General features: G+C 63.4%; 209 protein-coding genes, 1 tRNA gene and 11 pseudogenes (2 of these 221 only partly in view). 115 read left to right on the top strand and 106 right to left on the bottom strand.

All coding sequences use genetic code 11. The features are described from left to right. Window positions 1-1246, top strand: the 3' portion of a protein-coding gene (locus HPS36_RS04270; RefSeq protein WP_137716513.1) for an HD domain-containing protein. It extends 179 nt beyond the left edge of the window; only the last 1246 of its 1425 coding nucleotides appear in the window; its start codon lies off the left edge, out of view; its stop codon occupies window positions 1244-1246. 49 nt (window positions 1247-1295) lie between these two features. On the opposite strand, the gene HPS36_RS04265 is transcribed toward HPS36_RS04270, so the two are convergent. The 9 genes from HPS36_RS04265 to HPS36_RS04225 form a co-directional block, all read right to left on the bottom strand. Then, window positions 1296-2708, bottom strand: a complete 1413-nt coding sequence (locus HPS36_RS04265) for an FAD-dependent oxidoreductase (RefSeq protein WP_173228644.1) — start codon at window positions 2706-2708, stop codon at window positions 1296-1298. A 150-nt stretch (window positions 2709-2858) separates the two neighbouring features. Continuing rightward, entirely contained in the window at window positions 2859-3497 is a 639-nt protein-coding gene (locus HPS36_RS04260; protein ID WP_173228642.1) for an HD domain-containing protein, read from the bottom strand. Window positions 3498-3509: 12 nt separating this feature from the next. Continuing rightward, on the bottom strand, window positions 3510-4205 hold the full coding sequence (locus tag HPS36_RS04255) for a phosphoribosyltransferase (protein WP_121561616.1): 696 nt from the start codon (window positions 4203-4205) through the stop codon (window positions 3510-3512). A gap of 56 nt (window positions 4206-4261) precedes the next feature. After that, window positions 4262-4912 carry a DUF7519 family protein gene (locus HPS36_RS04250; RefSeq protein ID WP_173228640.1) on the bottom strand — a complete coding sequence of 217 codons (651 nt, stop codon included), beginning with the start codon at window positions 4910-4912 and terminating at the stop codon, window positions 4262-4264. Continuing rightward, window positions 4852-6357 (bottom strand): DUF58 domain-containing protein, encoded by a 1506-nt coding sequence (locus tag HPS36_RS04245; RefSeq protein WP_173228638.1) that lies wholly within the window; start codon window positions 6355-6357, stop codon window positions 4852-4854. Before HPS36_RS04245 ends, HPS36_RS04250 begins: the two co-directional genes overlap by 61 nt. Beyond that, a complete protein-coding gene (locus tag HPS36_RS04240; protein ID WP_173228636.1) occupies window positions 6354-6905 on the bottom strand; it encodes a DUF7269 family protein in 552 nt (183 codons plus the stop codon). Before HPS36_RS04240 ends, HPS36_RS04245 begins: the two co-directional genes overlap by 4 nt. A gap of 52 nt (window positions 6906-6957) precedes the next feature. Next, entirely contained in the window at window positions 6958-7905 is a 948-nt protein-coding gene (locus HPS36_RS04235; protein WP_137716519.1) for a DUF4129 domain-containing protein, read from the bottom strand. A 146-nt stretch (window positions 7906-8051) separates the two neighbouring features. Continuing rightward, window positions 8052-9101: an MBL fold metallo-hydrolase gene (locus tag HPS36_RS04230; protein WP_173228634.1), complete on the bottom strand. Its 1050-nt coding sequence runs from the start codon at window positions 9099-9101 to the stop codon at window positions 8052-8054. Window positions 9102-9180: 79 nt separating this feature from the next. Then, complete coding sequence (locus HPS36_RS04225) at window positions 9181-10209, bottom strand: PAS domain-containing sensor histidine kinase (RefSeq protein ID WP_137716521.1); 1029 nt, start codon at window positions 10207-10209, stop codon at window positions 9181-9183. Between the two features lie 107 nt (window positions 10210-10316). On the opposite strand from HPS36_RS04225, the gene HPS36_RS04220 reads away from it, so the two are divergent. The 3 genes from HPS36_RS04220 to HPS36_RS04210 all read left to right on the top strand — a co-directional run bounded on the left by HPS36_RS04220 (window position 10317) and on the right by HPS36_RS04210 (window position 14625). After that, a complete protein-coding gene (locus HPS36_RS04220) occupies window positions 10317-10694 on the top strand; it encodes a hypothetical protein (RefSeq protein WP_137716522.1) in 378 nt (125 codons plus the stop codon). A gap of 349 nt (window positions 10695-11043) precedes the next feature. After that, complete coding sequence (gene purL / locus HPS36_RS04215; protein ID WP_173228632.1) at window positions 11044-13296, top strand: phosphoribosylformylglycinamidine synthase subunit PurL; 2253 nt, start codon at window positions 11044-11046, stop codon at window positions 13294-13296. 162 nt (window positions 13297-13458) lie between these two features. Further along, on the top strand, window positions 13459-14625 hold the full coding sequence (locus HPS36_RS04210) for an ABC transporter ATP-binding protein (RefSeq protein ID WP_173228630.1): 1167 nt from the start codon (window positions 13459-13461) through the stop codon (window positions 14623-14625). 58 nt (window positions 14626-14683) lie between these two features. On the opposite strand, the gene HPS36_RS04205 is transcribed toward HPS36_RS04210, so the two are convergent. Beyond that, a complete protein-coding gene (locus HPS36_RS04205; protein WP_173228629.1) occupies window positions 14684-14833 on the bottom strand; it encodes a DUF7550 family protein in 150 nt (49 codons plus the stop codon). Between the two features lie 243 nt (window positions 14834-15076). Between HPS36_RS04205 and HPS36_RS04200 the strand changes: the two genes are divergently transcribed. Together HPS36_RS04200 and HPS36_RS04195 are read left to right on the top strand one after the other, a co-directional pair. Then, complete coding sequence (locus HPS36_RS04200) at window positions 15077-16789, top strand: L-lactate permease (RefSeq protein WP_173228628.1); 1713 nt, start codon at window positions 15077-15079, stop codon at window positions 16787-16789. Between the two features lie 188 nt (window positions 16790-16977). Further along, window positions 16978-17574 (top strand): DUF7504 family protein, encoded by a 597-nt coding sequence (locus tag HPS36_RS04195; protein ID WP_173228627.1) that lies wholly within the window; start codon window positions 16978-16980, stop codon window positions 17572-17574. 394 nt (window positions 17575-17968) lie between these two features. On the opposite strand, the gene HPS36_RS04190 is transcribed toward HPS36_RS04195, so the two are convergent. Then, on the bottom strand, window positions 17969-19108 hold the full coding sequence (locus tag HPS36_RS04190; protein ID WP_137716527.1) for a DUF1616 domain-containing protein: 1140 nt from the start codon (window positions 19106-19108) through the stop codon (window positions 17969-17971). Window positions 19109-19406: 298 nt separating this feature from the next. On the opposite strand from HPS36_RS04190, the gene HPS36_RS04185 reads away from it, so the two are divergent. Both HPS36_RS04185 and HPS36_RS04180 read left to right on the top strand, forming a co-directional pair. Continuing rightward, a complete protein-coding gene (locus HPS36_RS04185) occupies window positions 19407-19877 on the top strand; it encodes a hypothetical protein (protein WP_173228626.1) in 471 nt (156 codons plus the stop codon). Window positions 19878-19953: 76 nt separating this feature from the next. Next, window positions 19954-20214, top strand: a complete 261-nt coding sequence (locus HPS36_RS04180; protein WP_173228625.1) for a hypothetical protein — start codon at window positions 19954-19956, stop codon at window positions 20212-20214. A 161-nt stretch (window positions 20215-20375) separates the two neighbouring features. On the opposite strand, the gene HPS36_RS04175 is transcribed toward HPS36_RS04180, so the two are convergent. From HPS36_RS04175 to HPS36_RS04145, 7 genes and pseudogenes are all read right to left on the bottom strand, one after another. After that, window positions 20376-20609, bottom strand: coding sequence for an AbrB/MazE/SpoVT family DNA-binding domain-containing protein (locus HPS36_RS04175; protein ID WP_173228624.1), 234 nt, complete (start codon window positions 20607-20609; stop codon window positions 20376-20378). A gap of 141 nt (window positions 20610-20750) precedes the next feature. After that, window positions 20751-21650 (bottom strand): replication factor A, encoded by a 900-nt coding sequence (locus HPS36_RS04170; RefSeq protein ID WP_173228623.1) that lies wholly within the window; start codon window positions 21648-21650, stop codon window positions 20751-20753. Window positions 21651-22198: 548 nt separating this feature from the next. Further along, window positions 22199-22336, bottom strand: coding sequence for a hypothetical protein (locus tag HPS36_RS04165; RefSeq protein WP_173228622.1), 138 nt, complete (start codon window positions 22334-22336; stop codon window positions 22199-22201). Between the two features lie 61 nt (window positions 22337-22397). Beyond that, window positions 22398-22976: a hypothetical protein gene (locus HPS36_RS04160; protein ID WP_137716532.1), complete on the bottom strand. Its 579-nt coding sequence runs from the start codon at window positions 22974-22976 to the stop codon at window positions 22398-22400. A 386-nt stretch (window positions 22977-23362) separates the two neighbouring features. Beyond that, window positions 23363-24073, bottom strand: a complete 711-nt coding sequence (locus HPS36_RS04155) for a hypothetical protein (protein WP_235681739.1) — start codon at window positions 24071-24073, stop codon at window positions 23363-23365. Between the two features lie 264 nt (window positions 24074-24337). Beyond that, entirely contained in the window at window positions 24338-25618 is a 1281-nt protein-coding gene (locus tag HPS36_RS04150) for an RNA-guided endonuclease InsQ/TnpB family protein (RefSeq protein WP_173228621.1), read from the bottom strand. A gap of 135 nt (window positions 25619-25753) precedes the next feature. After that, window positions 25754-26443 (bottom strand): annotated as a pseudogene (locus HPS36_RS04145) (ATP-binding protein); the annotation flags it as partial. 252 nt (window positions 26444-26695) lie between these two features. Between HPS36_RS04145 and HPS36_RS04140 the strand changes: the two are divergent. Together HPS36_RS04140 and HPS36_RS04135 are read left to right on the top strand one after the other, a co-directional pair. Further along, on the top strand, window positions 26696-26971 hold the full coding sequence (locus HPS36_RS04140; protein ID WP_173228620.1) for a type II toxin-antitoxin system HicB family antitoxin: 276 nt from the start codon (window positions 26696-26698) through the stop codon (window positions 26969-26971). 2 nt (window positions 26972-26973) lie between these two features. Next, window positions 26974-27231: a type II toxin-antitoxin system HicA family toxin gene (locus HPS36_RS04135; protein ID WP_173228619.1), complete on the top strand. Its 258-nt coding sequence runs from the start codon at window positions 26974-26976 to the stop codon at window positions 27229-27231. A 63-nt stretch (window positions 27232-27294) separates the two neighbouring features. Here HPS36_RS04135 and HPS36_RS04130 read toward each other — a convergent pair whose 3' ends face one another. After that, window positions 27295-27576 carry a hypothetical protein gene (locus tag HPS36_RS04130; protein ID WP_137716535.1) on the bottom strand — a complete coding sequence of 94 codons (282 nt, stop codon included), beginning with the start codon at window positions 27574-27576 and terminating at the stop codon, window positions 27295-27297. A gap of 87 nt (window positions 27577-27663) precedes the next feature. Beyond that, on the bottom strand, window positions 27664-28605 hold the full coding sequence (locus HPS36_RS04125; protein ID WP_173228618.1) for a DUF955 domain-containing protein: 942 nt from the start codon (window positions 28603-28605) through the stop codon (window positions 27664-27666). 133 nt (window positions 28606-28738) lie between these two features. Here HPS36_RS04125 and HPS36_RS17040 point away from each other — a divergent pair, with 133 nt between their 5' ends. The 3 genes from HPS36_RS17040 (at window position 28739) to HPS36_RS04110 (ending at window position 33126) form a co-directional block, all read left to right on the top strand. After that, window positions 28739-29017 (top strand): AbrB/MazE/SpoVT family DNA-binding domain-containing protein, encoded by a 279-nt coding sequence (locus HPS36_RS17040; protein WP_222595377.1) that lies wholly within the window; start codon window positions 28739-28741, stop codon window positions 29015-29017. After that, window positions 29018-29464, top strand: coding sequence for a type II toxin-antitoxin system VapC family toxin (locus tag HPS36_RS04115; protein WP_173228617.1), 447 nt, complete (start codon window positions 29018-29020; stop codon window positions 29462-29464). Between the two features lie 131 nt (window positions 29465-29595). Continuing rightward, a complete protein-coding gene (locus HPS36_RS04110; protein ID WP_173228616.1) occupies window positions 29596-33126 on the top strand; it encodes a type IV secretory system conjugative DNA transfer family protein in 3531 nt (1176 codons plus the stop codon). A gap of 23 nt (window positions 33127-33149) precedes the next feature. On the opposite strand, the gene HPS36_RS04105 is transcribed toward HPS36_RS04110, so the two are convergent. Then, window positions 33150-34442, bottom strand: a complete 1293-nt coding sequence (locus HPS36_RS04105; RefSeq protein ID WP_173228615.1) for a phage NrS-1 polymerase family protein — start codon at window positions 34440-34442, stop codon at window positions 33150-33152. Between the two features lie 1010 nt (window positions 34443-35452). Here HPS36_RS04105 and HPS36_RS04100 point away from each other — a divergent pair. The 8 genes from HPS36_RS04100 to HPS36_RS04065 all read left to right on the top strand — a co-directional run bounded on the left by HPS36_RS04100 (window position 35453) and on the right by HPS36_RS04065 (window position 44961). Next, window positions 35453-35854 (top strand): hypothetical protein, encoded by a 402-nt coding sequence (locus HPS36_RS04100; RefSeq protein WP_235681737.1) that lies wholly within the window; start codon window positions 35453-35455, stop codon window positions 35852-35854. Window positions 35855-35893: 39 nt separating this feature from the next. Continuing rightward, window positions 35894-37519 (top strand): hypothetical protein, encoded by a 1626-nt coding sequence (locus HPS36_RS04095; RefSeq protein ID WP_235681736.1) that lies wholly within the window; start codon window positions 35894-35896, stop codon window positions 37517-37519. Next, window positions 37516-38331 carry a hypothetical protein gene (locus HPS36_RS04090; protein ID WP_173228612.1) on the top strand — a complete coding sequence of 272 codons (816 nt, stop codon included), beginning with the start codon at window positions 37516-37518 and terminating at the stop codon, window positions 38329-38331. The genes HPS36_RS04095 and HPS36_RS04090 overlap by 4 nt, the downstream gene beginning before the upstream one ends. Next, window positions 38328-39431, top strand: coding sequence for a hypothetical protein (locus HPS36_RS04085; RefSeq protein WP_173228611.1), 1104 nt, complete (start codon window positions 38328-38330; stop codon window positions 39429-39431). The genes HPS36_RS04090 and HPS36_RS04085 overlap by 4 nt, the downstream gene beginning before the upstream one ends. 29 nt (window positions 39432-39460) lie before the next feature. Continuing rightward, a complete protein-coding gene (locus tag HPS36_RS04080; protein WP_235681748.1) occupies window positions 39461-40507 on the top strand; it encodes a hypothetical protein in 1047 nt (348 codons plus the stop codon). Continuing rightward, entirely contained in the window at window positions 40500-42512 is a 2013-nt protein-coding gene (locus tag HPS36_RS04075) for a VirB4 family type IV secretion system protein (RefSeq protein ID WP_173228609.1), read from the top strand. Before HPS36_RS04080 ends, HPS36_RS04075 begins: the two co-directional genes overlap by 8 nt. Before the next feature lie 428 nt (window positions 42513-42940). Then, entirely contained in the window at window positions 42941-44023 is a 1083-nt protein-coding gene (locus tag HPS36_RS04070) for a geranylgeranyl reductase family protein (protein ID WP_173228608.1), read from the top strand. Window positions 44024-44121: 98 nt separating this feature from the next. Then, complete coding sequence (locus tag HPS36_RS04065; protein ID WP_173228607.1) at window positions 44122-44961, top strand: hypothetical protein; 840 nt, start codon at window positions 44122-44124, stop codon at window positions 44959-44961. A 33-nt stretch (window positions 44962-44994) separates the two neighbouring features. On the opposite strand, the gene HPS36_RS04060 is transcribed toward HPS36_RS04065, so the two are convergent. The 4 genes from HPS36_RS04060 to HPS36_RS04045 form a co-directional block, all read right to left on the bottom strand. After that, window positions 44995-45831: a hypothetical protein gene (locus tag HPS36_RS04060; RefSeq protein WP_173228606.1), complete on the bottom strand. Its 837-nt coding sequence runs from the start codon at window positions 45829-45831 to the stop codon at window positions 44995-44997. A 281-nt stretch (window positions 45832-46112) separates the two neighbouring features. Then, complete coding sequence (locus HPS36_RS04055; protein WP_173228605.1) at window positions 46113-47162, bottom strand: hypothetical protein; 1050 nt, start codon at window positions 47160-47162, stop codon at window positions 46113-46115. 1052 nt (window positions 47163-48214) lie between these two features. After that, complete coding sequence (locus tag HPS36_RS04050) at window positions 48215-49558, bottom strand: alkaline phosphatase family protein (protein ID WP_173228604.1); 1344 nt, start codon at window positions 49556-49558, stop codon at window positions 48215-48217. A 410-nt stretch (window positions 49559-49968) separates the two neighbouring features. Beyond that, window positions 49969-50406, bottom strand: a complete 438-nt coding sequence (locus HPS36_RS04045) for an NUDIX domain-containing protein (protein WP_173228603.1) — start codon at window positions 50404-50406, stop codon at window positions 49969-49971. A gap of 145 nt (window positions 50407-50551) precedes the next feature. Here HPS36_RS04045 and HPS36_RS04040 point away from each other — a divergent pair, with 145 nt between their 5' ends. From HPS36_RS04040 to HPS36_RS04010, 7 genes are all read left to right on the top strand, one after another. Continuing rightward, the gene (locus HPS36_RS04040) at window positions 50552-51523 is read left to right on the top strand and encodes a phosphoadenosine phosphosulfate reductase family protein (protein WP_173228602.1); all 972 of its coding nucleotides are present in this window, start codon (window positions 50552-50554) and stop codon (window positions 51521-51523) included. A gap of 1434 nt (window positions 51524-52957) precedes the next feature. Next, window positions 52958-53989, top strand: coding sequence for a DUF2304 family protein (locus HPS36_RS04035; RefSeq protein WP_173228601.1), 1032 nt, complete (start codon window positions 52958-52960; stop codon window positions 53987-53989). Between the two features lie 19 nt (window positions 53990-54008). After that, window positions 54009-55175 (top strand): glycosyltransferase family 4 protein, encoded by a 1167-nt coding sequence (locus tag HPS36_RS04030; RefSeq protein WP_173228600.1) that lies wholly within the window; start codon window positions 54009-54011, stop codon window positions 55173-55175. Window positions 55176-55231: 56 nt separating this feature from the next. Then, window positions 55232-56569, top strand: a complete 1338-nt coding sequence (locus tag HPS36_RS04025) for a sulfatase (RefSeq protein ID WP_173228599.1) — start codon at window positions 55232-55234, stop codon at window positions 56567-56569. Next, complete coding sequence (locus HPS36_RS04020) at window positions 56566-57735, top strand: glycosyltransferase family 4 protein (RefSeq protein ID WP_173228598.1); 1170 nt, start codon at window positions 56566-56568, stop codon at window positions 57733-57735. The genes HPS36_RS04025 and HPS36_RS04020 overlap by 4 nt, the downstream gene beginning before the upstream one ends. Beyond that, window positions 57735-58664: a polysaccharide deacetylase family protein gene (locus HPS36_RS04015; RefSeq protein ID WP_173228597.1), complete on the top strand. Its 930-nt coding sequence runs from the start codon at window positions 57735-57737 to the stop codon at window positions 58662-58664. Before HPS36_RS04020 ends, HPS36_RS04015 begins: the two co-directional genes overlap by 1 nt. A gap of 39 nt (window positions 58665-58703) precedes the next feature. Beyond that, window positions 58704-58913 (top strand): hypothetical protein, encoded by a 210-nt coding sequence (locus tag HPS36_RS04010; protein ID WP_173228596.1) that lies wholly within the window; start codon window positions 58704-58706, stop codon window positions 58911-58913. 131 nt (window positions 58914-59044) lie between these two features. Here HPS36_RS04010 and HPS36_RS04005 read toward each other — a convergent pair whose 3' ends face one another. Beyond that, a complete protein-coding gene (locus HPS36_RS04005; protein ID WP_173228595.1) occupies window positions 59045-60577 on the bottom strand; it encodes an alkaline phosphatase family protein in 1533 nt (510 codons plus the stop codon). A 146-nt stretch (window positions 60578-60723) separates the two neighbouring features. Here HPS36_RS04005 and HPS36_RS04000 point away from each other — a divergent pair, with 146 nt between their 5' ends. Further along, window positions 60724-61767, top strand: coding sequence for a glycosyltransferase family 4 protein (locus HPS36_RS04000; RefSeq protein WP_173228594.1), 1044 nt, complete (start codon window positions 60724-60726; stop codon window positions 61765-61767). 264 nt (window positions 61768-62031) lie between these two features. Here the strand turns inward: HPS36_RS04000 and HPS36_RS03995 are convergent. Then, window positions 62032-62839, bottom strand: a pseudogene (locus HPS36_RS03995) (IS5/IS1182 family transposase). Window positions 62840-62915: 76 nt separating this feature from the next. Here HPS36_RS03995 and HPS36_RS03990 point away from each other — a divergent pair. Continuing rightward, window positions 62916-63776 (top strand): annotated as a pseudogene (locus HPS36_RS03990) (IS1595 family transposase); the annotation flags it as partial. 200 nt (window positions 63777-63976) lie between these two features. Here HPS36_RS03990 and HPS36_RS03985 read toward each other — a convergent pair. Beyond that, window positions 63977-64979, bottom strand: a pseudogene (locus HPS36_RS03985) (IS110 family transposase). A 278-nt stretch (window positions 64980-65257) separates the two neighbouring features. Next, window positions 65258-67063 (bottom strand): ABC transporter ATP-binding protein, encoded by a 1806-nt coding sequence (locus HPS36_RS03980; protein WP_173228593.1) that lies wholly within the window; start codon window positions 67061-67063, stop codon window positions 65258-65260. Window positions 67064-67425: 362 nt separating this feature from the next. Here HPS36_RS03980 and HPS36_RS03975 point away from each other — a divergent pair, with 362 nt between their 5' ends. The 3 genes and pseudogenes from HPS36_RS03975 to HPS36_RS03965 all read left to right on the top strand — a co-directional run bounded on the left by HPS36_RS03975 (window position 67426) and on the right by HPS36_RS03965 (window position 70797). Next, a complete protein-coding gene (locus tag HPS36_RS03975) occupies window positions 67426-68064 on the top strand; it encodes an IS6 family transposase (protein WP_173228592.1) in 639 nt (212 codons plus the stop codon). Further along, window positions 68019-69171 (top strand): annotated as a pseudogene (locus HPS36_RS03970) (ISH3 family transposase). The gene HPS36_RS03975 and the pseudogene HPS36_RS03970 overlap by 46 nt, the downstream one beginning before the upstream one ends. Before the next feature lie 216 nt (window positions 69172-69387). After that, window positions 69388-70797: a glycosyltransferase family protein gene (locus HPS36_RS03965; protein WP_173228591.1), complete on the top strand. Its 1410-nt coding sequence runs from the start codon at window positions 69388-69390 to the stop codon at window positions 70795-70797. A gap of 183 nt (window positions 70798-70980) precedes the next feature. Here the strand turns inward: HPS36_RS03965 and HPS36_RS03960 are convergent. The 3 genes and pseudogenes from HPS36_RS03960 to HPS36_RS03945 all read right to left on the bottom strand — a co-directional run. Beyond that, window positions 70981-71581 (bottom strand): annotated as a pseudogene (locus tag HPS36_RS03960) (transposase); the annotation flags it as partial. A 228-nt stretch (window positions 71582-71809) separates the two neighbouring features. Then, window positions 71810-73222 carry a sulfatase gene (locus tag HPS36_RS03955; protein ID WP_173228590.1) on the bottom strand — a complete coding sequence of 471 codons (1413 nt, stop codon included), beginning with the start codon at window positions 73220-73222 and terminating at the stop codon, window positions 71810-71812. A gap of 457 nt (window positions 73223-73679) precedes the next feature. Continuing rightward, a pseudogene (locus HPS36_RS03945) lies at window positions 73680-74508 on the bottom strand (IS1595 family transposase); the annotation flags it as partial. 257 nt (window positions 74509-74765) lie between these two features. Here HPS36_RS03945 and neuC point away from each other — a divergent pair. The 4 genes from neuC (at window position 74766) to HPS36_RS03925 (ending at window position 78911) form a co-directional block, all read left to right on the top strand. Next, window positions 74766-75953 carry a UDP-N-acetylglucosamine 2-epimerase gene (gene neuC / locus HPS36_RS03940; RefSeq protein WP_173228589.1) on the top strand — a complete coding sequence of 396 codons (1188 nt, stop codon included), beginning with the start codon at window positions 74766-74768 and terminating at the stop codon, window positions 75951-75953. Beyond that, a complete protein-coding gene (locus HPS36_RS03935) occupies window positions 75950-76642 on the top strand; it encodes an acylneuraminate cytidylyltransferase family protein (protein WP_173228588.1) in 693 nt (230 codons plus the stop codon). Before neuC ends, HPS36_RS03935 begins: the two co-directional genes overlap by 4 nt. After that, on the top strand, window positions 76635-77657 hold the full coding sequence (locus HPS36_RS03930; protein WP_173228587.1) for an N-acetylneuraminate synthase family protein: 1023 nt from the start codon (window positions 76635-76637) through the stop codon (window positions 77655-77657). Before HPS36_RS03935 ends, HPS36_RS03930 begins: the two co-directional genes overlap by 8 nt. A gap of 66 nt (window positions 77658-77723) precedes the next feature. Beyond that, a complete protein-coding gene (locus tag HPS36_RS03925) occupies window positions 77724-78911 on the top strand; it encodes a polysaccharide pyruvyl transferase family protein (RefSeq protein WP_173228586.1) in 1188 nt (395 codons plus the stop codon). Between the two features lie 299 nt (window positions 78912-79210). Here HPS36_RS03925 and tnpC read toward each other — a convergent pair. After that, a pseudogene (gene tnpC / locus HPS36_RS03920) lies at window positions 79211-80263 on the bottom strand (IS66 family transposase); the annotation flags it as partial. A gap of 382 nt (window positions 80264-80645) precedes the next feature. Here tnpC and HPS36_RS03915 point away from each other — a divergent pair. After that, window positions 80646-81560 (top strand): NAD-dependent epimerase/dehydratase family protein, encoded by a 915-nt coding sequence (locus HPS36_RS03915; RefSeq protein ID WP_235681735.1) that lies wholly within the window; start codon window positions 80646-80648, stop codon window positions 81558-81560. Continuing rightward, window positions 81550-82791, top strand: a complete 1242-nt coding sequence (locus tag HPS36_RS03910; protein ID WP_173228585.1) for a nucleotide sugar dehydrogenase — start codon at window positions 81550-81552, stop codon at window positions 82789-82791. Before HPS36_RS03915 ends, HPS36_RS03910 begins: the two co-directional genes overlap by 11 nt. A gap of 52 nt (window positions 82792-82843) precedes the next feature. Here HPS36_RS03910 and wecB read toward each other — a convergent pair whose 3' ends face one another. From wecB to HPS36_RS03895, 3 genes and pseudogenes are all read right to left on the bottom strand, one after another. Continuing rightward, window positions 82844-83941 (bottom strand): non-hydrolyzing UDP-N-acetylglucosamine 2-epimerase, encoded by a 1098-nt coding sequence (wecB, locus tag HPS36_RS03905; protein ID WP_173228584.1) that lies wholly within the window; start codon window positions 83939-83941, stop codon window positions 82844-82846. 190 nt (window positions 83942-84131) lie between these two features. Further along, complete coding sequence (locus HPS36_RS03900; protein ID WP_173228583.1) at window positions 84132-85946, bottom strand: hypothetical protein; 1815 nt, start codon at window positions 85944-85946, stop codon at window positions 84132-84134. Between the two features lie 368 nt (window positions 85947-86314). Then, window positions 86315-87166 (bottom strand): annotated as a pseudogene (locus HPS36_RS03895) (IS5 family transposase). Between the two features lie 13 nt (window positions 87167-87179). Here HPS36_RS03895 and HPS36_RS03890 point away from each other — a divergent pair. Beyond that, a pseudogene (locus HPS36_RS03890) lies at window positions 87180-87527 on the top strand (helix-turn-helix domain-containing protein); the annotation flags it as partial. Between the two features lie 211 nt (window positions 87528-87738). Further along, window positions 87739-88632: a glycosyltransferase family 2 protein gene (locus HPS36_RS03885; protein WP_173228582.1), complete on the top strand. Its 894-nt coding sequence runs from the start codon at window positions 87739-87741 to the stop codon at window positions 88630-88632. Window positions 88633-88667: 35 nt separating this feature from the next. Here HPS36_RS03885 and HPS36_RS17070 read toward each other — a convergent pair. The 4 genes and pseudogenes from HPS36_RS17070 to HPS36_RS03870 all read right to left on the bottom strand — a co-directional run. Further along, window positions 88668-88865 (bottom strand): annotated as a pseudogene (locus tag HPS36_RS17070) (IS6 family transposase); the annotation flags it as partial. 274 nt (window positions 88866-89139) lie between these two features. After that, a complete protein-coding gene (locus HPS36_RS03880) occupies window positions 89140-89568 on the bottom strand; it encodes a type II toxin-antitoxin system VapC family toxin (RefSeq protein WP_173228581.1) in 429 nt (142 codons plus the stop codon). Continuing rightward, window positions 89568-89837: an AbrB/MazE/SpoVT family DNA-binding domain-containing protein gene (locus HPS36_RS03875; RefSeq protein ID WP_173228580.1), complete on the bottom strand. Its 270-nt coding sequence runs from the start codon at window positions 89835-89837 to the stop codon at window positions 89568-89570. The genes HPS36_RS03880 and HPS36_RS03875 overlap by 1 nt, the downstream gene beginning before the upstream one ends. A 331-nt stretch (window positions 89838-90168) precedes the next feature. Then, a complete protein-coding gene (locus HPS36_RS03870; protein WP_173228579.1) occupies window positions 90169-91353 on the bottom strand; it encodes an orc1/cdc6 family replication initiation protein in 1185 nt (394 codons plus the stop codon). 506 nt (window positions 91354-91859) lie between these two features. Here HPS36_RS03870 and HPS36_RS03865 point away from each other — a divergent pair. Both HPS36_RS03865 and HPS36_RS03860 read left to right on the top strand, forming a co-directional pair. Then, window positions 91860-92372: a hypothetical protein gene (locus HPS36_RS03865; RefSeq protein ID WP_173228578.1), complete on the top strand. Its 513-nt coding sequence runs from the start codon at window positions 91860-91862 to the stop codon at window positions 92370-92372. Beyond that, complete coding sequence (locus tag HPS36_RS03860; protein ID WP_173228577.1) at window positions 92365-92871, top strand: metal-dependent hydrolase; 507 nt, start codon at window positions 92365-92367, stop codon at window positions 92869-92871. Before HPS36_RS03865 ends, HPS36_RS03860 begins: the two co-directional genes overlap by 8 nt. 109 nt (window positions 92872-92980) lie before the next feature. Here the strand turns inward: HPS36_RS03860 and glmS are convergent, their stop codons facing one another. Together glmS and HPS36_RS03850 are read right to left on the bottom strand one after the other, a co-directional pair. Continuing rightward, window positions 92981-94843, bottom strand: a complete 1863-nt coding sequence (gene glmS / locus HPS36_RS03855) for a glutamine--fructose-6-phosphate transaminase (isomerizing) (RefSeq protein WP_173228576.1) — start codon at window positions 94841-94843, stop codon at window positions 92981-92983. 2 nt (window positions 94844-94845) lie between these two features. Further along, a complete protein-coding gene (locus tag HPS36_RS03850; RefSeq protein ID WP_173228575.1) occupies window positions 94846-96024 on the bottom strand; it encodes a sugar phosphate nucleotidyltransferase in 1179 nt (392 codons plus the stop codon). Between the two features lie 245 nt (window positions 96025-96269). Between HPS36_RS03850 and HPS36_RS03845 the strand changes: the two genes are divergently transcribed. After that, on the top strand, window positions 96270-96707 hold the full coding sequence (locus HPS36_RS03845) for a TRAM domain-containing protein (RefSeq protein WP_173228574.1): 438 nt from the start codon (window positions 96270-96272) through the stop codon (window positions 96705-96707). Window positions 96708-96715: 8 nt separating this feature from the next. Here HPS36_RS03845 and HPS36_RS03840 read toward each other — a convergent pair whose 3' ends face one another. Beyond that, complete coding sequence (locus HPS36_RS03840; RefSeq protein ID WP_173228573.1) at window positions 96716-96979, bottom strand: hypothetical protein; 264 nt, start codon at window positions 96977-96979, stop codon at window positions 96716-96718. A 262-nt stretch (window positions 96980-97241) separates the two neighbouring features. Between HPS36_RS03840 and HPS36_RS03835 the strand changes: the two genes are divergently transcribed. After that, entirely contained in the window at window positions 97242-97439 is a 198-nt protein-coding gene (locus tag HPS36_RS03835; protein WP_173228572.1) for a hypothetical protein, read from the top strand. Window positions 97440-97478: 39 nt separating this feature from the next. Here HPS36_RS03835 and HPS36_RS03830 read toward each other — a convergent pair whose 3' ends face one another. Then, entirely contained in the window at window positions 97479-97847 is a 369-nt protein-coding gene (locus HPS36_RS03830) for a response regulator (protein ID WP_173228571.1), read from the bottom strand. A gap of 281 nt (window positions 97848-98128) precedes the next feature. Between HPS36_RS03830 and tnpA the strand changes: the two genes are divergently transcribed. The 5 genes from tnpA (at window position 98129) to HPS36_RS03805 (ending at window position 103416) form a co-directional block, all read left to right on the top strand. Beyond that, window positions 98129-98509, top strand: coding sequence for an IS200/IS605 family transposase (tnpA, locus tag HPS36_RS03825; RefSeq protein ID WP_137717610.1), 381 nt, complete (start codon window positions 98129-98131; stop codon window positions 98507-98509). Then, window positions 98506-99780 carry an RNA-guided endonuclease InsQ/TnpB family protein gene (locus HPS36_RS03820; protein WP_173228570.1) on the top strand — a complete coding sequence of 425 codons (1275 nt, stop codon included), beginning with the start codon at window positions 98506-98508 and terminating at the stop codon, window positions 99778-99780. The genes tnpA and HPS36_RS03820 overlap by 4 nt, the downstream gene beginning before the upstream one ends. 470 nt (window positions 99781-100250) lie before the next feature. Next, window positions 100251-101162 (top strand): NAD-dependent epimerase/dehydratase family protein, encoded by a 912-nt coding sequence (locus tag HPS36_RS03815; RefSeq protein WP_173228569.1) that lies wholly within the window; start codon window positions 100251-100253, stop codon window positions 101160-101162. A gap of 69 nt (window positions 101163-101231) precedes the next feature. Next, window positions 101232-101795: a metal-dependent hydrolase gene (locus tag HPS36_RS03810; RefSeq protein WP_173228568.1), complete on the top strand. Its 564-nt coding sequence runs from the start codon at window positions 101232-101234 to the stop codon at window positions 101793-101795. Between the two features lie 259 nt (window positions 101796-102054). Then, window positions 102055-103416 (top strand): hypothetical protein, encoded by a 1362-nt coding sequence (locus HPS36_RS03805; protein WP_173228567.1) that lies wholly within the window; start codon window positions 102055-102057, stop codon window positions 103414-103416. Between the two features lie 435 nt (window positions 103417-103851). Here HPS36_RS03805 and HPS36_RS03800 read toward each other — a convergent pair whose 3' ends face one another. Then, on the bottom strand, window positions 103852-105798 hold the full coding sequence (locus HPS36_RS03800) for a peptidase associated/transthyretin-like domain-containing protein (protein WP_173228566.1): 1947 nt from the start codon (window positions 105796-105798) through the stop codon (window positions 103852-103854). A 243-nt stretch (window positions 105799-106041) separates the two neighbouring features. Continuing rightward, the gene (locus HPS36_RS03795) at window positions 106042-107409 is read right to left on the bottom strand and encodes a hypothetical protein (protein ID WP_173228565.1); all 1368 of its coding nucleotides are present in this window, start codon (window positions 107407-107409) and stop codon (window positions 106042-106044) included. Between the two features lie 114 nt (window positions 107410-107523). Here HPS36_RS03795 and HPS36_RS03790 point away from each other — a divergent pair, with 114 nt between their 5' ends. Genes HPS36_RS03790 through HPS36_RS03780 form a run of 3 tightly spaced genes read left to right on the top strand, consistent with a single transcriptional unit; the run spans window position 107524 to window position 110373 of the window. Then, window positions 107524-108951 (top strand): DUF58 domain-containing protein, encoded by a 1428-nt coding sequence (locus HPS36_RS03790; RefSeq protein WP_173228564.1) that lies wholly within the window; start codon window positions 107524-107526, stop codon window positions 108949-108951. Then, complete coding sequence (locus HPS36_RS03785) at window positions 108948-109469, top strand: hypothetical protein (protein WP_173228563.1); 522 nt, start codon at window positions 108948-108950, stop codon at window positions 109467-109469. Before HPS36_RS03790 ends, HPS36_RS03785 begins: the two co-directional genes overlap by 4 nt. 31 nt (window positions 109470-109500) lie before the next feature. Beyond that, a complete protein-coding gene (locus tag HPS36_RS03780; RefSeq protein ID WP_235681734.1) occupies window positions 109501-110373 on the top strand; it encodes a hypothetical protein in 873 nt (290 codons plus the stop codon). Between the two features lie 46 nt (window positions 110374-110419). Here HPS36_RS03780 and HPS36_RS03775 read toward each other — a convergent pair whose 3' ends face one another. From HPS36_RS03775 to HPS36_RS03760, 4 genes are read right to left on the bottom strand one after another with little or no spacing between them, the layout of a single operon-like run. Continuing rightward, window positions 110420-111409: an AAA family ATPase gene (locus tag HPS36_RS03775; protein WP_173228562.1), complete on the bottom strand. Its 990-nt coding sequence runs from the start codon at window positions 111407-111409 to the stop codon at window positions 110420-110422. After that, window positions 111402-112481, bottom strand: coding sequence for a DUF4350 domain-containing protein (locus HPS36_RS03770; RefSeq protein ID WP_235681733.1), 1080 nt, complete (start codon window positions 112479-112481; stop codon window positions 111402-111404). The genes HPS36_RS03775 and HPS36_RS03770 overlap by 8 nt, the downstream gene beginning before the upstream one ends. A gap of 30 nt (window positions 112482-112511) precedes the next feature. After that, on the bottom strand, window positions 112512-112787 hold the full coding sequence (locus HPS36_RS03765; protein WP_173228560.1) for a hypothetical protein: 276 nt from the start codon (window positions 112785-112787) through the stop codon (window positions 112512-112514). 59 nt (window positions 112788-112846) lie between these two features. Next, complete coding sequence (locus tag HPS36_RS03760; RefSeq protein ID WP_173228559.1) at window positions 112847-114043, bottom strand: hypothetical protein; 1197 nt, start codon at window positions 114041-114043, stop codon at window positions 112847-112849. Between the two features lie 236 nt (window positions 114044-114279). Between HPS36_RS03760 and HPS36_RS03755 the strand changes: the two genes are divergently transcribed. The 6 genes from HPS36_RS03755 (at window position 114280) to HPS36_RS03730 (ending at window position 123461) form a co-directional block, all read left to right on the top strand. Further along, window positions 114280-116808 carry a PGF-pre-PGF domain-containing protein gene (locus HPS36_RS03755; protein WP_173228558.1) on the top strand — a complete coding sequence of 843 codons (2529 nt, stop codon included), beginning with the start codon at window positions 114280-114282 and terminating at the stop codon, window positions 116806-116808. Between the two features lie 34 nt (window positions 116809-116842). Next, complete coding sequence (locus HPS36_RS03750) at window positions 116843-117547, top strand: ABC transporter ATP-binding protein (RefSeq protein WP_137717621.1); 705 nt, start codon at window positions 116843-116845, stop codon at window positions 117545-117547. Between the two features lie 503 nt (window positions 117548-118050). Further along, window positions 118051-118776 carry an FtsX-like permease family protein gene (locus HPS36_RS16850; protein WP_235681732.1) on the top strand — a complete coding sequence of 242 codons (726 nt, stop codon included), beginning with the start codon at window positions 118051-118053 and terminating at the stop codon, window positions 118774-118776. After that, the gene (locus HPS36_RS03740) at window positions 118773-120008 is read left to right on the top strand and encodes an ABC transporter permease (RefSeq protein WP_137694967.1); all 1236 of its coding nucleotides are present in this window, start codon (window positions 118773-118775) and stop codon (window positions 120006-120008) included. Before HPS36_RS16850 ends, HPS36_RS03740 begins: the two co-directional genes overlap by 4 nt. 393 nt (window positions 120009-120401) lie before the next feature. Further along, window positions 120402-121370, top strand: a complete 969-nt coding sequence (uppS, locus tag HPS36_RS03735; RefSeq protein ID WP_173228557.1) for a polyprenyl diphosphate synthase — start codon at window positions 120402-120404, stop codon at window positions 121368-121370. A 936-nt stretch (window positions 121371-122306) separates the two neighbouring features. Further along, on the top strand, window positions 122307-123461 hold the full coding sequence (locus HPS36_RS03730) for a S24/S26 family peptidase (RefSeq protein WP_173228556.1): 1155 nt from the start codon (window positions 122307-122309) through the stop codon (window positions 123459-123461). Between the two features lie 21 nt (window positions 123462-123482). On the opposite strand, the gene HPS36_RS03725 is transcribed toward HPS36_RS03730, so the two are convergent. From HPS36_RS03725 to HPS36_RS03715, 3 genes are all read right to left on the bottom strand, one after another. After that, window positions 123483-124427 (bottom strand): HalX domain-containing protein, encoded by a 945-nt coding sequence (locus HPS36_RS03725; RefSeq protein ID WP_173228555.1) that lies wholly within the window; start codon window positions 124425-124427, stop codon window positions 123483-123485. A gap of 75 nt (window positions 124428-124502) precedes the next feature. Continuing rightward, the gene (locus HPS36_RS03720) at window positions 124503-125519 is read right to left on the bottom strand and encodes a hypothetical protein (protein ID WP_173228554.1); all 1017 of its coding nucleotides are present in this window, start codon (window positions 125517-125519) and stop codon (window positions 124503-124505) included. A 58-nt stretch (window positions 125520-125577) separates the two neighbouring features. Then, window positions 125578-126297, bottom strand: a complete 720-nt coding sequence (locus HPS36_RS03715; protein ID WP_173228553.1) for a hypothetical protein — start codon at window positions 126295-126297, stop codon at window positions 125578-125580. Between the two features lie 39 nt (window positions 126298-126336). Between HPS36_RS03715 and HPS36_RS03710 the strand changes: the two genes are divergently transcribed. From HPS36_RS03710 to HPS36_RS03690, 5 genes are all read left to right on the top strand, one after another. After that, the gene (locus HPS36_RS03710) at window positions 126337-126936 is read left to right on the top strand and encodes a hypothetical protein (protein ID WP_173228552.1); all 600 of its coding nucleotides are present in this window, start codon (window positions 126337-126339) and stop codon (window positions 126934-126936) included. A gap of 244 nt (window positions 126937-127180) precedes the next feature. Further along, entirely contained in the window at window positions 127181-127912 is a 732-nt protein-coding gene (locus tag HPS36_RS03705) for a hypothetical protein (RefSeq protein WP_173228551.1), read from the top strand. 67 nt (window positions 127913-127979) lie between these two features. Continuing rightward, window positions 127980-128552, top strand: coding sequence for a hypothetical protein (locus HPS36_RS03700; RefSeq protein ID WP_173228550.1), 573 nt, complete (start codon window positions 127980-127982; stop codon window positions 128550-128552). A gap of 217 nt (window positions 128553-128769) precedes the next feature. Beyond that, on the top strand, window positions 128770-129315 hold the full coding sequence (locus HPS36_RS03695; protein ID WP_173228549.1) for a DUF7344 domain-containing protein: 546 nt from the start codon (window positions 128770-128772) through the stop codon (window positions 129313-129315). A 247-nt stretch (window positions 129316-129562) separates the two neighbouring features. Then, window positions 129563-130564 (top strand): hypothetical protein, encoded by a 1002-nt coding sequence (locus HPS36_RS03690; protein WP_173228548.1) that lies wholly within the window; start codon window positions 129563-129565, stop codon window positions 130562-130564. Window positions 130565-130586: 22 nt separating this feature from the next. Here HPS36_RS03690 and HPS36_RS03685 read toward each other — a convergent pair whose 3' ends face one another. After that, on the bottom strand, window positions 130587-131705 hold the full coding sequence (locus tag HPS36_RS03685) for a DUF5305 domain-containing protein (RefSeq protein ID WP_173228547.1): 1119 nt from the start codon (window positions 131703-131705) through the stop codon (window positions 130587-130589). 53 nt (window positions 131706-131758) lie between these two features. Then, complete coding sequence (locus HPS36_RS03680; protein WP_137717631.1) at window positions 131759-133099, bottom strand: DUF7504 family protein; 1341 nt, start codon at window positions 133097-133099, stop codon at window positions 131759-131761. A 362-nt stretch (window positions 133100-133461) separates the two neighbouring features. Here HPS36_RS03680 and HPS36_RS03675 point away from each other — a divergent pair, with 362 nt between their 5' ends. Then, the gene (locus tag HPS36_RS03675; protein WP_137717632.1) at window positions 133462-134439 is read left to right on the top strand and encodes a coiled-coil domain-containing protein; all 978 of its coding nucleotides are present in this window, start codon (window positions 133462-133464) and stop codon (window positions 134437-134439) included. Window positions 134440-134479: 40 nt separating this feature from the next. Here the strand turns inward: HPS36_RS03675 and HPS36_RS03670 are convergent, their stop codons facing one another. The 3 genes from HPS36_RS03670 to HPS36_RS03660 form a co-directional block, all read right to left on the bottom strand. Continuing rightward, on the bottom strand, window positions 134480-134830 hold the full coding sequence (locus tag HPS36_RS03670; RefSeq protein ID WP_137717633.1) for a hypothetical protein: 351 nt from the start codon (window positions 134828-134830) through the stop codon (window positions 134480-134482). Between the two features lie 335 nt (window positions 134831-135165). After that, entirely contained in the window at window positions 135166-136047 is an 882-nt protein-coding gene (locus HPS36_RS03665) for an NAD-dependent epimerase/dehydratase family protein (RefSeq protein ID WP_173228546.1), read from the bottom strand. A gap of 175 nt (window positions 136048-136222) precedes the next feature. Continuing rightward, the gene (locus HPS36_RS03660; protein WP_173228545.1) at window positions 136223-136417 is read right to left on the bottom strand and encodes a heavy-metal-associated domain-containing protein; all 195 of its coding nucleotides are present in this window, start codon (window positions 136415-136417) and stop codon (window positions 136223-136225) included. Window positions 136418-136534: 117 nt separating this feature from the next. Between HPS36_RS03660 and HPS36_RS03655 the strand changes: the two genes are divergently transcribed. Both HPS36_RS03655 and HPS36_RS03650 read left to right on the top strand, forming a co-directional pair. Beyond that, a complete protein-coding gene (locus HPS36_RS03655; protein ID WP_137717636.1) occupies window positions 136535-137125 on the top strand; it encodes an AsnC family transcriptional regulator in 591 nt (196 codons plus the stop codon). 68 nt (window positions 137126-137193) lie between these two features. Further along, window positions 137194-137345 (top strand) — tRNA-Gln (locus HPS36_RS03650). Between the two features lie 42 nt (window positions 137346-137387). On the opposite strand, the gene HPS36_RS03645 is transcribed toward HPS36_RS03650, so the two are convergent. Next, window positions 137388-137810: an arsenate-mycothiol transferase ArsC gene (locus tag HPS36_RS03645; RefSeq protein WP_173228544.1), complete on the bottom strand. Its 423-nt coding sequence runs from the start codon at window positions 137808-137810 to the stop codon at window positions 137388-137390. A 99-nt stretch (window positions 137811-137909) separates the two neighbouring features. Then, window positions 137910-138536: a hypothetical protein gene (locus tag HPS36_RS03640; protein WP_173228543.1), complete on the bottom strand. Its 627-nt coding sequence runs from the start codon at window positions 138534-138536 to the stop codon at window positions 137910-137912. 135 nt (window positions 138537-138671) lie between these two features. On the opposite strand from HPS36_RS03640, the gene HPS36_RS03635 reads away from it, so the two are divergent. Together HPS36_RS03635 and HPS36_RS03630 are read left to right on the top strand one after the other, a co-directional pair. Next, window positions 138672-139886, top strand: a complete 1215-nt coding sequence (locus HPS36_RS03635; protein WP_173228542.1) for an RNA-guided endonuclease InsQ/TnpB family protein — start codon at window positions 138672-138674, stop codon at window positions 139884-139886. Window positions 139887-140049: 163 nt separating this feature from the next. Further along, the gene (locus HPS36_RS03630; RefSeq protein WP_173228541.1) at window positions 140050-140538 is read left to right on the top strand and encodes a hypothetical protein; all 489 of its coding nucleotides are present in this window, start codon (window positions 140050-140052) and stop codon (window positions 140536-140538) included. A 291-nt stretch (window positions 140539-140829) separates the two neighbouring features. Here HPS36_RS03630 and HPS36_RS03625 read toward each other — a convergent pair whose 3' ends face one another. From HPS36_RS03625 to HPS36_RS03610, 4 genes are all read right to left on the bottom strand, one after another. Further along, entirely contained in the window at window positions 140830-141882 is a 1053-nt protein-coding gene (locus tag HPS36_RS03625; protein ID WP_121561684.1) for a cell division FtsA domain-containing protein, read from the bottom strand. Next, window positions 141879-142364, bottom strand: a complete 486-nt coding sequence (locus HPS36_RS03620; RefSeq protein WP_173228540.1) for a FlaD/FlaE family flagellar protein — start codon at window positions 142362-142364, stop codon at window positions 141879-141881. The genes HPS36_RS03625 and HPS36_RS03620 overlap by 4 nt, the downstream gene beginning before the upstream one ends. Window positions 142365-142510: 146 nt before the next feature. Further along, entirely contained in the window at window positions 142511-143344 is an 834-nt protein-coding gene (locus HPS36_RS03615) for a phosphatase PAP2 family protein (RefSeq protein WP_173228539.1), read from the bottom strand. Window positions 143345-143423: 79 nt separating this feature from the next. Continuing rightward, the gene (locus HPS36_RS03610) at window positions 143424-143936 is read right to left on the bottom strand and encodes a zinc ribbon domain-containing protein (RefSeq protein ID WP_173228538.1); all 513 of its coding nucleotides are present in this window, start codon (window positions 143934-143936) and stop codon (window positions 143424-143426) included. A gap of 138 nt (window positions 143937-144074) precedes the next feature. Between HPS36_RS03610 and HPS36_RS03605 the strand changes: the two genes are divergently transcribed. After that, a complete protein-coding gene (locus tag HPS36_RS03605; protein WP_137717642.1) occupies window positions 144075-145007 on the top strand; it encodes a pantoate kinase in 933 nt (310 codons plus the stop codon). A 31-nt stretch (window positions 145008-145038) separates the two neighbouring features. Further along, window positions 145039-145806, top strand: a complete 768-nt coding sequence (locus HPS36_RS03600) for a DICT sensory domain-containing protein (protein ID WP_173228537.1) — start codon at window positions 145039-145041, stop codon at window positions 145804-145806. Window positions 145807-145971: 165 nt separating this feature from the next. Here HPS36_RS03600 and HPS36_RS03595 read toward each other — a convergent pair whose 3' ends face one another. Then, a complete protein-coding gene (locus HPS36_RS03595; RefSeq protein WP_137717644.1) occupies window positions 145972-146691 on the bottom strand; it encodes a hypothetical protein in 720 nt (239 codons plus the stop codon). Window positions 146692-146844: 153 nt separating this feature from the next. On the opposite strand from HPS36_RS03595, the gene HPS36_RS03590 reads away from it, so the two are divergent. Both HPS36_RS03590 and HPS36_RS03585 read left to right on the top strand, forming a co-directional pair. Further along, entirely contained in the window at window positions 146845-148236 is a 1392-nt protein-coding gene (locus HPS36_RS03590; RefSeq protein WP_053771762.1) for a signal recognition particle protein Srp54, read from the top strand. 89 nt (window positions 148237-148325) lie between these two features. Next, on the top strand, window positions 148326-149552 hold the full coding sequence (locus tag HPS36_RS03585; protein WP_173228536.1) for an MFS transporter: 1227 nt from the start codon (window positions 148326-148328) through the stop codon (window positions 149550-149552). 47 nt (window positions 149553-149599) lie between these two features. On the opposite strand, the gene HPS36_RS03580 is transcribed toward HPS36_RS03585, so the two are convergent. Continuing rightward, complete coding sequence (locus tag HPS36_RS03580) at window positions 149600-150019, bottom strand: DUF2237 family protein (RefSeq protein ID WP_173228535.1); 420 nt, start codon at window positions 150017-150019, stop codon at window positions 149600-149602. A gap of 108 nt (window positions 150020-150127) precedes the next feature. Here HPS36_RS03580 and HPS36_RS03575 point away from each other — a divergent pair, with 108 nt between their 5' ends. The 3 genes from HPS36_RS03575 to HPS36_RS03565 are packed head-to-tail and all read left to right on the top strand — an operon-like array spanning window position 150128 to window position 153156. After that, the gene (locus HPS36_RS03575) at window positions 150128-151918 is read left to right on the top strand and encodes a helix-hairpin-helix domain-containing protein (RefSeq protein WP_173228534.1); all 1791 of its coding nucleotides are present in this window, start codon (window positions 150128-150130) and stop codon (window positions 151916-151918) included. After that, window positions 151915-152457, top strand: a complete 543-nt coding sequence (locus HPS36_RS03570) for a Mut7-C RNAse domain-containing protein (RefSeq protein WP_173228533.1) — start codon at window positions 151915-151917, stop codon at window positions 152455-152457. Before HPS36_RS03575 ends, HPS36_RS03570 begins: the two co-directional genes overlap by 4 nt. 54 nt (window positions 152458-152511) lie before the next feature. Then, window positions 152512-153156, top strand: a complete 645-nt coding sequence (locus HPS36_RS03565; RefSeq protein WP_173228532.1) for a DUF7095 family protein — start codon at window positions 152512-152514, stop codon at window positions 153154-153156. 23 nt (window positions 153157-153179) lie between these two features. On the opposite strand, the gene HPS36_RS03560 is transcribed toward HPS36_RS03565, so the two are convergent. From HPS36_RS03560 to HPS36_RS03545, 4 genes are all read right to left on the bottom strand, one after another. Beyond that, window positions 153180-154013: a class I SAM-dependent methyltransferase gene (locus HPS36_RS03560; RefSeq protein WP_173228531.1), complete on the bottom strand. Its 834-nt coding sequence runs from the start codon at window positions 154011-154013 to the stop codon at window positions 153180-153182. 62 nt (window positions 154014-154075) lie between these two features. Continuing rightward, the gene (locus HPS36_RS03555; protein ID WP_173228530.1) at window positions 154076-154549 is read right to left on the bottom strand and encodes a hypothetical protein; all 474 of its coding nucleotides are present in this window, start codon (window positions 154547-154549) and stop codon (window positions 154076-154078) included. A gap of 93 nt (window positions 154550-154642) precedes the next feature. Further along, the gene (locus HPS36_RS03550) at window positions 154643-155479 is read right to left on the bottom strand and encodes a deoxyribonuclease IV (RefSeq protein ID WP_173228529.1); all 837 of its coding nucleotides are present in this window, start codon (window positions 155477-155479) and stop codon (window positions 154643-154645) included. A 65-nt stretch (window positions 155480-155544) separates the two neighbouring features. Further along, window positions 155545-156393 carry a lipoate--protein ligase family protein gene (locus HPS36_RS03545; RefSeq protein WP_173228528.1) on the bottom strand — a complete coding sequence of 283 codons (849 nt, stop codon included), beginning with the start codon at window positions 156391-156393 and terminating at the stop codon, window positions 155545-155547. Between the two features lie 302 nt (window positions 156394-156695). On the opposite strand from HPS36_RS03545, the gene HPS36_RS03540 reads away from it, so the two are divergent. Together HPS36_RS03540 and HPS36_RS03535 are read left to right on the top strand one after the other, a co-directional pair. Continuing rightward, entirely contained in the window at window positions 156696-160040 is a 3345-nt protein-coding gene (locus HPS36_RS03540) for a PAS domain-containing protein (RefSeq protein WP_173228527.1), read from the top strand. A gap of 217 nt (window positions 160041-160257) precedes the next feature. After that, a complete protein-coding gene (locus HPS36_RS03535) occupies window positions 160258-161157 on the top strand; it encodes a DUF7504 family protein (RefSeq protein WP_173228526.1) in 900 nt (299 codons plus the stop codon). 133 nt (window positions 161158-161290) lie between these two features. Here the strand turns inward: HPS36_RS03535 and HPS36_RS03530 are convergent, their stop codons facing one another. From HPS36_RS03530 to HPS36_RS03520, 3 genes are all read right to left on the bottom strand, one after another. Beyond that, a complete protein-coding gene (locus HPS36_RS03530; protein WP_173228525.1) occupies window positions 161291-163954 on the bottom strand; it encodes a sensor histidine kinase in 2664 nt (887 codons plus the stop codon). 382 nt (window positions 163955-164336) lie between these two features. Next, on the bottom strand, window positions 164337-164882 hold the full coding sequence (locus tag HPS36_RS03525; protein ID WP_173228524.1) for a HalOD1 output domain-containing protein: 546 nt from the start codon (window positions 164880-164882) through the stop codon (window positions 164337-164339). 450 nt (window positions 164883-165332) lie between these two features. Next, on the bottom strand, window positions 165333-165896 hold the full coding sequence (locus HPS36_RS03520; RefSeq protein ID WP_268898306.1) for a transcription initiation factor IIB: 564 nt from the start codon (window positions 165894-165896) through the stop codon (window positions 165333-165335). Between the two features lie 217 nt (window positions 165897-166113). Here HPS36_RS03520 and HPS36_RS03515 point away from each other — a divergent pair, with 217 nt between their 5' ends. The 18 genes from HPS36_RS03515 (at window position 166114) to HPS36_RS03430 (ending at window position 185076) form a co-directional block, all read left to right on the top strand. Then, the gene (locus tag HPS36_RS03515) at window positions 166114-167355 is read left to right on the top strand and encodes a transposase (RefSeq protein ID WP_173228522.1); all 1242 of its coding nucleotides are present in this window, start codon (window positions 166114-166116) and stop codon (window positions 167353-167355) included. Between the two features lie 287 nt (window positions 167356-167642). Continuing rightward, on the top strand, window positions 167643-168557 hold the full coding sequence (locus tag HPS36_RS03510; RefSeq protein WP_173228521.1) for a serine/threonine-protein kinase RIO2: 915 nt from the start codon (window positions 167643-167645) through the stop codon (window positions 168555-168557). Window positions 168558-168664: 107 nt separating this feature from the next. After that, on the top strand, window positions 168665-169663 hold the full coding sequence (locus tag HPS36_RS03505; RefSeq protein WP_173228520.1) for a HEAT repeat domain-containing protein: 999 nt from the start codon (window positions 168665-168667) through the stop codon (window positions 169661-169663). Window positions 169664-169723: 60 nt separating this feature from the next. After that, window positions 169724-170971 (top strand): ABC transporter substrate-binding protein, encoded by a 1248-nt coding sequence (locus HPS36_RS03500; RefSeq protein WP_173228519.1) that lies wholly within the window; start codon window positions 169724-169726, stop codon window positions 170969-170971. A gap of 2 nt (window positions 170972-170973) precedes the next feature. Then, window positions 170974-172257 carry an ABC transporter substrate-binding protein gene (locus tag HPS36_RS03495; RefSeq protein ID WP_173228518.1) on the top strand — a complete coding sequence of 428 codons (1284 nt, stop codon included), beginning with the start codon at window positions 170974-170976 and terminating at the stop codon, window positions 172255-172257. Between the two features lie 3 nt (window positions 172258-172260). Continuing rightward, window positions 172261-173292, top strand: coding sequence for an NAD(P)/FAD-dependent oxidoreductase (locus HPS36_RS03490; protein ID WP_173228517.1), 1032 nt, complete (start codon window positions 172261-172263; stop codon window positions 173290-173292). Next, window positions 173289-174419 (top strand): FecCD family ABC transporter permease, encoded by a 1131-nt coding sequence (locus HPS36_RS03485; RefSeq protein ID WP_173230779.1) that lies wholly within the window; start codon window positions 173289-173291, stop codon window positions 174417-174419. Before HPS36_RS03490 ends, HPS36_RS03485 begins: the two co-directional genes overlap by 4 nt. After that, window positions 174419-175339, top strand: coding sequence for an ABC transporter ATP-binding protein (locus tag HPS36_RS03480; protein ID WP_173228516.1), 921 nt, complete (start codon window positions 174419-174421; stop codon window positions 175337-175339). Before HPS36_RS03485 ends, HPS36_RS03480 begins: the two co-directional genes overlap by 1 nt. 101 nt (window positions 175340-175440) lie before the next feature. Further along, a complete protein-coding gene (locus tag HPS36_RS03475) occupies window positions 175441-176673 on the top strand; it encodes an ABC transporter substrate-binding protein (RefSeq protein WP_173228515.1) in 1233 nt (410 codons plus the stop codon). A 1-nt stretch (window position 176674) separates the two neighbouring features. Beyond that, window positions 176675-177934, top strand: coding sequence for an ABC transporter substrate-binding protein (locus tag HPS36_RS03470; protein ID WP_173228514.1), 1260 nt, complete (start codon window positions 176675-176677; stop codon window positions 177932-177934). A gap of 1 nt (window position 177935) precedes the next feature. Further along, complete coding sequence (locus HPS36_RS03465; protein ID WP_173228513.1) at window positions 177936-179144, top strand: ABC transporter substrate-binding protein; 1209 nt, start codon at window positions 177936-177938, stop codon at window positions 179142-179144. 354 nt (window positions 179145-179498) lie between these two features. Next, window positions 179499-180290, top strand: coding sequence for a DUF7260 family protein (locus HPS36_RS03460; protein WP_173228512.1), 792 nt, complete (start codon window positions 179499-179501; stop codon window positions 180288-180290). 160 nt (window positions 180291-180450) lie between these two features. Then, a complete protein-coding gene (locus tag HPS36_RS03455) occupies window positions 180451-180870 on the top strand; it encodes a metal-dependent transcriptional regulator (RefSeq protein WP_173228511.1) in 420 nt (139 codons plus the stop codon). A 207-nt stretch (window positions 180871-181077) separates the two neighbouring features. Then, entirely contained in the window at window positions 181078-181404 is a 327-nt protein-coding gene (locus HPS36_RS03450; protein ID WP_053771741.1) for a NifU family protein, read from the top strand. A 193-nt stretch (window positions 181405-181597) separates the two neighbouring features. Then, on the top strand, window positions 181598-182833 hold the full coding sequence (locus HPS36_RS03445; protein ID WP_173228510.1) for an ABC transporter substrate-binding protein: 1236 nt from the start codon (window positions 181598-181600) through the stop codon (window positions 182831-182833). Beyond that, complete coding sequence (locus HPS36_RS03440) at window positions 182834-183010, top strand: hypothetical protein (RefSeq protein ID WP_173228509.1); 177 nt, start codon at window positions 182834-182836, stop codon at window positions 183008-183010. It abuts the gene before it with no gap. Window positions 183011-183188: 178 nt separating this feature from the next. Then, the gene (locus tag HPS36_RS03435; protein WP_173228508.1) at window positions 183189-184013 is read left to right on the top strand and encodes an NAD(P)/FAD-dependent oxidoreductase; all 825 of its coding nucleotides are present in this window, start codon (window positions 183189-183191) and stop codon (window positions 184011-184013) included. 25 nt (window positions 184014-184038) lie between these two features. Further along, window positions 184039-185076, top strand: coding sequence for a DUF7551 domain-containing protein (locus tag HPS36_RS03430; protein WP_173228507.1), 1038 nt, complete (start codon window positions 184039-184041; stop codon window positions 185074-185076). A 30-nt stretch (window positions 185077-185106) separates the two neighbouring features. Here the strand turns inward: HPS36_RS03430 and HPS36_RS03425 are convergent, their stop codons facing one another. After that, complete coding sequence (locus HPS36_RS03425; protein ID WP_173228506.1) at window positions 185107-186168, bottom strand: TrmB family transcriptional regulator; 1062 nt, start codon at window positions 186166-186168, stop codon at window positions 185107-185109. 110 nt (window positions 186169-186278) lie between these two features. After that, entirely contained in the window at window positions 186279-188597 is a 2319-nt protein-coding gene (locus HPS36_RS03420) for an alpha-amylase family glycosyl hydrolase (RefSeq protein WP_173228505.1), read from the bottom strand. A 104-nt stretch (window positions 188598-188701) separates the two neighbouring features. Between HPS36_RS03420 and HPS36_RS03415 the strand changes: the two genes are divergently transcribed. After that, complete coding sequence (locus HPS36_RS03415) at window positions 188702-190819, top strand: glycoside hydrolase family 15 protein (protein WP_173228504.1); 2118 nt, start codon at window positions 188702-188704, stop codon at window positions 190817-190819. A gap of 240 nt (window positions 190820-191059) precedes the next feature. Here HPS36_RS03415 and HPS36_RS03410 read toward each other — a convergent pair whose 3' ends face one another. The 4 genes from HPS36_RS03410 to HPS36_RS03395 all read right to left on the bottom strand — a co-directional run bounded on the left by HPS36_RS03410 (window position 191060) and on the right by HPS36_RS03395 (window position 193601). Continuing rightward, the gene (locus HPS36_RS03410; protein ID WP_006114234.1) at window positions 191060-191245 is read right to left on the bottom strand and encodes a DUF7511 domain-containing protein; all 186 of its coding nucleotides are present in this window, start codon (window positions 191243-191245) and stop codon (window positions 191060-191062) included. Window positions 191246-191340: 95 nt separating this feature from the next. Continuing rightward, complete coding sequence (gene hisF, locus HPS36_RS03405) at window positions 191341-192159, bottom strand: imidazole glycerol phosphate synthase subunit HisF (RefSeq protein WP_173228503.1); 819 nt, start codon at window positions 192157-192159, stop codon at window positions 191341-191343. A gap of 46 nt (window positions 192160-192205) precedes the next feature. Next, a complete protein-coding gene (locus HPS36_RS03400; protein WP_173228502.1) occupies window positions 192206-193222 on the bottom strand; it encodes a glycosyltransferase family 2 protein in 1017 nt (338 codons plus the stop codon). A gap of 106 nt (window positions 193223-193328) precedes the next feature. Then, window positions 193329-193601 (bottom strand): MarR family transcriptional regulator, encoded by a 273-nt coding sequence (locus HPS36_RS03395; protein WP_053771729.1) that lies wholly within the window; start codon window positions 193599-193601, stop codon window positions 193329-193331. Between the two features lie 151 nt (window positions 193602-193752). Between HPS36_RS03395 and HPS36_RS03390 the strand changes: the two genes are divergently transcribed. Further along, window positions 193753-194145, top strand: a complete 393-nt coding sequence (locus HPS36_RS03390; protein ID WP_173228501.1) for a PPOX class F420-dependent oxidoreductase — start codon at window positions 193753-193755, stop codon at window positions 194143-194145. A 100-nt stretch (window positions 194146-194245) separates the two neighbouring features. Continuing rightward, a complete protein-coding gene (locus HPS36_RS03385) occupies window positions 194246-194965 on the top strand; it encodes a class I SAM-dependent methyltransferase (protein WP_137717083.1) in 720 nt (239 codons plus the stop codon). A 64-nt stretch (window positions 194966-195029) separates the two neighbouring features. Here HPS36_RS03385 and HPS36_RS03380 read toward each other — a convergent pair whose 3' ends face one another. Next, window positions 195030-195440 carry a TRAM domain-containing protein gene (locus HPS36_RS03380; RefSeq protein WP_173228500.1) on the bottom strand — a complete coding sequence of 137 codons (411 nt, stop codon included), beginning with the start codon at window positions 195438-195440 and terminating at the stop codon, window positions 195030-195032. A gap of 124 nt (window positions 195441-195564) precedes the next feature. Here HPS36_RS03380 and HPS36_RS03375 point away from each other — a divergent pair, with 124 nt between their 5' ends. After that, window positions 195565-196485, top strand: a complete 921-nt coding sequence (locus HPS36_RS03375; RefSeq protein ID WP_173228499.1) for a dihydrodipicolinate synthase family protein — start codon at window positions 195565-195567, stop codon at window positions 196483-196485. Window positions 196486-196518: 33 nt separating this feature from the next. Here HPS36_RS03375 and HPS36_RS03370 read toward each other — a convergent pair whose 3' ends face one another. Beyond that, complete coding sequence (locus HPS36_RS03370) at window positions 196519-197307, bottom strand: YkgJ family cysteine cluster protein (protein ID WP_173228498.1); 789 nt, start codon at window positions 197305-197307, stop codon at window positions 196519-196521. A 112-nt stretch (window positions 197308-197419) separates the two neighbouring features. On the opposite strand from HPS36_RS03370, the gene HPS36_RS03365 reads away from it, so the two are divergent. Both HPS36_RS03365 and HPS36_RS03360 read left to right on the top strand, forming a co-directional pair. Then, window positions 197420-198529 carry an ATP-binding protein gene (locus HPS36_RS03365; protein WP_173228497.1) on the top strand — a complete coding sequence of 370 codons (1110 nt, stop codon included), beginning with the start codon at window positions 197420-197422 and terminating at the stop codon, window positions 198527-198529. A gap of 48 nt (window positions 198530-198577) precedes the next feature. Then, the gene (locus HPS36_RS03360) at window positions 198578-199024 is read left to right on the top strand and encodes a DUF5788 family protein (RefSeq protein WP_137717088.1); all 447 of its coding nucleotides are present in this window, start codon (window positions 198578-198580) and stop codon (window positions 199022-199024) included. 38 nt (window positions 199025-199062) lie between these two features. On the opposite strand, the gene HPS36_RS03355 is transcribed toward HPS36_RS03360, so the two are convergent. From HPS36_RS03355 to HPS36_RS03335, 5 genes are read right to left on the bottom strand one after another with little or no spacing between them, the layout of a single operon-like run. After that, complete coding sequence (locus tag HPS36_RS03355; RefSeq protein ID WP_173228496.1) at window positions 199063-199533, bottom strand: Rieske (2Fe-2S) protein; 471 nt, start codon at window positions 199531-199533, stop codon at window positions 199063-199065. A 50-nt stretch (window positions 199534-199583) separates the two neighbouring features. Then, the gene (locus tag HPS36_RS03350; protein WP_173228495.1) at window positions 199584-200504 is read right to left on the bottom strand and encodes an aminotransferase class IV; all 921 of its coding nucleotides are present in this window, start codon (window positions 200502-200504) and stop codon (window positions 199584-199586) included. After that, window positions 200497-201198 (bottom strand): anthranilate synthase component II, encoded by a 702-nt coding sequence (locus tag HPS36_RS03345; RefSeq protein WP_235681730.1) that lies wholly within the window; start codon window positions 201196-201198, stop codon window positions 200497-200499. Before HPS36_RS03345 ends, HPS36_RS03350 begins: the two co-directional genes overlap by 8 nt. Further along, window positions 201195-202874, bottom strand: coding sequence for an anthranilate synthase component I family protein (locus tag HPS36_RS03340; protein ID WP_173228494.1), 1680 nt, complete (start codon window positions 202872-202874; stop codon window positions 201195-201197). Before HPS36_RS03340 ends, HPS36_RS03345 begins: the two co-directional genes overlap by 4 nt. A 53-nt stretch (window positions 202875-202927) precedes the next feature. After that, window positions 202928-203482: a helix-hairpin-helix domain-containing protein gene (locus HPS36_RS03335; protein ID WP_173228493.1), complete on the bottom strand. Its 555-nt coding sequence runs from the start codon at window positions 203480-203482 to the stop codon at window positions 202928-202930. A 104-nt stretch (window positions 203483-203586) separates the two neighbouring features. Here HPS36_RS03335 and HPS36_RS03330 point away from each other — a divergent pair, with 104 nt between their 5' ends. Further along, entirely contained in the window at window positions 203587-204045 is a 459-nt protein-coding gene (locus HPS36_RS03330; RefSeq protein WP_137717093.1) for a transporter, read from the top strand. Window positions 204046-204069: 24 nt separating this feature from the next. Here the strand turns inward: HPS36_RS03330 and HPS36_RS03325 are convergent, their stop codons facing one another. The 5 genes from HPS36_RS03325 to HPS36_RS03305 form a co-directional block, all read right to left on the bottom strand. Further along, a complete protein-coding gene (locus HPS36_RS03325; protein WP_173228492.1) occupies window positions 204070-204894 on the bottom strand; it encodes a shikimate dehydrogenase in 825 nt (274 codons plus the stop codon). A gap of 70 nt (window positions 204895-204964) precedes the next feature. Then, window positions 204965-206101, bottom strand: a complete 1137-nt coding sequence (locus HPS36_RS03320) for a DUF373 family protein (protein ID WP_137717095.1) — start codon at window positions 206099-206101, stop codon at window positions 204965-204967. Window positions 206102-206185: 84 nt separating this feature from the next. Further along, window positions 206186-207121 carry a signal peptide peptidase SppA gene (gene sppA, locus HPS36_RS03315; RefSeq protein WP_173228491.1) on the bottom strand — a complete coding sequence of 312 codons (936 nt, stop codon included), beginning with the start codon at window positions 207119-207121 and terminating at the stop codon, window positions 206186-206188. 138 nt (window positions 207122-207259) lie between these two features. Beyond that, the gene (locus tag HPS36_RS03310) at window positions 207260-208183 is read right to left on the bottom strand and encodes a coiled-coil protein (protein ID WP_053771712.1); all 924 of its coding nucleotides are present in this window, start codon (window positions 208181-208183) and stop codon (window positions 207260-207262) included. 230 nt (window positions 208184-208413) lie between these two features. Beyond that, entirely contained in the window at window positions 208414-209091 is a 678-nt protein-coding gene (locus tag HPS36_RS03305; protein ID WP_173228490.1) for a 2,5-diamino-6-(ribosylamino)-4(3H)-pyrimidinone 5'-phosphate reductase, read from the bottom strand. A 119-nt stretch (window positions 209092-209210) separates the two neighbouring features. On the opposite strand from HPS36_RS03305, the gene HPS36_RS16810 reads away from it, so the two are divergent. Together HPS36_RS16810 and HPS36_RS03300 are read left to right on the top strand one after the other, a co-directional pair. Beyond that, a complete protein-coding gene (locus tag HPS36_RS16810; RefSeq protein WP_199241201.1) occupies window positions 209211-209336 on the top strand; it encodes a transporter in 126 nt (41 codons plus the stop codon). Window positions 209337-209375: 39 nt separating this feature from the next. Next, window positions 209376-209801, top strand: a complete 426-nt coding sequence (locus tag HPS36_RS03300; protein ID WP_173228489.1) for a VOC family protein — start codon at window positions 209376-209378, stop codon at window positions 209799-209801. Between the two features lie 31 nt (window positions 209802-209832). Here HPS36_RS03300 and HPS36_RS03295 read toward each other — a convergent pair whose 3' ends face one another. The 10 genes from HPS36_RS03295 to HPS36_RS03250 all read right to left on the bottom strand — a co-directional run bounded on the left by HPS36_RS03295 (window position 209833) and on the right by HPS36_RS03250 (window position 219951). After that, on the bottom strand, window positions 209833-210039 hold the full coding sequence (locus tag HPS36_RS03295; RefSeq protein WP_173228488.1) for a hypothetical protein: 207 nt from the start codon (window positions 210037-210039) through the stop codon (window positions 209833-209835). Window positions 210040-210106: 67 nt separating this feature from the next. Continuing rightward, window positions 210107-212266, bottom strand: a complete 2160-nt coding sequence (metG, locus tag HPS36_RS03290; RefSeq protein ID WP_173228487.1) for a methionine--tRNA ligase — start codon at window positions 212264-212266, stop codon at window positions 210107-210109. 329 nt (window positions 212267-212595) lie between these two features. Beyond that, a complete protein-coding gene (locus HPS36_RS03285; RefSeq protein ID WP_173228486.1) occupies window positions 212596-213048 on the bottom strand; it encodes a pyridoxamine 5'-phosphate oxidase family protein in 453 nt (150 codons plus the stop codon). An 87-nt stretch (window positions 213049-213135) separates the two neighbouring features. Then, on the bottom strand, window positions 213136-214050 hold the full coding sequence (locus tag HPS36_RS03280; RefSeq protein ID WP_173228485.1) for a thiamine-phosphate synthase family protein: 915 nt from the start codon (window positions 214048-214050) through the stop codon (window positions 213136-213138). Continuing rightward, window positions 214047-214706 carry a dCTP deaminase gene (gene dcd, locus HPS36_RS03275; RefSeq protein ID WP_137717103.1) on the bottom strand — a complete coding sequence of 220 codons (660 nt, stop codon included), beginning with the start codon at window positions 214704-214706 and terminating at the stop codon, window positions 214047-214049. Before dcd ends, HPS36_RS03280 begins: the two co-directional genes overlap by 4 nt. Window positions 214707-214798: 92 nt before the next feature. Then, window positions 214799-215542 (bottom strand): YIP1 family protein, encoded by a 744-nt coding sequence (locus tag HPS36_RS03270; RefSeq protein ID WP_173228484.1) that lies wholly within the window; start codon window positions 215540-215542, stop codon window positions 214799-214801. A 72-nt stretch (window positions 215543-215614) separates the two neighbouring features. Then, window positions 215615-216235 carry an NfeD family protein gene (locus tag HPS36_RS03265; RefSeq protein ID WP_173228483.1) on the bottom strand — a complete coding sequence of 207 codons (621 nt, stop codon included), beginning with the start codon at window positions 216233-216235 and terminating at the stop codon, window positions 215615-215617. Window positions 216236-216334: 99 nt separating this feature from the next. Further along, on the bottom strand, window positions 216335-216622 hold the full coding sequence (locus HPS36_RS03260) for a DUF7312 domain-containing protein (RefSeq protein WP_173228482.1): 288 nt from the start codon (window positions 216620-216622) through the stop codon (window positions 216335-216337). Between the two features lie 148 nt (window positions 216623-216770). Next, the gene (gene pyk, locus HPS36_RS03255; RefSeq protein WP_173228481.1) at window positions 216771-218528 is read right to left on the bottom strand and encodes a pyruvate kinase; all 1758 of its coding nucleotides are present in this window, start codon (window positions 218526-218528) and stop codon (window positions 216771-216773) included. Window positions 218529-219015: 487 nt separating this feature from the next. Next, window positions 219016-219951, bottom strand: coding sequence for a sulfide-dependent adenosine diphosphate thiazole synthase (locus tag HPS36_RS03250; RefSeq protein WP_173228480.1), 936 nt, complete (start codon window positions 219949-219951; stop codon window positions 219016-219018). A 516-nt stretch (window positions 219952-220467) separates the two neighbouring features. On the opposite strand from HPS36_RS03250, the gene HPS36_RS03245 reads away from it, so the two are divergent. From HPS36_RS03245 to HPS36_RS03220, 6 genes are all read left to right on the top strand, one after another. Further along, complete coding sequence (locus HPS36_RS03245) at window positions 220468-220734, top strand: 50S ribosomal protein L37ae (protein WP_006114269.1); 267 nt, start codon at window positions 220468-220470, stop codon at window positions 220732-220734. A 4-nt stretch (window positions 220735-220738) separates the two neighbouring features. Then, window positions 220739-220873 (top strand): DNA-directed RNA polymerase subunit P, encoded by a 135-nt coding sequence (locus tag HPS36_RS03240; RefSeq protein WP_121561748.1) that lies wholly within the window; start codon window positions 220739-220741, stop codon window positions 220871-220873. A 23-nt stretch (window positions 220874-220896) separates the two neighbouring features. Beyond that, window positions 220897-221148, top strand: coding sequence for a KEOPS complex subunit Pcc1 (locus tag HPS36_RS03235; RefSeq protein WP_137717108.1), 252 nt, complete (start codon window positions 220897-220899; stop codon window positions 221146-221148). 108 nt (window positions 221149-221256) lie between these two features. Then, window positions 221257-221643, top strand: a complete 387-nt coding sequence (locus tag HPS36_RS03230) for a prefoldin subunit beta (RefSeq protein WP_053771965.1) — start codon at window positions 221257-221259, stop codon at window positions 221641-221643. Between the two features lie 4 nt (window positions 221644-221647). Then, window positions 221648-221914, top strand: a complete 267-nt coding sequence (locus tag HPS36_RS03225; RefSeq protein WP_173228479.1) for a DUF3194 domain-containing protein — start codon at window positions 221648-221650, stop codon at window positions 221912-221914. Window positions 221915-222028: 114 nt separating this feature from the next. Next, a complete protein-coding gene (locus HPS36_RS03220) occupies window positions 222029-222454 on the top strand; it encodes a universal stress protein (RefSeq protein WP_173228478.1) in 426 nt (141 codons plus the stop codon). A gap of 32 nt (window positions 222455-222486) precedes the next feature. Here the strand turns inward: HPS36_RS03220 and HPS36_RS03215 are convergent, their stop codons facing one another. The 5 genes from HPS36_RS03215 to HPS36_RS03195 form a co-directional block, all read right to left on the bottom strand. After that, on the bottom strand, window positions 222487-223041 hold the full coding sequence (locus tag HPS36_RS03215) for a GMP synthase subunit A (RefSeq protein ID WP_173228477.1): 555 nt from the start codon (window positions 223039-223041) through the stop codon (window positions 222487-222489). 104 nt (window positions 223042-223145) lie between these two features. Continuing rightward, a complete protein-coding gene (truD, locus tag HPS36_RS03210; RefSeq protein ID WP_173228476.1) occupies window positions 223146-224660 on the bottom strand; it encodes a tRNA pseudouridine(13) synthase TruD in 1515 nt (504 codons plus the stop codon). Next, window positions 224661-224999 (bottom strand): peptidyl-tRNA hydrolase Pth2, encoded by a 339-nt coding sequence (gene pth2, locus HPS36_RS03205; RefSeq protein ID WP_137717112.1) that lies wholly within the window; start codon window positions 224997-224999, stop codon window positions 224661-224663. It abuts the gene before it with no gap. 106 nt (window positions 225000-225105) lie between these two features. After that, entirely contained in the window at window positions 225106-225924 is an 819-nt protein-coding gene (locus tag HPS36_RS03200; protein WP_173230778.1) for a bacteriorhodopsin, read from the bottom strand. Window positions 225925-226127: 203 nt separating this feature from the next. Beyond that, the gene (locus HPS36_RS03195) at window positions 226128-227660 is read right to left on the bottom strand and encodes a phytoene desaturase family protein (RefSeq protein ID WP_173228475.1); all 1533 of its coding nucleotides are present in this window, start codon (window positions 227658-227660) and stop codon (window positions 226128-226130) included. Window positions 227661-227794: 134 nt separating this feature from the next. Between HPS36_RS03195 and HPS36_RS03190 the strand changes: the two genes are divergently transcribed. From HPS36_RS03190 to HPS36_RS03175, 4 genes are all read left to right on the top strand, one after another. Beyond that, on the top strand, window positions 227795-228571 hold the full coding sequence (locus HPS36_RS03190) for a helix-turn-helix domain-containing protein (protein ID WP_173228474.1): 777 nt from the start codon (window positions 227795-227797) through the stop codon (window positions 228569-228571). A 107-nt stretch (window positions 228572-228678) separates the two neighbouring features. Beyond that, window positions 228679-229104 carry a plastocyanin/azurin family copper-binding protein gene (locus tag HPS36_RS03185; protein ID WP_173228473.1) on the top strand — a complete coding sequence of 142 codons (426 nt, stop codon included), beginning with the start codon at window positions 228679-228681 and terminating at the stop codon, window positions 229102-229104. A gap of 103 nt (window positions 229105-229207) precedes the next feature. Further along, window positions 229208-230041 (top strand): sulfite exporter TauE/SafE family protein, encoded by an 834-nt coding sequence (locus HPS36_RS03180; RefSeq protein WP_173228472.1) that lies wholly within the window; start codon window positions 229208-229210, stop codon window positions 230039-230041. A 1-nt stretch (window position 230042) separates the two neighbouring features. After that, window positions 230043-230686: the 5' portion of a heavy metal translocating P-type ATPase gene (locus HPS36_RS03175; protein WP_173228471.1), read on the top strand. The gene runs 1906 nt beyond the window's last position; 644 of the gene's 2550 nt are visible here — the first part of the coding sequence; its start codon is at window positions 230043-230045; its stop codon lies beyond the right edge, outside the window.

Genomic DNA, 230686 nt, shown 5'->3' with positions numbered 1-230686 from the left:
CTACCACCTCGGGCGGACCGTCTTCGAGAACCTCCGGCGGCAGTCGTACTTCGCCCGGGACGCGACCGTCGAGGAGCTAGAGGAGATCCAGCGGACCCTGTCGTGCGCCTGCCTGCTCCACGACGTGGGGCACCCGCCGTTCTCGCACCTCTCCGAGGGGTTCCTCGACGAGGGCGTCCTCCGGGAGCGCGTCGCGGAGACCGGCCTCGTCGACGCCTTCGACCGGGCCGGCGTCGGCGGCGCGCCGCTCCGCTCGGCGAACCCCCACGAGCTGCTCGGCTGCGCCATCATCGTCGAGGAGTACGGCGACGCACTCCGCGCGTTCGACGTGGACCCATTCGAGGTGTGCGCGTACGTCCTCGGGTACAGCCTCGCGTACGAGCGCGGCGAGCCGTGGCAGTACGGGGTCGGCGCCCAGCTGCTTCACTCCCCCATCGACGTGGACCGGCTGGACTACATCACCCGCGACAACGAGATGACCGGCGCGGGCGTGTTAAGCTTCGACGTCGAGCGCATGGTCGACGCCTACACCGCGCACCCGGAGGCGGGGCTGGCGCTCTCGGAGAAGGCGCTGTCGACCATCGGCAACTACCTCGAAGGCCGGATCGCGCTGTACATGTGGGTCACCCAGCACCACAAGTCGGTGTACGCGAACCGGCTCCTCCAGGCGATGCTCGGCGAGTACCAGCGCGTCACCGGCGAGAGCCCCGTGACGGTGGACGGCATCATCGACCGCGAACTCGACGACAACGCGGTGCTCGAACGGCTCCGGATCGCGGCCCGCGAGCACCCCGACTCGACGCTCGCGTCGATGTACGACCGCTTCCGCGGCCGGCGGTTCCCCGCAACCTGCTGGAAGCACCGGATCGCGCTCGCCGACCGGATCGGCGGCGAGCTCGACGACGACCTCCCCGTTGACGGCGACCCCCTCGACGAGTTCACCGCGTGGCTCACGGCCGGCGACGACCGCTTGGAGCGGCTCCTCGCCGACGCCCTCGACGTGCCGGTCCACGAGGTGTGGATCGACCGCTCGTACGTCCCCGCCTACGACCCCGACGAGCTGGAGGACATCCCCATCGCGTACGGCGGCACGACGCGGTCGGTCGCCGACTGGGGGCTGTACGGCGACCGCGCGTTCGACGTGCCGATCCCCTTCGTCTTCGTCCCCGACGGGACGAAGCGGCGGGCGATCCGCGTGCTCCGGGAGGCGTTCGAGCGGGAGGTCGCGGCGGACGAGGCGGCGTGAGTCGGCGTTCGGTCGCTCGAAAGGAAATGCGGTGCGGGGGCCGGTCGGATCAGTCGTCGGCTCCCGCGGGAACCGGGTCCTCGGCGCCGTCGGTCTCGGCGTCGTCGGCCTCGGCGTCGGACTCCTCGTCGGCCCGCGGGAAGTTCTCGATGGTCGCGTCGCGGAAGGCGGCCTCGTCGAACTCGTAGTCGTCCTCGAAGAAGTCGAGGACGGTCTCGACGTCGGTCATCGCGTTCTTCAGCGCGGTCGACGCGCCGGGCGAGGGCGTGATGTTGAACAGGATGCCGTCCTCGACTATCTTCGCTTCGCCCATGTCGAGCTCCTTGTTCTCGGTGTCGACGATCTGGGGGCGCACGCCGCCGTACCCCTTCGCGCGGTCGATGTCGTCGACGTCGACGCTCGGCACGACCTTCTGGACGTTCGGCAGGAACGCGCGCTTCCCGACGCCGGGGAGGTCGTACACGAGGTTGCGGACGACGTACGGGAAGAGGATCCTGTCCGAGAGGATGTTGACGTAGCTCAGCACGGAGTCGGGGTTGAACCCGAACACGTCGACGAAGTCGCTCACCGTCGAGAGGTGGCCGCGCTCCAAGGCGGGCACGAGCTTCGCCGTCGGGCCGAACCGGGTGACGCTCCCGTCGTGGACGTCGGCGTCGCCGTGGACCGCCGCGAACGGGAGCTTCTTCATCTGGAGCGTGTACACCTTCCCGTTCAGCAGGTCGTCCGCGAGGAAGAAGCTCCCCGCGACGGGCAAAAGCGACATCCCCTCGCCGTACCCCATCTCCTTGGCGAACTGGAGGCTGTGCGAGCCGGCCGCGACGACGACCGCCTCGGCGTCGAACGCGCCGTCGTCGGTGTCGACGACGAACCCGTCGCCCCGGTCGTCGACGCCGGTCACGGTCGTCCCGAGGTGGACGGAGACGCCGTCCTCCTCGCGGGCGGCCTCGACGAACGACTCGGCGACCGCGCCGTAGTCGACGACGTAGCCGTCGGGCGTCTGGAGCGCCTTCAGCTCGGTGTCGGGGTCGCGGCCCTCGACGACCTTCGGCTCCAGCTCGGCGATCTCGTCGCGGCCGATCTCGCGGAGCTTCGGGAACAGGTCGCCGAACCCGTTCTCGCGGTAGCGCTCCTCCAGTTTGGCGACCTCCTCGTCGCCGACCCCGAGGACCATCTTGCTGCGCTTGCTGTGCATCTCGCGGTCGGGGTCCGCCCCCTCGAGGTAGCCCGCGAGCAGCTCCGCGCCCTCCTTGACCTCCTCGGCCTTCTCCAAGGTGTAGTTCGTCTCGATGTCTCCGAAGTGGAGGGTCTGGGAGTTGTTCGTCCGGTGGGAGTTGATCGCGGCGACCTCCCGCTCCTTCTCGATCAGCGTGACGTCGTCGACGTCGGTGAACTTCGCGACCGTGTACAGAAGCGACGCCCCGCTTATCCCGCCGCCGACGATTACGAGATCGGTGTCAGACATGCGTGGTGAACTCACCTCGCGAAACGCCCTCCCCCGTTAACCATCTTACCATATTCTCGCGAAATCGCGGGGTAGAGGGCCTACGAACGTCTATCTCGAACACGACGATCGTCGAACAACCGCTGGCGCCGCGGTTCGGGCCCTCCCGCGTTACCCGTCGCGCGCGGCGCGGTACCGCTCGCGGACCGCGTCGAACAGCGCGCGGCCCGCGTCGGTCCGGAGGCGCGGCTCGGCCGTCGCGAAGAACTCGTCTAAGTCGTCGTACTCGCGGAAGGCGTCGGGCTCGCCGCGCTCCGGGGCGTACCGGTCGCCGCGCTCGTACAGCAGGGCCTGGAGACAGGCGTCGAGCAGGTCGCACTCCTTGACGAGCACGGCCTCCGGCGAGTCGCGGGCCTCGTACGCCTCCCAGGCGTCACCGACGCGCTCGGGGAGCGGGCCGGCGAGGTCGGTCATCGCCTCGCGCTCCGCCGCCGCCTTCGCTTCGCGGTCGACCGTCGCCGCGGTCGAGTCGGCCCGCGTCGCCATGTCGCCCGTCTCCGCCTCGGCGACGTCGTGGACGACGGCGAGCCGGAGCGCGCGGTCGAGGTCGACGCCCGGGAGGTCGGCACGGAACCGGTCGCCGAACGCCAAGACGAGGTAGGCGACCCCCCACGAGTGGGCGGCGACGGACTCGGGCGCGTCGACGCCGCGGAGCTGCCACCCGGTGCGCCGCTCGTCTTTCAGGTCGTAGGCGGCGAGGACGGCGTCGAGCGCCGCGTCGCCGTCCGCGTCGCGCCGTTCGTCGGCCATCGCTCCGGGCCGCTACTCGGCGAGCGCCCAGCTGTCGTCGCCGACGGGCTCCGCCACGTCCCGGCGGACCATCTCGTCGATGACCTCGTCGAGGCGGTCGGGCTGGGCGACCTCCATCTCGATCCGGCCGATGCCGTGGTACTCCTCCAGGTAGTGGCGCAGGTCCTCCCGCGAGAACGCCGACTCGTCGGCGCGCTCCATCGCGCCCTCCGTGAGGTCGATCATGTCCTCCAGGAAGTTCCACGGGTAAACGACCCACGTCCACTGTTCGAGCCGCTCGCCCACGAAGTCGGGCTGGAACTCCGAGGTGCCCAGGAGCTGGAGCGTCGCGGTGCGGATCTCGGCCGCGTTCCGCTCGTCGACGTACTCCTCGGCGCGGCGGATCGAGCCGCCCGTGTCGGCGATGTCGTCGATGATGAGGACGTTCTTGCCCTCGACGCTCCCCTCCGGCATCGGGTAGCGGATCTGGGGCTCGCCGCTCTTCTCGGCGGTGCCCACGTAGTGTTCCATCTTGAGGCTCGTGAGGTCGTTGAGCCCGAGGAAGTCGCAGACGCAGCGGCCCGCGAACCAGCCGCCGCGGGCCAGCGCGACCACCATGTCCGGCTCGAAGTCGGCCCGCTTCACCGCGTCGGAGACGTTGCGGCAGAGCCCGTAGATGTACTCCCAGTTGGTGAGCGTGCAGTCGAAGTCGTCCGGGAGGTCGCTCATACGACCGTACCTGCCACCCGCGCGGTGATAAGGGTTTAGCTCCGGCGTCGCGGGCCTCACCGTAGCGCCGAGATCAGCGCGATACCGCCGGCCAAAAGCAGCGCGAGCGCGGCCACGGGCTGGCCCCCGCCGACCGCGAGGGAGACGCCGTAGACGAGCCCCGCCGCGAGCGCGCCGACGAGCAGGCTCAGCCCCGCGTGGACCGCGACGTTGCGCCGGACCCGCGCGCCCCGGCCGACCTGCTCGCCGAGGCCGACGCCGTGGTCGGCCACGTCCCACGCGACCGCCAGCCCGACGGCGGCGACGAGCAGCGGCTCGGCGGTCGCGCCGCGGTACCCGGCGACCGCGAGGCCGACCACGCCGACGGCGGCGCCCCACGTCAGGACCCGCGTCGACCGCCGGAGCGAGCCGCCGAGGAACCCGAGCGCGGCGACGCCGAGCAGCGCGCCGCCGACCGGGCTCGCGACCAGCCCCGCGGTCGCGGCGACCCCCGCGGCCGCGAGGCTCGCGACGACTGCGACCGTCGGCGACCGCGCGTCCGTCTCGTGGAAGTCGCCGTGCGCGCCGTCACCGATCGGGCCGTCGCCGTGCGCGCCGTCGCCAGCAGGGCCGTCGTCGGTTGGCCGGGCCGTCGACTCGTCGCCGCTCATCGCGACCACCGCCTCGTCGCGGCCGCGACGGCGACCGGGAAGGAGTCGTCGCCCCACTCCACCGCGCGGATCCCTCCCGACCGGAGCGACCGCAGCCGCTGGCGCCGCTCGAAGGTCGTCAGCCGCTGACCGACCGTCCCGGTCGCGGTGGGGTCCGGCGAGAGGACCGTCACGAGGTGCCCGTGCGCGTCGATCCGGCGGGCGAGCGTCGCCGCGGTGTCGTCGACGAGCGGCGTGAAGAACAGCACCTGCGCGTCGGCCGGGAGCCGCCGCCGGAACCGCCGGAGCCACAGCGACCGGTAGAACCGCTCGTCGCTCGGCGTCGGCGCCAGCGCCGGGTCGGTCGCCAGCGTCTCCCGCCCGCGGGCGGCGTGGACGGTCCCGCTGCCCGGCGGGAGCCAGCAGTCCAGCGGCGACAGCGCCGCGATGCCGACCCGGTCGCCGCCGTCGAGGAGCGCCGAGAACGCCTGGCCGGCGGCCGCGACGCTCGCCTCCACCGCCGTCTCGGCGTCAGGGTCGGCCGCGGCGTACGCCGACTCGCGGGCGTCGACGAGCAGCACGACGGTGGCCGAGCGCTCCTCGCGCAGCTCGACGGTCGACAGTTCGCCCGTCCGCGCCCGGCGGTTCCAGTCGATCCGCTTGAGCGGGTCGCCCCGGCGGTACTCCCGCGTCGCGTGGAACTCGACGCCGGCGCCGCCCACGTCGGTCGGGACCCGCCCGTGGTGGACGGTCGTCAGCCCGCGGAGGGGGAGGTCACCGCCGGCGGCCAGTTCGGGGGTACAGGCGATCGCGGTCGGCGCGTCGAGGGCCGTCGTTCGCTCGCGGGCCCCCGCGGCGTCGCGCGTGACCGCGGTCATCGGCTCCCACTCGTGGTCGCCCCGGGCCGCGCGCACCGTGTACTCGAACGTCACCGCGGCCCCCGGCCGCAGCGCCGTGGCGACCCGCGCGGGGCCCTCGGCGACCGCCAGCCCCGGCGGCACGCCGTCGACGAGGCGGAGGTCCGGGAGCGGCGCCTCCCCGACGTTCTCCGCGCGGACCGTCACGCGCACCTCGTCGCCGGGCGCCGGGGCCTCGTCGCTCACCGTCCGGGTGACCGCGAGCGTCGGCGTCGGGGCCTCGCCGGCCCGCGCGTACACTGCGTAGCCGACCCCGACCGCGCCGGCGAGCACCAGCGACGACTGCCGGACGAGCACGCCGAGGCCGACGAGGGCCAGCGCCGCCCCGGCGATCCCCAGCCAGCGGTCGGTCGAGACCTCGCGCCGGCGCTCGCGGTCGGTCGGCGCCGCGGCCGGCCCTCCGGCCGCCGCGGAAGCGTCTCCGGTCGCCTCGCCAGTTTCTTCGGCCGCCTCGTCTTCGGACTTTGGCGCGTCGGACCCCGACTCGTCGACACGGTCGGCCGTCGGCCCGGGTCGGTCGTCTCGTTCCGGACCGCTCGTCTCGCCCCCGCCGCTCGCGGCCGCGTCCGAGCCGGCCGCCACCTCGGCGCCTCGCGGGTCGCTCACCCCGCACCCCCCTCGATCCGTTCGATCTCGTCGACCGCGGCCCGGAGCCCGTACCAGTAGTTCGAGCGCCCACGGATCCCGGCCGACAGGCGGACGCGGACCGGGTACCCGCTCCGGGTGTCGAAGAAGGCGGCCGCGGTGGGGTCGTCCGTCCACGTCCCGTCGTCGACGGCCGCCGCCGCGGCCTCAGGCGGGCAGTTCCGGTCGCGGGCGACGGCGTCGACCGCGACCTCCCGGATCCGGTCGCGGAGGTCCCGCCGGTCCCGGTAGCCGCCCGGCGCCGGGCTGACGACCCGCGCGATCCGCTCGTCGAGGTCCGTCCCGGGCACCGCGGCGGGCGCGCGCCGCTCCGGTTCGCCGGGGTCGGTCAGCAGCCGCCGCCGGTCGCGGCGCGCGTTCGCGTACCGCACTCCCTGGACCACGCCGAGGACGCCGATCAGCGTCACCACGGCCGAGGTGGGGGAGATGGCCGCCGCGATGCCGCGGTCGAGCGCCGCGAGGACGCCGACGGCGACCGCCGCCACCCCGACGATCGCGAGCGGTCGCACTACGGCTCACCCCCGTCGGGTCCGGCGCTCGCGGTCGCGGACCGGTCGGGCGTCACGAGTCGCCCCCGTGTCGCTCCTCGATCCGGCGCAGCGCCTCGACGGCGCGGCGCTCGCGGTCGTCGGTCGCGTCCTCGCCGCCGTACCGCACGCGCTCGAACACCTCGGTGAGCGCGGTCACCGGCTCCTCGTCGACCCCGGCGTCGACCGCGGCGGTCGCGAACTCGGCGGGCGTCGAGGAGGCGGGCCGGTCGACGTCGAGCACGTCCGTCATGTCCCGCCACGCGCGGTACACCTCGTTGTCCGCGTCCGACGACTCGATCCGGTCGGCGGCCTCGCCGGCGGTCCGACCGATCGCGTCGAGGTCCGGCGGCTCCTCGGCCGGCTCCTCGGCCCGCGCGGCCGCGTCCCCGTCCGTCTCGTCGTCGCCGCCGGCGAGGAGCAGCGCGGCGACGCTGGCGATCACCGCGACCACGACGACGAGCGCGAACAGGATCTGCGGCGCCGACGCCGCGCCCTCCCCGCCGCCGACGCCGGCGCCGCCGACGGCGCCGGCCGGCAGGATGCTCGTCCCGTTGCCGCCGAGGCCGAGCGAGACGGTGACGCTCTCCGCGACCGAGCGGCACGTCGACAGCACCCAGAAGAGGACGCCGATGGGGGCGCCCATCACGCTCGCGACGGCGACGCTCGCGAACGGCGACGCGGTGTCGCGGTAGGTGATCGCGGCGAGCAGCGTCAGTCCGACGAGCAGCGCCAACACGGCCGGCGGCTCCCGCAGCGACGGGAAACAGAGCCCCGACGCGGAGAACTCGCCGGCCTCGCCCGACGAGGAGAGCACGCCGGGGTCGCCGGTGTCCGATCCGACGCTCGGGGCCTCGCCGCCGCCTCCGCCGAACCCGCCGCTACCCGTGTCGACGGCGGTGTTCAGCGTCGCGGCAGCGACGCCGAGCGCGACGAGGGCGAGGAGGGCGACCGCGACCGCGACGAGGGCGTCCCGCTTCACGTCCCCGAATACGCCGGCCGCCGGGAATAGCTTACGGCGTCGGCCACCCGGTCCGGGGGCGCACCGATTCGGGCTGGCGTCATCGGTCCGGGCTGGCGTCACCGGGGCTCCGAGCGGGCGATTCGGCCGAGCGTCCGGACCGTCCCTTACGCGTCCTCGCTCCCGTCGACGAGGTCGTCGAGCGGCGTCGTCGGGAACAGCGCGCCCACGTCGGGCTCGGGGTCGACCAGGCGGTAGGCGGTCCCGTCGCGCTCGACGACGCCGGCGGCCGCGAGGTGGTCGAGGTGCGAGAACGCCTCGCCGGGGCCGTGGAGCACGTGGATGTCCTCCAGCGAGCCGAACAGCGCCGCCGACACCTCCCACGCGGTCGCGGGCCCCGACTCGTCGAGCACGTCGATCACCCGGCGGGTCCGGTGGCGGTGGTGGTCGAGGATCGTCGCCGCGCGGCGGCTCGGCTCGTCGATCCGCCAGCGGTGGCCCGGGTGGGCGGCGTCGAAGTCGCGGTCGACGAGGCGGGCGAGGCTCTCGGCGTAGGCGGCGAGCGCCCCCTCGACGCGCACGTCCGCGCCGCCGACGTTCGGGGTGTACTTCGGGAGCAGCGCGTCCCCGGTGAACACCTCCTCCGTCGCGTCGTCTCCCGCCACGGGCTCGTGGTCGGGGACGGTTCGGGGGTCGAACGCGAACCCGGAGAGCCCCGCGGTGTGGCCCGGCAGGTGGAGGGCCTCGAGCGCGACGCCGCCGGCCTCGATCACCTCGCCGTCGCCGAACGTCGTCACGTCCGCGGGGTCGCCGGAGAGGTCCGCGCTGACCGCGTCGAAGAACCCCGTCAGGCGCTCGCGGTCGGCCGCGGGCATCCCCCAGCGCTCGAACGTCTCGCGCTGGAGGTCGCGGTCGGCGAACAGCGGCGTCTCGGTTCCGTCGACGAGGCCGGCGTCCGCCTCGTGGACGAACACGTCGGCGCCGCCCGCGGCCTGTACCTCGCCCGCGAGCCCCGCGTGGTCCGGGTGCCAGTGGGTGAGCACGACCGCGTCCACGTCGGCGAACGAGCGGCCGTGCTCGGCGAGACCGTCGACCAACTCCCCGCGCACGTCCGGGAGCGCGACGCCGGTGTCGACGAGCGCCGTCGTCTCGCCGTCGAGCAGGTACACGTCGTTTTCGCCCTCGAAGACGGTGTTGCCGAGCTGGATCCGTTTCACACGACTCGGTCGGCTGCCGGGCATTTCACGGTTTCTACCGCGGCGAGGCGGGCCGGCCGCCCCCGCCGGGCCACCTCCGTCACTCGATGTCGACGCCGGTGAACTCGAAGCGCGCGCCGCCGTCGTCGCTCGCGGCGACCGACACCGTCCAGCCGTGCGCCTCGGCGACCCGCTCGACGATGGCGAGCCCGAAGCCGGTCCCCTCCGGCTCGGTCGTGTGGCCCGCCTCGAAGATCGCGTCGCGCTCTCCTTCCGGAACCCCCGGCCCGTCGTCCGCGACGTAGAAGCCGCCGTCGAGGTCGCCGACGGTGACCGTGACCGCCTCGCCGCCGTGTTCGACCGCGTTCCGGATCAGGTTCTCCAGCAGCTGTCTGAGCCGGCTCCGGTCCGCGCGGACCGTCAGGGCCGTCTCCGCGTTCAGCGTCGCGTCCGCGGTGTCGACGCCCCGCCAGCACTCCCGCGTGACCGCGGCGAGGTCGACCGCCTCCATCGACTCGACGTCGACGCCCTCGCGCGCCAGCGTCAGGAGGTCGCCGATGAGCGTCGCCATGCGCTCGTGGGCGCGGGCCACCGCGTCGAGGTGCTCCGAGTCGACCTCCTCTCGGGCGAGTTCGAGGCGCCCCCGCGCCACGTCCAGCGGGTTCCGGAGGTCGTGTGACACGATGCTCGCGAACTCGTCGAGCCGCTCGTTCCGTCGCTCCAACTCGCGCTCCCGTCGCCTCCGTTCGCTTACGTCCCGGATCACGCCGACCCGACCGAGTTCCCCGTCGTCGCCGAGTTCGGTCGGGCCGAACCGCATCTCCGCCGGGAACGGCTCGCCGTCGACCGGCTCGAACTCGTACTCGATGGAGCCGGCGTCGCGACCCTCCTCGCGCATCGCGGCCCGCTCCCGCCGCGCGCGCTCCGCCGTCTCCTCGCTCACCCAGTCGTAGATGTCCGTACCGAGGAGCTCCTCGCGGTCGACGCCTTTCATCTCCGCGTACCGCTCGTTGACGTAGACGATCGTGCCGTCGGGTCGGATGGCGTAGACGGCGTCGTCGAGCGACTCGAGGATCGTCTCGTACCGCCGCAGGTCCCGCGCTCGTCGCTCTCTGTCGCGGTCCCCCATCTGTGTTCGTGATCCGATTCCGGCCGGTCCGTAATAAACCACCGTCAGCCCTGTCCGGTCCGTTACCGATCCGTTGGGGCTTTGCTTCTCCCGCCCGTTCCGACGATATGGAGTATCAACCGGGCGTGTGTAACATCGGACCGACCCAACAGCGACGGCGGCTCCTCCTCGGCGTCGGGTCGCTGGTGGCCGCGGCGGCCTACGTCGCGGCGGTCGTCGCGCTCGCGTGGCCGCGGTGGGCGCTGATCGCCGCCGTGGTCCCGCTGTACGGCGCCGCGATGGGCGCGTTACAGTACCGCGAGCGCTTCTGTATCGGCTTCGCCGGGATGGGCGTCTTCGACGTGGGCGACGGGGCGAACGAGATACAGAACGAGGAGGCGCTCGCCGCCGACCGCAAGAAGGCGGTCCGTCTCAACGCGAAGGCGATGGCCCTCGGCGCGGCCGGAACGGTGGTCGTCTTCGCCGCGGTGACCGTCCTGTTATAAATAGTCGCGGGGGTGCGGACCGTTCGTTCATATGTGATTGCGAGCGGGTCGGTGGTGAACACCGCCAAAGCCCCAGCCGTGCGGCGAGCGTGCCCTCGCCGCACGGCTGCCCGTTTGAGTCCCGCCCCGCTCCGCCCCACACAGCACCTCATACCTCCCCAGCCTCGTCGCTCCCTTCGGTCGCGCCGGCGACCTCGCGCGTGCTGCCTCGCGGCCTCCGCTTCGCTCCGGCCGCTCGCAGGCACGCGCCGCCGCACACCGCCGAAATTTGTGTGGGATCTCGGTAGAGCATCAACACGAACGTGCGTATAGAAAAGCATTAGACCCGGCTCGGTGACCACGTAAGTGAATGAGTCTGTCCGATGCGGACCACGAGCTCGTGACCGCGGAGCTCGGTCGGGAGCCGACGGCGGCCGAGGCCGCGTTATTCGAGAACCTCTGGAGCGAGCACTGCGCGTACCGCTCCTCGCGGCCCCTCCTGTCGGCGTTCGACAGCGAGGGCGACCAGGTCGTGGTCGGCCCCGGTGACGACGCCGCGGTCCTCGCGCTGCCCGAGCCCGACGCGGCCGACGCCCCCGCGGCCGAGCGCGACGCCGACGACTACGGCGACACCTACGTCACGTTCGGCGTCGAGAGCCACAACCACCCCTCCTTCGTCGACCCGTTCGACGGCGCGGCGACCGGCGTCGGCGGTATCGTCCGCGACACGATGAGCATGGGCGCGTACCCGGTCGGTCTGCTCGACTCGCTGTACTTCGGCGGCTTCGACCGCGAGCGCTCCCGGTACCTCTTCGAGGGCGTCGTCGAGGGCATCTCCCACTACGGCAACTGTATCGGCGTCCCCACGGTCGGCGGCAGCGTCGCCTTCCACGGCGGCTACGAGGGGAACCCGCTCGTCAACGTCGCCTGCGTCGGGCTGACGAACGAGGAGCGGCTCGTCACGGCCACCGCCCAGGAGCCGGGCAACAAGCTGGTCCTCGTCGGCAACGGCACCGGCCGCGACGGGCTCGGCGGCGCTTCCTTCGCGAGCGAGGACCTCGCCGAGGACGCGGAGACCGAGGACCGCCCCGCGGTCCAGGTCGGCGACCCCTACGCCGAGAAGCGGCTGATCGAGTGTAACGAGGCGCTGCTCGACGAGGACCTCGTCCGCTCGGCCCGCGACCTCGGCGCGGCCGGACTCGGCGGCGCCTCCTCCGAGCTCGTCGCGAAGGGCGGCCTCGGCGCCCGCATCGAGCTCGACCGGGTCCACCAGCGCGAGCCGAACATGAACGCCACCGAGATCCTGCTCGCCGAGAGCCAAGAGCGGATGTGCTACGAGGTGGACCCGGACGACGTCGACCGCGTCGCCGCGCTCGCCGAGCGGTTCGACCTCGGCTGCTCCGTCATCGGCGAGGTGACCGCGGGGAACTACGTCTGCGAGTTCGCGGGCGACGCGGACGGCGACGGGGAGTCCGAGGTCGTCGTCGACGCGCCCGCCGAGTTCCTCGCCGACGGCGCGCCGATGAACGACCTGCCGAGCGAGCCGCCGAGCGAGCCCGAGCGCGACCTCCCCGACGACGCGCCGCCGCTCGACGAGGCGGTCGCCGCCGTCCTCTCGGCCCCCTCGACCGCGAGCAAGCGCTGGGTGTACCGCCAGTACGACCACGAGGTCGGCACGCGCACGGCCCTGAAGCCCGGCGACGACGCCGCGCTGCTCGCGATCCGGGAGACCGAGTCGGACGGCGCCGACCGCGACGGCGCAGCCGACGGCGTCGGCCTCGCGCTCGCCTCCGGCGCGAACCCGAAGTGGACCGCGGCCGCACCGTACGAGGGCGCCCGCGCCGTCGCCTTGGAGAACGCGACGAACCTCGCCGCGACCGGCGCGGTCCCGCTCGCCGCGGTCGACTGCCTCAACGGCGGCAACCCGGAGAAGCCGGACGTGTACGGCGCGTTCGAGGGGATCGTCGACGGACTCGCCGACGCCTGCGCCGCGCTCGACGCCCCGGTCGTCGGCGGGAACGTCTCGCTGTACAACGACAGCGTCGAGGGGCCGATCCCGCCGACCCCGACGCTCGCGGTGCTGGGGACGACGCGCGGCTACGACGCGCCGCCGGCCGCGCTCGACGCCGACCGCGCGGCCGACTCCGAACTGCTGCTCGTCGGCGCCGCCGGCGACGCGCTCGGCGGCTCCGAGTACCTCGCGCACGCCGGCGGCAGCGACCGGTTTCCGGCGCTGCCCGACGACTCCGGCGGCGCCGACGACCTCGGCGGACTCGTCGCGTCGCTGGCGGCGGCCGCCCGCCACGAGTCGACGCTCGCGGCCCACGACGTGAGCGAGGGCGGGCTCGCGGTCGCGCTCGCCGAGCTGGTGACTGACGACGCCGGCGTCGACGCGACCCTCCCCGACCGCGTCGCGGCCTTCGACGAGACGCCCGGCCGCCTCCTCGTCCAGACCACCGACCCCGAGGGCGTCGCGGCCGCGGCCGGCGACCTCCCCGTCTTCCGGCTCGGCGAGGTGACGACGGACGGGACGCTCTCGCTCGCGGTCGCCGACGAGTCGGTCGCGCTCTCCGCCGACGCGATACGTGACCACCGCGACGTGATCGACCGCGAACTCGCCTGAACCGCCGGGACGCGGCAGTGTGGTGGCTTCGGTCGTCCGCGGTCCGCCCCCGCGACCACCCGATTTCGACGCCGCGAGAGCGAGCGATACGCTTTTAGGCACTCCTAAAGTATGTGGCGGCAACCGCGGGACGCCGGTCGGCCCGGCGCCCGCCCCTCATCGATGGCATCCACGGAACCAGTCGGCACGACGCGCTCGGTCGAGTCGGACGACGCGACGAGCGAGCGACCCCGCGACGACTCGGACGGCCGGCGGTCGGCCGGCGACGACGCCGACCACGTCCTGTCGCTGTCGGACGTGACGAAGGCGTTCGGCCCGGAGACCGCGGTCGAGGACGTCTCGCTCGACGTCCGGTCGGGCGAGCTGCTGACGTTCCTCGGCCCGTCCGGGTGCGGCAAGACGACGACGCTGCGCACCATCGCGGGGCTCGAAGAGCCCACGGAGGGCCGCATCACCCTCGGCGACGAGGTCGTCGCCGGCGACGGGTCGTTCGTCCCGCCGGAGCGGCGCGACGTGGGTATCGTCTTCCAGAACTTCGCGCTCTTCCCCCACCTCACCGTCCGCGAGAACATCGCGTTCGGGCTGTCGGAAGCCGACGCCGCCGAGAGCGAGGCCCGCGTCGACGAGCTCTTAGAGCTGGTCGAGATGACCGACCACGGCGAGAAGACGCCGGACCAGCTCTCGGGCGGGCAGAAGCAGCGCGTGGCGCTGGCCCGCTCGCTCGCGCCCGAGCCCGAGGTGCTCCTCTTGGACGAGCCGTTCTCGAACCTCGACGTGCGCCTCCGGGTGGAGATGCGCGAGGAGGTGCGCCGCATCCTGAAGGAGGCGGGCGTCACCGCCGTCTCGGTCACCCACGACCAGGAGGAGGCGCTGTCCATCTCCGACCGCGTCGCCGTGATGAACGACGGGCAGATCGAGCAGGTCGGCCGCCCCGAGTCCGTCTTCGAGCGCCCCGAGTCGAAGTTCGTCGCCTCCTTCCTCGGCCGGGCGTCGTTCCTCGAAGGCGAACTCCGCGACGGGAAGGTCGACACCGGTATCGGCCGCTTCGACGCCGTCACGCTGGAGGGGTACGACACCGTCTACGACGGAGCGCCCGTCGACGTCTTGGTCCGCCCCGACGACCTCCGCGCGACGCCGGCGAGCCCCGAGCTCGCCGACGGCGTCGTCACCTCGCGGCAGTACGTCGGCCCCTCGTTCGTCTACCGGGTCGAGCTCGACTCCGGCGAGGCGGTCCACTGCCTCCACAACCACGTCGAGGAGTTCGACCTCGACGAGCCGGTCTCCCTGGAGCTCACCGCGGACCACCCGCTCGCCTGGTACCCGCGCTGAGCGCGCCGCTGGCGGAGATTTCCTGTCGATAGCTGCGTCCGGAGAGCGCCGGCGGCGCTCAGAAGGTTGCGAGGAACGGCACCGCGTACGCGATCAGCAGGCCGACGAGCGTGACGGCCGCGCCGATGCCGACCTCACGGGTCCCGAACTCCTGCATCGGGGCGGTCACGCGCGCGTCCGGGTCGGGCTCGTGCGAGTGGTCGTCCATGCCCGCGACTCCGGTCGGGGGATACATAAGCCCACCTGAAGCCGACGGCGTCGACCCGCTCCGGACCGGGCGCACCCGGCATCCCGAACTCTCCCTCCTACGTGATTTCTCGACACGATATGTAACGCGCGTTCGGCCGCGGAGGACGCTCCCGTGCCCCGATCAGTTCGGGAAGTATCGTCAGAAAAGAAACTTACATATGGTTCGTTGTAGGACGCCAAGGTACGGGCAACTGACACAACTATGACAACAGTCCTCACGCTAGCGTTCGTCGGCGTCATTCCGATCGCCGTCGCGTTCGTCCTGCTCGCCGGACTGCGGTGGTCGGCCGCCCGCGCGATGGGCGTCGGGTGGCTGCTCGCGGGCGGGATCGGACTGACGTACTGGGGCATGGAGCTCGACTGGCTGGTCGCGTCGGCCGTCTACGGCGCGCTCCAGGCGGTCGACATCATCCTCATCGTCTTCGGCGCCATCCTCCTGATGAACTACCTCGAGGGGAGCGGCGCCATCGCCACCATCCGCTGGTACTTCGGCCAGATCGAAGAGGACAGACGCATCCAGGTGCTGCTCATCGGCCTCGGCTTCATGACGATCATCGAGGGCGCGGCCGGGTTCGGCACCCCCGGCGCGCTCGCCGCGCCGCTTTTCATCGGGCTCGGCTTCCCGCCGCTTGCGGCCGCGGTGTTCGGCCTGTTCTTCAACGCGCCGAACCCGCCGTTCGGCGCGGCCGGGACTCCGGTCATCGGCGGCACCGGCGCCGTCATCGAGCCGGCGCTGTCGGGCTCGATGAGCGTCGGCGAGTTCCTCTCGATGGTCTCCGCGTGGTCCGGCGTCGTCACGGGGGTGACCTACGTGTTCTGGGGCCTGCTCGGCGTGTTCTTCCTGACGTACTGGTTCGGCGACGCCGACGGCGGGCGGAGCCTCGGCGGCGCCGTCCGCGACACGCTCCCGATCGCGCCGTTCGCCCTCCTGCTCGGCGCCGTCACGGGCGGGACGCAGCTGGCCATCGCGTGGGTCGTCGGGCCCGCGCTCCCCGACATCGCGGCCGGGTTCGTCGTCCTCGGCGTCGGGCTCTTGCTCGCGAACAACGACATCCTCGTCCCCGACCGCGAGTGGGACTTCCCCGACGACGCGGCGTGGAGCGACACCTGGCTCGGCGGGCTGGACCTCGACGAGATCTCCCGCGACCAGCCGAACAAGGAGATGTCGGTGCTGCTGGCGTGGACGCCGTACCTGCTCGTCGCGCTCGCGCTGCTCGTCACGCGGTGGCCCGACCTCACCGTCGCTGGCACCGAGGTGCTCGCGTGGATCCAGGGCTTCACCGTCGGCATCGACTCGATCCTCGGCACGGAGCTCGGGTACACGCTCCAGTACCTCTACCTCCCGGGGACGATGCCGTTCATCCCCATCGCCGTCCTCACCGGCCTCATCCACGGGATGGACATCGACGAGATAGGTGCCGCGTGGCGGCGCTCGGTCGAGCAGGTCGCCCCCGCCGCGCTCACGCTGATCATCGCGGTGTCGATGACGCAGGTGATGATCCAGTCGCAGACGAACACCGCGGACCTCCTCGGCATGATGGAGGCGCTCAGCCGCGCGCTCGCGATCGGCGCGGGCGGCCTGCTCCCGATGATCTCGCCGTGGATCGGCGCCATCGGCTCCTTCATGACCGGGAGCAACACCTCCTCGAACATCCTCTTCAGCGTGCTCCAGTACAACGCCGCCGAGACGGTCGAGCTCTCCCGAACGATCGTCGTCAGCCTCCAGAACGTCGGCGGCGGCCTCGGCAACATGGTCTCGGTGCTGAACGTCGCCGCGATCTGCGGCGTCGTCGGCATCACCGGCCGCGAGGGCGACTTGCTCCGCAAGGCCATCGTCCCGATGGCCCTGTTCGCGCTGTTCGCCGGACTGTTCGGGATGCTCCTCAGTTACGTCTTCGTGCCCGGGCTGTTCTGAGCCCGCGGCGGGTTGGTTCGGGCCCGGGCGCTTCGGTTCCGACCTGCCGACACCCTCTCTGGGCGACGGGTTCAAACCGCTCACGAGGAGTTACCTGGGCCTACTCATCGGGGTGGAGAATCCTGGAAGACTCTCGGATAAATTTATTGGATAAATTTAATTATATGGTTGTCAATCACTACTTGTTGATGGACCTACCCGTTCGTGACGGCGGCACGACGTTGATAACCGGTCCGACCTTATCCGGGCGCCGACGGCTGATCCACCAAACGCTGCGGGAGTCACCCGGCCAGCCAGCTATCGTAGCGACGCGAGAACCGGCAACATCCGTTCGATCGAGGTATCAGCGGCTGACGGCGGGTTCCGAGTCTGAGCCCGTTATTGTCGACTGTATCACAAATACTTTTGAACAACCACCGGATGACACGGCGTCGACAAAGTACGCCCAAGGCCCAGAGAATCTCACGTCTATCGGGATGAAATTCTCCGACATTCTCGAACAACGCAGGACAGATCAGCTCTCGGTCGGGCTCACGAATCTCTCGCCACTGTTAGTGTACACGTCACCTTCGGACGTATTCCAGTTCGTTAATATTCTCGTACAGAAGTCGGTCGGCACGGGCTGGCCGGTGTTCGTGACAATTGACCCCAGCGTACATGACGCCTCGACCGTCGAGCAGTTCGTTCCGCTGTTCGACGACGTGATCGAGACGCGGCGTACCGACGATGGAGATCAAGAGCTGCGGGTCCGAAAGCCGGAACCGACGAACTGGGCGGCGTTTTGACCGTGCCACGGTAGCCACCCTGCGGAACAATGAAGCTGGAATAGTCCGGACTGACCGAGTTTTTCCCGTCTCACCGGAGAGTGGCTTCCGTCTCTGTCCGCAACTGTCACTCGCCCGTGTCAGGGCTCTCACTCGGGCCGACCGCAGTGGCAACATTGGCGCCGTGGGTAGTCACGCGTGCGGTCCCTCCAACGAACACCTGAACAGTGGTCGCCAACCAACCGTTGAGGAGCACGAGGCTGGCCGCGCTCATCCACCAATGATCCACCCGAACGAGACCGTAGCCCACACCGTGAGTGCGCTACTACATAGTTGACCGAGCAGCTAGTAAGCACCACGAACTTTCTCCTTGCTTATACTCTCGCTTTGTCCGGCGCTCGCTGGGAACAGGGGCTCAGCGCCTACGTTCAGCTAACTGATTGGCCTCACTTGGACTGACAACATCAACCCAAATGTGTAGATCTCGATACGCGTTTTCTTGTGTGGGTACCTCAGGCGCACTTCCTTTGTACAGCAGATACTTCACACGGAGATTCTCTCCTGGTTGTGGCGCCTGGAATGTGTGGGGTTCGTGATGCGTAGCGTTGTGTTCAACGGTTGCTTGAAATCGGTCAATTTCTTCCCGCTCACGTACCGTTGTAGTGTTCCCCTCCTGTTCGACGGTCTGTAGCTGGATAACAACCGTATACGTCGTGCGTTCATACTCGTTATTACCGATCCCGACAACCAACTGGCTCTGTTCACCAACTGCCAGTTCATCCGGATAGCCGTCCGCTACTAATTCTCCATCATCGGATTCACTTAGCAAATAAAACTCCGTGAATTGTTCTCCCTGCGGTGGAACAGCAACGGCATACCCCACGCTACCAACAGCAAGCAACACTGAGAGCACAAGTGCGATATTAAGCGCCGCATCTGTCCGGCTGTTTGGCTCAAAGAGTTCGGCTTTCCCGGCTGCGATCCACGCCCTGTACGGAACCCGAAACTGGTCTTCAGCAGGCAACTCGTGGCGTCGCCTTGCTGCGATACTCACACAGGCAAGCGTGAATACCGTAACTGAGAGGACAACCGGCGCCAGTCGAATCCCCCACGGCGTGAAATTCAATACTAATCCAATAAGCGGAACAATAGCAATAGACAATCCGAAGGATAACGCAACCCGCTCGATTCCATCGATCCCTTGCGACTGTAGATGCTCACCAGGTGGTTGTGACCTTTCTGTCTCTGCTGCGTCAGTCCCCGGAACTGGGTTGGGTTTACCCTCCGATTCAGAGTCGGCTACTGTCTGTGCCTGACCGTCGTCTGCTGAGACTTCTCGACTGCTTTCAGGAAACAACGCCGCAATGAACGCATATCCGGGGAGAAACAAGACAAATCCAAGTCCAAAGAGTACACGTAGTGGTGTCTCATTTATCCCCGGAATAAATACGCTTCCTACGGTGAGCAACGTCAGAACAACAACTGCTGCTAGGTCGGCAGGCAGCCGCCGGACTGGTCGTGGAAGGAGTAACCACGCTGTCCGCCGATCACTCATAGGTGGTACTCGTATACCACAGGCAAAAGCCATACGATGCGATGTCATCCTGACAATTCTGCGGCTCCGATCACGTTTTCGGTCTGTAGCCACCCTAGCTACACACTCACCGACCTGAGGCCCAAGCTGTCTCCCCAAACCGACGAGTGGGCCAGCTACCATTGTCGGTGTTGCTGATACATAGCGTATCAGGTATGCGTTGGCTCCACAACCAGGCGGCGGAGCCGCTCGCGAAGGGGGCGTTAAACCGGTAAGTGAAGTAACTTTTTTATACAGCCATACAGTTCTCCTAGTTGAAATGAGGCAACTAGTGACACAGAGTTTTCGGGGGTACTGCGCGCTCGCGGTGATCGTCGCGGGCTTCACTGGGCTGTGGGCAGTCGGCGTGATTTCGGTAGAGCTCCCCGTCGTGGGATACGCGTGGTTCGCGGTCGCCGGGGTCGGAACGCTCGTCGCGGCCGGTATGGCCGCACGACCGGAGGAGGTGATCGAGCCCGACGCGACCGATGAACGGCTCGAAGAGTTCGAAGAGACGACGGTCACCGGCGCGCCACTCAACCTCTACGCCGCCGCGCTCGCCGCGTGGGCGTGCGTCTCGTTCGGATGGGTGCTGGGTGGCATGAGCGCGGCCGGGCTGACCGTCGTCGGGTACGGGTGGCTGGCAATCGCCGCGTACGGCGCGCTCGTGGCGGCCGGACTCGTCGCGACGCACAGCGAGGAGGTCACGACCGCGATTAACCCGTCCGAGACCCTCGAAACTGACGGCTGAGTCCGTACCACACGTATTCTCTTCGCTGATAATTGGCAGAGTGGATTTATTATTGATCTCCAACAGTTTGCGATCAATGAGTGTTGACTCACGGGCAAGCGAGGCGAGCATGGCATTCGGTGTCGCTATCTTGGCGGTGGCCGTTGCCGTCTGGGCGTTTCAATTCACGCTGGGGGTGTTCAACGGATGGGGGTGGGCGCTGATCGTCGGGAGCGCATGGACGATCCTGGGTCTGCTCCTGCTATTTTCTGATGTGCGGGTGTATGTGGGGGCGCAGTCACCGGCCGAGCGGTACTACGCGACTGAGACCGGGTACGACGTATCGTCTGACGACTGACGGCCAAGTAATCGGGCGATAGCAGAACGGTCTGGTCTGTTGAATCCAGTGCTGGCCCGCTCATTTTGATCGCTGAAGGGGCAGTCATTCACTGTCAGCGTGGGCAACGGGGTGGCCGAGCCACTCTCGGGTGTCTCGCTCTGAAGCGGTCGTTAGTTGTCTCACTTGAGGCGTTGACTTCGCTGTTTGTCGCCCTTCTGCTCTTCACCAAGGATGGCCGTTCCCCGCTCTGCCGTAGTTGCGGCTTCACGGAACGCTTCGAGACTGGGGAGCGGTTCAACGACGATTTCTCCCTGCTCGGTTTCGTGGATGCGAACCCTGCGTCCCGGGTCAATTCTATGCTTCCCCCGGAGTTCTTTGGGAATCGTCGGCTGGCCTTTCTGACGCAGGTTCACGATACCTCATAGACACCAGCACACTTGCTCACGGTTGTGGCTGCGCGCGCAGCGACCGGAGGGAGCGAGCACGGAGCGGAGGGTGGGGCGGTGGGGCCTGGGCCGGTCCGGCGAGAAGAAAAATACGGGTCCATCACGTGGCTAGACGTCCCACCAGCGGTCGCGCTCGGGGAAGTGGATGGTGCTCCAGCCGGTGACCGCGAGAGAGACGCGTCCCTCGTACCAGTTCCGGGCCGCCCCGTGAATGCGAACGCGTTCACCGTCGGCAATCCACGGCGCTTCTGAGGCCTTCCAGATGGTGACTCGGGTGTGCCCACTCTCGTCAGCGATGAGTCCCACTTGCGCGATGCTTGGATGCGAGGGATCCCAGAGGGTCTTGACGCGACCGTCGATACTCACCTCCTTGCGATCGACGGCGTCGAGTTTCCCGATGGGAACCACTTGGCCAGGCGCCGTCTGTAGCTCCTCAAACACCCCCACGACCGCACTCGTCAGGTCCCGGCCGTTGACGACCGCGTCGGCTAGTCGTCGACTGATCGCCGCACGTGACCAGCCATCCAACCGCGTCGCGAGTCTGTTTGCTTCCGTGTTCACTGTCGCCAGCTCATCCTGGGAGAGCTCCGCTCGGGGATCATCTCGGTCGGGATCAACTCTCGGGTTCACGCTTGCGGCCCGCTTTTTGAACTTCCGCCGGCGCTGCTTGCTCCCGTGTGCGGCGACCTCGCGCGTGCGCTGCTCGCGACCGTCCTGCGTGCCCAGTTCCGCTTGAGCACTGATGTGCTCCAGTTCGGCCTCCCGCGCCCGAATGCGCTCCTCCTGTTCGAGGGTGACACCGTGAATCCGCTCGGTGCTCGTGTCCGCGATCCCGTCCGGGTGGTTCGCATCCACTTTCGCCTGCGTCTCCTGCTCGACCGCGGCCTCGAACTCTGGCGTCTCGTCGACGACCGGGAAGCCGTCTTCATCGATTGCTTCGCTTTCCGTTTGTTCGAATGCCTGTTCATCCACCGTAACGACCTTGCGACTCGAGTTGGTACTGGACATTGGAACTCACACGTTCCTGAAGGCGCTCACGCGCCACCACCGCGATGCGCTTTCATCGCGGACTTTCAACGACTACGACGACTGACAGCACCAGCTGCGCGCTCTCGCTCGCGCCTTCGCGAGCGCCTCCTGGGCGCGAGCGAGAGCGCGCCCGAGTGCGGCGACCCCAACCAGCACCGCGCGCCGACCCGCCCGGAGCGAGCGGCCAGCGCATTCCCCGTTCGCCGCGACGCAACCACGTCCGTCGCGGGCGGCGCAGCCGCGGTCCGCAGGACCCGAACGGGTGAAGCGCTGGCGTCGAGGGCACATTCACTTTAGCCCGGAACGCCGAGCTTGCTCGGCGCAGCCCGGAATGGTCGGTCGCGAGCGACGCGGAGGGCGGCAGCGGCGAGCGGGGCGGACCGGTACGTATCACTGGCCAACTGGCGATATCGCTTGGCGAACGATCAACCGCTCTAGTCGGACTTAGAAAAGGCGAGCGGCTACAGCTTCCAGAGGTAGGTCACCGATGTTAAGAGCGTGAGTGCTGAGAGACGACTTTCTTCAGTTTATTCCGTGGCGAGTTCGGTGTAGATCTCCTTATGCTCGTCGAGGTCCTGACGGCCAAGGAACTTAATGAGGTACTGCCGTGCCTCCTCGGACGACATCTGGGCGGGTATCTTGGGCTGTTCGCTTTCAGCGGCCATTCTTACTCCTCACTATGCGTATCGTCGTCAAAGTCGTTCGGTTCGTGAGCAGCCGGGCTCGTTAGCGAGTCTCCGCGAACTTCCGGTACGCCGCTGTGAGTGATCCTTCAAACTGCCACGTCGACGCGCTGAACGCCGCGTCCGTCTGCGCGTCCCACCGCGGAAACCCGCAAGGCTCGCTCACGGCCACCTCCCACGTCGGCGGCTCGACCTGCTCCAGCGAATATTCCGGAATCGCCACCACATACAGGTACTCTTCGTCGCCGTGGATCCCAACGCGAGGATCCTCGACGCCGTGGCCGAGCAGAAACAGCGGCTGCGAGAGGTGGGACATTCGTGCGGGATCACACACATCGGCCGGCGAGGCGGCATCGAGCCGCCGCTCGGGGCCACGGTCCGGATCGAGATACAGTGAGATCGAGGTCAGCTTCTCGAGGAAGAGGTACTGGGCAGCGGCGTAAGCGGGCCCGCGCACGCTGCGGGTCGCCTCCAGCAGCTGTTTGAGCTGGTGGAGCCGCCCCAGAACTCCTTCGGGATACCCGTCGGAGTGGGTGTACACCTGTGCGACTGGCTCGGTCGGATCGGCCGTCCGGCCCTCCTCGAGGGTCCGGACGAACCGGAGTTGACACCGGGTCGACATCGAATCACGCCGGCGCTTGGTGCGCCGGCACCCATTCCGGCGCCAACAACCCCACGAGATGGATCACCGAACATCCGGATCGGGCGGCGCGACACGGTGCCCACAGGGCCGACAGATCGCGGTCTCCGGCCCACGAATAACCACCACGGCGACGGGTGCGCCACAGCGTGGACAGCGGTCGTACGTCGCCATCAGCGATACCCCGCAGATTCGTGCCGAGGCCGGTCACACAGTCGGGCGCTACGGAGTAGGGAGCGCGGCCGACGGCGGTGCGGTCGCACACACGACCCGCAACCGCAGCGGACACCTCCGGGACCGATGCGACTGGTGGTTACCGGGAGAAGGCTGGAAGTCATGGCTCGCACCCCTGCCGAGCCCGACACACCCTACCGGAGCGACACTCCACGTTCCTGGAACACCGTCTCGAACCCGCGGTCGGCGATCGCCGTCACGAGCCCGGTGTATTCCGCCCGCACGGTCGGGTCTTCGACGAGCTCGCGGAACCGACTCTCGAAGCGCCGCCCGTGGGCCGTCCGGCGTTTGTCTGACCGATCGTGGGCCGCCTCGTGACAGCACACGAGAAAGAGATCGTGGGTCCACACCGGCCACTTGGAGCTCGTCACCGCCGAGTCCGTCACCACGATCCGGCTGTGGCCGTCCGTCCACGCGTCCGGCGTGGCCTCACCCCACTCAATTGTGCGGTCAACGCCGATGGCGTCCGCCAGCGCTCGGGCGAACAGCAGGTACCGCCCTTGGCGCGTCGACAGCTCGGAATCAGCAAGGCGGGAGTACCCTTGCCAGACGCCCGCCTCCTCCGCCCGGGTTGCGACATCGAAGGCGTCCGGCAGCGCCACGGCCGGGTCGTCACCGCGCGCCGCGGTCACGAGCTGGTCGGTCGCCGAATCGTTGGTATCCAGAATGACGGCGCCCCGCTCAACGAGGGCGTCCGCGCCGTGGCTCGCGTCGTCCTGCCACGCGATCTGCGGGGCCGCCTGAATCCGGGCGAGACTCACCGGCGTCTCGGTGACGAGCTGGAAGAGATCGCGGTCGTGCCACCGTTCACGGAGGTCGTCGTCGCTAGTGAGCAGCTCAACCATAACCGCCCGCGTCTGGTCGGTGAGCGCATCATCGGCTAGCTGGTCGTACAGCTCAACGCGGGCGTCATCGAGCGCGTCTTGGATGCGCGCCCACCGCGCACACCCCGACTGGATGTCCGTCCGCGCGAAGTTGAGGGTGAGATTCCCCTTCGAGACGACGACGCCGCCTACGCCGGCGTTCTGATCGGTGGTGACGTACAGCCCGTTGCTTTGACATCCTCCCCTCCATGAAGGACGAGGATTCCCGCGTTGGGATATTGTGGTTTACGACGTGACCTGTTCTTGAGGCGCGAATGCGCCAGTTTCCTTGTCAAACAGGAACGTCGATGGCTGTGCCAACCAGCCGTTACTCCTATTCACCGACAGATTCGGTGAACTCGGAGATACTTTCTGTCGGATGTTCTCAGCACCGTTCACATCAGCGTTCGCTACCGTCCCGCAGTCGTCGCACACGTACAGCCCGCGTTCAACACGGTTCGCCTCACGTGTGCGACCACAACATGAGCACGACTTTGACGTATCCCGCTCGGATACCATCTCAACGGAGATGCCTTCCATCTCGGCTTTGTATTCGAGCAGCTCGGTGAAGCGGTCGAACGCCCATGAGTGTAGGTCGAGGTTGCCGTGGGTGCCCCAGTCTTTCGCCTCGCCGTTCTCCGCGTCCTCACGGATGCCGGAGAGGTCGCCCATCATGATGGTTCCAACTTCTTCCTTGACGCATCGCTGAACGATGTGTTTCGAGAGTGCGTGGAAGTAGTGGGTGCGTCGTCGAGACTTCTTCTGGTTCAGCCGCGTGGCCTGCTCGGAGTTTGAGTCGTCACACCGGGCAATCCGCTTGCTGAAGTAGTAGTCGTCCTGCTTCAGACAATTGAACGGGTACAACTCGGCGTGTCCGTCTTCGTAGGCGAGCGCGGCAAAGTTGTTGATGCCGAGGTCGATGCCGACTGTTTTTTCCCCGGGCGATTCGGCCACTTCGATCTCTACTTTACACACAAAGTGCAGTTCCCACTCATCCCCTGTCCAAACGGCCCGAACCTGTTGAACGCTCTCGACAGTAGAGAGGTCAACATCGGGGCAAATCTGGAACTCACAGAGGATGAAGTCCGACCAGTAGTCCTTGAGATTCGACCCTTTTGAGAGTCGGACGCGGTCGTATTTGGTGTCGAGTTTGAAGCCAGCGGCTTTGAACGTGACCGTGGAACGTGGGTGGTCGTCGCCGTGTTTGCGGTAGCCGGGCGGGTTCGCGGTCGTGTCTCCGTTGCGCCGTTTACCGTACCAGCCGTTAAACGCCTCAGCGAGTTCTTGAAGGACTCGCTGACTTGACTGCGAATGTAGGTCATCATAGCGTTCGTGCGACTTGAGGTAGGCGGTGAGCTCTGTGTGACAGGGAATGTGGCCAATCTCCGACCACACGCGGTCACACGTCCATCGTCCGACGTTCCAGAGTTTCGAGGCGGCAAACCCGAGCGAATCGAGGTCGTCAGACACCCGTGACTGGTTCGTGATAGAAGCAGTGTAGGTGCGCGTGGCGACCTGTTTCGCCATACGTAACCTATGTAAGCAAACCTACTTGAGGGTGTGGATTACACAGTGTGGAATATCCCACCGTGCTATCGTCATGATTTGTGTCGTCATCTGTCGGATTTATCCCCGCCCTGAAGGGCGGGGCTTTCTCCTTGAATTTCCGTAAACGGCGAGCCCCTGGGCGGGCGTATGTTCGAGCGCGAGGTACGCGTCCGGCGTCTCACGGGTGACCGTCACCCGCCCCTCCTCGACCGCGTCGAACGGATGGCCGCGGTCGACGGGGTCGCCGTTGACGACGACCGCGACACCGGTCCGGAAACTAAGGTACGCGAACCGCTTGCGGAGGCGCTCGACGATCCGAGGCCACCGGTAGCTGTCCGGATCGGGCACCTCGCTCGCGTAGTGGTCGATCGTCACGCAGACGCCGTCGAACGCGTGGGGCGTCTCGACGACGGCCCCCTCTCGGCCGCTCGCACGGGCGAACGGGCCGGCCTCGCGTTCGTTCTGGTAATCGAAACACAGCGCGTGGGTGCCGCTCCAGATGCGGACCGCCCCCTTCGCGATGATCGCGCCGGTGCCGATCCCCCACTCACCGAGGGTGGCGTCGTCGTCACGGGATTTCGTGCCCGCGCCGAGGACGGACAGATCCCGCATCCCCGTCTCGCTGCCGAGGTCCACACCCGCACCATCATCACAGACGACCGTCTGATCCGGCGTGACGCTCACGAGCACGCGGGAGGCGCCCGGACTGTCGACGCCGTTTTGGACGGCTTCGCGGATTGCGTCCGTCAGGTCCGCCATCTGGTCTTCGATCAGGTACTGCGCAACCTCGTCAGTCGTGGTCATCTCAACCGTGTCGGTGCTCCTGTCGTCGGTCCCGGCTGAATCCGGGGTAGTGGCCTCATTGGACATGGTGGCCACCCCCTCGGGGCACCAGAGAAACTGAACACAGTAGCACACTAAGCGGCCGTTAGATTCTCCGCTCCGGGATCAAAATCCGCCAGAAAACAAGCACGGTGGCTGGAACTATACAATTCCAGATGGGTAGGATGGTAGGTCTCCCGAAGCGTTTTTGCTCTCGGTGAAATACCAATTAGTATGGCACGAGCCGATGCTGGTAATTCGGACTCCCCTGAACGGGAAATCCGCTTAGTGAAGAACCCAGATGGCCAGTGGACGGCTCGTGATCTCCGTGTTGGAGTGACTGCGCAAGCGAAAAGTCGGGACGAAGCACTTGATACTCTTGATGCCGTCATTGCGGCGGTCGAAGGCGATGGCGGGCGCTCTCCAACCGACGAGGAAATACGTGACCTCGGTGTTGATCCTGAAGTCGCTCGGTCACAGAGCGATAATCTTCCCGATGTCTTACAGTAGCGATGGTAACGCGGGACTTTTTGGGTGAAGACGTGTACAAAGTGTTGGTAAACGTTGGTGGGTTCCAGCACGTTCGTACCACGGGGGATCACCTAATTCTTCGCTGGGATCCGCCAGAAGGCCATGAGAACACAGAGATACGTACCGTGACGGTCCCGGCCCACGACTCAATCAGTATTGGAACGCTTCGTAATATCGCTGACGACGCCGGCGCAGAGAACTTCGAGGCATTCTGCGAGTGGATCGACGAGAATCGGTGATGGTTTCCGTCCCGCTTGTGAGGGCGAGACGAGAGTTTTGGAACCCGTGAAACTACTAGCCAGCTACGAGTCGTCCAGTGAGGTCGACTCGCCAGCAGCGTCGTTCTCACGCGCGGCACGAATCTCGGCCGCGACGTCTGCGACGTGTTGCTGATGGGCTGCTGAGGTCGCAACGTGCTGGGCAGCGGTGAGTTGGCCGTTGACAACGGCATTCTGCTGGGGGCCCCACACCTCCGGCGGCTCAGACTGAATATACGCGACCCACCGCTTGACTGGCGTGATGCGCTGCTCACGGGTACGGTTATGTTTCGCGTCGAGGTGATCAGACCTGTCTGAGTCGATCATACTCGGGCTCGACGTCAAGTTGCTGTACCCACGCTTCGAGCCGGGGCATTCTAAGCGTTTCCACAAAGAAGGGTCTATAGCAATAGTCTAGATACTCGCGGGACAGTCACCGTGTTCGGCAACCGCGTCGATGACGGTCTGACCCGTCTCCCGAATCCGTTCACACCGGGTGAGGAGCCGATCAGGATCGTCATCACTCCACGCCGCGAGATACCGCGCTGACCCGTCCATCTCGAGTCCGAAGTGTCGCCCAACAATGTACGCGACCGCCTCGGCCTCCAGTTCACGGGCAGTCTGGTCGGCCGCGTCGGCTGCGTCATGGAGTAGTGCGTGGGCGTACTCGTGGACACATGTCCCGACCATCGCCGCCGGGTCGTCGTGTCGCACCTCGATGTGGGGCACCTCGTCGTCGTGGCGACACACACCGGCAGCGTCGCCGTGCGGCCACGCAGTCGCCGCAATAATCTCAACGGTCACGCCAAGATCGGCTGCGGCATCGACGACTGCCGGGAACAGGTCCCCGGCCGCGCCGCTGGCGGCCGTCTCCAACTCGGGAAGCGGCTCGCCCTCAGTCTGGGAGACGTCGAACACGGGCACGGGCTTGAAGCCGACCACACCCTCGTCCCACTCCTCCGAGGGCGTCTCGTTGTACTCACAGTCGCTGTCAGCATGGTAGGAGGGACTATTTCCACAGGCGGGACACTGCGGCGAGATCAGCGGCGCCCAGATCCAGATGGCGGATTCGCCTTCTGTCACGTGGCGGTTGAACTCGCGTTGCCACGTCCGGTACCCGGCGACCTTTGTCGCGTCGGGACACTGGAGCGTAATCAGCAGCGTGTTGCGATGCGAGTACTCGTGAAAGCGGCTCTGGACGTCGAGCCACCGCTGGAACTGGTCGCTCGCACGGGCCTTGTCGACAGCGTCGACGAGCTCGGCGAGCCACTGGTCGATCGCTTGGTGCATCTGGTCGGCACGGGCGTCGGCGTCGTCGAAGACGACGTGCCCGTTCGTCGGGTCGAGCGAGTCCATGGGACGCTCCCGCCCCTCCGGAGCGCGAAAAATGTGGCAGACGAATGACAGTCAGGTCCACGGCGTCAGCTGTGGGAAAATCCGACCCCTCGCACCAACACAGAAGTTATGATGATCAAACAATGTTGATCAGATGCTGGTGATCAATATGAGTGGATCCACAGACGAGGGAGACACGGAATACGGGGAAGCAGAAATCAACGATCGCGGGCGACTTACCATTCCGAAGGCGCTCCGCGAGGACCTCAATATCGAGGGGGGAACGACGTTTACCGTTGTGCGACAGGGGAATACGATCCAGTTAGTGAGACAGCTTCCCGGGCTCCACACAGTGTCCACGGGGCGAGACCGGGATGAGTGGGGCACAGAGGCGTTCCGGGACGCAGGACGCGCGACATTTGGAGGAGAATGAATGCGCGTTCTGCCCGACGTCAACGCGCTCGCGATTCAATTGATCGATGACCACCCTGGCCACCCGTATGTGGCCGAGCAGTTGGTGCCAGCGTTAGAGGGGGAAGAAACGCTCCTCGTGTTCGGCTATCTACCGCTTCGGGTTCAGTGGGTGCTCGAGGATCTGGGGGTGACAACGGTTGAAGCGCGAAACGCAGTCCGATCGTTGGTACAGTACCCGATCGAGTTTGTTGACGTGACACCTGAGACGATCCTTACTGCGTACGACGTAAGCGTCGACAAGAACCACGACGTGTACGATTGCTTCTACGTGGCGCTTGCGCGAGAGGCAGGTGCTGATCAGCTTGTCACAACTGATCGAGACTTCGAGACGCTCTGTCGTGACGAGTCGTTCACGTACACAAATCCCGTTCCTGAGGAGATTTTAACCGAATTTCACGCCGAGTGAACCGCCTCGGGGCCAAGCCCCGAGACACTCGCTTTGGCTATGTGTACATTTTATACAACCGACTCATTTTTTGAGACAACAGCAACGCCGACAGAAGATATTTGACAGATCATGTCAACAACTGTCACAATATGGGGCGCTCCGATGACCCCACCCCGCCCGAGGACGCGACGCACCTCCGCATCAAGCCGACCGAGGCGCCGCTCACCGCCGACGCCGTCGAGCAGGGGTTCCGACAGCTCCACAGTCACACGACCGAGACGGACCCGGGCTGGCGCGAGCGGCTCCTCGGCGACGCGTCGACGCCGACGATCGAGTGGCGGCTCCACCAGCCGGCAGGTGACGGCGAGCTCGGGATCTACGTTGGGGTGACCGACGCCACGCTCGACACGCTCCGGGGCGCGTTGCGGACGGCGTGTCCGAACGAGTACGAGCTCACGCCGGCGACGCCACCGCCGGTGCCAACGACGGAACACACAGAAGTGGACGCCGCCCAGCCGGCCGCCAATAGAGGCCGCGCGGAGCCGTCGACCGTCGCCGTCGAGTGGGTGGGTGACCCCGACCGTCGCGACGACTGGCAAACCCACCTCACGCCGATGGCGTCGTTTACCGACGAGGACGGCCGGCTGCCGCTGGCGCCCGTCGTCGAAACACTGGCCGAGACGGACGCCGCGGTCACGTATCAGGTGGTGTGTGAGCCGTTTCCGGATTTTCGAAGTGAGATCCGCGATCGGAAACTCAAGATCGAGGAGGGCATGGACACGCCCGTAGACTGGCTGCTCAGGTTCCTGTTCGGACTCGAGCCTGACCGCGAGACCCCACCGGATATTGTCCCCGAGCGGAAGGCGGCGCTTGACGCGACGGATCCACAACACGCCTTCGTTGTCAACGCCCGGTGTGTGGTTCGCGGCGCCGACGCCGAGGTCACAGCCGAGCAGCTGGCCGGCACGCTCGAGGCGTTATCCGGACCGTTTTACCGGGTTGACGCGAAGCTCAGCAGCGACGATCCCAACCGGGTAGCGACCGCTATCCGCGAGCAAACCGTCCACCACCCGATCCACGACACGCTCAGATACAAGCTGCTGGGGACGAGCAATCGCAGCCGCGCGATTATCGCGGACGCCACCAGCCTCCCCGGGTTCACGCTCGTTGACGGAGCGACGCTCACCGCCGCGGGGAGCCGCGCGGTTGCGCCCATTGAGCCGGACCGCACCGCCGAGTCGCGACCCCCCGCCGACCAGCTTGAGCGCTATCAGACGACCGGCCTCACCGTTGGCCACCCCCGCGACCAAGATGGTGATCCTGTCACCGAGCCGGTCGCGGTGCCGCCCAAGCTCCAGCCGTTCCACGTGGCGTGGTTCGGAAAAACCGGCTCGGGGAAATCCACGAGTCTCATCACGGGACTGCTCGCCAACCACGCGGCGACCGACGGCGCCGACATCCTCGTCACGCCGAAAGGCGACGCGGCCGCCGAGACGTATCTGCGCGCCCACTACGCCGAATACGGAACGCTCGAAAACGTCTACTACTTTGATTGCGCAGAGACGCTCCCCGCGCTGTCGTTTTTCGACATTCGCGACCAGCTGGCCGCGGGGATCGACCGCTCGACGGCGGTCGCAAACGTCACTGACCACTACATTGAAATTCTCGAAGGTGTCATGGGCCCTGAGCAGTTCCACCAGGCGGTGCGGTCGCCCGACATCATTCGCCAGCTGGTGAAGGCGCTGTTCGATCCCGTCCACGGGGGCGACGCCTTTCCCCACCGGGATCTCCAGCGTGCGGCCGCCCGCTTCCATGAGACGGGCGAGCCGCCCGCGGTCACCGACGATGAGCTTCAATCGATGTTGTACAGCGTCGCTGCCAACAGCCAGCAGACGTTCGACGAGCTGCTCCAAGGAGTTCACAATCGGGTTGAGAAGATTCCGATCGATGACCGGCTCAACCAGCTGTTCAATCACGTGCCCGCGGGTGCGGATCCGCACCTCGATTTCCGCCAGATGATCGACGAAGACGCCGTCGTCATCATCGACACCGGCGCCTTACGCGCGGCCAGCCAGCAGGCACTCACGCGGACCGTTCTCTCGAAGCTGTGGACCGCGCTCCAGCGGCGCGCCCGGACAACTGATTCGGATGAGCGGCCCCTCGTTAATCTGTATCTCGAGGAGGCCGCTCAACTGGTTACCTCCGGCATTGTTGACGAGCTGCTGTCGCAGTCCCGCTCCTTTGGGTGTAGCGTCACGCTCGCCACCCAGTTCCCCGATCAGCTGCGGGTGCGAGACGAGGCGGCGTACGTGGAGTTGCTCAACAACGTCTCCACGATTGTCACGGGCAGTGTCCCGGTCGACGACGCGCTCACCAAGCGGCTCGCCACAGCCGACCAAGAGCCGGCGGCCGTCGCGAATCGCCTGCGAGCACTGAGCCGCGGCGAGTGGCTGGTGCGGCTGCCCGCCCCGTTCAAGGCCGCCGCCCCACCGCCGTTTCTGGTCGAAAGCGCGCCGCTCCCACCGGGGCATCCAGACAGCGAGGGATTCCGCCCGGCCAGAGAAACGGCGGTCACCGCCCGTATCGACACGTGTCGCGACCGGACGCGGCTCACCGCCGGGTTGGATGTCCGGGCCACGCAGCCGACCACCGGCGACGACACGGGCGCTGATGAGGCCACACCCCCCGCGGAGGCGGCGGCCGCACGCGTCGACTCGGCGCTGCCGTACACCGAGCGGCTGCCCGACCCAGTCGTGTACGACGACGAGCGGCACGCACTCGTCTGTGTGGAGTGTGAGAGTCCCTACGACCCCTCGCCGGACGGGCTGCGGGCGGCGATCAGCTGCTGTCACGACCCTGCCGACGTCGACCGCGACGACTGTCCCATCTGTGAGCTGCCGTTGAAGCTCACCTATACGGAGCGCCAAGAGAGTCCGATCAGCGACGCCGGCCTGCGCTTTCTTCAGGCGGTGTACTCCGCCCACCAAGGCCAGTACGACCCTGAGTTGGAGTACGACATCACCCGCGACAGCATGCGCCGGCTCCAGGAGTACGTCGGCATCGGCGACGCGGAGCTCGATGAGCTCCGTGAGGCCGGGCTCATCGGCAGGGACTGTCGGTACCCACACATCCTGTACACGGTGACTGCGGAGGGGCGTGACGCGATCGGCGTCCGCCACCGCGAGGGCGTCGCCCACGGCGCCGGCGCCGGCGACCTCGGGGAGTCGAGTCTTCACGTGGCGATGGTCGAGGCCGGCTGTGCGCTGCTTGCGGCCGAGTATGTCGCCGACCCCGACTCGCCGGCCGTCACCGTCGAGCAGTACTACGAGGTGCCCGAGGGGCGACTCGACGCGGCCGCCGTTGACGAGACGGGTGGAGTCGTGGCCGGCCTCGAGGCCGAGCGGATGAACAACGACCTCGCACAGGCGGTGCCTGAGGATTACGACAAGCTGGCGGCCCAAGATCCGGCCGCGGCGATCTGGATCGTCAAAAACCGCGAGGCTGCCCACGAAGTGCTCACGGCACTGAACACGCCGCCAGACGGCCAGTCCCGGGTCGAGAAAACGTACGGCGAGCAGACCCGGCCGGCGCTGTTTACAATCGACCAGCCCGGGCTCACCGATGTCCACACGTTTCAGTCGGTGCGGGACCGCTACGTTACCCCGTCTGAGGACGGCTAAGCTCACAAACCACCCGGATCATGCTACTCGCTCGCGAATGGCCACCAGCCGCCCGACGATTCCTCGCGTGCGGCCTCAAGCTCGTGTCGGCGCTGTCGTTCCGCCTCCAACTCTGTCCGCAGGCGGTCGTTTTCCTCGATCAGGGCTTCGATGCGGTCGGTGAGCTCCGCGATTCGTTTGCGGCGTTCCGCCGCCCGCTGTGAGTAAGGGGTGTGCTCGGCAGCACGCTCGTCCGGTGGCAGTGTCTCATCGGTCGCGGGCGGTGGCGACGGATCGTCGCTGCCGTTGCTGGAAGCCGGCTGCTCGGGTGCGGACCTGCCGGCTGGGCCGGCCGTCGCCTGGGTCGCATCGGCCGCGGCCGAATCGGTCGCCTCGGGCGGCGTGTACGCGTCATCGGTGGCCGCGACGGCGCGCTCGACTGTCTTCTCGCCGTAGGTGCTGCCGTCAGCGTAGTGGACGGTGTCCCACTTCTCGCGGTACAACCCTGACCGACGAAACAGCCGGTCGACCCGCGCTGAGTCACCGCCGGTCCAGAACGCGAGCTGCCGGCACAGCGCCATGTCGGCCTCCGAGTGACTCTCGTAGCCGCTCGTGGTGCCGTTCCACAGGCGGGTGAACTTCTCGCCGTTGGCGGCGTGTTTCGCCCGGTCGAGCAGTTCCGTATCCGAGAGGGGCACGGCGGCGGTCCCGGCGTCAGTAGTAGCCGACTCGGTGCGCGTCGTGGGCTCTGACGTCCCCCACATGTCGTCTGCCTCGGTCGTTGCTGGCTCGTCCGCGTCGGCGGCGAGTTCCTGCTCGACGACCGTCGCGACTGCCTCAGTACGGGATTCGATCGTGGCCGGGGTCGCTGCGACGTGGTCGCCGGTCACGGTGAAAAAGCGGGCACGGTCGTACAGCTCGAGGTCGCCGGCGCGGTTCCGACCCGCCGGCAGGGAGCCGGTCACCAACACGTGAAACCCAGTTCCCGAGGGGCTCACTTCGGTGTACGAGTCGAGCGTGTCGATGAGGTCGGCAGCCCAGGCAGTCGGCGCTGCCGCGTCCGGGTCTCGGCAGTCGTCTAAGTCGATCCCGACGAACGGATCGTCGGCCGTAAACACGAAGCCGAGCCCGTCAACCGGCGTCGCAAGCACCCCCTCGCGGGCCGTCGCGAAGTCGGTCCACGTGTCCGGATCCGTGGTCGACGCAAACTGGGTCGTTCCGGGGATGATCGGCACCTTCGTTGGCTTGCCGTCGCGCTCCTGGGTTCGCCAGCAGACCCACTGCTCGTGGTCGACGATCGCCGCCGGGAGGGCGTCGGCCGTCGGCGGGGTGACCATCGGTTCGTGCGTAGTGATCACACAGTCCACAAAATATAGCTGTCGCCAGGGGGTGGCTGGGTCAGGGTGATAATGAGTGAAACGCGCCAGTAGCTTGCCGACTGGTCCTCCAGACGCCACTCTAGAGGTCGAGTCCGGACGCAACCAGCGCGCCGTCCACACCGTGCGTGTCACAGGGAGAGCAGCGAGTTATCCCGTGAGATTGGCTTTCACCGGCAGATTTCGGCGAATACCACCCCCTTCGCCGGCCGCAACAACACCCCGAAACAATGGGTGAAACGCGCGGCCGTCGTGTCACCAGCAGCCGCCGATCGATCGTCTACAGGACGCCGCTGCTGGCGGCACCCATCGGCGCGACCAGAATCGCCAGCCCGCAGCGAGGGGGCGGCGCCCCCGTCACAGACGGTGCGCCGGCATGCGAGCGGCAGTAGCCACCAACTTTTCACGACGTCGAAATCCGAGATCGGCCGTACCACCCCCGGTAGTTCCGGGGTGATTCCGGAGTACGGATAGAACACCTCGGCGTGCGAAGATATTGATGCGCGCCAGCCGCGTGCGGCGGCGACACCGGAGTCACGCCACACTCCGGCAGTAGGTGGCTGACGCGTCCAGATCAGTTCCCAGAGCGGGTAGCCACCCATCAGCAACTCTTGGGCAGTCGAGGTGAAACGGTGGTGTGTCACCCAGCCAATCACGGGTGTACTGCGGCCGGAGCAACCACTGACACACGGACACTCCGCACCACCCCAGATCGTCGCGAGAATAGCCCTCCATCATCGCCGCCGACCGCCACGGGAGACCCCACACCAGCAACGTCAACGATCGCCCACCGAGGCAGGAACTGATTAACCAACATTTACGGCGATTTTGCCAGTGTTGGTTAAGTTCCCGGGCGAAACACACTCTCACACACCGGATTCACTCGCCAGCCTAAGCCCAAAATTTATGTCGCATCCTGTGGATTGTTTGTGTGCTACGAGATACCAATACACACATCACTCCACCCAGCAATGCGAACGCCAAGCCCTCCACCCCTGGCGGACCGTGTGCCAACTCGCGCGGCGTGGCGCCGCGTTGTCCTGCCCTGTCTCGTCCTCAGCGTGCTGGCTGTCGAGCCAGTTGCGGCTCAAGAGAGCGCCGTGTGTGAGGCCGAGCGGCTCCCGGAGATGATCTCCGGGTTTTTCCAGTTCACCACCGCTATCGGGCTGATGGGGCTGGTCGTCGTCTGGCAGGCCGACTCGCTGATCGAACTGTTTACGCTCCGGCCGGAGCAGCGAGAAGGGTTGAAGCGCCACAAGCGGACGGCGCTGCGGTCGACGGTCATCCTGGTCGTCCTCGGACCACTGTACACCGTCGCGGGCAGCGTCATGAACCTCCCGCTAGCTGAGTGTGTCGATCTTACGCCGTGGTGACCCGCAATGCGCTGGCCTCGTCACACGCGGCGCCTCTTTGTGAGCCTGCTCGTTGGGGTGACGCTGGTCGCGGTCGGCCAGACCGCCGCCCAGCCGACACCACCGCCCGCAAACGAGACGCGAACCGTCGATGCCCGTGACCCGGACCCGTGTCTCACGCCGGCCGCGTACAACGCCACATATGGCGCCCCACCGACCCCCACCCAGCAGCTCGCAACGTGTACGGATCTCACGTATGCGGCGCCGCCCGCCCATGCGGCGGCGCTGACGGCCGACGCGTTTGCGGCGCTGACGCCGGGCAACGCCACGACGGCCGTGGCGCCGCCGGGGGCGACCCGCACGACGCGCGGCCTGATTGCCGACGCACACGCCACGCTGTTCGCAGTCCACCCGGCCACGCAGATTCACCTGTCACCCACCGAGAGCCGGCAGTACATCGCGCCGAACGGCACGGTACGGGCGTTGATCGATTATCGGGTGCGGGCGCCGACCGGCAACCGCTCGGTGATCCGTTATCGGGTCCGCGAGGTTCGCGTGTCGATCGGCGACGAGCAGGTTGGCTCGGCATCCGGCTCACAGACGCCGACCATCAGGTACTCGACGACGCAAGCGCGACACCAGCCGCTGACGGTCACGGCTGAGATCACGGTGACGGTCGCGCCGAACGGGACGGCTGGGAACGTGACGACCCAGACGGTTGCCGTCAGCGACACGCACTCGGTGTGGATCTACCGGCTGCGGCCGACCGCCTACACCGCGACGTATCCCGACGGCGACACGGGGCTGGCGGTGTATCAGGGGACCCCGTGGCACGGCGTGACGCTGACGCGTAACGGGAGCCAGCGGGTTCGTGGCGTGTGGCGCTACTACACGACACGGGCGCCACGGTGGGATCGCGTGGAGGTGCGCCGGGCGTCAGGGACGACCCAACGCGCTCCGGCCGGCCAGCCGATAGGTGTCGTGGCGTTTCCGGCGCGGATCGGCCCTCGGGCGGACCCGGTTCGTGAAGGGCCGCAGCTGACGGCCGTGTGGGGCGTCTCACGGTCGCCACCCGCATCCCGGCTCGGCTCCAACGTCTCCGTCGGGCTTGTCAGGGAGGCGTACACCCGCACGTATGGGTTGGCGCTTCGGAACGAAACGGTCACGCCGGAAACCGCTCGTGTTCACGGGATTGTGCGTGGCGTGTCGGCACCGCTGTCGGCGGCACCCCGGAGCGAGCGCGCGATTCGGCGGCCAAACCTCTCGGTACAGGTGGTCGCGACGTCGCCGTCGACAGCCACGATCCGGATCGCGCTACACGACCCCCAGACGGGCGACCCGATCGATCTCACTGGGTCACAGCCGCCGTCGCCGGTCGGTGACGACGGCCCGGCCGGGACGCTCCGGCTCAACGACGAGCCGGTGGCGCTCAACTACTCCGGGGTGACCACGGTCACCGTCAGCGATCCGGGGTTGTACACGGTCACGTTCGAGCCCGCGTCCTGGCGCACCACCACGCCCGCGTACGTGGCCGCCAGCGAGAGCGTGCGCTGGCATCCGTTGGGCACCGTCGGCGGCTGGGTCCACCTGCTCGAGACGGCGATCTGGGGTAGTATTCCGGTCGTCGTCGCGTGGGTTGCCGGCCGCCGCATTGGACAGTACCTCCGCACTGAACCCCGCCAATGAGTCACCAAACACCCGCCACGACGAGACGCACCGTCCTCGCAACCATCGCGGCCGGCGGTCTCGGCACGGTCGCCGGCTGTACCGACACCGGCTCCGAAGCGCCCGATGCTGGAGCCCTCTCGAACGTCACCGTGGATGGTACCAGCCTCGTCGTCGAGTACGATCCCGAAACGAGCGCCACCGGGCTGGCTCTGATCGCCCCCTCGGGTGAGGCGTTCGCCGAACGCGAGCTCACGCCGGGCGCCAGTCGTGAAACGATCCCGATTGGGACGGCGTACCCACCAGGAACCTACACCGTCCAGCTTGTCGATGGACAGAGTGTTGTGGCCGCTGTTGAGCAGTCGTTGCGCCCGAATGTGGTTATTCGGGAGTTGAAGCTCGGACGGAATCATCCAGAAGAGATGTACGAGGGAGCAGCAGATCAAGTCGTTCGCACAGAGACGATACTCCGCATTGAGAACAGGGGAAGTGGTCCGGAGAAGCTTGTCCAGTTGCGTTTTGAGGGATACGTGCCCCGTACTACACCGGAGCAGTCACATGATAGTGGGATCGTAGTCGTTGATGAACAGCCGGAATTTCATGCCGAACCAGTTGTTAACCCTGGTTCCACGCTTAAGCTGTACTCACGAGTTTTCCCATTCTCATCCAGTAGTCAAGAAGTAAGTTGTGAGCCAGATGGTAATAGCGGACAATTCACAGTTACCATCGTTGGAACAGCCAGTAAGGAAAACGTCCAACGTACGTATAGGGCCACTTACACTGGGAACGATCTACTCACATGTGACATCTCAATTGGAGAGGGCGAAGCATGAGTGGGGTCTCACTCACAGATGTGGGGATTCAGTGGTTCTTAGACACTTTTAAGCAGGTTGTTGAGTGGTTCGATGACGGAATTAAAAACGGATACCGAGAGCTGACAGAGGCTATTTTTGGGACGCCACTCCCCGAGAGTAACAATGGTCTGCCAGTTGGGGATCCACAGAATGAGCCGTGGATACAGCTGTATGATGCCCTTGTTGCCGGCGAGATCACACTGATAGCGTTCCTGATACTCGTCGTGTGTGTCCAAGGACGACATGTTCTCCGAATTTTCAATTTCACAGATCCCATTCGCGATCGGCGGGTGCGGAGATCAGCATGGACCGGAGGGATTCTGATCGCCACTTGGTACTGGGTCGCTGTAGCAACACTATACCTCGTCGATGGGTTCGCAATCGCACTTGTCCCGCCAGTTGGTTCCATTGTCGATCCATTAGTGGATTTTCTCGATGTCACCCTCTCAAATCCTGCTTTGGGAATGCTTCTCGCTTTTATTGGAGGGATAGCAATGTGGACGCTTCAGGCGCTGTTATTCCTGCGTGAACTGCTGTTATATGTCTTCATTTACGTGATGCCGATCGTGATTGCGGTCGCGTACGGTGGCCTCCCCGTTATCTCGGGGATCGCTACCCGGGTGGCTGTCAAATTCATTCCGCTCGCAGTGATGCCGCTACCGGTGGCGCTGATCTTCCGCGGCTACGAGCTGTTGGTCGGGGGCGCGCCGGGAGCCATCGCTCCGGAAAATCCGTTCTTCGGCTATCTTATCGCCGTGTCGCTGCCGGTAGTGAGCGTGTGGATCATCTGGAAGCTGTTCGCGTACACGACACCTCGGCTGGTGCGGACGGTCGGCCGGGTGGCCGGTCTCACTGTTACAGCGGGCGCCGTCGCCGGGGCTGCGGCGGTGGCCGGGCCGTGGGCCGGCGCGACGGCTGCGCGGTGGGGACCGAAAGCCGCAGTAGGCCACACGGTAGCCCAGCGGTTTGGGCGCAAGCAAGGTGGGAACGGCCGCTCGTGGACCTCACGCACAGCGGGCACGACCAGCAAGCACGGTATGCCGTCGTACCGCCGTACCGGGAACGAACGTAACCCATGAGCGACAGAGACACTCCAGCAAGCCGGCGGGTGTTGGACACCCTCGGCGCCGACCGCCAGCTGCCGATCATCGGCATCGACGAGCGCGATCTGTACGTGGTGGTGAGTTTTCCGATTGCCGGGCTCGTTGGTGGGTCGGCGCTCGGCGTGGAGGCGCTCGTCCTCCCACTCGTCTGTATCGGGCTCGCGGTCGGGGTGGCAATTGTGTACGCCGCGCCCCAGCAGCTCCCCGCGAGTACGTGGCTGGTAGATGTTGCCCACTTCTATCTGCGCCGACCCGAAACGACGCTCCACGCGGCCGTCACAGCGGACGGGGCCGACGAGGACGGCGTTCCCCGGCCGTTCGTTCTCGATGAAACAACGCAGGAGCTGACCGCGCTCAAACGGGCGTGGCCCCGCCACGGTGCGATCGAGCGCACAGACGGAACAATGGAAGCGTACGTCGAGCTCACCCCTGGCAACATGGATTTTGCGATGGCCGACGACTGGGCGGCCCGCCAAGCGGTCGGGGAAGCGTTCGCCGACCAGGATCTCACCTTCCGGCTCACGCTGTACACGACAACAGATCCGTACCCGGCTGCGACGCTCGTCGATCAGCTGGACGCCCGGCTCGCGGATCCCGACGTGACCGCACACGAGTCGTTGCGCGCGCTCATCGCTGCCTACCGTGACCAACGACCCGCGGAGCTGGCGGACACCCACCGGGTGCGCTACTTCCTTGGCGTCGAGGTGGCGCCGATCGAGGTGTACGAACGCCACCCGGACGAGCGGACGCCCGCGGAGCGGCTCTCGACGCTCCCCGTGGTCGGCGTGTTGGCGACGCCGTTCGTCACGCGACGCGATCGGCTCACGGACGCGGAGCTGCGCGGCGCTCAACTCGAGAAGCTGCGTGAGCGGGTCCGAACCGTCGAAACCGAGTTCGTGGGGAAGCTGAGCGACTGTACGGCACGGCGGCTCTCAACGGCGGAGCTGCTGGGGCTGGCCACCCAGTTTTGGAACGGCACTGACACGGCGACGCCACCGGTCGCCACACAGGCCGGCGTCAATCACCAACGCCGGGAGGAGGCGGATGGGTAACCTCGTAGCCGTGCTGGCTGGCGTTGAGTCGGTGACCCCGTCGACACTCGTGATTGGGTTGGCCGTCGGCGGCGGAACACTCGTGGTCGGGCTCCTTGTTGGCGTGTGGCTTCAGGCGCGGCGACCCCAGCGGGATCCCGAGGTGGATCTGTCTGCCTTCATCAAGCCGCCAGACGACCCGCCAACGCCGGATCCAGAGGTAGCCACCCCACCGGAGCGCCACCAAGACGCCGTCGCGCCAGCAGCCGTCGAGTGGGAGAGTCGGTGTGCGCGCGTGGGTAACGAGTGGACCAGAACGTTGTACATCGCCGACTGGCCGGACCACCCGAGCGACGGCTATCTCAGCGAGCTCTTCACGCTGACTGACGTCCGGTTTCACCTCACTGCCCGGCTCACTCCGCGTGACTACGAGCGGGCGCTCGATCAGCTCCAAACCGCCGCGGACGACCTGAAGGTGGACGCTGATCTGGAGTCGAGCGTGCGGAGCACGTATCTCCACGATCGGGCCGATGAGGCCGCCGCGACGTATCGCGCGGTCGAGGCCGGCACCCAGGTGTTCGCACAGGGCGTGTACGTCACCGTGCGGGCGGACACCCGGGAGGAGCTCCGGACGGCCACCCGCCGGGTGAAACGCGTGTTGCGCGAACAGCCGGCCCAGCTCGCACCGAAGACCGCGATCTGCGCCCAACAGCGCGCCCTGCGGAGTGCGGCGCCGTTTGGCGGGGCGCCACTTGATCGGGATACGATCGGGTTGAGCGGCGCGGTGGGCGCGCTGTTGGCGTCGCCACATCGCCCGACATTGTTAGAGCCGGACGGGGTCGAACTTGGAGTTCACCGCCACACGGACACACCGGTCGTCGTCGATCCGTTTGCTCGCGAAAACGGGTATGCGACGTTTACCGTGGGGGATCCGGGTTCCGGGAAGAGTTTCAGCGCGAAACAGCGGTTCATTCGGTCGGTGGCCCACCACGAGGACCGGATCGGCGTTATCCTCGAGCCGCTCAACGATTGGGCCGGCGTGGCTGAAGCGTTGGACGCCCAGCGGATCACGGTGGGTGGGACGCTCGGCATTAACCCGCTTGAGATCACACCGCCCACCGACCAGGCCCGCGAGCAGTTGGGTACTGATGCCAGCCCACTCACCGAAAAACAAGAGCGCGTCAGCAGCTTCCTCGCGAACTTCTTTGCGCAGCGCGGGATCTCCTTAGGTGACCGGCGGACGACGCTTGAGGTGGCCATTGAGGTGGCCTACCGAAATGCCGGCATTACCGAGGACGTGACCACCCACGACCGTGAGAGTCCTACGCTGCGAGACGTGATCGATGTCCTCGAGGCGGTGGTCGACGACCCGGACGCGTTCACGCTGCGGACGGCGGCAGAAGCCGAGAAGCTTCAGGCGGACGCTACGTGGCTGATTGATCAGTTGCGGCCATTCGGGCCGGATGGGCAGTTCGCGCATCTCGGCCGACAGAGCGAGGTTGATTTCGCGGCTGCGGATCGCATCTATCTGGATTTAGCCCAACAGGAGGGGCGTGTCGGCGGGCGGACGACACTCGTGATGCAGCTGCTCATCTCGTTGGTGTACGAACGCGCCAAACAGACGGACAAGGAGGTGGTCTTTGTGATTGATGAGGCTCGCTACGTGTTGCGTGATGCCGCGAATCTGACCTTTCTCGAGACGATCTTTCGGCACCACCGGCACCACGATCTCTCGATTCAGCTGGTCACCCAGACTGTCGATGAGTTCTTCGAGCGGGCGGAAGCGGAGATGATCCTCGATCAGTGTGCGATCAAGCAGTTCCACCGGCTTGATGGGATGGATGACCACTGGGCGGCAGAGTTCGGGCTGAACGACGCTCAAAAGCGGTTCGTCCAAGAGGCGGTGCCGGGCAACGAAGCGTTGGGATACGCGGAGGCGCTGGTGGGTGTCGATGGCGAGTGGCGCGGCATCGAAGTGCGCGCACTGGATGCCGAACGGCAGGTCATTGAGGGCGACACCATGTAGGCGGCGGTCAATCTAGGGTGGGCAACCGCACACTCGGCGTTCAAGCGACGGTTCGAACGCCGGGACCACCCACAATAGTTTCTCTTAAATATCATGTTGGATACGTACCAGTATGTCCGTGCTGCTGCTGGCCGTCCTTGTGGACACCTCACTACTAACAGTCCTCGCTGTGGTGAGTGCTCTCAGCCTTGGCGTGACGATCGCGTGGGCCGTTCAGCGAGCCACTGCTGGCCCCCAGCCGCGAGACCAAGCTGTTCGTTAACGTGTATTGGCGGTGCCTGTCGCTTCTATACTATCAGCTTGGAGGGCCGAGCGCCTCGGGGAGAACGCCTGGGCACGGCTTCTGAAGCACATACTGTACAACCCGATCTGCGTCTTCTGTGGACCCACCAATACAGCTATTTGAGTCCCAGAGTGTACCTGTGTCCATGTACGATTTCATCGTTGTTGGTGCCGGCCCACCGGGATCCCGGTTTGCGTACCACGCAGCGACCAAGGGATACGACGTCGCACTCCTCGAAAAAGGCGAAGTTGGACAACCGCTCGCGTGTTCCGGGCATGTCTCAACGGATCTTTGGGAGTATCTCCCTGCGGGAGCTGGCGATGAGCTGCTTCAGAATCGAATTTCGGGCGCCCGCTTTCACGTTGGGGGACCAGATTCGAAGGCGTATCCGTTCTATAAATCGGAGAGTATCTCGCATGTGATCGACCGTGTCGAGTTGGACAAAACACTCGCACGCCGCGCTGCCGACGCCGGCACAGACCTTCGTGAGCAGCATACGGTCGTCGATCTCGACGAACAAAGAGACCGCGTCGTCGTGACGGTCGCGAGGCCGGATGGCACGCACACAACGATGGAGGCGCAGATGGTGGCTGGCTGTGACGGGCCGACCTCGCGGGTTCGTGACCGTGTTGGGATCGACGCCCCTGAAGAGCTTCTTCACGGGGTCTTGGCGTTTACTGACGCGCCTGATGCTGGCGATCGTGTTGATGTTCACCTGACTGCGCCAACCTTTTTCTCCTGGCGGATTCCCCGTGGGGCGGCTGGCGTCGAATACGGGCTTGCGGCGCCACCGGGCGCTGCGGTGAAGTCGTTGTTCGATGAGTTGACAGAGGCGTATGGTGTCGAGCCCTCGCGACGGTGTTCCGGTGCGATCCCAATCGGACCACCCGACTCGGTCACGACTGACCGGGTTTTCCTTATTGGGGACGCGGCCGCCCAGACAAAGCCGTTCACCGGTGGGGGGATTTTGTACAGTATGACAGCTGCCGATATTGCTGCGTCCACGATTGATCCGTCGGTGCCGTCCACACTCGACGCGTATGAGCACGCGTGGCGCGATACGCTTGCGACAGAGATCCGGCTTGGATCGCTGCTGCGGCGGTGTTACTCGCTGCCCGAACCGATCCAACGTCTCGGCTTGCGCGCGCTCGATGGCGAAATTGGTGTTCATATGGACCGGCCGACCACGCTCTTCTCGCGGGCACAGTTGCGGCGGCTGTTTTCCTGAGTGGTTTACTCGTCTGTGGCCTGTTCTTTATGTTGTGAACCTGTTTTGACACCACAGTTACCCGCGGATTTTTCTCTCTTCTCTCTCACATCGTCTGTATGGCCCCCGCAATCGCGCACTTCTTGCTTGGCGCCGCCTGCGTGCTCACCGCAGCGGTGCCAGTTGTCCTCCGATACGAGTTCGACCGTGAGCACGCACTGTGGTTAATCCCACTTGGTGGCGTCTGGGGCCTCATCCCCGACGCCCATCATATTGCGCCCGTCTTCGTTGAGCCGTTGTACGCGTTCCACAGCTCTCTCTGGGTCGAGTTGTTTGGCTTTCATTATACGCTCGATCGACCAGCTGTGCGGGCGCAGTACGAGGCAAGTGTGTTTGGCGCCATCACCGTCTTTTTGATTGCTATTGCTGGGTTCTGGGCTGCGGGTCGCATTCGGCGTGTCGGCCCTGTTGCCCGTCGCCCGCGTGAACACGCCGTCGCGATCTTGCTCGCAACCGGGCTTGCCAGCGGCCTCGCAACGCTCGCCCTCTGGATCGGTGTCAGTGTCCAGGATGGCTTTCCTCTCGCAGCCAGTCTTGTCGGCAGCTCTAGTGTGCTCGTGGGTGGGCTGTTGACGTTGCTTGCTGGGGGAACGCTCGGTGTACTCTGTGCGGGACTGCTCGAGTTTAGCCTGTCTGAACCACTACGGATTAACCCTGCCTCAACTGCGGGTGTCGGGCTCGCCTTCGGTGTTGGTGTCTGGCTCCTCGCCGTCCCCGTGCCGCTTGCCGTCATTACCGGGAGAAATGTCCCACTCCTTCATTTCGGGAGTCTGGCTGCGGTGGCCGGTTACGGTGTCGTTTGTGGAACTGTTTACGCGCTTGTGCGTGGTGCGTTCAGTCCGCGGGCGCCGGTCCGGCCTGGCTCTACTGTGAGACGCCCCTCTCACGAATCGAACTGAGACGTTTGTGCGTGGCGTAGCCGTTGACTAGGATCACTCCGTCGTCGGTGTGTCGGGAACCTCGTAGGGGGCGAGGTGCGCTGTGACTTCGGTGAGTGCTCCCTGTGCAATTCCGTCGCCACCGGTGAGATCCCAGGCGAGTCGAAGGGGAAATGTGTCCGCGTAATCAGCGCGGATGAGCGTCTCTGCCGGGACCGCCTCGACGAGCGCGCGAAGGTTGGCAGTCGGAACCGCCGTGCGCACTGACTCAGATGGGACTGAGCTCGCTTGCTGTTCGCGCGGGCAGCGATACCGGGTCGTCGCTTCTGAGGGAGCCTCTCCCGTTGTGATCTCCTCGAGGTAACACTCTGTTTCTGTAGCATCGTATCCGAATGCCACGACAGCCGCATGCTCTGTGAAGTATTGGAGCCCATGTGCGAGGTCGTCACGCACATGGTACATTGTCACACTGTCCGGCGTCCCATCGATGTCTGGTTTCTCTACCGCGATGTCGATCGAAACTGTTTGCCTATGGACAAAAGAAGAGAGGGTGAGTCGCAGCGTTGACGCTTCGGGATCGTAACGAAGCTGTGCGAGTTCGCCGCCGTCACGCTCGGCAGCAAGAACATCCAACAATTTCTTTGGATCAACTGTCATGCTCCCCGGTGTCGCTTCGAAGTACCGACAGTCGCTTTTGTGGAGGGTTGCCTCGACAGCAGTGACTTGCGGGTCGTCCACACTGGTCGCCACAAGCGCATCACCGCCGATGGTGAGTGTTGTTTGGCCGTCAACGGCGACGACTGGTTCGAGCAATTGCCGGAGATGTGCCCGTGGTACGTCCACCTCAAGGTGTGGTGGGCTCGGTGATGACGTCGGGAGCCACGAGCGCATTACTACAAAAAGTTAGTTATCACACATATACTTTGAGATTCAGCGTGGTATTTGCCCAGAGCCACCTGCGACCCTCGCAGCGAAATGAGGGTCTCTACCGCAAACTAATGGCTGTGCCAGATTGAGGGAGGATCTGGCCAAACGTCTACCCTGTGACGGTCGAGGTGGCACTATCCGCGTCTTGTTGACTGTTATTGGGGTTGCTACGGTCGCATTCTCCCTGAACTACGGACGACCTCGTAGGATGTCACGTCGGATGCCATCGGTGAGACACAACCGTCTTATATCGCTGTCTGAACCGTGAGCTGGAGCAGTTGTGGAAGCAATACGCTGATCGCAATTTGGCTCCACATTGTGAACGTTGCTGGATAAACACGTGTGTCTCGAACTTCTTTGAGCCGGCGCCGCGCATCGTCTAACTTGTCTTGATCGACAACTTTTGAGTTATTAATATCGTACGGATTTTCGATTGCTTGATGGAGTTCAGCCTCTAGTTCCCGGATTCGTCGCTCCTTCTGTGCCGACATGAGCTGGTGGATGGTGTACATCGAATACGCAATTGAGAGCAGCCCAACGAACCACGCAGCCGAAAAGAAGACCAGCTCAAACAGACCAGGCACGTAGCCATCTACCGAAAGCAGGACGGGCCCATAGACGAGCAGGAAAAACAAGAGCAGCCCAGCCGTGTAAATATAGTACGACCGCTTCAGGAGGCGGCCGACCGCAGCAAAGCCGCCCATGTTGCGCGGATCATAGAAGAACAAGTTGAACTCGGTCTTCTTGATCCGCCGTGGTAACAGAAAGTGGATCCCGTAGTAGGTGAAGGCAAATTCAACCATGACTGGGAGGAACACAAACTCCCACGTGAAGAGCAGATTGAATGCTGTCACTCGGTTCGGCACGCCGACGTTCAGAATCGTATTCGCATAGAGAACGACAACAGCAAGAACGTAGACGACGACCTTCGTTCGCCAGCTGAATATCTGGTGAAACTGGCTGATCTCGGCCGCATCTACACGGTCTTGAGCTCGGAGTGTGGCAAGCGCCTCTTCGTACCCATTCGACATGTACCGGACCCCATACACCCCCAGGATGAGTGCTGCATACCCGGCTGCGGTGTTTGGGGTGTCAAGGAGGATGTGGGTCCCACCAGTCAGATGTACGTACACTTGGAGCACTGCGAGATCGAGAACACTGAACGCACCAACAAACAGATACGGCGGATACATATTTTGCCCAGGGAGAGCCGATGAGAGACGCGAAAAGCCACACAGTGTTGCGATATACTCGATGAGATTTCGCTCATGTTTCGCATCAAAATTGCTTGGCATGGTCAGGTCGTGCGGTACATCCGGCTTAGTTTTGTCCCCGACAGAAACACCTCGTGCGTAGTCCCGTCACGTTCGCTCAGGGTAGAGGCATGCTCGAGGTTTCAGTGGTTGCGCGGCATCAAGCAGGCGCGGACTTCCGAGGCGGCTGCGAACAGCTCTAATTACATCTAATTAGTTTTATTAGGTTGGATTAGATACATTTTGTTATGAGTCGGTGGGAAGCCACCTCTCCCCGGATAGGCCCCGTTGTAGATGTTGAGCGTGGTGTGACCAGTTCTAGCAAAACGGTCACCAGCCACGCTGCTGTGCGAGGGGTACGCGCCCTCAACAGATTTAGCGCTGAGAGCTCGCCTTTTCACACAGTCACTTTGCGATGCGGGCATCACGGAGTAACTGATCTGAGAGGCGAACTCGCATGATTGACAGCGGCACGTACCCGGATTTCGTACTAGTATTCATCCCGGTGACGTTGTCTGCTGCTTACGGGGTTGGGACTGTTCTTGGCACGCGTCTCGCTGCCGTCGTGGCCGCAGTTGGCATTTGTTACCTGCTCATGGTCGACGGCCTGTTCTGGCATAGTCCTGTAGACGAACGCTAGCGGCCACCGAGATACGCAAACGCGGATTGTCGTTGTGCGGCCTGTCGCAGTAGGGTCTCTGCGACGGCGCAGCGTCATCTATTAGGGTCGTCTGTGGCACTTGTGACAGTGTTCAATCGTAATCTGTGTCCCAGGCCACGCACTCCGCATCAACTCTCAGACACCCTGACGATTGAGCTCATGCTCGTCGCACTCGGCAGACTCACACACCTGCTACGTGCCTCAGCATCTGTGTTATTCAGTCTACCAAGCTCTGCCAGTCAAGATGTTATTATCGTTGACTGACGGATTGTTGCTGGAGCTGCTATCCTCCGATTCTGCCTGGACCCCCAAGAAGCTAACCGGTGTGTAATAATCTCTTGTTCTGGCGGTACTGATCCGAAGAGGCACTGACGGGTGCTTCACACTCCCATCGCCAGTCAAATGATGCTGGTTATACTACGAGCAAGGCCAATTAGGCGAGGCTGTTCCCATCAAACTGCTGTGCGTTATACTCGACGTCCAGCAGGTCGAGGACGGTGGGCGTCACGTCGAAGAGGTTCGCGTCGGACAGGTCGAGGTCGGGATGCGTCGCGTACAACAGCGAGTTCTCGAACTTGTGCATCCCGTTGCGCGGGCCCTCGGTGAAGACGGCCTCCTTGCCGGAGAAGCCGGACTTGAGGTCGAACCCGTCCGCGGGGATGACGACGAGGTCGGGCGCGATGCCGTCGTGGTCGCCGTCGAAGACGGTCTCGCCTTTCACGATCCGGCGGCACACCTGTCGGCCGTCGGGGCCGGTGAGCGATTCGAGGTCGTCGATGAGCGCCTCGCGGGTCGCCTCGTACTCGGACTCGGGGACGACGCCGTTCGGCTCGCGGCCCTCTACGTTGAGGTAGAAGCGGCCGGGGATGAGCGAGTACGCGCGCGTCTCGTCGTCGATGTCGGTGAGCGCGTCGTGGTCGTCGTCCGCGTAGGAGAGCCACCCCTCGTCGGCGAGGAATTGGTTACAGTTCACCTCCCACTCCAGCCGGGTGAACCCGTGGTCGGAGGCGACGATCAGGGTGGTGTCGTCGTCGAGCGAGTCGCGGATCTCCCCGATGTAGCCGTCGAGCTTGCGGTAGAACGCCAGGAACTCCTCTTTGTACTCGCCGTCGGTCGCGTAGTCGCCGAAGAGGAAGTGGTTCACCCGGTCGGTGCTCATGAACACGCCGAAGAAGAGGTCCCAGTCGTCCTGGTCGAGGTAGTGGGAGAAGGCGTCGTAGCGGGCGTCCAGCGTCGCGTGCGCGTTCTCGATGAACTCCGTCTTGTCGTCGTCGTGGCCGAGCTTGGCGTTCACGTCGATCCGGTAGTCGAAGCCGTCGAGCGTCTCGCGGAGCTCTTCGTCGCTCGCGGCCGACTCCAGGTCGGGCGAGAGGAACCCGGAGGCCATCCGCTGGATCCGCGACGAGGGCGGGAAGGTGACGGGGACGTTGAGGACGGTCGCGTCGCGCCCGGCGTCGGTGACGCGGTCCCACAGGCGGGTCGCCTTCACGTGGCGCCCGAGCGGGACGTACGTCTCGTAGGAGTCGACCTCGCGGTCCTGGAAGCCGTACACGCCCGTCGCGCCGGGGTTCTGTCCGGTCGTGAGGCTCGGCCAGCACGCGCTCGACTCGGGCGGGACGATGCTCTCCAAGCGCCCCCCGGAACCGGTCTCGGCGATGTCGGTCAGGTTCTCGAAGACGTCGGGGTGGTCCTCGACGAGGTCGAGTGGGACGCCATCAATGCCGAGGAAGACGACGCGCTCGTCATCGTCGTCACGCAGTCGGTCAAACAGACCCATGTACACGGCGTGTAGACGATCTAACATACTCCTTACGCTCTTGGGTGGCTAGGGTCGCTACCGAGTACTAGTTCCAGTTGGAGCAGATATCGTGATGGCCCCTTCGCATACGATAGTAAGCGGTTGCCGAAATCGAATATCGCGAGACGATCGACAAAATGATGGCCTGAATCGATAGACGGTGCCGGCACCACAGTAGCGGTACAGATCTCTACTGAGAACCCGGTGATGTGTTTCTCGTGGAGATCCCATCTCTCAGAGGACCAGAGAGGAAGTCCACGGCTTCAGTCGTGGGTCACTGACGGCGCTGCTGGCTCACGGCAACGCGTGTTCCGGCGACATCGCCCCCTGACCGGAACGGCGGTACGACGGACCCCGAACCCACCGCGCGTCCGTGAGGTCGCCGAGCGTCAGTCCTGCGACAGTGACTGGTCGGCGGGCTGGCCAGTCGCCGGTCGGTTCGAGACCGCTTGGACGGCCGCGGTCTGCGGCTCGTTCAGGACGCGACGCGCACGCTCGGGAAGCATCCACGCCGAGTCGACGTGCTCGTCGCTAATATCGATGGTTCGCTGAGAGGTGTAACACTTGTAGTGGACGGCAAACCGGCCCTCTTCGTCGTCATTAACCCACGCATTTGTCGCTACGGGCGTGTGAATCTCGACGGAGATCCCCGTCTCTTCGGTTATCTCTCGGCGGAGGCCGCGACGGACTGGCTCTCCGGGGGCGAGCCGTCCCCCAGGTAGCTCCCACTCCCCGTCGGTCGCGCGCTGGAGGATGAGATTCTGCCCACGGGGGTCGAGGATGACGCCGCGAACACTCACCGTCGCGCGGAGCAGTTCGTCGGTCATTGCCGCAACTGATGTTTAATTAACAATAAATCTATGGGCCGGCACGTGTTCTGATGCGAGTTGCGTCTCGGAGCGGAATCTACGATCTCTGTTGCCCGAGTTCGAACCGAAATATCCTTTTAACAACAACTACATGTCAATTTATATGCCCGACGACTTCCCGGCGAGCGTCGACGTCGATTACACCGACGGCGAGGGGGAAACTCCGGACGACTACCCGTCGATCCAGCACAAGATCGAGAAGGCGGTCGAGGTCACCCGCCGCGGGCTCGAACAGTACGACAACCCCGCGGTGATGTGGACCGGCGGGAAGGACTCCACGCTGACGCTGTACTTCATCAACCAGGTCGCCGAGGAGTACGGCTACGAGAAGCCGACCGCCGTGTTCATCGACCACTTCCAGCACTTCGATTCGATCACCGACTTCGTCGAGCACTGGGCCGACGAGTGGGACATCGACCTCGTGTACGCCCGCAACGAGGACGTGGGCGCTTACGTCGAGGAACACGGCCTCGAACCGGGCGACGACATCCCCGTCGACGCGCTCTCGGAGCACAACCAGCACCACATCCGGGAGATCCTGGAGTTCGAGGAGGACACGTTCCCGTTCCTGCTCGACACGTACGTCGGCAACCACCTGCTGAAGACGGTCGCGCTCAACGACGCCTTGGAGGAGCACGACATCGACGGCGTCATCTCCGGCGTCCGCTGGGACGAGCAGGAGGCCCGCGCCGACGAGACGTTCTTCTCGCCGCGCCACGACCCCGACCTGTTCCCGCCGCACGACCGCATCCAGCCCATCCTCCAGTTCGCTGAAAAGGATGTGTGGAATGCGTTCTGGAACTTCGTGGTGCCGGACACGGTGGAGGCGTTCCCCGACGAGGGGTACATCCCGCAGACCGACGACGACCTCCCCGAGGGGGTTACCCAGGAGGACATCCCGATCTCGCCGAAGTACTTCGCCGGGTTCCGCTCGCTCGGCAGCGAGGTCTCGACCGAGAAGACGACCGAGGAGCCAGCGTGGCTCCAGAATCTCGAGGACACGACCGAACGCGCCGGCCGCGCCCAGGACAAAGAAGACCTGATGGAGCGCCTGCGCGACCTCGGGTATATGTGAAACCTACGGGATCGACTAATAGGTTCGTTGCCGATGATCGCCCAGGTCGAACCGTAGTGTAAGTCCTGACCGTCACATTATCGCCGATGAGCCCACCGAGGAGAACATCGTGATCACTGTGTCTTCCAGCGTTCCGGTGTTCGTGCCGCCAGTAACGATCGTATTGGCGACGACGCCCGACAGCACCGAGGTTGAGGGTCCTACCCACGAGGATGAGTGGGTTGTTTATAACGACGATCGACCCGATCTGAGCGCTTTCGCTGCTCGTGACGCCGCTCCGGATCGGCGCGTTCGGGTGAATGGTGGGCGCAGTGAGCAGGGCGGTATCGGCAACTCTGATCGATGGCGCGACCGTGCTCGTGTCGCGGGAGTCGGTCCGAGTATTCGTGAGGATCATGCGGTTAATCCCGACGGGGGCCCACAGTTCTGCGACATCGAACCACTGGTCGCGATACCGGACGACGCGGACTGGGCGGGCCGCGAGTAACTCGGAGAGCGTGGCGGTGAGCGTACTCATCGTGGTGAGTCGGCCCCGCGGAGTGCGGCGACGACCTCGGGTGGAAACGCGCAGACGCTCACGTCGATGTACTCGGTAGCGACCCACTCGGGCTGAAGTGGATTTTTTGACCCCCCGAGGTCGTCGGCGGCGAAGTTGATGACGCGGGACTTGTCCGGGTGGTCGGCGTAGGTGATTGCGACGGTCGGATCACCAGTTTGGCGGTGGCGCTCCCAAACGGCGTCAGTCGTGGCGCGGTTGATAATGTGGTCGCCGTTGCGGACGACAAACGAGTCCCCGACGTGCGATTCGGCTCGGCGGAGAGTGTGGCCGGTTCCGAGCTGCGGCTTGTGGGTGATGTATGTGCTGTCGAGTTTTCGGTCGCAACCGTCCGCGAAGTAGGTCTGGACGCGTTGGCGGTTCGAGCCGACGACAAGAGTGGATTCCGTGTTCGTCGCCTCAACCGCGTCGACGAGTAATCGAGAACCGTCCGGTTCTCGATGGGTGATATCGGCTTAGGGCGGTTCTCCGTGGGGGCCAGAGACGCTGCCCTTTTCGGGCAGCGAGACTGATGGCTTTCATTATTGTGCTCTGTCAGTCTCAGTCTTAGACTTTGGCAGTAAACCGACAGCACAGCACTTATCTGGTTGTTGCTAATGTTGGCTCGGAGCCGTCTCTCTGAAGTTGTAACAGCATAATCCGGACATAAAATGGGTTACAAATGGGGTTTGTAGGTGTATGACGGGTTGGAATACATTTCGGCTCGATAGACTACTAGGTTTGGAAACAATTATGTTGGTACCATCGTAATGCGTTCTTAACCCAACAAATGGCATCTGGTAGCAACCGGGGGGGAGACTTATGAACTCAGAAATTCACACTCAGTCGGTGCTACGGGGAGAAGCGCTCCACGGGTCACCCCGTCTCGGGGTGGGATTATGAACGCACCGCTGACTGGATTGTTCGTATTCGGCGGGCTCGCCGCGATCATGTGGGGGGGAGAACGATACCGCTCTCACTTCGCGAAACGAGACCTTATTATCGGCGTCGGCGTCGGAACCGGCTTCCTCTTGTTCGCTATCGCACCGGCGTTTTACGACGCGGTCGGGGCACTCCTCAGTCTCGACAGCCGCTTCGTCACCACCTCGCTGTTTGGAAACCTCTTTTTGATCGTGATGGTGCTTTACCTGTACACGACGCTCCGTGACACCCAGCGCGATATTTCGGATCTCTCGCGGAGTTTGTCCGTTACGGAGACGATGACCGAGCCACGAACAGATGGGGGCAATCATCCGATCGCGATCGTGATACCCGCATACAACGAGGCCGCCAGTATTGAATCAGTCCTCGACGCGCTTCCGGACCACATTCGTGGCTATCCCATTGAGGCGATCGTCGTCTCGGACGGTTCCGACGACGACACCGCGACCCGTGCCGCGGAGGCTGGCGCGACCGTCGCCGAACACCCTATCAATCAGGGCCAGGGTGGGGCGCTCCGAACGGGCTTTCTCGTCGCCGAAGAGAAGAACGCGGAAGTCGTTGTCACTATGGACGCCGACGGACAACATCCCGTCGACGAGCTCGAAAACCTCGTCGCACCCGTCCTCGACGGCGAGGCCGATTACGTCATGGGCTCTCGGTATCGCGGAATCGATCAGTCCGGGAACGGTGTCGTCCGGAAGTCGGGGATCAAATTCTTCACGTGGCTTATCAACCGTCTCACGAAATCCGATATCACCGACTGTACGAACGGTTACCGTGCGATTCGTGGGTCAGAGATCGGGAAGCTAACGCTCACCGAAGAGCGATTCAGCGCGCCCGAGCTGATCATCGAAGCGCGGAAGAACGGGATGCAAATCGAAGAGATTCCGATCGTCATTCAGGAGCGCGAGGCCGGTGAAACAAAAAAACCGCAGCTCGGGTACGCGCTCGGACTGACGCGGACAGTACTTACGACATGGATTCGGTAACTGACCGGAGCAGTCACGAATGAGTCAGACACTGTTGTACGTAAACAACACCGACCCGGAGGACGGCGGTGGCGGCGATCGCCGGCTGTTTGAGGAGGCAGCAACCCTTCACGAGAAGGGAGCGGATGTCCAGGTCGTGGCCAGTCGCACTGATCCCGAACTCCCGCAACGGCGCGTCTCCAACGGAGTCCGGATTCGGACGGTCAAGTGTGTCCCGGACTTCCTTCAACGCGCCCCGACCCTCCACTTCTACCTCGCTCGATCACTGTTTCCGCTCGTGTCGCTCCCGATCCTGCTCGCGACATTGTTCCGCGACAATATTGATGTCATCGTCGACAACCACACGCCGCATCCGAGCCTCGTCGCGTTCCTCGGGCCACTATTCACCGTGCCGGTGGTCGCGCTTGTCCACGAGTATCACGACCGGAGTGCGATCGAAAAGTACCCGCTCCCGGTCGGTGTCATTCAGCTTCTCGTCCAGAACTTCTTGCGTATCAGGTTGTACGCGGCTGTGATCGTTCCGCGAGAGCAGACGAAGGAAGCGCTACGCGAGTATGGAACATCGATTCCGGTACACGTCGTGCCGAACGGGCTAGACGTCGACACGTACTTGGAGCCGCCCACGACCGTGAGCGCGGAGTCGTTCGACTTCGTGGTCGTTTCGCGACTCGTTCACCGAAAGGGCATCGACCAACTGCTGGAGGCGATGGCGCTCGTCACCGCGGCAGACCCGTCAGTCCAATTGGGAATCGCTGGTTCGGGAGCGGAACGAGATCGACTAGAGCGACAGGCAGCCGAATTGGGTATCTCGGAGCACGTGACGTTTCTGGGCTTTGTCTCAGAAGAGCGGAAGCGGGCACTGCTTCACGAGTCGTCGGTCTTCGTGTTGCCCTCGCGGCAGGAGGGGTTCGGCATCGCCGTGTTGGAGGCGATGGCGACAGGGACACCGGTCGTGGCGAACGACTTGGACATCATTCGACGTCTGGTACCGGAGGAGCCGAACCGACTCGCCGATGCCAGCGATCCGGAGGTGTTTGCGACGGCAATGATGGACGTAGTGAACGAGCAACGAGACGGCGAGAGGGTTTTGGCGCACGAAAATCAGGGGGAAGCCGAACGGTACAGTCTCGACCGTGTCGGCGAACAGGCGACATCAGTATACGATCAAGTGCGTGTACACACCTGATATGACAGTAACTAATACGATGAGAGAACGTAGGACGAATCGACTGGGTTTCCACTATGACTAATCGGCCGAACACCATTCTCCTCTCGATCGACGCGCTCCGTGCGGATCACCTCGGAGCGCATGGCTACGATCGAGAGACGAGTCCGTTCCTCGACGAACTCGCGGACCGAGAACTCGAATTCACAACGGCGATCTCCGCGAGTTCACACACGCGGGAGGCTGTCCCGGCGCTGTTGAGCGGGCGCTATCCCGACGTGTTCGCCGCGAACGGGTACCGATACGTGCCGAAGACGGTCGCTGACCGACTTTCGGAGGCAGGGTTCCGAACCGCCGGCTTCCACTCGAATCCCTACGTCTCCCGTGCGTACGGCTACGATAATGGATTCGATACCTTCGACGACGATCTCGTCCTCGGGCAGAATCGGTTCGTCGCGCTCGCTCAGCGAGCGCTGAACAAGTTCGTCTTGAACAAAGGAGAGTACCACGCCCGAGCAGCGGAGATCAACGACCGGTCGCTCTCCTGGTTAGATTCGCTCGACGACGATCGGCCTTTCTTCCTCTGGAACCACTACATGGATCCTCACGGGCCGTACAATTCGCCCGCGGGCTACACGTACGCCGACCGTGAACTGTCGAACGCCGAGGCGCAGACGCTCTATCAGAAGACGATCGATCGCTCCGACGAGATCACGGACGAGGAGCGGCAGTCGTTGATCGACGCCTACGATGGGGAGATCCGATATCTAGACGATCAGCTTCGCGCGCTTTTCGATGCGCTCGACGACCGTGGGCTGCTCGAAGAGAGTCTGATCGTCGTGACAGCCGACCACGGGGATGCGTTCGGCGAACACGGCTACTACACGCACCCTCGATACCTTCACGAGTCGTTGCTACACGTTCCGCTGATCGTTTCGTTGCCGGGTGAGCGTGAGAGTGAAACGGTGACGACCCCGGTGAGCACGCTGAATATCGTTCCGACGATACTGGAATACGCAGGTGAGCCCGAGACGGAGTTGCCGAGGGAGCCACTCGTGAATAGAGACGGGGAGTTAGTGTACGATGAGGGTGTCGTCTTCGCAAGTGCGACCGGCGAAGACGAAAACGAGGGAATCAGGCGCTTTGCCGCTCGCGGCGAGCGATGGAAGGCGGTACTGGAGCGGGAGATCGATTCGGGGGAGATCGTTTCCGAAGGGGTGTATGATCTCGTGGCGGATCCATACGAGGCAGAATTGCTGAGTGTGAAGGAAGCTGAGTCTAGGGCAATTATACAGCAACTAAAAGACTTCAGTGTATCTCGACTGTCTACAGTTGAAGCTACAACACGAGAGGAGAACAATATGGAACAGGCCATTGAGGTTGATGAACGGTTAGAAGCCCTTGGATACAAATGAATGAGTCAAACTCTTTTGAACCTCTGAATATCTTATTGTTAGCTGAAGATTTCTACCCACAGACCTCAGGAGGTGCGTTTGAGGATTGGAGTTTTTCGAAATCGAGTGTTCAGCGTGGTCATCAAGTCACAGTTCATACGACACGAACTTCTGGAGAACCTAAAATAGAAACTGTCCAAGGTGTCAAAATTTGTCGGTTTTATCAAGCATCATCGGATCACCGACATCCAAATTCAATCATTGGAATATTTCGACGGTTATTGTTCCTGTTATTTATCACAGTTCGGTTGGCATATGAGGTCACCAAGACGGACTACGACGTGATCTACTCAACAAATCATTTACTCCATCCTACTGCTAAGATAGTAGGACTACTCCATAGGATACCGGTTGTGAATTTAGTCGCATATTCACCGAGTGAGCGAACCGAGTTACACCCACTTAACTTCCGTAATATCTTTGAGTTTGTGATTTTTTCGTTTTTTATGGGTAGTGTTGTTCTTTGCCGAACTCCCCGTATCCGTACTCGTGTTGATAAATGGTCGCGATCTACTGTTAAACTCGTCCACGGAATTATTGAAGAGCCAGTTGTTAAAGAGGCTACTGAGGCAAATAATGAGTCAATCCGACGTGAACTGGGTATTTCTCCACAAGAATTATTGGTAGTCTCAGTATGTCGACTTGTTCCCGTGAAAAGACCGGACGAGGCAGTCAAAACCCTTTCAAAACTCCCTGAATCCTATCAATTAGTAGTACTTGGTGACGGTGAGTATCGATCGGTCGTTGAGGAAACTGTGTTGGAGTTCGATATTGACGACAGAGTTGAACTTCTCGGGCGTCGTCCTCACGATGAAACGCTCAGAACCATTTTTGCTGCTGATGTACTAATTGTTACATCCCTTGTAGAAGCCTATCCAACCGTTGTGTTCGAGGCTTTATCGCTCAACACACCTGTTGTTTCAACGCCCGTTGGGATTCTCCCAGAGATTGATCATCCAAAATTGAAATTAACCGATCTTTCTTCGATGCCGCAAACAGTTCTCGATATCGGTGAGAGTAGTGAGTATAAACTAGACGAGGAAACCGCGTATCAATTTTCGATCGAGCGGTTCACTGAGAGTGTTCTTGATGTGATAGCAATCGCGACAGGGAGAGTGAATTCCTAATGACAGCGACGATAACCCTCAGTTTGGAGATCGAATTAGGGTGGGGATTCCATGACAAGGCATATGGATCAGAACTGTTCTCCGAGCAATGTACCGTGGAATCTCGGACACTTGACCGTCTCTTGGATTTGTGCGACCGAACTGGAATCCCAATAACTTTTGATATTGTTGGATTTCTACTAAATTCTCCAGGACATGGAGCCGAACCCTCACCTCATTCGGATGATTGGTGGCCCTCAGAGATTGGTGAAACAAGTGAGGATCCGCTCTATTATGCACCGAGCTTAGTGGATCGTATTCGAAGCGCATCGGTCGATCACGAAATCTGTACCCATACGTATACTCATATCCCGTGTGCGGACTTTTCCGACGAAATACTCAACTGGGAACTCGAACGGGCAAGCGAGATTCATCAGGAGCATAGCCTTCAACCGCCGACATCAATCGTACCTCCACGTCATAGTCCCCCCAGTCGAGCCATACTGGATCAAAATGGAATCGATTGTGTACGTGTCGCGGCGGTGGAGTCACCAGAGTCCAATATCTCTTCTTTTGCTTATTATTTGACCCGTAGTCATCCAATTCAGAAGCCAGGGGTGGTGAACAACGTCCTCGAAACGTATACGAGTATGAATACCTCACTAACTGCGCCGTACCTCCAGAACGGTCAAAAATCTCCCCACCCCGCTTTCCGTATGATCCCACGTCGTGTCCGGAAACGGATTCACCGTCGTTATCTTTCTCAAACGCTCGAACGCGCTGTCGAGAAGGATTCTTACGCTCATTTATGGAGTCACCTGTTCAACATTTCGAATAACATCCAATTTCCTCTCGTGGCTGAATTCTTGACGGAACTTGAAGAGAGACAACAACAGGGCGAAATTGAGATTTCAAGAATGACTGACCTCGTAGATACCACCACTAACTGAAAAGCAACCTATTTGTCTTGTCGTGGTAATACTTGTGGTATGAAATTAGACATCGACCGGGAACTCTACGAGGTACTTTCTCGCCGTGCAGCGGACAACGGGTATACATCGGCCGAGGAATATAGCAAAGAGATCCTCGAAACTGTCGTTCAAGAATTAGAATCCCAGACCAAACAACGACCGGATACAAACGTTAGCGACGACGAATCGGTGACCAACAGACTTGAGGACTTAGGCTATCTCGAATAGCTAATATAACGATTGGTCCCGTTGTAAAGTAGAATTCTCAACATCAGAGTCCGATGATTGAGTAACGCTGATGATAGCCAGTCGGTGGAGAGTTTTCTAGAGTCGATATTATGACGCAACTCACATTAGAACTATAAATCGATTGTCTGAGTAGCCTCCCTAATTCGTTTTCGTTCTGCTTCTTGTCCCTCTGACCCGCGATATCTGATCTGTCGATTCCGTGCTTCGCTGTTCGAATCGAATATCGACCGTTTTACCTCTCCATCCATATCTTTGGGGACCTCACAGTTGTGAAGATGTAGAAAGGACGGAGCGAGGTCAAGAATAGATAGATCTTTTATTTCACCAGTTGAAAAATCTGGGCCGGTCGCAGCAAACAAACCGGACCGCTTGTTTTCTGCGAGCCAACCATCATCTGACGGATCAGTGAATATCTCCTCACGCCCGATACCACCTGTGATATGAACACCCGGCCGCTGGTCGATGATTAGATCAGGCGCTTCCTCGATGTAGGCACCGTCGTAGATCTCTTTACCTCGATACACTGCGTTTGCGATGGAACTGCCCGCCGGGTCCGTCACCGATTCGAGCTTTTCTTTCAATTCAGTCTGTAACTGTATGTATCTGGGTTCTGATGGGTCTACAGTCAGGTATACCGGACCTTGCCCACTCGCGATCACAGTCGTTGCCTCCCAATCCACATTCTCCGTTTTGCTCTCGCGAGTTAACTCTCCAGAATCATCTGGAACATAATTGAGTATCCATTCGGGTACTAAGCGTTCTGCAACGTTTTGAACACCGAAGGTACTCGCAAGGGTGATGAGACGGTCAGTAGTGATGCCTAAGCGGTGTAATAGATCCGACGTGGTCGTATCAAGCGTGAGATAGCCTTCAGATTCGAGCCACGAGTTCACATTGAAAGCGGTTTCAATCTGCGTCGACCCGTGGTCACTCATCAATACGATGTTGTGGCCCTCGTCGAGATAGTTTCCGAGATGTTTGTCGATGGTCTGCCATCCAGTAAGAGTGTGCTCGCTGTCCCACAGGAAGTGATGGAGCGAATTCAGATAGAAGGTCGTTACTTGGAGAAAATCAGCGTCATACTCGGAAAGCAGGTAGTTAGCCGCTTTGAACCGCTGATCAATGAGGTCGAGAATCTCATCGACAGCGCTATCGCTATCTACGTTGATTCGGTGACTCTTCGTCACTTGGTAATTGAACTGGTTCGCTAGCTGTTTTTCGAGTTCAGATGGCGATGTGTAATTATTGTTTTTGCCGTCGGGTGCGCCTGCCACGACGAATCCGTTTCCCGATCTCGGCGGATACGTCGTTGGCGTTCCGATGATACCTGCTTGCTTTTTTTCGGCGATTAGCTCCCAGAACTCGGTGTTCGCGTTTTTTCGTTCTGACGGATAGTAGACTCTCTGCCCGTTTGTGTCAATGTTTTCCCACCAGTAGATACCAATTTTACCGGGATTTTTCCCAGTCAGGTAGGCTTTCCAGTTGGGAGACGTCACCGGTGGAAGTACAGACTGAAGATCTGCTGTGACACCGGTGGATATGACACTATTGATGTTCGGGAGATGGCCGGCCTCTAGCCAAGGCTCGATCAGTTCAAAATGTGCGCCGTCGAGACCGAAGACGACCGTCTTCGGGTTTGTCATTGTATCCAATAGGTTGAGTTAACAATTTAAGCGCTTTGGAACGACGCTTTTGTAGAGACCGTGATATGCCTATTATAATGACTTGATTACTAGTTCGGTAAATAGAAGATTATAGGTAACAAGGGAGTAATCATCTCAAGAACAAGATGGGAGATACTATTGGAGTTTTCATTGGGTCTGCTTCATCATTCAATATCGTCCGTGCCGCCTCGCATATCGGTGAAGCCCTTTCTCAAAATCTCACACCTGATCTGGTAACAACGGAACCTGAGGTTGTAGCTGAAGTCAGGGGGGTGTACGACGGAATCCACGGAACTACTGAGAAACCCTCTATTCGAGGTGAAATATCGGCCCTAAGTTCCTATATACATAATCGTAATCCAGATGTACTTTTTCAGATTACGCGTCCTCCGATCCACGGTACAATCGTTGGAAGCCTCGCTAGACGCTACTCTATTCCTTTCGTATATCGATACAGCGGAGATCGGTTTTACGAGTACAAGATTTCATCGGGAATAGAGAAACTCCAGCATTTCGGATTAAATAATCTCCTCGGAAGGTTTCCATTGTATTTAGCCGATCACTGTATCGCGCTTGGGCCGAGTGGACGAACACGACTCAAAAATCGAGGAGTAGATGAAAACGATATTTCGATAATTCCCCCAATCGTAGATACTGAGAAATTTTCACCTGATGGTCCAACAGCTGATCTTGATACTGATCGATATATTGGATTGTTTGCTGGGCGTATATCTCGAAGAAAAGGAAAAAAAACGCTAGAACGGACTATTCCAAAGATTCTGCGCAGGCGAAGCGATCTTGAATTCGTATTTATCGGAGAACAGACTGAATCATTAGCGATTCCAAGTCAGTACAAGGATCATATTACGGTCGTTGGATCCGTTCCTCCCGATGATGTACCACAGTACTACCGTGCGGCAGATTTTCTCATTCATCCATCTCTCACAGAAGGACTTCCTCGTGTGATTCTTGAAGCAATCGCCAGTGGGACTCCGCCTATTGCCCGGGACGTCGGGGATATCCCCTATGCTACGAAGAATACGTTCCAAACTGAGTCTGAATTTGTTGAGATAGTAATCACATTTGAACAATTGCTTGGAAGAAAAGTGTATCCATTTAATAATAATAAAATAGGTGATATGTATGTAGACCTTTTTAAAGACATTTAATACATATGTGTTAGTACACTTAGCAAGCCATATGTATTTGACACTGCCGTAATATATGGTATGTGGTACGTCCTGCTCAAATTCTTGTTACGCGCTTCTGTAGGAGATTGTTGATATTGGCAAGCTGTCGCTGTGGAGTCAAAGAGGACAAAGGCACCGCGTCAGCGGTGTCCGACACGAATGATTCCGCTGGATGTGTTTGGGTCGGAGCCGGTCGCAACGGACCTGCTACACCTGCTGTGTTGAATAGATGTTAAGACACGGTTACAGCGGTTCATACAGCGGTTCTGTGTTTTTGATGGCGAACATCAAGACGATTTCACGGAACTGCCGATACCAGCCCAGCGCTCGCACGGTATCGCCGAGCGAGCGCTATGCTGTCAAGTACGATGTTTCGGCCATCCACCGCCGAGAGTAGCCGTTTGCTCCGTTGAGCGCGTTGTTTGCGGCTGCGTTGTCTGACGAGTCAAGATAATGAACGAGATATTCAACGTCATGTGCGACGATTTCGTACTCGGTGTGCCAGTCTTGGAAGACGTTGTCGACGGCGACGGACTACAGGTCGTCCGCGTTTCGGCGGACGACCTGCGTCCCATTTTCGTATCGTGCTTCCACCGCACTGCGATGTGAGCGTCGAGAACAGTCCGCGATTCCATATAAGTTAATATTGTCACTTTTAGCGTCTGTAATGTCCGTCCTGCTCGCTGGCGGAAGTAGGAGGACGCGCGTCACCGATCGAAGAATGTGCTGTCGAGCGCAGCGTGACCGTGCGGGTGCTGCTGGGCGTTTCCGCGCAGCAGCGCCCGCTACACCCATATTTTCAGCCGATCAAACGACCTGTAGAGCGTGGTGTGATCGCGGAGATCGTACCAATCTAACCCGTGAGTGTCACGAACTTCAGCCGATTCGGCGTTTCGTGGTAGCCGTGGCCGTCTTCGACTCGAAAACAGTGGAGGACGATATGAATCCAGCGGGCGAACCCGCTGTTGGCGGGCTCGCCCGCGTGCTTTCCCAACGCTTGTTTAGCTAGGTGACGACGCTGTTCGATGAAATTGAGGATGTCGATTTCCATGGCAGGTTCGATATCTTCGGCTTCACCGTTCTAAACCGGTGGTATCCGTAGATACGATCGCTATTCAACATAGCAGCTACAACAGGTTCGCTGGCGTGACGGTGTGACTTGTCCCCGCTGCCGTTCTGACCGAACAGTCAGAAACGGCAGCTATGGACAATTTTAGCGGTACCTGTGTAAGGATTGCGGCCGCACATTTAACCTAAAACTGGCACAATCTTCGCTCATTCGAAGATCGCGCTCCGCAAGTGGCTGTTTTCGGTCTACGCCCTTCTCCGGTTTAATACGAGCTTTAGGTAGTTACAGTGCGAAATCGAAGTCACCACAAAACGATTCATAGGCGTGTCGAGCGCTTCACCGAAGCGCTCGACGCGCCGTCACTCGATCTCGTTGGCCCGGTCGAATTGACGATTTCTACGTCTCTACTGCTCTCAAAGGTTGTAGGCGCGACCGATGGTCGCGCTCTCGCGGCCTCTCTCCACGCGGACACGGAACGTATGACCAAGACAAACCACCCGTGTTCGTTCTCGTAGATCGTGGCACCGAGCACCGATACATCGTGCCAGCGAAATCCGCAGATGAATCGACGACTCGGCTCCTGCTGGCTAACCGCAAGCAAGAGCCTCTCATCTGCTATACCGGTGGATTTTGCGCGTACGATCCACTTGTAGAAGACGGAACATTCGACCGCGAATACGTCGTTCACGGAGACGGTAAGTACGCCGATGATACGGCTCACGTGAACACGGGCGAGAGCCACCGTCGCGCCAGCGACGTGTGGCTCTCGCCGTATTAAGGCATCTCAAAAGATCGTCTCACACAGTATTTCCGCGCGTTCCAACTCAGACGAGAACTCTACCGCAAACCCGGAAGAGAAGCGCTCAAACACACTGTCAGAGTTATTCTCTGGAATCAACAATGTGCTACACACCTATGAAAGCCTGCTAGCACAACAAACCACGTCTGCGATACTATATTTTTCCCCGGGATCGATGCCGAGCTTGGTCACGAGAGAAAACTACAAGCAGGCACGGTGATAGCTCAGGAACCAACCGGCAGGCGGTCAGAACGTGAACGCGCTAGCTGTGGCTCACATCCGCTGCGACCGGCCGATGAGGGCCGCCGGCTCGACGGCTCTTAGGCACTCACCTCTGGTGGATCGTACACCTCCTCACGCTCCAGCATATGTAAGATCGACACGAGCAGCTTTCGCGCCGTTGCGACGATCGCTATCTGGTGGTTCTTCCGTTGTTTCAATCGAGCGTAGAACCGTCCAATATATGGATCGTTACACCGGTGAACTGCTGTTTGAACACACGAGGATCCAGTGTAAGTCTCCACCTCCGCGCTTCGAGATTGACCCTTCCGTCCGCGAGTCACCAGACTCGCGGACGACCGGGTCCAATCCCGCGTAACTCACGACCTGCTTCGCCTCGTCGAACCGGTCGATCTCACCGATCTCTGAGGTGATTAGCAGCGGCGAGTAGAAACTCACGCCCGGAATCGTCATCAACAGCTGCGTCTCCTCGAGAGACGCAGCGGTTTCCTCGATCAGCGTTTCGAGTTCCTCGATTTGAGCGGTTAACCCGTCGATGATCGAGAGGAACGACTCTATCAGCTGATCGCCGACCACACCGAGCGAGAAATCCTCGCCGGCGAGGATTTCTCGCCCGTTCACGCTGAACGGATCCCAGTCGTAGGTGATCCCGTGTTTGTCGAGGAGAGCGTGGACTTCGTTTTTGAAGTCCGTACGTTTCTCAACTAATCGCTTCCGGCCGCGCACAAGTGTGCGGCGCTGTCGGAGCTCTTCGGACGGGACATAACTCTCAGCGATCATACCGGCTCGGCGAAGTTGCGCGAGCAACTTCGCGTCGAGCCGGTCGTTTTTCACCTCAGCATAGCCGATCGCCTTGGTTTGGCTCGGATCTGCGACAACCACGTCGAGGTGTTCGTTGAGGGTGTCGTAGACCGTGTAGTAGTTGCTGGTTGCTTCGGTCACCGCTTTGGCTCCGGCGTATTCTTCGGCAACTTCGTCGAGATTCGCGTTTGTGACGCGAATCTCTTCGACAACCTCGGCATCGTTGTCCAGAACAGCGACGTGTGATTCGTCCTTGTGAAGGTCGATTCCGAGGTAGTACATGGTGACCTCTGGAGTGGGAGTGCATGGAGTAGAGACACACCTATTCGGGCTTGCCGCCCGTCTGTCGGACAGACAGACGGGCGGCGTCCCATGTGTGGCTTCCTTGGCACGTAGACCAATCAAGAGCACGCGTTCGAAGACGCCTGTGTAGCATCGGCCTTTACCACCCCATTCTTACTCCATGCGCTGGGGACTTAGCAGGCTTTCATCCTATCAAGGGCGTATATTATCAAGCTAAGTCACAAAATCTCCGCGCCATATCCCGGGCAATCAACGGTTTACCCGCCAGATTGAATCTTATACAGCTTTTCATACGGTCCGCCGTTGTCCATCAACTCTGTGTGTGTCCCGACTTCGGTCACTTCTCCATCTTCCATTGTGTATATTCGGTCCGCATTCTGGACGGTCGAGAGGCGATGGGCAATGGTGATCATTGCGTAGTCTTGATCCATCTGTTCTATCGCGGCTTGGACTTCCTGTTCGAGATTCGAATCGAGATCGCTCGTCGCTTCATCAAGAATCAATAAATCCGCATCCTCTAACAAGGCCCGTGCCAGGGCAACGCGCTGTTTCTGGCCGCCAGAGAGCCGAACACCGTCGTCACCCAGCATTGTGTCGTATCCGTCAGGGAGTTCGTCGAAGAACTCGTCAACTTGAGCGATCTCACTAACACGATCCAACTCTTTTTTTGTTACTTCCCGGTTCCCAACCGTAAGGTTGTACCGGAGGGTGTCGTTGAATATAAACGGACTTTGGCGTACGACCGACAGCCTGTCACGCCACTCGGTGATGTCCATCTTGTCGATCGGTATGCCGTTCGCTCGGATGTCGCCGTTCTCAAATCGATACAGGCGCGCTAATAAGGACACGATGGTTGATTTGCCTGCTCCAGAATGACCGACGAATGCAATGTACTCGCCCTTCTTGACCTCAAAGTCGACGCCTTCCAAGACCGGTTCTTGTTCGTCGTAGGAGAACCAGACATCATCGAACTCGATATCTGTGATCTCGGGTGGGACCTCATGTACAGGATCATTTGGCTCTTCCTGCCCTTCAAGTTCCTCGATGAATCTTTGTGTTCGAACCAGATGTGGCAAATCATTCTCCAAGTTATAAAATTTCTGGTTGAGATTACTTATCCTTGGACCAAGGCGGAACATCGCGAACAGGAACAGCCCGAGAGCACCAATTGAGAGGTCGGCAAAGGTCAGTGCCAAGTAAATCAGCACGAACACAGACACAGCAACGCCAAGTTGGTAAAAATTATTGATCGCGGCCTCATTGCGCCGGAGCGTGATACGGGAGCGAGTGTACTGATCGATTGCGTCAGTGAAGTCCTCGTATAATTCCTCAGTCAATCCAAAGATTCGGATGTCCCTGATTCCCTGGGCTCCGGCCTGTGCCGCTTCTTGCCGCCGTTCGTTTGCTTCAGCAACCCGATCGCCGATTTCATACCCAGGTTCAACGACAAACCGCAGGAAAACAGTCAAGCCACCAAGTACGACAAGCGCAAACAAAGTGAGCCACGGCGCGATCACAACCGCAATGAATAGATACGCAGCGGATATAAAGAATGTCTGCGAGAGCTGTACAGCACGCATTATTGATCTGCCAGCGAAGTTAGTTTGGGTGACGATTGCGTTGAGCATGTCATCTGAACCTTCCTTGTCGAAATATTTAACCCGAGCATCTAGTACATTTCTGAAGGCTCGCATTTGTAAATCTCGTACATAATATGTTCGGAGTGCAGCACGGAGCCACGCTACAACGAAACTGGACGTGTACCGGAGCGTCATCACGCCCGCGACACCGGCAATAACGAACCCGAGCGTGAATGGGATCCCGAGCATCTGATACACGGCCACGAAGACAGCTAGCAACCCGTCTGCTTCGGCGACTGGATCATCCAACTGTACAATCTCGATAACCGGGAGAATAAAGCTCAGCCCAACACTCTCCAGTATCGCCGAAACGAGTCCCAAGCCGATAATTAGACTCGTGAACTTCGGATTGAAACGCGCGACATCAAGTAGCGCATCAATTTTTTCTTTGCGTGAAACATCGGATTGCTCAGATTCAGACATATTTATGTGATTGGCCTATATCTATGTATATACCTCACTGTTCATAAAAGGGCTCCGACCTTGGTTTCGATTGTAGCGTTCAGCCGCCAGTGGGCAGAGTAAGTTAGGACACCGTGAAGAACTTCGCTTGCTATACGGTTGGAATCTTAACTTCCCGCTACAGAGTGGAATAAAAATAGTTAGCACACTTAGCATAATTGACCGCTAATTCCTTGGAAGGATCAGCTTCTTACAGTCGCTCATAATTCAGTCGAAAAAGGAACGTCCGCTTGCTGAGAATGTACACTCCAACAAGTAAGCAGACGGTATGATTTACGCGACGCGTTAAGTCAGAGGATGAGGCGGACGAGTTCTGAGTGTTTATGACAGAATTCGACCGCCTCAGTGGACGTATCGCGTGGATCGACTTGTCGTTTGTGGAGCGAGATCGAACTCCACGCTGGGCGATTGAAATAGGGATTCGCTGTCACTTGGTCGGTATGTCACTACGTGAGGTAAGTAAACATCTTGAACTATTTGGGATCAAGCGGAGTCATGTTGCGATCCATAATTGGGTTCATAAAGCCGATTTACAGCCGATCTCGACCGTCTCAGAGGATCAACTCGCGGTTAACGAAAAGATGATCCGCCGCCACGGACAGAAGTTCTGGCTGTACGGCGCGGTTGATCCGCAGACGAACGAGATCCTTCACGTGAGTCTCTATCCGACCGCAAATAAACAGACGACGCAATGGTTTCTCACCGAGCTCCACCGCCGCTATCAGCTCGATAGCGTGAAATTTCTCGTCGATGACGCAGACTATCTCGGATCAGTTCTCGCTGAAGACGGCTATCGATTTCAAGTCATTCAACATGGAAATCGGAATGCTATCGAACGTGTCTTTTGGGAAATAGAACGCCGAACATCATCGTTTGCGAATAGTTTCAGCAATGTCGCGTTAGAGACAGCTCAAAACTGGCTCGAAGCCTTCGCCGTCTACCACAATTCACGCCAAACTTAACGCGACCGGTTTACGAGGACCAGCTAATTAAGTTTCTCGTTAACAGCCTCGACCAGGAAGTTCCACTTTCTTTAGCCAATAATGCTAAAATCACTACTGAGGACCTTTGTCCCTACGCTCTGTGCGTCGAGTCAGAACAACCTCGCTGCCAACACGATCCTCTACCATCTCCGGACGAAGTTTGAGCCGTAACGGCTCGATCGAGTCACTAACACGCTTCTTCGACGAGATAGCGTCGAACTGCTTCTTGAGCAGGTGGAGGTCTGCGCGGACATCTTCCTGGGGCCTTACTAAGATGATGAAGACGACACGGTGAACTTCTGTCATGCGGAAGCCAAGCGTGGAACCACCGCATTCTGCGCCTACGCCACACTCTGTGCGCGTGTGAAGAACAAACGCTACACGCTGGCGGTACACCGTCTCGAAGACGGCGACACCGCCGGCAGCGTCCTCGCTGAGTTCTTCGGTGTCCTCGACGGCCTTGACCTCGGTGTCAAGGCCGTCGATCTTGATCGCGGATTCTACGACAGCAAGTGCCTCACGCTGGTTCAAGCCCATAACTACGCGTACGTAATCCCGATCATCTGGTGGGGGAAGACGATTCAGCAAGAGCTCTCGGAAGGGTGGAGTCGTGTCATTTAGCATGATCTGACAGAGAAACTTGACGGTCTAGCTGTGACCGTCGAGTTTCCTGTCTACGTCAACTGTACGTATATGAACGGATGGTATGACGACCACGGTGTGGCGCTCCACGGCTACGCCGCTGACGCGCCGTTCACCGAGACACCACGCGACGCTCGATACCACTACGCGAAACAGTTCGGTATTGAGTCAAGCCATCGCTTGTCCGAGCAAGTGATAGCGACGACAACGACACGAGATGCGACAGTGAGACTGCTGTACGTCGTGGTGAGTCTGCTGTTACAGAACGTCTGGCGGTATCTCCACTACGAATATGTGGCGACGCCCTGCCGTGACGGGCGTCGCCCCTGATGGTGGCTATACAAAGAGTTCTTGAATATGGTTCGACGGGCTGCGTGGACGGCCTTCGCGGTGCGTCGGGCCATCCCCGCGAATCGCCCACCAGACGACCGGTTCCACCGATAGTCTCCGACCAAGCAAGCGTTTTACAAGCGGCAACTCTGTCGCGTCGGCAACTGAGCTCTGCCGAAAGCGACAGCCCATCATCATTCAGCGTTGTTCAACTGCTATCGACGACTCACCACGGCGGAATAGCTAGCTCGGGTCGGGTTAGCTGACGCTGATTTCTGAGGTACTGAAACTCAGGTAGATTTATAATTATGGTGAGCATAGGTAAATAAAATGAACATCGAAAAGATAGATTTTGACTACCTTCGTGAGTATTGCGAGTCGAAATATTCTGGTCCCCTTTCTAATAACATTAGCTTATTAAAATCATATGTTTGGAATGATGTTAGCTATACCGAATCCAGTTTTAAAAATAAAGTAGTACGACAATTTCTAAGACATTATTACCAGGATTATCAATATATTAAAAGTATTGGCGTAAGATCGAGTAACATTGAATATGAGAAAATTGATCTACTCCTAACTCTCACCAATACACGTGAAGGCGATCAGCCATTTTTTACTGGTATAATCAACAATTTTGATAATAAAATAAATACTGCGATATTTACAAGGAAAGAAAACTTAGGAAATAGTATTTACAAATCAGACTATCCAGACGTGGACTTTATATTAGAAGATGACATAATAACGAGGCAAATAATTAAAAATGCTAAAAATAATTATGATGATTTTCATCTACAGATACAGAGATTTGGTCAGGAATTTAACCTGAATAAAGAACAAATGAGAGAGACCGAGATATTTTTTAAAAAGTATTTTACCGATAGTAAAATATTCAGGACACTCTTAACATATACACAACCAAGTGTTATACTGGCGAAACATTATCACACTCATCCTGGATATATTCCTGCAATCAAAGAGTATAATAATAACAATAAAGAATCTATTGAAAGTATTATAATTCAACATGGTGCGCTGGGTAAGGGACATACAAAACCCCATTTTCATGGCGCGGATACAGCGATACTTTGGGGAAAATATTTTGAAGACACAATTGAGAGGTATTATAAATACGACAACTTATCAACAGAAATCCTTGGGAACCCAAAGCTGGAATACATGTTAAAAAATAGGGGTCAGAAAGTGGGTAATTCTCAAACAAGAAACTACAAGATACTTTATATTTCAACACCTTTAATTGAGAATAATTATGGCTATAGATCTCTAGAACTCTTCTTTCAAGTGATTTCGGAGCTAGATAATGTAAATACAATTTGTAAGCTTCATCCCAGAGAGAACATTAATCAGTATAAGGATTTACTCGAAAAGTATGATATACCTAAGAGCACTATCGCTAAGGAACGGGACATATACGATCTAATAGCCGAATCGGATCTTGTAATAGGAACCACATCAACAGCATTGATGGAATCAACAGCATTCAGTACACCGGTAATTCAATTGTTCCCGTCTCTATCAAAAACTGATTGGGGGGACTATGGAATGTTGACTGCTTCAGGGCCGACGGCTCTGAAGGAAATAATAGATAATCTAAGGGGTAATAAGAAATATAAAAAAAGAATAATGGAATCACAAAATAAATTCAGTTCTCAACTGTTCTTTCAACCAGAAGGTGCCAACAAGAGAATACGTGTATTTTTAGAGGACAAGTTATGAATTTGAAGATTACTAATAATAGTGATTATTCATTATGTATTGTATAGTAAAATAATATCCACAATTACCGGTCGCCAGTGGTTAATTCAGTTATTGGCTTTTCTTTGGTCCCAATCTGATAAAGCTGGTCTATAGTCAGCACTTAACAAAGCCGCTTAGTTAGAACGTTTGCCTGCTGAAGGTGGGTCGCGTTGAGTTGGTGCGACACTTCTCACGGAACTCGCCCCACGAGTAGTTCGCGTCAGCAGACAACACACGCAGGTCTTCCGCGTTCTGGCGGAAGACCTGTATCCCGATGTGGTCGTCCCACGCGTTTCGTGTCGTAAAATGAACGACCTTGATCGCTAGCGAATTCACGTCGATCAAGATTGTCGCCTTCATCGACTGGAATGAGGAATTTGCGCGGTCGCGGTAGAGCTGGTTTGATCGCGTTGAAAGCCGCTTACGTCAATTGTAGCTTCACCACTCCAGCCCGCCTGCTCCGCACTTCGGCGGAACAGGCGGCGGAGTTCACGCATTCGGTACTCGTTTCCCACCGACAAAACGAGCTGTAGTGCGGTGCGTCGTCGAGATCAAACACGGCGAGGATGTCGGGCATCTCGTTGAGGTAGTCTACGGTCTCACAGAGATTCTCTTCGAGTTCGACGCGGTACAGAATCAACGCGATCTGTACCCACTTGGCGTACCCGTTCGCGCTGTCCGGCGCGGCTGGTACGTCCAGAGTGTCATCGTGCTGTTTAGCAAGATCACGACACATTCGAGCGAGCCGTCTGAGCGATGCCATATTGCCAGACTGTGTCCATTTCCGGGTAGCTTGACGGAATCTTCTTATGAAAGCGTCTGAGACTCCAGTCAATCAGCGGCAAAACAGGGAACTTCGCCGTCTACCACAATTCAAGTCAAACTTAACGCGATCTCTACGGCGCCTGAGTATGGATCATGTGTTACTTGCGGATCCGTTAGACAAACAATGGGGATGGCGCTCCTATTCACATAGTATCTTGGAAAGTCATTACATTTGATATCCAAGATCCTGTAATTGTTTCGATGTTTCTGTGGAGATTCCCTCGCCAATAGATGGTAATTCGTTTGGGGACCTGAGGCGCGTCTCAGCAAGATCGCGGAAATCAGTGCCAACGTCCTGTGATGGAACTCGTTCGCCCGGGTCGGACCGGTAGGCAAACTGGACGGGCTGATCGAGATAGTCGTGGTCGACATCAGCGACCCCGTCGGCCGCGCGGTGGTGGATTGTCTTCGTGTCGGCATCTCGTATTGCCACTGAGTGGCCGGCTCCGTCAAGTGCATCTGAAGTCACCACGGGAGGCTCACTTGGCTCCTGCCCCGACAACCACTCCACTTCACTCTGCGCTGGGAACGTACCTGGCTCCGCTCCGACAATCTCTGAAATGAGTTCGTGGATCCAAGCGAGGGAGAATACGGAATCGATTCTATCGTGGGATGCGGCTGGGAGCCGTATCAGTAGGGGGACGCGGAGTGATTCGTCGAAGAGATGGTGGCGTGGATGGCCGTAGATTCCAGCCCGGTCAAACAGTACTTCACCGTGGTCTCCAGTAATAATCAGGGCAGTTTCATCCCAGATATCGGCGTCTTTCAGGAACGAAATGAACTCGCCAATCAGGTCATCGACATATCGGAGGGCGCTATCATACATGGTGTCGTACCGGGGCTCGTGGAGTTCGAATATCCGGGCCGCATCAAAAAGTGATTGACGGAGGAACGTATCGTTGGCAGCTAGGCCCCCTTGTTGTACAGTGTTGGGATGGAGTGGAGCGTGTAGGTCCATGAGATGGGTCCAGCCGAAAAACGGTGCGTCGGTGTCTCGAAGGTTATCCACGAAGGCGTCTAATACGGACCGCGCATTGATCGATGGCCACTCTGTCTGTAATTGGTAGTATCGGTACCCAAGATATGGAATGATGTATGGGTTGACGAGTGAGGAGTGAGACTCCATCAGGCCGCGAATATTCGGAAGGGTTGCCCCAAGTCCCCAACCGCCGTTGTCCTCGTCGTCAGGATCTGCGCGGTCATCACCAGTGGTCCGGAGGTTTCGAAATGAATCGAACCCACGGTTGAAATTCCGACTCCTCGTCAAATGCGGGTTTGATAGCGTCGCAACGGTTTCGTAGCCACGAGCCTGAAGGAAAGTAGCGATCGTTTCCGAATCCGGCTCTAGTGCCTTCCATGCGTAATCGGCCCCATAATATGCTCCATTAAATGAGTGCTGGCCGGCGATAATCCCGGGGAACGATTCCGTTGTGTACGGGCCTGTAGCATACGCGTGATCGAATACAATCGATTCAGCGGCGAGAGAATCCAACGTCGGTGTAGTCGGCCGGTTATGGCCATTGAATCCACAGCGGTCATAGCGGAAGCAATCGATTGTCAACAATACAAGATTCGTCATTATAGACATGAATGACACACTTGAATAAAAATCTATCCGAAGCGCCCTTCGGCAAACTGACGGAACTAGCGGAATACGTTGACTGCGATACAATCCACGAGACCATGGATCGGTGCCCCAGTAAGATTCAGTGATCGGAGGAAGCCGTAGGTACGAGCGGCCTGTTCCAAGCCCTGGTGGTCGTCTCAGGGATTGAAAGGATAGATCTGTGTTAAGTAATGAGATTAAAATCTAGAATAGGTCGTTTAAACATACTAGATACCGTTTTAGTAGATCTTTCGGATGGGATTCAACCTAGCTGATAAGATCTCTACTCACCCACTAGAGGCTCTAAAACATCGTCTTGTAGGGACCACATACAAACGACTACTTCGAAGACACGCCGTGTCACAATCGGGTGATGATGACAATATTCTCCCGCTCACAGCCAGTTCTTCAATACTTTCGACTGTCACTACTGCTTGGACAGGCCGCAGAACTTCGCCAACCACGGCTGGAGTAGTGACCAGAGACACTCTACTTGGTTCGTGTGGACACCCTCATCGGAAGCGTATCTGTCGTCGTGGACGAAATACCGGTGATCGTACTCCATACCCCGGTCGGCTGGTAGTCTGTCGCTCCAGACCTCTTCTAACGGCTGGGAGAAGTCGCCTGCCTCCGCAATCACCGGCGCGAGATCCTCCTCATAATCGCTTCCCTCTCAGGCTGACACCACGCGAAGCACGTCACGGCAGGCCGCGACTAGAGTCAGTTCGTCTCCTTGATCTCCTGTCCAGCGGGTACGGCCGCCTTAGAGCGACCCGCCACGGTCGAGTCTCTCCCCCGGCGGGTATTGGCTTCTGAAGCCCGAACACACCTGCTGTGTTTGATCGACCTTTGTTGGCCCATTTACTGTCTGAGAAATGAGTTCCCAGACAGTCAAAAATCCCCGACTGAACGCAGTTTCAAACTCTTTGAGATGGTCGTGAAGCGTCGTGTAACACGGTAAGAGGAGACCAAAAATTTGAGTAGTGTAGAGCTGTGTGTCAGCGTAAAACGTGAAAGCGATGAGGAACTCACCGGGGTGAGTTCCAAATCGTAGAAGCGCTTCTCTCGTCTGTACGTGGTTTTCAGCCACAGCGGCCACACTAGATACGGTCGGAGCCGTTGAGGGCATGGAGGCTATCTACGCCGCAGTGTGGACAAGCGCGTTCTTCCCAGACTGTTTTGAGACACCGCTTGATCTCCGCATTGAGCAGCTCTGGACGCAACCCTATTGAGATGAGCTCCACAATATCCTGTAGCATCCCGCCGAAGGCTGTCCGATTGTGTATAACAACTGGCTTACGACGGGATGCTGTAATTCTCAGGGTGCTGTCTCAGTCAGTTCACTAAGACCTAAGCGAACACTAATATTTCCACATTCAGCAGATATGGTACTATAGAGTGTAAAAGGAGCGGTTTGAGTTCGGTTCTTGAATTCGAAATAACATTTTTGTCCATGGGTACTCGCCTCAGTGTGCTATGATAAGATTTAGTATTCCCTATCGCACTGTTTTGGACAATGACTACTACCGTTGTATCTGTCGTTACTTCACGGTCACAATACGCCAGAGTGAAGACTGCATTACAGGCGCTAACCGAAGATGATCGAGTAGATTTTTATTTGATTGTCTCCGGTGGAGCGCTGGTCCACCGTTTCGGTGACCTGTCTGATATTATTTCAGAAGCAGGGATGGAAATTGATAAAAAAATACACACACTGCTAGAAGCTGGTGAGCCAGTTGCTCAAGCAAAAACGACGGGGATGGGTCTTGTTGAGTACGCAACGGCATTTGAGGAGCTTGACCCTGATATGATGTTGACCAGCGGGGATCGGCACGAAACAATAGCAAGCTCTCTCGCTGCCTCGTACCTGAACATTCCGGTCGTTCACTTAGAAGGCGGTGAAATTACCGGATCGATTGACGATAAAGTCCGTCATGCTACCACAAAAATGGCTGACTATCATTTTGTATCGACCAAACGGAGTAAAGAGATTGTGAGTCAGCTTGGTGAGCCTGCTGATCGGATTTATCGAACTGGATGTCCTTCAATAGAATTGGCCGAACAGGTTGTTCAGGAAGAAAGAACCGAGTATGATCCGCAAACAGAGTACGGTGGAGTGGGTGATACCGTGGATGTCTCTCAAGATTATATCGTTATCCAGTATCACCCATTACCAACGGAGTACAAATCTAATTACGATAAAACACAAGAGTTGATTACGGCCTATGAGCAACTAGATATACAGGCATTCTGGTTCTGGCCTAATATGGATGCCGGGACTGATCAGGTTTCGAAAGCAATCCGAGAGTACCGTGAACAGCAAGATGCTGACGGTGTTCGATTTTTTATTAGCCTGGACCCACATGATTATTTGACTCTCGTAAAGAATGCTGCGTGTATGCTCGGGAATTCGAGCGTCGGTATCCGAGAATGTTCATACTTCGGTACCCCGGCCGTCAATATCGGTGAAAGACAGCAGTCGCGTGAACAGGGGCCGAACGTTCTTGATGTTGATTGTGACGCTGATAAGATTGCTGAAGGAGTTCGATCCCAACTACAGCATGGATCATACCCTCAATCAATGATTTATGGCAATGGGAATGCTGCACAGAAAATAACGGATACAATTGTAGAACTGGATCCCGAACTGAAACCCCCAATGACGCCAGATTTAGTGGGATACCAGGAAAAGATAGATCAATGACAGACACTGGTGTACTTGGGTTAATTCCTGCTCGCGGTGGGTCAAAAGGACTTCCACGTAAGAATATCCGAGAATTAGATGGGCTCCCACTCATTGCCCACTCAATTCAAGCTGGGCTTGATGCCACCGCAATTGATTCAGTTGTCGTGTCTACTGATGATGATGAGATTGCTCAAGTCGCGGAAACCCACGGGGGACGAGTCCCTTTCATGCGTCCGCCAGAATTGGCAACAGATGAGGCCCCGACAGCGCCAGTAATCTCTCATGCTTTAGAAACGCTACACAGCGAGGGTGAGGAGTACGATACCTTTGTTTTGCTTCAGCCAACATCGCCTCTTCGGACATCCACCCACATTGAAGAGGCGTATTCGATTTATAAGGGGTCCGGAGTAGAGTCAGTGGTCTCAGCCTATCCGACGTATGAGACACGCTGGAAACCGAGTCCTGAGGGTGCTCAGAAATTAAATTATACGGACGCCAGCAAACGCAGACAAGATCGTGAGCCGGAATATGTGGTGAATGGAGCAGTTTACGTGGTGGACGTTGAACAGTTCCTACAGACCGGAGAAACGATTACTGGCATGACTGAAATATATGAGATGACTGAACGGGAGTCGATAGATATTGATACACCCTTTGAATTATGGTTAGCGAAACAAATCCTAACAGAGTGGGAGACAGATGATTGAGATTGACAGCACTCAGATCGGTCCAGATCATCGGCCATACATCATCGCAGAAGTCGGAATTAATGCTCAGAATGATTTGACACTCGCTAAGCGGTTTATTGAGGAGGCTGCGGATGCTGGAGCAGATGCGGTTAAATTCCAGACGCATATTGCGGATACAGAGATGGTTGAGTCTGAAATGAGATCGATTGGAGCGGGCGAGGTATACGATACAATAGCAGACTGTGAGTGGTCAATCCAAGAACATCGAGAGCTCCAGTCTCATGCAGATAGACATGACGTAACGTTCCTCTCAACGCCGTTTTCGGCAGATGCTATTGACATTTTAGATGAGATAGATGTTCCAGCGATTAAGGTTGGCTCCGGTGAGATGAACAACCGGCATTTGCTTGAATATGCTGCTAGTACGGGAAAGCCATTGTTGGTCTCAACGGGAATGAATACGATTGATGAGATTGAAGCCACTTGTGCGTTTCTGGACGATGTAGCAATCGAATATGCGCTCTTCTACTGTGTTTCAGCGTACCCGACCACAGCTGCTGACTTTGATTTCAAAACTATCGAAGTGTTGGAAAAAATTGCGAATACACCTGTTGGGTTTTCGGATCACTCAACAGGGGTTGAGGCAGCAAAAGTAGCTATCGGGAACGGTGCAGCACTCATTGAAAAGCACTTTACGATTGACCGACGGCTTCCGGGACCTGATCAAGAAGTGTCAATTGAGCCTGATGAACTGAGGGACATCTGTGAATTTGCCACACTTTATAATGATACTTCTAATAAAAAAGATGGATTAGCTGACGAGGAAGTTGAGATCAAACAGTGGGCTCAGCATAGCGTCGTTACAACTGAGACTATTGACAAAGGTGAGGAATTGACTAAAAAGAATACCACCACGAAGCGTCCTGGTACAGGACTTTCTGCTGATCGGTACTTTGAATTTATAGGACAACGCGTGACAACATCAATCAATCAAGATACTATATTAAAACCGAAGCATATAGATTCTGATTAATAAGACCGATGCTATTTTAGTTCGAAAAAATTAAATAACACCTGTGTAACAATAGTAGTAAATAAAATGGTTACACCAAAGTCACTTGATGTTCTCCAAGTTGCGAGTTTTGTTGGGAATATCGGAGACAACGCAAACCACAACGGCATGCGACGATTGCTTGAAAAAAATCTTGACACAAATCTCTCGTACACCGAAAGTGAAATCCGAAAATATTATGTTAACTATAACCGGCCTGACGCACTAGCGTTCGACGAGTCTTTTATTTCCCGGGCCAATAGACATGATTTGGTGATAATTGGCAGTGGGAACTTTTTTGATCTCTGGATCGCAGAATCTCGAACGGGGACGACAATAGACCTACCACCGGAACTCATCGACAGAATAGACTCTCCAATTATCTTTTATGGACTCGGTTGCGACATACACAAAGGTGTTCCTGGATCGAATCACGAGAAATTCAAATCATTCCTCACACACATCCTTGAGTCAGACCACTGTCTTGTTTCGGTTCGAAATGACGGGTCAATCCGAAATATAACAGAAGAGTACAACGCCGCCCTTGCAGACCAGGTACACACGGTCCCCGACGGTGGTTTTTTTGTGAATGTCGAAGAAAGTAATCACCCCGAGATTCCGAGAGAAAGAGGGGTGGTAGGGGTCAATGTAGCGAAAGACATGGCAGAAATTCGATTCCCTGAAAAGCACGATACAATCTCATACGGCGAATTTATCGAACTCTTTGCTGAGACAATAGATAAATTTCTTGTGGAATACCCCGGGTATGACATCGTATTCTTCCCACACATCTACAGCGATTTCGACGCTATCTCAGACGTGCTAGAAAAGATGGATGTATTACACCGCCGTAATAGAATGACTACCTCGACGTATTTACATGGTGAAGGATCAGAAAAATACTTTTTCGATGGCTACCGGCAGTGCGACGTTACGATGGGGATGCGATTTCACTCAAACGTCTGCCCGATCGGTCTCGGTACACCCTCAATTGGTCTAACTGCAGAACATCCAAAAGTAGAACATATGTACAACGAAATTGGACGCCCAGAACAGTCCATTAAAATCACTCGTCAAGGCTTTGAGTCACGACTATACGATAAAATCGTATCCACAGTAGAAAATAAAGAACAAGTAGAGAAAAAATATCACGAAACAAAATGTGATCTTCGAAGCGAAATTGACTCATTTCACGAAGTTATCCAACGACATCTGTATAAAAATGGGGTATTATGACAATTTTATTTTCTTGACGCGTAATGATTATTGCGATCTTCGTGAGATCATTCCGGTGTTCCCGACTTCTACATAAAAGATCTCTTGAATTTCGAGTAGAAGAACTACCAACCAAACACTCTATTCAATCACTCCAGGTACATCCCCATATGGAAATTTATCGTAGTCATATTGCGGTAGAGATTGAGACTCTTCATGAAATCCTGACTACAGATATCTCGAGATTCTATATTAAAACTAGAACGCTATTCTGGTACATTGTTGATGAGCCACAGCACAGTTTCGAGGATGGTACTTGTTTACCCCGAGGTTTCGACAGCCGGCACAGCGTGAGCCCGTGAGATCATTTTATTATTCCTGACGACTCGACGAAGCGCTTCGTATGGATTGCGTCCTCACTGGCGCCACGTCGCCAGCAGGGACAAGACCGTCTCGTGAACAAATATTCCTCGATCATTACGGAAGGTTCCGACGATTCTCCGGAGCACTACTGGCTCACGAAGCGCGTTCTCTGCAGTATTGTTCGTCGAAGAGACCGCTGGCTCACCGACGAAGGTGAGCTAGTGGTCGAGACCCCCTTCGATCTTTCCGAGCAGTGTTGCCACTGTTCCGTCGAGTACTGACCGGTCAATCAGCGATTCAAGCTTTCTTCGCCCCACACGCTTGAGGTCTGCTCGCTCACGGACTGTCAAGTCGCTCTCCAGCCGGGCCTGGAGAGCGACGTACACCTGTCTGAGAGCCTGGTAGATTGGTTCACCTTCTGCCTGCTTTTCGGCGGCATCTTCAGCCTCTCGAAGAATATGCGCCCGACACCGCTGGAGGTTGCTGCTGAAAGCTAGGTACGCCGTCCATCCATCACAGACGACCGTTCCCGCGAAGTCCTCCCCGAGGACTTCCGCAGGGACATCACTTTCACGACTCTCCACGAGTGCGTACAACGTATGTTGAACGGTCTGAAATGTCCAAATCCACACTCCCCCACCGTCGCGTTTGATGCCTATCTCGTCGATGTGAACCATGTCAGCATCCTGAATATCTTGACGGATCTGCTCGTGCTCACAGCGACCGGCGCGCGCAGCGCGCTCGGTCGCGTGCCACGCGGATACACCCGGGAGTTTGAGTCCGTGTAGTTGCTCGAAGCGATCAGCAATCTTCCGGTAAGGAAGGCGGTGATCGTACCGTGACAGAGCTGATTGAGCGATGACGTTCACCCCGAACTGTCCCTCATCGGGGCAGTCGGGGTGAGCCGTAACTTTCTCTGTTCCACAGGAATCGCACTGATGGTAGTGGCGGTTGTACCGGATGATTTCTGGAGGCTGCGGATCAGAAATCTCCTCGACGAGTCGGGGGCTTCGCCTCGGCCACCAACAGCATTTTAGCTAACGTGACCGCCTTGCTCGTGAAGCGGGAGATCTTCGACATAGGCATCGCCGATTTCCCGCTTCACTTCCTTTGATTTGACGACCTATCTCGTTGTCTTACAGCGATTCACCAGAGCCCATCATCACAATCCTCAACCATCGGTTCAAGCTGTTGTGTGTCGTTGGCGTCGGTCATGACGGCTTGGGCGATGTTCACCTAGGGGCCACAAACCACCATCGCCTGGCCGTCGTAGCCCTTTTACCAGCTGTCGTTGCTTTTTATTGTGTCTAACCGTTCAGGATCTCGACTACTGACGTTTCCACAGCATCAAAAAAGCAACCATTAATACACGTCCTGTATTTAAATATCATCATGAAGGTATTGGTGACTGGAGGTCTGGGTGCTGTCGGAAGTCCATTAGTTGAAGAACTCGAATCCCGCGGCCACGACGTCTGGGTCGCCGACCTCCCGTGGTCGGAACGAGACAAATACTATCGCGTGGACGTGAGTAAGTATCGCCAACTTGCCCGCATCTTCGATGATCAGGACTTCGATTACGTCTACCACCTCGCGGCTGAGTTCGGTCGGAAGAACGGTGAGGACTTCTATGAGACGATGTGGAAGTCCAACGCGATCGGTACCAAGAATATGCTCCGGCTCCAGCAGCAGCACGACTTCCGGATGATTTTCTCGTCGTCGAGCGAAGTGTATGGGGACTACGACGGCGTCATGGATGAGCCCGTCCCACTCGAAGAAGGTAACATCCGACAGCTGAACGACTATGCAATCTCGAAGTGGGTCAACGAACAACAGATACTCAATGCGACGGACCGCCACGACACCGAAACAGTCAGAGTACGACTCTTCAACACCTACGGCCCTGGTGAGACGTACAGCGAGTACCGCAGTGTCGTCTGTAAATTCTGCTACCACGCGTTGCACGACATACCATATCACGTGTACGAGGACCACCACCGGTCGTTCACCTACGTTGGCGACACCGTCCAAACATTGGCGAATATTGTCGACAACTTCCAGCCCGGGAATGTGTACAACATCTCCAGCACCGACTACCGGGACATCAAAGAGCTCTCCGACATTGTCCTAGACTACCTCGATATGACCGACGACAAGGTAGAGTACCGAGGAACCGAACCACACAACACATTGAATAAGAAAGCCAGTATCGAGAACGCTAAACGCGATCTCCACCACGACCCGAGCACGACCCTTGAGGAGGGCATCCCAGAGACTATTGAGTGGATGATTGATTACTATGACATCTAGAAGCACTGCCTCGACCGACACGACCGACCAGCAGGCCGTCGAGGAGGTGGTGATCATCGGGACCGGGTTCGTCGGTCTCCCGCTGGCGATTATGCTCGCCTCCAAGGGGAAGACCGTCCACGGGATAGATATCGACAAGAACGTGGTGAAGGCGATCAACGACGGGACACTGAACGTCAATGAGAAGGAACTGAACAGCCGACTCAAAGAGGACACCGTCCAAGAGAACCTAGTCGGCCAGACAGAACCGACCAGCGGTGACGCTTTTGTTATCTCCGTACCGACGCCACTCACCGAACCGAATAAGAGCCCCGACATGTCCCACGTGGAAGCCGCTGTCGATTCGATCTTACCCTATCTAGAGGAGGGTGACCTCGTCAACGTCGAATCGACGATCCCGCCACTGACCTGCGGTAACCACATTGTCCCCCAACTCGAGAGAGCGGGGTACGATCCCGGTGACGACATCCAACTCGCGCACTCACCCGAACGGATCCTGCCCGGGAACGTGTTCGAGGAGATAGTCACCAACGACCGCATTATTGGCGGAATTGACCGCGCCAGCGCCGAGCGCGCTGCGAAGCTGTACGAGCCGTTCCTTGAGGCGGAAATCTACTACACTGATCTCGTGTCGGCGGAGCTGTGTAAGCTAATGGAAAACACGTACCGGGATGTCAACGTGGCGCTCGCCAACGAGTTCGCACTCATCGGTGACCAGATGGATGTCAATCCCGACGACATCATCGAACTCGCGAACAAGCACCCGCGGGTTGACCTGCTCCGGCCCGGCATCGGAGTCGGTGGTCACTGCCTGCCAGTCGACCCGTGGTTCCTCAACGAGGTTGACCCCGAGCACACAAACCTCATCACCACCGCCCGCCGCATCAATGACATGATGCCGGAGATCACTGCGAAGAAAATCCGACGGGCAGTCGCAGACCATGTCGACCCCAAAATCATCGCGCTGGGAGCGGCGTATAAGCCGAACAACTACGACCAGCGTAACAGCCCCGCAAACGAGGTTGTTGAGGAACTCTGCCTCGACGGCTACCGGGTTACACACTATGATCGCCATATCGATGGGATGGGCTACGATGATCTCCAAGCAACGATCGCGTCGGAATCTGCAGACGTCGTAGTCCAACTCGTTCCCCACGACGAGACTGTCGAGGAACTCGACGAACTGGACTCCTGGTTGTCCTCAAACGACGTCGACCTCCTACAGTTCTAAGATACTCTTGCCCCGCCGATCTCACGGAGGAGACATTTTATTTCAATTCGATTTACGCCCCGTAGCGACGCTCGAGGATGTCGGCAATGCGCGCGCCGCTGTTTCCCTCACCGTATAGGTCTGGGGCCCCGCGCATCGCCTCATGCGCCTCGCTGTCGCCGAACAGCTTCCGTATCTCTGCGTTCAGAGCCGCCGGGGGTATAAGCTTGTTCACACCGGCGTCGACCGTTTCTGGCCGCTCCGTGTTCGGGCGGACCGTCAAACAGGGAACCTGGAGGATGGACGCCTCCTCCTGTATGCCGCCGGAGTCGGTCACGACCAGCCGTGCGTTCGCCTGGAGGTTTAGGAAGTCAATGTAGTCAAGCGGCTCCACCAGCCGCAAGCTCCCAGTCGGTTCGAAACCCAAGTCGTCGATAGCGGTACGCGTCCGCGGATGGCAGGGGAATACGACCGGGAACGCCTGACCGTCGAAGGCTTCAAGAATGGTTGTCAGTCGGTCCGGGTCGTCGGTGTTCACCGGCCGGTGAATAGTCACAGCGACGAACTTCCCAGCCGTGAGACCAAAGTCGTCAAGGATGGTTGACTCGGACTCCGCGAACGAGCGGTGCTGTAGGCACGCGTCGACCACCGTGTTTCCAGTAGCGTGGACGCCATCCTCGATTCCCTCGTCGGCCAAGTTCTCGACGGCGACATCAGTCGGGGCGAAGTTCAACTCGGCGACGTGGTCGGCGAGGACGCGATTTGTCTCTTCTGGCATCGACCGGTCGTAGCTTCGGATCCCTGATTCGATATGCCCGAAGTCCACTGGGAGCTTGCTCGCAGAGAGTGCCGTCGACAGCACCGCATTCGTATCCCCTTGGGCCAGCACCGCCGCCGGCGACCGGTCCCCCAGCAGCCGTTCGATCTTCATTAATCCCTTGGCCGTCTGTTCGCCCTGTGTCCCACTACCCACGCCGAGATGCTCGTCCGGCATCCCGAGGTTCAACACCTCGAAGAACGCCGCGCTCATGTTGTCATCGTAATGCTGATCCGTGTGGACGACGTGTACGTCCAAGGCATCCGAGTCTCGAACTGCCCTGAGCACCGGTGCAGTCTTGATGATCTCGGGTCGGGTGCCCACTACGAAGACGATCTCTGGTTCGGTCGACACGTATGAATCATAATCTCGTTACCACAAATTAAATCCTGTCGGTCTCGGTGGTGTCTAATTCGTCCGGACGAATAGCGGAAAGATGACAACCTACAAGAAACGACGTATACAGTTTTCTGCTCAAACTTCGTCGCGTTAAGTTAGTATGGGAAATTTCAAAGTACATAAATATTAGGTAAACTATATGTTCTTAGTTTATAGTGTGTGCTCTGAAATTCTCATTATCATAAATCCGGTTCACAGAGCGATCACTTTCAAGTAGTTCAAAATCATTTTCAGTAAATTGCCAACTTGGATGAACAACAATCCTGTTTAATCTGACCGGTTTAGTATCAATATAGTATGTATCACGGAACATATCACCCAAGGGGGTTGTTCCTCCAAAATGTGGCGGAGCTGTTGCCTTCATATTTGGATCGCGATACGATATGTCATTTCGCCTCTCTATACGTTCATTTGGGGTCATTAGGAGCTGCATAAACCTATGACTTCTTCTATTAAGTGTAACCGTTCCTCTCATCGTAGACTTACTGTCGAAGTACCACTGCCACCCAGTTATTTCACTTTCTGTAATATAAGTATTGCTTTGTTCGACCCAGGGAGAATCATACATCGCTCCCTGATGAACCACTAATCCAGTAGTTAGTAATGCTGAAATAGACAAAAAAATCAAGATAGTACGGAATGTTTTACCAGTTACATTGGTTTCGATACTATTGAAAAGGTACATCAGAAATATACCTGCAAATATCGGCGACAACATCTGACCGAGGCGGAGTGCTCTTCCCCAGCTTGCTATCAGGTTTCCGCCGAAGAATTCAATCGGAGTCCAAGCAAACGAGACTGCTATTAATATAGTCAATAATGGTGTGGTTTTCTTATAATAACTGTCGATATTTGGAAGTATATACAATATAATTCCGAGTCCCCCTAATCCGAGTAAAATTAGTAGTGGTCCATAAACTTTCAACACTAAAACACCTACTTCAAGATAAGAAAATCCAAACTTTTCGGTGAGGGTCGCAGATTGGCCAACCGCGGAAAGCGTTTCAGAACCACTGCCAACAAGTTTGAAAATCGCTTGTCTAAAATAAGGGGTAAATGTGAACCAAAGATAACCAAATAGCCCGACAACAGTCGTTAATGAGAATAAAAAGACTACATTGGGTAAACTCGATGATCCCGATTTCATGTATAAATTTGTCAAGCCAATAATAAATACGATAATTGTTACAACAGTCAATGCTATTGGTGGAATTTGATGAAATGGCCAAATCCCAGCGGAAACCACGAGAAACATTAGTGAATACTTTTTGTACTGGCTTTCAAATTCACTTATATTTAACAAAAGATATAATCCAAGCATAAACACAGTCTGGAACGCGAAGGTAGCAGGCTTAGCAGAAACACTCATCGCAAGAAGTGCACCAAAAATAGAATATACAACGGGCCACCCTTTTCTCCTGAAGATCAAACCTATTATCAGAATATATAGGAAATTTCCCACCGAAGTGAGTACCCCAAATACTATGTAATTACTCCTATGTTCAAAAATACCATCTGTTACAGAGTCCAGGATTACTGATAATATATGAAACGCTGGCCGGTGCTGACTACTAAATCTTGCGCGCGGTGCTTCGATTATCTCGCCATGAAACTGGATCGTGCGAATATCACCAGCGTGTGTAAGTAGATCCCCGGCTGGTATCTTGTATCCCAACAGGAACGGCACCATCGGGATTATAAATAATTGTATTATTAGCGGGAACAGAGATATTAAAGACAACGTTTCATACTTTCCTGTTAGAAACCAAAAAGATGAAAATATCGATAGAAATGTTATAAAAAACCCAAATCCAATCATCCAAGTCGGTATTTGTTGGTACATTGAAACACTATAGGAGCCAGTAGCATACACCCGGATGGTTAATAATTCAATTACGACCACGAGACCCGTGAATATAATCATACATCTAATGATCTGAGAACGATTCATGATGACCATAGAATCTATAGTTGGTCGCATTGATATTAATCTATAATTATACCTGAGATTATACACGCCATTCCATCAGACAATTTCGCACACACATCGACTGAGAATCATGCTTAGGAAGTTCATTACCAAGCTTATAGTTCTGTTGATGATAAAGGCGTTTACACCGGAGTCTTGAACTTAGATACTAACAACACAGTAGTTTAGTTTCCAGGTTTTTGTAGTTTTCTAATTGCTATACTCTCCGATTCTACTATCTGACCCGGTCATACTGCGTACCCGTCGATCTGACCCGGCCATACTGCGTACCCGTCGGCTGCTATAATATGGAGTGTCTCCGGACAAATGCTTTGTTGAATCCGATGACGGTGTGGGGATCACTGTTTGAGAGCCTGTCCGAGGCTGTAGACTGTGGCGGTCAACACGAGCTCGCGGAACTCGCGGTACCACGCGCGAGAGTGGACACGGGGCCGAACCGACGCTTGATGGCCGAAAAGGTGGTCTCGGCCATCCAGCCCTTGCCGTATAGCCCGCTGTCCGTGCGTTGTGCGCGTGATGGTACGCAGCGAAAAACCGATGACGCAACAGGGGCCGGACACCCTCTGATCGGAGGGCATCCCGAAGCGATTGGTCGTCATAGCCTTTGTCGCCGGCGAGACTTTCAATTTTCTCGGTGTTACGAAGGGCGACTCGACAACCAGTCTGGGGGTTGTGAGGCCAGTGTGCCGAGCAGTGAACATCGAGGTTGGCACACGAGTCTGTATCGACGAGTGCGGTCGTTTTAAGAGTGCGTATGTGGCAATCCGAGCGGTGTTGGTAGTGCCTTGATACCGTTTTCCGGTCGAAGAACGTGGCATCGATAGCTCCATGCGAGCCCGGATGGCAGATGGTCCTGACTCATTAAGGAAGCCGCGGCACACCGACATGGGCACCCTTTCAAACAACCGGTACAGCGTTGAGGGTGTTGGAAATGCCGTTCGAGCGAGCTGTAACAGCCCACGAACCAGATCCATTTCACTCGCCCAATCCACGATCTCGCGGTACGTCGCATCCATGTGAACCCGCAAAAAGTGGAGCGTGACATGCTTCCACCCGGGAAATCCGTTGCCAGTCGGATCACTCACTGCCGTTGGACTGGCGGCACAGCGCTTTTGAGCCAGCGACGTGGCTTGCTTTACGAAGCGGAAGAGTAGTTTATAGTAGCCGTTAGAACTTTGCGCACAGAGTATTGTACGGGATTTAATAGATCATCTCGACGAGATCTCCCTCGAATAACTCCAAGACGCGCTTGACAACGTCAATGGAAACAAGCCGACTCAACGGTTGTTAGCTGCGATTGCGTACAGAAACGGCGTCACGCAGACTGAACTTGCCGACTGGCACGACACTGGCTGACGAACAATCTACAGCTGCCTCAACCGACTCGATACTGACGAGCCGCTTGAACAGGCCGTTACTGATGCTTATCGATCTGGCCGAAAGCGAAAGTTATCAGAAAAATAGCAGCAGGAGTCTGAACACACAGTCCACGGATCGCCCCAAGAGAGTGGTGTTGACGCGCCGACGTGGACGCCGGCGCTCGTACAGGAATAATAAGCACATTCGGCTCTTCCGCTTCACTTCCACCTTCAGAGCGACGCTATCCCGCCGCAATCTGCGGATTCAACAGAGCAATTTCGATCATAAGCAGTCTGAAGTCGAACGCCTCATCGTCAAGATCTACGCGACCATTTGTATATTCAAGGGGATTTATATTTAGTCTGTGCCAAAGTTTTAGTATGTATCCAAGGAGTGTACGTGTATGTCGGAATCCGTAACAACAGTCTCAATCGTGACTCCTGCTTATAATGAAGAAAAATATATCGAAGAGAATATTCTTAGTGTTATTAATCAAACGTACGATAATATTGAACACATTATTATTGATGATGGGTCAACAGATAAAACCTCGGACATCATACAAAGATATGCTGAACAAGAACACATTCGTCTAATAAGTAAAGATAATGAAGGTCAAGCTAGGGCAGTAAATGATGGTTTTGAACTTTCAGAAGGGGAAGTTGTGATTTGGATGAATGCGGATGATGTTCTTTTCTATAAAGAAACAATCAGTAAAGTCGTCGCATTTTTTAATGCCAACCCTAATGTTGATATAGGCTATAGTAATAATGCTTATATCAACGAAAATTCAAATATTTATAAGATTCGTTATAGCCTCCCGATATTCAGTGAAAAGTGGTTAGTACGTCGGTATTTTGCATCGTGTATATTCTACCGCAGATCTGTAATAAAAAATAATAAGTTGGACTCGAATTTATACTACGCCCTCGACTACGAATATGCGCTAAGATTATCCTCTAAAGGGTATAAATTTAAACATATTGGTAGTTGTCTATGGGCCTTGAGAGTACATTCAGAAACAAAATCTAATGAAGACTCAGAAGCAGTGAGAATGGAAGGAAATCAAATTCAGGCAATGTATGGAAAAAATTATAATTACAGATATACCTTATTTAGGGTTTATTCAACAATCATAAATACAATGTTGGCAATATATGCTACTTTCCTTATACCGCAGTTGGATAGCGCAGATATAGCGTTTAAAAACTATTTGGAGTCTCGCTCTACAATCCTCGTAGGTCACTTGAAACGCCTACCCATCATAAGTGGCATCCAATCTTTAAAAAATACTTAGTTGAGCCGACCTGGGATGGGGGGAGACTGGTCGCATTAAGTTTGACATGAATTGTGGTAGACGGCGACAACTTCGAACCAATTTTGAGCTGTTCTGAGCACGATATTGCTGAAACTATTCGCAAACGATGATGTTCGTTGTTCTATTTCCCAAAAGACACGTTAGACAGCATTCCGATTTCCATGTTGAATGACTTGAAATCAATAGCCGCCTTCAGCGAGGACTGACCACAACCGACCCACATGTCGAACAATTTACGTTTGGCCTACTCCCTCTCATTCGTATGTGACTCCTTGTGACGGGCAGTTGTGGCTACATCGGGAGCGCGCTCCTACCACAATTACTGGACGGCGACCGCGTCGAGCACGTCACCTTTCTCGACAGTCTTACCGCCGGGACGCCGCGGAATCTCATGTGCCTCAACCTCGGGACAACGGATCAACTCGCGTTCCACCGCGGCGACGTCTGACTTCCGTAACCACCTCATTTCGCATGCGGAGGTGGCTGTCACGAGAAGAGGTTGTCTGGCGTCTCTAGCCGGGTGATTCCCTGAATCGCGTCGAAGTCGCCATCAAACGAATAGAGGTACTCAATGCCCTCACGTTCCATGTACGCAGCAATAGTTGCGTCACCGAAGGATAGGCTCTCATGCGTCTGGAAGAGATCAACAGCGGTGGTGAAGTCTTTCTGTGCGGCGTGGAGTACCTCAAACCCAGCAGACTGATTCAATCGCTCATACGTTTCGATGGCCGTCTCGTGTCGCTTCCGAGTATGTATCCAATTGAGCGTTTCGAGAATGATGTAATTCGTCACCCGGGCTGTCGGAAGCTCACCGTGGTCAATTCCACGGACAATCTCCATCGCGACGTCGTGGTGTTCGTCGTCAATGTCGGCCATCCCAATTAGCACACCCGTATCGATCACGGCGACTGCCATCAGTTGGACTCTGAGAACGCGGGATCGTCCTCGTAGCCTGCGAGGTCGTGGGTGTTAGAGCCACCACCCCCCATCTGGACTGGTTCAAAGTCGTCGAACGCGCCATAGTGCTGCTTGACAACCTCGACAGAGAGGTTTCCCTCGTTGTCAGTGGTCCACCGGAGCTTGTCACCGGGTTCGATGTCAAGACGCCGGCGGAGGTTGGCCGGAATTGTTACCATCCCACTATCGTTGACCGTCGTCTCTTCTGGGGGTTCGCCGGTTGCCATGCGTCATGGTACACGCTCCCAGAAGATACATGTTGCGCCACATGTGAACAGGAAAGAGAAACGAGTAGGCCTTGATCACCAACTGCGAACACTCAGAGATCGGAAAATCAGCTCCACAGTAGTTAACCAACACTGGTGGGCTCTGACACCCGTTGTTGGTTAAACTTCTCTCGGCGATGCGGCTGGCAACCGTGATCGCGAGGTGATTGTACTTTCAGAATTTCTCCTATCCATGTGGATCTTCGATCTCGACGCGACACACCCACCCCACCGGTTCCGCTGTTAGCACAGGGCGGACGCCGCTATCTCAGTACCGCGAGCGAATCCTCACTTACGCCGACTCCAAAAGCGTCGATAACCCACTTCGAACCGCCGAGACGGACTGTTCGAGTTGATGCTCGTTGTACTTGCCCCCGTCTTTCCCTCGGTTGTGCTCCGTCACGCCCGTAATCCCCAGCTGTGCCAACTCGCCCAAGTAGTCACGGACAGACCGCTCCGAGACCGGGCTCACCCCTTCCGAGTGCGCGACGGACCGGTACGTCTCGACGACTTCGCGCGTCCGAACCGGCGTGTCGCCGCGCTCGTGGAGGCGTGTCAGTGCGTACAACACAAGCTTGCCGTGCTGCGAGTAATTCTGTATCCCCTCGACAACCTGATCTGTTTGAACGCGCTCACGGGCTTCTTGGACGTGGGTCTCGGTCACGACGTCGGACCCGCCCTCACGTGCGACGTCGCCAGCCTCTAAGAGGAGATCCAAGGCCTTCCGTGCGTCACCTGAGTCCTTCGCTCCATACGCAGCACACATCGCGATCACCCCATCTTCGAGAACGGTATCTTGGAAAGCGACCCGTTCGCGCTGTTCGAGGACGAGTCGGAGCTCGTCGGCATCGTAAGCGCTGAAGGAAACTTCCTTTTCACAGAGCGACGACTGGACCTTTGAGAAGAGTTGCGTCCGGAAATCTAAGTCGTTGGAGATGCCGATGACGCCGAGCTTCGCCTCGCTAATGTCACCGTTCGAGCGAGCCCGCGACAGCTTGTAGAGCAGGGAATCGTCGCCGATGTGATCGACTTCGTCGAGCACGATGAGTACTGTCCCCCCATACGCATCGAGTTCGTCAAAGAGGAACTCGTACACGCTCGCTTGCGGGTATCCCTTATTGGATATCTGTCGGCCCGGTTCACGGAGTTCGTTGACCAGCTTCACGGCGACCTGGTAGGAGGTATTCAGTCCGTCGCAGTTGACCTCAATCGTCGTGAGTTCCAATTCTGGCACATCGGTTGCGTCCCGCTCAAGCGTACGAAGGAGATAGCGCGTGGCCGCAGTCTTGCCAACGCCGCTCTTTCCGTAGAGAAAGACATTCGAGGGAGTCTCGTTGTTGATTACTGGCTGGAGAGCGGCGTGGTAGCGGGTGAGTTCTTTGTCGCGCCCGACGAGACTGTCCGGCGTCCACTCTTCGAGAAGTGCCTCACGATTCTCGAAGATGGCGTCGTTTGGCGTGAACGAGAAGTCGCCCATACTGACAACCTAGCCTAATTAAGTATAAAACCACCACTTCTGTTGTTTCTGCTGTTGTGTGTCGTTTATATACCATCGAACACCACCGATTCCGCTGTTTATGTGGCTATCTCTTGGACGTCACTGTGGCTTAATTTCGCTCACCAGCAGTCTGTCGACAGGTCTGGTGACCTCTGCTAACAGCGGAACCAATGGGGTAAGCGAGTTCACCTCCCCGAAGGATAGGTTCTAACAGCGGAAGCAGTGGGGTGGGGGTCCTCTCGGATTGGGGAATATCGTCTTCTGGGTCAACAGCGGAAGCAGTGGGGTAGGTGTGTCAACAATGGGTTCGCGCACAGGCCCAGAAATACAGGGTGACGTCGATTGTACGTCTCTCTGCCTACGAGTGCTCGAATACAGCGACAGGGAGCTCGCCGGAGTCACCGTGCCCCGGTGCTGTCGATGCCAGATAGTTCACACACTACCACCGATGGATCTTTATCCGACACCAACAGGCCACTACTTCAATGGCGACTGCTGTCGGGTACCGAATGTTCGCACTCGGGGTCTGTGGTATACTCCTTGTTGGACTCTTTGTGCTTGCTGGCGCGGGATACCCAACACCACCAAGCCCGGGTCCTGATCTCGCTGACCCTGACGTGGACCCAAGCGATCTCGCCGGCGATCAGGTTGAGACTGGTGGTATAGTCATCGAGACTGATCCCGTCATCATCGAGATTGACGGGGACACCGCGACACAAACACTCCCCATCGAAAATGCGCCGGACGTCGATGTTGGTCAGGAAGTGATTGTTGATGGGACCATCACAGCAGACGGGACACTCAGAGTGAATCGCGATCGTGCCGTCGTCCGTGAGCCATGGGAGGCAACATACATGTACGCAATCTCGGTACTTGGAGCACTGTTTGTTGCCCTTCGTATCGCCGATGGGTGGCAGTTCGACCTGAAGACGATCAGCTTCTCACCTAGAGACGTGCCGCTTCACCACTCTCTGTCGGAGGACGAAACGGATGGCTGATCTCTTCACCCATATTTTGTTTGGATACTCTCTCGGGATCGTGCTCTCGTGGCGATATGAGTGGATTTCCTATCCACTACTCACAGTGGTCATGATCGGGTCGACGCTCCCAGATCTAAACCGGATCGATCTTGTGATCCCCGAAGAGACCATCACAGCTCTCTTGGGAATTCCGTTCACATGGAGTCCACTCCACCGGGTTGGTGGAACTCTCCTCATTGTGTGTCTCGGCGCGCTCCTTGTCGCGAATACGTATCGACGTGTCGTGTTCACGCTCTTGGCTATCGGTGCGAGTTCGCACTACGCGCTGGATTTTCTGTTGTATAAGCCATCGGGAATTTCGGGCCCACTACTATGGCCGTTCGTCACGCATGGCATCGCTATCGATGGGTTTTACCTGAGTAGCGACCGCTTGCCCGTCGTGGTTGCTGCGGCGCTTGCTGGTCTTCTTTGGATCATGGATCGACGTTGGGTGCGCCCCGATCATCCTAACAGGTGATACGTACACCCATATCGCTTCACAGAGGAACAAGGGGGAAGTTCACGGCTTCAGCCATGGGAGGGAACCCGACCTGTTTGACTTCCGTGTACTCCTCGTCAACTGTTTCTCACTCCACCGTCACGCTTTTCGCCAGATTCCGCGGCTTGTCGATCGACCGTCCCTTCTCGTTTGCCACGTGATACGCGAACAACTGGAGATACACATTCGCCACCAGCGGCTCGACAATTCCCACGTCGGGCACGTTGAACGAGACATCGAGTGTGTCGTACGCATCCCCTGCTGAGACACACCCCAACGCCGGCGCACCACGCGTCTGTGCTTCAGTCACGTTGTTCATCGTCTCACGTGCCCGCGATCCATCGGTCAACACCGCTAACACGGGTGTCTCAGGTGTCACCAACGCGAGCGGCCCATGCTTCAGTTCACCCGCCGCAAAGCCCTCAGCGTGGTCATACGAAATCTCTTTGAGTTTTAGTGCCCCCTCTAACGCGACGGGCACGCCAAGCGCACGTCCGACAAAGAAGAACGCCTCACTGTCTTGGTACGCCTGTGCGGCCTCCCGTACTTGGGGTTCCGAATCAAGGACCTGCTGGACCGCTCCAGGAAGCCCCTGTAAATCCTCCAGCACCGAGCGCGCATCAGAGGCTGCCAACGCACCCCTCTCACGACCAATCGCCACCGCAAGCATCGCAAGCGTCGCCACTTGTGAAGCGAACGTCTTCGTCGCTGCCACCCCAATCTCCGGCCCAGCGCGGATGAAGGCAGTCTCATCAACTTCTCGGGTGACCGTACTCCCCAATGTATTCGTCACCGCAAACGTTCGGGCACCAGCTTCTTTCGCACGCCGGATTGCCCCAAGCGTGTCAGCGGTCTCACCGCTCTGTGTAACCGCAACGACGAGCGTTCGGTCGGGAGTCCGACCTGCTCCGAACTCATACTCACTCGCAATCTCGACGCTGGCACGCACACCTGAGAGCTCTTCGAACAGCTGTGTGGCGTACCGCCCGGCATAATACGACGTGCCACAGGCGACAATCCGAATCTCCTCAAGATCGGCGAGGAAGCCCGGCGGGAACGATACATCGAGATCCACATTCCCCGCATCGACATCAAGTCGACCCGCAAGCGTCTGACGGAGCGCCTCAGGTTGCTCATGGATCTCTTTGCGCATATAGTGTTCATAGCCACCTTTTTCAGCGGCATCAGCCTCCCACGTGACAGTCTCGATGTCACGGTCAACGGCTTCACCATCGTGGAACACGGACACATCCCCACCCTCAAGCGCCGCGACGTCTCCATCCTCAAGATAGGTCACGTCGCGGGTATGCTCTAAGAAGGCGGTCACATCGCTCGCAACGAAGGCAGTGGTGTCGCCATGGCCCACCACAAGCGGACTCCCACGGCGCGCCACAATGATCCGATCATCATCCTCGCGAACTGTACAGATCGCGTAACTCCCCTCCAGCCGTGTTTCAACACGCCGGACTGCGGCCAACAGATCAGCCTCGGCATCCGCAGCGAGTTCCTCCTCAATTAGGTGTGGGATGACTTCGGTGTCGGTGTCACTCGTAAATTCGTGCTCAGCCAACTCCTCTTTGAGCGTCTCGTAGTTTTCGACGATCCCGTTGTGGACGACCGCGACATCACCGACGCAATCGGTGTGCGGATGCGCATTTGTATCAGTGGGCGGACCGTGCGTACTCCAGCGGGTGTGGCCAATCCCGTGTGTTGCGTCACTAATCTCAGGGATGTCGAGCCCATCAACCTTCCCCGACTGTTTCCTAACGGTGAGCCCACTGGACCCCCCCACAAGTGCGACCCCGACGGAATCGTACCCGCGGTACTCCAGATTCTGGAGTCCCTCGTGGATGATCGCGCCGGTCGCCTGTTTGAGCCCACCGTCGCTCGCTGCCGCGGTTGCTGACGCCTGTTCGCCGGCCGCTTGAACGTATCCGATGATTCCACACATGATTATCCTCGCCGCACCGTCGTGCCCGCCGCAATTCGACTGTCAATCGTGACGGCCGCATCCGTCTCGACATCGTCGCCGACAACCGCGCCGGTTGTCAGCGTCGCACTCGGCCCGATTGTGGTGTTATCGCCGACGACGCCACCCAATTCAATATCGTGATGGACAGTATCTTCGATGACCATCGTGTCTGGTGGGCCCGTAATGGTCACGTTCGGGCCAAGACGAACATTACTCGCAATCACCGCATCCCGAATCACGGTCCCCGCCCCAATGACGGTGTCTGGGAACACGATCGCATTCTCCACAACGGCGTTCGATTCAATCGTCACATTCCGGCCGATGGCCGTGTTCCCCCCAATCGTCACGTTCGACCCGATGCGAGCGCTGTCTGCGAGCACGACATCATTAGCAACACTCGCTCGGTCGTGTGTCCTCCCCGTTTCGCTGTTGCCTGTGGTTGTCGTCTCAATCAGGCCTGCGTTGACCCGTAGTAGATCCCACAAATTCGAGACGTCGAGCCACTGTCCCGTGTAGGTGAGACGCTCAATGCCGCCAGCCTCACGTGCGTACTCGTTGAGCGCGGCAGTCAGCGTTAGCTCACCGGTAGTGTGTGTGGTTCGAATTGTCTCAAAGAACTCCGGCGCAAGGCCGTAGATGCCAGCGTTGATCTGGTTCGTTTCGATCGGTCCATCAGGTTTCTCGTTGATGTTTGTCACGGTCTCGCCATCAGTAGTGATGACGCCGTATTCACGTGGTGTTTCGACGGTTGTTGTCGTCACGACCGGGTGGGTTCCATCCTTGACCGCAGCCGCAACACGCTCGATGATTTCCGGCTCAATGATGCGGTCGCCGTTGAGCACAACGAACGGACCGTCGACAGCCGATTCAGCCTGGAGGACAGCGTGGCCAGTCCCAAGTTGGGTCGGTTGCTCAACGTAGGTTATTGTCACCCCCCACTCATCACCGTCAGCGAAATGGTTCCGGATGCGTTCTTGGTGATACCCGACAACGAGCGTGAGGTGGTCAATCCCGGCGGCCGCAACCGCTTCGACGATATAGTCGAGTAGTGGCTTGTTTGCGACAGGAAGCATCGGCTTTGGCCGTCGGTTGGTGAGTGGGGTCAGCCGACGGCCCTCACCTGCCGCGAGAATGACTGCCTGTACCGGTGACTCGCTCATACACTTCCTGTCATTTGTCTACATATTAAAGCACGTTGCTCCGGCAACCAAATCTGATCACTCGGGTAGGAATTGTAACGCATATACGCAACCGTGGCTGTCGTACATGTGACTAGTATACTATTAACCTCAAACAGCTCTGGATCATCGTTCCTGTATCTGGGCCACTAAGACACCTGAGTGCCATTTTACGGTTGGATCGCTGGAATAAAGTCATCGAAAAATAATCAGTGTAACACGCATTTATGGATGTCTCCGAGACACTCAAATCACTCTACACTGCGCCGATTGAGCATGCTGATGATGGTACCTATCAAATCTCGGTGCCAGAACGAGAACTAGCGGCCGGGACACTTACAGAAGGTGAGACATACCGTATTGCGCTCATCTCGACCCCCAAGTCAAATACTGATACTACCGAATCTGTTTCAAATCATGAGGCAGACCCCGATGAGAACCAACCAGAGCACAACGAGCCGCCTGTCACGGAGGGCGAACACCGAGACGTTGAAATCGAGCACCTTGGTGATCAAGGCGACGGAATCGCAAAAGTTGAGCGCGGCTACGTTGTGATTGTGCCTGACACGAGCGTCGGCGACCGTGTCACCGTCAAAGTACAACAGGTCCGAGAAAATGTCGCGTTCGGGGAGGTTGTGGACCGTCACCCACGTAGTCAAGAATAAAATCGTGCCTAGCCCGTCGACGCCGCACCCGCATCTCCGCCCGTTTGAACATTGCGTTCCTCAAGCAGCGTATCGACGATTTTGACGAGAGGAACGATTCCGGGTTCGACATCATGATCAGCCGCATAGTGAAGAAACGTTTCAATATCTCTGCGATCAAGTTCGCCGCTCGATACAGCATCTACAAGTGTTGTTTCCTCTCTTGAGACAATGTTGAGGACATCACGACAGGGCTCTGGACAATCACGCGTGCGCCTGCTGTCGGATCCCATGTGACCTATGTTACACCCACCCTGTAATATAGTTTCACATACATTTCTGGATACGATTGCGAAACTAGGCCAATGATAAGACAGTAGCCACAACCTCAGTCACTATCTTTCGCTCTACAGGTTGGTCCCTACTATGCGAGAGCCACCTAGCAGTGTCTGCTAGGTCATAAACTCGCCATCGGTTCAGGCCGACTACCGACCCCCCTCGGCTTCGGGCCCCTTACGAGCGAAATTTTTTGTTAAACTCGCGAGAACAGATGGTATGGCTCGGCTGGGGACACAGTCAACAAGCGCTGACCGGCAGTTCGCGTTCGCGTGGGTTGGGATGGGTATCATCATGTCGGTAGCTGTTGCGACCATTGACTTCCTCCCGCTTCCCCTAGAGGCGGTTTATGTATTTGCTGCTGGCGTCATGTTGCGCGAGGCGCTCGGCTTGGCGTATTGGCTTGTCCAGCAGTGATCGGTCGGAGCTAGGAACGACATATTGACCGTCTAGCGCTTATACCGACTCTTCAGTCGGGCTAAGCTCCTTTTGAACCGTGTTATGGAGTTTCTCTTTGTAGAATGGTTTCGTAAGCCACGTAACCGGATCAGCACGATCCGGGAGTGACTCGGGATCGCTGCCAGAGATCAGTACTACTGGCGTCGTTGACCCATTCGCACGGAGCTGGTCATACACATCCGTGCCAAGCATATCTGGCAGTTTGTAATCAAGAATAATCAGATCGACAGCTGGGGTCGCCTTTCGGATCGCCTCTTTGCCTGTCTGAGCCAAGCGTACTCGATAAGCATTTATAAGATAGTGTTGGTAGAGAGACGCGAGATCATCGTTATCCTCCACGAGAAGGATAATCTTCTCAGCAGTCATAACCTGAACTAGTTAGTTCAGTATAATATATTTTTGGGTATTTTGACATTATTTCGCCCCTCGAGAGCGGGTCAAACAGACAGTAGCGTGTTCCTTGATATCCGCCAAGAGAAGTCCGACACATCGGGCGTCACTCCGAGTACAGTTACGGAAAATACGAGGCGAAAGCCTCGCCCTTCAGGGCGGGGATGAAGCTGACCAACAGTATTCAACCGCCGACGATGGCACAGACGGGGTTCTAACGCAGTCTTTAACCCGTCCGACTGTGATAGTATGTACAGATGGCGAAGAGTACCCGTCACGCGAAATACGAACTCTACTATCACATAGTGTTCGTGCCGAAATACCAGCGTTCGCACCTGACGGGGAAGACGAAGGAACGTCTCGAAACCATCTTCACGGAAATCTGTGAGGACAAGGGCCTCGAACTGGCCGAGTCCGAGGTCATGCCCGACCACGTACACCTGTTCATCGGGAGTCCACCCAAGAACGCCCCGTCACTCATCGTCAACTGGATTAAGGGGATCTCTGCCCGCAAGTACAACCAGAGATACGACGACCGCGTGAAGTGGACTCGTTCGTACTACGTCGGAACAGCGGGAAGCGCCTCAAAGGGCGCTGTCGAACAGTACATCGCTGAACAGGAGGGTGGCGACAAATGAAGCGCGTCAACACCTTCGAAGTGGTTCCACAAACCGAGAACGACGAAGAGTGCCTTCGACGGCTACTCGATGCGTCCGCCTCTCTGTGGAACGAATTGACCTATGAACGTCGTCAGAACTACTTCGGTGACGGCGACGTGTGGGACACGTCCGAGTACCGTGGACAGTACAACGGTGTCGTCGGAAGCGCGACCGTTCAACAGGTCACGCGCAAGAACAGCGAAGCGTGGCGGTCGTTTTTCGCCCTCAAAGAGAACGGTGAGGACGCCAACCCACCGTCGTACTGGGGCAATGAAGAGGACGGACGGGAACTCCGTACCTACATCCGAAACGACCAGTACACGATTGAGTGGGGGAAGCGTAGCCGTCTCGAAATCCCTGTTGGTCAAGAACTGAAAGACGAGTACGGACTCGGCTACCACGAACGGCTCCGCCTCGAAGTCCGAGGCAACCCGAGGTGGGACGGCGAACAGGGCCGTCTGGAACTCGAATACGACGAGGTGAGCGACACGTTCAGGGCTTTTCAACCAGTCACTGTACCTGATTCTCGACTGGATTCACCACTGGCTTCTCACGAAGCCGCCCTTGACGTTGGTGCGAACAATCTCGTCGCCTGTTCCACCACCACTGGGAACCAGTACCTCTACGACGGTCGTGAGTTGTTCGGGCGGTTCCGCGAGACAACAGACGAAATCGCCCGCTTACAGTCGAAGCTCCATGAGGATCGCTCCTCCTCGAAGCGGATTCGACGGCTGTACCGACAGCGGACGAAACGCCGTGACCACGCACAGAACGCGTTGGTGCGCGATCTCGTTGAACGGCTGTACGACGAGGGCGTGGCGATGGTGTACGTGGGCGATTTGACTGACGTGCTGGACACGCACTGGTCGGTCAGGGTGAATGAGAAGACGCACAACTTCTGGGCGTTCAAGAAGTTCATCCACCGCCTCGCCTGCGTCTGTGAGGAGTACGGCATTAGTGTTGAAGCCGAGTCGGAAGCGTGGACGAGTCAGACGTGTCCTGAGTGTGGCGACCACGAGGAGACGGTTCGCCACGGAGATACGTTGATGTGTTCGTGTGGCTTCGAGGGACACGCCGACCTCACAGCGTCAGAGACGTTCCTTCGAGAAAACAGCGATACGGAAGTCAGGCCGATGGCACGGCCCGTGCGATTCGAGTGGGACGACCACGACTGGTCGGGGCAACCACACCCTCACGAAAGTCCCAAAGAAGCGCGCACAAACCCGCAAGTTGCCTCCGTGGGTCGATAGCCGAATCCCCAACGGAGGAATCCTCGCGCTTTAGCGCGGGGAGGATGTCAAATTGTGTGAATGCGTGCCAATAGATTAACGTGTACCAGTCAATACAATCTGAGTAAACCAAGTGATTGCTAGGAAAGAACTATACCGAGTTACCTCTATCAATAGTTTATGTCAGAGAATCTAGACGGCCCGCGTTGTTCCTGTGGGCGGCGGATTCCACGAGGACTCTCAGCGGCAGCGCAGTGCGATCGGTGTCGAAGACAGCAGGACAAACGCCAGTAGTGGGATCACGCGTACTCTCTTCTGCGACCCGCAGTCTCTCCGGTGCCTCCTCGCGTCATAGCCTACTGTAGAGCTGAAAGTCTGACTTAGTGCGGCTTCTGTTTTTTTCAGTATGCCTGAACGGCGACGGCACGACGACTGAGGACTGTTCTTTCAATATCACAACTCTTTCAACGAACCGTTGAGCTAAACCATGTATGGATGGCCAACGTGTCCTCGTCACGGGTGGTGCCGGGTTCATCGGCTCGAATCTCGCGAACCACCTGGCAGAACACAACGACGTGATCGCTGTCGACGACTGCTACCTCGGAACGCCCGACAACCTCAGCGACGACGTCGAGTTCGTCAACGCCTCGGTCATCGACGACGATCTCCCGACTGACGTTGACGTTGTGTTCCATCTTGCTGCTCTCTCATCCTACAAAATGCATGAGGAGGATCCCGCACAGGGCGCTCGAGTCAACGTTGAGGGATTTGTGAACACGGTCGAGCAAGCACGTCAGGGCGGCTGTGATACTGTTGTGTACGCAACGACCTCCTCAATCTATGGGGATCGCACCGAACCCTCACCCGAAACCATGGCCGTCGAAGCCCGCACCGGGTATGAAGCCTCCAAACTCGCTCGCGAACGCTACGCAGAGTATTTCCACAACTTCCATGAGATGACCCTCGCTGGGATGCGCTTTTTTTCCGTCTATCAGGGCTTTGGTGGCGCTGAAAAGCACAAAGGTGAGTTCGCGAACACGGTCGCACAGTTCACCGATAAGATTGCGAACGGAGAGCGCCCGGAGCTGTTTGGTGATGGCACCCAGACACGCGATTTCACACATGTCGACGACGTTGTCCGCGCGTGCGAACTTGCTGCCGACCACGAACTCCAAGGGATTTACAACGTGGGCACTGAAGAGAGCTACTCGTTCAACGAGATGGTCGAGCTGATTAATGCGGAGCTTGGGACCAACGTCGACCCTAAGTACATTGAGAATCCGCTGGATGAGTACGTCCACGATACGATGGCAGACTACTCAAAACTTCATGCGGCCACTGGCTGGGAGCCAACAATTACGTTCGAAGAGGGTGTGTCGCGGGTCTGTGAACCGTACCAGTAGCCACCTCTGAGGGTCGGTTAGCTCTCTCGATCAGCGAGGCTTATTCATGTCACCTCACATCTTCCGCCTGTGCTCCCACTAGGCCACCTTGCTTTCGCGTATCTCTGGTACGCACTGTACGCGGCCAACAGCACTCATCGGCTCCCGGCTCGGCTTGCGCTGCTCCCGCTTGCGTTCGGCAGCCAATTTCCAGATCTCATTGACAAACCACTCGCGTACATTGGGGTGCTCACGTATGGTCGCTCACTCGCTCACTCGCTGTTCACGTTCGCTTTGTGTACGTTGATCGTTTGGTGGCTCGCCACCTGGCTTCGTGGGCGTTGGGGTGTCGAGACGCGCACTGAACGACTTCGAATCGTCACCCCCGCAGCGTTCGCCATCGGCTATGCGAGTCACCTCCTTGGCGACACCTACCGGTTCTTACTCTCCGGTGATCTGCGGGCCGCACGGTTTTTGCTGTATCCGCTGTTTCCCGTCCCGGAGTCTCCGGGTGACGATATTGCGCCGTGGATTCGACTCTTCGAAATTTACCAAGAAATGAGCACACATCCCCAGATTACCCTCATCGTTGTTGCTACCGTTGTGTTTGTGTGGCTTCGCGTGCGCCAGTATCTGGCTTCCTCTCAGAATTAATACGCTGAGAACCACCTGCTGTTTGAATTCGTTTTATGCGCAAACGTTCAGCAATCTCTCGTCGATGCGTTTCTAGTCACCGAGCACGTAGCTTTCCGAGACGATTTTTGTATATATCGAACTTATGTAACCATGATTCGGTGGTGCTGAATTCACTAATATGTGGTATGGAAACCGATCTGTGTGTTCCGCTGAACGTAGCAAGCTAAAAAATGTCGCCACAAAAGAGATTTATATGAGCTAATACTTCCATGCCACTATGGGACAGACACCCAGCGACAGACTGGAGACAGTCGCGGATGTCGCTGCTGCGATCGAGGCTGCCGGAAACGAGATCACTGATTTGCGTGTCACTGTCGACGACGACGGCGGCCATGGCACAGCGCAGGTCTCGGTGCCGATTATCGAAGAAGGTGTAGACACTGCGTGTGAGTTCGATCTCGCCGCCGCAACGCTCACTGATAGTACACTTCAGATCGAGCTTGACGTCGGCACAGAGACGCTGGAGACGACACACGACGAGACAACCCCACCAGCGGCTGCGACAACTGAGACACCTGACGGGGACGGCGCTGACTCCCCCGCCGGCGCCGATCAGTCGGCAGCGGGTGGTGAGACCTCATCGGCTGCCTCCGACTCATCACGCCCTGACAATACAGGTGCCTCCGCGGGATCGACAGATGATGAGCCCGCCCCCGCCGAGCACGATTCAACACAGTCGGAGGCTGAAGGCGCTGCCGACTCAGCACACAGCGAAGCCGCCGCTGACAGCGATGCGTCTGTAGATGACGATTGTCCAGCGTATCGCGATCCCGACAAGCTCACTGCGGTGTACGATCCGGAGGCGACGTTCCCCGAAATGACCGATGCGCTCGGAGTGGACGTGACACCGCAAACGGTCCGGAAATATATGATTGAACATGGTATCCATGAGCCAACCTCACGGACCAGCGATACGCTCACCGAGACGCACGTGGACGGCGAAGAAGTGACGAGTGCCGAGATCCAATCTGAGCATGACGCGAAGACTCCAGACCCCGAAACTAGTGAGTCGCAGCCGACATCAGCAGAGACCGCTCCAGCCAACGAGGAACACTCACAGCCATCAGGCGGCGATACCCAGGGGGACGACACTAGTGCCCCCGAGACTTCTACAGCCGGAAAGGCTGATACGGCCACTGAGTTAGTTGAATCGGAGGAGAGTGGCGCCACAGCGTCTGCCCACGCAGATGACGACAAGACAGTGACGACAGAGGCACAAACCAGAGGCAGCAAGACCGCCGACACGGCTGCTGATCCATCGGATGAGGCCGCCCGTGCCACTCCCACAACCACGTCGACAGCGACCGACGGTGGAACACAACCGACACTTTCTGCGGTTGAATCACTTGAACTGCCTGGTGAGGTGTCCGTGGCCGAGCTCGTCTCAGTCCTCACCGACTCACGAACCGTGTATGAGGTTCGGCGGGAACTCGGCGTTGATGACACCCAGACTCGCACAATCCTGCGACAGTACAACCTGATAGATCTCGTGACCGGCCGGATTACACAGGGGTCAGAGCCCCCAGATAGGCAGGAGGTGCTCTCGCGGCTGATCGAAGCGAGTGACCAGGCGGCGTGACCATCACCACCAGTCTTGGGCACGGCGTGGGTACCACGACCAGTAATTTTACGAGATCTCTGTTGTTCTAGTCACCCATCCTATCATCATGGGGGTAGTGTGCCATGAATACCGAGCGATGTGTCTGTAGTACACGTTGATGACGGCCCTATGATTGTGGATCTGGCGGTGACGTATCTTGAACAACAGGATGACCAAATTACAGTGACAATAGCGACGACGGTTTCAGATGCGTTAGACCACACCTCAGCACCCACAGATTGGCGTGGTCTCTAACTATGAACTGCCGGTGATGGACGGTATTGACGTGCTCAATACGGTGCGTGCGAGGTTTCCAGACCTGCTAATTATTTTGTTCACTAGAAACAGAAACGAACGGGTTGCGTGTGGGATAATCACCTGTTGGAAGTCCCCGCTGGATACTGACCAATCCAGCTAGTCGTCACTAACGGACGCACCGTCTGATGCCGAATCGAATCCTGCCGTGGCTGAAGGCAGTATCCCAATTACCGTTTGCGCAGTCTCAACAGAGACTGAGTCAGGAGCAAACGTCGCTTGCTCGTACGCGGTGGTGAGCTGATACACTTCTGTGGCCTCAGCGTGATCCTCCTGGTACTGCTCATACAACTCCCAATGTGTCTGCGGGGCGTCTGTAACAACCTCTGCTGCGTGAGCTCTGAACGCGGCGTACGCAAGCTGGACAGCCGCATCTGGATCACCCGCATCAAGCGCCATCTGTGCACGGTCGATGAGAGAGGTCTCAGCCCGCACCCTGCTGTCATCACGTGTCGCGGCGACTGCGGGCTCCCCGGTTTGTGTCTCTGCTGGTGTCGGAGATGCCAACTGTGTCGTCGCTGTCCCCCCCAGTCGGCTGCGGAGCTGTGTCCAAACTGCTCCGTCTCGCCAGCGACTCACGAGCAGGCTACCTCCACCCAGTAGGATGAGTATTCCGCCAACAAGTGCCGGGCGACGAACCGGACTCGTCGACGCAATTGGCAGTGTCTGCTCTGCTGTACTGCCTTCGAGACTACTTCCGGTGGGAGCAAACTGAACGGTGAGTGTTTGGCCTTCCGCAGCAATAGTAGCCCGATCGATGGTGGTTTGATACTGTCCAGTCGCGTCTGTCTCAACAGTTTCAACGGGTGTGTCCCCGAGGTGGAGTTGTAGGGACCGATCCGCCAGCGGTTCGCCGGCGTCGGTTGTAAGTCTCCCTGTAACCGACACGTTCTGCGTCTCCTGCTCGTCAGTGACCGTCTCAACTGAGAGTGAGGTCGGTGTCGAGACGACGGTTAGTGGAACGGTTGTGTTCGACGGTCCCAGAATCAGGTCCTCGGTAGCAAGCGCAACCCGAAGTGTTGTCTCACCAGCAGGGATCCGCTCGGGAAGCACTGCTTGAACGACAAAGCCGCCATTAGTTGTGGTCTCAGTTCTCGCCAGTTGCTCACCAGCAACCTGTACTGTGATCGGCAGTCCTGCGGTTGACCGAACGTCCACACCAGTGATATTGATATATCCGGAGACATCCACTGAATCTCTAAACCGCGCTGTCGTGGTTGCGTTTGTCACCGTAATCGAAGTCGCTGATTGTCCACGAACTGCGATGGGTGTAGTCGCCGTGCTTGACAGATACGGTGCTGCCGGCTCCGGCGTATATGTCGCCGTGAGCGTGGACGCATCCGATGCCACGACGAGTGGCTGATACGTCGTTGTATACGTGCCATTTGCGTCGGTGTCGGTGGTAACTGTATCCTCACCAATTCCAACCTGGATCGTGGCGTTTGCGATTGCCGTCCCGTTGGCTGCCGTCAGTCGCCCACGCACCGTTGTTGGCTCTGCCGCTGACAGGTTCGAGCGCGCCGGCCGGACAGTGAGATTCGTTTCGGTAAATTCACGGGTCGCCACGGCGGCAGCCGCTTGTGTGAGCCGCCGTTGGCTCGTGTTGAGTGCGTCCTGTGCGGGGTCAAAGTTTAGATTGGTCTGTGTTTCGAGTTGGTCGTACTGCTGGACAAGGGTCGTCGTACTCTGGTTTAGTTCGCTCGCATTTTGAACCAGATCCCGCGCGAGTGCGCGTGCTTCTTCCTGGTTCCCGTTCTCAACAGCCTGCTGATAAGCGGTAGCCGTCTGGTTGAGTTGCTGGGCCGACGCAATGATCTCACGCTGCTGCTCGCGCGTGAGATTGAACTGTTCTGCTGTCTCCTCGAGGTCGGTACCGGCGGCGACAGTGGCATACTGCTCTAATATGACATCATACTCGTCGCCGATGAGGGTACGCCCCTCCTCGTACTCCTCATTACTAGTGGCAATAGCACTCGCGTTGAGTCGGGCTGCAAGCTGCCGAGCCAGGTACGTCCCAACTTGCTGGCTGTCGCCGCTCTCAGACACTTCGGTTGGGTTCTGATGTGACGGCGTAGTGTTCGTGTCTGTCGAATTGAGTGGCTCGGGAGCAGGTGTTGTCGCACTCGCGGTGACCGCAAGTCCACTCACGAGAATGATCGTGGCCAGGATGAGTGCGAACCGACGCATACGAGCCGACACAGTTGCCCTCTAATGGCGACCATATTAAAAAGCGCGACGACGAACGCTCACAGCGTAACCGTTCGGCTGCTGGTCAGATCTCGGTTGTTATCACACAAACGTAATGGCAATTGGCACGGCATCCATTACGAGGATGCCAAACAGCCCTTGTCGTTTGATCGGCCATGTTGGGGCATCTCGGAGCGATTCCCACGCTGGAGCGGACACGTCTAGGTCAGCGAAGTCTTGTCGTGGCTGTTGGTCGTCCCCCTTTGTCTCTCGTTGGAGCTCTTCGATCCGCTTCTGGCGTCCGTCTTCCATTTTTTGATGAAGACGCCAAAACGAGTGATACAGCCAGAACAACGCTAACGCGGCATACGCGGCAATCGGGCCGATATACAACACTACCCACGTGAGGCCCAGCAGCGTTGGCTCGATCCCATCCGCGGGAATATTAAGCACCCCTTCAGCGTAAAACCGATACGCAACGTAGCCTCCAGCGATCACCAATATCACGTTGACACGAGTTGCAAACCGACCGAAATCACGAAAGCCACCATGATCGTCGGGATGGAATGGCTGATATGTGAGGATATCTCGCTGGAGAAGGTCCGTAAATTTGTACACCAACAGAAACACGTCATATAGCATCGCGATCACAAACAGTGTTACAATGGCATAGACCACATACGCAATCTCACCCCATCCGGCCCACGGGCTCACAATAACTGGCAACAGTAGTGGGCCCAACGCAACAACGAGCGCAAACGCCACTGATCGTGATATCGCTATCGGCCCAACAGTGAGCGTATCACCTAATACGGTCGTAAGTTCGGCATAAAACTCGTCATACGCGGGCTGTGAGACAATACTGCTGTCTTTCAGTTGAGTAAATAGATTCTCAGTTTTGAGCGCCAATCCATCATAGACGAGGTGTCCGGCAACCAAGACAAACAAAAAGTAGCCGGCTTGAACAGTTAGCGCAGGGTCAGCACCGCTTCCATCCACTGTCACTGCCCTGTAGACCGCGTAGGCTGTTCCAGCTACCAGTGGAAGCGCTGTTGCGAAAAATACCACCCCCCGATACATCCCAGAACCACGTATCCCGGATGTCACCAGCCGGTAGACGAGATACGCCCACACCAACCCAACTCCAATCGCACCCACGAGAACCGCACCGCTGCGGGGTGTGAGCTGTGGGAACATAAGCTGAACCTCTCCGGTTCCAACACTTCGGGCCAAATTAATACCAAAATACAGTACCATTGAGACTCCCAAGAATGTTGGTAGGTGCCGAAGCAGCTGTCGTGTACTGCCTGTGGTAAACTGTACTGCTGGTCGATCGTGGTTTCCTGACGTCGTGGATTCGCTTCCCGGATCGAACGGCCAGACGGCACACGAGCGGTAGAAGGGGCCACTGTCGTCGGTCCATCGTTCCCACTGTGACTGTTGTGCCAACTCCGTATCCTCGTCAGTCATAGTTCAGTTAGACTACAGCTTTGAGTTTCAACTTTATGGCCACTCCCATGAGCGGCACCCACCACGAGAGTCGAGAAGCCAAGTTTCAATTTGCCCCGCACTGAGAGAGAGGTAATGGAGGTCACTGAGCAGTGGTGGACGCTTGCGAGCGCCGGCCTGCTGCTAGTCGGCCTCGGAGTCCTCGCAGACCAACTTGTGTTTCTTGCTGCCGCAGCGGGCCTTGGTGCGTGGCTACTTGGGGCAGCGATCACCGCTAGCCAATCGTTTGCTGCTCAGCAACGCCAGCTCACGATCGAGTACACACTTGCCACCACCGAGATCTTTGTCGACACAGCGGCTGAGCTCACGCTTCGTGTATCCCGTCCCCCAGAGACGGCACAGGAACCAATCGTTATCGACGCTGAACTCCCACCCGGCATCTCGGCTGAGACTGAATCACCGTCTGTCGCGCTTCAGGCTGGAGAGACAACCCAGACAACAACCTGTACGATTTCATCATCAGTTGTTGGTCGGTTTGAGTTTCCACCAGCAACCATCTCGATCGGGGACCGCTACCAGTTATACAAGGTGGCGCTCCCGTACACGGAGACCCCCACGCTCACCGCTCAACCCCACACGCCAGAGCTCCATGTCGGCCAAGGCGGAACCGGCGTCCAAAGCGCGTATGGTCAACACCGCTCAGATCGTCCCGGGCCGGGCGTGACAACCCGGGAGCTGCGTGAGTATGTGCCGGGCGACGACGTCCAACAGATTGACTGGAACGCGACGGCTCGCCTTGGAGAAACGTATGTCCGTGAAACGGAGGGAGAAACCGATCGGCGGACGCTTCTCATTGTCGACCATCGCAATCGAATGGCTGCTGGAACCGATGGCGGGACGATGCTCGAATACGCGCGTGAAGTGGCTGGTGGGATCGCACAGACGGCCGCAGAACACGGTGACCCACTTGGGTTCCGTGCGGTTGGTTCACAAGGGATTACAACACAGATCACAGCGGGGACAACGCCACAGACGTACTCCCGGATTGAGTCAGCACTGTATTCTCTCCAGCTAACCGCCGAGACGAGTACAGAGGGAACCCGGTCGGCACCCCAAGCACGCCGGCTTGCCACCCGGCTTGACGGCGATACGAGCCGCTTTGGGACCGTCCTCGGCGCATACGTCGGGGATCAAACACAGTACGTCCAGCGCTTCAGGGCTGACCCGCTTGTGAGTACTGTTCGTCAAGTACACGCAAACGGCGGGGGTGAAGGACTCATTGTGATCGTCACCAGCGATAAGGATCCGGTAAAACTCCAAGAGGCAGTCAAAACAGCTATCCACGGTGACAGTCGGATTTTGGTATTTATTACACCGCACTGTCTGTTCGAGCCGCCAGCACTCTCCGATCTGGACGCGCTGTATGAGCGGTATCGCGAGTTCGAAGAGGTCCGGCGTGACCTCGAGCGGCATCCTCGGGTCAGTGCGTTTGAGGTGGCACCCTCCTCACGTATCCAGCAGGTCCTTGCGCACCGACAAGCAGCAGCAATCACCACACAATGACAGAGCACACACCGGAGCTACCCAATCCAGACGACCCTGCCTCCTTTGATCTGCGGGCCCGTGGCTGGGGCAGCGTACTTGGGCTCAGCCTCGTTGCGGTCGCGCTAGTGAGCGCATCAGCGTCGCTACCTATTGTCTCACTGGCGGTCCTCGGCGCTGCGGGGGTCGTGCGATCCGCACCGTTCGCGTTCGTGCTCGGGCAAGTCGCGCTTGTCCCTGTCCTGAGTAGTATCTCGCCGCTCGCGGGCGTCGCCCAGCTTGGCCTTCTCGCCGTCCTGACAGAGCCTGCCCGGTCGCCGTCTGATACAGTTACGTTGGTCGTAACTGGCAGTAGCTGGGCTGCCCTTCTAGCACTTGTGGTGGGTATACATGACCAAGGGGTGTTCGTTACAGGCGGGCTAATCACCCTCGCTGTCGGGGCTGGCATATACGTCACGTATCGAGTCACGCTCGTCCGTCTCAATCTTGTTACTCCCGCCGAGCCAGCAGACGAGTCAAACCTGAAAACACAAGGATGATTGATACAGACATGAATCGGAGGACACCGTGATGGCTCACTCTGGCGGCACCGAGTCTGAACACTCACCGGTATCTGATGAGTCGGCGTCCACAGCCGACACGTCAGAACCACTCCAGACCCGCGTGGCGGTGCTTGAAGCTAAAAACAGACAGCTCCGCGAGGAGTATGCTCGCGCCCGCCAGACCACGTACCGCCGAACCGCAGTGAGTCTCTTACTTGTTGGGTTAGTTGCTATTGCTGGCGGTGTTGTGTTTACTGACGCTCGCACCGTCCTGTTCGCACTTGGTGGCACAGGCGTCTTTGCCGGCGTGCTTACGTACTTCATCACCCCCGAGCGCTTCATCTCAGCGCAGATTGGTGGGCAAATTTTTGAGGCGGTTCGTGCCGACCGTGAAGCAACGATTGATGAGTTAGGGCTGCGGGGGGAGCCAGTGTACATCCCGGGAGAGGCGGTCCGGCTGTTTGTCCCGCGAGACGCAGATGCGCCGCTCCCCGGATTAGCGACCGATCTCGATTTGTTTGTCGTGCCTGAAGACCCCACGACAGGTGGCGTTGCGTTTCATCCGACGGGGGTGCCCCTGTTCGAGGAGTTTTCAGATACAATCGATCAGTCGCTTGGCCCCCGCCCACAGTCGGCTGCGCCAGTTATTGCTGATGCGTTGGTTGAGGTGTTTGAACTCGCTGATAGCGCTGAGTCGGCAGTCGATACCGACACCCAGCGCATCACGTTTGAGATCAGTGGTGCCGGGTTAGGTGACCCGACAGCTGTTGATCACCCCATTTCCTCATTTCTTGCCGTCAGTCTCGTTGAAGCTCTCGCTGAACCTGTTGAGGTTACGGTCACGGCGGATGATCCGCTTACGGTGACCTGTCGATATGGTCGCGACGAAGACACAACTTAACTAGCGGGTGCCACTGGCACCTATTTTCGTCAGCTGAGATCGCGTCTCATTCGCTAGCGACTGCCTGCTCGTCTGTCTCAGCAAACGTCGTGTCGGCGCTTGGCGGCGTCACATCGGCAAGTATCTCGTCAATAATCGCAGACACAGATTCGTCAGCGAGTTCAGCATCAGTTGTGCGGATCACACGGTGCTTGAGCACAGGTGCGGCGAGTGATTTGATATCGTCTGGAATCACGTACTCACGCCCCTGAATCGCAGCCCGAGCCTTGCCAGCGCTCAAGAAGGCGAGCGTTGCCCGCGGGGATCCGCCGTGTTGTAACATCGGTGACGCCCGTGTGGCCGCCACGAGATCCAGAATGTACTCTTTGACCGGCTCAGCAATGTAGACCTCACTGACAGCATCGCTCGCGTGCTGGAGTGTCTCCGGTTCGATGACCTGTTCAACCGCTGACGGACCAAGACCGGGCGCCGTATCAAACCGATCGAGTACTTTGCGCTCTCCAGCCCGGTCAGGAATCTCAACCGTGTATTTCAGCTGGAAGCGGTCACGTTGGGCCTCTGGAAGTTCGAAGACCCCCTCCATCTCAATTGGGTTCTGCGTCGCAATCACCATGAACGGCGCCGGCAGATCGAGGGTGTCGCCGTCGATGGTGACCGTTGACTCCTCCATCGCTTCAAGCAGCGCACTCTGTGTCTTTGGCGTGGCCCGGTTGATCTCGTCGGCTACAACCAGATTTGCAAAGACGGGCCCCTTTTTGAGCTGGAATTCGCCAGTCGCCTGCTGGTAGACGTTCGTTCCGACGACGTCAGCGGGCACCATATCGGGCGTCATCTGAATCCGGCTATACGAGAGTCCAGATGCCCGTGCGAAGGCGTTAGCAATCGTTGTCTTTGCGACGCCTGGAACACCCTCCAAGAGAAGATGGCCATCAGTAAGTAGCGCAATTGTCAGGCCTTCAAGCACCTCCTCATTGCCGACGATAACATCACCAACTGCCTCACGGAGCGTTTCGTACAGCGCCTCGGGGCTACTCATCGTGTTCGTCTCGTGACCGCTCAGATAAAACAGCTGTCATCACCTGTTGAAGCTGCGGCTCATCGAGATCAGGGTACTTCTCATTCAGCTCTGATCGGAGCGCGTCTGCGTCAAGGTCAACCGATTGTCCGCTCTTGGAGCGGTCCCAGACCCACCGCGGTAGGAGTGACAGCACACGCACTGGTAGCAGCGTCTCCACAGCGCTGCCGACTGTACCTCCACGGACACGGCGCCATATCAGCAGCCACACACCGAGTGTCCCGAGGCCCCCACCAACTTGGAGAAGCGGTGATGTCCGAAGTAGTACCAGCGCGCGCGCAAGCGGCGGTTGCGCGCCTGCGTGTGAATAATCAAGAATCGCTCGTTCGTGGGTGTCGATGAGTTGTGTCGCAAAGACATGGTTATCGGGCTGTGTCAACATCGAATTGATGAAGATACTGGGGTCGCTGATAGTAATGACCTGGCCTCCTTCGATTGACTCGGATGCGACAACAGGATACGCACCGAGTTCATCGCCAGCCGAGAGGCTCCCTGTCCCATTCCGATCCAGATAGGCAAGCTCAGAACTTGTCACAACCGGAGTGGCATTCCCCGGCTCAACCGCAGTAGCTCCATTGAGCGTGAGTTGTGAGACATTCTGGGTGTACGGCGCTGCTGTCACATTCGGTGCGAGCGGGAGTGACGGCCCACGGTAATACTCTCGTTCATCCCGGAGTTGGAGTCGGCTGAAGCGTGCGTCTGCGCCGATCGACGCAAGGAGTGGGTTGCTGTGTGGGCCGAAGTCATCAGCAATGACAACGGTTCCACCTCGCTCAACGAAATTTCGGATACGTTGTGATTCAGTGGCTGAATACGGCTCTGTGGGCGCCAGAATGATCGCAACGGTGTTTGTCGCATTCGCTGTTTCGTATGGTGTTGTCTCGAAGACGATCCGGCTGTCTGGGCGCTCCTCAATGAGCGTCCGGAACTCACTTGTCCCGTCCCACTGGGAGTTGTACGCCCCAAACGAGGCCGTCGAGGTGCTCGCGGCAAAAATAAGCACACCTGCGAGGAGTCCGATGAGGACATACAATACGAGTCGTGGCAGTGGTGGCGTTCGCATTTAGAAGGTCCCCTCTGGGAGAATTTCGATAATGCGGCGGATGACAATATAGCTGAACCCCGCAAGGCCCGCGAGGATCACTGGAAGGAGTCGTCGCCGCCACTGCGGTGTGACATTGAACGGGGCAGTAAGCTCAACGACCACGAGTAGGCCAATGAGGGACACAACAAAAAATAACTCTAGTTCTAAGGCGTTGAGGGCGGCCAATAGAAGAATTACACTCACCATCCACGCAACGAGTGCGTACACAAACCGCCGCCGTTTTTCGAGTGCCATTGATTCAGTACGATCCGGATATGTGTAGTGTTCGGTTAATTCTCTTCGTATCTCTGATTTTAGTTGGCTCGTCTGAATCGGCGAAGCCCACCACCACATACAACAGTCAATAACAGCACTTGGACGGCGTACAGTGGCGTACTCTCATCAGTCTCTCCTGATGACACGGATCCATCGTTCGGTGTGATAGTTTCGTCACTGCCATTTCCAGTTGCGTCCGAGGAGCTACCAGACCCAGAATCGTTTGCTCCCGTGTCTGTCCCGTTTGTGTTGGTTGAGTCTCCATCTGTGCTGTCGGAGTCGTCTGTGCCGTTGGAGCTATCAGTACTGTTGGAGTCGTCTGTGCCGTTGGAGCTATCAGTACTGTTGGAGTCGTCTGTGCCGTTGGAGCCGTCAGTACTGTTGGAGTCGTCTGTGCCGTTGGAGCCGTCAGTACTGTTGGAGTCGTCTGTGCCGTCCTCACCACCTGTCGACCCACCGGGACTGCCACTGTCTCCACTATCGTCACCTGATGACCCCGTATCTGTACTGTCGCCGTCAGACTCCTGTGTCGAAGACACGGTCAGCGAGTGTGCGTTACTCAATCCGATGAGTGACGGGCGTCCATCCACCGTCTCTCCACCACGAACACGTACTTGGACCTGATACTCACCCTCATCAAGTGAGGGAAGCGTGCCCTCGTATTCGTTTGTCGTAGTGTTCTCGAGGGTGGTTGAGAGCTCCTCATCGTCATTCCAGACAGTCAGGTTAACCCTCTCAACTGTCGTTGCTTCCAGTGTGGTAAGCGATACGGCTACGGGGACGGTCTCAGATGGTGCCACATCGGCATTTGATGGGGTGGAACTGTTGATCTGTATCGAGGACACATCGTGTGAGGCGATGACGACCGGTAACACCGACTTAACAAGTTGTTCGTTCGGATCCCAGATACTGACCGCATAGCTGCCTGGGGACTCCGGACCAGCATCAAACTCATATGAGGTTTCAGCCTCATCGGTCGTGGTATCATCGATAATTTGTTGGTCTGAATTAACCAACTGGATAACGTACGTTTGATTATCTGGGTCTGGAACGGTAGCTGTACCCGTGAGTGCCGCATCGGGCTCAACCACCGCGGTCTGTCGAACTGTGAGTTCACCGTCGGTGAGTTGATTTGAAATTGTTTGTGGGGGGGTAGCGACTGTTGACTCAGACTCTAATGAGAACTCAGCGGGTGACTGACCAGCAACACCAAGCGTTCCGACCGCGAGAACCATACATAAAAAAACAGCGAGGAGGGCATACCGGATTTCCATGTGTTAACTGGATAGGTAGAACAGTATCAGTTTTGTGATCACATCGGGGTCGAGGTGAAAGCCGATTCTTTGGGAGCGAGAAAGAGTGAAACTCTTGAAAAATGAGCGTTGCTTGTGAGCGATGCTTCAGGTGAGGCTAATTCATAGTACCCCGACAAGTAGGAAAGATATAAACCGAATGCCAAAAATTACTATCCATGACACGTTCAGCGAGACAGACCGTACTCGCTATTTTATTCAGCCTCATCATGATTACCTCACTGATGGGGCCATTCGTCGGGGGAGCGCTTGCCGCAACAGGCGGCGCCACGCAAACAGGAACGCCGGCCGCAGTTCAGCCGGGGGATCCAGTGGTTACGCACGACGTTGAAACGGTAAACATCACCGATGAATTAGCTGTTTGGGAACGAGCCCCGCTTCGGCCTGCGGTTGTTGATCGGAGTAACGCGGCTACACTCATTGATAGCCCAACGGTAAATTTGGACACCCCGAGAGCATTCATTGAAATTGGAACCGCACAAGAGGGGGTGTTCAACCAAGATACACAAATTTCTTTCAAATTATCTTCGCAAAACTTGGCAGACACGTACAAATTCGATGGACAAGAATTTAAGGTCCTTGTTACTCGGATCGATGCGGAGCGAGATACGACAGAGGTGTTCCTTGACGCTCAAAATGTCACGGTTGAAGAAGTCGAGCGAGCGCTTGAAGACGTCGATGGGTACGACGACTTTAATCAGACTGTCCAAGATCAAAACGAGGTGCGGTTCGGGACAGTTCGTGACTTCTTCGATGGGACTGAGAAGTTCGAGCAGTTTGCCGACTCGTTTGAAGCGAACCAGACGCTGACGACAGAGCGGTTTGAGCAAGCACTTACTTCTGAAGAGTTCTTGAATCTCACCGAATTCAGTACTACATCTGGAGGCGTGATTGATAATGGGAAGGCAGAAGCGACCATTAACCTCGACGAGGCAGGGACGTACCTTTTAATCGGTCATGTCGGTGGCGAGGTGTATGAAGCAGGCGATGATCGGCCGTTCTTCAACGGAACGACCGCCCTCTCAGTTGATGCTGTCACTGCTCAAGAAGCGGCATCGACAATTGATGTCGCCACGACAAATGGTGAGGTTGAAGCAGGTACCAATGTCTCCGTAGATGCGACGGCTAACCTTGCTGCGGACGGCGATGTTTCACACGCTGTCGTCGTGATGGACGAGAGTACGTTTAGTCAAAGCTCCAGTCGGATCATCATCGACGATGAGTTCTCGCGTGACCTACGGACTGGCAATGTTACAGTCAACTCGTCAATCGCCGAGATTCAGGGTGTTGCGAACGTCGCGCCAAATGTCAGAATCTCTGGTACGGAGATTGCGGCTGGCCGCTTCTCAGGCACCGTGAGTACTGAGGAGCAAGCGAGCAGCTTCTTTGATATTCGGAATGCGATTGTCGATGGATTCAACGTTCGCGACCAGGCTGGTGACGCAGCCACGTTCAACGCTGTTGGTGATACAACGCTTAATGCCTCGATGACCGCCATTGGCAACGCCACTGGGGAGGAGACGATCGAGGTTGAGACGCTTGATGCGTGGGAGACTGGTGAGTATACTGTGCTCCATATTGCCGCTGATCAAGAAGACGGCAACATCAGCACGAGCCGGACCACCATCGACATCGTCGATAGTATCGATACGAGTCCCGGCTCCGGTCCGGGTCCGGGTCCGGGTCCCGGCCCCGGCGATGATGATGACGACGATGATCCCAGTGATCCCGACGACGAACCTGCTGATGACGAGCCACCAGAGGTCGTCGAACCAGCGCCGGAGGATCTCACGATTGTTGAGCGTGAGGGTGGCGCGTCAGTCACGGTCCAAAACATCCGCGCGAATACGCCGACCCGGTTCGGTGTCGGCCGGAACGTGTCCCGGAACGGGGCCTCAGTCCGGAACTTCACGGTGAATCTCGCACAGGATCGCGACACCTTCTCCGTGAACGTCTCGACGAGCGACGATCCGCCGGAAACGGCACCGCCGGTTGAGACTGGCACCCCCTTCACGTACGTCGACGTGGACGCAGGGAACCTCACCGATGAGGACTACAACAGTGTTGAGTGGGACTTCACGGTTGACCTCGAGCGGCTTGAGGAAAACGACGTGGCTCCGGAAAACGTCCAACTCCAGCGGTACAACGAGACACGGGGTGCGTGGGAACGCTTCGAGACGACGCACCGCGGCAATGGCGAGTTCGTGGCTGAGGTGCCTGGCTTCTCCACGTTCGCAATCACGGCAGTTGAGCCCGCTTCCCTTTCGGTCACCGAGGCTAGCCTCAGCGCAACCGAAGTTACGGTCGATGAGGCGTTCGATGTCGTAGCGACGGTCGAAAATACCGGTGATGAGACCGGAGAAACCGAGTTGGAAGTGCTCGTTGACGGAGACGTCGTTGAGACGCGAACGGTGACCATTGATGGTGGTGAAACCACGGAGGAAACATTTGAGGTGAGCGTCGCCGAAACAGGTGACTTCGAAGTCACCGTCAACGCGGTCAGCGCCGGTGATGTCTCTGTGGTGAGTGCCGATACAGATGGCACCGACGGTACTGACGGTACCGATGGTACTGGTGGGGATGACGGCGATGACGGCGGGAACATCGGCATCGCTCTCGTTGCCCTCCTGTTTGGCCTTCTGATTGCCGGCGGGTTCATCTACTACTTCGTCAATGAGCAAGAGTAGTCGCTAACACACGACTCTTTCACCCGCCCTCCACATGGCAACTCAGCACAGCTCAGCCCCGGTCGTCTGCTCGGACGTGACCCGTCGGTACGACGGCAGCACAGGCCGGTTCGGGACGAGCGGGACCACCGTGACGGCGCTCGACAACGTCTCGTGTGAAATCACACACGGGTCGGTCGTCGGGGTTGCGGGACCGAGTGGCAGCGGCAAATCCACACTGCTTCACCTGCTCGCAGGCCTTGATACGCCAACGGCCGGTGATATTCAGATCTACGGAACCTCAATCCAAACCCTCTCGTCGCGTGAACGAACCGCATTTCGCCGGTCGCATATTGGGATGGTATTCCAACGCTTTCACCTCTTGCCCGCGCTCACCGCTGTTGAAAACGTCGCGCTGCCGCTTGTTCAGGCCGGTGACAGCCGTCGCAAACGGCGTGACCGCGCCACGGAGTTGCTTGACGCGGTCGGCCTCGACGGGCGTCACAAACACCGCCCCGGCTCGTTAAGCGGCGGCGAACAACAGCGCGTCGCGATCGCCCGGGCACTCGCTGCGGATCCAGCGGTCGTGATTGCTGATGAACCGACCGGCGAACTCGATCGCGAGACCGGCAAACAGGTGCTTGATGTGTTGACTGATATTGCTACGGACCGGGCCGTCGTCATCGCGTCACACGATGAGTATACCCTCTCCCGAACAGACCGCGTGATCAAACTGCGTGATGGACGCCGAGAGACGTGAGTAGCCGGCTACGTCAATTGGCAGGGGTCTGTGGCCTCGGTGTGCGACGCGTTGTTGGGCGCCTCCGAACAGGCGCGCGCGGCCGCACACTCGTCTCAATCACCGGTGTTGCCCTTGCGGTCGCCTTGTTGGTCGTTGTCACGAGTCTGTCAGCGGGGCTCGCTGGTGGCGCAACCGTCCAGAGTGAGGATATCGACTACTGGATCGTCCCTGACGAGTCGGGCGCAGGGAGCGTCCCACTCAACGCAGAGGGAGCCCAACTGAGCGAGGTCCATCGCATTACGGCCCAGTTACGCGCGGATTCACGGATTGACTACGTCACTCCCGTTGCGATCACCCCGATTCAGCTTCGGCACCCAGCAACCGACGAGCAGACGTATGTCCTCGCGCTGGGCGTGATCCCCGAATCCGGGCGACATGTTGCCGGACTCAATACGACTCCATTAGCGGACTCATACGTCCATTATGACAGCGGGTCATACGCTGGGCCGTGGACAGGACAGATGGTCATCTCCCCTGCTGTTGCCACTGAACTCAACGTGACACAACAGGATGAACTCACACTCGGTGGGAGCACCCGAACTGGGACCGTCTCCCACGTGACAGACACGAATCTCGACGCTGGCGTGGGTGAGGTGCCAGCGGTTGTGATGCCGCTTGCTGAACTTCAAACACTCACGGGCCAGACCAGCAGTGATACCGCTGACCAGATTCTGGTGAGTACGACTGACCCCAGCGTTCACTCACTGCTTACTGATATTTATCCGGGGACGAGCGTGGTTTCACGTGTCGGGCTGACTGGCGCAGAAACATCGGCCACGAGCTTACCGCTCGCGATGGCGCTGGCTGCCACTGTTGTTGCTGGGGGGATTGGGGTCGCGTTCGTCGCGACAATGATGGGCTTAGAGCTAACTGCGAGCCGTCAAGAGATCGCTATCCTCGGCGCTGTCGGCTTCTCGGCACGGGCTCGGGTCCTGGTTGTCATTACGGAGACGGTTACTGTTGCCGTGCTTGGCGGGCTGCTTGGTGTTGCTCTCGGGAGTGTCGGAGTTGTTGGTCTGAACGTCGCTATCGCGGAGTTTGTCGGTGTTACGACGCTGGCGACACTCACACCCGGTATCATCCTGTATGCGCTGGCCGCAGCCGTCGCGGTCGGCGTGCTTGCTGTTCCGTACCCGTTGTACCTCACAACACAGACAGACGTGTTGGCAGCACTCACCCGCTCATGAACACACGACTCAGACAGATTTTCGGGCAGATATGGATTGCCTTTCGACAGCTACGCTGGGATAAAACCCGAACTGTCCTTGCTGTCATCGGTATTGCGCTTGCCGTCTTATCTGTGACCCTGCTTGCTGGTGTTGGGACGGGCGTCACCGAAACTGGAAATGAGTTATTCAACGAAGCAGACCGTGATCTGTGGGTTACCGGCGGTCCAATCAATCTCGCGCCCGGCTCTGTTGGCGGCTTCCAAAATCCAGTTCCAAACGCACACACAGTCGCTACACAGATCGAACAACACGAGGATGTCCAAACAGCAGTCCCACTGGCATTCCAAGTTGTCTACGTCAGCACTGACGGTGAAGAGTTCGAGACGATTGTTGGCAGCGGAACACCAGGAGCAGGTGGTTCCGTCCGCATAACAGCCGGCGAGGGATTTACTGGTCCAAATACACACTACGCTGATGGCAATTACAGCGGGAATTTCACTCATCAAGCGCTGGTTTCGCCTGAGTTTGCCGCGCAACACAACGTGACTGTCGGAGATTCCATCCACGTCGGTGGGACCATTGCGAGTGCCCGCGCTCACGAGTTCGAAATTGTGGGGGTCTCGCCCACTTTTTCGAATTTCTTGGGGACATCCACTGTTACCCTGCGGCTGAGCGAACTCCAGACGCTTACTGGTAATGCGTATGATGATAGCGCAACCCTGATTACCATCAGCACTGTCGACGGTGCCGACCGCGAGGCCGTTCGGAAAGACCTTGCCACCGCATATCCCGAGTATACATTCCGCACGAATCAAGAGCAGTTCGTCGAAGTACTCCAACAGCAGGCGGTTGTACTCGCTGCCGGTACGAGCCTTGTGGTGTTAGGTGTAGTTGCTGGTGGGATGCTCGCATTGAATCTGCTCTTATCGTTAGTGTACATCCAGCGCAAACCGTTTGCTGTGCTCCGTGCCACTGGGGCAACTCGGCGTGGTATTGCTGGTATTGCGATCGTCCAAGCAGTCAGTATTGCCTTCGGAGGATATCTTCTGGGCATCGCTTTTACCCCGCCGCTTGCGGCTGCCCTTGACCAGCTTGCGTTTACTGTGACCGGATTCGAGGGACTCGTCCAGGTGCCAGGGTATGCCTACGTTGCTGGTGGAATTGTTGCTGGTGGATTCGCACTGCTTGGAGGAATCTTGGGAGTGTGGCGTGTTACTCGTGTGACGTCCGCTCGCGGCTTGATTAATTAATTGGCTCGCATCTTCATGCGTCTCGCGTCGGCCCCACAGAACTGTGGCTGTGTTCACGGTAGCGAGGTGAAAGCCCACTAGCTTCGGCCTGAACTCCTGAAGCCATACACTTCCTGTTGAATCTCAGGTCTGAGCTGAATACGGCGCTACACCTCCACTTTCAAACGACGGTGAGTCTGTATTTCGACAGCGAGGCCGATGTGACTGTGTGGACATCCCCGTATTCTACCGTGACTTCGAAATGGACAGGGACGTAATCGTACTGGAGCAAGGCAGTTTCGCCTCACAGACGACCAGCATCAGCCGTGAGCACACAGGGTACGGTAATTCTCCGCCGCACCATGTCAAGTGAACACCTTAATTAACACACGTGATGAGGTATACTCACACAAAATGTTTAAGCGGGCGAGACAGTGGCTTCGCAACATCTATATTGGCGAGATTAAGCAGTCACTTGCTCTGACACCAGATCACGTTGCTGTGATCCAGGACGGAAACCGGCGGTACGCCCGTGAACGAGGTCTTGATCCGTCAGATGGGCATGCTCACGGTGCGGAGACCACTGAAGACATGCTACATTGGTGTTCCGAGTTCGATATTACTGAAGTCACATTGTACACCTTCTCAACAGAGAATTTTGCACGACCAGATGAGGAACTCACTGACCTCTTTGATCTCATTGAGGACCGATTGTATTCGTTTGCGGATGCTGACCTGGTTCATGATAACGAGGTCTCGATACACGGATTAGGTGAAATCCAACGGCTTCCCGACCGCGTGGTCGATGCGGTTGCGTACGCTGAAGACCGAACCCAACAGTACGACACACTCAAACTGAACATCGCTTTAGCATACGGCGGTCGAAATGAACTGTTGCGGACAGCACAGCGGCTCACACGACAAGTTGCGGATAGTGAATTGAAACCGGAGGAAATCACGGCAGAGATGATCGGCGAGCAATTGTATCAGCAGCCCGTTCAGGATGTCGACTTAGTTATCCGAACTGGCGGAGACGAACGCACCTCAAATTTCCTCCCGTGGCATGCGAGCGGCAATGAGGCCGCCGTTTACTTTTGTACACCGTATTGGCCAGAATTCAGTAAAGTCGAATTTGCCCGGGCCATTCGTACGTATGAAGCCCGTGAGCAGTCGTGGCAGGAGACTCAACTCCGTCGTGCGCTCTCGCTCGTTCGTGCGGTTAGCCAAACGGAGGTCCGGCGCCGAACACACCTGATCCAACGGCTTCGTGATCAGCTTTCAGCAAAGACGGCGGCACGGTTTGTGGACATCGTTCGCACCGACACGAGGAACCCGACTGAAGATACAGAAACACACCAGGATCGGTCTGTACCGAACGACTGACGGATGTTGACGCTTGTTAATTTCGGGATTACGTCTCTCTCATAGCTGAAGCCGTTGACTCTCGTCTTGCCACTGATATGGTGGGCCTAATTTCGATCCTTAGCACAATACCGTCTGTAAGAGCTCTGTGACCCGACCTCATTAGAGGTGAGTCTCCCACGAGTGAATAGTTCTCAGTCAGTCTTCTGTATTGGGTCCTTCTGGATTTCGCCCGACGTTTGGACTGTTTAGAGAATATCGGTTACATCGTGATCTGTGTGACGCCACCCACTGAGTAATCGATACAGCAGTGGCCAAGCGATCAGCATGACCGCAACAACACTACCGATACTGAATAGGAGCGACACTATTTGTCCTGGAGAGAGGATGCGTAGCTGGTCGCGAAGAAGAATAAACACAGACATCTGAGCCACAACCAGGGTCCACAGAAGGAGTCCAAGCAATTTGGCGTTGCTCTCGTAGGTCTGCGTCGATGATGGGACTCTCTGTTCATCGCGGACCCGTGGTTTCCGCATACTGATATATTGTTATCATGTGTTAAATATCGAACCATTTTGTTTAGATGTTATTGTATAAAATTGTGTATGTGTCTACTGACTTATTTTCCGAAACTGCCAGGCGAGATCCCTCTCAGCGGAGCAACTCGTTGCGCGGCCACACTCGACTCCGTGTTGGCTACTCCATCTTTCTCGTTCGGGGCTTCCCGATTCACATTCTTGTGGGTGCGATTCCCGTGTGGTCCTCCGTTCTGGCCGCCACCAGTGGTAGGTTCGTGACTGCCACGTTGCGAGCGAAAGCCACCTCTTCAGGGCTGAGAGGATATCAACCGACAGGTGGTCCGTCGAACCACATATACGTGAGACGGTCTTATCACTAACCCAGCGTCGCTACCCCGCACGCGCCACAATGAATCTCCGATCGCTGGCCGGATCCGGTGTGACGGCCCTCCTCGTCGTCCTCGTGGTCGCCATGCTCGTCGGCCAACAGCTTGGCCAGCCGATCGTGCTCGGGTTCGTACTGACCGGCAGTATGAACGCTGAGCCAGCGAACATGGCGCCCGGCGATGGATTCATCGCCGTGCCACCAGCGCTCGCCGGTGATATCGGCGAAGACGATGTCGTGACGTTTGAGGCGCAGGAGCTTCAGGGAGGCGGCTTGACGACACACCGGATTGTTGATGAGACTGAACAAGGATATATCACGCGCGGTGACGCCAATCCGTTCACCGATCAGGATGGCCCCGAACCACCGGTTCAGGATTCACAGATTAAAGCGGTCGCCCTTCAGGTGGGCGGCGATGTCGTTGTCATTCCGCGAATTGGTGTGGCCGTGTTGGCAATCCAAGGCGCTTTCTCGGCGGCTTCTTCGGCTCTCTCCGGTGTTCCTGGACTGGGTGGGCTAGCCGAGGGCGACGTGGGCTCGTCGATGGTGCTCGTCGGGCTGTTGCTCTTGGGGTACAGCCTCGCCGCCGAGGCCGTCGGCGGAAGAAACCGTCGGCAGGGCCGCGAAGATCGTTCGCACGAACGGCGTAGCGAGACGAGCGCCGTAGTCGTGCTGATCGCGATCCTCCTTCTCATCGCTATACCGGCAACAGCGAGCATGGTGATTCCCTCAGGGACGAACGACATTACGATCGTGAGCTCACAGACACCAAGTTCTGACCCGACTGTTATCGAGCAGGGGGGCTCCGTCGAGTACACGTACAACTTCACCAACGATGGACCTATCCCCCGAATCGCGGTCGTGGACGCGGCAAGCACAGGCGTCGATGTCGCACAGAACTCTCTCGTGGCCGAGCGGGGGAAGACAGCCACGACTACGGTCACGCTCCACGCCCCAGCAGAAACCGGCGCATACGTCAGGTCCGTCTCTGAGTGGCAGTATGTCCAGTTCCTTCCGGCGTCGGTCATCCTTTCGCTTCACTCGGTTCATCCATTTGTCGCCGTCGTCGCGATCAACGCGGTTATCATCGCCATGGTTACCGCAGTGTATGTGTCTGCCGTTGGACTCTCGCCGTTTCGGTTCCGCGACCGAAAGCGTGACTTATCGCTTTCTGATCGCATCCGGCGGATACTTCGACGGTGGCGGTGAACGGTCCGTAGTCCACAACAATCACATGCCAATTGCCAGCCGCAGGTTCCAGCCGGTGAGCAGCAGTCCGATCCCGGTTGCGACGACCGGCGGCCAGTAGTACGAGAACCGTTCGCGTTGTCGCGCGCCTTGGACGCTGATAGAGATCAACACGAACAACACGAGTAGCTTCAACAGGAGGAATCCGGGGAGTCCGCCGGCGCTCAACAGCCCGCTGACGATGGGGTTCCCCTCGATGGCTCCTGGAACGGCAAGGGTGGCGTACAGCGTTGAAACGACGTCGCCCACGCCGTAGGTGAGTGCGGCGAGCAACCAGAGTGCGTAGAACTCACGGGGACGAGTCCGGTACAACGCTCGACCGACAGCGGGGTCCGCCGATTCGATGTCCGCGACCCGTGACGCGACGCGCGGTTCGTCCTCGCCGTTCCCCCGTCTCGCAGTTGAATCGTCGATCTCAGCGAGCAGTGTGTCGATCTGCCGACGGCGGCCGGTGATCTCACCCGTCAGCTCTTGATAGTGCTCGTCGTCTGCTAACTCTGTCTCGTCTTTCCGTCGCTCCACCCGTCGCCGCCGCGCCACGAGCGAAAGGTACGTTTCGATCGCGTCCGACACGGCGCCGCGGTCGACGAGGCGTATGACCGTCTCGCGGAGCTCGTCGCGGTCGAGCGGTCGCGGTACGTACTCGTCGATGTCGAGACGGAGGACATCGTCGCCGACGCTCACGCCGGAGAGGAGCCCGATCTGACAGTCTTGCCGGCGCGCGCGGATCCGGCCGAGCAGCTCCGCTGCCGGCGGGTCGGGGAGGTCGCCGTCGAGGAGGATCACGTCGACCTCCTCGAGCGCGTCGAGCGCGCGCTCGCCGGCGGCCAGCCGGACGTCGTAGTCGTCCAGCCAGTCGGCGTACTCCTCGGCCTGCTCGCGGTCGTCCTCGATTATCAAAACCGTCGCGTCGGCCTCGCGGACCATCCGATTCGTATCCCGGTTTGCGGCGTCGGCGTCATAAGCCCGAGGGAATCGGCGGACCACGGAACGACGACCCCTCTACGCGTTCCCGAGCGACTCGAACCCAGTCCGCGGGAGGGAAAACGCTCCTCCCGTCGTGAACACCCTGAGGGACAGCTCGCCGTTCTGCGACGGATCGCGGTCGAACGTCTCGATTGTGTACGCGGCGGTCGAGTCGGATGGGATCACGTAGCCAGCGTGTTCGATGTCCTCACCGACCGCGAGGTCGTCGTCCGTACTGCTCTCGTCCACCGTTGGCTCGCCGGCCGCGGCCGGCTCAATCTCGAATCCATCGAATACCCCGGGCGACGGACTGTTCCCTGGAGTGTCGATATCCACTGCGAACCCTACGACAGTCGTCGCCCCGCCCGTGTTCTCGATGGTGAACGTCAGGCTTCTCGACGGCGTGTCCGACGGGTCCCGGTTCGGTCCCTCGACGTACCCGAAGGTAGGGGGTCCGGGTTCGGGATCGCCTTCCCCGCTTTCGTTGCCATCGCCAGTCTCGCTCTCGCCGCCCGTGTCAGCGACGATCGTCAGCGTGATCTCCGGGTCGCCGGTGATCTCCGTGACGTCGCCGGTCAGGTCGACCTCGACCCCGAACGGGACTGCCTCCCCCGGCGAGAGCTCGTTGTTTCCGGCGTCACCCGCGTCGCTTATCGCGAGGAGATTCGCCTCGTTGACCGCGTCGATGGTCGCATCGCCGGAGACGATCCGGAGGGCGTCCTCGACGTCGCCTGGGGACTGATCGCCGCCGGTGACATCGAACTCGAAGCGGAGCAAGGTGACGGGTTGCGTCCCGTTGTTCCTGACTTTCACGAGCTCTCGAAACGCCGTGGTCGCCCTAGCGATCAGGTCGAAGTCGATCGTTCCACTCGTTTGGCTAACGTGTTCGTCGTCGATGATTTCGAACGCGAGGAGGGCTTTGGAGTCGGGGGCGGTCTCCAGCGAGACCGACCGCTCGGCCTCGATCGTGTCAAACGCGCCCGTGCCGAGGACCGCGCCGCCGCCGGCGAGGAGCGTTCCAAGCGTGATAACCGTTGTGCGTCTGGTTGGCATTAGGAGTCAGTCCAACTGGATCCCTGCGCCCACCGAGGTCCGGAAGGACCAACGCCACTCAGTTGTCGGTCGCCTCGGCGCTGATCGTGAGATTGAATGTCGCTCCGTCTGTGAGATCCGAGATGTCGCCGTTGAGCAGGTCGATTTCGGCCCCGAAGTTGACGGCCTCTCCGCTGTCAAGGCTCGTGTCGTAGTAGTCGTCAGAGAGGATGTTCGTGTCTCCCGTCGCCGCAATCGTCTCACCGTTGGCGACGATGCCGAACGCCTCTTCGTGATCTGTGTTGGCCTCATCGGATCCCGCACCGGTCACGTCGATCGTGAAGGTGATCGAGTCGACCGTCTGTGTTCCGTTGTTTGTAATGCTGACCAGTTCGTCGAACGTCGTCACGGCGTTTTGATTAAGTCCGTTCCCGTCCGCGTCGCCGAGCGTGAGCTGAATCGTGTCGCCCGAGTCGTCGACGTACGGGCCGTCGTCGTCAACGGGTGTGAGCGCCAGCAGCGCGTTTGCGTCGCCGGTCGTTTCGACCGAAACCGTCCGCTGTGCCGTCACTGTATCGAACGCACCGGTACCAAGGACTGCGCCGCCGCCCGCAACTAAACTACCTAATCCGATCAGGACGCTGCGTCTGCTTGCCATGTCTTCTATATGTGGCTTTACCCACTTTGTATTGAGTTGCTTGAACCACCGGAGTACCGGTCCGAACTGCGGTATCGGTGCCCTTGAACCGCGTATCGCGGGGGCTGAACAAGTGGAACATTTCCGGGCTCCCGCGGTCACTGCGGAAAGCCCCTCAATACAAAGCGGTCGAGCGACGAAGTGTCGTCCGAGCAGCAACCTCCGCTCCGAACCACGATGCCCACGCGACGACAGACCACGCTCGGCCTCGCCTCGATGGCGCTCGGTAGTGCCGTCGTCAGCTCTGCATCGTTCCTCTCCGGCACGACCGCGGCCGCGGATCTGCGGGTGGTCGTCTCCTCGGAGCTCTCCTTAAGCCCTGGCCGCGCGGGCGAGGAGTACGTCAGGACTGACGACGACAGCGAGGTCGAGGCAGTCGTGATCGAACAGCTGAACCAGCGAGCGATCTCCCGATTTGAGGAACTCATTGAGGTGACGAACAACGGCGATGTGCCGTACGACCGACTCGCCTTCTCGTTTTCGCCATCCGGTGACAATCCGAACCAGTCGAGCGAAGCGGTCGCGGAGACGCTTCGGGCCGTCTCCGCCGACGAGCCGACGGAGACGGACGCGCAAGGACGGACGACCCTCCTCGCTGACTCTGACCAGACTTTCGACGCCGGCGACACGGTGTCCTTTGGGATGGTCGTGAACCTGATCCCCGACGAAGCACCCGGCGACCTTGTAGAACTTCCCGAGGAGTCGAGCGTCACGCTGGAGATTTCTGCGGTCGAGGAGTAGTGACCGATCGCTGAGAGGATCGGACCGGATTCGTCGGTGGATGCGTGATACCTCAACTCATGTTCGATGGTCGATGAGAGCTATCAGGCCTCTGTATATCGAATTGAGGACTCTTTTTCAGCTATCAAGCCCTGCTTGAACCGTATCTGGAAGTTGCGTTCCGGTTCAGGCCAGCCCTTCAAACGTTTCAGGTGAATTAATACTAAGTGGACACCCCTACAGTAAACGAGTAGGTGGAAGCCACATGGTTAAGCGACGCAGCATGGTCGTCGGACTCGGAGCGTTGGCAACAGGGAGTGGTGCGGTCTTCTCGTCGGCAGCACTACAAAGTACGAGCGCGAGCACCGCTGCGTTCCAAGTGTATACCGTTCAAGAGTTGAACGTCACCCGCGGTAGCACCGAGTACGATCAAGGGGATACCGGAATCAGCATCTCGGACGCCAGTGACCTCCCGCAGGCGCACGTCACGGGTGACACGCAAAGTGATAGTCTAAATGTCAACGTGGCAACGCGTAACAGCGCCTCTAACCAGTCGTTGACTCATCTGCTTGACGTCGAAAACAACGGTACGGAGCCCGTCAGTGTGGGGTTCGGATTTAGCACGTTCGGCACCATCGTCGTCGACGGTGATAACACAACCGCTGGAGACGGTCAAGTCACTGAAAAACAGGTTCAGGGAATGTACAGTTTTCAAGTAAACACAACTGACTCAAATGGTATCAGCAGCGATGACGGAACCGACATCTCCCCCGGGAGCTCAAGCCAAGCAGACGCCCCCCAAAATTACAAGCAGATCCCGGCCGGTGCGACGTTAGCAATCGATCTCGTCGTCGACGCACCAGATCCGGTTGTCAAGGCTATCAATCAGGCGGCAAATCCGAGCGGGAACCCGTTCGACGTGGAAAGTCGAGCCAAAACGACGCTCGTTCAGGAGATCGTCGTCGGAACGGAAACTGACCTAACGACGACCAACTAATAACCAGCAGGCTGCCCACGACATCGCTCTCAGTACTAAACCGTTCGAATTGATCGTCTCACTTGATGTGTTCCAACACAACGACAGAGGATCACGATCACGCACCAGTCGACGACAGTACCTTCTCGGAATCGCTGCGACAGCGAGCACTCTCGTTTCCGGCTGTCTCGGTGAGGATGACGAGGAACTACCCGGAACGGGCCCAGATGGTAATACACAGTCCCGTGAGATAGTTGTCACGTACGACGAGGCGGTAACCGCCCGTAACGACGCAGTAGCTGCGCGCGACGAGGGTATCTCGGCGTTCAATGAGGAGGCGTACACCGATGCGATCGACGCGATCGAGACCGCCCTCTCAAACTTTGTAAGTGCCGAGGACTGCTTCGCCGAGGCTGTCGACCTCGCGACGGAGATCGACGCGAACGAGGCGGTCGATCTCTGCGAAACGGCGGTTGACGAGACGGCACTTCAGGCGGACGCAACCGACGCCGCACTCTCAGCCGCACGAGCCGCCCACGACGGCGCCGACGCCGACATAATAAACGGTCACATCGAGCGATTCCGATCGCTCCGGGAGGACGCCGCAGCGATCGACATCGCTGACGCCGACGCGGTCGCGAGCGCGCTTGGACTCGCGTGAGTTCGCGCGGAGACCCGAATAATTATACTGAATCACGTCAGTTCCTTTGACAGTATGTGTGGGAGCATACGTCGGCTCCCGGAGGTTGGATGGGCGCGGGTCTCCAGACGACTTACGATCCCCGGGACTGACGCACGAGAGGTCCGGAGATGACGGCGGTATCTCAGACGAACGACTCGCTCGATTGGGCTCAGCTGACATCGAAGAGGGTGTACTGATGTCAATAACCGACCAGCGGGAGTACACACCCCCTGAAAAAGACGAGCTCTACGACCTATTGAGCAACCACCGCCGGCGATACGTGATCCACTTCTGTAAGCAAGCCGATGAGCCGCTCACTCTGTCGGACCTCGCGGAGATGGTGGCTGCGCGCGAGCAGGACAAGTCCGTCCCCGAACTCACCTCCGCAGAGCGCAAGCGGGTGTACACCTCACTCCAGCAGACCCATCTTGACCGGCTGGCCGACGCGGGAATGATCGACTACGACGGCGACGAAATCGAACTCACCGAGGAGGCCAAAACACTCGACGTTTACCTCGACGTCGTTCCCGAAGGCTCGATCCCGTGGGGTGTCTACTACCTGGGGCTCTCGCTGCTATCCGTTGTCGTCCTCGGCGGCGTTTGGTCCGGGTTCGTCCCGACAGAAACGGTCCCGGCGCTCGGGTGGACGGCGGCTATCATCGCGGTGTTCCTGGCGTCCTCTGTCGCACAGGTGATCCAGAACCGGCGGTATCGCCTTGGCGATATCGAGGATCCGCCGTGAGTGCTGTAGCCAGAAGGATCTTGCTTCTGGACGCCACTTAGCATTTGCCGTTTGTCGCCCGCGAAAGCACAGCAATACTATACGTCCACAGGACAAACTATTTGATAGATCGACACTAGCCGAATGTAGGTCCACTCTCCACCGACAGAGGGGTGAAACCTTCGCGCGGCTAGTGACGGTACGTCAATTGACGGGGGTCAACATGGGACGAAAACGCCGACGCAGTCGAGGAGACGATGGCGATCGCGTGAGCCGTCGGGCCGTCCTCGGCCTGTTGGTGGTTGGCGCGGGCGGCGCCGCCGGCGTCCAGGGTACCGGCGCGTTCTCGTCGATTGCCGGTGACCGGGAGTTCAGCGTCGCCACCGCCGCCGACGAGAACGCCCTGCTCGGGATCGAGCCGGCTGATCCCACCGGCGATTCGGGCGGGACGGTGCGACTGTTCACGCTCACGAACCGGTTCGACGAAACGCTCGTTCTCGACCGCGTCGGCGTGCGCTCGTCCGGGTCGCTCGGGATCGGTCGGAGCGATCTCGATATCGGCCAACGAACGCTCGGGCCGGGCGAGGCGACGGACATCGCCGCGGAGCTATCGTGTTCATCCGACACCACCGACGACGTGGAGATCGGAATCCGCGCGGCGACGAGCGACCGCGACGCATCGGTGGAGCTGGCCCGCTCCACCTCGGTCACGTGTGAAGCTGCGGCGTCGTGTCTCACCGGCCCAGAGATCGGACTCGAGTCGGAGACGGTGCCCTGTATCGACGTCGGCCTCCGAGGCGGTGGAGATGTCGCGATCGAGGCCGAGGGAAGCACGGTCGACGGCGATGCTACTGTCACGCTCGGCGGCGGTGGCGAGGTGTCTGTCGAGCTCGAAGGAAGTCGGATCCGCGGCGACCTCCGGATCGAAATCCGCGGCGGCGTCTCGGTCGACCTCTCCCTGGAGAACAGCCAGATTGACGGCGCGGTCCGCATCGAGACGCCGGGCGGTGCCGAAGTCGCCCTTTCGATGGAAGGCAGCGAGATCGGTGGTGGCGTCTCCATGACTCTCGGGGGCGGCGGCGAAGTCGCTCTTTCGATGGAAAACAGCGAGATCGGCGACGACACCGAGATCACCACAGGCGGCGGCAGCGAGGTCGGCGTTGAGATGGAAGGCAGCGCGATCCGCGGCGACCTCACCGTCGACGCTCGCGGCGGCAGCGAAGTTGAGGTCGAAACGGAGGACAGCGTGATCGAGGGCGATCGTCCCTGAGTCCAACCCGCTGCGGGCGCCCTCAGAAGTCGAACTCTTGGAACTCGTCCATTGTCATGTCGGCGTAGTTGACGAGCCAGTCGCTCGCGGGCGAATCTGGTTGGACGTACAAATACGCGAACTCGCCGTCGAGGACCGTACACACCCCGAGCTGCTCGTCTTTGATGACGCGTTTGTTCGTGTCTATCGCGACGTCGACTAACCCCTCTAAGTCGTCGACGAGGATTGTCGCTTCGTAGTCGCGTTCCGACGGGAACGTCCCATTGGTTATCCACTCGGAGAACTCCTGTTCCTGCTGTCGGATCTCCAGAATCTCACGCTCTTCGGGAGAAACGGTGGCATACCCGCTCCGCTGCGCGAAAACTAGACCCAAAGCGCCGCCGGCACCGAGGAGCACAAGCAGGATCGACCCGACTGCCTCAACTGTCCCCGGATCGACCGGGCGCTCGACCGTCTCCGTCTGCTGGCCCGGCTCGTCGACGGTGTTCGTCTCCAGCACGCGGAACGTCTGCGGGTTGACCGTCATCGGCATCGTGCTCTCGTAGGTCTCGCTCACCGACTGCCCCCCCAGCGTCCCCTCGACGGACGACACCGCGACGATCCGGATCTCTATCGTTCCGGCTACGCCGAGCTGCTGTTCGATCGTTCGGATCGTCTCGAACACAGACTCGATCTCTACGGCCGCGTCAACGGTGTGGTTGTCCTCGTTCGTAACCCCCTCGTCTTGGCCGCTTGCCAGCGGCTCGGCGTACTGCCAGAGCACTGTCTCTCCCTCGACCCCGCGGTACTGGAGCCGGACATCGGTGGTGACGTTCACCGAGCCGGTCTCGGCCGTGTGTTCGTACACGTACGTCACGTCGAGTTCCCTAGATAGATTCACGTAGTACACCGGTCGGTCTCGGACGCGTTCCCCCTCATTGAACACGAGGGAGTCGTTCGTGATCACCGCGCTGTGTTCGTACGCCGTCGACTCGCTCCACTGTTCGACGGTGACCTGTTCACGTTCGATTTCCTGCGTCGCGTGGACCTGATAGCTCCACCACCCGCCGACTGCGGCGAGAATGAGGAGCAGAGCAAGGAGGACGCCCGACCACTTCTGTAAGAAGGCGCGGATCCGGAGTGATCGATCGATGTCGCTCACGGCGATATCTCAACGGGCGCTTTCTGCGGTGTCTCTGGTCTATCCACGCTCATTTATTCTACGTACGTTCCGGTTGAGTCCATCGAGACGACCTCGTCGAACAGTGGCTTGAGCGTGTTAATCGACTGCGGATCGCCTTCGAGCGGGTCGGCGTGAAAGTGTGCGACGGCGTCCGTCTTGGTGAACGTACTGAGAAACACGTGGAGGAATCGGAACACGTTCTTCACATCTCGGTAGTTCAGCAGGACGTTCAGCGAGTCATAACAGACGCGTATCTCGCGGTCGTCGGTCGACCACTCCTGTGTGAGTCTCGAGACGACAATCCCGAGCCGGGTAATGTCGTTCGGATTGTTGATCTGCGTGACCTCGACCGTTCCATCAGCTGTGGGGGGGACCGACTGCGCGTACCCGACAGAGATCACGTGGACACGATGCCCCTTCGAGGCGATGCCTTCCAGCCGTTCGCCGTCCATCGGCTGGTAGCGGACGAGCAGCACGTACGGATCACGGTCGCTTCCGCGCCCAAACAGCAGCTCGTGACAGCCGTCTTGGGTCCGTTCCGCCCGCGACTCCGACTGGATCAGCACGTTCGTTCCGCGGTCGAATCGATCACCGTCAAGGACCGACTCGTCTTCTGTGAGGCCGGACGCGTCCGGCGCTCCCGGGGTGTCGGTCACTGGGGACTCAGTCGACACGCCTCCGTCTGACGGCGCGCGAGCTGTTCTGGTTGTCGTGGAGGGCTCTTTCGCCGTCACGCTCTCGTTCCAGATCCGGTTGCCCGCCGCGTCGGTGCTTCCGTCTGAGCTCGTCGTGTCGGTTCTCCTGTTCGGGCTCGGTTCGGATCCTGCTCCGGCCGCGTCAACCGTGGTCTGCTCCGTGCCGCCTCCCGTCGGACTGTCCTTGACCGATTCGTCGTCCGTTACACTTCCCCAGACCGATTTGTCGTCCTCCGTTGAACTGTCCCAGACTGATTCGTCGTCTGTCGGTCTGTCCTCAGTCGGTTTGCTGTCTGTAGGCCCACTTCCGATCGGTTCACTGTCTGTCGGATCCCTCTCGACCGGTTTGTCGTCCATCTGCGCGCCGTTCCACAGCCGACTGCCGCTGTTCGATCCTTCTGAGGCATTGCTCGCTCGCGACGCGGACGGGCTTCGATCGGTCGCAACCTCGGACTCGCCGTCGCCGATCCACTCCCAGTTGTCGGCGTTCGATTCGCCCGTTCGATCGCCTGTGTCGGCGTCGGTATCCGGTGACTCGCTCTCGCGGTCTGGATCGGGGCCGCCCTCCGATTGTACGTCGAACTCGTCGGAGAACTCAGAGGCGATCTCGCTGAACCTGCTGGCGCGATCGGACCGGTTTCCCGAGGGCTCTTCGTCGGACCCGTCGGATCCAGTCATTGCCGGGGAAGCGTCTGCGGGCGACGCTCGGTCCGCGTCGCCGATGGCTGTCGGTGGTCGTCCTCCGACGCGGTTCGCTGTCGGGACGGAAAAGAGGGCTGCGGCCATCGGTCGGATCGGGCCCGCACGATGAGGCGGCCGTCGCGTTCTGACATCCTGATACTATTTATCGTACTAGTAGTTTCATATTATAAAACTATCGTAACCGAACGGATTCAGCGCGGGCTATTCCAGTTTTCTACGGAATCAGACGTTTTTAACCAACTCTCGGTGGAGCTTAATCCCCCAAGACGCCTATTTCGCCGCGAGTAAGCGTCAACACCCAAGAATTAAACAGGCAAATCTCGTAGCTTACTGACGTAATGGGTACTCGGGACAACGAAAACGACACCGCGGTCGACGCCGATACCTTCCAGCAGTGGGTGAAACACACCGCGGAGTCCCGAGGTATGACGGAACACGAACTCCTGAACCAACTTGTTTCCGCATTCTGGGCCCTCGACGAGATGGGCGACATCGCCCTTGATTCTGCGTCTGCTCCGGGAAACACAGCGTCAGAGAAGGACCAAGATTGGAACCCGCCTCGGGGGAGACCAACCGAGAACGATGCGCCGTCTGAAACGGAGACGCCGGGCAGCAACGAGGCGTCCACACCGAATTCATCGGACTCGGAGTCGGGAGACCGAATCAGCCCGGACGACCTCGACCCTCGAGATGACCTCAGCCCGACAGAGGTCGAACTCACCAGACGGGTCGCCGAGATGCGACGGCAGGTCGCTGACCTCTCGCTCGATGTCGAGCAGCAGCGATCCAGACAAGAGGAGTTTACTGACCGGCTTTCCGACGACGTGACCCGGCTTCACAGCGAGATCCAGTCGCTCGAATCTCGCGTGGATCAGGATGACGGCGATTTAGCAAACCGAATCGACTCCGTCGAAGCGAGGCTTGAAGACGTTGAAGAGACGCAAGCCGAGTTCGAGACGTGGATCGACGAGGAATTCGATCAGATCGAGGCCCTATTTAGCCAAATCCTTGATACGGTTCGTGAGTTTGACGGCCGGGTGACCGACCTTTCGAGTTCCGTCGATACCATGGTTGACGCCAAACAGGACCGCGAGGCGCTCGACACGCTCCGAAAGCAGGCGGTCCGAAAGGGAATCGATACCGGACGCTGCGAAAACTGCGACATGACCGTCGATCTGTCGATGTTGTCGGAGGCGTCGTGCCCCTCGTGTGATAAACAGTTCCGGGACATCGAAGCGTCGACGCCGTGGAACCCATTCTCAAAACCGACACTCCGGACTAACGGTCGACCCTCCCCGCCGTCGAACCGTAAGTGAACACCTGCTACGGACCTGCGTGTTAGCCGTCAGAGTACTGTCAAAACAGCTGTGCTGCTTCGATACCGGCCAGCAGTTTAGTGACGTTGTACATCGACACAGCCGCGAACAGCACAGACGGGAGGCCGTATCCCACCAAGCGGATCACCGCTGCGAGGTGGGCGTCTGACCGACGCGCACACACGGTGATAGAAGCGACTTCGGTGACGAGTGTTATCGCGATCACGACCGCGAAGGAGGTAACGAGAAGTCCGGTAGCGACGCCTGTTTGCTGGACCAGGAACGCGACCGCGGTGTTCGCCTCGTAGACCCCGGGAACGTACGCGAGTCCGACTGCAGTCGTAGCCGCGTCAGCCGCCTTCGTCGCGGTCAGTAGCGCGATTCCAGACACCGAGAGGAAACTTCGATTCGCACTTCGGAGCCGTCGAGATCCGGCGTGGCGCGGTGATCGCTCGGATAGTCTTCCTTTCTGTCTTCTGTCCCGATCCCCCCGGTGTTCGCGACTGTCCCGGTCCCGCCAGTCTGTTTGTTCGTTCTGGGGGCGACCTGGCCGATCTGTACGCCGCGACATGACAATGTTTCACAAGTAGTTTCAAAATATATAAATTTGTGTGTCAACCTCTCGTGTATCACCTACGTTCAAGAATTTGGCATCCTAGCCCCTAATTGGGCGAGAACAGCGTTTATAGAACTCATACAAAGCCCGCCATTCCGTGAGAGAAGGCGTCAGCTGGTGTTTGTGACCTCGTCGCGCCAGGAGTGTTCCGGCTCCCACCCGAGCAGCCGCTCCGCCTTCGTACAGTCGAAGACGGACTCGTCGCCGTCGAGGTCGCAGTCGGCGGGCAGGTCGCCGAACGCCGCCTCGATCGTCGCGGCGGTGTCGCGGCCGAGGAAGTTCTCCGCGGCGACGATCAGCACCGCCTCGTGGCCCTCGATCGCGGTCTCGGGGTCGATCGCGGCCTCGATCGCCGAGACCGCGTCCCGCACGTCGACGTACGACCAGCAGTTGCCGCTCGGGTCGGCGGTCGCGGGGTCGAACGTCTCCCGGGCCTCGCGGCGCCGCTCGTCGCCCGGGTAGGTCACCCACGAGAGGCGCAGCGAGACGACGGGGACGCCGTGGCGGCGGGCGGCCGCGGCCGCGACCTCCTCGCCGACGACCTTCGAGAGGCCGTACGGGTCCTCCGGCTCGGTCGGCGTCGCCTCGTCGATCGGGAGGCGGTCGGGGAGCCAGTCGTCGTCGGCGAAGACGGTGCCGTAGAGGCTCTCGCTCGACGCCCACGCGATCCGGGCGCCCGCGGCGCCGGCCGCGTCGAAGACGTTGTACGCGCTCTCGACGTTGTTCGCGAACACCCGCGAGCCGGCGTGGTCCTCGGGGTGCGGGATCGCGGCCAGGTGGACGACCGCGTCGGGCGCGGCCGCCTCGATCACCTGTCGCGTCTCCCCGTAGTCGGTGAGGTCCGCCGCCGCGTAGTCGACGCCGTCGCGGCGCTCATCGCTCGGGGGCGTCCGCCGGTCGACGGCGACGACCTCGCGGCCCGCGTCGGCGAGCGCGTCGACCGTCCGCGCGCCGACGCCGCCGGCGCTTCCCGTGACAAGTACGGTGTCCATGTCACCGCGAGCGCGACTCCGGGACATAGGTGCGACGATCCCGGGACGCTCCGTCGCGTCGGTCGCGTCGGCCGGGGCGGACGCCGCCGGGTATGCTGGCTCTGCTCGCGCTGCGCGTGCGAGTCGTGCCAACTAGTAGCAAAAATCCGATCGCGCTCGGGCTCGGGGCCCTCGCCTACGCCGAGGCCTCGTAGCCGGCGTCCTCGATGGCGGCCACGACGGCGTCGACGTCCACGTCGCCCTCGACGGTCGCGGTCCCCGCCTCGTGGTCGGCGCTCGCGGACTCGACGCCCGGCAGCTCGCCGAGCGCGTCGGTCACGTTGTCCTCGCAGCCGGTACAGGCCATGCCGTCGACGTCTATCGTCGTCATGTGTGGCGGTTGGCGTCGCGGACACAACTGCCTTTCCGTCGCCGCCGATGCGGTCCGTTTTTCCGACTCACCGCCCCTCCCCGACGGTTTTTGCCCGCGCCGGTCGAACGCCCGTCCATGCGCACCCTCGACGAGACGGACCGGGAGATCATCCGGCTGCTGCTGGCCGACGCGCGGCGCCCGTACAGCGACATCGCCGAGCGCGTGGACCTGTCGGCGCCCGCGGTGTCGGACCGCGTCGACCGCCTCCGCGAGGTGGGCGTGATCGAGGGGTTCACGCTCCGGATCGACGGCGACGCGCTCTCCGACGGGCTGCGGGTCCTCGCGACGCTCGCCGTCGCGCCCGCGGACGCCGAGCGCGTCCACGAGGCGGTCGCCGCCCACGAGCGCGTCGAACACGCCTTCCTCACCGCCGACGGCGAGGTGACGGTCGTCGCGCGCGTCGAGGAGGGGACCGCCCGCGACCTCGTCGACGACGCGGTCGGCTTAGACGCCGTGACCGAGCTGTCGGTCCGACCGCTCGACGCGCACGAGTGGTCGCCCGCCGTCGGCGACGCGGACCTCGCGGTCGAGTGCGTCGAGTGCGGGAACACCGTCACCGCCGAGGGGGAGTCGGCCCGGATCGACGGGACGCTGTACCACTTCTGTTGCGGCTCCTGCCGGGAGAACTTCGAGGAACGGTTCGACCGGATCGAGGAGGGCGCGTAGTCGGGGAACGCTCCCGACGCGCCGCGGAGAGTAACGTACTTGAGTGCCCGCCGGTTAGCCGAACTCGTAGTCCCGTGGTGTAGTGGCCAATCATAATGGCCTTTGGAGGGAATCCGTCCGCGTCCGCGGCTCAAACGCGGCTGTTGGGCGTTTCTGCTGGAACGCCCCGTCGGATGCCCGAAGTCAGCCATTGACGGCGGTTCGAATCCGCCCGGGACTATTTTCACCGATTCCGTAGGCCGCAGAGTCCGCTGTCCGCCGCCTACGCCTCGTCGAGGAACTCGTCGAAGAGGGCGACGACTCGCCCCTCTATCTCGTCGCGGATCTCGCGGACGCGCTCGATCTCCTGCCCGTGCGGGTCGTCGAGTCCCCAGTCACGGGTCTCGACGCCGTCGGCGAGCGTCAGCGTCGAACATCCCATGGTGGCGACGACGTCGCAGGCGTTCAGCTCCGCGGTCGAGACCTCGCGAGGGACGCGATCGGAGAGGTCGATACCGAGTTCCCCCATCGCTTCCACGACCTCGGGGTGGACCTCCTCGGCCGGGTGCGTGCCGCCGGTGACGACCTCGACGCGGTCGTCGAGGCCGCGCTCGCGGCGCTCGCGCTCCGCGAACGCCGCCGACATCTGACTGCGGCCGGCGTTCTGGACGCAGACGAACCCGAACGTCACGGCGTCGTCGTTCATACCTGGTCGTTTCGACCCGCCGGATTAACGCTTCCTAAGAGGGCTATTGGGGGATATATATTTCCCGCGGCGACCGCGGAGCCGATCGGCGTCCGGCGGTCACTCCAGCACTACCGAGAACCCCCACGCCGCCGACGACCGGGGCTCGGCGTCGTCGGCCACGACCGACACCGTCGTCTCGAACCGGTACTCGCCCACCGGGAGGCAGGCGTCCTCGCCGGGCGTCGCGTACAGGTCGACGAGCCGCTCGCTCGACTCCCCGGGGTCGAGCGCGAACGTCCGGTACTCCTCCGTCGTGGCGATCGCGTCGGTCAGCCGCCAGCAGTCGGGTTCGGCGGGGTACTCGCCGTCCGCAGGCAGGCAGACGAGCGCGTTGTCCCCGTCGGAGACGTACTCGAAGTGGACGGCGCGCCCCTCGCCGACGCGCACCCGTTCGTCGCCCGTGTTCGTCAGCGTCGTGCGCAACTGCGGCGGGTGGTCGGTCGTCGCGGCCTCGCGCGTGACCGCCACGCTCGGCCGGACCGGGAAGTCCACGTCGCCGTCGGTGGCGACGATCGAGACGCCCGGGCCGCCGGTCCCCTCGGGGCGCGTCCCGCCGGCGTCGCTGTCGTTCCCGTCCGACCCCGGCAGGCCCTCGGGAGTCGACGCACAGCCGGCGAGGCAGGCCAGTCCGCCCGCCGTCGCGCCGCCGACCCACCGGAGATACCGCCGTCTCGTGGGTGTCATAACTATTCAAGACGGGAACCCACGGCTTTAGGCTTGGGAGGAAGCTGACGTGGTGGGAAACACCCACCGAGAAACGACAGTCAGACTGCTCCACGACATCATATTCTTATAAATGTACACCTATACGTATGAAGTATGGCGGAAGTGCGTCGCACGGTCGTCGTCAAACTTGATCTGGACGACAGCGACGCGACTCTCCTCCACAAAACTGTCGAGGAGTATCTGTGGGCGTGTAACTACGTTGTCCGCGACGCCTGGCAGGACGACTACAAACTGACATCAAAGAACAAACTCCACGACCGGACGTACTCCGACGTGCGCGAACAGACGCGCCTCCAAGCGAATCTCGTTCAATCCGCACGCAACCGTGCCGCCGAAGCCATTAAAGGCGTGATCGCCCGGTGGAAGAACGGCAAGAAGGCGTCACAACCGAATTTCACAACGCCCTCCGTCCGCTACGACAAACGGAGTGCGACGTTCCACGCCGACCACGTGTCCCTCTCCACGGTAAACGGACGTATCGAAGCCGAGTACGTCCTCCCGCCGGAAGGCGATAACCCGCAGACGACATACCTCCGCAACGACGAGTACGAGATCACGGGTGCGACGCTCCAGTACCGCGACGCGACGGACACGTTTTTCCTCCACATCGGAACGAAGGCCGACGTGGAGTCAGAGATACCGGACGCAGGCGACGCCGAGAACAGCACAGTCCTCGGCGTCGACCTCGGTATCGAACAGATCGCCGTAACGTCGACCGGGATGTTCTGGAGCGGCGACTACCTCAACCACCGTCGCCGAGAGTACGAGCGTGTGCGTGCCGGGCTTCAACGGACGGGCACGGAGTCAGACCATCGAACGATCGAACAAATAGGTGACCGCGAGACGCGGTGGGTAGCGGACTACCTCCACCGTATCTCGAAAGCCATCGTCCAAGAAGCCGTCGCGCACGGGTGTGACTGGATCGCATTCGAGGAGTTGACGGACATCCGCGACCGGATGCCGGGAGCAAAGAAGTTCCATATGTGGGCGTTCCGCCAGTTGTACGACTACGTGGCGTACAAGGCTGAAGCAGAAGGTATCGAAGCCACGCAGGTAGACCCGGCGTACACGTCCAAGCGGTGTTCGAAATGCGGGACGACGCTGGACGAGAACCGGCAGTCGCAAGCGAAGTTCTGTTGCCAGAAGTGTGGGTACGAGATCAACGCAGACTACAACGCGGCGAAGAACATCGGATTTCGGCTACTCCGTGCGGGGCAAAAGTCTCCGCACGGAGGGGCGACACGTCACCTCGCCCTGAAGTCGGGGACGCTGAACGTGAATGGCGGCTACTCGCCTGCCACCCAGTAGGGTCGGCCAGAACGGGAGTCCACCGACAAGCCCACCCCTTTACTTTAGCGGGGGGTTGGTGACAGGTCCGACAGCACCGGCGCGCGTATAGCATTGTTGTCGGGAGACTGTCCACCCGCCGATCGTGTGTGTCATTTTTTACCATGCGGATCGTGGGTGTCGCATGGACATCTCCGATTACCGGGCGGCGGTCGCGGCGAACCGGCGCGAACACGGCTTCGAGGCGGTCGACGGGCGGACGGACGAGTTCGACCGACTGTGGACGGCGCGGGAGACGGACGACACGCTCGGCGAGGTGGTCGTGTTGGCGACGCTCGTCGAGGCCGACGGTGCGGACGCGGAGACGCTGCTCGACGCCGCGGCGGCGTTCCGCGACGTGCTGGCCGACACCGTCGACCCCCGCCCGGGACGCGCCGACGGCGGCGAGGCGCCGACGCCCGTCGGCTACGTGACGCTCGCGACGCCGGACCCGGACGCGGCGCTGCTCGACGCGATGTCCGGGTTCACGGTCGCGAAGCGCCGGACGAACGTGTTCCCGCTCGTGTACGACACCGAGGCGGAGCGGCTCCACCGTCACGAGGTCCCGCGGCTGAAGGGCCGGGGCATCTACCGCCGGCAGGCGGACGACGCCGAGCGGCTCTTCGACGTGTAAATAGCGGCCGGTACATCGAGAGTTCCCGTCGCTGACGCGTCGGGTGACTGCGGATGACTGATTGCCGATGAGTCGTCAGCGAACACCGCCGAAGCCCCACGCCGCGACCGCAACCTCACGCCTCCCCAGCCTCGTCAGTCGCCGTCGCTTCGCTCCGGCGACCTCGCGCGTGCGACTCACGCCCTCCGGGCGTTCGTCGGCACGCGCCACTGAGTCGGTCCCGGTCAGCGAATCCCGGAGCCGCCGCTGTGGGTCCGAAAATACGGGGAAATCGCACCGCTCGCGCGCCGCTCAGACGAGCCGCGCCGCGATGCGCGCCGCGCCGTCCGCGGCCGCGGTCGCCGGGTCCTCGGGCGAGACGACCTCGACGTCGCGGTCGAGCTCCTCGCTGAGGCGCTTCTCGAACTCCTCGGTGAGCCCCGGGATGCACGCCATGCCGCCGGTGATGGCGAGCGGGCGTCCGAGCGCCAGCTGGTAGGGCTTCATGTGGTCGTTCGCGAGCTCGGGAAGGAACTCGTTGGCGACGACGTCGACCGCCTCGTCGATGTACCGGTCGATCGGCTCCTGGACGCCGCGGTCGACGGTGAACTCGTGGCTCCCGCCGCCCGGCTGCTGGACCACGTCGGTGAACGGCTCGAAGTCGTACACGTCGCCGTGCTGCTCTTTGTACTCCCGAGCGGTCGTCCGGTCGATGTGGACGCGGCCCTGCGTCTCTTCCTCCACGGCGGCGACGATGCGGCGGTCGACCTCGTTGCCCGTCACCGAGCCGGTCGAGAACGGCGAGAGCTGCTCGCCGCGCCGGTAGGCGCACGCCTCCATCGTCGTCGAGCCGAGGTTCACCGACACGAACACCTCGTCGATCGCGTCGAGGTCGTCGCCGTAGGCGGGGATCGCCCCGCACAGCGACTCGGGGTAGCTCCGCGTCTCGACCCCGCCGATCGAGGAGCCCTCGATCACCGACTTGAGGTTCTCGACGCCGGCCTCGTTGTCGATGGTCGGCACGGCGTAGACGACCGCGCTGTCCTCGGGCACGTCGTGGGCGTCCACGACCGCCTCGAAGAAGCGCTCGGCGTCCGCGACGCTGTCGTCGTCCTCGGGGAGCCCCGAGCGCAGCATGAAGCGCACGCGGTCGGGGTACTCGACCGCGGCCTCCTCGCCGAACAGCACCTTCTCCTCGCCGGTGATGGCGTCCTCGTAGGTCGCTAAGCAGGTCAGCACCGAGTGGCGCTCGCGGCCGCCCCGGCCGTCGGGGATGTCGAGCACCGTTCGGGTGCTGCCTAATTTCACGCCGACCGCTGCCGATTCGTCCGATTCGTTGATGTCCGTGGATTCGTCGTCGCTCATTGGTCACTCGCACACGAAGCGATCCGGACGATGGAGACGAGGCTGATCCGGTGGTCCGCCGGCGTGAACGGTCGGTCGCGCGTCGGGGCGTCGAACCCCTCTAGGCGGCGCGTCAGCGCCGCGACCGCGTCGTCGCCGACCCAGTCGAGTTCGCCGTAGTAGGACAGCGCGTCCCGGCTCCGCACGTGGCCGCCGACGTCGACGAGGTAGCCGAGCCACTCGCCGATCTCGCGTTCCGCCGCGGGCGACGCGGGAATCGCCGTCAGGTACGGCTTCTCCCCCGCGCCGCCGCCGTTCAACTGCGCACCACGCCGACGCTGGAGCAGCTCCGTGAACGCGGCCGAGCGCGCCGCCTGCTCGGCTCGGTTCCGGTTCGGCCGCCGGAGCGCCCGCTCCCGAGGCGCTCCGTCCGCACCGTCTCGCGGCGCGTCCGCGATCCGGCGCAGCTCCCGTACGTCGTACCGTCGTGGATTCAGACTCATGTTCCGTCCGTCGTTCGCGTCCGTACCCGAACCGTCTCGGCGGGGTTATATGATAGTTGGCTCTCAGTTATCAGCGGTGAGAAACTACCGGGGCGGCCGGGAGGCGGTTCGATCTCCCTCCGCCGCGAGCGGGTCGACCTCGCCGCTCAGTCGACGATCCGGTTCGCCGCCGCGACGCTCCCCGCCGCGAGGACGCCGCCGGCGACGACGTCCGTGACCCAGTGGATGCCGAGGAACACGGTCGCGACGACGATGCTGCCGGCCAGCGCCCCCGCGACGTAGGTCCACCGCGGGAACTCCTCGTGGGTCGAGACGGCCGCGAGGAACACCGTCACCGACAGCGCGGTGTGGAGGGAGGGGAAGACGTTCGTGGCGGCGTTCACCTGCGAGGTGAGCTGGGTGACTCCCCCGAACCAGTCGAGGAGCAGCGGCTCGACGGGCGCAGCGCTCGGGTCCGCGCCCGGCACGGTCGGGTAGTTGCGCGGGCCGTACGCGACGATCCCGGCGTAACAGGCGATCGCCACCGCGTAGTTGACCGCGTACGCCGCGACCAGCCGCTTCAGCGGGCGCAGCCGCTCGGCGAACGCGTACGCCGCGACCGGGAACGCGACCAGCACGACGTAGCCGACGACGTACATCGGGCCGAAGTAGTACACCGCCGCCCGCGGGACCGCGTCCTGTATCGCGGCCACGAGGTCGCCCTCTATCGCGTAGATGGCGGTCGTCGCGCGGTAGCCGTACTCGAAGGAGAACGCCTCGATCCGCCGGATCGACCCCTTGTTGACGGCGAGGACGAGGGCGAGCCCCGCGACGTACGGCGCGATCCCGACGGCGCGCTCGCGGAGCAGGTCGCGGTCCGAGAGGACGGCCCGGATGCGGTCCGGACCGACGCAGACCGGAAGCAGCACCGCGAACGCGGCGAGCGCAGCGCCGCCGACGAGCCCGGCCACCCCGACGAACCCGGCGGCCGCCGCGGTCATCGCGACTCACCAGTCATCCGTTCACGGGCACGCGGGGCGGCGGAGCAATCAGTCTCTCGGTAGCGGTGGGCCGTCCGCGTCACCGGGCGTCCGACTCGGCCCACGGGAGCGGCTCGGTACACCAGTGACAGAAGTCGAGGTCGGCGTCGACCTCCTTGCCGCAGTTGGGACAGGACACCTCCGTGGTCTCGCCGTCCTCGCCGGTCGCGGCCGCCGGCGGGGGGGACTGGTCGCCCCCCGGTCCGTCGTCGCCGCTCGCGGCCCGCCGTCGCATCGCCTCTGCGGCGGCCTCGGCGCGGTCGCGTTCGGCGGCGTCGGCGCGGCCGACGAGGTACGCGTCGAGCGCCGACAGCGCGGACAGGAGCACGATGGGCAGCGTCACGTCCGTCGGGACCGCCGCCGTCAGCGCCGCGGGGTCGGCCAGCGGGTCGACGGGCTCTACGTCGTACAGCGCGAACAGCGCGACCCCGCCGCCGACGATCGTCAGGTGCCACAGCAGCGCCCGCCCCCACCGGCGCAACGCGAGGTGGCCGAGCCCCGGGAAGACCAGCGCGAGCAGGGCCGCGAGGACGGGGCGCAACTGGTTTCGCATACGGCCCGGCTTCGACCGGCCGGTACTTAGGCCTGCGGTGTCGCCCCGAGCGCCCCCGTCGACCGAGCCGTCCCCCGGTCCGCGACCGCTCCGCCCGGGATAACAACCGTTAATCGCGGCCCGTTCGTCGGCGGGCACATGAGCAGCCAGCGGGCGACCGCGTTCGTCCCGGGCCACGTCACCGCCTTCTTCAGCGCGCACCCCGCCGGCGACCCGGCGGTCGCCGGGTCGCGCGGCGCCGGGCTGACGCTCGCCGACGGCGTGACCGTCCGGGTGTCGGCGCCGGCCGACGCGGTCGACGGCGACGGGAACGACGGCGACGCGGTCGACGCGAGCGACCGCGACGGAGGCGGCAGCGACGCGACCGACGGCGGTTCGCGCACCATCGACGGCGAGGCCGGTTCGATCGGCGCCGTCGACGACGTCCTCGCCGAACTGGACGCGACCGCAGCCGACGTCGCGGTCGAGACCGACCTCCCGATCGGGGCCGGCTTCGGCGTCTCCGGCGCCGCGGCGCTGGGGGCCGCCCTCGCCGCGAACCACGCGTTCGACCGCGCCTGTACCGAGAACGACCTCGTCCGGATCGCCCACGCCGCGGAGGTCGGCCGCGGGACCGGCCTCGGCGACGTGGTCGCACAGGCTCGCGGCGGCGTCCCGGTCCGGCTTGAACCGGGCGCACCGGGCGCCGGCGAGCTCGACGGCGTCCCGGCGACCGCGCGCGTCGAGTACGTCACCTTCGGCGAACTGTCGACGGAGACCGTCCTCGACGGCGACACGGACGCGCTCACGGCGGCCGGCGAGGACGCGCTCGACCGGCTCCGCGCGGACCCGCGACTGCCGACGCTGATGGACGCCGCCCGTGAGTTCGCCCGCGAGGCGGACCTCCTCGTCCCCGAAGTCGCCGAGGCGGTCGAGGCCGTCGACGCGGCCGGCGGCGAGGCCGCGATGGCGATGCTCGGCCGGACGGTCTTCGCGCTCGGCACCGGGCTCTCCGACGCGGGCTACGACCCCGAGGTCTGTCGGATCGACGCGGCGGGCGCGCGGCTCGTCGACGGGCGCGACGGGGAGTAAGGGCTTTGAGTCGCTCGGCCGGAATAGCCGTATGGCCGAATCGCTCCGCTCGTTCTTCGACGAGATCGAGGCCCCGGACCGGCACCTCGTCCTCCTGAACCGGTCGTCGCCGGACCCGGTCCGAAACCTGTTAGACTCGCTGCTCGACGGCCAGCCCGTCTCGGTCAGCGAGGTCGAGGCCGACTCCGCGGCGGACGACGACGTGGTCGCGCTCGTCGAGGAGGGGTCGGTCGTCGCGCGCTCGACCCTCGACGAACTGCTCGAATCGGTGCTGCTCATCAACTCTGACCTGTACAAGACCGGCGCGATCGAACTCGACGAGGTCGCGCTCCCGGCCGTGTTCGAGGGGCTCGACGAGGTCCCGTTTCAACTCCGCGGGTACCCCGCTTCGAACAAGGAGAAGCTCCTCCTCATCATCATCTCTCGCGTGATAGAGCGGATCGCAGCCGAACACGGGTCGGGAACGCTGCGCGCCTCCTTCCAGCGCCTCTCGCGGATCGACGACGAGCGCGGCACCCGGTCAGTGTACGAGCGCGTCGCCGGGACCGGCGTCGACGTCCACGTGTACGGGGTGGGCGACGCGGATTCGCTCTCGGGGCTTCCGCTCACCGTCCACACCGGGACCTCCTACCCGTATCAGCGGTCGTGGTTCGTCGTGTTCACGCCCCCGGACGGCGCCGACGGCGACCATGTCGCGCTGCTCGCGCTCGAAGACGAGCCGAACGTCTGGGAGGGGTTCTGGACGTTCCGCCCGGAACTCGTGACGCGGATCGAGAAGTACATCGCTGAGGAGGTCTGAGGCGGGCGAACCGCGGCCTATCGGTAGTCAACCCTGCCTTGGGCGATTCGTCGGCGTCCGCCGCGGTGCCGCGCTCGGCGTCCGCCGCGGTGCCGCGCTCGACGACGCCGCGGTGCCGCGGCTCGTCGGCGACGGTCAGTGAGCCGGTTTCCTCGCACGCTCGGCTCACTCGCTCGCGTCCGGGAGGAGTCCTCGTAAGTCGGGATGGTCGCGGCGGTCGATCGGCGCGTCGGGACCACGAACCACCGACGGATCGGTCGCGATCCGGTCCCGCACCCGCTGCCACTCCTCGTGTCGGCAGAGGACATTTACCGGGATCCTGTCGATCCCTAACACCGACGCGATCGACGCTCGGTGGAACCCCTCGCACAGCTGCATCTCGCCGTCACGTCCGATCGCGACTATCGGTTCGAGCCGGTGGGCGTACGCCGTCTCGAAGGCGTTCTCGCCCGAAGCCGGCTCGTGACCGACCTCTGTGTTCGGACGATACCCGTCCTCTTCGATCGACCGGATCAGATCGTCGAGGTACTCGCAGCGGACCTGTCGGTACTCCTCGATGCTCTCGTAGCCGCGCACGCGCTCTCCGGCCTCAAAGCGTTCGGCCGCGCGGCGGTAGATCGGCGTCTCTTCCCACGCGTCGCCGTCCTCGCGCCCCCGAATCGATCGGTACGCGGCCGTCTCGCGGAACGGTTCCCGTCCGTCGATGTCCCAGTCGCCGCCCTCGACGCGACCGACCCCGCGGTCGAGACGGAACGTCTGGTTGTGGTGTGTCAGGTCGGTCGGGTCGATCCGCACCGTCGCCCACGGGTCTGCCGGCGCACGGTATCGATCCTCGTTCACGAACGCGTGCCAGCGAGTGTAGTAGCGGAGCTGATCGAGGTCCATCGCCGGAGACGCCGATCGGTTCGGCGCCGCACGGGTAAAGTGACCGGATCTCGGACCCGTGGCGGCGGTCGACTCTCGGGCCGCCGGGGGCGAGCCCTCGCGCCGCCCGCCGACGAACAAAGCTTTACCGCGTCGCCCGCCTAGCTCCGGCAAATGGTACTCGACGACCTCGGTACGTCCCTGCGGAGCAGCCTCGACAAGCTCCAGGGGAAGTCCCGACTCTCCGAGAGCGACGTCGAGGAGATCGTCAAGGAGATCCAGCGCTCCCTGCTGTCCGCCGACGTCGACGTCTCCCTCGTGATGGAGCTGTCGGACTCGATCAAGTCCCGCGCGCTCGAAGAGGAGCCGCCGGGCGGCACCACCGCGAAGGACCACGTCCTCAAGATCGTCTACGAGGAGATGGTCGAGCTGGTCGGCGACTCCACCGAGCTCCCCTTAGAGAACCAGACGATCCTCCTCGCCGGCCTCCAGGGGTCGGGGAAGACCACCTCCGCGGCGAAGATGGCCTGGTGGTTCTCGAAGAAGGGGCTCCGCCCCGCGGTGATCCAGACGGACACCTTCCGGCCGGGCGCGTACGACCAGGCGAAGCAGATGTGCGAGCGCGCCGAGGTCGATTTCTACGGGAACCCCGACAACGACGACCCGGTCGACATCGCGCGGACCGGCCTCGAAGAGACGGCCGACGCCGACGTTCACATCGTCGACACGGCGGGCCGCCACGCCCTCGAAGACGACCTGATCGCGGAGATCGAAGAGATCGAGGGCGTCGTCGACCCCGACCGCTCGCTGCTCGTCTTAGACGCCGCGATCGGCCAGGGCGCGAAGGAGCAGGCCCGGCAGTTCGAGGAGTCGATCGGCATCGAGGGCGTCGTGATCACCAAGCTCGACGGGACCGCGAAGGGGGGCGGCGCGCTCACCGCGGTCAACGAGACCGACTCCTCCATCGCCTTCCTCGGCACCGGGGAGACGGTCCAGGACATCGAGCGCTTCGAGCCCTCCGGGTTCATCTCGCGGCTGCTCGGGATGGGCGACCTCAAGCAGCTCTCCGAGCGCGTCGAGCGCGCGATGCAGGAGACCCAGGAGGAGGACGAGGACTGGGACCCCGAGGACATGCTGAAGGGGGAGTTCACCCTGAAGGACATGAAGCGGCAGATGGACGCGATGAACAAGATGGGGCCGCTCGACCAGGTGATGGACATGATCCCCGGGCTCGGCGGCGGGATGATGGACGAGCTGCCGGACGACGCGATGGACGTCACCCAAGACCGGATGCGCCGCTTCGAGCGCATCATGGACTCGATGACCGAAGAGGAGCTGGAGAACCCCCGCGTCGTCGGCCAGTCGCGCACCGAGCGGATCGCCCGCGGCTCCGGCACCGACGAGGAGACGGTCCGCCAGCTGCTCGAACAGCACTCGATGATGGAGGAGACCATCGGCCAGTTCCAGGGGATGGGCGAGGGCGACATGCAGCGCATGATGAAGAAGATGGGCGGCGAGGGCGGCGGCCTCGGCGACATGATGGGGGGCGGCAAGGGGCCGTTCTAATCGGGTCGGCCGTCGACGCCGGTCGCGTCGCGACCGGTCCTCTGCCTCCTTCCGGCCTTTTAATTCGGTGACCGGTCAACGACGACTCGATGAACCGAGACCGGATCAGCGAGTACGACGCCCTGATCCTCGTCTCGCTCGTCTGGTTCCTCGGGAAGTTCGTCCGGTATCTCTTCCCCCCGCTGTTCGAGTCGATACAGGGCGCCTACGGCGTGAGCAACGCCGTCGTCGGGACCGCGTTCACGGGATTCATGATCGTGTACGCCCTCCTCCAGTTCCCGAGCGGCGCGGTCGCGGACCGGATCGGCCCGGTGCGGGTGATCGTCGCGGGCGCGCTCGTCGCCGGCGCGGGGTCGCTCGCGGTCGTCTTCGACGCGCCCTTCGCCGCGCTGGTCGCCGCGATGCTCGTCATCGGGGCCGGCACCGGCGTCCACAAGACCGTCTCGGTGCGGCTGATCGCCCGCGTCTACCCCGCCCGCACCGGGCGGATGCTCGGCGCGCACGACACGCTCGGCGCGATGGGCGGCGTCGCCGCGCCCGCGGTCGTCGTCGCCGTCCTCTCGGCGCCGCCCGCGCTCGCCGCCGTCCTCGCCCGGCTCCCGGGCGCCGACTGGCGCGCGCCGTTCCTCCTCACCGGCGCCCTCGCGGTCGGGCTCGCGGTTGCCACCGCGGTCCGCCTCTCCGGGTCGCCGGCGGCGACCGGCGCGACCGCGAGCGACGGCGACTCGCCCGGCGCGGGCGAGTACCTCCGGCTGTTCCGGAACCCGCGCTTCTCGGCGTTCGTGCTGGTGACCGTCGGGTTCTCGTTCGCGCACAACGGGCTGGTCGCGTTCCTCCCGCTGTACCTCTCTGAGGCCGCGGGCCTCGCGGCCGCGACCGCGAACCTCCTGTACTCGCTCGTGTTCGCGGTGACGTTCGTCCAGCTGGTCACCGGCGACCTCTCGGACCGCGTCGGCCGCTTCCCGGTGATGGTCGCGGCGCTCGGGCTGGCGGCGGCGGCGCTCGTCGCGCTCGTCTCGCTGCCGAGCCTCGGGCTCGGCGCCGTCGCCGCCGCGGTCGTCGTCGCCCTCTTCGGGTTCGGATCGCACGGGTTCCAGCCGGTGCGCAGCGCCTACCTGATGGAACTGCTCCCGGAGCGGCTGGCGGGCGGCGGGCTCGGCGTCGTCCGGACGCTGCTGATGGGCGCCGGCGCGCTCGCGCCGAGCGCGGTCGGCATCCTCGCCGACGCGGTCGGATTTCGGCCGGCATTCGCCCTCCTCGCCGGGTCGATGGGACTCGCGGCGGTCGTCGCCGCCGGCCTCTGGGTGACGGAGTGAGGCGCCCGCCGGGCTCTTGACCACCCCCCTGACCGCGCCCGCGGCGCTCAGTCGAGGCTCCCGGGCTCGAACGCCTCCGGGTCGAACTCGTGCTCGCGGAGCCGGTCGGCGTCGACCGCGCGCAGCACGGACTCGTTCGTTGCCTCGAGGACGACCGGCGGCGCGACCCCCGCCTCGGCCGCCTCCGTCCAGCGACCGACGCAGAGGCACCAGCGGTCGCCCGGCTCCAGCCCAGGGAAGTCGAACTCGGGGCGCGGCGCGATCAGGTCGTTGCCGCGGTCGCGGCTGTACCGGAGGAACTCGGCCGTGACGACCGCACAGAGCGTGTGTTCGCCCACGTCGCCGTCGACGTCGCGGCAGTACCCGTCGCGGCGGTAGCCGGTCGTCGGCTCGCCGCCGCAGGGGGCCAAGTCGCCGCCGAAGACGTTGCGCTCGCCGGGCTCCCCGTCGGAGTCGTCGGTCGACATGGGACGGTGTTCGGCCGCCGACGGGATAAGCGACCGGCGGGTCGCCGCCCGGCGGCCGTCGGGCGTTCGGCCGGCCGTATAAGTGCCGCGCCGTCGAACGGTCGCGGCATGAGCCGGAACGACGAGGTCGCGACTCGCTTGGAGGAGTTCGCCGACCTCCTCGAGGCGACGGGCGTCGAGTACAAGCCGACCGCCTACCGACGGGCGGCCGAGAACGTCCGCGACCACCCCAAGCCGATCGAGGGGCTCGCGGCCGACGGCGAGGACGCCGTCGCCGAGATCGACCGGGTCGGCGACGCCATCGCCGCGAAGATCGTCGAGTACGTCGAGACCGGCGAGATCGAGGAGCTGACGGAGCTCCGCGAGGAGCTGCCGGTCGACATGGCCGGGCTGACCGCGGTCGAGGGCGTCGGCCCCAAGACGGTCGGCTCGCTGTACGACGCGCTCGGGATCTCCGACCTCGACGAGCTCGAGGCCGCCGCGGAGGCCGGCGAGATCCAAGAGGTGTCCGGGTTCGGCGCCAAGACGGAGGAGAACATCCTCGAGAACGTCCCGTTCGCCCGCGAGGCCCGCGAGCGCACGCGCCTCGGCGACGCCCGGCCCGTCGCGGACGACGCGCTCGGGTACCTCGCCGACCGCGACGCCGTCGAGGCGGTCGAGGTGTGCGGCTCGATCCGGCGCTGGAAGCCGACGATCGGCGACGTGGACCTGCTCGTCGCCAGCGAGGAGCGCGAGCCGATCGTCGAGGCGTTCACCGACTGGGACGCCGCGGACGCGACGATCGAGGCGGGCACCGGGAAGGCGAGCGTGCGCGCCGACGGCACCCGCGTCGACCTCCGGGTCGTCGACCCCGACGAGTTCGGCGCCGCGCTCCAGTACTTCACCGGGTCGCGGGCGCACAACGTCGCCGTCCGCAACCGGGCGATCGACCGCGGGCTCAAGCTGAACGAGTACGGGCTCTTCGACGTGAGCGACCTCGACGAGGACCCCGCCGCCGACGCGGACGACGGCGGAGACGCCGCCGAGGCCGACTCGACCCGCGCCGGCGAGCGCGTCGCCGGCGAGAGCGAGGACGAGGTGTACCGCGCGCTCGACATGGAGCCGGTCCCGCCCGAACTGCGCGAGGACCGCGGCGAGGTCGACGCGGCCGCCGAGCACCGGCTCCCGCCCCTCATCGGCGAGGGCGAGCTCCGCGGCGACCTCCACACCCACACCGACTGGTCCGACGGCGGCTTCTCGATCGCGGAGATGGCGCGGGCGGCCGACGAGCGCGGGTACGACTACTACGTCGTCACCGACCACGCGACCGGGCCGGGGATGGTCGGCGGGGTCGGCCTCGACGAGTCCGACATCGAGGAGCAGGCGGCGGCGGTCGCCGAGGCGGCCGACGAGGTCGGGATCCCGATCTTCCACGGGATCGAGGCGAACATCGACGCCGAGGGCGGGCTCTCGACGGACGACGAGACCCTCGCCGCCCTCGACCTGGTGGTCGCGTCGCCGCACGCCGCTCTCGGACAGGACCGCGAGGCGGCCACCGAGCGGCTGGTCCGGGCGGTCGAACACCCCCACGTCGACGTGCTCGGCCACCCGACCGGCCGCCTCATCAACGAGCGGCCGGGGCTCGACCCGGACGTGGAGGCGATCGCGACGGCCGCGTCGGCGGCCGGCACCGCGATCGAGGTGAACGCGAACCCCGCTCGGCTCGACGCCGACGGGGAGTTCGTCCGGGCCGCCATCGAGGCGGGCGCGACGATCGCCGTCAACACGGACGCGCACGCCCCGCGCGAGCTCGACAACGCGCGCTACGGGATCCACACCGCGCGGCGGGGATGGGCGCGGGCCGCCGACGTGCTCAACGCCCGCTCGCTCAACGGAGTCCGCTCGTTCCTGCTCGAATGACGAGCGGTGACGGCGGCGACGCGCCCGACGGCCGGGGGCCCGCCACCGGGGGGAACCCGCCGGTCCTGCTCGACGTCATGTGCGGGAAGCTGGCCACCTACCTGCGCCTGTGCGGCTACGACGCCGCCTACGCGCTCGACCGCGGCGTCGAGGCCGACGACCGGCTCCTCGACCTCGCGGCCGACGAGGGGCGGACCCTGGTCACCCGCGACCGCGACCTCGCGGCGCGGGCCGACGCGGCGGACGGCTCCCCCGAGGCCGTCCTCCTCACCGAGCGCGACGTGCTCGACCAGCTCCGCGAGTTCGACGCGGCGGGGTTCGCCGTCGAACTCGCCGACGAGCCCTCCCGGTGCGGCTCGTGTAACGGCCCCGTCGAGCGCGTCGACCCCGAGGCAGACCCCGCTCCGACCGACCGTCCAGACTACGTCCCGGACGACGTGGGGACCGAGCGGCCCGGATGGAGCTGTATCGAGTGCGGGCAGTGGTTCTGGAAGGGCGGTCACTGGGACGACGCCGCGGCGCGGCTGGACGGGCTCTGACCCGCTCGGGCCCGAGCGTAACCGGTTTGCCCGCCCGCCGCGTACCGGTCGGTAATGGAACGCGAACGGGCCGTCGACCGCCTGGAGTCGCTCGTCGACCGCGTCGAGCGCGAGCCGATGCCGGTGCCCGTCCGCGAGGTGTGGGCGTTCGGCGACGTGGCGCTCGGGCTCGACCCGGTCGACCGGCTCGACGTCTACCTCACGAAGGACGTGATCATGGGCGGCGACGGCGACGCGGCCGCCGCCTTCGAGAGCGAGTACGGCGTGAAGGGCGTCGGCACCACGGTCGACGCCGACTGGGCCGAGGCGAACCCCGACCGCGTCCGGACGAGCGACAACGGCTACGCGGCGCCCGAGAAGTGTCTCGCGGCCGAACTCGTGGAGGACGACGAGCCGATCCACCTCGAAGTGTGTAACGCGGGCTTCGAGGACAACGTCCGCCAGCGGCTGAAGGGCGCGCTCGCCCGCGACGCCTACGAGGAGGTGCTCGACCCCCGCGGGGTCTGCCTGTGGGTCGACGGGGAGCGCGACGACGAGGCGTTCGACCGCCTCCGCGAGGCCTCGCTGGCGATGCCGACGCTGCCCGCCGCGCTCGGGATGCTCGGCGCCGACGAGGACGCCGCGAACGCGGCCGCGGACGTGCTCAAACGGCAGCGCGCCGAACAGGAGGGGGCGTCCGTGCGCGGCGACATGGTCTGAACCGGCTCCCGGGGAAACGGGGGTCAGCCGCCGTCCGGCACGCGCCCCACGGTCACGTCGAAGGGGACGTACTCGACGCGCTCGTACTCCTCGGCGCCGATGGCGTCGACGACCTCGCGGCCCATCTCGCGCCAGCGCCCCCGGAGGTCGTCGTAGGCCGCCTCCGATGTCGCGGCGACCAGCTCCTCGCGGTGGTCGGCCAGGCCCGCGCCGGAGGCCTTCCGCGCCGCCGACCGGAGCGCGGCCTCGGCGTACGGCGGCTCGGTCCGCTTCTCGTGGACGTAGCGTCGGGTCCGCACGTCGACCATCCCGGCCGCGTCGAACGCCTCGCGCACCCGGTCGCCGAGCGCCACGTCCGTCTCCACGCCCGCGACGTACGCCTCGCGCGCCTCGCGCTCCAGCCGCTCCTCGGCGTCGACCGTCGAGGCCACCCGCACGTCGGCGTTGTCCGGCTCGACCGCGGCGACGAGGTCCCCGGAGACCCGGGCGAGCTCACGCACCGCCGCGGTCGGGTCCGGGAGGTTGATCAGGAGCGCCTGACAGACCGCCAGGTCGACCGCGCCGTCGGCGACCGGCAGCCGGGTCGCGTCCCCGGCCAGGTAGCCGATCCGCCCGTCGCTCTCCTCGCGGGCGACCCCGAGGAGGTCGCGGTCGGCGTCAACGCCGATCACGGTCGCGTCCGCGTCGCCCGCCGCGTCCGCCTCCGCGGCCAGCACGCGGGTCAGCTCCCCCGTGCCGCAGCCCACGTCGAGGACGCGCTCGCGGCTCCCCAGGTCCAGGTCCGCGAGCGCGTCGCGGCCGTCGTCCCACATCCCGCGGCGGGTGTGTTCGAGGTACTCGGCGGAGAAGCGTCGCACGCCCTCGCTTCGCGGCGGGCGGAAATAAACGTCCGGAGATCGGTCGGCGAGGGGCCGGCACCTCACTCGTCGCCGCCTTCGCCGTCCCCCTCGCCGGACCCGACCCCGAGCAGGTCGGCGGCGAGGACGGCGGTCACGCCGGCGCAGTAGCCGACGAACGCGCTGGTCACCCCGACCGCGGCGAAGCTCACCGTCACGTCGCCGATCGCCGGGTTCCCCCCGTTGATCCCGGGGACGCCGACCACCGTCCCGAGGAGGACGAACCCGCCGAGGACGGCCGCCGGCACGACCCCGACGGCCAGGCACGCCGGGCCGCCGCACCGCGCGTACGCGCCGGCGGCGGCCAGCGGTCCGGGCGCGTAGAACACCAGCAGCGGCAGGAGCCGGTCGGTCAGGGCGCTCGCCGTCGTCACGCCCGCCGACTCGGCGAGGAACCCGGCGACGAGCGCGAGCGCCACGGCGCCGGCGAACCCGACCACCAGTCCGACCGCGCGGTCGCGACGGCGTCCCAACAGCAACGCCTTCGTGGTGGGCATGTCCGTGGATCACTCGCGAGGTTACTTAAAACCGCGTCGGACGGGCGACAGCCGTCCGGGTCGGCTCGGGCCGCCGCCGACGCGTCGCGCGGCTCAGTCGCGCCGGAGTTCGCGGACCCGATCGATGTTCCACGCGAAGCTCTTCCCGTCCTCCGTCGGCGTCTCCAGGGCCAGCGGCACGTCGACCAGATCGGGGTGGTTGAGGATGCGCTCCATCCCCGCCTCGCCGATGTGCCCCTCGCCGATGTGGGCGTGTTCGTCCTTGTTGGTGCCGCACTCGTGTTTCGAGTCGTTGAGGTGGATGTACTTCAGGTGCTCTAACCCGACCACGTCGTCGAACTCCGCGACCGTCTCGTCGACCGCCTCGGGCGTCGAGAGGTCGTAGCCCGCCGCGAACGCGTGGGCCGTGTCGACGCAGACGTCGATGTCGGTCTCCGTGCGGTCGATGATCCCCGCGAGGTGCTCGAACTCGCCGCCGAGCTTCGTCCCCGCGCCCGCGTCGCTCTCGATCAGGACCGTCACGCCGTCGGGCACGTCGAGGTCGTCGATCACCGACGCGGCGTTGTCGAGGCCGCCCTCGACCCCGGCGCCCGTGTGCGCGCCGAGGTGGACGTTGACGTACGGGATGCCCAGCTTGTCGGCCGCGTCGACCTCCTTTTGCATCGAGTCGAGCGACTTCTCCCGGAGCCCCTCCTTCGGCGTACAGAGGTTCACGAGGTAGGAGGTGTGGATCACCCACGGTCCCTCCAGGTCGCGCTCGGTCCCCTCGCGGAACCGCTCGGCCTCGTCGTCGCCGATGTCCGGGTCTTGCCACACCTGCGGCGAGTGGGTGAATATCTGTCCGCAGTTGCCGCCGACCTCGACCTGGTTCGCCACGGCGTTGTCCACGCCGCCCGCGATGGAGACGTGCGCGCCGACCTTGAGGCTCATACCGGCTACACGGAGGCGGCCGAAAAAGCCCCTTCGGAACCGGGAATCCCCGCCCGCCGAGGTCGCTACGCTCCGCCGCCGCCGGGGCGCGTTCGGACCCACGCCTCGTCGCGGTACTTCTCCGCGACGAGCTCTTCGGCCCGCTCCAGCTCCGCGTCCGTCCACGAGCCGTCCGTCTCCACGGTTGCGTCGGGCGCCGCTCCCGCCCAGTCGGACAGCGCCGCCTCGACGGCCGCGACCGCGTCCGCGCGGTCGGCGTCGACCAGTTCGTCCATCCCGACCACGCGCTCCCGGAACTCTTCGGGTGTCACCGGTGGGTCGTCGAAGACGCCGAGGTGTCGGTCCGCCTCCGCCGAGAACGTCAGCGACCCGTGCTGTATCACCGCCTCGCGCTTGCGGTACTGCGCGTTGCCGGCGATCTTGCGCGGACCGGCGCGGCCGTCGTCGGCCACCACGTCGTGGGCCGGGTGAAGCTCGCGGAGGTAACACGCCGGATGGTACAGCTCCGGCAGCGGATCCTCGACGTAGTCGGCGTCGATCCCGAGCCGGTCGAACGCGTCGAGGACGGGCTCGCACAGCAGGTGATAGCAGTCGAGCAGTTCGCCCGGCACGTCGTCCGCGGGGACCGCGATCGAGTACGCCACGTCCCCGCGGCCGTCGTGGTAGATCCCGCCCCCGCCCGTCTGCCGGCGGGTCACGTCGATCCCCTCGCGCTCGCAGAAGCCCCAGTCGACCGTCTCCGGCTCCTGGTGGCGCCCGAGGGTGAGACAGCTCGGCTCCCAGCGGTAGGCGCGGAGCGTGGCGGGCCCGCCCGCCGCGGCGGTCTCGGCGGCGACCTCGTCTAACGCCATCTGCATCGGGCCGGGGCGGGCCTCCTCGCGGATCAGCCGCCAGTCGACGGCGGGCGCGGTCATATCGCTGTCGTGGGGCGCCGCTCCGAAAGCGGTTGCGCTCGGCGTCGCGAGCGGCCATAACCTCGGAGGATATATTTGATGTGTGCCTTCTATTCAACAGATGTTGTGCTGTTCAAAACCCGGAGTAAGAGTCAGTACTGGTTCTCAACTCATTTATTAACGATTTTAATAGATATTCATTTGTCAATAATGAATATATCAATCTACTACCTGTGAAACCCACTCTTAGGCTGTAAAATCCAGTTATGGGCAATCACGGCGATACTCTCAAATTGGTCCAGAATAGTGAATTATATAACAAGATGAGTCCGGAACCCACGTCTCCCGACTACGGAGCCGACGCGTTCCTCGCGCGGCTGGCGATAGAAGGTCCAGCACCGATCCTCGCCGCAGAGGCCGCCACCGGAACCGTCGTGGCGGTAAACGAGGCTGCGACCGAGCTGTTCGGTCGCAACCGCTCTTCGCTTATCGGGATGCACCAGACCGAACTTCACCCTCCAGAGACTGAGACGCGCCATCAAGAAGGGTTTCAGGCAGTCCAAGACGGGCGGGAGAAACACGTCCGCGCCGACGCGGAGGAGCCGGTAACGATTCTGCGCGCCGACGGGTCGACAGTGCCCGTCGACGTGAGGTCAACGACGTTTACACACGCGGACACCGAGTACGTCCTCGGAATCTTCCAAGACGCCAGCGAACGCATAGAGGACTTGGCTCGGCTCGAACAGCAGGCGGCCGCGATGGACCTGACGACCTCCGGTATTGCGTTATTAAACGGTGACGGTGAGTACACGTACCTCAACGACGCCCACGTCACGATGTTCGGGTACGACGACGCCGAGGAGCTGCTCGGCGGGACCTGGCGGCAGATATACGCGGACGACGTCATCGAGCGAATCGAAACCGAGGTTCTCCCGGTCGTCGAGGAGACGGGGTCGTGGGACGGAGAGTTGGTCGGCGTCAAACGGGACGGCACGCCGATTACACAGCGCGTGTCCCTCGCACAGCTTCCCGACGGGGGAATCACCTGCGTTAATCTCGATCTCACCGAACAAGAACGCCGACTCCGTCGCCTTGAGGAGACACGTTCGCTTGCCGAAGAGCTGATGACTGCAGACAATTACGAGGAAGTGATTGATACTGCCATCGAGGGAGTGACGGAGATTATTGATCGGCCGGTCTCTGGGTATTGGGCACACGAACCTGCTGGAACGGATACAGCGAATCCGACTGGAACTGCGGAGACCGCGACCGACGTGCTCGTTCCGGTGTCTGTCTCCAGTAGCGGAGCGTCGCTTGTCGAGGAGGTACCGCAATTCCGCCCTGGTGAATCGCTTGCGTGGGAGGCGTTCGATGCTGGGACGCCGGCATACTATCCGAATGTCGCCGCGGAGGTGGGCGTTCACAACCGGGAGACGCCAATCGGTACCGAATTTATTGTCCCTATCGACGACGATGGTGTGTTTCTCGTCGGGTCGCCGGAAACGGACAATCTCGCCGAGGACGAACGCGAGCTCATTTTGATCGTCACACAGTACCTCCAGACGGCGATCGAACTCGTCGCGCAGCGACGTCAACTACGTACTGCGCGCGACCGCATAGAGTCAGAACACAATCAGCTCGAACGTGTCATGAATACAGTCCCGCAGCTGATATTCGCGAAGAACACCGACGGCGAATTCTTGCTCGCGAACGAAGCGGTCGCTGACGCGTACGGTACCACCGTCTCGGACATGATCGGTTCGACTGATGCCGACTACACGGCCGAGCCCGACGAGGTGGACGCATTCACCGACGACGATAGACGGGTGATTGAGACCGGCGAGCCGCTCCATCGCACCGAGGAGACGCTGACCGACGCCGCGGGCAACGAGCGGATCTTAGAAACGTGGAAAATACCATTCAAGCCGGCCGACAGCGATGAGGACGCGGTACTCGGCGTTGCCAACGACATCACCGATCTTACCGATGTGCGTGACGAACTCGACCGGCAGCGCCGGTTGACGAACCTCTACGCCGTGAGCAACCGTGTATTCAAAGCAACGGATCCGGAAGACGCGTTTGACGCGTGCGTCGAGGCGGTTGCCGAAGTGGTGACGGCTGACGAACTCGCGATATACGACCGCAATACGTCAAAAGGGGAGTTGGTGCGGCTTGCGACTGCGGGAGACAACACCGAATCACGTAGCCGACAGCGAATTCACCCGGGCGAGACGGACCTCTGGCGAGCGTTCACCGAGTCCGACACGTGCTGGCTCCCGGCCGACGCCGTTATCGAGGCGGACGACGCAGCCGAGAAGCAGGCACTCGTCACACAGCTCGGTGAGACGAGTCTGTTGAGCGTAGTCGTCGACAAACGGGACGAGACGTTGGAATCGTTCATTCGGGCGGTGAGCCAGCAGGTCTCGGCAGCACTCACACAACTTCGCCAGGAGACATCGATAGCGGGGCTCTCAAATGATGTCGCCAGGACCCAGCGGCAAGCGGACCGCTACCAGAACCTGTGGGAGGGGATGGTTGACACAGTTGAAGCGATCGTGACTGCGGAGACATCGGCGGCAGTGCGTGAGGCGGTTGTCGGCTTCGGCGATCGTGTGGCGGAGTACGCGTTCGTTGGCACGTATGATCCGGTCACAGAGCGAATTGACCCGGTCGAAGTGTCCGAGGCAGGTGGACCGTCGAAGCTGTACGAAAACGACGGGCAGGCGTTTCCCGCGATTACCGCTGCCTCACAAAACGAACCACAGCGTGTCGTCGATGGACAAGAGACTGGGGGAAGTCACGGCGAGTGGCTTAATCGACTGCTCCATTTCGGCTACCGAGAATCGCTCGCGGTTCCGGTGAGCCACTACGGGACCGTCTATGCCGTCGCCGAGTTCATCAGTACAGACGCCGAGCGCTTCGCCGAACCAGAACGCCAAGCGGTTGGTGCGGTTGCGGACGCCGCCGGAATGCGACTGTCAACGCTTGAGTCTGCGAACGCGTCGAACGCACCGATCGCCTTCGATCTTGAGTGTCGGGACCCGTCGCCGCTCTTTCCGGGCCTCTCGACGTCCGGGACGATTGTCGTCGAACACGTCGCGCTAACGGGCAGAGAAAACTTTCACCTAACCGGCCGCGTCGACGGCTACACCGAGACCGCGTTTCGTGATTACGTCGCGGCGACGCCGGGTATCGAACTCGACAGTATTGACTCGATCGGTAGCAACGCCCACGAGATTGCCGTGCGGATGAGAGATACACCGGGCCGGTCGCTGGGCTCGGTTCGCGACGTCCTCATGCGGACAGACACACAACTGAGCAGTGTCCGTTCCCGCCCGAACGCTGACGTGTTGGAGTTCTGGACCAGGGACCCGGGGGTGATCGGTCGGGTCCGCGAGGAGTTGTCTACCGTCTCCGGTTCGTGTCAGCTCGTCTCGAAGCGCCATCTGTCCGGGTCATCCGGTAGACGCGACGGGTCGGCCGGGAGTACAGAGTTGACGAGAAGACAGCGGGAGATCGCCGAGACAGCGCTCCAAGAAGGATACTATGATGATCCGCGTGGTATCAACGGTGCCGATCTCGCCGACCGGTTCGACGTGTCCTCGTCGACGCTCCACCAGCATCTGCGCGCCGCGGAGTCGAAGATCATCCGCGGCTTCTTCGAGTGACGAACGGTTGTGGACTACTACTAAGACACGGATATATTTGGTATCTATTCTGCCTGCCACATATCTTCGGGCGTAGAAATAGTATTGATACTGAAAGAATAGAACGCATGAGTTCGGGATGGAATGACGCGCCGCGAATCTCGATGGAGGGTCCTCTATACCCGATACCGCCGCGAGCGGGTGAGACCGAGTGAGTGCCCAGCCGTCTGAGTTGACGATGATGGTGTACGAGTATCTGAACCGGCCCACTGAACCCGCCGCGACTGCGACGAGTGAAGACCGTTCGTCATGGGTCGACTCTTCCGTCTACGTCGACGACTACGGGAACAAGCTAGTTGACCGGCTTCTCGCAGCCGAAAGGCATCCCGGTGAGGCCTTCGAAGCCGTTCTACACCCGTCTCCAGAGACGATCGCACCGGCTTTCATCGCCGATGTTGCGGTCCAACACGACGACATTGTTGGATTCGCCGCGCCGAGCTCCCAGTTGTACGATGACCTGTTTTACGCCATGTACGCGGCGATGACCGAGACGGGCGCGGTGTTGACGACGAAGTACCCACACCATGAGGTTCGCTCGCGGCTCTCGACGATGGACCCTCTCGTCATCGATTCTACCCCTGGTGCCGAGACCGACGGCGGTGTTGACGTCGCGACTACCGACGCCGGACCGGTTCGGTGCGGTGACCTCACTTCACTTGGGGTCGCCGCCGAACGTGCGACGACGCAGCTCGCGACAGGTGATCGAACGGGAACATTCGCGATCGCGACGTTGACCCAACTGCTGGCGCATCATGACTCGACTGCACTCGATAGGTTCCTCCACGAACTGGTCGGTCAGTGGCGAAATCAGGGCGTCGGCGGGCTCATCCACCTGCCACCAGCGAGGGACATCGACGGTTCCAGCTGGTTTGGGTCGGCACACTTCGATTACGTTATTGAGATGCGAACCGACGACGGCCAGATTGAGGCGCGAGTGTGTGGGAAGCGAGATGTTGCCCCCACATGGCAGGTGGTTGGCTCGTCGCCGTGCTCGGATAGTGAAGCGGCGGCCCAAGCAGTGGACCGACAGCCTTCCGGAATAGTCGATGAAGACGGCGGCGAGTCTATCCCGGAGTGAATACGGTACTGTTACCCGACGAGTCCGTGTCACAACCCGGCCTCGGTTGCTGGGTTTCGGATCGCTGCCCCTCGTTGTGAGACGGGGCTTTGCCGACCCTTCCACACGCCTCGCAGTTTGTACGGTATGCCCCCTAGGACATCTGCCCGGGTACGGCTAAACCCAGATTACGGTTTGCTGACGACGTCGGAACGCGAAGCACAACTTCGGTACCTGTGTCGGTCACGTCGACATCGATCTCCCCGCCGAGTACCGAGACTAACATCCGAATCAGCCAGATCCCGAGCTCAGAACCGTGCTGTAACGGCGTCTCTTCGCCGGTGACGAGTACCTCCCGCTCTATATCTGGCATGCCAGGCCCGTCGTCGGCCACGACGATCTGGAGCCAGCCGTTGTCGACCTGTCTCACCGATACGTTGACGTACGGGTCTTCTCGGTCTCCTGCGGCCACCGCGTTCTTTATCACCTCGGTAACTGGGTGTGTAAGCCATCGTGAGACTGTCTCGTCGGTCGCGTCGACAGAGACAGCGATCGTTGCGTCCGAGTGGTCATCTCGTACCGCCGTTGCGGCCGTTTCAGTGACCTCAGCGATGTTAACGCTCGACTCGTCGTGTGGTATCTCCCGTATCGCGCGATCGATCACCTGCATTTTGTTCGTAAGTCGTTCCCATCCGTCGAATATACGCGTCAGTCGGCGGAGATGATCTTGACGACAGTCAGCGTCCGGTTCCTCGGCGAGCATCGTTGTCCATCCCACGAGCTTGTTTAAATCGTTGCGGACGTTGTGTCGGACGACCCGCTGGAACACCTGTAAATGCTGTCGCTGTCGCGTCTTCACGGTGATATCCTTCCCCTCAACGGCGATCAGCGTGATTTCACCAGCGGCGTTACGAATCGGCTTGAACGATACGTCGATGCGTGCGAGACCATCTGGACCCTGTAGTTCTCCTTCGGTCTGGACGAGTTCACCGTCACCCGCGCGGTTGACCGCCTCACAAACCGTGAGTCTGTGGTTCGGATCAAGGTTCAGCCACGGGAATTTGTCGATTGGTTCATCAACTATAGTCGACCGATCCACACCGATGCGTGTAACCAGCGTATCGTTCACGTCAGTCACGATTTTATTGGGGCGGACTAACGCGGTAAACTGGTGCGGGCTGTTAAACACTGCCTCCAGTCGCCGAGTGTACTTCTCGCGTTCAGAGATATCGATGAACAGCACATCGGTACCTACGACTTCGTCGCTGACGGTGCGCGGGATCGCCCGTAACAGACACGGGACCGTGTCGCCGTCCGTCGTCACGAGCGTGCGTTCCGCAACGGTGAGATCGCCGCTAAGCGCGCGTTCGTAGCCGTCTGTTTGGAGCGAATTGGCCGAGGTATCGTCGTAAAACTCACTGAGCGGCTGTCCAACCACCGCTTCGCGCTCGTACCCCAGCGCGTCGGAAAACGACCGGTCACAGGCCTCAATGACTGCTTCGCCGCCAACGGCCCGAGTTTGAACGAACAGCAGCGGGCCCTGATCAAACAGTTTCGACGCCCATTTCACACGCTCGGAGCGCTTCGTCGCGTCTCGCCCCATCGCCAGCACACTGGCAGAGCCATCACCCGCATCACTCACAACGGTGTGTAGATCTATCCACGTGACTTCGCTGTCATCCGTCCCGATTCGTATCGTCTCAGCAGCCGGGTCACCGGTCTCGATCGGGCGCCGCAGGGCGTCAGCGGCACGTTCGTGGTCCTCCGGATAAACTATTGCTTGCCATTCGTCTATCGTCGTCGGGCTCGCTCCGACCGTCTCTCGTAAAGTGGCGTCCAACGTGACTGTGTTGGTACTGAAGTCCCACTCACCGATGCCCGTCTCCGTCCCGCTGAGGACGAGCTCCAGCCGCTCAGTCTGGTCTCTGAGCTCTCTGATCCGCCGTCGTTGCTCGGTGATATCGTGTTGAACCCCGATGTAGTTTGTCACGATTCCGTTTGCGTCTCGAACCGGCGTCACGGAGAGCTTCGCCCAGTACGGTTCACCCTCCGCGGTGTAGTTTCTCAGCTTAGTCGTTATTGGTCGCTCGGTTTCGATCGCCGTACGGATGCGCTTTGTCGTCTCCGAATCTAATCCGGGGCCCTGGAGGAATCTCGGGTTTCGGCCGAGAGCCTCTGACCGCTCGTATCCGGTTAGCTGTACAAACTCCTCGTTGACGTACACCAACGGGTTCCCCGGTTGGGTCGGGTCCGTAATCTGGATGCTGGTCCCTGCTTCGTCCAGCGCCCGCTCTTTTAATGCGAGTTCATGTTCCCGTGCTTCACGATCGCTCACGTCACGCACCGTACAGACCATTCGGGATGGGGTGACCATCGTCAGGGACAGCTCCGCCGGGAACGTCGTTCCATCTGGCCGACTTCCCGTTACTCGCCCCTGCCAGTGACCATCGCGTTCGAGCGCGTCGAAAGCTTCCTTCTCGATCCGTGCCGCTTCATCCGCAGCGTATAGCTCCCGCCAACTTCGACCGAGTAGCTCCTGTTTGCTGTCGAATCCGTACATATCGACGTGCGTCTGGTCGATATAGGCGTACGCCTCGTCGTCAAGGATGGCGACGCCATCGGCGGCGTCCTCGATCGCCTGTTGAAACGCACCGAGGCGAATGTCCGAGGCGATCTCGCCTGTCGGGTCACGGGTCTGGGAGCTAATACGGTCGAGTGCCGCGGCGAGTAACTCTGCTGCTCGCTCGAGAACATCACGGACAGCGGCCTCGTCCAACGCGATCGCGAGATCGTGGTGATCCCAGCCAACCGATAGCACACGCTCGGAATCGATCGGAACGAAAAGTTCCTGACGCGGAAGCCAGCGGTTATCATCCGGTGCGATTGGTCCGGCCACCCCGTCAGTTCGAACCGGCGCATCAGCCGTGAAACATCGCTTGATTAGAGACGCGTCTGGTGAAGGGATTCGATCCGACCGACCCGTATGGCGTTCGGAACCGAACAACGGTGGGGACGGCTGTTCCGGCGATTGGCCATTCTCAAGGTTGCTACCATGCTCGTTGCGGCTTCGCCACACGGTAATCGCTGTGTCCCCCAGTGTGGTACGGACCGCAGTCAGTGTCCGATCAATAGCGCCACCTACTGTCTCTTCCCGGTTGAGATCGATGCCGAGGTTGAACAGTGCGTCATCGGTCATCTCGTCACAACTGGTCATCTGTCTGTGTTGCCAGCGATTCAGTCGAAGACGACTGCGCGGTGAGGTCGTCAATCGATGTCTGAATGGCCCAGAGTTGCTCCACCACTGCCCAGAGCGGATCGCCGAGTTCAGTATCCGAAGCGTTGCTAGCGGCGGTCCAGACGTATTCTTCGGCCTCGGCAAACGCCGCTGCCGCCGCTTCGAGAGCCGCTTCGGTCGATTGCTGTGCGCGTGCGTCGGCTGACAGTCTATGGTGTGCTGGCCGTGTGGGGAACGCGTCTGCGTCGACGACCTCGATCCATCCGTCATGTGTCACAGTCACGAATACATCGTCGTATCGAAACGAAAGGGTCCCCTCTTCAATACGCGTTGTTGAACTATCCGGACCACCAAACAGGAGGTTGATTGTGTCGGCGTCGATATATCTGTCGAGACGCCGGAGATTTTTGGCATCTGTATTTTTAAACTCGGAGACAGCAGTGAATACAGCGTCGAGTGCTGACCGAGTAGTCGTCGGATCAAACCGAGTAACTGACGAGTCCGAGTTCATAGGTCTGTCAATATACATAAATAGTGGATCAATATATTTCGTCTCGCGGACCACTCCGCCTCTCATGGCCTATACTGTATATGTACGTGTGCGCGACTCTCGACAGACATCCGCTGGTACACTTCATAAGACAACCGCGATTATCGAATCAGTCACAGATCGACTGGCTTAGAGCGAAAACCCGCGTGACTCGATGGTCCCTTCGAGCCACGCGTTTTGCCTCTGACAGATTCCCCACTTCGTCGATAGCGTCAACCTAGTCTAGAGGTCGACAGGTTTCAGTCAGTCGAAGAAAAGTTATTTTCTTTGGCGGAACAGTCCGGCATCGAACAAAAGAATCGGATATTTGTGGGTAAGAGGCTGTGCTGAATCGCCATACAGCAGCAAGCTTGTATGTGGGTTAGCCAGATACGCCTCTGAGTTCGGTGGCAGCGTTGTCATTCACTGTGTCTACTCATCCTCGGTATCTGTTGCGGCCAAAATCTCAGGATACCGGTTCCGTATCGTCATCTCGCTCACGTCCGTAGCATCAGCGATATCTGTCTGTCGGAGCGACTCATCGCATCGCTTAGCGGCCGCGTACAATGCCCCAGCGGCGATGCCTACCGGATGTTTCCCGCTGTGAACGCCGTTTTCAACCGCTATTCCGGCGAGACGTCGTGCCTCTCGCTCTGTCGCGTCCGTACACTCCACGTCCGACGCGATCCGTCCGATGAACGAACGGGGGTCTGTCGGGGCGATTTCTAACCCGAGTTCACGTGAGACGTGTCGATATGCCCGCTCAACGCGAATTTGTTCGACGCGGCTCACTGCCGAGACCTCGTCGGTAGAGCGCGGGACACCGTCCATGCGACTCGCCGCGTATAGCGCCGCAGTGGCGACGCTTTCAACGGCTCGACCCGTAACGAGTCCGTCCGTAAGTGCGCGACGATAGATGACGCCTGCTGTCTCTCGGGTGCTGTCCGGCGCACCAAGCGCGGAAGCCATGCGGTTGATCTCACCGAGTGCATACATAAGATTCCTATCCGCAGATGAGCGCCGTCGGAAGCGCTCATCCCACCGTCGGAGGCGACGCATCTGTTGTCGCTGTTCTCCTGACAGCGCGTTCCCCTTCGCATCTGTGTTTTGCCACCCAATCATCGTCGACAACCCCTTATCGTGTAAGAGGTTCGTGCTTGCTGGTCCGACGCGGGAGTCCTCATCGCCGGTGTCGTTCGGCGTGTACAGTTTGATGTTCGTATCCGTTGTCAAAGAAGTCCATGATCGCAGCATCTCAGCGCCGGAGGTGCGGTCTAAGGCAGAGATCGTCGACAATGAGCAAGAAGATACAGACTCAGTAGAAGACGAATCCTTCTCACAGGAGGGGATTGTTCAGACAACGCGCCTCGCGCGTGATCACGCCTTCGGACACTTCGACTCTGATCGGGCGCCGAACGCCTCGTACGAGGACACGCAATTTTTCGAGTTACAGACATTCATGGGAATGGTTCGGTGCGGAGCCACGCAGGGAGCTACTCGCTTTCAGTACCGGCGTGGCGAGGATTACAGCTCGCATGGCGATACCCACCTTCGCACCGTCAAGCAGTTCGATCCTGACGAGCTCGTCGACGGCTTCAACGAGACAACGGATCGCTTGCTTTCCGTGATTGCTTCTGAAGCATCGTTCCGCCGGCCAGTCACTGCCGCGATCGATATCACGACCATTCCCTACTACGGGGATGTCGAAGGGATGCCGATGGTCAGTGGAACGAAGGACAGAGACGGTCGAGCGTTTAAATTTGCGACCCTCTCGATCATCGGACAGAACATCCCGCTGGTCTTAGCTGTCGAGCCGGTTCGAGAGAGTTCTGAGTGGGATGAGAACCCGTCGAATCAGATCCATCGTACTGTTCGGCGACTCGTTCGACGAGCGAAAGAGCATGTTCCAATCGAGACAGTGCTGTGTGATCGGGAGTTCGATTCGATACGCGTGTTTCAGACGCTCTCAAACCTCGATGTGAACTACCTCATTCCGAAGCGAGTCTCCAGCTCTGAACGGGATGTACTCAAACAAATGTGGGAAGACGACCAAGAGGTGGCTGTTGAGTCGGCTTCTGTCCATGTGGAATCTGGATCGCATCCAATGCGGCTGCTGTACGTGCCGTCAACGAGTGGGGAGGGAACGGCCGTCTTCGCGACGAGTCTCCGAGTCGGTCCGGAGGAGGCCGAGACCTTTTGTCAGCGCTACAGCCGCCGGTGGCAGATCGAGAGTGAGTACAAATCGATCAAAGGTGACTTTCTCGCCAAGACCTCCTCGAAAGACTACCGCGTTCGCTTGTTCTACTTCGTGTTCGCGGTCCTCTTGTACAATATCTGGCGGCTGACCGACTTCCTGCTGAAAGCAGGTGTCGACGGAGAGATGGACTACGCACCCGTGTTGACTGCGGGTGAGTGTGTTGAGCTCGTTGCCTCGGCGTTGATCCCGCACGACTAATCGGCTGAGCTCTCGCTGGGTCCGCCGCTCAAGAGTGACAACCGTATTCAGCAGCGCCAAAATTCACGCAATTTCGTACGCTCGTCCGGTAGTTCGAGAGTAAGGATTCAAAATCGATCTCCGACCGCTGAGAATCACCACGACTTGATGCTAATTCGACCTGAAACTGGCCTATCCTCCGAAACTGTGGAGCGGCGAGATATAGATTTGCTATCGCAGTATGAGATTTATCGGCCACCGATCCCGAACGCGCGTCCCTTTTAGGAATCGCCGGAGTAGGGGCGCGTATGGTGCGAAACGTCGCCGGCGACATGGCGGAGCTCGACCCCGAGGACTTCTACCTCCTCTCGGGCGTCGAGCAGGGGATGCGCTTCTCGGAGTGGGTGCGCCGCGACAAGCTCCCCGACTACGCGGACCTGACGCGCGAGGAGGTCGACTACCGGATCGACCGGTGTCTCGACCGGGAGCTGATCGAGCGGAAGACGATCCAGTACGAGGGGTATCAGCTCACCTTCGAGGGGTACGACGCGCTGGCGCTCCGGACGTTCGCCGAGCGCGAGACCATCGACGGCGTGGGGTCGCCCCTGGGGCTCGGCAAGGAGGGCGACGTGTACGAGGCGCAGTCGTTCCGGCCGCTCGCCCTGAAGTACCACCGCGAGGGGTACACCAACTTCCGCGAGGTGAACCGCGAGCGCGAGTACACCGCCGACCGCGACCACGTCTCGTGGCTCTACACCGCACGCAAGGCGGCCGAACGCGAGTACGAGGCGATGGAGGAACTGTACCCCGACGTGAGCGTCCCGCGGCCGGTCGATCACAACCGGCACGCCATCGTGATGGAGAAGTTCCCGGGCGTGGAGCTGTCGCGCGCGAAGCTCGACCCGGAGCAGGCGGTTGGGGTCCTCGATCTGATCCTCCGAGAGCTGGCGACCGCACACGACCTGGGCTGGGTCCACGCCGACGCCTCCGAACACAACGTCGCCGTCGCGGAGAGCGGCGTGACCATCTTCGACTGGCCCCAGGCCGTGCCCGTCGACCACGAGAACGCGCGCGACTTCCTGAAACGCGACGTCGAGAACCTCACGCGGTACTTCGCTCGCAAGTATCCCCACGAAGTGCCCCGAGAGGCCGATATCGACGGTATCGCCGCCGCTATCGCCGACGGCTCGTTCGACAGCGTTCGGGCGTTCGACGACCGATAAATCAGATAGCGCGATATACAATTCCTATCGGGCAGTACGACGACGGTCCTGCCCGACGCGGAACCACCGCGTTGAAACCGGTCGCTCGCGAGACTCCCGAATAGCTCATGGAGGACTCGGACCCCGACCGCTTCGCCGCCCGGATTACCGAGGGGGACGCCGAGGCGGTCGTCGCGGCCGTCGCGCGCCTCGAGGCAGTCGACGCCGAGACTCGTAAGCGCGCGCTGCGCGCCGTCAGAGACGCGGTCGACGACGGGACCCGCCTCGGTGAGGCGGCCGCCGAGCCGCTGACGTCGTTCCTGACCGACGACGACCGGGCGGTTCGGCTGACGGCCGCGAAGCTGTTCGTCGCGCTCGCGCGGACGGCCCCGGAGGCCGTGACCCCCGCCGTCGATTCGCTCGGGGCGCGGCTAGCGGACGACGCGGAGTTCTACTACGTCCGGGCCCGCTGCGCCGAGGCGCTCGGGTACGTCGCCGTCGAGTCGCCCGAGGCGGTCGCGGACCCGGCGACGCTGGCCGACCTCCGCGTCGGACTGGAGTTCGACGAACCGGAGGTGAAAGAGAAGCTCGCGAAGGCGCTAGCGCACGTCGCGCTCGGTGACCCCGGTCGACTCCGCCACCACGTCGACTCGCTCGCCGAGCACCTCGACGCCGACGACGAACTCGTGCGCTACCACCTCTGTACCGCGCTGGTCGCGATAGGCTGTGAACACCCCGAGCGGCTGACGGCCGCCGAGGCCGCCCTCGGCGAGCGCCTCCGCGACGAGAGCGCGTACGTTAGGGGCCGCGCCGCCGAGGCGCTCGGCCTGCTCGCCGGAACCGAGCCGCCGGGAGAGCGCGTCGACGCGGGCGACGCGCTCGACGAGGTCGACGCCGACGCGGCGCCGTCCTTCCTACTCGACCGCGCGGAGTTCCACCGTCGCCGACTGGCCGATCCGGCGTCAGATCCCGTGTCCGGCGTCGGCACCGTCGAGTCGGTCCGGGAGGGGACGGCCGACGCGGTCGCGGCGATGACGGCCCCCGACGACGGCGCCTGCCCGCACTGCGGCCTCGACTTCGCCGACGGCGGCCCGCCGATGTGCCCGCGCTGCGGGACGCCTCGCTGACAATTTTGGCCGGCCTAAAGATTCGGAACTCTTTTGAATAGTTAGGCGAGCCTAAAACGTATGGCAGATGAACGGCCTGACCGGCTGGAATCGTCTCGACGGGACTACGTCAAGTACGGCGCCGCCGTCGGGGTCGGCGGCCTGCTCGCCGGCTGTACGTCCGACGCCGGAAGTTCGTCGGGGCCGACGGACGACGACCCGGAGACGGAAAACGAGACGACGGAGGGGGACGACGGCGGGACGACGAGCGCCGAGGAGTCGACCGAGGACACCGGGTACTCGGTGACGATGTCGCCGGCCGGTACGGTGGAGTTCGACGCGGTCCCGGAGACGGCGGCCGTGTACTCCAACCACGACGCCGACATTCTCGTCTCGCTCGGCCAGTCCGACGTCATCTCGTCGCTGGGCTTCCCCGAGAACTACAGCGCGCAGTACTACGACGAGCTCCCGGGCGTCTCCCTCGACACGGGCGACCTGACGAAGCTCTACGACGACGGCGTCGACAAGGAGGTGTTCTACGAGCTCGACAGCGACGTCCACCACATTGACCCGGTGTGGATGGGCGGCTGGTCCTCGTTTGACGACGCCGACTTCGACGAGATCGAGTCCAACATCGCCCCGTTCTTCGCCAACTACCACAGCCGGACGAACATCGCGCCCGACAGCGCGTCCGACTACCAGTTCTACACCATCTGGGAACTGGTCGACAAGTACGCGCAGGCGTATCAGGTGCCGGAGCGCGGGGCAGAGCTGAAGGCCGTCCGCGACGAGATGGTCGCGGACATCCGAGCGGACCTCCCGCCGCAGTCGGAGCGGCCCGAGGTCGGCGTCGTCTGGTACGATCAGAAGAAGGAAGCCTTCTGGGTGTACCACCTGAACGAGCCGGGATTCCAGAACGCGCACACCCGGCCGCTGCGGGCGAACGACGCGCTCTCCGAGTTCGACAGCGGTCCCCGGAGCGGCTGGTCCGACAGCGCGCTCATCGACATGGAAGCGATGCTCGACGCCGACCCCGACGTGCTCCTCCACTTCTCGGACTGGCAGAACCCCGACGAGGCGACGGAGGCGTTCTTCGCCCTCGACGAGCACCCGGTCGGGAAGGAGCTCACCGCGGTCGAGAACGACCGCCTCTACGCGAGCGGCGACGCGTTCCAGGGACCGATCATCAACATCTTCCAGATCGAACTCACCGCGAAACAGATCTACCCCGACCTGTTCGGCGAGCCGCCGGAACCCGGAAACACCGGCGGACTCGGTGAGATGTTCGACCCGCAGCGCGTCGCGGACATCGTCAACGGGGAGTTCTAACCATGAGCGACGACGACACCGACACGACGGCACCGAGCCGACGCGACTACGTCAAGTACGGCGGCGCGGTGGTCGGCGGCGGCCTGCTCGCCGGCTGCGCGGGCCGATCCAAGTCCGGTTCGACGCCGGACTCGAACGGCACCGAGACGGGCTCGACGAACGAGACGGGGTCCTCGACCGACGACGGGTCGGCGGACACGGCCGAGGACGGCTCGTACTCGGTCGAGATGTTCCCCGTCGGCGAGGTGGAGTTCGAGTCGGTCCCGGAGGCGGTCACGACGTACAACATGGGGTGGGCCGATATGGTGGTCTCGCTCGGTCAGGCGGACAAACTCCAGACAAACCGACTGAGCGCGCCCACGCTCTTCTACGACCGGCTCGACATCGACTACGACAACGACTGGCCACCGCTGTGGCAGGACGGCGGGATCCCCAAGGAGGTACTCTACGAACACGACCCAGACGCGTTCCTCATCGACCCCAACCTGATCCAGGCCTGGGACGACAACTGGGACGACTCCGACGTCGAGGAGATCGAATCGAACGTCGGGCCGTTCTTCGGCTGCCACAACCGTCGCATCAGAAGCGACTGGCAACAGGAGATGGGCTACCCCGAACGGGCCCCGTCGATGTTGGAGGCGTTCGAGAAGGTCGGAACTGTGCTCGACGAACGGGCCCGGACCGAGGCGTGGCTCGACCTCCACGAGGACCTCCAGTCCGAGGTCGAATCGCGGCTCCCCGACGACGGCGAGACACCGTCCATCGGCCTGATAAACTCCGGCTCCTCGCCCGAGAACGGCGAGTTCTACGCGCTGTATCTGGAGGACAACGGCTACGAGATGAAGCCCTACCGAGACCTCGGACTCGTCGACGCTGACGCCTTCGCCGGCGTCGAGACCGGCCAGTACGGCAAGACGGACTACGAGACGCTGCTCGAAGTGGACCCGGATGTCATCGTCGTCCACTGGGGCGTCACCACGGGGTCGGTCACCTTCGGCGGTGACGGGGCGTTCGACGCCGAGCGGTTCCGTGAGAAGTTCGTCGCGCCGATGGAAAACGACGAGGTCGGGAGCCAACTCACTGCGGTCGAAGAGGGGCGCGTCGTGCCCGGTCCGACCGCCGAGCAGGGCCCGCTGGTCAACGCCTTCCAGACGGAGCTCACGGCCCGGCTGTTCTACCCCGAGGAGTTCGGCGAAGTCGACACGGAGGCGCCACTCGACGTGCCCGAGGGCGAACGGCTGTTCGACCGCCAGCGCGTCCGAGACATCGTCAACGGTGACATCTGACCGATGAGCACCACCGACCCCGAAGCGACACACGACTGCGACCGCGACGTGGCCGTCGTCGGCGGCGGCCCGGCCGGCTGCTCCGCGGCCGTGTTCTGCGCCCGCGAGGGGCTCGACACGGTCGTCTTCGACCGCGGCCGGTCGTCGCTCAAGCGCTGCGCGCACCTCGAAAACTACCTCGGCTTCCCGGCCGGGATCGACATCGAGACGCTGTACGGGCTGATCCACGACCACGCCGAGACCGCCGGCTGCGAGATCGACTCCGACCTCGTCGAGTCGGTCGCCCGCGCCGACGACGGCGAGGGCTTCGTCGTCACTCCGCAGGAGGGCGACCCGGTCACCGCTCGCCGCGTGATCGCGGCGACGCGCTACGACGGCTCGTACCTGCGCGGACTCGACGACGACGCGGCGATGTTCGAGACGTACGAGGAGGGCGACGAGGAGCACGACTGGTTCGACCGCGAGTACCCCGACCGTGACGGGACGACGCCCGTCGACGGGCTCTACGTCGCCTCGCCCTCGGACGAAACAGACACCCAGGCGATCATGGCCGCCGGCCGCGGCGCCCGCGTCGCCCACCGCGTCATCGCCGACGCCCGGATCGACGACGGCTGGTGGGAAGCGGTCGCGGACGGCGTCGACTGGGTGCGCCGAGAGGCCGAACTCGACGACGAGTGGAACGACCGCGACCGGTGGACCGAGTGGTTCGACGACCACTACGGCGACGACGCGCCCGTCGACACCGACTCCGACCGCTACCGGCGCGTCCGCGCCGCGGCCATCGACGAGTCGCTCTCGTCGTACGTCGAGCCGGACGAGATCGAGGAGCGCGCCGCCGAGGGGCAGGCCGCGCTCGCGTCGCACCTCGACGCGGACCGAGTGGCCGGGGCCCTCGACGCCGAAACGCTGCTGGACGCCGTCGACACCGAAACGCTACTCGACGGCGTCGACGACGAGACGCTGCTCGACGCGGTCGACGAGGACAGCGTTCGGGACCGCGCCGCCGAACTCGGCGCGACGCTGGGGGGATCCTGACCGTGGCGACGGGCACCTCCGCCGGGGCGGCCGGCTGGCGCGAGCAGTGGTTCGGCTGGTTCGACGGCTCGCTGTTCACGCTGTGTGCGGCGAGCCTCGCGGTCGTCGTCCTCGGCGGGCTCGCTCAGGTGAGCTTCGGCGCGTTCTCGATGACGATCGTCGACGCGTGGCAGGCGGTGTTCGACCCCCGCGTCGTCTTCGACGCGCAGGCGTGGCGAGCGTTCCTCCTCGGGGCCGAGCTCCCGGAGATGGGGAAACAGAGCCTCATCGTCTGGAACATCCGGCTGCCGCGGGTGTTCGTCGCGATGCTCGTGGGGATGAACCTCGCCGTCTCCGGCGCCATCTTCCAGGCCGTCACGCGCAACGAGCTGGCGAGCCCGTTCATCCTCGGCGTCTCCTCCGGCGCGGGCCTGATGATCCTGCTGACGCTCGTCGTGTTCTCGGGGCTGGCGGCGTTCCTCCCGCTCATCGCCTCGGTCGGCGGCGCGGTCGCGTTCCTCGTCGTCTACGCCATCGCGTGGAAGAACGGCACCTCGCCCGTCCGGCTCGTGCTCGCGGGGGTCATCGTCGGGACGGTGTTCAGCAGCCTCCAGACGGCGCTGTTCTTCTTCGCCGACGACATCGGCGTCGTCCAGTCGGCCATCTCCTGGACCACCGGGTCGCTGACGGGCACCGACTGGGAGCAGGTCCGGATGGCCCTGCCGTGGACCGCCGTCGCGATGCTGCTCGCCTTGGTCAGCTCCCGGCAGCTGAACGTCCTGCTGCTCGGCGAGCGCACGGCCAGTTCGCTCGGGATGAGCGTCGAGAAGGTCCGGTTCGCCCTCTCGGGCGTCGCGGTGCTCGCGGCGTCCGCGAGCATCGCCGTGGCGGGAATCGTCGGCTTCGTCGGGCTGATCGTCCCGCACATGGTGCGCAACATCGTCGGGAGCGACTACCGGAAGCTGGTGATCGGCTGCCTGTTCGCCGGCCCGGCGCTGCTGGTCGCCGCCGACGTGGGCGCGCGCCTCGGCATGGCGGTGCTCGTCGGCTCCGACGCGCAGATCCCGGTCGGCATCGTGACCGGGCTCGTCGGCGGACCGTACTTCCTCTACCTGATGCGCAGACAGGAACGGATGGGTGAGATCTGATGGCGCTCGAACCGACCGCGGGCGAGTCGAAGCGCCCGACCGAGACCGAGGCCGACGCGGGTCGGGACGCCGAGGCCGGCGGTCGCCTCGACGGGGAGGACCTCGTCCTCTCGTACCCCGCGAGCGACGGGCCCGTCGTCGACGGCGAGTCGATCACGGCCCCGAGCGGGGCGGTGACGGCGCTCGTGGGTCCGAACGGGTCCGGCAAGAGCACGCTGCTGAAGGGGCTCGCCGACCAGCTCGCGCCCGACGCCGGCTCGGTGCTCGTCGACGGCCGAGAGATCGGCTCGTTCGACAAGAAGGAGCTCGCACGGACGATGGGGCTGCTCTCGCAGGAGAGCACCTCGCCGAACAGCATCACCGTCGAGGACCTGGTGTACCACGGACGTTACCCGCACCGCGGGTTCTTCGAGACGACGACCGACGAGGACGAGGCGGCCGTCGACCGCGCCATCGAGCTGGCGGGCTGCGGTCACCTCAGGGACCGCGAGGTCGGCAGCCTGAGCGGGGGGCAGAAACAGCTCGCGTGGATCGCGATGGCGCTCGCGCAGGACACGGACGTGCTCCTCTTGGACGAGCCGACGACGTTCCTCGACCTCCACCACCAGATGGAGGTGATGGAGATCATCGAGACGCTCCGAGACGAGAGCGAGGTCACCGTGGTCGTCGTCCTCCACGACATCGAGCAGGCGGCGCGGGTCGCCGACCGCGTGGTCGCGCTCAAGGACGGCGCGATCCGCGCCCGCGGCACGCCGGAGGAGGTCGTCACCGAGGACCTGCTCGCCGAGGTGTTCGAGATCGACGCCGCGGTCGACCGGACGCCGCGAGGGCCCCGGATCGAACCGCTCCGCGCCCGGCACGACGACGACCGCGAGCGCCCGAGCGAGCGCGTCGCGCGGGCCGACGGCGGCGACGAGTAGGCTCGCGACCGGCGCGGTCGATCCCGGATCGGTGGCGCACGGCGCTCCGTCGGGGATCGACGGATCAGAATCCTTTTCAATTTTTAGGTCGACCTAAAAATATGGCAGACGAACGAAGCCAGCGTCGGGCGCCGACCCGGCGAGACTACGTGAAGTACGGCGGCGCGGTCGTCGGCGCGGGAGTGCTCGCCGGCTGCGCGGGCACCTCGGACGACAGCTCGGCGCCCGAGGGCAACGAGACGTCCGACGCGACGAACGGGACCGCGGGCTCGGACGACGACGCCGCGGCCGAGTCGACGGCCGACGCGGGCTACACCGTCGAGATGGCCCCGATGGGCGAGGTCGCGTTCGACGCGGTGCCCGAGCGCTGGATGGCGTACTTCAGCACGTACGGCGACATGGGCATCGCGCTCGGTCAGCTCGACGGGCTTCAGGGGCTGATCTTCACCGAGAACTGGCCGCTCGGGTTCTTCGACCACCTCCCCGACGTCGACGTCTCCTTCGACGGCGTCGCCCAGCTCATGGGCGACGGCGGGATCGACAAGGAGTCGTTCTACGAGCTGGACGCCGACGTCCACCTGATGGACCCGAACTTCATCAGCCTCCTCGACGACACGTGGACGGACGCCGACTACGAGGAGGTGGCGACGAACGTGGGTCCGATCGTCGGCAACTCCATCCGTCGCCGCGGCGAGGACTGGCACGACTACCGGTACTACTCGCTGTACGAGGCCTTCGAGGTCGTCGCCGACGTGTTCCAAGAGCGCGAGCGCTACGAGGCGCTCAAGTCGGTCCACGACGGGCTGATCGCGGACATCGAGTCGCGACTCCCCGACCAGGCCGAGCGGCCGACCGTCGGGCTCCTCTCGGTCAACTCCGACTTCGAGAACGGTACCTTCTACGCGTACCCGGTCAACGACGGCAACGGTCACAAGCAGTACCGGGACGTGGAGATGCGCGGGGCCTTCGACGACGCCATCGAGGGGGGCTACGCCGAGTGGGACTACGAGCAGATCCTCGAGGTCGACCCCGACGCCCTGCTGTTCCAGTACGGCTTCTCGCACGTCTCGGCCGAGGAGTTCGAGCGGCGCATGGACGCGATGCGCGAGGACCCGGTCGGCAAGCAGCTGACCGCGGTCCAGAACGACCGCCTCTACCGCGGCGGCACGTCGTATCAGGGGCCGCTCATCAACCTCTTCCAGACAGAGGCGGCCGCAAAGCAGTTCTACCCCGACGCCTTCGGCGAGTGGAACGGGATCGAGACCCTCTCCGACCCCGAGGCCCGGCTGTTCGACTACCGGCGCGTCGCGGACATCGTCAACGGGGACTACTGAGATGCGCGACGACGCTCCGACCCGACGCGACTACCTGACGTACGGCGGCGCGGTCGTCGGCGGGGGCCTGCTCGCCGGCTGTACCGGCGGCTCCGAGGGCCCCGGGTCGAACGCGACCGACGACGAGACGACCGGCGGGTCGAACGCGACGGAAGGGTCCGACGCGACGGGAGACTCGAACGGCTCGACGGCCGACCCCGGCTACACGGCGACCATGGCTCCGGCCGGCGAAGTCGCGTTCGACGCGGTCCCGGAGGACATCATGGTCTACAGCCTCCTGTACGCCGACCTGGCCGTCGCGCTCGGCCACGGTGACGCGGTCAACTCGCTCGGCTTCGACGCCGACGCCGGCGGGAACACGCTGGACGCCTACTACGCCGACCTCGACGGCGTCTCCTTCGACCGCGACGGGCTCGCGCAGCTCAACACGGGCTCCGGCGGCGGCATCTCCGTCGACCGCGAGTTGCTCTACGAGCTCGACAGCGACCTCCACCTCGCGGATCCCTGCCTGTTCGTCTCCTTCGACGGGTGGACCGAGGACGACGTCGCCGAGATCCGCGACAACGTCGGGCCGTGGTTCGGGAACATCTACAGCCGGCGGCGCTCGCAGCCGCCGGAGCCGTGTCGGGACCGGTACGAGTACTACGCGCTCCCGGACATCGGCGAGCGCGTCGCCGCCGTCTTCCGGGAGGAGGAGCGGTTCGCCGCGCTCGACGCGGTCCGCGAGGACCTGCTCGAGACGGTCCGGAGCGACCTCCCGCCGGCCGAGGACCGGCCAACGGTCGCGACGCTCATCTACATGGACGGGACCTACTACCCCTCGCGGACCGACGGCCCCGGGTTCGCGAACGCGCACGTCCGACCGCTCGGCGCCCCCGACGCCTTCGCCGGCGACGAGGTCACCTACGAGACGACGTACGACCACGAGGCGCTGCTGGAGGTCGACCCCGACGTGGTCCTCCACCAGTTCGGGATCGCCTCCTACTACGACGTGGGCGCGGTCCGCGAGGAGCTGGCGGACCACCCCGTCGCGAGCGAACTCGCCGCGGTCGAGAACGACCGGTTCTACCCGTCCGGGAACCCGGTTCAGGGCCCGATCATGAACCTGTTCCAGCTGGAGATGACCGCGAAGCAGCTGTACCCGGAGCGGTTCGGCGAGTGGCCCGGCTACGACCACGGCGACGCCTACCCCGCGATCCCCGACGGCGAGCGGCTGTTCGACCGACAGCGCGTTGCGGACATCATCAACGGAGACGCCTGACATGAGCGACGACGACATCACCACGACCGGAGAATCGACCCGGCGGGACTACGTGAAGTTCGGCGGCGCGGTCGTCGGCGGCGGGCTGCTCGCCGGCTGTACCGGCGGCTCCGACGACGACGCGACGCCCCCGGCCAACGAGACGGGCGGTGCGACGAACGAGACCGCGGACTCTGACGGCACCGACGAGACGACCGACACCACCGAGTACAGCGTCGAGATGGCGCCGGTCGGCGAGGTCGCATTCGACGGCGTCCCGGAGACGTGGGAGTCGTACTTCCCGGGCTACGCCGACATGGGCGTCGCGCTCGGACAGGCCGACGGCCTCGCCGCGGTCGGCGTCAAGTCGCGGTACCACACGTCGTACTACGACGAGCTCGACGGCGTCTCGGTCGACAAAGGCGAGGTCACGCAGCTGTACGACGAGGGGATCGACAAGGAGCTGTACTACGAGCTCGACAGCGACGTCCACCTCACCGACCCGCAGTGGCTGCTCAACAACTCCTTCTTCGGACTCGACGAGGGCGACGTGACGGAGTTGACGGAGAACGTCGCGCCGTTCGTCGGCAACGCGAACTTCCGTCGGACCGACCCGTGGCACGACTACCGGTACTACACGATGTACGAGGCCTTCGAGAAGGTCGCGGAGATATTCCGGCAGGGCGACCGCTTCCGGGCCTTCGCGTCTCTCCACGACGACCTCCTCGCGCGGGTCCAGGCGGACCTCCCGGCGGCCAACGCCCGGCCCGCGGGGCTGCTGTGTTTCGCCGGGTCCGATGCGCCCGAGAAGTTCTCGCCGTACCGCCTCACCGACAAGGGGACTAACAAGAAGCACTTCCGCGACCTGGGCGTCTCGGACGCGCTTTCCGGGACGGGCGTCGAGGGCCTCTCGACGGACGACCGCGGACAGATCGACTACGAGACGATGCTGGAGGTCGATCCCGACGCGCTGTTCGTCCGCGGCCACGAGACCAAGACCCGCGCCGAGTTCGAGGACACCGTCTTGGCGTTCATGAAGGAACACAGCGTCGCAAGCGAACTGACCGCCGTCGAGAGCGGCGCGGTGTACCGCGGCGGCCCGATATATCAGGGACCGATCCAGAACCTGTTCCTGACGGAGCGGTTCGCGACGCTTCTGTACCCCGACACGTACAGCGGCGAACTGTTCGACCGCGACGCGGTGAGCGCCATTGTCACCGGCGACGCCTGACCGCGGGCGGACGTTTCCGCGCCGCGGTCACACCCGGGGGGACCGGCCCGCGGCCGGGCCGCGAGCGCGGACTCCGTGTGGAGCGGACCGTGACGACGCGTCCCGTTTCGGGGGCGTACTGACCGGTACTTTCTTGTATTTTTAGGCTGGCCTAAAACATATGCTCGGAGGGAACCGCACCGACACCGGATCGACTCGGAGAACCGTTCGGACCCGCGCGAGCACGTCGCCCGGTCGGCGGACCGAGGCCGGCCGTCCGAACAACGCCTGAACCATGGTACGGACCGACATTGTCGGACGGACGAGCGCGGCCACACGGATCGCGGTCGCCGTCGTCGACGGAGAGGCCCTGGGATGAGCGTCGACACGTACGTCGAACGCGCTCGGACCCGCGTTCGGACGGAGCGGGAGGCCCTCGAGGCGAAACGGACGGCGTTCGAGCGGTTCGACCGCCGCGTTCGGTCGATATCGACCGATCCGACGCCGGTCGCGTCGACGGGCGCCGCCGTCACCGGAACGGAACACCGCGTGAGATCGGCGGGCGACGCCCGCTGCCGAGACGTCCGTCGGGCGTTCGAAGAGACGGTCCGGCCACACAGCCTCGACGACGTCGAGGGATCCGGCGACGAGTCGCTGCTGGAGACGGTCCGCTCGGAGCTCACCGAGTCGATCGCGCTGGCGCTCTCGCCGGCGACCGACGCCTCGTTCAGTCCGCAGCTGAAGCGAACGGTCGTCGCCGAGACGGCCGCCCGTCGGAACGAGGTCAAGGCGCTCGAGGGGGCGCTCGCCCGCGAGGCGGCGCACCTGTCCGACGCCGCCGACGCCGTCGACGCCGTCGTCGAGCGCCTCGCGGCCCTCGACGAGACGCCGCTCACGGCGCTCGGTTTCGGGGCGCTCGAGACGCGACACGAGACGCTCGACGAGCTCCGATCGCGGTGTGCGGACTTGGCGCGGCGCCGACAGGAGTTTCTGAACGGCACGACGAGCAACGGGGCCGAGGCCGCCGTCGCTCACCGGCGGCTCCCGCCGTACCTCTACCGCGACTTCCCCGTCGATCACCCCGTCCTGTCGACGGTCGCGACGCTCGACGCGACGTGTGACGACTGCCAGCGGGCGGTGCGGAGACACCTCGTTCGGAGGGTATGACCGTGGGAAGCGGACCGCGAGGTCGGCGCGCTCAGGCGTGGGCCTGGACGTTCCTCGCGACTTTCGGTCCCGGTGACGGGCGTGAGGAAGGGGACGGCGCCGACGACGCCGACGGACCGTCGTCGACCGGGGCCGACGGCGAGACGCGAGGGGGCGAGCGATGACCGGCGCCCCGCAGTACCTCTTGGCGGTGTACATCCTCGGGCATCGGAACGGGGAGCCGATCGGGACGGGCGCGGTGGCCGAGGCGCTCGACCGGTCGCCGGCCACGGTCACCGAGACGTTCCAGCGGCTCGACGACGACGGCCTCGTCGAGTACCGACCGTACGAGGGCGCGACGCTGACGGACGCGGGACGCGAGCGGGCCGCGGAGCTACACGAGACCTACGTGACCGTCTCGTGGTTCTTCCGGAGCGTCTTGGACCTCGACGACTCGGAGGGTCAGGCGATGCGGGTGGCGGGGCTCGTCAGTCCGATCGTCGCCGAACGCCTCGCGGAGACACTCCCCGTCGAGACGGGCGATGGCACGGGAACCGACGCGGACGACGCGTCGGCGACGACCGACGACGAGCGGTCTTGACCCAGGCCCGGACGCGCCCTCGCCCCGGCCGAATCCGGCAGACCGGTACCGACCGCCGTCCCGTTTTAGGCGGTGCGAAAAATAACAGAACGTAATTACTTATCAGCGGAATATCGGTATATATCCTATATATAGCCTCTATCGCGTGTTTTTAGGGTACCCTAATACCACAGTTTTATGATACTATGCGTCGAACGTGAGAACGCAATGAGCGCAGAAGGACTCGAACGGCAGACGCGGAGTTACCTGAGCAACGAAGTCCCGCAGATCCAGCAGCACGGCGGCAGCTTCGAGATACGCGACGTCGACGAGGAGGCGGGAACGGCGACCGTCGCCATCGGCGGCGCGTGTTCGGGCTGTGGTATCGCCCCGATGACGATGAAGGCCATCGAGCGCCGCCTGCCGGAGAGCGTCGACGGCCTCGAAGACGTGGAAGTCGTGCGGTCCGGCGGTCCGCGAGCCGCGGTGATGCCGTCGAAGACCGACGAGATGGACGAGATGGACGAGTACGAGGACTACAGCCCGCCGTTCTGACCGGGGAACCGGACGAGTCCGTCCCCGCCTTCGGGGAGAGCGCTCGAACCACGGACCCCGACCGGTCCCCGTGACCGCGCTCGACCACCGCCTCGACCGGCCGGTTCGGGCGCGGTTTCCCCCGACTCGCCGAACTCTTTAGGCCCGCCTAAGATTCGAAACCGATTTATTTCTTTAGGGTGGCCTAAACCACATGGACTCAGACGCAGAGCGGTCCGGGGCGACCCGACGCGACGCGATCAGGTACTGCGGCGTCGCCGGCGTGGGAGCGCTCGCAGGCTGCGCCGGAAGCGAGCCGCCGGAGGGCCCGAACTCGACCGACGACGGCGGGAACGAGGCCGGCTCGGGGGACGGCGGCTCGGACGGATCGGGCGACTCCTCCGCGGACGACGGGAGCTACACCGCGTCCATCTCGCCGACGGGGGAGGTGACGTTCGAGTCGCCGCCGGAGACGGTGTTCACCCGGCTCACGCACCACGCCGGCATGGCGTTCGCGCTCGGCCGCGGGAACGACGTCACCGCCCTCCACGCTCCGGACTACTACGACGGCCTCTGGAACCAGTTCGTCGAGCGCCTCCCCGGCGTTTCGCTCGACTGGTCCGGGCTCTATTCCTCGTGGCAGCCGGACAAGGAGAAGCTGTACGAACTGAACAGCGACGTCCACCTCGCGGACCCGGCGTGGATCACGCGACAGGACGCGTGGAGCCGGGACGACATCGACGAGATCGGCGAGCGCGTCTCGCCGTGGTTCGGCAACTCGCTCTCGGACCGGCACCAGGAGCCGCCCGCGGAGTGGGCCGAGGGCTACCAGTACTACGGCCTCTGGGAGCAGTTCGAGATCGTCGCCGACGCGTTCCGGGAGCGCGAGCGCTACGAGGCGCTCGCGGGCGTCCGGGAGGACCTCCTCGCGACGATCGAGGCGGGGCTCCCGCCGGAGTCGGAGCGCCCGACCGCGATCATGATCGCCGCCGCGGACGTCGAGGAGATATACGCGTACACGCTGAGCAACCCCGGCTTCCTCACGTCGCACACGCGCCCGCTCGGGCCGCGCGACGCCTTCGAGGGGAGCGTCGAGTCCGGCACGGTCGTCGACTTCGAGACCATCCTGGAGGCCGACCCCGACGTGATCCTCTACCTCGGCGGCTTCGAGCCCGGGACCGACATGGCCGGCCGGCGGGCCGCCTTCGAGGACGACCCGGTCGGCTCCGAGGTCACGGCGGTCAGGAACGACCGAGTCCACCCGCAGGGCGCCCGGTACCAGGGGCCGATCCTCAACCTGTTCCAGCTGGAGATGACCGCGAAGCAGCTGTACCCCGAGGCGTTCGGCGAGTGGCCCCGCTACGAGGAGGGCCCGTACCCGGAAATCCCAGAGGCGGAGCGGCTCTTCGACCGGCAGCGGGTCGCGGACGCGATCAACGGGGACCTGTAGATGCGCGCCCGCGAGTGGACCGTCGCGGCGATCAACGACGACCCGACGGCGCACGGCATCCCGGAACTGCCGACGTGGCGCGTCGAGCGCGGCGAGACCGACGGGATCGCGTTCGCCGCGACCGACCGCGACGAGCCCTTCATCGCCGCCGAACGACCGGTCAGAGTCCGCCGATGACCGGTGACTTCACCGAGCGCTCCGGCCGTTCGGACCCCTCCGACGGCGACGACCGCTCGGCGCGCGCCCGTATCGCGACCCGCGACCGAAGCCCGTATCTCGTCGCGGCCGCGTCGACCGGTATGGACTCCAATCGCAACCGGACCGCCGCATCCCAGCGGAGACGGGTGATCGAGCGATGACGACGGACGCGACCGGCCCGGCCGAGGGGTCGGACGCCCCGGCCGGAGCGCACGCGGCCGAGCGCGACGTGGTCGTGGTCGGCGGCGGCGTCGCCGGGCTCTCGGCGGCCGTCTACACCGCCCGGCAGGGGCTCGACACGCTCGTCGTCGACCCCGGCGGCTCGATCCTCCGCCGGAACGCGCGCTTGGAGAACTTCCCCGGCTTCCCGCTCGGCGTCGACGCGCGCCGGCTGCTGGACCTGCTCGGCGAGCAGGCGGAGACCGCCGGCGCGGACCGCCTCGACGCCCGCGTCACGCAGGTCGCGCTCGCCGACGGGGAACCCGACGCCGCAGGCGGGGACGGCGAGGACGCGGCCGCCCGATTCGCCGTGACCACCGACGACGGGGACCGGATCGGGGCGCGGCACGTCGTCGCGGCGACGAAAAACGAGGTCGGGTACTTAGAGGACCTCGACGGCGTCGACATCGTCGACCGCGGGAAGGCGTACGTCGACGCCGACGAGCGCGGCCGGACCGGCGTCGACGGGCTGTACGCGGCCGGGCGGCTCGCCCGCAAGCCCCACCAGGCGGCGGTGTGCGCGGGCCACGGCGCGGAGGTCGCCGTGACGCTGCTGGAGGCGGCGGACGTGCCGTTCTACCACGACTGGGTCGCGCCCGAGGGGTACTTCACCGACCGCGACCGCGAGGTGCCGCCGGGCTGCGAGGAGATCGACGCCGCGGAGCGCGAGGCGCGCGAGGCGGCCGCGCTCGACGCGGCCCGCGACCGGTTCGCCGAGCCGCACCCCGACCCGCAGGAGACGCACCCGAGCCTAGAGGAGTGACCGACCCAGCGACCAGGAGCGACACGTGATCGGAACCACCCTACTCGACATCGCGGACCACATCGAATCGCTCGCGGCCGACGACGGCGAGTTCTCGCTCGTCTGCGCGCGGTACGGCGACCGGCCCGTGCCGGCCGCGGGGCTGCGCTTCGAGAGCCGCGAGACCGCCCGCGCGGCGGCCCGGGCGACCGAGCAGTACCGCGACACCCTCCGGCGGTACGACCCCGAACTCCCCTTCTACGACGTGGTCGTCAGACAGGAGTTCGCGGAGCCGCCGTCGGAGTCGACGGGGCGGGACGACGACGGACCGACGTTCGCCCCCGGCGACGGCGGGTCGCCGCCCGCGGAGCTGGCGGACCGGATCGTGGACGGCACCGTTCACCGGGGTCCCGGCGGGGACGACGCACCGACGGACCGCCGACGCGCGGACCAGGCCGGGGGGCGCGGCCGGGCCCGCGACCGCGTCGAGTTCTGCCACGCGGCGGCCGCGGCGACGTTCGAGGCGCTCTCCGCCGGCGGGCACGACCGTGCCGAGTCGGCCGTAATGAACGCGTACTTCTCGCTCGCCGAGCGCGTCGCCGACCCCGACGACCTCTGTCTCTGCCTGCTCGAAGCGATGGCGACGGCGCTCGACCGGCACCTCGACCCGGGCGCGCAGGCGTCGGTGCTGGCCGACGCCGCCGAGCGCCTCCCCGAACCGTCGGAGCCGGCCGCCGCCGACCCGGTCGACGCGGCCTTCGACCGCCTCGCGGCCGTCGGTCTCGTCGAGGGGTACGAGCGCGTCGACGAGGCGGAATCGGCCGCGGGATACGGGGCTCCGACCGCCGACGCGACGGTCCGGGTCTCCGGGTACGCGCTGTCGCCCGCCGACGGACGGGTCGCGACGCTCCCGGCCGCGCTGGAGCTGTGCCGCCGGGACTCGCGCGGCCGGACCGCCGGCATCGCCCTCCTCGGCGCGGCCGGGAGCGACGCGACCGGCTCCGACTGGTGGGTCCGGGTCGACCCGGACGCGCCCGCCCTCGACGGCGGCCCGTCGACCGCGTCGGTCCCGTCGGCGGACTGACCGCCGCGTCTCGACGCCAGCGTCGCCGCCCTACTCCTCGTCCGGCTCGATCCGCACCAGGTCGGCCTCGACGTCCTCGACGAACGCGCCCTGTCCCCCGACGGTGACCTCGCCGTCGTCGGTCGCGACGACGAGCGAGTGCTCGACGGGGAACTCGTTGTTCGTCGGCTCCACCATCCCCTGTTTCGTCTCGACGACGCGCCCGACGACCTCGGCGGGCTCGTCGTCGTCGGTCCACCGCCCGCCGACGGTCACCCGCGGCGGGTCGCCGGCGCGGAGCCGCAGGGTCGCCTGGAGGACGGTGTGCCGGAAGTCGGTGTACTCGGCGGGGAGCGGCGCCGGGTCGGCGACGGCCAGCTCGGTCGCGGCGGGCCAGTAGTTCCCGAGGAAGGAGCCGACGATCACCGGCGCGAGCTGCTCCTGCGCGAACGCGATGGCCTGCCGGTCGGTGGTCGACCGGCGGAGCAGCTCCGGCGGGGAGACGACCCCGGCCGCGGAGTCGACGGTGAGCAGGGTCGGCATCGCCTCGCTCCAGGTCCGGACGACGTTCGCGACGCCCGCCAGCCCGGGGTCGTCGGCGTCGAGGTCCGCGGCCGCGTCGGAGACGACGAGCAGGACGAGCACGCCGCGGTCCACCGCCTCGACGAGCGCCTCCTTCACCTCCGGGAGCTGCTTCGCGGTGATCGACAGCGCCACCTCGCTCTCGGCGTCCGCGAGCAGCGAGCGGATCCGCTTGATGACGGTGGCCCGCGACTTGATCACCTCGAACTGCTCGGCCTGGCGCTCGACGCGGGAGTACCGCTCCGCCAGTCCGGGCCGCATCGCGTCCACGTCGGACCGGAGCCGGTCGATGACCTCGTCCGGCGGGTTGGCGCGGATCGTCGTCGGCACGACGTGGTCGTTCACCTCGACGAAGCCGCGCTCCGCCAGCGACTCGCTCACGCTGTAGACGTACCGCTTCGAGACGCCCGCCGCGTCGGCGACGGTGCTCGCCTTCGCCTCGCCGTGTTCCAGCAGACTGAGATAGGTGTCGACCTCCTTGTCCGAGAGCCCGAAGCGACGGAGGAGGTCGGTCAGCGTCCGGTCGTCCATACGAACGCCTCTTCCGAGCGACACTTATAAGGGTCGGTACCGGGCGACCTCGCCGCGCCGCCGGTCGGCGACGCCGGACCCTCTCCGAAGCGTGGCGACGGCGTCGACCGCTATCGGAGCACGGCGACGGCGTCGACCGCGACTCGGACCTCGCCTTCGCCGTCGCCCTCGACCGTACTCCCGTCGCCGAACAGGTCCGCCTCGACCGGTCCGGGGACGGCGACGGTCGCCGGCTCCGCGGCGAAGTTGACGACGACGAGCAGGGGGTCGGCGTCGCCGCTCGCTGCGGCGTCACCGACTCCCGCGCCCGTCGGCGGCGTCCGCTCGTAGGCGACCACGCGCTCGGCGTCGCCGTCGACGACGCGGGCGTCGGCCGCACGGCCGTCGAACGACACCCCGCCGCGGCGCAGGAGCGGTTCGGCGTCGCGCAGCGCGGCCAGTTCGCGGTGGAAGTCGGTGAGGTCGTTGTCGCCGTCGTGCCACCGGATCGGGCCGCGGTACGTCTCGTTGCCCCGCTCCTGGCCCGCGTAGATCATCGGCGCGCCGGGCAGCGTGAACGTCACGGCCGCGGCCGCGCGGAGCGCCTCGCGGCCGTGCTCCGCGAGGTACCGGTCCTCGTCGTGGTTCTCGACGTAGCGCATCTGCGCGGCGGGGTCGTCGAAGCCGAGCCACTCGCCGCGGGCGAGGGCGGTCTCGACCGCGTCCGCCGGCTCGTCGCCCGCGCCGACGGCGCGGAGCGTCTCGTACAGCGACGTGTCGTAGTGGCGGTGGAACTCCCCCTCGCCGTAGAACGGGTCGTGCGGGAGCGTCTCGTCGAGCAGGAGGGTGTCGTCGGGGACGCGGTCGGCGACCTCCTTCCAGAAGCCGTGCGGGACCCCCCACGCCACGTCCGCGCGGAAGCCGTCGACGACGCCGGCCCACTCGTCGACCACGTCGAGCAGCCACTCGCGGACCGCCGGGCTGTCGTAGTTGAGGTTCGGGATGCGGCCCCACTCGAAGTAGTAGTCCGGGGCGTCCCCGTCGCCGAGTTCTGCCCAGTCGATCCCGGTCACGTCGGCGGCCGCGTCGGTCCGGCGGTAGTGGTCGGCGTACGCGTCGATGCCGGCCGAGTGGAGCTGGAACGCGGGGTGGTCGCGGGAGGTGTGGTTGATCACGAGGTCGAAGATCACGCGGATCCCGACGTCGTGGCACGCCTCGACCAGGGACTCGAACGCCTCGCGGGAGCCGAGGTCCGCGGCGGTGTCGTAGTAGTCGGTGACGTGGTAGCCGTGCTCGGTCGGCGACGCGAGGACGGGGGTGAGCCACAGCGCGTCGACGCCGAGGTGGTCGAGGTACTCGACTCGGCGCTCGATCTCCGCGAACGTCGTCGGGAGCGTGTCGCCCGCGAACGAGCGGACGAAGACCTCGTAGATCGTCGGCGATTCGGCCCACTCCGGCGCCGGGTTCGGGTCGCGCACCGCGACCGGTCCGTCGCCGCCGGACTCCGCGCCCTCCCGCTCGATCCGAACCGTCTCCGCGGCCCCGTACCGCTCGCCGTGCGGGACCGCGTGGATCCGGACCGAACCCGGGAGGTCGTCGAGCGGGACCGAGAGCGTCCGCCCGTCCGCGCGCGACTCGATCGCCGCGACCGTCTCGGGGTCGGCGTCGCGGTCGTCGACGAGGAACGTCGCGTCGAGCGCGTCCGGGTCGCCGCCGCGCTCGACGCCGTCGACCGCGGGCGCGGGCTCGACCGCGGCGGTCAGGCGGAGCCGGTCGCTCGCCGCCGGGTCGTCGGCCTCGACGACCGACGCGTCGAGCGAGAGCCGCGGCCGACCGGGACCGGGCACCTCGCACTCCCCGTGGTACGCCGCCGAGCGGTCGCCGTCCGGGACGAAGCCGAACCCGTGTCGCCCCGGCGGGACGCGGACCGAGGCGACCCACTCGTCGCCGTCGCGCGCGGCGCGGTCGAGCGCGAGCCGGTTCTCGTTGTGCGGCCACAGCAGGGAGACGCGGTCGACCGCGCCGTCCTCGACGCCCAGGTCGTCGGCCGGGACGCGGATCTCCGCCTCGCGGCGCTCGTCGGGGAAGGCGCGGACGCGCTGCCGGTGGGTCCCGTCGGGCGCGTCGAGCGCGAGGATGTAGGTGCCGGGGGCGTCGGGCGCGAGGTGGACGACCGGGTCGTCGTCGCGGCCCGTCTCGCCGGCCCGCAGCACCGCCGTCGGCCCGTCGGTCCCGGTCGCGGACTCCCCTTCGCCGTCGGGGTCGACCGTCGTCGCCGAACTCGGCGGGCCGGTCGCTGTCGGGTCGGGGCCGTCGCCGGGGGAGAGGTCGCTGTCGGCGGGCGCGTCGCGGACGGTCCAGCGGTAGCTGCCGTCGGGGTCGGGCGACCGCGGCGCCAGCTCGACTGGCTCGCCGACGCTCGTCGTTCGCGGGGGGCCGGGTTCGTGCACGCTCCGCCTCTCGTCGCGCCGCGGTTTGAGGGTTTCCGTTTCCCAAACGAATGAACAATAATTACACCAAAGGTTCATACCGGGCGGTGGCGTGTGTTCGCGTAATGCAGCTCCGCGACGCCCTCGACGACTACAAGCGCCACGCCGGCGACGGGACGCGCTTCCCCGGCGAGCGGCGCACCGTCTCCGGCCGGTTCTCGGGCGGAAACGGCCGGCTCGTCCACGTCGGCGACGACGGCGAACTCCGCGACTTCGGCTACCCGCTCACCGGCCGGACCGGGCTCGTCCGGTCCCGGATCGGCCTCGCCGTCGGCGACGAGGTGGCCTGGCTCGACGAGGCCGAGACGAGCCAGCGGTACGTCGGCGACACCGCGCTGGTCGAGACGGTCCACGAGACGCCGCGCGCGACGGTGACCCGCCACGACCTCACGCTCGGCGACGCGCACCTCACCCGGGCGTCGGTCGAGTTCGCGGACGGCGACGTCGACCCGGCGGACGCCTCGCTCGTCGTCTACGCCCGCTTCGCGCCCGACGGCCGCGACGACCGCGTCGGCCAGCTCCGCTACGACGACGCCGTCGAGGTGTACCACGCCGACGAGCACGACTTCCTCGCGAGCGCGACCGGCTTCGCCGACCTCCGGGGCCAGCTCCCGGCGACGTTCCCCGAACTGCTCGACGACGACCCAACCGAGCTCCCGCGCGACCGCGACGGCGACCGCTACGAGGAGGAGCGCCTCTCCGGCGAGGTCATCGCCGACGTGCCGTTCGACGACGGGGTCGCGACCGTCGCCACGCTCCTGACCGACCGCGCCGAGACCGACCGCGAGGCGGCCCGCGAGCGCCTCGACGACCTCTTCGCCGACCTCGACGGCGTCGACGCGCTCGCCGAGGCGGCCGCCGACGCGCTCCCGTCGGTGCCGGATTCGGCGCCCGCCCGCGAGTCGGTCGTCGCGGACTTACGCGTCCTCTCGCTGCTCTCCGCGCCGTCCGGGCTCCGGATCGCGGGGCCGGACTTCGACCCCTACTACGAGCACTCCGGCGGCTACGGCTACACGTGGTTCCGCGACGACGCGGAGATATCCGGGTTCCTGCTCGGCGCCGCCGACGCGGTCGGCCTCGACCTCGACGACTGGCACGCCCGCTCCGCCCGCATGTACGTCGACACGCAGCGCCCGGACGGCTCCTGGCCCCACCGGGTGTGGCCGCGGAACGGCGCGCTCGCGCCCGGCTGGGCGAACGCCCGCATCGAGGACGGCCCGGACGTGGACTACCAGGCCGACCAGACCGGCAGCGTCGTCGCGTACCTCGCCCGAGCGCGGGCGGCGGGCGTCGACGTGGACGGTCTCGACGCCACGCTGGTCGCCGCGCTCGCGGGCCTCGACCGGACGCTCGAACCCGACGGCCGCCCCGTCGTCTGTCAGAACGCGTGGGAGGACTCGGCCGGCCGGTTCGCGCATACCGCCGCGACGTTCCTGGAGGCGTACAGCGAGCTCGCGCGGCACGGCGAGGGGCTCAGCGTCGACGCGCTCGACGACCCCGACGCTGTGCCCGGCGCCGCGTCGCTGCCGGACGACCTCGCCGCGCACGCCCGCGATCGGGCCCGCGAGGTGTACGCGGCGCTCGACGACCTGTGGGTGCCCGAGCGCGGCTGCTACGCCGTCCGCGAGACGCTCGACGGCGGCATCGACGACCGGCTCGACTCCGCGACGCTGGCGCTCGCGGCCGCGCACCGCTCGTTCGACGCGCTCGGCGCGGCGGACGGCGAGGGCGGCGCGGTCGACGAGGAGCGCCTCGACCGACTGGTCTCGCACGTGGAGACCGTCGTCGACGGCCTCTCTCACGAGACCGACGACATCGCCGGCCTGATCCGCTACGAGGGCGACGGCTGGCGCCGGGCGGACCAGCTCTCGGAGAAGGTGTGGACCGTCTCGACCGCGTGGGGCGCGAACGCCTGCGCGGAGCTCGCGGCCCTGCTCGCGGCGCACGACGATCCGCGCGCCGCCGAGATGACGGCCCGGGCCCGCGACCTGCTCGCGCACGTCTCGCCGGGCGGCTCGCTGTGCGAGCCGACGACGTACCTCCCCGAGCAGTTCTTCGACGACGGGACGCCCGACAGCGCGACCCCGCTCGGCTGGCCGCACGCGATCCGGCTGGCGACGGTCGCGCTGCTCGACGACGAACTGCCGCAGTTCGCCGACCGCGCCGCCGCGGACGACGACTGACCGACCTCGGACGGCTATTTATAAGTAATTAGCTGCGGGCGGCGCGTGCCTGCGAGCGGCCGGAGCGAAGCGGAGGCCGCGAGGGAGTCGGGCGCCGAGCGAAGCGACGGCGCCCGACGAGGCTGGGGAGGTGTGAGGCTGCGGTGCTGTCCGGGCCGGGACTGGGGCTTCGGAGGTGTTCGCCGCCGCTCCGCTCACGACGATTTATAAATAAACCCCAAAACCACGACAAAACCGCTCTTATCGCCACTCGTCGCGGGGCACGCAGTCGGACTCGCGGACCGTGATCCACCGGGTGGTCCGCTCGTCCGGGTCGACGTCCCGCTCGAAGAACGTCACCTCGCCGCCGCCGTCGCCGTCCGTCCGTTTACAGACGAGTTCGGGCGACCCGTCGCGAACACGCGCGGATGACGTGGACGTGGACATACGTCATGATTCGCGCTCGGTCGGATAATAACTGTTGGTTTCAGTCGCGCAAAAATAGAAACTACGGGCGTAGTTACTCCCGCGCCGGGCCGCGCTCAGCGCCGCACCGGCACGCCGCGCTCGTCGAGGTACGCCTTCGTCTCCTCGATGGAGTAGTCGCCGAAGTGGAAGATGGAGGCCGCGAGCCCGGCGTCGGCGTTCGCCTCCGTGAACACCTCGTACATGTCCTCGGGGCCCCCGCAGCCGGAGGAGGCGATGAGCGGGGTGGAGACGGCCTCGCCGACCGCTTTCATCAGAGGCACGTCGTAGCCGTCCTTCGTGCCGTCCTTGTCGATGGAGTTGACGAACAGCTCGCCCGCGCCGCGCTCCTCCGCCTCCTTCGCCCACGAGACGGCGTCGATGCCGGTGCCCTCGCGGCCGCCCTTCTTCGTACACTCGAACCACACCGTCTCGCCGTCCTCGTCCTCGTAGAAGTGGTCGCCCTCGTCGTCGTACCGGCGGCGGGCGTCGACGGAGATGACGATGCACTGGCTGCCGAACGCGGCCGCGCCCTCCTCGATGAGCTCGGGGCGTTCTAAGGCGCCGGTCGTGATCGACACCTTGTCCGCGCCGGCGCGGAGCGTCTCCTTGATGTCGGCCTTGGTGCGGATGCCGCCGCCGACCGTCAGGGGGATGAAACACTCGTCGGCGACCGCGTTCACCACGTCCAGCATCGTCTCCCGCCCCTCGGCGCTGGCGGTGATGTCGAGGAAGACGAACTCGTCGGCGCCCGCCTCGTTGTACTTCTTCGCCAGCTCGACGGGGTCGCCCGTGTACTCCAGGTTCTCGAAGTTGACGCCGGTGTACACCGCGGCGTCGCCGTCGTCGTCGAGGTCGACGTCGATACAGGGGATGATGCGCTTCGTGAGTCCCATTCGTTGGCGAAGCGTAGACCGCGCCGTCGGTTAAAAGGCGCGGGGCTCACTCGGCGTCGGTCGCGCCGGCCGCTTCGTCAGCCGCCGCGTCCTCGTCGCGGCCCGCCTCCCCTCGTCGGTCGTACTTCGCGACGGCGCGGTCCGCGCGCGTCGAGACGCCGTTCGGGTTCTTTGCCGGGCTCCGGTCCCGCCGCCGCGCGACGATCCCGTCGGAGGCGCCCCCGGTGAGCCCGACGATCACGTCGCGACCCGTCGCGGCCCAGCGCGAGGGGGTCGACTCACCGCGGACGACGTCCCGCGCCGCGCCGACGGCGTCGCCGATCGCGTGCGACCCCGTCCGGAAGAGGACGGTCGGCCGCACGCCGTAGTTCTTCAGAAGGCGATAGGCGAGCCCGCGGTACTTCCAGCCCCACTCGTGGGCGCTGCGTCCGCCGTCCGCGGCGGTCGGGGTCGGCAGTTCCTTCCGCGCGGTCATCTCCGGCCGCCACGCCACCTCGCGGTCCATGCGCGCCAGTCGGTGGGCCGCGTCGCGCGCGCCGCCGACCCGGAGGTACTCGTCGAAGCCGTCGAGGTCGCGGAGGGCCTCGGGCCGGAACGCGACGTTCCCGCCCTCGAAGTAGGTGACGTCCCGGCCGGCGATCCGGTTGCGCTCCGGTTCGCTCGGATCGTCGGCCGCCGCGTCGGCCGCGCGGTCCGCGTCCCCGTCCGCCTCGCTCGGCGGGATCGGGGTCACCGGGCCCGAGACCACGGGGGCCGCGTCGAGGCCGTCCGCGACCGCGTCGCGCCACCCCGGCTCGATGCGGTTGTCGTAGTCGACCAGCGCGACCGCGTCGCCCGTCGCCACCTCGATGCCGGCGTTGCGGGCGACGTTCACCGTCCGGTCGGAGATTTCGACTAGCACGTCGACGTCGTCGCGGTCGCGAACCATGCCGGTCGTGCCGTCGGCCGAGGGGCCGTTGACCACGATGACCTCGGCGTCGGGGGCGTTAGCCGCCAGCGCGTCGAGGCAGGCGGCCAACCGGTCCCGACCGTTGAGCGTCGGGACGACGACCGAGAGGTCCATACGACCCGCTATCGGGGCGAGGAGGTAAAAAGGGCAACGTGTGCGTTCGATCGGCCCGAACCGACGCCGCGCCGACTGCGGCCGGCGATAACGGTCCGAGGGCCGCTCAGATCGTCAGGTAGTACACCTGCTTGCGCGCGTCCTTGAAGCTGTACCGCGAGTCGACGAGGCCCTCCTCCTCGAGGCGGTTGAGCGCGTAGCGGACGGTGCGGTCGGGCAGCAGCGACTCCTCGGCGAGGCCGCCCTGCGAGAGGGGCGCGTCCCCCTCCAGTACCTTCGCGACGAGCTTCGCGCTCGGGGGAAGCTCGCGCAGGCGGTCGCGATACTCGCTCTCCGACAGGCGGTCCTGGTCAGCGGTCTCCGCGGGACTGGTACTCATGTCTCACACGAATCCCGTGGGTAGTGGTAAAGGTTGGCTACATATAGGGGAATCCGCCTGTGATAATATAATGTGTTAATATCACTCTTCGGCTCGCTCTCATACACGATCGATCAGGCGTGTTTTCCGGCGGCGGCCCGTACGCCGGCTCGTGATCCCCGAGTCCCACGTCGACATCCTCGAAGCCGAGTCGTACGCGCACTTCGCGACCGTCGGGCCCGACGGCCTCCCCCACGTCACGCCGGTGTGGGTCGACCACGAGGACCGCGAGTACGTCCTCGTGAACACCGCCCGCGGGCGACGCAAGGAGCGGAACGTCCGCCACAACCCGAAGGTCGGCGTCAGCGTGCTCGACCCCGACGACCCGTACCGCTACGTCTCCGTCCGCGGCGAGGCCGAACTGACGGAGGAGGGGGCGCGCGACCACATCGACGAGCTCGCCCGCCGGTACTTCGGCGTCGACGAGTATCCGCACCACGACGAGGAGGAGGGCGCCCGCGTGATCGTGAAGATCCCCGCCGAGAACGTCGCCACGAGCGGGTGACCGACGACCGCCGTCGGAACGGCTCGGACCGCCCGAACCGAGGTCCCCGTCGGACCGCTTCCAGTACGGTTTTGTCGGTCGGGCGTCCACCACGGACAACGTGAAGGGACAGGACTGGTACCAGGCCGACGAGGTCGCCGAGGAGTACGACGACGTCCGCTTCTCCGGCGGCGGACAGCTCATCGACCGCCGGGAGAAGGAGGCCGTCCTCGCCGCGTTGGGGCCCATCGATCCCGGTCACCGCGTGCTGGAGGTCGCCTGCGGCACCGGACGGTTCACGACGATGCTCGCCGATCAGGGCGCGGACGTCGTCGGGCTCGACGTCTCCCGCGAGATGCTCGAACAGGCCCGCGAGAAGGTCGCCGCCGCCGGGCACGCCGACGCCGTCGAGTTCCTCCGCGGCGACGCCTCGCGGCTCCCGTTCCCGGATGACCACTTCGACACGGTCGTCGCGATGCGATTCTTCCACCTGATGGACGACCCGGTCCCGTTCGCGAAGGAGCTCCGTCGGGTCAGCCGCGACCAGGTGTTCTTCGACACGTTCAACAGCCGCAGCCTGCGGACGCTGTACACCTGGCTGCTCCCGATGGGATCGCGGCTCTACTCGGAGCGCCAGGTCGCCGCCATGCTCGGCGACGCGGGGCTCACACTCGCGAACGAGGAGCACGACTTCGTGTTGCCGTACGGCTTCTACCGCGAGCTGCCGGGCGCGGTCGCGCGGCCGTTCCGGGCGCTCGACGAGCTCGCGGGCGACACGATCCCCGGCGACTACGTCGCCTCGGTGTCGTACTGGGACGCCAGGGTACCGGACGGGAAGTGAGCGGCGCGCCGCCGCTCGTCGCCTGTCCCGCCGTCAGAAACCGCCGCCGCGCTTCGCCGTCGCTTCAGCCCGCCTCTTCGACGACTTCGCCGACGGCGAAGTTGGACTTCACTTCGGTCACTTCGATCTTCACGCGCTCGCCGACCTCGGTGTCGGGGACGATGATCACGTAGCCGCGCTCGACGCGGGCGATCCCGTCGCCCTGCTTGCCGAGGTCCTCGATCTCGACGTACCGCATCTCGCCGGGCTCGACCGGCGGCTGCGGTCCGTCGTTGTTCCGGGAGGGGGCGCTGTCGGCGTCGTCCGTCGACGCCGCGGCCCCGTCGCGCGCGACGAGCGCGACGCGGTACGTCTCGCCCGGCTCCAGCGACCCGGTCTCGATCTCTCGGTTGGGCACGTCGACGACGTACTCGCCGTCGTCGGCCTCGCGAACTTCCGCGCTGAACAGACAGAGGAGCTTCTCGGAGATTTCCATAGTAGACTCCATCGAAGACTAGAAGCGGGCCAGTATAGTTGTACCGCCGACACTGTTAGGGAGCCGGGCGGCAAGCGTTCGGCGGGTACCAACGACTTTGTCGGCACCGGTCGAAGGGCCGTCCATGCCAATCTTCGATCTGCCGGACGCAGCCGTCTCGCCGCCGATAGTGACGCCGTTCGCCGCCGACGGCGACGCCCCCGGCGGCGAGGTCGACGCCGACGCCCTTGCGAGCCACGTCGACGCGCTCGTCGAGGCCGGGATCGACGGGGTTGTCCCCTGCGGGACGACCGGCGAGTTCGCGAGCCTCGACGACGGCGAGCGGCGGACCGTGATCGAGACCGTCGTCGACGCGGCCGACGGGCGAGTCCCGGTCATCGCCGGCACGGCCGACACCGCCGTCTCGCGGGTCCGAGACCACCTGTCGGCCGCCGCGGCGGCCGGAGCCGACGCGGGGCTCGTCACGCTTCCCTACTACCACACGTCGACGGACCCGGACGGGCAGCGAGCGTTCCTGGAGGCCGTCGCCGACGACGCTCCCCTCCCGATCCTGCTGTACGACATCCCGGCGACGGTCGGCGAGGGCATCGACCTCGACGCGCTCGCCGACGCGGCGGCCCGCGAGTCGGTGATCGGAATGAAGGACACGACCGGCGACCTCACCGGCCTGGAGGCGAAAATCGGCGGCACGCCCGAGGACTTCGCCGTCTTCCAGGGCGTCGACGCCCAGCTGTACCCGAGCGCGAGCCTCGGCGTCGACGGCGGGATCCACGCGCTCTCGCAGGCGATCCCGGAGGTCTTCGACGCGCTCGGCGAGGCGATCCGCGACGGCGACGACGAGCGGGCACTGGCGCTCCACCGCCGCGCGGTCGCGCCGCTTTTCGCCCGCTGCGCCGACCACGGCTTCGCGCCGGCGACGAAGGTGGCGGCGGCGCACCGCGGCTTCATCCCCGACCCGGCGGTGCGCCCGCCGCTAACGCTCCCGGACGAGGCCGCCCGCGAGGCGATCCGCGACGACGTGGACGCGGCGCTGGACGTGGTCTGAGAACGCCCCGACCGAGACCCGTCTCCGCTCCCGTTACTCCCCGCCGATCGGGGTCCCGTCGGCCTCCTTCGGGCCCTCGGAGTCGAAGACGACGACGTCCCCGTCGGCCCGCTCGCGCGCAGTCGGGTCGTAGCCGTCGCGCACGCCGATGGCCTCTTCGAGCTCGCGAACCGCGCGCTCCTTCAGCGCCGCGGCCAGTTCCTCGGCGTCCTCGCGGGAGATGTCGCGGCCGAGCCCCTCGCACTCGTGGGCGCGGACGACCCCCGCCTCGTCGACCGCCTCGCCCATCGGCTGGCTCGTTCCCTCCAGGGCGACGCTGAACGGGTAGGTCCGGCAGATGAGGGGTCGCGCGTCGTGGACGGTACAGGCGCCCTCCCCGCCCGATTCCTCGTAGAAGGTACAGTCGCCGCAGCCGTCGGTCGCGAGCGCCCACTCGAACGTCTCGCCGACCGGGTCGCCGTCCCCGTCGGCGTCGAGGCCGAACGGCATCGGCCGCGCCACGTCGCGCCAGTCGTACGCCTCGCCGGATTCGTCCTCGGCGGCGGCGGCGACGCGCCGGACCTCGTCCGGGAAGACGGTCGCGGTGTGCGGCTCGCGGTCGGCGTCGTCGCCGTCGTGGCAGTCGGGGGTATCGCCGTCGCCGTCTGAGCCCCCCTCGTCTGCCCCCTCTCCCGCGGGCGCGCCCCCCGGCTCGTCGGGGGCGTAGCCGGTACAGCAGCCGCCGCAGCGCGTACACTCGAACCCGATGGACTCGATGGCGTCCGCCAGGTCCGCGACCGCGAGGTCGCGGGCGGCGTTGAGTTCGGCTTCGAGCGACTTCATGTGTTACCCTTCCGTGACGCGCGCGAAAAACCCCGACGGTCCCGAGCGAACCGGAGCGATATATATCCCTCTTAGCAAGCCCCATGACCGGGCAGGAGACGAGTCAACACGTATGGCCGCGAAGCCGCACGCGCGACTGCCACCGGCGTACGACTCCCTCCGGGTCGGTATCGCGCTGTTCGACGTCGCCGACGGTACTGTAGAGAGCGCGAACGACCGCTTGGAGTCGCTCGTCGGGTACTCGACCGCGGAGCTCCGCGGGCTGTCAGTCGGTCGATACACCGCCAACACGTACCGCTTCTCCGAGTCGGAGTTCGCCGAGCGCCTCCGCGAGGCCGCCGCCGGCGGCTCGCCCGAGTTCACGTGGCGGATCAAGCGGCGTGACGGGGAGTTGGTCTGGGTCCGCGTCTCGCTCTCCCCGTGGTCCGGCGACCGGGGGCCGGAGGGCGACGCCGACCGACGAACCGACGGCGACGGCGAGCGCGGGACGGGCACGAGACGAGTCCTCGCCGAGGTGCGCGACATCAGCGAGCACTACGCTGCGAGCCGGCGCGAGGCACTGTTCTGGCGCGTGCTCCGACATAACCTCCGGAACGAGGCGAACAAGATCATCGGGTACACCGGCGAGATCCTTCGGGCGACCGACGACGACGGCGTTCGCGAGGCTGCCGCGGATGCGCGCGAGGCCGCGGTGGGGCTTGGCGGCGTCGCGACCTCGGTCAAGGAGATCCAGCAGGCCGTCTGTCGGTCGGAGCCGCCGCGTTCGCACCGACGGGCCGCCGCCGCCGCGCGCGACGTCGTCGCCGCGCTCGAACCGTCATACCCCGACGCCGAGTTCGTCGTCGAGGAGCGCCGACCCATGTGGATCCACGTCGACGCCGCGTTCGACCACGCGCTTCGCCACGCGGTCGAGAACGCGGTCCGGCACGCTGACGAGCCGGACCCGACCGTCGAGGTGACCGTCCGCCCGTCGCCGAACACCGGGCGCGTGGAGATCCGCGTCGTCGACGCGAACCCGCACATTCCGGAGGCCGAGGTCGACGCCCTCGACGCGTTCGGCGAGGTGACGAACACCCGCCACGGGACGGGCGTCGGCCTCTTCGTCATGAAGTGGTGTATCGAGTCGCTCGGGGGAGAACTCGAGTTCGAGCGGCGGGACCCCCGCGGCAACGTCGTCCGGCTCTACCTCCCGGCGAGGGAGCGGCCGGCGCCGTCGGCCTGACGGCGCCCGGCGAAGGAGCGAAGTGCGCCCGCGACCTACCGATCGAGCGTGAAGGAGTTCGAGCGAAAACAGCTCCTGGAGCGGGTCGAACGGGAGTCGTCGACGATCGGCGTCGACATCCCGGAGTCGATCGAGATCCAGGGGGAGGCGATCGACCTCCGGTCGTTCGTCTTCGAGATCAAGCGGCGCGACTCGGTCCCGCCCGGCGAGCGCGACCGCGTCGAGCGCGCCAAGCGGAACCTCCGCCGCGAGCGGCTCGACCGCCTGGCGCCGATCGAGGACAACGAGGTGAGCTACGAGGAGGGCGAGCGGCTGGCGGCGTCGATCATCGGCATCGACCGCGCGCTGGAGGCGCTGGAGGGGCTCGACGCGCCCGACCCGGAGACCGAGGCCAAGCGCCAGGAGGCCGCCGACCAGAAGCGCTGGATGAACTTCCTGAAGAAGGCGCTCGGCCGCGAGGACGCCGGCGGCGGGAGCGGTCGCACGCGGTTCTGACCGCCGGCGAGGGGCGCGGTCGCGGCCCCCGGCCGCGCTCAGTTCCCGGTGAAGTCGATCCGCGAGCCGCCGCCGTCGCCCTTCCCCGCGGAGGGGCCGAGCCGGACGAACTCGTAGGCGTCGTCGTCGAGGTACACCGCGTCGTCCGCGACCGTCACGCCGACCGATTCGAGGACGGCGCCCTCGCAGGGACCGAAGTTACAGTAGCCGCCGTCGGCCTCGAAGGTGGCGCCGTGCGTCTGACAGAACACCTCGCCGTTGCGCACGAACGCCCCGTCGTCCTTGTCGAGGCGCACGTCGGTCCAGTGTTGACAGTAGTTCCGGAACGCGCGGACCTCCCCGGCGGCCCGCGTGAGGATCGCCTCGACCTCGGGCCCGCCGTCCTCGCCCTCGCCGAGGTCGCCCTCTCCCTCGTCGACCGACTCGGGGTCGACCGGGCGCAGTGTCGCGAGCAGCGTGCTCTCCTCCGGGACCTCCTCGACGCCGGCGATCCGGCGGCTCTCGTCCATATTGTCCGGTGGGATGGGGCCGATTTGAACGCTGTGGTCCCCCGCCGACCTCAGAGCCGCTCGCCGTCGTAGTGAGCTTCCTCGATCCGCCGGTCGAACAGCCGGGAGATGAGGGTCGTGAGCGGGCCGGCGACCCCCTCGCCGTCGCCGTCGACCGCGATGCCGTCGACGGTCGCCACGGGCCGGACCTCCCAGGTGGAGTTCGTGAGGAACACCTCGTCGGCCTCGCGCACCGCGTCGGGTGCGTACGTCCCCTCCTCCACCGGGATCCCCTCCTCCTCCGCGACCTCGATCACGGTCGCCCTGGTGACGCCGGGGAGGATCGGGCCGTCGAGCGACGGCGTCTTCAGGGCCGTCCCGTCGGCGAAGAAGAGGTTCGCGGTCGCGCCCTCCGCGACGTTGCCGTCCGGGTCGAGCAGCATGGCCTCGTCGGCGCCCGTGACCCGCAGTTCGAGTCGAGCCAAGATTCCGTTGAGGTAGTTGTGGGTCTTGGCCGCGGCCGGGATCGCGCGGTCGGCGGGCTTGCGCGTCTTCGTCGTCTGGAGCGCGGCCGGGCCGTCGTGGACCGGGTCGCTCCCGACGCCGCCGCGCGCGAGCGGCTTCGCGATCACGACGACAGTCGGGTCGACCGCCGGCTTCGGGTCGAGCGTCCCCGGCTGGACCCCGCGAGTGACCGAGAGCTTCACGTACGCGTCCGCGAGGTCGTTCGCGGCGAGGGTCTCGTCGACCCGGCGTTTCAGGTCCGCGTCGGCGAGCCCGTGGTCGAGCCCGAGCGTCTCGCAGGTGTCCCGGAGCCGGTCCGCGTGCGCGTCCCACCGGAAGACGGCGCCCCCGTACGCGCGCATCGTCTCGAAGGCGGCGTCGCCGTAGGCGAACCCGCGGTCCTCCACCGAGACGGTCGCCTCCGGGGTGGGGACGAGGTCGCCGTCGACGTGGTACAGTCGCTCCGCGTCCTCGTCTGCGTCACGCATCCTCACACACCTCCACGAAGTTCCGGACCATGCGCTTCCCGCGAGGCGTCAGGATGCTCTCCGGGTGGAACTGGACGCCGACGTGCGGCTTCTCGTGGTGGCGCACGCCCATCACGACCTCGCGCTCCTCGTCGGTGCGGGCGGTCTCGACGAGTTCGTCGGGGAGGTCCTCGCGCTCGACGCACAGCGAGTGGTACCGTCCGACCCGAAGGCGGTCGGGGAGCCCGGCGAAGACGCCCTCGCCGTCGTGGGTGATCGTCGACGGCTTCCCGTGGACGACCTCCGGCGCGTGGCCGACGCGGCTCCCGCCGCTCGCGCACAGCGCCTGGTGGCCGAGGCAGACGCCGAACACGGGCCGGTCGAGCTCGAAGACCGCGGTCGAGACGCCCGCCTCCGCCGGCGTCCCCGGGCCGGGCGAGACAACGACGCCGTCCGGGTCGAGCGCGCGGATCCCGGCGAGGTCGACCGCGTCGTTCCGCCGGACCGTCACCGCGCCGGCGACCTCGCCGACGTACTGGACGAGGTTGTACGCGAACGAGTCGTAGTTGTCGACCACGAGGACCCGGGCGTCGGCGTCTCCCGCGCCGGGGCGCCAGCCGCCCCGCGCGTTGACGTTGGCCGCCGCGGTCGCCGCGTCGCTACTCCCGCCGTCGGCCGCCGCGTCGACGCCGCCGCCGTCGATGTCGCCCGTCATCGCTCGGTCACCTCCTCCGGCGCGGGCCCGTCCTCCGGCTCGACCGCCATGTCGCCGGCGGCGAGCGCCTCGTCGACCGCGCTCACCAGCGCGCGCGCCTTCGCGAGCGTCTCCTCGTACTCCGCGTCCGGGTCCGAGTCGTGGACGATCCCCGCGCCGACCCGGAGGTGGTACTCGGCGGCGTGGCGCACGAGGGTCCGGATGACGATGTTCAGCGTCGCGCGGCCGTCGAACCCGGCCGCGAACATCGACCCGGTGTAGGGCCCGCGGCGCGTCGGCTCCAGCTCGTCGATGATTTCCATCGTCCGCGGCTTCGGCGCGCCCGTGATGGTCCCGCCGGGGAAGCAGGCCGCGACCGCGTCCGCGAGCCCCACGTCCGGGCAGGCCTCGCCCTCGATCAGGCTCACGAGGTGCATCACCTCGCTGTAGCGGTCCACCCGTCGGTACTCGCTCACCTCGACCGTGCCGAACCGCGACACCTTCCCGAGGTCGTTGCGCTCCAGATCGACCAACATCGCGTGCTCGGCGCGCTCCTTCTCGTCGCCGGTCAGCTCGGCCTCCAGCCCGGCGTCGGCCGACTCCGTGTCCCCCCGGGGCCGCGTCCCCGCTATCGGCTCCGTGACGAGGCGCGCGCCGCGGTCGGGGTCGTCGGTCGGCTCGCGCGCCAGGAGGAGCTCCGGGCTCGCGCTCACGAGGTCGCCGCCGGTCGGGCGGTCGCCGAACTCGATCAGCCCGGAGTACGGCGCCGGGTTCACCTCGCGGAGCGCGTCGTACGCCTCGACGGGATGGACCGCGGCCGGCGCGGTCAGCCGCTGCGAGACGTTCGCCTGGAACGTGTCGCCGTCGCGGACGGACGCCTTGACCCGCCGGACCGCGTCGGCGTACCCCTCGCGGCCCACGTCGCTCTCGAAGGTCGCGCTCTCCGCGGCCGGGTCGGGCGGCGCCCCAGAGGCCGCGTCCCCGGTCTCGATCCGGGTTATCAGGTCGGCGGCCCGCGCCCGCCCCTCGTCGAACAGCGCGTCGAGCGCCTCGCGGTCGGCCTCGGTGTCGTCGAGCCCCGCCGGCACACGGGGACAGGCGGTCACGCGGAGCGTGACGGTCCCGCCGTCGTCGTCGCCGTCCTCGGCATCCACCGGACACTCCCAGGCCGCGATCCGGTCGAAGAGCGCGGCCTGGAGCCGCGGGAGCCCGCGGTCGTCGACCGCGCCGGGGCCCGCGGGCGGCGCCGGCGGGAACGCCTCCAACTCGCGCGCCACGTCGTAGGAGAGCCAGCCGAACGCGCCGCACGGGTACGGCACCTCGCAGTCGCCACGCGCCAGCGTCTCGCCGTCGAGGACGCCCTCCAAAGCCGAAAGCGAGGCCGACGGGCGCCGGTAGTCGCCCGCTCCGTTCGCCCCTTCGCCGCGCTCCGCTCCGTCCGCGCCGCCCGCGCCGGCGACGACCGCCTCGGCGGCGACGGTCAGCCGCTCGATCGGGTCGACGCCGAAGTACCCCCACCCGGACTGGCCGCCCGTCGTCTCGTAGAAGACGCCGCCGGGGCCGTCCCGCGCCCGGCGGTAGGCGTCGAAGGGGTCGTCGACGGCGACCCGGATCTCGACCGGGACCCGCGCGCCGTCCGGCGCCGCGGCCGCGACCGCGCGGAACCGCTCCCGGTCGGTGTGTACCGTTCGCCTCATGGGACTCCGTTCGGCGGGCGCGAGGAAACAGTTGCGGTCGCCCGACCGGCCCGTCAGAACTCGCTCGCGCGGTCGATCCACGTCGCGGCGCGCTTCTCGCCGACGCTCGTGCCCTCCGCCACCTCGGCGGCGTCCGCGTCCGCGAGGTCGGCCACCGTCTCGATCCCGATCTCGGCGAGCCGCTCGGCGTACGCCGGGCCGATCCCCTTGATCTCCTCGACGCTCGGGCCGCGGTCGTCGTCGTCGACCGCGACGTCGTCCGCCTCGCCCGCCGCGGCCTCCGCCTGCTCGGCCGCCTCGTCCGCCCCCGCGCCCTCGTCGTCGACGAGCGACTCCGTCGAGGCGGCCGCCTCTGTCTCCGCGGCGACCGCCTCCTCGTCGACGTCGTCCGCCTCGCTCTCCGCCGGTTCCGCGTCGCTCGACTCGCTTTCCGCCGGTTCCGCGTCGTCCGGCTCGACCGAATCGCCGGCCGCGGGCTCGTCGGCCGCGGGCGGCTCGGCCGCCGGCTCCGATTCCCGCTCTACCGTCACTTCCGTCTCGCCGGACTCGCGCTCGCCCGAACCGCTCCCGAATCCGAGCTTCTCTTTGAGCTTCTGGAGTAGAGCCATTGCCGGCGGCTACACGTGCGAGATATTTAAAAACCCTCTCCGCCGCAATCGACCGCCGGCTCCGTCACGCCTGTTTATAAGTGACGCCGGGCCGTCGCGGTCGTATGAACGTCATCAACCCGGTCATGTGGTCGGTCCACGTCGGCTTCGCCGTCCTCTGGGTCGGCAGCGTGCTGTTCGTCACCCTCGCGGTCCTCCCGCCTGCGCTCCGCGGCGAGATCGGGACGACCGCGCTCGGCTCGGTCGTCGGTCGCCTGCGCTGGATCACCCGGATCAGCGCGGTCGCGTTCGTCCTCTCCGGCGGCCACATGGCCGGGACGCTGTACACGTTCGAGGCGCTGACGGGCACGCCCCGCGGCCACCTCGTGTTGACGATGCTCGGGCTGTGGTTCGTCGGTACCGGGCTCGTCGAGGTCGCCGGCTCGAAGCTGGCCGACGGGCTCGACGCCGACAAGCTCCGCGAGCCCGCCCGCGAGGCCAAGCCGTTCCTCTACGGCGCGTCCGCCGTCTCCCTCGGTCTGATCGTCACCGCCGGGCTGCTCGCGAGCCCGGCGCTCTTCTGAGCGGCCGCCGAGTCCTCCGGCCGTTCACTCCAGTTCCGCCCGCAGCGCCGCGTTCATCGCGTCGACCGGGGCGTCCTCGCCGGTCCAGATCTCGAACGCCTCGACGCCCTGGTACAGCAGCATCCACGCGCCGTCGACCGTCGTCGCGCCCGCGGCCGCGGCCTCCCGCAGCAGCCGGGTCTCGATCGGCGCGTACACCGCGTCGAGGACGGCGAGGTCGCCGTGGAGGTGCTCGGCGGGCACCGGGGTCTCGTCGGGCGCCTCCATCCCCACGCTCGTCGCGTTGACGAGCAGGTCGGCGGCCGCGACGCGGGTAGCGAGGTCGTCGAGGCCGCCGCCGGTCGCGCCCGGAACCCCCTCGGCGAGTTCGACCGCGCGCTCCGCGGTGCGGTTCGCGACGTGGACCGACGCGCCGGCGTCCGCCAGCGCGAACGCGGCCGCCCGCCCCGCGCCGCCCGCGCCCACGACGAGCGCGTCGCGGCCGTCGACCGTCACGTCGTGGTGTTCGAGCGCCCGCGTCACCCCGGCGGCGTCGGTGTTGTGGCCGCGCGGTTGCTCGGCCTCGCCCGCCCGAACCGGGCCGTAGTCGACCGTGTTGACCGCGCCGATGCGCTCGGCGAGCGGGGCGGCGTCGACCGCGTCGAGAACGTCCCGCTTGAACGGGACCGTCACGTTGAGCCCCGCGACGCCGAGGTCGGCCGCGCCCGCTATCGCCGCGGCCGCGGCGCCGGCGTCCGGCTCGAAGGTGACGTAGCGCGCGTCGAGGCCGCGCGCCTCGTAGCCCGCCTCGTGCATCGGCGGCGACAGCGAGTGGCCGACCGGGTTCCCGATCAGTCCGTACACGTCCATGCCCGCTCACGCGGCCGCGACCGACAAAAGCGGGTCGGTCGTCGGGTCGCTCCCGCCGGCCTCGCCCCTCTCACTCCCGCCGGCCGTCGGCGTCCCGCTCCGCGTCGATGACGTCTTCGAGGGTCTCGGTGCCGACGTCGCTGGCGACCTTGACGCCGACGAGCGACACCACGATGCCCCCGACGATGAACGCCGCGAGCTGTTGGACCGGCGTCAGCGTCATCCCGTACGCCGACAGCGGCTCGTGGATCGCCTCCTGCGCGAGGAAGTAGCCGGCGAACCCGCGGACGACGAGGGCGACCGCGGCGATGACGAACGGGAGGTTGAGGTACGGGGTCCGGATCCCCTCGTCGCGGATCAGCTCGTCGAGCAGCCGCCCCACGGCCGCGGTCACGCCCGCGACCGCGAACCACGGGACCGCGGCGTAGGTGAACTCCACGACCTCGACGAGCCGCGCCGATCCGGGGGTCAGGTTCGAGGCGGCGAGGAAGCCGAAGAACCCGCCGACGAGGGCGAGCCCGCCGGCGACGACGTACGTCACGACGGACACCTGGCCGGCGTACAGCGCCTCGCGGACGCGCTCCGGCAGCCCGGCCACGAGCCGGTCGACCGCGAGCCCCTTGTACAGCAGCGCGGCGCCGAGCAGCCCGGCGACGCCGGCGACCGCCTCGCCGGCGGAGAACCAGTAGAACAGCGCGGGGACCAAGAGCAGCGCGACGCCGAACGGCACGAGGACCGTCGACCGTAGCTGCTCGTCGGCGAGGAACTGCTTGAGGAGGTAGTAGGTGGACTCGATGTCGCGGGCCTGCCGGACGACGACGCGGTCGACGGAGTCGACCGGGATCCGCGACTCGACGACCGGGAGGACGCGCTCGTCCTCCGCGGAGTCGACGACGACGATGGCGGCCCGCGGGTCGTACCGCTCCACGAGGTCGTCGAGCTGGGAGGCGATGGAGCGGTCGGCACCGACCGCCGTGTCGCTCTCGGCGGAGACGACCGCCACCACCGACTCCTCGCGTTCGTCTCTGAGGTCGCGCGCGACGCGCAGCGACTCCAGCAGGCAGTTCACGCTGGCGTCCTCGGGGTCGTCCAGCCCGGCGTCCGTGACCAGCGACCGGACGGCCTCCCAGCCGGCGACCGGCATCGGGACGTTGGTGGCGCGACCGATCGCCCCCGAGCGGTCGACGCAGATGACCAGCGTCGTCACGTGTCGTCTCACACCGCGGCCGGACAAAAATCCTCCCCGTCGGTCGCCGGCCGCCCCTTCGTCTCGGCGGCAGTCCGCCCGCCGCTACCGGAACTCCACGTCGATGTCGCCGCCGTCGTCGGCGAACACGCCCGCGACCCCGCTCCCGGCGGCGAACGCGACGCGCTCGGCGCCGATGCCGAGCCGCTCCGCGAGCCCGCGCTCCGGGGTGAACTCGCGGACCTCGGGCTCGGCCCCGATCAGGTCGGCGAGCCGGTCTTCCACGTCGTCCTCGGTGCCCAGCTCGTCGACTAGGCCGAGCTCGGCGGCGTCGTCCCCGAGGTACACCCGCGCCTCGGTCTCCCGGATCGCTTCGGGGTCCATGTCGCGGCCCTCGCTCACGGTCTCGACGAACTGCTCGTAGTAGCCGTCGATGATCCCCTGGAGGTACTCCCGTTCGTCCTCCTCGATCTCCTTCAGCGGGACGCCGGCGTCCTTGTACTCGCCGGCGGTGAACTGCTCGTAGGAGATGCCGAGCTTGTCGGCGAGCCCCTTCGCGTTCGGCCGCGAGCCGACGACGCCGATGGAGCCGACGAGGCTCGCCTCGCGCGCCCACAGCTCGTCGCAGCCGCTCGCGATCCAGTACCCGCCGGAGGCGCAGGTGTCGGTCGCGTACGCGACCGTCGGCCCGTCGAAGTCGGCGGCGGCCCGCCGGATGTCGTCGCTCGGCACGACCTCGCCGCCGGGCGTGTTGAGCTCGACGAGTAGCGCCTCGGCGTCGTCGTCCTCGTCGGCCGCCTCGATCTGCTCGACCACGTCGTCCGCGGTCGTCCCGCCGGGGCCGGAAAGCGGCGACGGCCGCCCCTGGTTCCGACGGATCGGTCCCGAGACCGTCACCTTCGCGACGTTGTACTCGTCCGCGTCACCGAATCGCCCGCCCGTGAGCCGCGCGAGGACCGCGCGGCCCGCGATCGTCGTCGCCGCGCCGACCGCGGCGGCCGCGAGCAACCCCTTCCGTCCGTTCGCCGGCGCGTCGTCCATACCGACGGTTGGCGGCGCTCCCGTTTATATGCTGTCGTGGGCGCCGTCGGTCGCCGGGGACCGGCCGTCCGCGCTCGACGGACGCGACGCTGTCGACCGTGGAAAACCGCAGAAAACGCGGACCGCGTCTCGCCCGGCTTACAGGAGGCCGGTCTTCTGGAGCTTCATCAGGTCCTCGGTGTCGAGCGTCTCGCCCTCCTTGAACTTCTGATAGATCTCCTCGGCCTCTTCCTTCTCCTCTTCGCGCTTCTCGGCGCGCTCGTCCTGCCGCTCTTCCTCCTCCTTCTTGTCGAGCTCGCGCAGGCGCTTCTGGACGCGGACGAAGTCCTCGTGGTGGCGGTCGGCCGCCTCCTGGGCCTCGACGAACAGCTCGTGCATCTCGTCGGCCTCGTCGCGGATGTCGTCCGCCTCGCGGTAGGCCTCGATCATCTGGTTGTGGTGCTCCTGGGCCTTGTCGGCGAGCTCCGTCACCTTCTGGTGGTGCTGGGACGCCTCGGAGCGGACCTCCTCGGCCTCCTCGACGAGCTCGTCGAGCTCGCTCGTGTCGTCGACCTTCTCCTTCTTCTCGGCGAGCTTCTCGCGTTTGTCGTCGATCTTCTCGATGAGCTCGCGCTCGTCTTCCGCGTCGAGCACCTCAGTCTGCTGGCGGAACTCGAGGTCCTCGATCTCCTCTTCGAGCTCCTCGATGGACTTGCCGGAGCCGAGTTCGAGGTCCTGTTTGAGCTCCTCGACCTCGTCGAACAGCTCGTTGGCCTCGGCGTTGAGCTCGTTGCGCTTGTCCTTGTGCTCCTGGACCTGCTCGTTGAGCTCGTCGCGCTTCTCGCGGTGTTCCTGGGCCTCGTCGACCTTCTCGCGCGTCTTCGCGTTGAGGTCGTCGCGCTTGGAGGCGCGCTCGGACGCCATCTGGTTCAGCTCGTTGCGTCGGTCTCGCAGCTGGCCGGCGCGTTTGATGAGCTGACCCTTGGAGCCGTTCTCCAGGTCGTCCTCAGAAAGGTCCACGTTGTCCGCCTCGTCCATCGCTTCCACGTCGTACTGCTCGATGACTTCTTCTTTCGTTACCATTTGTTATCTCTCCATCACCGCTCCGGCGATAGCGGACGCTCGCTGTGGTGCGTCGGGCCGTCTGCAAGAACTCCCGTTCATTTCAGCGTGCGATTCCACCAGCGCCAGAGGCGTTCTGGTACCCGCAACTACCCCCGGGCGATACATAAATACTTCGGTGATTTTCGTGCGTACCGGTGCCACGGAGCGTGTACCCCGCGATTTCCGTGGTTACCGTTCACACGACTCGCCTACGACTCGCCGTCCTCCTCCACCGCGTACGAGAGGACGATCCCGTCGTCGAACCGCTCCGTGCCCGTCAGCGTCAGGTCGGGGAACCCCTCGGTGAAGCCCGCGCCGTCCGCGAGGGTGGGCGCGTCGCGGCCGCCGATTACGAGCGACCCGACGTAGACGTGTAGCTCGTCGACGACGCCGGCCTCGAAACACGAGAAGATCACCTCGCCGCCGCCCTCCACCATCAGGCGGTCGATCCCCCGCTCGGCGAGCCGATCGACCCCCTCGGCGACGTCGACGCGCTCCTCGCCGGCCACGATCACCTCGGCGCCCGCGTCGGCGAGCGCCTCGCGGCGCTCCCGGTCGGTCGCGGCCGAGACGAGCAGGTACGTCGCGGCTGCGTCGTCTAAGATCCGTGCGTCGGTCGGCGTCCGCCCGGTCGAGTCGATCACGACGCGGGCCGGGTCGCCGGGCCGCCCGTTCCGGAGGCGCTCGACGCGGCGGTCCTCCTCGTCGAGCGTGAGGTGCGGGTCGTCCGCGAGGACGGTCCCGACCCCGACGAGCACCGCGTCCGCGGCCGCCCTGACGCGGTCGACCCGGTCGAAGTCCTCGGGGCCGGAGATGCGGAGCTGCTCCCGGCGGCGGGTGGCGAGCTTCCCGTCGACGCTCTGGGCCGCGTTGACGACCACGTACATACGCGACGGTCGGCCGGACGCGGAATGGTCGTTTCGGTCGGGGCGGCCGCAGCCACCTCCGACCGCGGCGGTCGCTCCGACCCAAAGCGTATCCGGCGCCGGACCGAAGCGAGCGCGTCATGAGAACCTCGACGATCGTGGTCCTGATCGGCGTCGCCCTGTTCCTCCTCCCGGTCCCGGGCACGTTCATCCTCGGCGCGCTGGTCGTGCTCGCCGGGCTCGCCGCCCGCCTGTTCGGGCTCTGACCCGACACGGTTTCCCCGGCGGGGACCGTCCGACCGGCCGTGTCCGACCCAACCGCGCACCACGTCGGCGTCACCGTCGCCGACCTCGACCGCGCCGTCGAGTTCTACGCCGAGACGTTCGACCTCGATGTCGTCGCCGAGTTCGCCGTCGGCGGCGACGCCTTCGCCGAGGCGGTCGCCGTCGAGGGCGCCGCGGCCGCGTTCGCGCACCTCGACGCCGGGGACGCGATCGTCGAACTCGTCGAATACGACCCGGCCGACGAGGCGGCCCCCGGGGACGCTCCCGACCTGAACCGCCCCGGCGCGACTCACCTCGGGCTCACGGTCGACGACGTCGAGGCGTTTCACGCGGGGCTCGCCGACGGCGTGGAGACGCTGAGCCCGCCGCGGACGACAGAGAGCGGGACGACCGTCCTGTTCGTCCGGGACCCGGAGGGGAACCTGATCGAGGTGCTCGACGCCTGACGGGCCTCGCTCGCGCGGGCCGTGCGCCGCCTTACCCAGACATGGACTCGCGGAGCACGAGCAGCGACAGCGGGACGCTCGCGGCCACGAGTCCGTACACGCCGCCGAGGATCGGTTCGACGCCGAACTCGGGCGCGAGGAGGTAGCCGGCGGCGAACCCGATCGGGTCGCAGACGACCGCGACGGCGATCAGCTGTGCGGAAAACGACATGGCTTCGAACCGACGGAGGAGGGCCATACCTCGCCGTCGCACGTCAGTCAAATAAAACTTCGAGAATCGTCGCCGTCCGCGGGGCGCCGCGGCCTCACTTCACCTTCGTGCCGGGCGCGGCGTCCTCGTAGGTGGTGAGGAGGTCGGCGTCCTCGCCGGCCGCCAGCACCATGCCGTTGGACTCGACGCCGAACAGCTCCGCCTTCTCCATGTTCGCGAGCACGATCACCTTCGTGTCCGGCAGCTCGTTGACCTCGTGGAGCTGCTTGAGCCCCGCGACGATCGTCCGGGTCTCCGCGCCGAGGTCGACGGTGAGCTCCACGAGGTCGTCGGCGCCCTCGATCCCCTCGGCCGCCTCGATGCGGCCGACGCGGATGTCCAGCTCCTGGAACTGTTCGAAGCCGATGCGGTCGTCGCTGATGGGTTCGATGTCGCTCATGTCGTTGTCCTCGGTAGCGTCAGGTTCGTCGCCCTCGTCGTCAGCGCCGCTCTCGTCGTCAGCGCCGCTCTCGTCGTCAGCGCCGCTCTCGTCGTCAGCGTCGTCGCTTTCCGCTTCGGCGACGCGCGCTTCGAGCTTCTCGTTCAGGTCCGCGACGCGCTCGTCTTCCACCTGCTCGAACAGCTCGGTCGGCTCGCTCAGGTCTCCGGCGGGGCCCTCGCGAGCCGCCTCGACGGTCGCCTCGTGGACGGAGCCGGGCTCGCCGAGCTGGGCCCAGAGCCGCTCGCTCTTCTCGGGCGCCAGCGGCTCGAAGAGGACGGCGATCGCCTTCGCGAGCGCGACGCAGTCGTAGATGACCTGTTCCGCTTCCACGGGCTCCTCGTCGACGAGCTTCCAGGGCTCGTTGCGCTGGATGTACTCGTTGCCGTACCGCGCGAGGTCGGTGACGGCGTCGCCGAGCGCGCGGACGGAGTAGTCGTTGACCGCGGCCGCGAACTCGTCGACCGCCTCGTCGATCCGCGCCGCCACGTCGTCGCTCGGCGCGTCGGCGTCGGGGCCGTCCTCGTAGTTGCGGTGGGCGAAGAGGAGCGAGCGGTAGAGGAAGTTGCCGACCGTCCCCACCAGCTCGGTGTTGACGCGCTCGGCGAACTTCTCCCACGAGAAGTCCACGTCCTGCTGGAACCCGCCGTTGGTCGCGAGGTAGTAGCGCAGCGGGTCGGGGTGGAATCCCTCGTCGAGGTACTCGTCGGCCCAGACGGCGCGGTCGCGGCTCGTGGAGAACCCCTTGCCGTCGAGGGTGACGAAGCCGGACGCCATCACCGCGCGCGGCTCGGCGTGGTCGGTCGCCTCTAACATTGCGGGCCAGAAGATCGTGTGGTGCTGGATGATGTCGCGGCCGATCACGTGGACGATCTCGCCGCCCTCCGGGTGCTCGTCGCTCGCTCCCTCCTTCCAGGCGGCCTCCCAGTCGAAGGCGTCGGCGCCGACGCGCTCGGAGTACTGCTTCGTCGAGGCGATGTACTCGATCGGGGCGTCGACCCAGACGTACAAGACGAGGTCCTGCGGGTTCTCGCCGGGCAGGTCGATCCCCCAGTCCATGTCGCGGGTGATACACCAGTCCTGGAGCCCCTGCTCGATCCACTCGCGGGGCTGGTTCCGGGCGTTCGAGGTGCCTTCGAGGCGGTCGAGGAAGTCGGAGAGGTAGTCGGCGAACTCCGAGACCGCGAAGAACTGGTGGGTGCGCTCGCGGTACTCCGCGGGGTTGCCGGTGATTGTCGACTCGGGGTCTTCGACCTCGCCGGGTTCGAGGTGGCGCTGGCACCCCTCGTCGCACTCGTCGCCGCGGGCGTGGGCGCCGCAGTACGGGCAGGTCCCCTCGACGTAGCGGTCCGGGAGGTACTGGTCGTCGACGGGGTCGTACGCGACCATGATCTCCTTCTCGTAGAGGTGGCCCGCCTCGTCGAGGTCGCGGACGAGCTCCTGGGTCAGCGCCGTGTTCGTCTCGTCGTGGGTGTGGCCGTAGTTGTCGAACTCGACGTTGAACTTCGGGAACGTCTCGGCGTAGCGCTCGTGCCAGTCGAGCGCGAACGCCTCGGGCGAGACGCCCTCCTGTTCGGCGTTGACCGCGACGGGCGTGCCGTGCATGTCCGAGCCGGAGACGAACGCGGTCTCCTGGCCGAGTCGGTCGAGCGCGCGGCTGTACACGTCGCCGCCGACGTAGGTGCGGAGGTGGCCGATGTGGAGGTCGCCGTTCGCGTACGGCAGTCCACAGGTCACCACCGCGGGCCGGTCGGTGGGGTAGTCGTCGTGGCTCATGTGGTGCGTGTGTGTCGTGTGTCGGTCGATCGGGTCTAAAGCCCGCTGGTTCGAGGCCGTCGACCGCGGCGGGACCGGCGCTCGCGCGGTCGTCGGTGCCGGCGCCGGCGAGGCGGTCGACGGTCCGGGCGCTGCGGGAAGGCGACGGGATTCGCCGCCGCGTCGGCGCCGACCGCGTTACCGGCCGGCGGCGACGCGACGGGTCCGCCCGCCGCTAGAAGGAGCGCATCCGCATCCCGAACCGTCGACGCCGTGTCACGCCCCACGCTTCGAGCGGTTCCGTCTAAAAAGCGTCGCCCAGGATCGACGGCCGCCTCAGTCGGAGCCTCTCAGGGCTCCATCGCCCCCTCGGCGCGACCGGTGAGCCGCTCCGGATCGAGCCGGTAGTACTCGAACGCCACCTCGCTCGTCGGCTCGCCGAAGACGTCGACGATGGGGATCTCCGCCGTCCGTTCGAGGCCGGCGAGCGACTCGGTCGCGCTGGCGTCGTCGCTGGTCGACACCAGCCGGCCGCTCGCCACCACGCTCTTCCACCGCCCGTCGTCCCGCCCGTAGGCGACGAACGTGACCCGGCGGTCGGCGGCGTTCGCCTTTCCGCTGTCCGCCCCGACGGCGAGCCGGAAGTAGAACGTCTCCTCGACCGGGTCGTAGCCGTACGACACCGGGACCGAGTGCGGGGGCTCGTCGCCGTCCGTCGACAGCGAGAGGACGCCGGTCCCCGACCGGCCGAGGAACTCGTCGCGCTCGTCGTCCGCCATCCGAACCGCGTCCGCGTCTGTCATGCGCGACCTTGGCCCTGTATGTTAATGAATACCTCTCATGGATCGCGCGCCGCGTGGACCGCCGTAGGCCACCGGCGACCGGCCCGCCTACAGGATGTCGCGGACGATCGCGGCCGCCTCGGAGGCCGTCGGAGCGAGCACGTACACGATCGGCTCGATGCCGACCGCGCCGGTCTGGTACAGGACGAGGGTTCCCCCGTCCCCGTCCGCCGGGGAGTCGGCGGCCGCGACCGCGTCCGCGACCGCCTCGCGCGTCGGGCGTTCGGCGTCGAACTCGACGGTCGGGTGCGACTCGGCGAGCGCCTCGACGGTGTCGGGGTCGTACCGGACGTTCACCGCGCCGCGGGCGGTCGCCCCGCCCTCTCGGGCGGCGAGCAGCACCGTCGCGACGTGTTCGCTCACGCCGAACTCGGGCTCGCCGGGGACCATCGCCCGGCCCTTCACGTCGACGAGGCGCCCGGGAACCGCGGCCACGTCGTCGATCGCTCGGGCGTCGTCGACACACTCCGCCACGTTCGCCCCGACGTTCGGGATGAGCCCGGCGAAGCCCGAGGCGTTCGTCAGCGTGCGGAGCCCGCGGCGGACCGAGGTGAGGACCCGCTCGCGCTCCCGGAGCCCGCTGTCGGGGTCGTGAACGGAGAACTCGACGTCGGCGTCGGCGAGCGCGGGCATCGCCGCCTCGTGGAGGTCCGCGAGCAGGTCCCCCTCCTCCAGCTGGCGGATCAGCACCTCGATCTCCACGAGCGCGGCCACCGGTGTGAGGTCGCCGCTCGCGAGCCCCTCGCCGACCCGCTCGACGAGGTCGCGCACGCGCTCGTCGGCGACGATCCGCTCGTGTCTCGCCACGTCGCCGGCAGCGTACTTCGACACGGCCGACTGCGAGATGCCGAGCGCCGACGCGACCTCCGACTGCGTGAACCCGCGGTCGCGGAGGTCCTCCGCGAGCATCGAGCGGACGGTCGGCAGGAACTCGTCGACGACGACCTCCTCGATGAACCTCATCGGGTGTCACCTCCCGAACGCGTCCCTCCTCCGCCGCTCTCGGGTCCGTCGCCGCCCTCGCGTCCGTCGCCCGCCTCGCCCGCGAACTCGGGGTCGTCGCCGATCCGCGACGCCTGCGGCCCGTCCTGTCCCTGGTACTTCGAGCCGCGTTCGGCGCCGTACGGTCGCTCTGCGGGCCGCTTCAGCTCCGTGAAGGTGAGCTGCGACACGCGCATGCCCGGCGAGAGCGCCACGGGCGCGGTGCCGAGGTTCGAGAGTTCGAGCGTGATCTGCCCCTCGTAGCCGGGGTCGCACAGCCCCGCGGTCGCGTGGACGACGATCGCGAGCCGGCCGAGCGACGAGCGCCCCTCGACGTGGGCGACGAGGTCGTCCGGGATCGCGACGCGCTCGGCGGTCGTCCCGAGGACGAAGTCACCGGGGTGGAGGATGAACTCGTCGCCCTCGTCGACGGTCGTCTCGGTGACGTACTCGCTCACCTCGCCCGCGTCGGTCGGGTGGATACAGGGGATGTTGGTGCGCTGGAACTCCAGGAACCGCTCGCCGAGCCGTAGGTCCACGCTCGCCGGCTGGACCTGCTGGTCGACGTCGTCGAGCGGCTCGATCGCGAGGTCGCCCTCAGCGAGCCGGTCGAGGATGTCGGCGTCGGACAGGATCATACCGAGAGGGGGAGCGCCGGTGGCATAAAAACTCCCGAATCCGCGGTCGCCGGCGTCCCCGCGGCTGGCGCGGCCGACCGGTCCGGTGGGACTCAAACCGCCGCGATCACGAGCGCGATCGCGGCGAAGAACGTCGCCACGCCCGCCGCCGCCCCGCGACCGAGGTCGTGTTCGGCCTCCAGCCCGCCGACGACCACGACCCACTGGACCGCGATCGCTACCGCGGACGCGACCAGCAGCGGGCCCGTCGCGCTCGTGATCGCGGCGACGAGGTCCGTCGTGAGCGCCTCGAACGACGACCCCGCGGGCGTCGCGTTCGAGAGCGTGTACCAGATCGCGACGATCCCGGCGCCGAGCCGGAGCAGCTCCGCGCCGAGGGCCCACCCGGCGATCACGAAGGAGTCGGCGACGGAGCCGGAGCCGCCGGCGACGAGCGCCCCGACGTGGAGCGCGAGCGCGAACACCACCCACCAGAGCGGCACGCCCAGCAGGCCGTAGTGGATGTACCCGCCCGCGGCGTCCCGTAGTTCCTCGCCCGCGTCGACCTCGATCCGCTTCGGCTCGTCGCACTGCTCGCCGATCACGGAGTCGGGGTCGTCGCCGAACGTCTCGCAGGTCGACTCCGAGGGGCGATCCGGGTTGTCGACCGTGATCTGCTGGTCGACCGTCGCGTCGAAGACGGCCCCGAGCGCGATGATTCCGACACTGGTGCCGATCGTGACGACGACCAGCATCGCGACCGCGACGGTCCCGGCTCGGGGGGAGCCGAAGGCGTCGCGGACGCGGTCGATGAGGCTGCCGGGCAGACTCGCGAGGGCGGCGAGCGGGGAGGGCATCGTCGGGTGGTCCCCGCCGACGGACAAGTGCTTTTCCGCTCACAGCTCCGGGGCGGCGCCCGGCCGCCCGCGTCACTCCCGGTCGAGTTCGGTCTCCCGCTCGACCTCGTCCGCGTCGTCCGCCTCCGCCGCCTCGTTCGCGGCGGCCTTGCGGGCGCGGTCGGCCGCCAGCTCGCGGTCGATGTCGTCCTCGACGTACCCCATCGACTCGACGGTGACGACGTTGCCGCCGCCCGGGTCGACCACCATCACCTCCTCGCCCTCGTCGATCGTTCCCTCCATCGACCGGGCGGAGTAGTGGGGGTTGAAGCCGCCGCCGGCGAGCTTCACCTCGCCGCCCGTGGGGGTCACCCGTTCCGTGACCGTCCCCGTCTTCCCCTTCAGCGAGTCGCTGTCGCTGGTCTGTTGTTGCCCTTTCCCGCCGTAGAGGTCGAACTCGTGGTAGCCGTAGAAGGCGGCGGCGCCGAACGCGAGCGTGAGGAGCGCCATGAGCAGCGTGAGGAGCGCGCCGGCGACGCCGAACGACGCCAGGAGCAGGCCGCCGAGCCCCGCGCCGATGAGCGCGATGCCGACGACGATGAAGTTCGCCCCCGGCGCGAGCGCCTCCGCCATCGAGAGCAGCAGCCCCGCGGTCAGGAGTAGGAGCGGGAGGGTGTCCGGGGAGAGGAGCCCGGACTGTGCGAGCGCGTTCATAGTCGGTCCTACGGCCGCGGCCTGATAAGTGGTGGTGCGCGCGGCCGCGGCGCCGTCGGTCGGCGGCGCCCTCGGCGGTCCGGGTCGTCGACCGCGCGTTCAGAAGCCGACCAGCAGGGTCCCGACGGTGAGCGCGACGCCGAGGACGACGAAGGCCGCGTGTTCGAGGTCCACGTCGCCCGGCTCTATCGGCTCGTCCGCCGGGGTGGCGGTGTCCTCGGTGACGCCGTTCGGCCCCACGTCGTCGACAGAGAAGCGCCACTCGCCGCCGTCGTCCGGCTCCTCGTCGCCGGCGTCGTTGGCCCGGCTGCGGTCGCCGAACTCCGTCGACTCCGCGGTGTCGGACGCGCGCTCGTCGCGGGCGTCGTCGCCGGATTCGTCGCTCATGGCCGGGCCTACGCGACTCCGTAATAAATGGCTGGCGGGCGCGAGCGGCGCGGGGCCGTGGCGGTCACGCCGATGGCAGCGCGTCGGGTGGGGGCGTGTTGGGTGGCGGCGCGTCGGGCGACGCTGTGTCGGCGGGATCGGGCGCGGCCTACCGCTCGCGGGCCGCCCGGAGCACGTCGCCGTCGTAGACGACGCCGCGCTCGCCGTCGACGGTCACGGTCGTTCCGTCCGCGACCGAGTCGGGGAGACCGGCCCCGGAGACCATCGGGACGCCGAGCTCGCGGGCGACGACGGCGGGGTAGCCGGTCATCCCCTCGCGGGCGTCGATGATGCCGGCGATCCGGTCGAGGTCGCCGGAGAACTCCCCGTCGAAGTCGGCGCCGAGCGCGACGACGGAGCCCGCCGGCAGCGCGTCGAGGTCGCCGTCCGCGGTCCGGTGGACCGGGGCGGCGACGCGGCCGGCGACGACCGCCTTCCCCGTCACGAGCGTCTCAGCGGCGACGTGGACCTTCAGCGTGTTCGTCGTGTTCGTCCCCTCGAACTCGGTGAGCATGCCGGAGAGGACCACGAGGGTGTCGCCGGACGCGGCGCCGCCGCGGTCGAGCGCGGCGTCGACCGCGTTGTCGAGGATCCCCTCCATGTCGTGGGCGTACTCGGTCAGCACGGGACGGACCCCCCACGAGAGCGCGAGCTGGCGGCGGACGCGGTCGTCCGGCGTCGTGGCGACGACCGGGACGCCCGGCCGGAACATGGCGGTCTTGCGCGCGGTGAAGCCGGACTCGGAGACCGCGACGACCGTCGACGCGCCGATGTCGCGCGCGAGGTAGCGCGCCGAGCGCGCCAGCGCCTCCGTGCGGGAGCCCTCCTCCGCGGTCGGGACGCGCTGCTCGCGCGTCTCCGCGTACTCGTCGCTGGCCTCGACCTGCCGGACGATCCGGTCCATCGTCTCGACGACGTTGACGGGGTCGTCGCCGACGGCGGTCTCGCCCGAGAGCATGACCGCGTCGGTGCCGTCGAGGACGGCGTTGGCCACGTCGGAGGCCTCGGCGCGGGTCGGGCGCCGCGAGGAGACCATCGAGTCGAGCATCTCCGTCGCCGTGATGACGGGGACGCCCTCGTTGACGCAGGTCCGGATGATCCGCTTCTGGATCACGGGCACGTCCTCCAGCGGGCACTCGACGCCGAGGTCGCCGCGGGCGACCATCACGCCGTCGGCGGCGTCGACGATCCCCTCCAAGTTCTCGACGGCGCCGGCGCGCTCGATCTTCGCGACGATCGGGATGTCGCCGCCGCCGCGGGCCTCCAGCTCGTCGGCGATCCGGTAGACGTCGTCGGCGTCGCGCACGAACGAGGCCGCGACGAAGTCGGCGTCGGTGCGCGCGGCGAGGTCCAGTTCGGCCTCGTCCTCCGGGGTGATCAGGTCCACGTCGATGGCGACGCCCGGGAGGTTCACGCCCTTGCGCGAGCCGAGCTTCCCGCCGGAGACGACCGTGGCGACGACGGCCTCGCCGTCGACGCGCTCGACGCGGCACTCGATCCGGCCGTCGTCGAGGAGGATCGTGTCGCCCGGCTCGGCCGCCCCGATCGAGTGGGTGAGACCGACGCGCTCGGGGGTGGCGTCGTCGGCTTCGAGGAAGGTGACCTCGGAGTCGCTGGCGAGTTCGATCGGCTCGTCAATCTCGGCCGTGCGGACCTCGGGGCCCTTCAGGTCGACCATCACCGCGAGCGGGTCGTCGATCTCGTCGTCGACGGCGCGGGCGCGCTCGATCACCGTCTCCCGGTGGTCGGTGGTCCCGTGGCTGGCGTTGAGTCGGACGACGGACATCCCCGCGTCGGCGAGGCCGCGGATCGTGTCCCGGTCGTCCGAGGCGGGACCGATCGTACAGACGATCTTGGCGTTTCGCATACCGCCGGGTTCGACGTAGCGCCGGAAAAAGGCACCCGGTTGAGTCGCTCCCGAGTGAACGTTCGTGACGGACGGGCGCGTAGCGGATTTCGAGCTTGGTGCGCTGCGGACGTTCATACATCACCACGCGGTCGGCGCGTGCCTGCGAGCGGCCGGAGCGAAGCGGCGGCCGCGAGGTGGCACGCGCGAGGGACGCCGTGAGTGACGGGCGACCGTAGGGAGCCCGGAACGAACGGCGAGGCTGGGGAGGTGTGAGGCTGCTGTGCGGTGCGGGGCGGGACGCAAAGGGGCAGCCGGGAGGGCGAAGGCGCGCGACGCAAGCACCGGAACGAGGGAGCGGAGCGACCGAGTGAGGAGCGCAGCGAGCGCACCGAACCCTCCCGGCTGGGGCTTTGGCGGTGTCCGCTACGGATCCTCTACAGGCGATTCACGAGTAGACGCCTGAGGCTTTGGAGGGGCGCGTTTCCGGAGCGTCAGCGGTGATGTATCAGTCGTCGGCGGGCGCAGGCGCGCCGCCGGTCGACAGCGTGACTTCGGGCGCGTCGACCTCCAGTTCGTCGAGGGCGGCCTGCGCGGCGCGCTTCCCGGAGACGAGCATCGCGCCGAACGTCGGACCCATCCGCGGGAGGCCGTGCGCGGTCGCGACCGCCATGCCGGAGGCGATCAGGCCGTCGTGAACGACGCCGGTGTGCTCGACGACGGCGTCCTCGCTCTCGCCGACCCACATCGAGTCGTGGCCGGGCGAGTCGTGGCCGGGGGCGCCGTACTGGTCGTCGCCGGTCTGGTCCATCCCGGTGTTGTGCTCCTTGGCGTGCTCGATGCCGGGCGCCGAGAGGACGCCGCGCTCGTCGAGCTTGCTGATCGCGACGGCGTCGTGGCCGGTCGCGTCGATGACGAGGTCGGACTCGACCGCGATGGGGTCGACGCAGGTTATCTCGCGGGGGAGCGCGTGGACCGGCGTCCAGTTCATCACGATGCCGCCGACGCGGTGGTCGTCGCGGACGACGAGGTCGGTGAACTCGGTCATGTTCTGGACGCGCGCGCCGGCGTCGCAGGCGGCCTTGATCAGCCCGGAGCAGGCCTCCGGGCCCGCGGCGGTGTAGAGGCCGTCCACGTCCTCGACGGCGTCGTAGTCCACGTCGAGGTCGTCGAGGATCTCCTGGGCGGGGTCCCGGACCGTGACGGTGTTCATCAGGAACCCGCCGAGCCAGAAGCCGCCGCCGAGGTAGTTGTTCTTCTCGACGATCATCACCTTCACGCCGCGCTCGGCCAGCTCCTTCGCGGCCATCAGCCCCGACGGACCGCCGCCGAGGACGATCACCTCGGAGTCTGTGAAATCGAGGAACCCGTCGGTCCACTCGTTACCGATGGCCTTCGTTACGTCCGTCTCGCTCACGTCGCTGAAGCCGTCGAATCCGTCCATACAACTTGGTAGTATTACTTGGTTGTGAAATACGTTGCGGTCGATACGTGGTTGCGTGTCTCTTCTCTGTTGGTGGACCGACTGGCCATTCTTCCAAAGCCTCGACCGCTGGGCGATACTCGGGTAATCGTGGACCGACACCGAACACCGCCAAAGCCCCAGCCGGGAGGCGGGCGCACGCTCGCTGCGCTCCTCGCTCAGTCGCTGCCGCTCCTTCGCTGCGGTGCTTACGTTGCCTGCGCCCGCCTCCCGGCTGCCCCTTTGAGTCCACCCCGCCCCGCACTGCGACCGCAGCCTCGCACCTCCCCAGCCTCGCGGTTCGCTCGGGGCTCCCTTCGGTCGCCCCTCCCTCACCGCGTCCCTCGCGCGTGCTGTCTCGCGGCCGCCGCTTCGCTCCGGCCGCTCGCAGGCACGTGCCACCGCATCCGATCACCCGTCTTCCGTCGTCGCCGTCGGCGGTTCCGACCGCCGCAACTCGCAGCCTTTTTACCTGCGCTGGCGGTAGGAGTGGCTACTATGGCTGAGGACAAGGCTCGAAGCACCGGCAGCGCGGGCCGATTCGGCGCCCGTTACGGCCGGGTCTCCCGCAAGCGGGTCCAGGACATCGAAGAGGAGATGCGCAACGCGACCGTCGACGGCGACGACGTGAAGCGCGTGGGTACCGGCATCTGGGTCAACGAGGAGACCGGCGAGACGTTCACGGGCGGCGCGTACCGCCCCGAGACGCCCGGCGGTCGCACCGTCCGCCGCTCCATCCGCGCCGCGCTCGCCGACGAGGAATAAGGCGATGAGCTACAAGTGCTCCCGCTGTAAGCGCGACGTCACCCTCGACGAGTACGGCGGCGTGCGCTGCCCGTACTGCGGCCACCGCGTCCTCCTGAAGGAGCGCGGCGGCGGCATCAAGGAAGTCAACGTCGAGTAACGCCGTCTCCCCCTCCACGGACCGTGACGCGCGCACACGAGACGGTCCTCTCGTTCACCTACTCCTCCGAGCGGCGCGCACGCGTCGTGGCCGACGCGCTCGGTCCCGAGGTCGGCGAGATCGACGACGCCCGCTCGACCGCGACCGTCGACCGCGAGGGCGACGCGGTCCGCGTCCGTGTCCTCGCCGACGACCTCGTGGCGCTCCGCGCCGGCGTCAACAGCTGGTCCCGACTCGTCGCGGTGGCCGAGCGCGTCGGCGGGCTCGACGGCTAAACCGACGCGAGCGTTTCCGAGACCCGTCGTATTGCCGACTTGTCGAGGCGGGAGAGATGTAGTGGGTTTTTCCGTCCGGGCCGCCTCGGTCCGCCCATGCAAGGGAACATGCCGCCCGAGGCACAGGAGAAGATCGAGGAGCTGCAGGACCTTCAGGAGACCGCACAGCAGGTCGCCGAGCAGAAGGAGCAGGCCCAGTCCGCGCTCAACGAGTCCAAGACCGCCCTCGACGCCCTCGAAGACGTCGACGAGGACGCGGGGATGTACCGCGAGATCGGCGAGGTCCTCGTCGAGACGGACTACGAGTCCGCCTACGACGACCTCGAGGACAAGGTCGACTCGCTCGAAGTCCGCGTCGAGCAGCTCGAGAAGCAGGAGGAGCGCGTCGAGGAGCAGTTCGACGACCTTCAGAGCGAGCTCCAGCAGATGCTCCAGGGCGGCGCGGGCGGCGGCGGCCCGATGGGACCGGGCGGTCCGGGCGCCGGCGGCGCGTAAGGCCGTGACCGACGACGCCGACGCCGCCGCGGAGCCGAGCGACGACGAGGTCGTTCGCACCGCTGCCGAGGCGGCCGAGGGGATCGTGTTCAAACACTACGACCAGTCCACCGTCACGGACCTCGACGTCACCGTCACGTTTGAGGACGGAGTCCTCGACGTCGACGTCTACCTCAACGCCCCGGAGGACGCCGGGCCGGACCCGGACGCGGTCGCGCAGGAGGCGGTCGAGACCGCGGGCGAGGCCGTCGACGAGCTGTTCGAGGCGTAGGCGCCGGCCGTCTTTTCCGACCGGTGCGCCCCCGAGACGACGAGCCGCGCGACCGCGTCCGGCGTCCGCGCATCGGGTACTGTTAACGTCTCGCACGTTGTGGGTCGGGCCGACATGTACGACGCGATACTGTGTCCGACCGACGGGAGCGCCGGGAGCGCCGCCGCGACCGAGCAGGCCTGCGGCCTCGCCGCCCTGACCGGCGCCCGGGTCCACGCGCTGTTCGTCGTCGACGAGGGCATCGCCGGCGCCGACGAGTGGGACGTGGTCGTCGAGCGCGAGGAGGCGCGCGGCGAGCGCGCGCTCTACGCGGTCGCCGAGGCGGCCGCGGCGCGCGGCGTCGAGTGCGAACTCCACCTCCGCCGCGGCCGCCCGCACGAGGAGATCCTCGACGCGGCGGCGGACTACGGCGTCGACCTGATCGCGATGGGCACGCACGGCCGCACCGGGATCGGGCGCTTCATCGCGGCGGGATCGGTCGCCGAGCGGGTCGTGCGATACAGCGAACTCCCGGTGTTAACGGCGCACGTCGGAGAATAGCCCGCGGCGTACGTCGGCGAACCGCTCGCGGTCTACGCCGACTCGCAGATCGCGACGAAGTTCTCGAAGACCTCCTCGCCGCGCTCCGTGTGCGCGACCTCGGGGTGCCACTGGACGCCGTACAGGTCCGCGTCCGCGTCGGCCATCGCCTCGATGCCGCAGACGTCGGAGGTGGCGGTGCGGGCGAACCCGTCCGGCAGTTCGGTCACCTCGTCGGCGTGGGAGGCCCAGACGCGCGTCTCCGGCGCGAGCGAGCCGACCAGCGGGTCCTCGTCGTCGGTTATCTCGACGTCGACGTCGGCGTAGCCGCCGTAGTCGCCCTCGCCGACCGCGCCGTCGAGCTCCGCCGCGATCAGCTGCATCCCCAGGCAGATCCCGAGGACGGGGACGTCGCGGTCGAGGTAGTCCGGCGCGTTGCCGACGCGGTCCATGTCCGGGCCGCCCGAGAGGACGACCCCGTCCGCCTCGACCTCGTCGGCCGGCGTCTCCGCCGAGGTTATCTCGGTGTCGACGCCGAGGTCGCGGAGCGCCCGGCGTTCGAGGTGAGTGAACTGGCCGTGGAGGTCGATGACGACGATCCGAGTCATGGCGTCGATTGACGGCTGTCGCACAAAAACGGCTCGGAACGGAACACAGTCCCGTGGTGGTTTCGACTCCTCGAATCCCGAACTGATCCACGAATCCGGATCGATCAGAGGTCGAGCGGGCCGCGCTTCGTGAACTCCCGCAGGAGCGCGGTCGCGTACGACCCGCTCGGGAGCGCGAAGGCGAACCGCGGGTCGCCGCCCTCGAACGTCACGTCGAGGTCCGTGCGCAGGAGGACCGCGCGCCGCGTCCCGTTCGAGTCGAACTCGCCGGGGAGCGAGAAGTTGCCCGGCTCGACGCCGGCGTCGGCGAGGACCTCGCGCTCTATCTCGCCCGGCTCGCCGTCGCCGAGGGTCGTCTCGGTGCCGACGAGCGGCGCGGTGACGAAGGCCCGCCCGCGCTCGCAGTGCCGCGAGACCACGTCGACCCGGTCCGCGTCGACGCGCTGGAGGCGGTCAGCGTCCGGCGCGTACAGCCCCTCGGGCGCGTCGCCGTCGGCGAAACAGACCACGTCGCCGGCGACGGGACGGTCGAACGGGAGCCCGCGGCGCAGCCGCTCGCTCACGATCCGGTTGAAGAGGAACGACTGCGCGGCGTTGACGAACAGCCGCTGGAGGTTCGAGGGCACCGCCTCCAGGGCGTGCCACCAGTCCTCGTCGTCCGGCGGCGAGTTCGGGTCGACGCCGCGGTCGGCGAGCCGGTGGACCATCGAGCGCTCGAACCGGAGCTTGCCGGGGATCGCATCGAGGCAGGCGGCCCAGTCGCCGTCGCCCGTGCCGTCGGCGGCGGGACCCCCGAGGAGCCCGGAGTCGCCGCTCACCCCGAACGCCGCGTCGACTCGGTCGCGCGCGGCTCGGGTGTCTTCGGGCTCCGCCTCGGCGGGGTTCCCGGCGTACAGCCGGACCGCCTCGCGGGGGTCGTTCCGCGCGATCGCCAGCCCGACGACGTGAGTGACGGGTCGCCGGCTGCCGAACCGCTGCTGGCCGAAGTAGTTCGGAACGCCGACGGTCGCCTCGATCGACTCGTCCACGCTCGGACCGCTGCTCCCGTCCGCGTCCGTCTCGTTCGCGTCTACTCCGTCAGCGTCGCCCTCGCCCGCGTCGCCCGCGAACGCCCGGAGGTCCCGCACCGCCTCGGCGACGCGCTCGGGGGCGCCGTCGACCGCGTCCGCGACGCGGATCTCGAAGGCGTTGCCCGCGAGGTCGCCGAACGAGAGGCTCCGGCCCGCCCGGCCGAGCGCCGCTATCTCGGCGCCGCGGATCTCGGGGAGGTCGTCGGCGTCGACGCCGCGGACGGTGAACAGCTGCGTCGTGACGGCGCGCTTGTCCTTCGTCCCCGCCCACGAGACGCGCTCGCGGCTGACGCCGAGCGCGTCCGAGAGCCGGCGCGCGAAGTCGTTGGTGTCCCAGTCGCGGAGCGTCGCCCGGACGACGAGGTCGGGGTAGCTGCCGGGGTCGGCGTCGAGCGGCTCCGCGTCGAACGCCTCCAGCTCTCGGACCCGGAAGTCCTCGGGCGACTCGCGGAGCCGCCCGCCGATCCCGTCGGCGCGGCTGGCGTAGTACTCGATGCCGACCGCGCGCTCCGTCGGGTGCGCCTCGCGGAGGGAATCGCCGTCGGCCATTCAGAACAGCGAGAGGTCGCCGGTCACGCGGTCGACGCTGTCGTCGCGGGCGGGGCCGACCGCGAGCGCGGTGACGGTCCCCGGCTCCAGCTGGGTGTGGCCCGCGTCCCGGACGACGGCGTACGGCAGCCCCTCCTTGTCGGCCTTGTCGGCCAGCTCGAACAGCTGGCTCTCGGAGCTCCCCTTCAGCACGACCTTCTTCTGCCCCTCGCCCTGCCACTTCTTCCGCGCCCGGTCGCTCGCGTCCTGGTACGCGGACAGCGACGCGTGCGCGACCTGCGCGGCGAGCTTCCCCTCGCCCATGCCGATGTCCGTCCGGGCGACGATGGCCTGTTTCATACCGTCTCCACCGCCGCCGCGGGTTTAGCGCTTTTCTCTCCGCCGCCGGGCCGCGGCGCTCGTCGGCGGTGGAAATAGCGGGGAACGGGGGACCGACCGCGGCCGATCAGTCGTCGGCGGGCGCCGCGCCGCCGCGGGAGGCCGCGCCGAGACCGGCGGCCACATCGGCGACCGTCCGCTCGTTGTCGACGACCCAGCGCAGCAGGAGGAACGCGAAGAGGTACTTCGCGATGATGTCCATCCCGCTGTACGCCCACGAGGTGATCGCCACGTCGAGCACGGCGAACCCCTCGGCGCCGAGGGCCCAGAAGATGGGGTAGCCGAGCCAGAGGACGACGGTGAGCACCTTCAGCGTGTTGAAGATGTCGGCGGTGCCGGCGACCTCGGCGTCCTTCGCCCACTCCGCGAGCAGGATGTAGAGGACGACGACGAAGAACGCGCAGCTGATGCCGTACCAGACCCAGCGCAGCAGGAGCGAGGACGTGGTGAGCGCGGCCGCCAGCCCGGTGACGCACATCCCGACGTCGGCCACCACGGCGGTGAACAGCTTGCTCAGGTTCGAGCCGGCGAGCAGGCCGAGCGCGACGAGGATCATCGGCGTCGAGAACGCCCACGTGAGGTACCGACCCCACGGGGTGAACACCCCGCCCTCGGGGCCGGCGCCCGCGCCGGCGAGCGCGTGCCCGGCCGGCATCTCGAGGAAGCTGACGGTGAGCCCGGAGACGAGCCCCGTGTAGCTGGAGATGGACACCAGCGGTACCATCAGCGTCGCGACGAAGATCAGTTGGGCGCGCGGGTCCTCCACGTTCCGTCCCATGTAGACGAACAGGAGGATCGACAGCCCCGCGAGGGCGATGTTCACCCAGAGCGACGCGCTCAGGAGGGTGTTGCTCTGAATGAACTGGAATATCTCTGTCTGCGTCATTTCGAGCGGAACGGTACTCTGCGCGAGGAGGTCGGCCGCTGCTGTTTCTATCATGCGACGTTCTATTACACGTGGCGTATTTATTAAATGTACTAACCTGACTGGTAAGGTTTTCCTGACAGTTTCCCGTCTCAATCCGTATTTTTTGATATATTACCGTTCTCGAACTCGGATTTGGACGGCTGTTGCGACTCTCTCCCGGTTCAGCGGCCGACCAGCGGCAGTCGGTCGAGCGGGCCGCCGGCGGCGTCCGCCTCGACCGCGGCCGCGCAGTGTTCCCCGCCGAGCAGGCACATCGGCACGCCGATCCCCGGGTTGCTGCTCCCGCCGACGTAGTAGAGGCGGTCGGTCCCGCGGACGCGCGGTCCGGGGCGGAGCGGCCCGGTCTGTCGCATCGTGTGCGCGAGCCCGAGCGCGCTCCCGCCGGGCTGGTCGAACCGCGCCGCGAACTCCGAGACGCACGCCGACTCCTCGGCGACGATCCGGTCGCGGAGGTCGACGCCGGCCCGCGAGTCCACCGCGTCGAGGACGCGCTCCCTGAGCGCCGCCCGCCGGTCCGGCGTGTCGTCGAGCCCGGGCGCGAGCGGCACGAGCGTCACGACCGCCTCGTGGCCGTCGGGGGCGACCGACGGGTCCGTCCGCGACGGGACGTTCACGTACACGACCGGCTCCGTCTCGCCGGTGGGCCACGCGGGGTCGTCGAAGATGGCCGCGAAGTGCGGGTCCCAGTCCGTCGGGAGCGCGAGCGTGTGGTGCGCCAGCTCCGGCAGCTCGCCCTCGACGCCGAGGTACAGCAGGTGCGCCGAGGGGCCGTACGTCCGCCGCTCCCAGTAGTCGCCGAGCCGCGGGACGGCGCCCTCGGGGAGCAGCTCGCGCTCGACGTGGGCGGGCGGCGCGTTACAGACCACCCGGTCGTGGACGTAGCGGTCGCCGCCGAGCTCGACCTCGACGCCGCCGTCGATCGGTTCGAGCCCCGTCACCTCCACGCCGGTGTGTACGTCGGCGCCGGCGTCCCGGGCGACCGTCTCGACGGCCTCGATCACCTCGTACACCCCGCCCATCGGGTAGTAGACGCCGAGCCCATAGTCGACGTGGCTCATCAGCTGGTACAGCGCCGGCGTGTTGTGGGGCGACCCCCCGAGGAAGACGAGCGTGTACTCCAGCAGCTGTCTGAGCTTCGGATGGTCGACGTACGACCGCACCCGCTCGTCGAGGCTGGAGAGCAGGTCGAGCTCGCGACCGCCGGCGAGGACGTCGAGCGAGAGGTAGTCGCGGAACCGCGACCGCCCGGGGAGGACGAACCGGTCCATCCCGGCGTCGTACGCCCGCTCGGCGTCGTCGAGGTACTCGCGGAACGCCGCGCCCGCGCCCTGCTCGTACGACTCGAACAGGTCGGCCGCGGCGTCCGGGTCGGCGGGCACGTCGGCGCGGTCGCCGTCGTCCCAGAACACCCGGTAGTGCGGGTCGAGCCGACGCAGGTCGTAGAACTCGTCGGGCGACCGGCCGAAGTCCTCGAAGAACCGCTCGAAGAGGTCCGGGAGCAGGTACCACGACGGGCCGGTGTCGAACCGGAACCCGTCCAGCTCCAGCCGACCGGCGACTCCCCCGACGCGCTCGGCGCGCTCGTACAGCGTCACCTCCGCGCCTCCGGCCGCGAGGTAGGCGGCGGCGGAGAGCCCGCCGACGCCGCCGCCGACCACCCCAACCGAGGCTCCGCGCAGCGGCTCGTCGCTCATGGGGTCGGTAGGGGCTCGCGCCGTGAGTGTGGTCGCCAACTCTCGACGGCTCTTTATCAGGCGGGCGGGCGGGGCGCCGCGGGGCGTACTCGTTCGGCTTCCTTTTTTTCCGGCTTCGGGCACAGGATCGACACATGGGACGGCGGTCGCGGTCGTCGGACGGCGCCTCCGCCGACAGCCCCGGTACCGCCGGCCGGCCCGGTTCCGACGGCCTCGCGCGCTCGGGGGCCGCGCGGAGCGGGTCCGACGCCTCCCGAGACGCCGACCGGTCGAGCGCCGGCGGCCGCGACGGCGCCGGCGTCCGCGTCGAGGTGGTCGTCCACGACCCGAGCCCCGCGCCGGTGGCGGCGGCGCTCCCGCCGGGCGCGGTCGCGGAGGACGTCGACCGCGTCCGCGTCGACGGGACGGTCGTCTCGCAGTTCCGCGCCGACCGCGCGGTCGACGCGGAGCTCGTCTTCGACGGCGGCGACGAGTTCGTCTACCGCTGCCGCAGCCGCGCGGCGGGTCAGTTCCCGTCCGACGCCGTCGAGTCGCTCGGCTACCCCGTCTCGTCGGTCACGGTCCGCACCGCGCCGGACCGCGTCCGGCTCCGGTTGTCGCTGCCCGCGGCCGACCCGCTCGGCGACGTGATCGACGCCTTAGAGGCGACCGGCGGCTCGGTCCGGCTCGAACGGCTCACCAGCTCCGGCGGCGCCGACAGCCGGTCCGACCCGGTCGTGGTCGACCTGGGGCGGCTCACGGAGCGCCAGCGCGAGGTGGTCCGGACCGCGCAGCGGCTCGGCTACTTCGAACACCCCCGCGAGGCGAGCGCGACGGAGGTGGCCGACGCCATGGGCATCGCCCGCGCGACGTTCTCGGAGCACCTCGCTGCGGCGCAGCGCCGCGTCTTCGACGACCTCGTCGGCGGGTGAGGCCCGGCCCGGCCGGCTCCGCGGGGACGGGCTCGCCGGGGACGGATCCGTTCCCACGCGGCGGGGTCGACCGCGGTATTGAAACCCCTCAGGCGCTCAGATAAGGTATGTATCGCAGACGGTTCCTTCGCCGGACCGGCGCCGCCGCGAGCGCGGCGGCCGCCGTCGGGCTCGCCGGGTGCGCCGGCGTCGGCGGCGAGCCGGACTACGACGTCGGGATGCTCGCCGCCGCGTATCAGCCGCGGGAGGTCACGGTCTCGGTCGGCGACACCGTCGTCTGGGAGAACACGAGCGCACGGGCCCACACCGTCACCGCGACCGAGGGCGGGATCCCGGACGGCGCCGAGTTCTTCGCCTCGGGCGGCTTCGACGACTACGACGCCGCGCTGTCGGCGTGGCAGTCCGACTTCGGCGGGCGGCTGGAGAGCGGCGACCGGTACGAGCACACGTTCACCGTCCCCGGCGCCTACGAGTACGTCTGTATCCCCCACCGCGAGGGCGGCATGTTCGGCACCGTCGTCGTGGAGGAGTGATCGGCGTGGCCCCTCCCGCCCCGCTCCGGCGGCGCTCCCGACGCGACGCCGAGCGACGAAACCCATTCACGCCCGCACGCCGAACGGGAGGTGACTGACTCGCATGGCCCTCTCGCCGCTCCTCGGGACGGACGTGCTGCTGTTCGCCGCCATCGGGCTGCTCGGCGGAGCCCACTGTATCGGCATGTGCGGCCCGCTCGTCACCGTCTACGCCAGCCGGATGGACGCCGACGGCGGGCGGACCGACGGCGGCGAGCCGGGCGCGGCCGGCGTCGCCGGCGCGGAGACCGGCCGCGGGGGCCACCTGACCACCTACGAGGTGCGCCAGCACGCGCTGTTCAACCTCGGGCGGGCCGCGAGCTACGCGGCGATCGGAGCCCTCCTCGGCGCGCTCGGCGGCGCGGTCCTCGTCACGACGGCGACGCTGACCGGCGCCGCGACGGCGGTTCGCGGCGGGGTGGGGCTCCTCGTCGGCGCGGCCGTGATCGCCGTCGGCGTCCGGTACCTCCTCGGCGGCGCGACCGGCGGCGTCCACCTCCCCGGGCTCGAACGCGTCACGGGCTGGCTCACGGGGCACGTCGACCGGCTCGCGAACGGGCCGGGGATCGTCGCGCTCGGCGCGGTCCACGGGCTGCTCCCCTGTCCGATCCTCTACCCCGCGTACCTGTACGCCCTCGCGAGCGGCTCCGCGGTCGCGGGCGGGGTCGCGCTCGGCGCGCTCGGGCTCGGGACGATCCCAGCCGTCTTCGCGTACGGGACGCTGATCGAGAGCGTCGACCCCGTCCATCGCCGCCGGATCCACCGGCTGCTCGGCGTCGCGTTCGTCGCGCTCGGCTACGTGCTGTTCGCGCACGGGCTGATGTCGGTCGGGATCCGCGTGCCGCACCCGCGGCTCCCGTTCTGGAACCCGCTCGACGCGGGCATGGGGGGCATGTGAGATGAGCGCGACCGACGACGCCGCGGACGCGCGCGACGACCCCGCCGGCTGTACCCTCTGCGAGCTCCCGACAGAGGGGGTCGACGTGACCGACGAAGCGGGGAACCGCTTCTGCTGTACCGGCTGCCGGGACGTGTTCGGCGCCCTCGGCGACGCCGACGTAGACGCCGACGCGGTCCGCGAGCGGCGAGGGGACCGCGAGGGCGACGCGGGCGGCGAGGCGGACGGCGCCGGCGAGCGCGACCTCCCCGACGGCCACGAGGCGACGTTCCTCGAGGTCGACGGGATGCACTGCGCGACCTGCGAGGCGTTCATCGAGGCGGTGGCGACCGACGCCGACGGCGTCAGCGGCGCGAGCGCGAGCTACGTCACCGACACGGTCCGGATCGACCACGACCCGGACGCCGTCACGATCGACGACCTCACCGAGACGGTGAGCGGGCTCGGGTACAGCGCGTACGCCCGCGACGACGCCTTCTCCAGGCGGCAGGCGAGCAACATGGCGACGGCGCGGCTCGCGGCGGGCGTCCTCGTCGGGATGGCGGTGATGCTGCAGTACATCGTCCTCATCTACCCGACGTACTTCGCGTTCCCGTTCTACGACGAGCGCACGCTGACGTACCTCAACGAGGCGATGGCCTCGAC

It is taken from the genome of Halorubrum salinarum (assembly GCF_013267195.1).
GTDB classification, from domain to species: domain Archaea; phylum Halobacteriota; class Halobacteria; order Halobacteriales; family Haloferacaceae; genus Halorubrum; species Halorubrum salinarum.
This window is presented reverse-complemented; position numbering and strand designations above follow the sequence as displayed.

Excerpts from the sequence above, each read along its gene's own strand:
- HPS36_RS03630 (WP_173228541.1), top strand. The coding sequence starts at position 140,050 with ATGGACATCTCCGATTACCGGGCGGCGGTCGCGGCGAACCGGCGCGAA.
- HPS36_RS04210 (WP_173228630.1), top strand. The coding sequence starts at position 13,459 with ATGGCATCCACGGAACCAGTCGGCACGACGCGCTCGGTCGAGTCGGAC.
- HPS36_RS04140 (WP_173228620.1), top strand. The coding sequence starts at position 26,696 with ATGGCACGAGCCGATGCTGGTAATTCGGACTCCCCTGAACGGGAAATC.
- HPS36_RS03875 (WP_173228580.1), bottom strand. The coding sequence starts at position 89,837 with ATGGCAACCGGCGAACCCCCAGAAGAGACGACGGTCAACGATAGTGGG.
- HPS36_RS04170 (WP_173228623.1), bottom strand. The coding sequence starts at position 21,650 with ATGTCCAGTACCAACTCGAGTCGCAAGGTCGTTACGGTGGATGAACAG.
- HPS36_RS17040 (WP_222595377.1), top strand. The coding sequence starts at position 28,739 with ATGCTGGTGATCAATATGAGTGGATCCACAGACGAGGGAGACACGGAA.
- HPS36_RS03755 (WP_173228558.1), top strand. The coding sequence starts at position 114,280 with ATGACACGTTCAGCGAGACAGACCGTACTCGCTATTTTATTCAGCCTC.
- HPS36_RS03615 (WP_173228539.1), bottom strand. The coding sequence starts at position 143,344 with ATGACCGCGGCGGCCGCCGGGTTCGTCGGGGTGGCCGGGCTCGTCGGC.
- HPS36_RS03965 (WP_173228591.1), top strand. The coding sequence starts at position 69,388 with ATGAACATCGAAAAGATAGATTTTGACTACCTTCGTGAGTATTGCGAG.
- HPS36_RS03935 (WP_173228588.1), top strand. The coding sequence starts at position 75,950 with ATGACAGACACTGGTGTACTTGGGTTAATTCCTGCTCGCGGTGGGTCA.
- HPS36_RS04150 (WP_173228621.1), bottom strand. The coding sequence starts at position 25,618 with ATGGCGAAACAGGTCGCCACGCGCACCTACACTGCTTCTATCACGAAC.
- HPS36_RS03355 (WP_173228496.1), bottom strand. The coding sequence starts at position 199,533 with ATGGACGAGAGCCGCCGGATCGCCGGCGTCGAGGAGGTCCCGGAGGAG.
- HPS36_RS03185 (WP_173228473.1), top strand. The coding sequence starts at position 228,679 with ATGTATCGCAGACGGTTCCTTCGCCGGACCGGCGCCGCCGCGAGCGCG.
- HPS36_RS03740 (WP_137694967.1), top strand. The coding sequence starts at position 118,773 with ATGAACACACGACTCAGACAGATTTTCGGGCAGATATGGATTGCCTTT.
- HPS36_RS04185 (WP_173228626.1), top strand. The coding sequence starts at position 19,407 with ATGAGGCAACTAGTGACACAGAGTTTTCGGGGGTACTGCGCGCTCGCG.
- HPS36_RS03470 (WP_173228514.1), top strand. The coding sequence starts at position 176,675 with ATGCGCGACGACGCTCCGACCCGACGCGACTACCTGACGTACGGCGGC.
- HPS36_RS03260 (WP_173228482.1), bottom strand. The coding sequence starts at position 216,622 with ATGAGCGACGAATCCGGCGACGACGCCCGCGACGAGCGCGCGTCCGAC.
- HPS36_RS04010 (WP_173228596.1), top strand. The coding sequence starts at position 58,704 with ATGAAATTAGACATCGACCGGGAACTCTACGAGGTACTTTCTCGCCGT.
- HPS36_RS03455 (WP_173228511.1), top strand. The coding sequence starts at position 180,451 with ATGACCGGCGCCCCGCAGTACCTCTTGGCGGTGTACATCCTCGGGCAT.
- HPS36_RS03510 (WP_173228521.1), top strand. The coding sequence starts at position 167,643 with ATGGTGCGAAACGTCGCCGGCGACATGGCGGAGCTCGACCCCGAGGAC.
- HPS36_RS04070 (WP_173228608.1), top strand. The coding sequence starts at position 42,941 with ATGTACGATTTCATCGTTGTTGGTGCCGGCCCACCGGGATCCCGGTTT.
- HPS36_RS03640 (WP_173228543.1), bottom strand. The coding sequence starts at position 138,536 with ATGACACCCACGAGACGGCGGTATCTCCGGTGGGTCGGCGGCGCGACG.
- HPS36_RS03605 (WP_137717642.1), top strand. The coding sequence starts at position 144,075 with ATGAGCAGCCAGCGGGCGACCGCGTTCGTCCCGGGCCACGTCACCGCC.
- HPS36_RS03775 (WP_173228562.1), bottom strand. The coding sequence starts at position 111,409 with ATGAGTAGCCCCGAGGCGCTGTACGAAACGCTCCGTGAGGCAGTTGGT.
- HPS36_RS03535 (WP_173228526.1), top strand. The coding sequence starts at position 160,258 with ATGATGGTGTACGAGTATCTGAACCGGCCCACTGAACCCGCCGCGACT.
- HPS36_RS03415 (WP_173228504.1), top strand. The coding sequence starts at position 188,702 with ATGCAGCTCCGCGACGCCCTCGACGACTACAAGCGCCACGCCGGCGAC.
- HPS36_RS04165 (WP_173228622.1), bottom strand. The coding sequence starts at position 22,336 with ATGGCCGCTGAAAGCGAACAGCCCAAGATACCCGCCCAGATGTCGTCC.
- HPS36_RS03345 (WP_235681730.1), bottom strand. The coding sequence starts at position 201,198 with ATGACGGGCGACATCGACGGCGGCGGCGTCGACGCGGCGGCCGACGGC.
- HPS36_RS03955 (WP_173228590.1), bottom strand. The coding sequence starts at position 73,222 with ATGACGAATCTTGTATTGTTGACAATCGATTGCTTCCGCTATGACCGC.
- HPS36_RS03820 (WP_173228570.1), top strand. The coding sequence starts at position 98,506 with ATGAAGCGCGTCAACACCTTCGAAGTGGTTCCACAAACCGAGAACGAC.
- HPS36_RS03520 (WP_268898306.1), bottom strand. The coding sequence starts at position 165,896 with ATGTATGCACTCGGTGAGATCAACCGCATGGCTTCCGCGCTTGGTGCG.
- HPS36_RS16810 (WP_199241201.1), top strand. The coding sequence starts at position 209,211 with ATGAGAACCTCGACGATCGTGGTCCTGATCGGCGTCGCCCTGTTCCTC.
- truD (WP_173228476.1), bottom strand. The coding sequence starts at position 224,660 with ATGGCCGACGGCGATTCCCTCCGCGAGGCGCACCCGACGGAGCGCGCG.
- HPS36_RS04045 (WP_173228603.1), bottom strand. The coding sequence starts at position 50,406 with ATGACCGACGAACTGCTCCGCGCGACGGTGAGTGTTCGCGGCGTCATC.
- HPS36_RS03600 (WP_173228537.1), top strand. The coding sequence starts at position 145,039 with ATGGCCGAATCGCTCCGCTCGTTCTTCGACGAGATCGAGGCCCCGGAC.
- HPS36_RS04260 (WP_173228642.1), bottom strand. The coding sequence starts at position 3,497 with ATGGCCGACGAACGGCGCGACGCGGACGGCGACGCGGCGCTCGACGCC.
- HPS36_RS03620 (WP_173228540.1), bottom strand. The coding sequence starts at position 142,364 with ATGAGTCTGAATCCACGACGGTACGACGTACGGGAGCTGCGCCGGATC.
- HPS36_RS03655 (WP_137717636.1), top strand. The coding sequence starts at position 136,535 with ATGCGCACCCTCGACGAGACGGACCGGGAGATCATCCGGCTGCTGCTG.
- HPS36_RS04190 (WP_137716527.1), bottom strand. The coding sequence starts at position 19,108 with ATGAGTGATCGGCGGACAGCGTGGTTACTCCTTCCACGACCAGTCCGG.
- HPS36_RS03590 (WP_053771762.1), top strand. The coding sequence starts at position 146,845 with ATGGTACTCGACGACCTCGGTACGTCCCTGCGGAGCAGCCTCGACAAG.
- HPS36_RS04030 (WP_173228600.1), top strand. The coding sequence starts at position 54,009 with ATGAGTCAGACACTGTTGTACGTAAACAACACCGACCCGGAGGACGGC.
- HPS36_RS04130 (WP_137716535.1), bottom strand. The coding sequence starts at position 27,576 with ATGATCGACTCAGACAGGTCTGATCACCTCGACGCGAAACATAACCGT.
- dcd (WP_137717103.1), bottom strand. The coding sequence starts at position 214,706 with ATGATCCTGTCCGACGCCGACATCCTCGACCGGCTCGCTGAGGGCGAC.
- HPS36_RS03395 (WP_053771729.1), bottom strand. The coding sequence starts at position 193,601 with ATGAGTACCAGTCCCGCGGAGACCGCTGACCAGGACCGCCTGTCGGAG.
- HPS36_RS03835 (WP_173228572.1), top strand. The coding sequence starts at position 97,242 with ATGGCTCGGCTGGGGACACAGTCAACAAGCGCTGACCGGCAGTTCGCG.
- HPS36_RS03370 (WP_173228498.1), bottom strand. The coding sequence starts at position 197,307 with ATGAAGTCGCTCGAAGCCGAACTCAACGCCGCCCGCGACCTCGCGGTC.
- HPS36_RS03610 (WP_173228538.1), bottom strand. The coding sequence starts at position 143,936 with ATGCGAAACCAGTTGCGCCCCGTCCTCGCGGCCCTGCTCGCGCTGGTC.
- neuC (WP_173228589.1), top strand. The coding sequence starts at position 74,766 with ATGACTACTACCGTTGTATCTGTCGTTACTTCACGGTCACAATACGCC.
- HPS36_RS03400 (WP_173228502.1), bottom strand. The coding sequence starts at position 193,222 with ATGGACCTCTCGGTCGTCGTCCCGACGCTCAACGGTCGGGACCGGTTG.
- HPS36_RS03190 (WP_173228474.1), top strand. The coding sequence starts at position 227,795 with ATGGGACGGCGGTCGCGGTCGTCGGACGGCGCCTCCGCCGACAGCCCC.
- HPS36_RS03450 (WP_053771741.1), top strand. The coding sequence starts at position 181,078 with ATGAGCGCAGAAGGACTCGAACGGCAGACGCGGAGTTACCTGAGCAAC.
- HPS36_RS03335 (WP_173228493.1), bottom strand. The coding sequence starts at position 203,482 with ATGGCTCTACTCCAGAAGCTCAAAGAGAAGCTCGGATTCGGGAGCGGT.
- HPS36_RS03695 (WP_173228549.1), top strand. The coding sequence starts at position 128,770 with ATGTCAATAACCGACCAGCGGGAGTACACACCCCCTGAAAAAGACGAG.
- HPS36_RS03625 (WP_121561684.1), bottom strand. The coding sequence starts at position 141,882 with ATGAGCGACGACGAATCCACGGACATCAACGAATCGGACGAATCGGCA.
- HPS36_RS03550 (WP_173228529.1), bottom strand. The coding sequence starts at position 155,479 with ATGAGCCTCAAGGTCGGCGCGCACGTCTCCATCGCGGGCGGCGTGGAC.
- HPS36_RS04125 (WP_173228618.1), bottom strand. The coding sequence starts at position 28,605 with ATGGACTCGCTCGACCCGACGAACGGGCACGTCGTCTTCGACGACGCC.
- HPS36_RS04220 (WP_137716522.1), top strand. The coding sequence starts at position 10,317 with ATGGAGTATCAACCGGGCGTGTGTAACATCGGACCGACCCAACAGCGA.
- HPS36_RS03480 (WP_173228516.1), top strand. The coding sequence starts at position 174,419 with ATGGCGCTCGAACCGACCGCGGGCGAGTCGAAGCGCCCGACCGAGACC.
- HPS36_RS03475 (WP_173228515.1), top strand. The coding sequence starts at position 175,441 with ATGGCAGACGAACGAAGCCAGCGTCGGGCGCCGACCCGGCGAGACTAC.
- HPS36_RS03595 (WP_137717644.1), bottom strand. The coding sequence starts at position 146,691 with ATGGACCTCGATCAGCTCCGCTACTACACTCGCTGGCACGCGTTCGTG.
- HPS36_RS03515 (WP_173228522.1), top strand. The coding sequence starts at position 166,114 with ATGTTCGTATCCGTTGTCAAAGAAGTCCATGATCGCAGCATCTCAGCG.
- HPS36_RS03840 (WP_173228573.1), bottom strand. The coding sequence starts at position 96,979 with ATGGGATCCGACAGCAGGCGCACGCGTGATTGTCCAGAGCCCTGTCGT.
- HPS36_RS03760 (WP_173228559.1), bottom strand. The coding sequence starts at position 114,043 with ATGGTTCTCGCGGTCGGAACGCTTGGTGTTGCTGGTCAGTCACCCGCT.
- HPS36_RS03900 (WP_173228583.1), bottom strand. The coding sequence starts at position 85,946 with ATGGTCATCATGAATCGTTCTCAGATCATTAGATGTATGATTATATTC.
- HPS36_RS03285 (WP_173228486.1), bottom strand. The coding sequence starts at position 213,048 with ATGACAGACGCGGACGCGGTTCGGATGGCGGACGACGAGCGCGACGAG.
- HPS36_RS03720 (WP_173228554.1), bottom strand. The coding sequence starts at position 125,519 with ATGCCAACCAGACGCACAACGGTTATCACGCTTGGAACGCTCCTCGCC.
- HPS36_RS03490 (WP_173228517.1), top strand. The coding sequence starts at position 172,261 with ATGAGCACCACCGACCCCGAAGCGACACACGACTGCGACCGCGACGTG.
- HPS36_RS03330 (WP_137717093.1), top strand. The coding sequence starts at position 203,587 with ATGAACGTCATCAACCCGGTCATGTGGTCGGTCCACGTCGGCTTCGCC.
- HPS36_RS03665 (WP_173228546.1), bottom strand. The coding sequence starts at position 136,047 with ATGGACACCGTACTTGTCACGGGAAGCGCCGGCGGCGTCGGCGCGCGG.
- HPS36_RS03555 (WP_173228530.1), bottom strand. The coding sequence starts at position 154,549 with ATGCCCACCACGAAGGCGTTGCTGTTGGGACGCCGTCGCGACCGCGCG.
- HPS36_RS03705 (WP_173228551.1), top strand. The coding sequence starts at position 127,181 with ATGGTTAAGCGACGCAGCATGGTCGTCGGACTCGGAGCGTTGGCAACA.
- HPS36_RS03750 (WP_137717621.1), top strand. The coding sequence starts at position 116,843 with ATGGCAACTCAGCACAGCTCAGCCCCGGTCGTCTGCTCGGACGTGACC.
- HPS36_RS03930 (WP_173228587.1), top strand. The coding sequence starts at position 76,635 with ATGATTGAGATTGACAGCACTCAGATCGGTCCAGATCATCGGCCATAC.
- HPS36_RS04005 (WP_173228595.1), bottom strand. The coding sequence starts at position 60,577 with ATGACAAACCCGAAGACGGTCGTCTTCGGTCTCGACGGCGCACATTTT.
- HPS36_RS03795 (WP_173228565.1), bottom strand. The coding sequence starts at position 107,409 with ATGACTGACGAGGATACGGAGTTGGCACAACAGTCACAGTGGGAACGA.
- HPS36_RS03460 (WP_173228512.1), top strand. The coding sequence starts at position 179,499 with ATGAGCGTCGACACGTACGTCGAACGCGCTCGGACCCGCGTTCGGACG.
- HPS36_RS03910 (WP_173228585.1), top strand. The coding sequence starts at position 81,550 with ATGACATCTAGAAGCACTGCCTCGACCGACACGACCGACCAGCAGGCC.
- HPS36_RS03465 (WP_173228513.1), top strand. The coding sequence starts at position 177,936 with ATGAGCGACGACGACATCACCACGACCGGAGAATCGACCCGGCGGGAC.
- HPS36_RS04035 (WP_173228601.1), top strand. The coding sequence starts at position 52,958 with ATGAACGCACCGCTGACTGGATTGTTCGTATTCGGCGGGCTCGCCGCG.
- HPS36_RS03860 (WP_173228577.1), top strand. The coding sequence starts at position 92,365 with ATGGCTGATCTCTTCACCCATATTTTGTTTGGATACTCTCTCGGGATC.
- HPS36_RS03545 (WP_173228528.1), bottom strand. The coding sequence starts at position 156,393 with ATGACCGCGCCCGCCGTCGACTGGCGGCTGATCCGCGAGGAGGCCCGC.
- HPS36_RS03725 (WP_173228555.1), bottom strand. The coding sequence starts at position 124,427 with ATGGTCCGCGAGGCCGACGCGACGGTTTTGATAATCGAGGACGACCGC.
- HPS36_RS03525 (WP_173228524.1), bottom strand. The coding sequence starts at position 164,882 with ATGAACTCGGACTCGTCAGTTACTCGGTTTGATCCGACGACTACTCGG.
- HPS36_RS04105 (WP_173228615.1), bottom strand. The coding sequence starts at position 34,442 with ATGGTCACCCCGCCGACGGCCGACGCCCTCCCGGCGGCGATCGTCGAC.
- HPS36_RS03435 (WP_173228508.1), top strand. The coding sequence starts at position 183,189 with ATGACGACGGACGCGACCGGCCCGGCCGAGGGGTCGGACGCCCCGGCC.
- HPS36_RS03780 (WP_235681734.1), top strand. The coding sequence starts at position 109,501 with ATGGCTCACTCTGGCGGCACCGAGTCTGAACACTCACCGGTATCTGAT.
- HPS36_RS04195 (WP_173228627.1), top strand. The coding sequence starts at position 16,978 with ATGGACCTACCCGTTCGTGACGGCGGCACGACGTTGATAACCGGTCCG.
- HPS36_RS04115 (WP_173228617.1), top strand. The coding sequence starts at position 29,018 with ATGCGCGTTCTGCCCGACGTCAACGCGCTCGCGATTCAATTGATCGAT.
- glmS (WP_173228576.1), bottom strand. The coding sequence starts at position 94,843 with ATGTGTGGAATCATCGGATACGTTCAAGCGGCCGGCGAACAGGCGTCA.
- HPS36_RS03240 (WP_121561748.1), top strand. The coding sequence starts at position 220,739 with ATGAGCTACAAGTGCTCCCGCTGTAAGCGCGACGTCACCCTCGACGAG.
- HPS36_RS03925 (WP_173228586.1), top strand. The coding sequence starts at position 77,724 with ATGGTTACACCAAAGTCACTTGATGTTCTCCAAGTTGCGAGTTTTGTT.
- HPS36_RS03250 (WP_173228480.1), bottom strand. The coding sequence starts at position 219,951 with ATGGACGGATTCGACGGCTTCAGCGACGTGAGCGAGACGGACGTAACG.
- HPS36_RS03425 (WP_173228506.1), bottom strand. The coding sequence starts at position 186,168 with ATGGACGACCGGACGCTGACCGACCTCCTCCGTCGCTTCGGGCTCTCG.
- HPS36_RS03570 (WP_173228533.1), top strand. The coding sequence starts at position 151,915 with ATGACGAGCGGTGACGGCGGCGACGCGCCCGACGGCCGGGGGCCCGCC.
- HPS36_RS04200 (WP_173228628.1), top strand. The coding sequence starts at position 15,077 with ATGACAACAGTCCTCACGCTAGCGTTCGTCGGCGTCATTCCGATCGCC.
- HPS36_RS03585 (WP_173228536.1), top strand. The coding sequence starts at position 148,326 with ATGAACCGAGACCGGATCAGCGAGTACGACGCCCTGATCCTCGTCTCG.
- HPS36_RS03675 (WP_137717632.1), top strand. The coding sequence starts at position 133,462 with ATGGGTACTCGGGACAACGAAAACGACACCGCGGTCGACGCCGATACC.
- HPS36_RS03980 (WP_173228593.1), bottom strand. The coding sequence starts at position 67,063 with ATGTCTGAATCTGAGCAATCCGATGTTTCACGCAAAGAAAAAATTGAT.
- HPS36_RS03765 (WP_173228560.1), bottom strand. The coding sequence starts at position 112,787 with ATGGCACTCGAAAAACGGCGGCGGTTTGTGTACGCACTCGTTGCGTGG.
- HPS36_RS04255 (WP_121561616.1), bottom strand. The coding sequence starts at position 4,205 with ATGAGCGACCTCCCGGACGACTTCGACTGCACGCTCACCAACTGGGAG.
- HPS36_RS03975 (WP_173228592.1), top strand. The coding sequence starts at position 67,426 with ATGACAGAATTCGACCGCCTCAGTGGACGTATCGCGTGGATCGACTTG.
- HPS36_RS03505 (WP_173228520.1), top strand. The coding sequence starts at position 168,665 with ATGGAGGACTCGGACCCCGACCGCTTCGCCGCCCGGATTACCGAGGGG.
- HPS36_RS03790 (WP_173228564.1), top strand. The coding sequence starts at position 107,524 with ATGGAGGTCACTGAGCAGTGGTGGACGCTTGCGAGCGCCGGCCTGCTG.
- HPS36_RS03375 (WP_173228499.1), top strand. The coding sequence starts at position 195,565 with ATGCCAATCTTCGATCTGCCGGACGCAGCCGTCTCGCCGCCGATAGTG.
- HPS36_RS03445 (WP_173228510.1), top strand. The coding sequence starts at position 181,598 with ATGGACTCAGACGCAGAGCGGTCCGGGGCGACCCGACGCGACGCGATC.
- HPS36_RS04135 (WP_173228619.1), top strand. The coding sequence starts at position 26,974 with ATGGTAACGCGGGACTTTTTGGGTGAAGACGTGTACAAAGTGTTGGTA.
- HPS36_RS04180 (WP_173228625.1), top strand. The coding sequence starts at position 19,954 with ATGAGTGTTGACTCACGGGCAAGCGAGGCGAGCATGGCATTCGGTGTC.
- HPS36_RS03645 (WP_173228544.1), bottom strand. The coding sequence starts at position 137,810 with ATGAACGACGACGCCGTGACGTTCGGGTTCGTCTGCGTCCAGAACGCC.
- HPS36_RS03220 (WP_173228478.1), top strand. The coding sequence starts at position 222,029 with ATGTACGACGCGATACTGTGTCCGACCGACGGGAGCGCCGGGAGCGCC.
- purL (WP_173228632.1), top strand. The coding sequence starts at position 11,044 with ATGAGTCTGTCCGATGCGGACCACGAGCTCGTGACCGCGGAGCTCGGT.
- HPS36_RS04040 (WP_173228602.1), top strand. The coding sequence starts at position 50,552 with ATGCCCGACGACTTCCCGGCGAGCGTCGACGTCGATTACACCGACGGC.
- HPS36_RS03885 (WP_173228582.1), top strand. The coding sequence starts at position 87,739 with ATGTCGGAATCCGTAACAACAGTCTCAATCGTGACTCCTGCTTATAAT.
- sppA (WP_173228491.1), bottom strand. The coding sequence starts at position 207,121 with ATGGACGACGCGCCGGCGAACGGACGGAAGGGGTTGCTCGCGGCCGCC.
- HPS36_RS03580 (WP_173228535.1), bottom strand. The coding sequence starts at position 150,019 with ATGTCGACCGACGACTCCGACGGGGAGCCCGGCGAGCGCAACGTCTTC.
- HPS36_RS03500 (WP_173228519.1), top strand. The coding sequence starts at position 169,724 with ATGGCAGATGAACGGCCTGACCGGCTGGAATCGTCTCGACGGGACTAC.
- HPS36_RS03830 (WP_173228571.1), bottom strand. The coding sequence starts at position 97,847 with ATGACTGCTGAGAAGATTATCCTTCTCGTGGAGGATAACGATGATCTC.
- HPS36_RS03540 (WP_173228527.1), top strand. The coding sequence starts at position 156,696 with ATGAGTCCGGAACCCACGTCTCCCGACTACGGAGCCGACGCGTTCCTC.
- HPS36_RS03280 (WP_173228485.1), bottom strand. The coding sequence starts at position 214,050 with ATGAGGTTCATCGAGGAGGTCGTCGTCGACGAGTTCCTGCCGACCGTC.
- HPS36_RS03635 (WP_173228542.1), top strand. The coding sequence starts at position 138,672 with ATGGCGGAAGTGCGTCGCACGGTCGTCGTCAAACTTGATCTGGACGAC.
- HPS36_RS03245 (WP_006114269.1), top strand. The coding sequence starts at position 220,468 with ATGGCTGAGGACAAGGCTCGAAGCACCGGCAGCGCGGGCCGATTCGGC.
- HPS36_RS03565 (WP_173228532.1), top strand. The coding sequence starts at position 152,512 with ATGGAACGCGAACGGGCCGTCGACCGCCTGGAGTCGCTCGTCGACCGC.
- HPS36_RS03350 (WP_173228495.1), bottom strand. The coding sequence starts at position 200,504 with ATGCGTGACGCAGACGAGGACGCGGAGCGACTGTACCACGTCGACGGC.
- hisF (WP_173228503.1), bottom strand. The coding sequence starts at position 192,159 with ATGGGACTCACGAAGCGCATCATCCCCTGTATCGACGTCGACCTCGAC.
- pth2 (WP_137717112.1), bottom strand. The coding sequence starts at position 224,999 with ATGAAACAGGCCATCGTCGCCCGGACGGACATCGGCATGGGCGAGGGG.
- HPS36_RS04205 (WP_173228629.1), bottom strand. The coding sequence starts at position 14,833 with ATGGACGACCACTCGCACGAGCCCGACCCGGACGCGCGCGTGACCGCC.
- HPS36_RS03785 (WP_173228563.1), top strand. The coding sequence starts at position 108,948 with ATGACAGAGCACACACCGGAGCTACCCAATCCAGACGACCCTGCCTCC.
- HPS36_RS03380 (WP_173228500.1), bottom strand. The coding sequence starts at position 195,440 with ATGGAAATCTCCGAGAAGCTCCTCTGTCTGTTCAGCGCGGAAGTTCGC.
- HPS36_RS03495 (WP_173228518.1), top strand. The coding sequence starts at position 170,974 with ATGAGCGACGACGACACCGACACGACGGCACCGAGCCGACGCGACTAC.
- HPS36_RS03180 (WP_173228472.1), top strand. The coding sequence starts at position 229,208 with ATGGCCCTCTCGCCGCTCCTCGGGACGGACGTGCTGCTGTTCGCCGCC.
- HPS36_RS03270 (WP_173228484.1), bottom strand. The coding sequence starts at position 215,542 with ATGCCCTCCCCGCTCGCCGCCCTCGCGAGTCTGCCCGGCAGCCTCATC.
- HPS36_RS04065 (WP_173228607.1), top strand. The coding sequence starts at position 44,122 with ATGGCCCCCGCAATCGCGCACTTCTTGCTTGGCGCCGCCTGCGTGCTC.
- HPS36_RS03310 (WP_053771712.1), bottom strand. The coding sequence starts at position 208,183 with ATGGTAACGAAAGAAGAAGTCATCGAGCAGTACGACGTGGAAGCGATG.
- HPS36_RS03410 (WP_006114234.1), bottom strand. The coding sequence starts at position 191,245 with ATGTCCACGTCCACGTCATCCGCGCGTGTTCGCGACGGGTCGCCCGAA.
- HPS36_RS03295 (WP_173228488.1), bottom strand. The coding sequence starts at position 210,039 with ATGGCCCTCCTCCGTCGGTTCGAAGCCATGTCGTTTTCCGCACAGCTG.
- HPS36_RS03865 (WP_173228578.1), top strand. The coding sequence starts at position 91,860 with ATGGCGACTGCTGTCGGGTACCGAATGTTCGCACTCGGGGTCTGTGGT.
- HPS36_RS03660 (WP_173228545.1), bottom strand. The coding sequence starts at position 136,417 with ATGACGACGATAGACGTCGACGGCATGGCCTGTACCGGCTGCGAGGAC.
- HPS36_RS03815 (WP_173228569.1), top strand. The coding sequence starts at position 100,251 with ATGGATGGCCAACGTGTCCTCGTCACGGGTGGTGCCGGGTTCATCGGC.
- HPS36_RS03195 (WP_173228475.1), bottom strand. The coding sequence starts at position 227,660 with ATGAGCGACGAGCCGCTGCGCGGAGCCTCGGTTGGGGTGGTCGGCGGC.
- pyk (WP_173228481.1), bottom strand. The coding sequence starts at position 218,528 with ATGCGAAACGCCAAGATCGTCTGTACGATCGGTCCCGCCTCGGACGAC.
- HPS36_RS04225 (WP_137716521.1), bottom strand. The coding sequence starts at position 10,209 with ATGGGGGACCGCGACAGAGAGCGACGAGCGCGGGACCTGCGGCGGTAC.
- HPS36_RS04000 (WP_173228594.1), top strand. The coding sequence starts at position 60,724 with ATGGGAGATACTATTGGAGTTTTCATTGGGTCTGCTTCATCATTCAAT.
- metG (WP_173228487.1), bottom strand. The coding sequence starts at position 212,266 with ATGAGCCACGACGACTACCCCACCGACCGGCCCGCGGTGGTGACCTGT.
- HPS36_RS03265 (WP_173228483.1), bottom strand. The coding sequence starts at position 216,235 with ATGAACGCGCTCGCACAGTCCGGGCTCCTCTCCCCGGACACCCTCCCG.
- HPS36_RS03340 (WP_173228494.1), bottom strand. The coding sequence starts at position 202,874 with ATGAGGCGAACGGTACACACCGACCGGGAGCGGTTCCGCGCGGTCGCG.
- HPS36_RS04055 (WP_173228605.1), bottom strand. The coding sequence starts at position 47,162 with ATGCCAAGCAATTTTGATGCGAAACATGAGCGAAATCTCATCGAGTAT.
- tnpA (WP_137717610.1), top strand. The coding sequence starts at position 98,129 with ATGGCGAAGAGTACCCGTCACGCGAAATACGAACTCTACTATCACATA.
- HPS36_RS03680 (WP_137717631.1), bottom strand. The coding sequence starts at position 133,099 with ATGACTGGATCCGACGGGTCCGACGAAGAGCCCTCGGGAAACCGGTCC.
- HPS36_RS03440 (WP_173228509.1), top strand. The coding sequence starts at position 182,834 with ATGCGCGCCCGCGAGTGGACCGTCGCGGCGATCAACGACGACCCGACG.
- HPS36_RS04075 (WP_173228609.1), top strand. The coding sequence starts at position 40,500 with ATGGGTAACCTCGTAGCCGTGCTGGCTGGCGTTGAGTCGGTGACCCCG.
- HPS36_RS04015 (WP_173228597.1), top strand. The coding sequence starts at position 57,735 with ATGACAGCGACGATAACCCTCAGTTTGGAGATCGAATTAGGGTGGGGA.
- HPS36_RS03305 (WP_173228490.1), bottom strand. The coding sequence starts at position 209,091 with ATGTACGTGGTCGTCAACGCGGCCCAGAGCGTCGACGGGAAGCTCGCC.
- HPS36_RS03215 (WP_173228477.1), bottom strand. The coding sequence starts at position 223,041 with ATGACTCGGATCGTCGTCATCGACCTCCACGGCCAGTTCACTCACCTC.
- HPS36_RS04160 (WP_137716532.1), bottom strand. The coding sequence starts at position 22,976 with ATGTCGACCCGGTGTCAACTCCGGTTCGTCCGGACCCTCGAGGAGGGC.
- HPS36_RS03325 (WP_173228492.1), bottom strand. The coding sequence starts at position 204,894 with ATGGACGTGTACGGACTGATCGGGAACCCGGTCGGCCACTCGCTGTCG.
- HPS36_RS04025 (WP_173228599.1), top strand. The coding sequence starts at position 55,232 with ATGACTAATCGGCCGAACACCATTCTCCTCTCGATCGACGCGCTCCGT.
- HPS36_RS03365 (WP_173228497.1), top strand. The coding sequence starts at position 197,420 with ATGGCCGCGAAGCCGCACGCGCGACTGCCACCGGCGTACGACTCCCTC.
- HPS36_RS04155 (WP_235681739.1), bottom strand. The coding sequence starts at position 24,073 with ATGGTTGAGCTGCTCACTAGCGACGACGACCTCCGTGAACGGTGGCAC.
- HPS36_RS04110 (WP_173228616.1), top strand. The coding sequence starts at position 29,596 with ATGGGGCGCTCCGATGACCCCACCCCGCCCGAGGACGCGACGCACCTC.
- HPS36_RS16850 (WP_235681732.1), top strand. The coding sequence starts at position 118,051 with ATGGTCATCTCCCCTGCTGTTGCCACTGAACTCAACGTGACACAACAG.
- HPS36_RS03200 (WP_173230778.1), bottom strand. The coding sequence starts at position 225,924 with ATGACGCAGACAGAGATATTCCAGTTCATTCAGAGCAACACCCTCCTG.
- HPS36_RS04085 (WP_173228611.1), top strand. The coding sequence starts at position 38,328 with ATGAGTGGGGTCTCACTCACAGATGTGGGGATTCAGTGGTTCTTAGAC.
- HPS36_RS03230 (WP_053771965.1), top strand. The coding sequence starts at position 221,257 with ATGCCGCCCGAGGCACAGGAGAAGATCGAGGAGCTGCAGGACCTTCAG.
- HPS36_RS03850 (WP_173228575.1), bottom strand. The coding sequence starts at position 96,024 with ATGAGCGAGTCACCGGTACAGGCAGTCATTCTCGCGGCAGGTGAGGGC.
- HPS36_RS04100 (WP_235681737.1), top strand. The coding sequence starts at position 35,453 with ATGCGAACGCCAAGCCCTCCACCCCTGGCGGACCGTGTGCCAACTCGC.
- HPS36_RS04265 (WP_173228644.1), bottom strand. The coding sequence starts at position 2,708 with ATGTCTGACACCGATCTCGTAATCGTCGGCGGCGGGATAAGCGGGGCG.
- HPS36_RS04090 (WP_173228612.1), top strand. The coding sequence starts at position 37,516 with ATGAGTCACCAAACACCCGCCACGACGAGACGCACCGTCCTCGCAACC.
- HPS36_RS03915 (WP_235681735.1), top strand. The coding sequence starts at position 80,646 with ATGAAGGTATTGGTGACTGGAGGTCTGGGTGCTGTCGGAAGTCCATTA.
- HPS36_RS03845 (WP_173228574.1), top strand. The coding sequence starts at position 96,270 with ATGGATGTCTCCGAGACACTCAAATCACTCTACACTGCGCCGATTGAG.
- HPS36_RS03575 (WP_173228534.1), top strand. The coding sequence starts at position 150,128 with ATGAGCCGGAACGACGAGGTCGCGACTCGCTTGGAGGAGTTCGCCGAC.
- uppS (WP_173228557.1), top strand. The coding sequence starts at position 120,402 with ATGTTTAAGCGGGCGAGACAGTGGCTTCGCAACATCTATATTGGCGAG.
- HPS36_RS03805 (WP_173228567.1), top strand. The coding sequence starts at position 102,055 with ATGGGACAGACACCCAGCGACAGACTGGAGACAGTCGCGGATGTCGCT.
- HPS36_RS03870 (WP_173228579.1), bottom strand. The coding sequence starts at position 91,353 with ATGGGCGACTTCTCGTTCACGCCAAACGACGCCATCTTCGAGAATCGT.
- HPS36_RS04020 (WP_173228598.1), top strand. The coding sequence starts at position 56,566 with ATGAATGAGTCAAACTCTTTTGAACCTCTGAATATCTTATTGTTAGCT.
- HPS36_RS04060 (WP_173228606.1), bottom strand. The coding sequence starts at position 45,831 with ATGCGCTCGTGGCTCCCGACGTCATCACCGAGCCCACCACACCTTGAG.
- HPS36_RS03880 (WP_173228581.1), bottom strand. The coding sequence starts at position 89,568 with ATGGCAGTCGCCGTGATCGATACGGGTGTGCTAATTGGGATGGCCGAC.
- HPS36_RS04050 (WP_173228604.1), bottom strand. The coding sequence starts at position 49,558 with ATGGGTCTGTTTGACCGACTGCGTGACGACGATGACGAGCGCGTCGTC.